The 230,686-nt window shown below is 70.9% G+C and carries 181 protein-coding genes, 1 tRNA gene and 4 pseudogenes; 79 read left to right on the top strand and 107 right to left on the bottom strand.

Going from position 1 to position 230,686, the window contains the following annotated elements:
- Window positions 1-100 precede the first annotated feature (100 nt).
- The gene (locus ACFYYH_RS01945) at window positions 101-964 is read left to right on the top strand and encodes a hypothetical protein (protein ID WP_388544555.1); all 864 of its coding nucleotides are present in this window, start codon (window positions 101-103) and stop codon (window positions 962-964) included.
- A gap of 76 nt (window positions 965-1,040) precedes the next feature.
- A complete protein-coding gene (locus ACFYYH_RS01940) occupies window positions 1,041-3,449 on the top strand; it encodes a Tex family protein (protein WP_388544552.1) in 2,409 nt (802 codons plus the stop codon).
- 73 nt (window positions 3,450-3,522) lie between these two features.
- Here the strand turns inward: ACFYYH_RS01940 and ACFYYH_RS01935 are convergent, their stop codons facing one another.
- Entirely contained in the window at window positions 3,523-5,160 is a 1,638-nt protein-coding gene (locus tag ACFYYH_RS01935) for an ABC-F family ATP-binding cassette domain-containing protein (RefSeq protein WP_388544550.1), read from the bottom strand.
- Between the two features lie 348 nt (window positions 5,161-5,508).
- Here ACFYYH_RS01935 and ACFYYH_RS01930 point away from each other — a divergent pair, with 348 nt between their 5' ends.
- Window positions 5,509-6,471 carry an FAD-dependent oxidoreductase gene (locus ACFYYH_RS01930; protein WP_388544548.1) on the top strand — a complete coding sequence of 321 codons (963 nt, stop codon included), beginning with the start codon at window positions 5,509-5,511 and terminating at the stop codon, window positions 6,469-6,471.
- 7 nt (window positions 6,472-6,478) lie between these two features.
- On the opposite strand, the gene ACFYYH_RS01925 is transcribed toward ACFYYH_RS01930, so the two are convergent.
- On the bottom strand, window positions 6,479-7,783 hold the full coding sequence (locus tag ACFYYH_RS01925) for a M14 family metallocarboxypeptidase (RefSeq protein WP_388544545.1): 1,305 nt from the start codon (window positions 7,781-7,783) through the stop codon (window positions 6,479-6,481).
- On the bottom strand, window positions 7,780-9,786 hold the full coding sequence (locus ACFYYH_RS01920; protein WP_388544542.1) for a Xaa-Pro dipeptidyl-peptidase: 2,007 nt from the start codon (window positions 9,784-9,786) through the stop codon (window positions 7,780-7,782). Before ACFYYH_RS01920 ends, ACFYYH_RS01925 begins: the two co-directional genes overlap by 4 nt.
- A gap of 528 nt (window positions 9,787-10,314) precedes the next feature.
- Between ACFYYH_RS01920 and ACFYYH_RS01915 the strand changes: the two genes are divergently transcribed.
- Window positions 10,315-11,355: a LacI family DNA-binding transcriptional regulator gene (locus ACFYYH_RS01915; RefSeq protein ID WP_388544540.1), complete on the top strand. Its 1,041-nt coding sequence runs from the start codon at window positions 10,315-10,317 to the stop codon at window positions 11,353-11,355.
- A 110-nt stretch (window positions 11,356-11,465) separates the two neighbouring features.
- Here ACFYYH_RS01915 and ACFYYH_RS01910 read toward each other — a convergent pair.
- A pseudogene (locus ACFYYH_RS01910) lies at window positions 11,466-13,762 on the bottom strand (glycosyl hydrolase); the annotation flags it as partial.
- A gap of 263 nt (window positions 13,763-14,025) precedes the next feature.
- On the opposite strand from ACFYYH_RS01910, the gene ACFYYH_RS01905 reads away from it, so the two are divergent.
- The 4 genes from ACFYYH_RS01905 (at window position 14,026) to ACFYYH_RS01890 (ending at window position 19,875) form a co-directional block, all read left to right on the top strand.
- A complete protein-coding gene (locus tag ACFYYH_RS01905) occupies window positions 14,026-15,342 on the top strand; it encodes an ABC transporter substrate-binding protein (protein ID WP_388544537.1) in 1,317 nt (438 codons plus the stop codon).
- 1,009 nt (window positions 15,343-16,351) lie between these two features.
- The gene (locus ACFYYH_RS01900; protein ID WP_388544534.1) at window positions 16,352-17,338 is read left to right on the top strand and encodes a carbohydrate ABC transporter permease; all 987 of its coding nucleotides are present in this window, start codon (window positions 16,352-16,354) and stop codon (window positions 17,336-17,338) included.
- The gene (locus ACFYYH_RS01895) at window positions 17,335-18,249 is read left to right on the top strand and encodes a carbohydrate ABC transporter permease (protein ID WP_388544531.1); all 915 of its coding nucleotides are present in this window, start codon (window positions 17,335-17,337) and stop codon (window positions 18,247-18,249) included. The genes ACFYYH_RS01900 and ACFYYH_RS01895 overlap by 4 nt, the downstream gene beginning before the upstream one ends.
- A 168-nt stretch (window positions 18,250-18,417) precedes the next feature.
- A complete protein-coding gene (locus ACFYYH_RS01890; protein WP_388544528.1) occupies window positions 18,418-19,875 on the top strand; it encodes a glycoside hydrolase family 1 protein in 1,458 nt (485 codons plus the stop codon).
- Window positions 19,876-19,999: 124 nt separating this feature from the next.
- Here ACFYYH_RS01890 and ACFYYH_RS01885 read toward each other — a convergent pair whose 3' ends face one another.
- The gene (locus ACFYYH_RS01885) at window positions 20,000-21,148 is read right to left on the bottom strand and encodes a glycosyltransferase (protein ID WP_388544526.1); all 1,149 of its coding nucleotides are present in this window, start codon (window positions 21,146-21,148) and stop codon (window positions 20,000-20,002) included.
- Window positions 21,149-21,497: 349 nt separating this feature from the next.
- Here ACFYYH_RS01885 and ACFYYH_RS01880 point away from each other — a divergent pair, with 349 nt between their 5' ends.
- On the top strand, window positions 21,498-22,640 hold the full coding sequence (locus ACFYYH_RS01880; protein ID WP_388544523.1) for a DUF3103 family protein: 1,143 nt from the start codon (window positions 21,498-21,500) through the stop codon (window positions 22,638-22,640).
- 376 nt (window positions 22,641-23,016) lie between these two features.
- Window positions 23,017-23,751 carry a MerR family transcriptional regulator gene (locus ACFYYH_RS01875; RefSeq protein ID WP_388544520.1) on the top strand — a complete coding sequence of 245 codons (735 nt, stop codon included), beginning with the start codon at window positions 23,017-23,019 and terminating at the stop codon, window positions 23,749-23,751.
- A 58-nt stretch (window positions 23,752-23,809) separates the two neighbouring features.
- Here ACFYYH_RS01875 and ACFYYH_RS01870 read toward each other — a convergent pair whose 3' ends face one another.
- The 4 genes from ACFYYH_RS01870 to ACFYYH_RS01855 form a co-directional block, all read right to left on the bottom strand.
- Window positions 23,810-25,999 (bottom strand): 3-hydroxyacyl-CoA dehydrogenase NAD-binding domain-containing protein, encoded by a 2,190-nt coding sequence (locus ACFYYH_RS01870; protein ID WP_388544518.1) that lies wholly within the window; start codon window positions 25,997-25,999, stop codon window positions 23,810-23,812.
- 77 nt (window positions 26,000-26,076) lie between these two features.
- On the bottom strand, window positions 26,077-27,291 hold the full coding sequence (locus ACFYYH_RS01865; RefSeq protein ID WP_388544515.1) for an acetyl-CoA C-acetyltransferase: 1,215 nt from the start codon (window positions 27,289-27,291) through the stop codon (window positions 26,077-26,079).
- Window positions 27,292-27,390: 99 nt separating this feature from the next.
- Window positions 27,391-28,575 (bottom strand): CaiB/BaiF CoA transferase family protein, encoded by a 1,185-nt coding sequence (locus ACFYYH_RS01860; RefSeq protein WP_388544512.1) that lies wholly within the window; start codon window positions 28,573-28,575, stop codon window positions 27,391-27,393.
- A gap of 172 nt (window positions 28,576-28,747) precedes the next feature.
- Window positions 28,748-29,434, bottom strand: coding sequence for an endonuclease V (locus tag ACFYYH_RS01855; RefSeq protein WP_388544510.1), 687 nt, complete (start codon window positions 29,432-29,434; stop codon window positions 28,748-28,750).
- Between the two features lie 61 nt (window positions 29,435-29,495).
- Here ACFYYH_RS01855 and ACFYYH_RS01850 point away from each other — a divergent pair, with 61 nt between their 5' ends.
- Entirely contained in the window at window positions 29,496-29,789 is a 294-nt protein-coding gene (locus ACFYYH_RS01850; RefSeq protein ID WP_388544507.1) for a YciI family protein, read from the top strand.
- 26 nt (window positions 29,790-29,815) lie between these two features.
- On the opposite strand, the gene ACFYYH_RS01845 is transcribed toward ACFYYH_RS01850, so the two are convergent.
- Together ACFYYH_RS01845 and ACFYYH_RS01840 are read right to left on the bottom strand one after the other, a co-directional pair.
- Window positions 29,816-30,847, bottom strand: coding sequence for a DUF4331 family protein (locus ACFYYH_RS01845; protein WP_388544504.1), 1,032 nt, complete (start codon window positions 30,845-30,847; stop codon window positions 29,816-29,818).
- A gap of 188 nt (window positions 30,848-31,035) precedes the next feature.
- Entirely contained in the window at window positions 31,036-31,815 is a 780-nt protein-coding gene (locus ACFYYH_RS01840) for an SDR family NAD(P)-dependent oxidoreductase (RefSeq protein WP_388544502.1), read from the bottom strand.
- 255 nt (window positions 31,816-32,070) lie between these two features.
- Here ACFYYH_RS01840 and ACFYYH_RS01835 point away from each other — a divergent pair, with 255 nt between their 5' ends.
- The 5 genes and pseudogenes from ACFYYH_RS01835 to ACFYYH_RS01815 all read left to right on the top strand — a co-directional run bounded on the left by ACFYYH_RS01835 (window position 32,071) and on the right by ACFYYH_RS01815 (window position 37,540).
- Window positions 32,071-32,487, top strand: a complete 417-nt coding sequence (locus tag ACFYYH_RS01835) for an SsgA family sporulation/cell division regulator (RefSeq protein ID WP_388544499.1) — start codon at window positions 32,071-32,073, stop codon at window positions 32,485-32,487.
- Window positions 32,488-32,636: 149 nt separating this feature from the next.
- The gene (locus tag ACFYYH_RS01830; protein ID WP_388544496.1) at window positions 32,637-34,895 is read left to right on the top strand and encodes an ATP-binding cassette domain-containing protein; all 2,259 of its coding nucleotides are present in this window, start codon (window positions 32,637-32,639) and stop codon (window positions 34,893-34,895) included.
- A gap of 68 nt (window positions 34,896-34,963) precedes the next feature.
- Window positions 34,964-35,136, top strand: a pseudogene (locus ACFYYH_RS01825) (N(G),N(G)-dimethylarginine dimethylaminohydrolase); the annotation flags it as partial.
- A gap of 141 nt (window positions 35,137-35,277) precedes the next feature.
- Entirely contained in the window at window positions 35,278-36,255 is a 978-nt protein-coding gene (locus ACFYYH_RS01820; protein ID WP_388544494.1) for an acyl-ACP desaturase, read from the top strand.
- A 364-nt stretch (window positions 36,256-36,619) separates the two neighbouring features.
- Window positions 36,620-37,540 carry a chitosanase gene (locus ACFYYH_RS01815; protein WP_388544491.1) on the top strand — a complete coding sequence of 307 codons (921 nt, stop codon included), beginning with the start codon at window positions 36,620-36,622 and terminating at the stop codon, window positions 37,538-37,540.
- Window positions 37,541-37,672: 132 nt separating this feature from the next.
- On the opposite strand, the gene ACFYYH_RS01810 is transcribed toward ACFYYH_RS01815, so the two are convergent.
- Both ACFYYH_RS01810 and ACFYYH_RS01805 read right to left on the bottom strand, forming a co-directional pair.
- On the bottom strand, window positions 37,673-37,957 hold the full coding sequence (locus tag ACFYYH_RS01810) for a WhiB family transcriptional regulator (RefSeq protein ID WP_388544488.1): 285 nt from the start codon (window positions 37,955-37,957) through the stop codon (window positions 37,673-37,675).
- Between the two features lie 126 nt (window positions 37,958-38,083).
- Window positions 38,084-38,881: a VOC family protein gene (locus tag ACFYYH_RS01805; RefSeq protein ID WP_388544485.1), complete on the bottom strand. Its 798-nt coding sequence runs from the start codon at window positions 38,879-38,881 to the stop codon at window positions 38,084-38,086.
- Between the two features lie 209 nt (window positions 38,882-39,090).
- On the opposite strand from ACFYYH_RS01805, the gene ACFYYH_RS01800 reads away from it, so the two are divergent.
- On the top strand, window positions 39,091-41,412 hold the full coding sequence (locus ACFYYH_RS01800) for a DEAD/DEAH box helicase (protein ID WP_388544483.1): 2,322 nt from the start codon (window positions 39,091-39,093) through the stop codon (window positions 41,410-41,412).
- A 96-nt stretch (window positions 41,413-41,508) separates the two neighbouring features.
- Here ACFYYH_RS01800 and ACFYYH_RS01795 read toward each other — a convergent pair whose 3' ends face one another.
- The gene (locus ACFYYH_RS01795) at window positions 41,509-42,282 is read right to left on the bottom strand and encodes an aminotransferase class IV (RefSeq protein ID WP_388544482.1); all 774 of its coding nucleotides are present in this window, start codon (window positions 42,280-42,282) and stop codon (window positions 41,509-41,511) included.
- Between the two features lie 105 nt (window positions 42,283-42,387).
- Window positions 42,388-42,756, bottom strand: a complete 369-nt coding sequence (locus ACFYYH_RS01790) for a winged helix-turn-helix transcriptional regulator (protein ID WP_388544479.1) — start codon at window positions 42,754-42,756, stop codon at window positions 42,388-42,390.
- A gap of 261 nt (window positions 42,757-43,017) precedes the next feature.
- Between ACFYYH_RS01790 and ACFYYH_RS01785 the strand changes: the two genes are divergently transcribed.
- Window positions 43,018-43,752, top strand: coding sequence for an alpha/beta fold hydrolase (locus ACFYYH_RS01785; protein WP_388544476.1), 735 nt, complete (start codon window positions 43,018-43,020; stop codon window positions 43,750-43,752).
- 215 nt (window positions 43,753-43,967) lie between these two features.
- On the opposite strand, the gene ACFYYH_RS01780 is transcribed toward ACFYYH_RS01785, so the two are convergent.
- Complete coding sequence (locus ACFYYH_RS01780) at window positions 43,968-45,044, bottom strand: multicopper oxidase domain-containing protein (RefSeq protein ID WP_388545275.1); 1,077 nt, start codon at window positions 45,042-45,044, stop codon at window positions 43,968-43,970.
- Window positions 45,045-45,246: 202 nt separating this feature from the next.
- Here ACFYYH_RS01780 and ACFYYH_RS01775 point away from each other — a divergent pair, with 202 nt between their 5' ends.
- Together ACFYYH_RS01775 and ACFYYH_RS01770 are read left to right on the top strand one after the other, a co-directional pair.
- Complete coding sequence (locus ACFYYH_RS01775; protein WP_388544473.1) at window positions 45,247-47,727, top strand: ThuA domain-containing protein; 2,481 nt, start codon at window positions 45,247-45,249, stop codon at window positions 47,725-47,727.
- Between the two features lie 74 nt (window positions 47,728-47,801).
- Window positions 47,802-49,967: an OmpL47-type beta-barrel domain-containing protein gene (locus tag ACFYYH_RS01770; protein ID WP_388545272.1), complete on the top strand. Its 2,166-nt coding sequence runs from the start codon at window positions 47,802-47,804 to the stop codon at window positions 49,965-49,967.
- A 124-nt stretch (window positions 49,968-50,091) separates the two neighbouring features.
- On the opposite strand, the gene ligD is transcribed toward ACFYYH_RS01770, so the two are convergent.
- The gene (ligD, locus tag ACFYYH_RS01765) at window positions 50,092-51,111 is read right to left on the bottom strand and encodes a non-homologous end-joining DNA ligase (RefSeq protein ID WP_388544470.1); all 1,020 of its coding nucleotides are present in this window, start codon (window positions 51,109-51,111) and stop codon (window positions 50,092-50,094) included.
- 74 nt (window positions 51,112-51,185) lie between these two features.
- Here ligD and ACFYYH_RS01760 point away from each other — a divergent pair, with 74 nt between their 5' ends.
- Window positions 51,186-52,250, top strand: coding sequence for an ATP-dependent DNA ligase (locus ACFYYH_RS01760; RefSeq protein WP_388544467.1), 1,065 nt, complete (start codon window positions 51,186-51,188; stop codon window positions 52,248-52,250).
- Between the two features lie 12 nt (window positions 52,251-52,262).
- On the opposite strand, the gene ACFYYH_RS01755 is transcribed toward ACFYYH_RS01760, so the two are convergent.
- Complete coding sequence (locus ACFYYH_RS01755; RefSeq protein ID WP_388544464.1) at window positions 52,263-52,718, bottom strand: YchJ family protein; 456 nt, start codon at window positions 52,716-52,718, stop codon at window positions 52,263-52,265.
- Between the two features lie 32 nt (window positions 52,719-52,750).
- Window positions 52,751-53,713, bottom strand: a complete 963-nt coding sequence (locus ACFYYH_RS01750) for a helix-turn-helix domain-containing protein (RefSeq protein WP_388544462.1) — start codon at window positions 53,711-53,713, stop codon at window positions 52,751-52,753.
- Between the two features lie 52 nt (window positions 53,714-53,765).
- Here ACFYYH_RS01750 and ACFYYH_RS01745 point away from each other — a divergent pair, with 52 nt between their 5' ends.
- Window positions 53,766-54,182, top strand: a complete 417-nt coding sequence (locus ACFYYH_RS01745) for a cupin domain-containing protein (protein WP_388544459.1) — start codon at window positions 53,766-53,768, stop codon at window positions 54,180-54,182.
- Window positions 54,183-54,284: 102 nt separating this feature from the next.
- Here the strand turns inward: ACFYYH_RS01745 and ACFYYH_RS01740 are convergent, their stop codons facing one another.
- Together ACFYYH_RS01740 and ACFYYH_RS01735 are read right to left on the bottom strand one after the other, a co-directional pair.
- Entirely contained in the window at window positions 54,285-55,130 is an 846-nt protein-coding gene (locus tag ACFYYH_RS01740; protein ID WP_388544457.1) for an SMP-30/gluconolactonase/LRE family protein, read from the bottom strand.
- Window positions 55,127-55,897, bottom strand: a complete 771-nt coding sequence (locus tag ACFYYH_RS01735) for an IclR family transcriptional regulator (protein WP_388544454.1) — start codon at window positions 55,895-55,897, stop codon at window positions 55,127-55,129. The genes ACFYYH_RS01740 and ACFYYH_RS01735 overlap by 4 nt, the downstream gene beginning before the upstream one ends.
- A 167-nt stretch (window positions 55,898-56,064) precedes the next feature.
- Between ACFYYH_RS01735 and ACFYYH_RS01730 the strand changes: the two genes are divergently transcribed.
- From ACFYYH_RS01730 to mmsB, 6 genes are all read left to right on the top strand, one after another.
- Window positions 56,065-57,228, top strand: a complete 1,164-nt coding sequence (locus ACFYYH_RS01730; protein ID WP_388544451.1) for a mandelate racemase/muconate lactonizing enzyme family protein — start codon at window positions 56,065-56,067, stop codon at window positions 57,226-57,228.
- A gap of 116 nt (window positions 57,229-57,344) precedes the next feature.
- Window positions 57,345-58,313 carry a zinc-binding dehydrogenase gene (locus ACFYYH_RS01725; protein ID WP_388545269.1) on the top strand — a complete coding sequence of 323 codons (969 nt, stop codon included), beginning with the start codon at window positions 57,345-57,347 and terminating at the stop codon, window positions 58,311-58,313.
- A gap of 265 nt (window positions 58,314-58,578) precedes the next feature.
- The gene (locus ACFYYH_RS01720) at window positions 58,579-59,556 is read left to right on the top strand and encodes a hypothetical protein (protein ID WP_388544449.1); all 978 of its coding nucleotides are present in this window, start codon (window positions 58,579-58,581) and stop codon (window positions 59,554-59,556) included.
- Window positions 59,557-59,563: 7 nt separating this feature from the next.
- Window positions 59,564-60,676 (top strand): multiple monosaccharide ABC transporter substrate-binding protein, encoded by a 1,113-nt coding sequence (gene chvE, locus ACFYYH_RS01715; RefSeq protein WP_388544447.1) that lies wholly within the window; start codon window positions 59,564-59,566, stop codon window positions 60,674-60,676.
- Entirely contained in the window at window positions 60,673-62,214 is a 1,542-nt protein-coding gene (mmsA, locus tag ACFYYH_RS01710; RefSeq protein ID WP_388544445.1) for a multiple monosaccharide ABC transporter ATP-binding protein, read from the top strand. Before chvE ends, mmsA begins: the two co-directional genes overlap by 4 nt.
- 5 nt (window positions 62,215-62,219) lie before the next feature.
- Window positions 62,220-63,485 carry a multiple monosaccharide ABC transporter permease gene (gene mmsB / locus ACFYYH_RS01705; RefSeq protein ID WP_388544442.1) on the top strand — a complete coding sequence of 422 codons (1,266 nt, stop codon included), beginning with the start codon at window positions 62,220-62,222 and terminating at the stop codon, window positions 63,483-63,485.
- 70 nt (window positions 63,486-63,555) lie between these two features.
- On the opposite strand, the gene ACFYYH_RS01700 is transcribed toward mmsB, so the two are convergent.
- The 3 genes from ACFYYH_RS01700 to ACFYYH_RS01690 all read right to left on the bottom strand — a co-directional run bounded on the left by ACFYYH_RS01700 (window position 63,556) and on the right by ACFYYH_RS01690 (window position 65,631).
- Complete coding sequence (locus tag ACFYYH_RS01700) at window positions 63,556-64,356, bottom strand: SAM-dependent methyltransferase (RefSeq protein WP_388544440.1); 801 nt, start codon at window positions 64,354-64,356, stop codon at window positions 63,556-63,558.
- A 174-nt stretch (window positions 64,357-64,530) separates the two neighbouring features.
- A complete protein-coding gene (locus ACFYYH_RS01695) occupies window positions 64,531-64,767 on the bottom strand; it encodes a DUF397 domain-containing protein (RefSeq protein WP_365905124.1) in 237 nt (78 codons plus the stop codon).
- Window positions 64,768-65,631 (bottom strand): helix-turn-helix domain-containing protein, encoded by an 864-nt coding sequence (locus ACFYYH_RS01690; RefSeq protein ID WP_388544437.1) that lies wholly within the window; start codon window positions 65,629-65,631, stop codon window positions 64,768-64,770. It abuts the gene before it with no gap.
- A gap of 207 nt (window positions 65,632-65,838) precedes the next feature.
- Between ACFYYH_RS01690 and ACFYYH_RS01685 the strand changes: the two genes are divergently transcribed.
- The 3 genes from ACFYYH_RS01685 (at window position 65,839) to ACFYYH_RS01675 (ending at window position 68,069) form a co-directional block, all read left to right on the top strand.
- The gene (locus tag ACFYYH_RS01685; protein ID WP_388544434.1) at window positions 65,839-66,315 is read left to right on the top strand and encodes an ATP-binding protein; all 477 of its coding nucleotides are present in this window, start codon (window positions 65,839-65,841) and stop codon (window positions 66,313-66,315) included.
- A complete protein-coding gene (locus ACFYYH_RS01680) occupies window positions 66,309-66,743 on the top strand; it encodes a hypothetical protein (protein WP_388544431.1) in 435 nt (144 codons plus the stop codon). The genes ACFYYH_RS01685 and ACFYYH_RS01680 overlap by 7 nt, the downstream gene beginning before the upstream one ends.
- 87 nt (window positions 66,744-66,830) lie before the next feature.
- On the top strand, window positions 66,831-68,069 hold the full coding sequence (locus tag ACFYYH_RS01675; protein WP_388544428.1) for an ROK family protein: 1,239 nt from the start codon (window positions 66,831-66,833) through the stop codon (window positions 68,067-68,069).
- 378 nt (window positions 68,070-68,447) lie between these two features.
- Here the strand turns inward: ACFYYH_RS01675 and xylA are convergent, their stop codons facing one another.
- A complete protein-coding gene (xylA, locus tag ACFYYH_RS01670) occupies window positions 68,448-69,617 on the bottom strand; it encodes a xylose isomerase (RefSeq protein WP_388544426.1) in 1,170 nt (389 codons plus the stop codon).
- Window positions 69,618-69,876: 259 nt separating this feature from the next.
- Here xylA and xylB point away from each other — a divergent pair, with 259 nt between their 5' ends.
- The gene (gene xylB, locus ACFYYH_RS01665) at window positions 69,877-71,364 is read left to right on the top strand and encodes a xylulokinase (protein ID WP_388544423.1); all 1,488 of its coding nucleotides are present in this window, start codon (window positions 69,877-69,879) and stop codon (window positions 71,362-71,364) included.
- Between the two features lie 73 nt (window positions 71,365-71,437).
- Here xylB and ACFYYH_RS01660 read toward each other — a convergent pair whose 3' ends face one another.
- The 5 genes and pseudogenes from ACFYYH_RS01660 to ACFYYH_RS01640 form a co-directional block, all read right to left on the bottom strand.
- Window positions 71,438-72,352 (bottom strand): LysR family transcriptional regulator, encoded by a 915-nt coding sequence (locus tag ACFYYH_RS01660; protein ID WP_388544420.1) that lies wholly within the window; start codon window positions 72,350-72,352, stop codon window positions 71,438-71,440.
- 51 nt (window positions 72,353-72,403) lie between these two features.
- On the bottom strand, window positions 72,404-73,603 hold the full coding sequence (locus ACFYYH_RS01655; RefSeq protein WP_388544417.1) for a glycine C-acetyltransferase: 1,200 nt from the start codon (window positions 73,601-73,603) through the stop codon (window positions 72,404-72,406).
- A gap of 121 nt (window positions 73,604-73,724) precedes the next feature.
- On the bottom strand, window positions 73,725-74,759 hold the full coding sequence (gene tdh, locus ACFYYH_RS01650) for an L-threonine 3-dehydrogenase (protein ID WP_388544415.1): 1,035 nt from the start codon (window positions 74,757-74,759) through the stop codon (window positions 73,725-73,727).
- Between the two features lie 538 nt (window positions 74,760-75,297).
- Window positions 75,298-76,260: pseudogene (locus tag ACFYYH_RS01645) on the bottom strand (hypothetical protein); the annotation flags it as partial.
- The gene (locus ACFYYH_RS01640) at window positions 76,257-77,108 is read right to left on the bottom strand and encodes a phosphatase PAP2 family protein (RefSeq protein WP_388545267.1); all 852 of its coding nucleotides are present in this window, start codon (window positions 77,106-77,108) and stop codon (window positions 76,257-76,259) included. The gene ACFYYH_RS01640 and the pseudogene ACFYYH_RS01645, both read right to left, overlap by 4 nt.
- Window positions 77,109-77,299: 191 nt before the next feature.
- On the opposite strand from ACFYYH_RS01640, the gene ACFYYH_RS01635 reads away from it, so the two are divergent.
- Window positions 77,300-77,896 (top strand): TetR/AcrR family transcriptional regulator, encoded by a 597-nt coding sequence (locus ACFYYH_RS01635; RefSeq protein WP_388544412.1) that lies wholly within the window; start codon window positions 77,300-77,302, stop codon window positions 77,894-77,896.
- 437 nt (window positions 77,897-78,333) lie between these two features.
- Complete coding sequence (locus ACFYYH_RS01630) at window positions 78,334-79,416, top strand: hypothetical protein (RefSeq protein ID WP_388544409.1); 1,083 nt, start codon at window positions 78,334-78,336, stop codon at window positions 79,414-79,416.
- Window positions 79,417-79,529: 113 nt separating this feature from the next.
- On the opposite strand, the gene ACFYYH_RS01625 is transcribed toward ACFYYH_RS01630, so the two are convergent.
- The 5 genes from ACFYYH_RS01625 to ACFYYH_RS01605 all read right to left on the bottom strand — a co-directional run bounded on the left by ACFYYH_RS01625 (window position 79,530) and on the right by ACFYYH_RS01605 (window position 84,364).
- Window positions 79,530-81,152, bottom strand: a complete 1,623-nt coding sequence (locus ACFYYH_RS01625; protein ID WP_388544406.1) for a cytochrome P450 — start codon at window positions 81,150-81,152, stop codon at window positions 79,530-79,532.
- A 69-nt stretch (window positions 81,153-81,221) separates the two neighbouring features.
- Window positions 81,222-81,836, bottom strand: coding sequence for an ATP/GTP-binding protein (locus ACFYYH_RS01620; protein ID WP_388544403.1), 615 nt, complete (start codon window positions 81,834-81,836; stop codon window positions 81,222-81,224).
- Window positions 81,817-82,191 carry a DUF742 domain-containing protein gene (locus ACFYYH_RS01615; protein WP_388544400.1) on the bottom strand — a complete coding sequence of 125 codons (375 nt, stop codon included), beginning with the start codon at window positions 82,189-82,191 and terminating at the stop codon, window positions 81,817-81,819. The genes ACFYYH_RS01620 and ACFYYH_RS01615 overlap by 20 nt, the downstream gene beginning before the upstream one ends.
- Complete coding sequence (locus tag ACFYYH_RS01610) at window positions 82,188-82,595, bottom strand: roadblock/LC7 domain-containing protein (RefSeq protein ID WP_388544397.1); 408 nt, start codon at window positions 82,593-82,595, stop codon at window positions 82,188-82,190. The genes ACFYYH_RS01615 and ACFYYH_RS01610 overlap by 4 nt, the downstream gene beginning before the upstream one ends.
- Complete coding sequence (locus ACFYYH_RS01605) at window positions 82,592-84,364, bottom strand: sensor histidine kinase (RefSeq protein ID WP_388544394.1); 1,773 nt, start codon at window positions 84,362-84,364, stop codon at window positions 82,592-82,594. Before ACFYYH_RS01605 ends, ACFYYH_RS01610 begins: the two co-directional genes overlap by 4 nt.
- A gap of 508 nt (window positions 84,365-84,872) precedes the next feature.
- Here ACFYYH_RS01605 and ACFYYH_RS01600 point away from each other — a divergent pair.
- Window positions 84,873-85,817: a helix-turn-helix transcriptional regulator gene (locus tag ACFYYH_RS01600; protein WP_388544392.1), complete on the top strand. Its 945-nt coding sequence runs from the start codon at window positions 84,873-84,875 to the stop codon at window positions 85,815-85,817.
- A 229-nt stretch (window positions 85,818-86,046) separates the two neighbouring features.
- Entirely contained in the window at window positions 86,047-87,456 is a 1,410-nt protein-coding gene (locus ACFYYH_RS01595; protein ID WP_388544390.1) for a D-alanyl-D-alanine carboxypeptidase, read from the top strand.
- A gap of 102 nt (window positions 87,457-87,558) precedes the next feature.
- On the opposite strand, the gene ACFYYH_RS01590 is transcribed toward ACFYYH_RS01595, so the two are convergent.
- The 7 genes from ACFYYH_RS01590 to ACFYYH_RS01560 all read right to left on the bottom strand — a co-directional run bounded on the left by ACFYYH_RS01590 (window position 87,559) and on the right by ACFYYH_RS01560 (window position 97,806).
- The gene (locus ACFYYH_RS01590) at window positions 87,559-88,383 is read right to left on the bottom strand and encodes a pentapeptide repeat-containing protein (RefSeq protein ID WP_388545264.1); all 825 of its coding nucleotides are present in this window, start codon (window positions 88,381-88,383) and stop codon (window positions 87,559-87,561) included.
- A gap of 231 nt (window positions 88,384-88,614) precedes the next feature.
- On the bottom strand, window positions 88,615-91,287 hold the full coding sequence (locus ACFYYH_RS01585; RefSeq protein WP_388544388.1) for an ATP-binding protein: 2,673 nt from the start codon (window positions 91,285-91,287) through the stop codon (window positions 88,615-88,617).
- A 241-nt stretch (window positions 91,288-91,528) separates the two neighbouring features.
- Entirely contained in the window at window positions 91,529-92,674 is a 1,146-nt protein-coding gene (locus ACFYYH_RS01580; protein ID WP_388544387.1) for a HesA/MoeB/ThiF family protein, read from the bottom strand.
- Window positions 92,671-94,122: a M14 family zinc carboxypeptidase gene (locus ACFYYH_RS01575; RefSeq protein ID WP_388544384.1), complete on the bottom strand. Its 1,452-nt coding sequence runs from the start codon at window positions 94,120-94,122 to the stop codon at window positions 92,671-92,673. Before ACFYYH_RS01575 ends, ACFYYH_RS01580 begins: the two co-directional genes overlap by 4 nt.
- A 497-nt stretch (window positions 94,123-94,619) precedes the next feature.
- On the bottom strand, window positions 94,620-95,825 hold the full coding sequence (locus tag ACFYYH_RS01570) for an esterase-like activity of phytase family protein (protein ID WP_388544383.1): 1,206 nt from the start codon (window positions 95,823-95,825) through the stop codon (window positions 94,620-94,622).
- Window positions 95,826-95,959: 134 nt separating this feature from the next.
- A complete protein-coding gene (locus ACFYYH_RS01565) occupies window positions 95,960-96,901 on the bottom strand; it encodes a hypothetical protein (RefSeq protein WP_388544380.1) in 942 nt (313 codons plus the stop codon).
- Between the two features lie 242 nt (window positions 96,902-97,143).
- Window positions 97,144-97,806, bottom strand: a complete 663-nt coding sequence (locus ACFYYH_RS01560; RefSeq protein ID WP_388544379.1) for a GntR family transcriptional regulator — start codon at window positions 97,804-97,806, stop codon at window positions 97,144-97,146.
- A 659-nt stretch (window positions 97,807-98,465) separates the two neighbouring features.
- Between ACFYYH_RS01560 and ACFYYH_RS01555 the strand changes: the two genes are divergently transcribed.
- From ACFYYH_RS01555 to ACFYYH_RS01535, 5 genes are all read left to right on the top strand, one after another.
- Window positions 98,466-99,746 (top strand): ABC transporter substrate-binding protein, encoded by a 1,281-nt coding sequence (locus tag ACFYYH_RS01555; RefSeq protein ID WP_388544377.1) that lies wholly within the window; start codon window positions 98,466-98,468, stop codon window positions 99,744-99,746.
- Window positions 99,747-99,984: 238 nt separating this feature from the next.
- On the top strand, window positions 99,985-100,797 hold the full coding sequence (locus ACFYYH_RS01550; RefSeq protein ID WP_388544374.1) for a carbohydrate ABC transporter permease: 813 nt from the start codon (window positions 99,985-99,987) through the stop codon (window positions 100,795-100,797).
- Window positions 100,794-101,753 (top strand): carbohydrate ABC transporter permease, encoded by a 960-nt coding sequence (locus ACFYYH_RS01545; RefSeq protein WP_388544371.1) that lies wholly within the window; start codon window positions 100,794-100,796, stop codon window positions 101,751-101,753. Before ACFYYH_RS01550 ends, ACFYYH_RS01545 begins: the two co-directional genes overlap by 4 nt.
- Window positions 101,750-104,422, top strand: a complete 2,673-nt coding sequence (locus tag ACFYYH_RS01540) for a laminin G domain-containing protein (protein WP_388544369.1) — start codon at window positions 101,750-101,752, stop codon at window positions 104,420-104,422. The genes ACFYYH_RS01545 and ACFYYH_RS01540 overlap by 4 nt, the downstream gene beginning before the upstream one ends.
- Before the next feature lie 123 nt (window positions 104,423-104,545).
- Entirely contained in the window at window positions 104,546-107,389 is a 2,844-nt protein-coding gene (locus ACFYYH_RS01535; RefSeq protein WP_388544366.1) for a discoidin domain-containing protein, read from the top strand.
- A gap of 101 nt (window positions 107,390-107,490) precedes the next feature.
- Here the strand turns inward: ACFYYH_RS01535 and ACFYYH_RS01530 are convergent, their stop codons facing one another.
- A complete protein-coding gene (locus ACFYYH_RS01530; protein ID WP_388544363.1) occupies window positions 107,491-107,943 on the bottom strand; it encodes a winged helix-turn-helix transcriptional regulator in 453 nt (150 codons plus the stop codon).
- A gap of 60 nt (window positions 107,944-108,003) precedes the next feature.
- Window positions 108,004-109,476 carry an MFS transporter gene (locus tag ACFYYH_RS01525; protein ID WP_388544360.1) on the bottom strand — a complete coding sequence of 491 codons (1,473 nt, stop codon included), beginning with the start codon at window positions 109,474-109,476 and terminating at the stop codon, window positions 108,004-108,006.
- A 256-nt stretch (window positions 109,477-109,732) separates the two neighbouring features.
- On the opposite strand from ACFYYH_RS01525, the gene ACFYYH_RS01520 reads away from it, so the two are divergent.
- The 3 genes from ACFYYH_RS01520 (at window position 109,733) to ACFYYH_RS01510 (ending at window position 112,634) form a co-directional block, all read left to right on the top strand.
- Window positions 109,733-109,942: a ferredoxin gene (locus tag ACFYYH_RS01520; RefSeq protein ID WP_388544357.1), complete on the top strand. Its 210-nt coding sequence runs from the start codon at window positions 109,733-109,735 to the stop codon at window positions 109,940-109,942.
- On the top strand, window positions 109,932-111,296 hold the full coding sequence (locus tag ACFYYH_RS01515) for an NAD(P)/FAD-dependent oxidoreductase (protein WP_388544354.1): 1,365 nt from the start codon (window positions 109,932-109,934) through the stop codon (window positions 111,294-111,296). Before ACFYYH_RS01520 ends, ACFYYH_RS01515 begins: the two co-directional genes overlap by 11 nt.
- A 123-nt stretch (window positions 111,297-111,419) precedes the next feature.
- Window positions 111,420-112,634 carry a cytochrome P450 gene (locus ACFYYH_RS01510; RefSeq protein WP_388544353.1) on the top strand — a complete coding sequence of 405 codons (1,215 nt, stop codon included), beginning with the start codon at window positions 111,420-111,422 and terminating at the stop codon, window positions 112,632-112,634.
- Window positions 112,635-112,679: 45 nt separating this feature from the next.
- Here ACFYYH_RS01510 and ACFYYH_RS01505 read toward each other — a convergent pair whose 3' ends face one another.
- From ACFYYH_RS01505 to ACFYYH_RS01490, 4 genes are all read right to left on the bottom strand, one after another.
- Window positions 112,680-113,837 (bottom strand): glutathione-independent formaldehyde dehydrogenase, encoded by a 1,158-nt coding sequence (locus tag ACFYYH_RS01505; protein WP_388544350.1) that lies wholly within the window; start codon window positions 113,835-113,837, stop codon window positions 112,680-112,682.
- Between the two features lie 404 nt (window positions 113,838-114,241).
- Window positions 114,242-114,727: a ricin-type beta-trefoil lectin domain protein gene (locus ACFYYH_RS01500; protein ID WP_388544348.1), complete on the bottom strand. Its 486-nt coding sequence runs from the start codon at window positions 114,725-114,727 to the stop codon at window positions 114,242-114,244.
- Between the two features lie 205 nt (window positions 114,728-114,932).
- Entirely contained in the window at window positions 114,933-115,655 is a 723-nt protein-coding gene (locus ACFYYH_RS01495) for an FAD:protein FMN transferase (RefSeq protein ID WP_388545261.1), read from the bottom strand.
- 113 nt (window positions 115,656-115,768) lie between these two features.
- Complete coding sequence (locus ACFYYH_RS01490; RefSeq protein WP_388544345.1) at window positions 115,769-115,984, bottom strand: hypothetical protein; 216 nt, start codon at window positions 115,982-115,984, stop codon at window positions 115,769-115,771.
- Between the two features lie 249 nt (window positions 115,985-116,233).
- Here ACFYYH_RS01490 and ACFYYH_RS01485 point away from each other — a divergent pair, with 249 nt between their 5' ends.
- Window positions 116,234-117,700, top strand: coding sequence for a sensor histidine kinase (locus tag ACFYYH_RS01485; RefSeq protein ID WP_388544343.1), 1,467 nt, complete (start codon window positions 116,234-116,236; stop codon window positions 117,698-117,700).
- Between the two features lie 126 nt (window positions 117,701-117,826).
- On the opposite strand, the gene ACFYYH_RS01480 is transcribed toward ACFYYH_RS01485, so the two are convergent.
- Window positions 117,827-119,353, bottom strand: a complete 1,527-nt coding sequence (locus tag ACFYYH_RS01480; protein ID WP_388544341.1) for an MFS transporter — start codon at window positions 119,351-119,353, stop codon at window positions 117,827-117,829.
- 323 nt (window positions 119,354-119,676) lie between these two features.
- Here ACFYYH_RS01480 and ACFYYH_RS01475 point away from each other — a divergent pair, with 323 nt between their 5' ends.
- Both ACFYYH_RS01475 and ACFYYH_RS01470 read left to right on the top strand, forming a co-directional pair.
- Entirely contained in the window at window positions 119,677-120,456 is a 780-nt protein-coding gene (locus tag ACFYYH_RS01475; RefSeq protein WP_388544338.1) for an Fpg/Nei family DNA glycosylase, read from the top strand.
- Between the two features lie 135 nt (window positions 120,457-120,591).
- Entirely contained in the window at window positions 120,592-121,356 is a 765-nt protein-coding gene (locus tag ACFYYH_RS01470; protein WP_388544335.1) for an SDR family NAD(P)-dependent oxidoreductase, read from the top strand.
- 126 nt (window positions 121,357-121,482) lie between these two features.
- Here the strand turns inward: ACFYYH_RS01470 and ACFYYH_RS01465 are convergent, their stop codons facing one another.
- A complete protein-coding gene (locus ACFYYH_RS01465) occupies window positions 121,483-122,985 on the bottom strand; it encodes a phosphoesterase (RefSeq protein WP_388544332.1) in 1,503 nt (500 codons plus the stop codon).
- A gap of 290 nt (window positions 122,986-123,275) precedes the next feature.
- A complete protein-coding gene (locus tag ACFYYH_RS01460) occupies window positions 123,276-124,967 on the bottom strand; it encodes an alpha-keto acid decarboxylase family protein (protein ID WP_388544329.1) in 1,692 nt (563 codons plus the stop codon).
- A gap of 244 nt (window positions 124,968-125,211) precedes the next feature.
- On the opposite strand from ACFYYH_RS01460, the gene ACFYYH_RS01455 reads away from it, so the two are divergent.
- Window positions 125,212-126,372 carry a PucR family transcriptional regulator gene (locus ACFYYH_RS01455; protein WP_388544326.1) on the top strand — a complete coding sequence of 387 codons (1,161 nt, stop codon included), beginning with the start codon at window positions 125,212-125,214 and terminating at the stop codon, window positions 126,370-126,372.
- Between the two features lie 37 nt (window positions 126,373-126,409).
- Here the strand turns inward: ACFYYH_RS01455 and ACFYYH_RS01450 are convergent, their stop codons facing one another.
- From ACFYYH_RS01450 to ACFYYH_RS01435, 4 genes are all read right to left on the bottom strand, one after another.
- On the bottom strand, window positions 126,410-128,041 hold the full coding sequence (locus tag ACFYYH_RS01450) for a phytoene desaturase family protein (protein WP_388544323.1): 1,632 nt from the start codon (window positions 128,039-128,041) through the stop codon (window positions 126,410-126,412).
- The gene (locus tag ACFYYH_RS01445; protein WP_388544320.1) at window positions 128,038-128,553 is read right to left on the bottom strand and encodes an SRPBCC family protein; all 516 of its coding nucleotides are present in this window, start codon (window positions 128,551-128,553) and stop codon (window positions 128,038-128,040) included. Before ACFYYH_RS01445 ends, ACFYYH_RS01450 begins: the two co-directional genes overlap by 4 nt.
- 165 nt (window positions 128,554-128,718) lie before the next feature.
- Window positions 128,719-128,964, bottom strand: coding sequence for a hypothetical protein (locus tag ACFYYH_RS01440; protein ID WP_388544318.1), 246 nt, complete (start codon window positions 128,962-128,964; stop codon window positions 128,719-128,721).
- 286 nt (window positions 128,965-129,250) lie between these two features.
- A complete protein-coding gene (locus ACFYYH_RS01435) occupies window positions 129,251-129,463 on the bottom strand; it encodes a hypothetical protein (RefSeq protein ID WP_388545357.1) in 213 nt (70 codons plus the stop codon).
- 553 nt (window positions 129,464-130,016) lie between these two features.
- On the opposite strand from ACFYYH_RS01435, the gene ACFYYH_RS01430 reads away from it, so the two are divergent.
- The 8 genes from ACFYYH_RS01430 (at window position 130,017) to ACFYYH_RS01395 (ending at window position 141,259) form a co-directional block, all read left to right on the top strand.
- On the top strand, window positions 130,017-131,465 hold the full coding sequence (locus ACFYYH_RS01430; RefSeq protein ID WP_388544316.1) for a dihydrolipoyl dehydrogenase family protein: 1,449 nt from the start codon (window positions 130,017-130,019) through the stop codon (window positions 131,463-131,465).
- Between the two features lie 32 nt (window positions 131,466-131,497).
- Window positions 131,498-132,013, top strand: a complete 516-nt coding sequence (locus tag ACFYYH_RS01425) for an HPP family protein (RefSeq protein ID WP_388544314.1) — start codon at window positions 131,498-131,500, stop codon at window positions 132,011-132,013.
- A gap of 1,044 nt (window positions 132,014-133,057) precedes the next feature.
- Window positions 133,058-135,592, top strand: a complete 2,535-nt coding sequence (locus ACFYYH_RS01420; protein WP_388544312.1) for a nitrate- and nitrite sensing domain-containing protein — start codon at window positions 133,058-133,060, stop codon at window positions 135,590-135,592.
- Complete coding sequence (locus tag ACFYYH_RS01415; protein ID WP_388544310.1) at window positions 135,589-135,993, top strand: roadblock/LC7 domain-containing protein; 405 nt, start codon at window positions 135,589-135,591, stop codon at window positions 135,991-135,993. Before ACFYYH_RS01420 ends, ACFYYH_RS01415 begins: the two co-directional genes overlap by 4 nt.
- 195 nt (window positions 135,994-136,188) lie before the next feature.
- On the top strand, window positions 136,189-137,391 hold the full coding sequence (locus ACFYYH_RS01410) for an ABC transporter substrate-binding protein (protein ID WP_388545259.1): 1,203 nt from the start codon (window positions 136,189-136,191) through the stop codon (window positions 137,389-137,391).
- A gap of 1 nt (window position 137,392) precedes the next feature.
- The gene (locus tag ACFYYH_RS01405; protein ID WP_388544307.1) at window positions 137,393-139,615 is read left to right on the top strand and encodes a branched-chain amino acid ABC transporter permease; all 2,223 of its coding nucleotides are present in this window, start codon (window positions 137,393-137,395) and stop codon (window positions 139,613-139,615) included.
- Complete coding sequence (locus ACFYYH_RS01400) at window positions 139,612-140,481, top strand: ABC transporter ATP-binding protein (RefSeq protein ID WP_388544305.1); 870 nt, start codon at window positions 139,612-139,614, stop codon at window positions 140,479-140,481. Before ACFYYH_RS01405 ends, ACFYYH_RS01400 begins: the two co-directional genes overlap by 4 nt.
- Before the next feature lie 10 nt (window positions 140,482-140,491).
- Window positions 140,492-141,259 (top strand): ABC transporter ATP-binding protein, encoded by a 768-nt coding sequence (locus tag ACFYYH_RS01395; RefSeq protein WP_388544304.1) that lies wholly within the window; start codon window positions 140,492-140,494, stop codon window positions 141,257-141,259.
- Between the two features lie 108 nt (window positions 141,260-141,367).
- Here ACFYYH_RS01395 and ACFYYH_RS01390 read toward each other — a convergent pair whose 3' ends face one another.
- The gene (locus ACFYYH_RS01390; RefSeq protein ID WP_388544302.1) at window positions 141,368-142,585 is read right to left on the bottom strand and encodes an FAD-dependent monooxygenase; all 1,218 of its coding nucleotides are present in this window, start codon (window positions 142,583-142,585) and stop codon (window positions 141,368-141,370) included.
- A 356-nt stretch (window positions 142,586-142,941) separates the two neighbouring features.
- Between ACFYYH_RS01390 and ACFYYH_RS01385 the strand changes: the two genes are divergently transcribed.
- The 3 genes from ACFYYH_RS01385 to ACFYYH_RS01375 all read left to right on the top strand — a co-directional run bounded on the left by ACFYYH_RS01385 (window position 142,942) and on the right by ACFYYH_RS01375 (window position 145,547).
- Entirely contained in the window at window positions 142,942-143,478 is a 537-nt protein-coding gene (locus ACFYYH_RS01385; protein ID WP_388544301.1) for a hypothetical protein, read from the top strand.
- A gap of 58 nt (window positions 143,479-143,536) precedes the next feature.
- On the top strand, window positions 143,537-144,277 hold the full coding sequence (locus tag ACFYYH_RS01380; protein WP_388544300.1) for a DUF1775 domain-containing protein: 741 nt from the start codon (window positions 143,537-143,539) through the stop codon (window positions 144,275-144,277).
- A 229-nt stretch (window positions 144,278-144,506) separates the two neighbouring features.
- On the top strand, window positions 144,507-145,547 hold the full coding sequence (locus tag ACFYYH_RS01375) for an NlpC/P60 family protein (protein WP_388544298.1): 1,041 nt from the start codon (window positions 144,507-144,509) through the stop codon (window positions 145,545-145,547).
- 52 nt (window positions 145,548-145,599) lie between these two features.
- On the opposite strand, the gene ACFYYH_RS01370 is transcribed toward ACFYYH_RS01375, so the two are convergent.
- From ACFYYH_RS01370 to ACFYYH_RS01355, 4 genes are all read right to left on the bottom strand, one after another.
- Window positions 145,600-146,502, bottom strand: a complete 903-nt coding sequence (locus tag ACFYYH_RS01370; RefSeq protein WP_388544297.1) for a M56 family metallopeptidase — start codon at window positions 146,500-146,502, stop codon at window positions 145,600-145,602.
- A complete protein-coding gene (locus ACFYYH_RS01365; protein WP_388544294.1) occupies window positions 146,499-146,864 on the bottom strand; it encodes a BlaI/MecI/CopY family transcriptional regulator in 366 nt (121 codons plus the stop codon). The genes ACFYYH_RS01370 and ACFYYH_RS01365 overlap by 4 nt, the downstream gene beginning before the upstream one ends.
- Window positions 146,865-147,038: 174 nt before the next feature.
- Window positions 147,039-148,817: a SpoIIE family protein phosphatase gene (locus tag ACFYYH_RS01360; RefSeq protein WP_388544292.1), complete on the bottom strand. Its 1,779-nt coding sequence runs from the start codon at window positions 148,815-148,817 to the stop codon at window positions 147,039-147,041.
- A gap of 33 nt (window positions 148,818-148,850) precedes the next feature.
- Window positions 148,851-149,651 carry a glycine betaine ABC transporter substrate-binding protein gene (locus tag ACFYYH_RS01355; protein ID WP_388544290.1) on the bottom strand — a complete coding sequence of 267 codons (801 nt, stop codon included), beginning with the start codon at window positions 149,649-149,651 and terminating at the stop codon, window positions 148,851-148,853.
- Between the two features lie 163 nt (window positions 149,652-149,814).
- On the opposite strand from ACFYYH_RS01355, the gene ACFYYH_RS01350 reads away from it, so the two are divergent.
- Complete coding sequence (locus ACFYYH_RS01350; protein ID WP_388544287.1) at window positions 149,815-150,768, top strand: LysR family transcriptional regulator; 954 nt, start codon at window positions 149,815-149,817, stop codon at window positions 150,766-150,768.
- Window positions 150,769-150,848: 80 nt separating this feature from the next.
- Here the strand turns inward: ACFYYH_RS01350 and ACFYYH_RS01345 are convergent, their stop codons facing one another.
- Window positions 150,849-152,444 (bottom strand): phytoene desaturase family protein, encoded by a 1,596-nt coding sequence (locus tag ACFYYH_RS01345; protein WP_388544285.1) that lies wholly within the window; start codon window positions 152,442-152,444, stop codon window positions 150,849-150,851.
- 181 nt (window positions 152,445-152,625) lie between these two features.
- Here ACFYYH_RS01345 and ACFYYH_RS01340 point away from each other — a divergent pair, with 181 nt between their 5' ends.
- Complete coding sequence (locus tag ACFYYH_RS01340; protein WP_388544283.1) at window positions 152,626-153,351, top strand: helix-turn-helix domain-containing protein; 726 nt, start codon at window positions 152,626-152,628, stop codon at window positions 153,349-153,351.
- 23 nt (window positions 153,352-153,374) lie between these two features.
- Here the strand turns inward: ACFYYH_RS01340 and rph are convergent, their stop codons facing one another.
- Window positions 153,375-155,972 carry a rifamycin-inactivating phosphotransferase gene (gene rph, locus ACFYYH_RS01335; protein WP_388544281.1) on the bottom strand — a complete coding sequence of 866 codons (2,598 nt, stop codon included), beginning with the start codon at window positions 155,970-155,972 and terminating at the stop codon, window positions 153,375-153,377.
- Window positions 155,973-156,482: 510 nt separating this feature from the next.
- Between rph and ACFYYH_RS01330 the strand changes: the two genes are divergently transcribed.
- Window positions 156,483-157,589 carry an SMP-30/gluconolactonase/LRE family protein gene (locus ACFYYH_RS01330; protein ID WP_388544278.1) on the top strand — a complete coding sequence of 369 codons (1,107 nt, stop codon included), beginning with the start codon at window positions 156,483-156,485 and terminating at the stop codon, window positions 157,587-157,589.
- 71 nt (window positions 157,590-157,660) lie between these two features.
- Here the strand turns inward: ACFYYH_RS01330 and ACFYYH_RS01325 are convergent, their stop codons facing one another.
- Entirely contained in the window at window positions 157,661-158,329 is a 669-nt protein-coding gene (locus tag ACFYYH_RS01325; RefSeq protein WP_388544276.1) for a DUF421 domain-containing protein, read from the bottom strand.
- Between the two features lie 155 nt (window positions 158,330-158,484).
- On the opposite strand from ACFYYH_RS01325, the gene ACFYYH_RS01320 reads away from it, so the two are divergent.
- Window positions 158,485-159,651, top strand: a complete 1,167-nt coding sequence (locus ACFYYH_RS01320; RefSeq protein ID WP_388544274.1) for an NAD-dependent formate dehydrogenase — start codon at window positions 158,485-158,487, stop codon at window positions 159,649-159,651.
- Between the two features lie 392 nt (window positions 159,652-160,043).
- Here ACFYYH_RS01320 and ACFYYH_RS01315 read toward each other — a convergent pair whose 3' ends face one another.
- The gene (locus tag ACFYYH_RS01315) at window positions 160,044-160,652 is read right to left on the bottom strand and encodes a TetR/AcrR family transcriptional regulator (RefSeq protein WP_388544272.1); all 609 of its coding nucleotides are present in this window, start codon (window positions 160,650-160,652) and stop codon (window positions 160,044-160,046) included.
- A 164-nt stretch (window positions 160,653-160,816) separates the two neighbouring features.
- Between ACFYYH_RS01315 and ACFYYH_RS01310 the strand changes: the two genes are divergently transcribed.
- Window positions 160,817-162,328 carry a DHA2 family efflux MFS transporter permease subunit gene (locus tag ACFYYH_RS01310; protein ID WP_388544270.1) on the top strand — a complete coding sequence of 504 codons (1,512 nt, stop codon included), beginning with the start codon at window positions 160,817-160,819 and terminating at the stop codon, window positions 162,326-162,328.
- Window positions 162,329-162,480: 152 nt separating this feature from the next.
- On the opposite strand, the gene ACFYYH_RS01305 is transcribed toward ACFYYH_RS01310, so the two are convergent.
- Window positions 162,481-162,888, bottom strand: a complete 408-nt coding sequence (locus tag ACFYYH_RS01305; protein WP_388544267.1) for a PPOX class F420-dependent oxidoreductase — start codon at window positions 162,886-162,888, stop codon at window positions 162,481-162,483.
- 137 nt (window positions 162,889-163,025) lie between these two features.
- Complete coding sequence (locus ACFYYH_RS01300; RefSeq protein WP_388544265.1) at window positions 163,026-163,958, bottom strand: SDR family NAD(P)-dependent oxidoreductase; 933 nt, start codon at window positions 163,956-163,958, stop codon at window positions 163,026-163,028.
- An 81-nt stretch (window positions 163,959-164,039) separates the two neighbouring features.
- Between ACFYYH_RS01300 and ACFYYH_RS01295 the strand changes: the two genes are divergently transcribed.
- The gene (locus ACFYYH_RS01295; protein ID WP_388544262.1) at window positions 164,040-164,543 is read left to right on the top strand and encodes a MarR family winged helix-turn-helix transcriptional regulator; all 504 of its coding nucleotides are present in this window, start codon (window positions 164,040-164,042) and stop codon (window positions 164,541-164,543) included.
- 27 nt (window positions 164,544-164,570) lie between these two features.
- On the opposite strand, the gene ACFYYH_RS01290 is transcribed toward ACFYYH_RS01295, so the two are convergent.
- From ACFYYH_RS01290 to ACFYYH_RS01280, 3 genes are read right to left on the bottom strand one after another with little or no spacing between them, the layout of a single operon-like run.
- Window positions 164,571-165,773: an NAD(P)/FAD-dependent oxidoreductase gene (locus tag ACFYYH_RS01290; RefSeq protein WP_388544260.1), complete on the bottom strand. Its 1,203-nt coding sequence runs from the start codon at window positions 165,771-165,773 to the stop codon at window positions 164,571-164,573.
- Complete coding sequence (locus ACFYYH_RS01285) at window positions 165,770-165,967, bottom strand: ferredoxin (RefSeq protein WP_388544257.1); 198 nt, start codon at window positions 165,965-165,967, stop codon at window positions 165,770-165,772. The genes ACFYYH_RS01290 and ACFYYH_RS01285 overlap by 4 nt, the downstream gene beginning before the upstream one ends.
- 56 nt (window positions 165,968-166,023) lie before the next feature.
- On the bottom strand, window positions 166,024-166,977 hold the full coding sequence (locus tag ACFYYH_RS01280) for a cytochrome P450 (RefSeq protein WP_388544254.1): 954 nt from the start codon (window positions 166,975-166,977) through the stop codon (window positions 166,024-166,026).
- A gap of 960 nt (window positions 166,978-167,937) precedes the next feature.
- Between ACFYYH_RS01280 and ACFYYH_RS01275 the strand changes: the two genes are divergently transcribed.
- Window positions 167,938-168,795 (top strand): IclR family transcriptional regulator, encoded by an 858-nt coding sequence (locus ACFYYH_RS01275; protein ID WP_388545257.1) that lies wholly within the window; start codon window positions 167,938-167,940, stop codon window positions 168,793-168,795.
- 137 nt (window positions 168,796-168,932) lie between these two features.
- Here ACFYYH_RS01275 and ACFYYH_RS01270 read toward each other — a convergent pair whose 3' ends face one another.
- Complete coding sequence (locus ACFYYH_RS01270; RefSeq protein ID WP_388544252.1) at window positions 168,933-169,511, bottom strand: TetR/AcrR family transcriptional regulator; 579 nt, start codon at window positions 169,509-169,511, stop codon at window positions 168,933-168,935.
- A 78-nt stretch (window positions 169,512-169,589) separates the two neighbouring features.
- Here ACFYYH_RS01270 and ACFYYH_RS01265 point away from each other — a divergent pair.
- Window positions 169,590-170,522 (top strand): annotated as a pseudogene (locus ACFYYH_RS01265) (oxidoreductase).
- A 225-nt stretch (window positions 170,523-170,747) separates the two neighbouring features.
- On the top strand, window positions 170,748-171,572 hold the full coding sequence (locus tag ACFYYH_RS01260; protein ID WP_388544249.1) for an NPP1 family protein: 825 nt from the start codon (window positions 170,748-170,750) through the stop codon (window positions 171,570-171,572).
- 570 nt (window positions 171,573-172,142) lie between these two features.
- Here the strand turns inward: ACFYYH_RS01260 and ACFYYH_RS01255 are convergent.
- Together ACFYYH_RS01255 and ACFYYH_RS01250 are read right to left on the bottom strand one after the other, a co-directional pair.
- Window positions 172,143-173,465: an aminotransferase class V-fold PLP-dependent enzyme gene (locus ACFYYH_RS01255; RefSeq protein ID WP_388544247.1), complete on the bottom strand. Its 1,323-nt coding sequence runs from the start codon at window positions 173,463-173,465 to the stop codon at window positions 172,143-172,145.
- A gap of 172 nt (window positions 173,466-173,637) precedes the next feature.
- Window positions 173,638-174,885, bottom strand: coding sequence for an MFS transporter (locus tag ACFYYH_RS01250; protein ID WP_388544245.1), 1,248 nt, complete (start codon window positions 174,883-174,885; stop codon window positions 173,638-173,640).
- An 87-nt stretch (window positions 174,886-174,972) separates the two neighbouring features.
- Between ACFYYH_RS01250 and ACFYYH_RS01245 the strand changes: the two genes are divergently transcribed.
- Window positions 174,973-175,446 carry a winged helix-turn-helix transcriptional regulator gene (locus tag ACFYYH_RS01245; RefSeq protein ID WP_388544242.1) on the top strand — a complete coding sequence of 158 codons (474 nt, stop codon included), beginning with the start codon at window positions 174,973-174,975 and terminating at the stop codon, window positions 175,444-175,446.
- A gap of 52 nt (window positions 175,447-175,498) precedes the next feature.
- On the opposite strand, the gene ACFYYH_RS01240 is transcribed toward ACFYYH_RS01245, so the two are convergent.
- From ACFYYH_RS01240 to ACFYYH_RS01195, 10 genes are all read right to left on the bottom strand, one after another.
- A complete protein-coding gene (locus ACFYYH_RS01240; RefSeq protein ID WP_388544239.1) occupies window positions 175,499-176,017 on the bottom strand; it encodes a hypothetical protein in 519 nt (172 codons plus the stop codon).
- A 62-nt stretch (window positions 176,018-176,079) separates the two neighbouring features.
- Entirely contained in the window at window positions 176,080-177,741 is a 1,662-nt protein-coding gene (locus ACFYYH_RS01235) for a DUF885 domain-containing protein (protein ID WP_388544236.1), read from the bottom strand.
- Between the two features lie 70 nt (window positions 177,742-177,811).
- Complete coding sequence (locus tag ACFYYH_RS01230; RefSeq protein ID WP_388544233.1) at window positions 177,812-179,074, bottom strand: acetyl-CoA carboxylase biotin carboxylase subunit family protein; 1,263 nt, start codon at window positions 179,072-179,074, stop codon at window positions 177,812-177,814.
- Window positions 179,071-180,396 (bottom strand): acetyl-CoA carboxylase biotin carboxylase subunit family protein, encoded by a 1,326-nt coding sequence (locus ACFYYH_RS01225; RefSeq protein WP_388544231.1) that lies wholly within the window; start codon window positions 180,394-180,396, stop codon window positions 179,071-179,073. Before ACFYYH_RS01225 ends, ACFYYH_RS01230 begins: the two co-directional genes overlap by 4 nt.
- Entirely contained in the window at window positions 180,393-181,829 is a 1,437-nt protein-coding gene (locus ACFYYH_RS01220) for an acetyl-CoA carboxylase biotin carboxylase subunit family protein (RefSeq protein WP_388544229.1), read from the bottom strand. Before ACFYYH_RS01220 ends, ACFYYH_RS01225 begins: the two co-directional genes overlap by 4 nt.
- Before the next feature lie 60 nt (window positions 181,830-181,889).
- Window positions 181,890-182,642, bottom strand: a complete 753-nt coding sequence (locus ACFYYH_RS01215; protein WP_388544226.1) for a hypothetical protein — start codon at window positions 182,640-182,642, stop codon at window positions 181,890-181,892.
- A gap of 45 nt (window positions 182,643-182,687) precedes the next feature.
- Entirely contained in the window at window positions 182,688-182,969 is a 282-nt protein-coding gene (locus ACFYYH_RS01210; RefSeq protein WP_388544224.1) for a 2Fe-2S iron-sulfur cluster-binding protein, read from the bottom strand.
- Window positions 182,970-182,980: 11 nt separating this feature from the next.
- Entirely contained in the window at window positions 182,981-183,976 is a 996-nt protein-coding gene (locus tag ACFYYH_RS01205; RefSeq protein WP_388544222.1) for an NAD(P)/FAD-dependent oxidoreductase, read from the bottom strand.
- Between the two features lie 244 nt (window positions 183,977-184,220).
- Entirely contained in the window at window positions 184,221-185,342 is a 1,122-nt protein-coding gene (locus ACFYYH_RS01200) for a ParB N-terminal domain-containing protein (protein ID WP_388544219.1), read from the bottom strand.
- Window positions 185,343-185,640: 298 nt separating this feature from the next.
- Entirely contained in the window at window positions 185,641-185,772 is a 132-nt protein-coding gene (locus tag ACFYYH_RS01195) for a hypothetical protein (RefSeq protein ID WP_388544216.1), read from the bottom strand.
- A 529-nt stretch (window positions 185,773-186,301) separates the two neighbouring features.
- On the opposite strand from ACFYYH_RS01195, the gene ACFYYH_RS01190 reads away from it, so the two are divergent.
- Entirely contained in the window at window positions 186,302-187,438 is a 1,137-nt protein-coding gene (locus ACFYYH_RS01190) for a transposase (protein WP_388544214.1), read from the top strand.
- A 138-nt stretch (window positions 187,439-187,576) separates the two neighbouring features.
- Here ACFYYH_RS01190 and ACFYYH_RS01185 read toward each other — a convergent pair whose 3' ends face one another.
- The 4 genes from ACFYYH_RS01185 to ACFYYH_RS01170 form a co-directional block, all read right to left on the bottom strand.
- The gene (locus tag ACFYYH_RS01185) at window positions 187,577-188,158 is read right to left on the bottom strand and encodes a TetR family transcriptional regulator (protein ID WP_388544212.1); all 582 of its coding nucleotides are present in this window, start codon (window positions 188,156-188,158) and stop codon (window positions 187,577-187,579) included.
- 489 nt (window positions 188,159-188,647) lie between these two features.
- Window positions 188,648-189,415, bottom strand: a complete 768-nt coding sequence (locus ACFYYH_RS01180; RefSeq protein WP_388544210.1) for an SDR family NAD(P)-dependent oxidoreductase — start codon at window positions 189,413-189,415, stop codon at window positions 188,648-188,650.
- 225 nt (window positions 189,416-189,640) lie between these two features.
- Window positions 189,641-190,510 (bottom strand): NAD(P)H-binding protein, encoded by an 870-nt coding sequence (locus ACFYYH_RS01175; protein ID WP_388544207.1) that lies wholly within the window; start codon window positions 190,508-190,510, stop codon window positions 189,641-189,643.
- Window positions 190,507-191,130 (bottom strand): ScbR family autoregulator-binding transcription factor, encoded by a 624-nt coding sequence (locus tag ACFYYH_RS01170; protein ID WP_388544205.1) that lies wholly within the window; start codon window positions 191,128-191,130, stop codon window positions 190,507-190,509. Before ACFYYH_RS01170 ends, ACFYYH_RS01175 begins: the two co-directional genes overlap by 4 nt.
- Before the next feature lie 92 nt (window positions 191,131-191,222).
- Here ACFYYH_RS01170 and ACFYYH_RS01165 point away from each other — a divergent pair, with 92 nt between their 5' ends.
- On the top strand, window positions 191,223-192,200 hold the full coding sequence (locus ACFYYH_RS01165; protein ID WP_388544203.1) for a ScbA/BarX family gamma-butyrolactone biosynthesis protein: 978 nt from the start codon (window positions 191,223-191,225) through the stop codon (window positions 192,198-192,200).
- Window positions 192,201-192,309: 109 nt separating this feature from the next.
- Window positions 192,310-192,480, top strand: coding sequence for a hypothetical protein (locus ACFYYH_RS01160; protein WP_388544200.1), 171 nt, complete (start codon window positions 192,310-192,312; stop codon window positions 192,478-192,480).
- 17 nt (window positions 192,481-192,497) lie between these two features.
- On the opposite strand, the gene ACFYYH_RS01155 is transcribed toward ACFYYH_RS01160, so the two are convergent.
- Window positions 192,498-193,490: a LacI family DNA-binding transcriptional regulator gene (locus tag ACFYYH_RS01155; protein ID WP_388544197.1), complete on the bottom strand. Its 993-nt coding sequence runs from the start codon at window positions 193,488-193,490 to the stop codon at window positions 192,498-192,500.
- 329 nt (window positions 193,491-193,819) lie between these two features.
- Here ACFYYH_RS01155 and ACFYYH_RS01150 point away from each other — a divergent pair, with 329 nt between their 5' ends.
- On the top strand, window positions 193,820-195,541 hold the full coding sequence (locus tag ACFYYH_RS01150) for a discoidin domain-containing protein (protein ID WP_388544194.1): 1,722 nt from the start codon (window positions 193,820-193,822) through the stop codon (window positions 195,539-195,541).
- Window positions 195,542-195,710: 169 nt separating this feature from the next.
- The gene (locus ACFYYH_RS01145; protein WP_388544191.1) at window positions 195,711-197,081 is read left to right on the top strand and encodes a DUF1996 domain-containing protein; all 1,371 of its coding nucleotides are present in this window, start codon (window positions 195,711-195,713) and stop codon (window positions 197,079-197,081) included.
- Window positions 197,082-197,634: 553 nt separating this feature from the next.
- On the opposite strand, the gene ACFYYH_RS01140 is transcribed toward ACFYYH_RS01145, so the two are convergent.
- The 5 genes from ACFYYH_RS01140 to sucC all read right to left on the bottom strand — a co-directional run bounded on the left by ACFYYH_RS01140 (window position 197,635) and on the right by sucC (window position 202,002).
- Window positions 197,635-197,769 carry a hypothetical protein gene (locus ACFYYH_RS01140; RefSeq protein WP_388544188.1) on the bottom strand — a complete coding sequence of 45 codons (135 nt, stop codon included), beginning with the start codon at window positions 197,767-197,769 and terminating at the stop codon, window positions 197,635-197,637.
- Window positions 197,770-197,852: 83 nt separating this feature from the next.
- Window positions 197,853-197,937 (bottom strand) — tRNA-Leu (locus ACFYYH_RS01135).
- Between the two features lie 209 nt (window positions 197,938-198,146).
- The gene (locus ACFYYH_RS01130; RefSeq protein WP_388544186.1) at window positions 198,147-199,706 is read right to left on the bottom strand and encodes an aldehyde dehydrogenase family protein; all 1,560 of its coding nucleotides are present in this window, start codon (window positions 199,704-199,706) and stop codon (window positions 198,147-198,149) included.
- Window positions 199,707-199,915: 209 nt separating this feature from the next.
- Complete coding sequence (gene sucD / locus ACFYYH_RS01125) at window positions 199,916-200,818, bottom strand: succinate--CoA ligase subunit alpha (protein ID WP_388544184.1); 903 nt, start codon at window positions 200,816-200,818, stop codon at window positions 199,916-199,918.
- Between the two features lie 50 nt (window positions 200,819-200,868).
- On the bottom strand, window positions 200,869-202,002 hold the full coding sequence (gene sucC, locus ACFYYH_RS01120; RefSeq protein ID WP_388544182.1) for an ADP-forming succinate--CoA ligase subunit beta: 1,134 nt from the start codon (window positions 202,000-202,002) through the stop codon (window positions 200,869-200,871).
- A gap of 148 nt (window positions 202,003-202,150) precedes the next feature.
- Between sucC and ACFYYH_RS01115 the strand changes: the two genes are divergently transcribed.
- The 5 genes from ACFYYH_RS01115 (at window position 202,151) to ACFYYH_RS01095 (ending at window position 210,262) form a co-directional block, all read left to right on the top strand.
- Window positions 202,151-203,761 (top strand): thiamine pyrophosphate-binding protein, encoded by a 1,611-nt coding sequence (locus tag ACFYYH_RS01115; RefSeq protein WP_388544180.1) that lies wholly within the window; start codon window positions 202,151-202,153, stop codon window positions 203,759-203,761.
- A gap of 12 nt (window positions 203,762-203,773) precedes the next feature.
- Window positions 203,774-205,030, top strand: a complete 1,257-nt coding sequence (gene frc, locus ACFYYH_RS01110) for a formyl-CoA transferase (RefSeq protein ID WP_388544177.1) — start codon at window positions 203,774-203,776, stop codon at window positions 205,028-205,030.
- A gap of 2 nt (window positions 205,031-205,032) precedes the next feature.
- Entirely contained in the window at window positions 205,033-207,171 is a 2,139-nt protein-coding gene (locus ACFYYH_RS01105) for an acetate--CoA ligase family protein (RefSeq protein WP_388544174.1), read from the top strand.
- Between the two features lie 276 nt (window positions 207,172-207,447).
- Window positions 207,448-208,836 carry an OFA family MFS transporter gene (locus tag ACFYYH_RS01100; RefSeq protein WP_388544171.1) on the top strand — a complete coding sequence of 463 codons (1,389 nt, stop codon included), beginning with the start codon at window positions 207,448-207,450 and terminating at the stop codon, window positions 208,834-208,836.
- Between the two features lies 1 nt (window position 208,837).
- Window positions 208,838-210,262: an OFA family MFS transporter gene (locus ACFYYH_RS01095; protein ID WP_388544170.1), complete on the top strand. Its 1,425-nt coding sequence runs from the start codon at window positions 208,838-208,840 to the stop codon at window positions 210,260-210,262.
- Between the two features lie 118 nt (window positions 210,263-210,380).
- Here ACFYYH_RS01095 and ACFYYH_RS01090 read toward each other — a convergent pair whose 3' ends face one another.
- The 15 genes from ACFYYH_RS01090 to ACFYYH_RS01020 form a co-directional block, all read right to left on the bottom strand.
- The gene (locus tag ACFYYH_RS01090; RefSeq protein ID WP_388544168.1) at window positions 210,381-211,442 is read right to left on the bottom strand and encodes a sugar phosphate isomerase/epimerase family protein; all 1,062 of its coding nucleotides are present in this window, start codon (window positions 211,440-211,442) and stop codon (window positions 210,381-210,383) included.
- Between the two features lie 16 nt (window positions 211,443-211,458).
- Window positions 211,459-212,961 carry an alkaline phosphatase family protein gene (locus ACFYYH_RS01085; protein WP_388544166.1) on the bottom strand — a complete coding sequence of 501 codons (1,503 nt, stop codon included), beginning with the start codon at window positions 212,959-212,961 and terminating at the stop codon, window positions 211,459-211,461.
- Window positions 212,958-214,127, bottom strand: a complete 1,170-nt coding sequence (gene eboE, locus ACFYYH_RS01080) for a metabolite traffic protein EboE (protein WP_388544164.1) — start codon at window positions 214,125-214,127, stop codon at window positions 212,958-212,960. The genes ACFYYH_RS01085 and eboE overlap by 4 nt, the downstream gene beginning before the upstream one ends.
- A 4-nt stretch (window positions 214,128-214,131) precedes the next feature.
- Window positions 214,132-214,980: a TatD family hydrolase gene (locus tag ACFYYH_RS01075; RefSeq protein WP_388544162.1), complete on the bottom strand. Its 849-nt coding sequence runs from the start codon at window positions 214,978-214,980 to the stop codon at window positions 214,132-214,134.
- The gene (locus ACFYYH_RS01070; protein WP_388544161.1) at window positions 214,980-215,603 is read right to left on the bottom strand and encodes an EboA domain-containing protein; all 624 of its coding nucleotides are present in this window, start codon (window positions 215,601-215,603) and stop codon (window positions 214,980-214,982) included. Before ACFYYH_RS01070 ends, ACFYYH_RS01075 begins: the two co-directional genes overlap by 1 nt.
- Complete coding sequence (locus tag ACFYYH_RS01065) at window positions 215,600-216,442, bottom strand: sugar phosphate isomerase/epimerase family protein (RefSeq protein ID WP_388544159.1); 843 nt, start codon at window positions 216,440-216,442, stop codon at window positions 215,600-215,602. The genes ACFYYH_RS01070 and ACFYYH_RS01065 overlap by 4 nt, the downstream gene beginning before the upstream one ends.
- Window positions 216,439-217,500: an SCO3242 family prenyltransferase gene (locus ACFYYH_RS01060; RefSeq protein ID WP_388544157.1), complete on the bottom strand. Its 1,062-nt coding sequence runs from the start codon at window positions 217,498-217,500 to the stop codon at window positions 216,439-216,441. Before ACFYYH_RS01060 ends, ACFYYH_RS01065 begins: the two co-directional genes overlap by 4 nt.
- Window positions 217,497-218,630, bottom strand: a complete 1,134-nt coding sequence (locus ACFYYH_RS01055) for an inositol-3-phosphate synthase (protein ID WP_388544154.1) — start codon at window positions 218,628-218,630, stop codon at window positions 217,497-217,499. The genes ACFYYH_RS01060 and ACFYYH_RS01055 overlap by 4 nt, the downstream gene beginning before the upstream one ends.
- Window positions 218,631-218,737: 107 nt before the next feature.
- Complete coding sequence (locus ACFYYH_RS01050) at window positions 218,738-222,436, bottom strand: ThuA domain-containing protein (protein WP_388544151.1); 3,699 nt, start codon at window positions 222,434-222,436, stop codon at window positions 218,738-218,740.
- A gap of 484 nt (window positions 222,437-222,920) precedes the next feature.
- Window positions 222,921-223,925 (bottom strand): sugar phosphate isomerase/epimerase family protein, encoded by a 1,005-nt coding sequence (locus tag ACFYYH_RS01045; protein ID WP_388544149.1) that lies wholly within the window; start codon window positions 223,923-223,925, stop codon window positions 222,921-222,923.
- 91 nt (window positions 223,926-224,016) lie between these two features.
- Window positions 224,017-225,252, bottom strand: coding sequence for a Gfo/Idh/MocA family protein (locus ACFYYH_RS01040; protein WP_388544147.1), 1,236 nt, complete (start codon window positions 225,250-225,252; stop codon window positions 224,017-224,019).
- Between the two features lie 50 nt (window positions 225,253-225,302).
- The gene (locus tag ACFYYH_RS01035) at window positions 225,303-226,340 is read right to left on the bottom strand and encodes a substrate-binding domain-containing protein (RefSeq protein ID WP_388544144.1); all 1,038 of its coding nucleotides are present in this window, start codon (window positions 226,338-226,340) and stop codon (window positions 225,303-225,305) included.
- A 56-nt stretch (window positions 226,341-226,396) separates the two neighbouring features.
- A complete protein-coding gene (locus tag ACFYYH_RS01030) occupies window positions 226,397-227,473 on the bottom strand; it encodes an ABC transporter permease (RefSeq protein WP_388544141.1) in 1,077 nt (358 codons plus the stop codon).
- Window positions 227,470-229,005: a sugar ABC transporter ATP-binding protein gene (locus tag ACFYYH_RS01025; RefSeq protein ID WP_388544140.1), complete on the bottom strand. Its 1,536-nt coding sequence runs from the start codon at window positions 229,003-229,005 to the stop codon at window positions 227,470-227,472. Before ACFYYH_RS01025 ends, ACFYYH_RS01030 begins: the two co-directional genes overlap by 4 nt.
- Before the next feature lie 448 nt (window positions 229,006-229,453).
- Entirely contained in the window at window positions 229,454-230,635 is a 1,182-nt protein-coding gene (locus ACFYYH_RS01020) for an ROK family protein (RefSeq protein ID WP_388544139.1), read from the bottom strand.
- Window positions 230,636-230,686 lie beyond the last annotated feature (51 nt).

The following is a 230,686-nucleotide window of genomic DNA, read 5'->3' as shown; positions in this document are numbered from 1 at the left end:
CTCCCTCTTCACCTGCCCCTTGCCCCCGCCCCTGCCCCGCCCCCTGTGCCCCCGCCCCACCCCCTGCCTGTCGTACCAACCAGTCGGTAACATGCCCGCCATGACCACTCTGCCCGAACGCGCCGCACGCCGCTGTCACGCCGTCGTCAACCCGCTCCACTCGGCCCTCTACTTCTCCCCCGACCTGGGCCGCGCGTTCGCGCGCGCGGGTCTCGACGACACCGGCGCCGCCTACTTCGCGGCCCGTTCCGCACCGATGGGCCGGGTCGGGGCGGGCACCGTCACCGCGACCTTCTACAACTTCAAGCACGATCTGGTGGCCCGGCACATTCCGCGCGCGTGGGACGCCCTCTCCCCCGAGGACGCGCTCGACGCACGGCTGCGCGCGGTCGACTCGCTGCTGCGGCGGCTGCTGGGCGAGGAGGCCCTGGCCTCGAAGGAGCTGGCCGACGCGGCGGAACTGGCCCTGCGCGCCACCGAGGCCTGCACACGCCCGGCGCGCCCGCTCTACGCGGCCAACGCCGATCTGCCGGTGCCCGACGCGCCCCACCTCGCCCTCTGGCACGCCGCCACGCTGCTGCGCGAGTACCGCGGCGACGGCCATCTCGCGGCCCTGACGAGCGCCGGGCTCGACCCCCTGGAGGCACTGGCCAGCCATACCGCGAGCGGGCGCGGCATGTCCCCGAAGTGGGTCCTCGCCACGCGCGGCTGGAGCGCCGAGGAGTGGGAGGCCGCCCGGGAGCGGCTGCGCGGGCGCGGGCTGCTGGCCGCGGACGGCGGGCTGACCGGAGCGGGTACGGAACTGCGCGGCGCCCTGGAGGACGAGACGGACCGGCTGGCCCGGCCGCCGTACGAGCATCTCGGCGCGGCCGGCGTGGCCCGGCTCACCGAGCTGGCCGGGGGATTCGCCGGTGCGGCGCTGGCGGCGGGCGCGTTCCCCGCCGATCTCATCGGCCGGGGCTGAGCCGGTCGCGCCCTCCGATGTCACCGCCACCTGCCACAATGCAGATCGGCGGACCACAGAACAGCGGAGCGTGATCGTGACGACGTCCATCGAAGGCAGGATCGCCGGGGAACTCGGCGTACGGGAGCGGCAGGTGAGGGCGGCCGTCGAGCTGCTCGACGGCGGGTCGACCGTGCCGTTCATCGCGCGCTACCGCAAGGAAGCGACCGAGATGCTCGACGACGCGCAGCTACGCACCCTGGAGGAGCGGCTGCGCTATCTGCGGGAGCTGGAGGAGCGGCGGAGCGCGATCCTGGAGTCCGTGCGCGAACAGGGCAAGCTGGACGACGCCCTGGAGGCGCGGATCCGGGCCGCGGACACCAAGGCGCGCCTGGAGGACATCTATCTGCCGTTCAAGCCGAAGCGGCGCACGAAGGCGCAGATCGCCCGTGAGGCGGGTCTTGAGCCGCTCGCCGAGGGCTTGTTGAAGGACCCCTCGGTCGAGCCGACTGCGGCCGCGGCGGCGTTCGTGGACGCGGACAAGGGGATCGCGGACCCCGCCGCCGCGCTGGAGGGCGCGCGTTCCATCCTCACCGAGCGCTTCTCCGAGGACGCCGATCTGATCGGCGAGCTCCGGGAGCGGATGTGGACACGGGGCCGGCTCGCCTCGAAGGTGCGGGAGGGCAAGGGCGACAGCAAGGAGGGACCCGGCGCCAAGTTCGCCGACTACTTCGACTTCGCCGAGCCGTTCCCCGCGCTCCCCTCGCACCGGGTGCTGGCCATGTTCCGGGGCGAGAAGGAGGATGTCCTCGATCTGGTGCTGGAGCCGGAGGACCCGTCCGAGTCTGCGGAGCGGCCGGGCCCGACGATGTACGAGAACATGATCGCGCGGCGCTTCGGGATCGCCGACCGGGGCCGGCCCGGTGACAAGTGGCTCGCGGACACGGTGCGATGGGCGTGGCGCACCCGGATCCTGGTGCATCTCGGGATGGATCTGCGGCTGCGGCTGCGCACCGCCGCCGAGGACGAGGCGGTGCGGGTGTTCGCCGCGAATCTGCGCGATCTGCTGCTGGCCGCGCCGGCGGGCACACGCGCGACGCTCGGCCTCGACCCCGGGTTCCGTACGGGCGTGAAGGTGGCCGTGGTCGACGCGACGGGCAAGGTCGTCGCCACGGACACGATCTATCCGCATGTCCCCGCGAACCGGTGGGACGAGTCGCTCGCGACCCTGGCGCGGCTGGCCGGGGAGCACGCGGTCGATCTGATCGCCATCGGCAACGGCACGGCGTCCCGGGAGACCGACAAGCTCGCCGGTGAGCTGTGCGCGAAGCATCCGGAGCTGAAGCTCACCAAGGTGATGGTGTCCGAGGCGGGCGCCTCGGTGTACTCGGCCTCCGCGTTCGCCTCGCAGGAGCTGCCCGGTCTCGATGTGTCGATCCGCGGCGCCGTCTCGATCGCGCGCAGGCTCCAGGACCCGCTCGCCGAGCTGGTGAAGATCGATCCCAAGTCGATCGGTGTCGGCCAGTACCAGCACGATCTGTCCGAGCTGAAGCTGTCCCGCTCGCTGGACGCGGTCGTCGAGGACTGTGTCAACGGCGTGGGGGTCGATGTGAACACCGCGTCGGCGCCGCTGCTGTCGCGGGTGTCGGGGATCGGTGCGGGTCTCGCCGAGAACATCGTCGCCCATCGCGACGCCCATGGGCCGTTCCGCTCCCGGCGGGCGCTCAAGGATGTGCCGCGGCTGGGCCCGAAGGCGTACGAGCAGTGCGCGGGCTTCCTCCGTATCCGTGACGGGGACGACCCGCTGGACGCGTCGAGCGTGCACCCCGAGGCGTATCCGGTGGTGCGCTCGATGGTGAAGACGGCCGGCAGCGAGGTGGCGGCGCTCATCGGGAACGCGTCGGTGCTGCGCTCGTTGAAGCCGGCCGACTTCGTGAACGACTCCTTCGGGCTGCCGACCGTCACGGACATCCTGCGCGAGCTGGAGAAGCCGGGCCGGGACCCGCGTCCGGCGTTCAGGACGGCGACGTTCAAGGAGGGCGTGGAGAAGATCGGGGATCTGGTGCCGGGGATGGTGCTGGAGGGGGTCGTGACGAACGCCGCGGCGTTCGGGGCGTTCGTCGACATCGGGGTGCATCAGGACGGGCTCGTCCATGTCTCCGCCATGTCGCGGAACTTCGTCAAGGACCCGCGGGAGGTGGTGAAGCCGGGCGATGTGGTCAAGGTGAAGGTGATGGAGGTCGACGTGCCCCGTAAGCGGATCTCCCTGACGCTGCGTCTGGACGACGAGGTGGGCGCGAAGCCGGAGCGCGACCGGTCGGGCGGCGGCGGACGGCCGCCGCAGCAGCGGCAGGGCGGACGCGGCGGACGGGGCGGCGGCGCACGTCAGGCAGCGGCGCCGCCGCCTCCGGCGAACAGCGCGATGGCCGACGCGCTGCGCCGTGCGGGACTGACGGACCCGAAGGGCGGCGGACGCGAGGGCCGTGGGGGCGGCAGGCGGGGCTGACACGACGGACGACGGGGCCGCCCGGACACCGGGCGGCCCCCCCTTGTCCCCGGATCTGGTCCCCGGATCGTCCTCAGATCTCCGTCACCGTGCCCGCCGACACGTCCAGGCGGCGTGTCGTGCGGACCGCGTTCAGCATGCGCCGGTCATGGGTGACCAGGAGCAGGGTGCCGTCGTAGGAGTCCAGCGCGGATTCGAGCTGTTCGATCGCCGGCAGGTCGAGGTGGTTGGTCGGCTCGTCCAGCACCAGCAGATTCACGCCCCGGCCCTGGAGGAGCGCGAGTGCGGCGCGGGTCCGTTCACCTGGTGAGAGCGTGGTCGCGGGGCGCAGCAGATGGCCGGACTTCAGACCGAACTTGGCGAGCAGGGTGCGGATCTCGGCCGGTTCGATGTCGGGCACGGCCGGACGGAACGCGTCGAGCAGGGTCTGCGGGCCGTGGAAGAGGGCGCGCGCCTGGTCCACCTCGCCCACGACGACGGCCGAGCCGAGCGAGGCGTGGCCCGCGTCCAGGGGGAGACGGCCCAGCAGGGCGGCCAGCAGGGTGGACTTGCCCGAGCCGTTGGGCCCGGTGATGGCGACCCGGTCGGCCCGGTCGATCTGGAGCGAGACGGGGCCGAACCGGAAGCCGCCCCGTCTGACCTCGGCGCCGTTCAGCACCGCGACGACCGCCCCGGAGCGGTCCGCGGCGGCGATCTCCATCCGCAGCTCCCACTCCTTGCGCGGCTCCTCGACCGCGTCGAGGCGCTCGATGAGCCGCTGGGTCTGGCGTGCCTTGGCCGCCTGCTGCTCGCTGGCCTCCGTGCGGAACTTACGGCCGATCTTGTCGTTGTCGGTCGCCTTGCGCCGGGCGTTCTTGACGCCCTTCTCCATCCAGGCGCGCTGGGTGTGCGCCCGGGTCTCCAGGGCCGCCTTCCTGTCGGCGTACTCCTCGAACTCCTCGCGGGCGTGGCGGCGCGCGGTCTCCCGTTCCTCCAGATACGCCTCGTACCCGCCGCCGAAGAGCGTGACGTTCTGCTGGGCCAGGTCGAGTTCCAGCACCTTGGTGACGGTGCGTACGAGGAATTCGCGGTCATGGCTGACCACGACCGTGCCGGCGCGCAGACCGGTCACGAACTTCTCCAGCCGTTCGAGGCCGTCGAGGTCCAGATCGTTGGTCGGCTCGTCCAGCAGGAAGACGTCGTACCGCGAGAGCAGGAGCGAGGCGAGGCTCGCACGGGCGGCCTGCCCCCCGGAGAGGGTGGTCATCGGCTGGTCGAGTCCGACGGTGAGGCCGAGCGAGGCGGCGGTCTCCTCGGCCCGCTCGTCCAGATCGGCGCCACCGAGGCTCAGCCAGCGCTCCAGCCCGGCGGCATAGGCGTCGTCGGCGCCCGGCGCGCCGTCGACGAGCGCCTGGGTGGCCTCGTCCAGCGCGGTCTGCGCGGCGGTGACTCCGGTACGGCGGCCCAGGAAGGCCCGTACGGTCTCCCCCGCGCGCCGCTCGGGCTCCTGGGGAAGATGGCCGACGGCGGCGGTGGGCGGGGAGAGCCTGACCGCCCCGTCCTCGGGCGTGTCGAGTCCGGCGAGCAGCCGGAGCAGGGTGGACTTCCCGGCGCCGTTGGCGCCCACGAGTCCGATCACCTCGCCGGGCGCGACCACGAGGTCGAGCCCGGAGAAGAGCGAGCGGTCGCCGTGTCCGGCGGCGAGATCCTTGGCTACGAGCGTGGCAGTCATCAGACCGTGATCCTAACGAGGTACTGGACGCGGGGGCGGGCCGGAGCAGGCCCGCCGGCTTCTGCGCGGATCTCCACCCCCTGGTCGGGGCGGCTCGCGCAGGAAGCTGCCACGGACCGGCGCCCCGGGCACCCAGGAGGCGAGACCGGGCGCCGACCGCGTCGCGGGTGCGGGCCGGGGTGCCGGGATCCGCGCCGTGCGCGGCCACGGCGGCGCCGCGCGGAGAGCCGTCGGTACGGGGACGGGGGAAGAAGGATCCCGGACCAAGGACCCGCCCGTCCACCGGAATTGGTCCCGCCCGTCGGTCGGGCGATGGGACCGAGCGACGGATTCCGCTACGGTCCGGACATGAACGGCGGCAAGAACGATGTGATAGTGGTCGGCGGCGGAGTCATCGGTCTGACGACGGCGCTGGTGCTGGCGGAGAGCGGGCACCGGGTCGGGATGTGGACCCGCGATCCACTGGGGCGGACCACGTCGGCGGTGGCGGGAGCCCTGGTCTGGCCCTACCGTATCGAGCCGGCGCGGCAGGTCGGCGCCTGGCTGGAGCGGTCGCTGAGCCATTACGAACGGCTCGCGCGGCGCCCGGACGAGACCGGGGTGCGCATCGTCCCCGGGCTGATGAAGGACACCTCCCCGGCGGGCCTGGGGAGCTGGGCCGCCCGGGTCCCGGGACTGCGCGAGGCCCGTGCGGACGAACTGCCCGCGGGTGTCGGACAGGCGCTGCGCGCCGCCGTCCCGCTGATCGACATGCCCGTTTACCTGCGCTATCTGAAGGAGCGGCTGCGGGCGGCGGGCGGCACCGTGGAGCGGCGTTCGGTCACGGGCTTCGAGGAGCCCGCGGCGCTGGCGCCCGTCGTGGTGGACTGCACCGGGATCGGTGCCCGGGTGCTGGTGGCGGACGCGTCGCTGTACCCGGTGCGCGGCCAGGTGGTGGTCGTGGAGAACCCGGGGATCGACGAGTGGTTCGTGGCGAGCGTCCCCGGGTCCACCGATACGACGTATGTGCTGCCGCAGCCGTACGGAGTGCTGCTCGGCGGCACGGCGACGGACCACTCCTGGGATCTGCGCCCCGACCCGGCCGAGGCCGAGGCCATCGTGGCGCGCTGTGCCCGGATCCACCCCGCGCTGGCGGGGGCGCGGGTGCTGGAGCACCGGGTGGGGCTGCGGCCCGCGCGCCCCCGGGTCCGGCTGGAGGCCGTACCCCTGCCCGGGGGCGCGCGGCTGGTGCACAACTACGGTCACGGCGGCGCGGGTGTCACCGTGGCCTGGGGCTGCGCGGAGGACGCGGCCCGGCTGGCGCTGGAGTGACCGCGGATCAGCAGTCGGCGGGCGCCGCCGCGGTCAGATGGTACGCGGCGCGCTCGTCGAGGAGCAGCGGGACCAGATTCCGCTGCGACTGGCGGAGCGGTACGAAGGCGCCCTTGCCGAGCGGCAGCGCCAGCACTCCGTGGAGCGCCAGTTCGTCCTTGACGTCCGCGTACTGCGTGGCGTCGAGGCGGTAGCCGCACGGCGGGTTCTGGATGATCTGCTCGGGGGTCGCCGGTTCGTTGTCCGCGCCGCCGAGATAGACCGGGCCGCGGTCCCTCAGCCCGGCCAGCCGCGCGGTGGCCGTGGCGCCGGCGATCGCTCCCCTGCGCTCGTCGGTGAAGGCGAACAGCCCCTTCAGGGAGTCGAGCTGGCTGGTCACCCGGCGGCGGTGGTTCAGCGCCGGATCGGCCTCCTCGGCGTCGGTCAGCGCGTCGACCCGGCTCTCAATGAGCAGGCCGAGCGAGTGTTTGACGCCCGCCGCGTTGCGCAGGATGCGCTCCTGGCCGTCGCCGGCGGTCTGCCGGATCGGGTCACCGGTCACCGGGTCGGTCCAGATCCCGTAGGTGCCGATGGAGTGGCCGCCCGCGCGCGCGGCGGGCCGTACATAGCGTTCGGAGAGTGCCCGCGACTCGTCGTGGACCGCGGTCGCGGTGTTGAGATTGCGCGGCCAGAGGTCGAACAGGTCCTTGTCGTAGTACGGCGGGGTGGCCCCGTACTCGTGCAGGTCGTAGATGACGTCGGGGCGTTCGTCGCGGACCAGTGCCGCGAAGGCGCGGGCCTCGGCGGTCCTGAGCGCGATGTGGTCGCGGTTGATGTCGACGCCGTCGGAGTTGCCCCGGGTGTCGGCGGCCCGTCCGTCCGGGTTGGCCGTGGGGACGACGAGCACGGTCGTGCGGTCCAGGAAGCGCCGGGTGTCGCGGTCCTTGGCGTAGGCGAGATCGCGGACCGTGGTCAGACACGCCTCACGGCCCGACGGCTCGTCGCCGTGCTGGCTGCACACGAGCAGCACGGTGGTGGCCGCGTGCCGGGCGCCGATCCGGACGAGCTGGAGCGGGCGGCCCTGTGCGGTGGTGGCGAGGGTGGTGAGCGTGGCGCGCTCGCTGCCCCGGTCGACGGCGGCCAGGAACTCCTGCTCCTGCGGCTGGCTGGTCCACTGCGCGCCCTGGCTCGTCTCGAATCCGGTGCGCGGCGGGGCGGGCGAGGAGGTGGCCTGGGCGGGGACGGCGGCCATCATCGAGGTGACGAGGGCCGTGGCGGTGACCGCCAGAGCGAGGCCTCGTATGCGGGACGTCATGACGCGTGGTGAGGTCATCGGCTGCTGTCTCCCGGGATCGGAGGTGTCAGGCGCGGCTCTGCCACGCCGTGGTGACGGGACTCGCGGGGTGCGCTGTGCGGCGGGACGGCGCCGGTGGTGGCGCGGGCGAAGGCCGCCGCACCGCCGACGAGTGGCAGTCCGGCGGTGGTCCTGGACAGATCGAGGGTGAGGGTGGGAGTGGTGGACGGCGGGTCGATGAGGCCCTGGTCGGTACCGGCGACGATCAGGGCGAGGCGGTGTCCGGCCGGGACGACATGGTCGGTCGCGGCGAGATCGATGGTGAGGGTGTACGGCTTGCCGGGGGTGAGGGGGCGGCCGTGGCCGGCCGACGCGTAGGTGCCCAGATCGGCCCAGCCGCGGCTGAAGACCGTGTGATCGACATCGGCCGTCCTGGCCGCGGTCTCCCGGTAGCAGGAGCTGTCGGCGGTGGTGCTCGGGCCCCAGCAGGTGCGTTCGGTCAGCGTGGTGATGCCTTCGCCCGAGGCGCTGTAGTCCCGGATCGTGTCGGGACCGAGGTCGACGAGGACCGCGGAGAGATGGGCCGTCGAGGTGGACGGCGTGACGGTGACGGTCACCTCGCCGGAGCCGGACAGCCGCAGATCACGGCTGAGCGGCCGGGTGAGGAAACCGGACTTGTCCGGGGTCGGCCGGTCGATCTCGGCGGCCCAGTCGGTCTCGCTCCGGCCCGGGTCGTCGGTGAAGGTCTCGGTCGTGCCGGGCCTCGCGGGTGTACGGCCCAGGGTGCCGACCCCGGCGTCCTGGCCCGCGCCGGGACGCAGGACGGTGGTCGCGGTGGTGCGCGGCGGCCATACGCGGTCGGTGGACCACTGGTCGGGGGCGCGCTCGATGTCCGCCATGGGCTCGCGGTCGATGCCGTTGTCGTAGCCGAGGAGATAGTGGTCGAACCAGCGGTGCAGGGTGGAGACCCAGGTGGCACGGCGGAAGTCGAACGGGTCGACATGGCCGGTCTGGGAGAGCCAGATCTTGCGCTCCACACCGGCGTCGGCGAGCGCGTCCCACCACTGGCCGAGATGCTTGCCGCGGACATTGAGGTCCTGGGTGCCGTGGACGGCGAAGACACTGGCCCGGACCTTGTCCGCGTTCCTGACGTAGTCGCGCTCGCTCCACAGGCCGGTCAGGTCGCCGGTGCGCGGTGCCTCGTCGATCAGCCGCTGCTGGACCACCTGGCAGCGGGCGCGGGCCTCGGGGCTCTCGACATAGTCGGAGAGCCACTCGGGTCCCGAGTCGTAGAGGGGCGCGCCCTGCTGGAAGTAGTAGTCGTACCAGGAGGAGATCGCGCTGATCGGGACGATGGTCTTCAGTCCCTCGACCCCGGTGGCGGCGACGCCGTTGGCGATGGTGCCGTCGTAGCTCTTGCCGATCATGCCGGTGGCGCCGGTGGTCCAGTCGGCCCGTACGCGCTCGGTGCCGGTGCGGCTGCCGTAGGCGCGGGCGCGGCCGTTCAGCCAGTCGACCACGGCCTTGGCCGACTGGATGTCGGAGCGTCCGCCGACATCGACACAGCCGTCGGAGCGGTTGGTGCCCGCGAGGTCGACGGCGACGAAGGCATAGCCGCGCGGTACGAAGTAGTTGTCGTAGTGGAGCGGGAAGCCGACGGGCCTGCCGTCCGCGTCATAGGTCTTCCGCTGGCTCTCGTTGCCGCGTCCGCAGCAGGAGTAGTAGGGGCTCGCGTCCATGATCACGGGGACCTTGCGGCCCTGCCGGGCGGGTTCGCCGGGCCGGATGACATCGACGGCGACCCGGTCGGTCCTGCCGTCCTCGTCCCCGTCGATCCCGGTGTCCACCCAGACGGACTCGCGGATGGCGTTCTCGTACGAATAGACCGGCTGACTCTCCTTCACCCGCGGTCCGCCCGGCGCCGCGGCGGGCTGCGCGCCCTGGGCCCCCGTCGGGGTGAGCAGCACCCCCAGCAGAGCGGCGGAGGCCGCCGCGACCAAGGTTCTGCATGACCAGCGGGTTCCCCGCGCACGGATCTCCATGGGGCGGAAGGTACCCCGGTGAACTCCCGTGCAAAAGAGGGCAGTCGATCGGCCGGTGGGGCGCGAGGGCGTGGACGGGCCTGTCGGCCGCGTGGTGGTCGTGCGGTGGTCGCATGGTGGTCGCGTGGCGGGAGGGACGGGGGCGCCGTGACCCGCGCGCCCCCGGTCCGGCGACGCGGCCCCGGTCCGGTGGCACGGAGGCGGCGGTCCGGCGACGCGGGGGCGGGGAAGAGTGGGGCGGGGAGAAGTGGGCGGATGGCACGGGGGCGGGGGAAGCGGGCGGCCAAGCGGGCCGGTGGGACGGGGCAAGCGGGCCGACGGACTGGCGGCCGTGGGCGCACCGCCGGCCCACAGGGCCTGATGGAGCGCTTTGGAAGCGCTCTCACCCTCACGCCCGCAGCGGTTAGGCTGTAGCTGTCCGGCGGCCCGTCTCGCCCCCGTATGCGGCGCCGCCGTACGGTACCGCCGTATCGGTCCTTCCTGCCTGCCACCATCAGCCATGTTCGTCGCCGACGAGGAGCGCACGCCTTGCCCGAGCCGTCCCCTGGGTTCCGTCCCACTCTGGAAGCTGTCGCCGCGCGCGCCGGCGTCTCCCGGGCCACGGCCTCGCGGGTCGTCAACGGCGGTGCGGGCGTCCGGCAGCCGCTGGTCGACAAGGTGCGCCGGGCGGTGGACGAGCTGGGGTACGTACCGAACCACGCCGCCCGCACCCTGGTCACCCGGCGTACCGGCGCGGTCGCCGTGATCATCGCCGAGCCGGAGATCCGGATCTTCTCCGACCCGTTCTTCTCCCAGCAGATCCGCGGTATCAGCAAGGAACTGACCGCGCACGACACCCAGTTGGTGCTGCTGCTGCTCGAAGGGCCCGGCGACTACGACCGGATCGCCCGGTATCTCGCGGGCGGCCATGTCGACGGCGCGCTCGCCTTCTCCCTGCACACCGACGATCCGATCCCCGAGATCACCCGGCGGGCCGGGATGCCGACCGTATACGGCGGCCGGCCGAGCTGGACGGCGGCGCAGGACCACCAGGCCGTGCCGTATGTGGACGCCGACAACCGCGGCGGCGCCCGCGCCGCCGTGCAGTATCTGCGGGAACTGGGCCGGCGGCGGATCGCGCATATCGCGGGCCCGCGCGACCAGACCTCGGCCACCGACCGGCTCGACGGCTACCGGGACGTGCTGCTGGACGCGGATCCCGCGCTGATCGCCGAGGGCGCGTTCACGGCGGAGAGCGGGGAGCGCGCGATGGCGGAGCTGCTGGAGCGGTGCCCCGGTCTGGACGCGGTGTTCGCCGCCAACGATCTGATGGCGTCGGGCGCCCTGCGGGTGCTCAAGGAGCGGGGCCTTTCGGTGCCCGGCGATGTGGCGCTGGTCGGCTTCGACGACATGGACTCGGTCGCGGAGGCCACCGACCCGCCGCTGACCACCGTCCAGCAGGACATCGAGGGACAGGGCCGGCTGATGGCGCGGCTGCTGCTGCGCGGTCTGGACCGGGAGCGTGAAGGCGCCTCGGCGCCGGCCTCGGTGATCACCCCGACCACACTGGTACGGCGGGCCTCGGCCTGAGCCGAGACCCGCCGTCCGTGGGGGACCCGTGGGGGACCCGTGGGGGGTCATGGGGTGGGTCACCAGGTCGTACCACCCTGGTCGTACCACCTGGGCCGGGTCACCCGGGCCGGGTCACCGGGGCCGGGTGCGGACCCGGCCCCGGTGCCCGCTACCCGGTCGCGGTCGAGCGCGCGGGCACGGCGAGCGTCTTGCCGTCCGAGAAGGTGACCGTACGCGCCACCGTGTCGAAGTTGTGCGCCGCGTAGGTCCGTACCCCGCCCTTGCTGAAGACGGCGGAGGTCGGGATCGACCCGGTCACCGTCGCGTCCGGAGCGCCCAGCGAGTCCAGCGTGGTGATCCAGTGGTACGTATGGGCCCTGGACTCGCCCGCCTCGGGTGAGTAGCCCGCGTTGCCCGCGTCCCACTTGGCCTTGGCGGCCGCGGGATCGGCGAGCGCCTCGAACTCCCAGAGGATGTCGCGCCATTCGACGGCCGGTCCGCCGTTCTCCCGCACCATCTCGGCGAGGTTGCGCCTGATCGCGTCCTTCTCGCGGGCCAGATGGAGCGAACCCCCGGTCAGCGGAAGGGCGTTGATGCCGTGGATCTCCTCCGGGTTGGCCGTCCACCAGGTGGAGTAGGCGCCGCCGCTGCCCCACACCATGCCGACCGTGTCGTGGCCGAAGGAGGCCGGGAAGACCTGCTGGTCGGCGTCGAACCAGTACTGGCCGATCGCCTCGGACTCGGTCGCCAGCAGATAGCTGCCCAGATCGCGCAGCGCGGTGTCACCGGTCGCGGAGCCCCACAGGATCAGGGCGGCGCTGAGGTTGGTGGACTCCGACGACGACTCCTGGTTGTTGCCCGCGGCGAAGCCCTGGTGGCCCGCGGCCCAGCTGTGGCCCGCGTACACGTCGAAGCCGCGCAGGAAGGGGAAGGCGGTGTCGTCGCGGCTGGGGTTGGCCGCGTCGCGCACGAGCGTCTTCACCATGCCGCCCCAGGCGGAGTCGGCGGCCCACGCCCGGTCGTACTGGGCGACGATCGCCGCCGCGTAGACGTAGTAGCTGTAGTGGAAGTGGTGGTCGTTGAGTTCCGTGTCACTGCCGTAGGACGCGGGGTACCCGATCAGCGTCTTCCAGTTCCGGTCGTACGAGAACTCGTTCGCGCCGCCCGCCGTGAACCACTGCTCCAGTCTGCCCTTGAGCAGTCCGACGAGCTTGTCGCGGGTCGCGGTCTCCCCGATCTGGTCGGCCAGGGGCGCCAGTTGGGCGAGTTTGCCCAGCGCCTTGCCCGTCCAGTAGGTGTCGACCGCGCCGGAGAACGGATCGGCCGCGTTCGCCACCTCGTTCAGATATCCCCTGAGCCGTGCCTGGTCGACCGCGCCCGCTCTGGGCAGCGCGGGCAGCACCCCGGCTGACTGCTGGCTGGTGGTGAAGGACGCGCCCTCGCGGACCTTCATCGTGCCGCGCGGTGAGACATAGGTGTACGGGGTCAGCGCGTCGGTCGTGTTCAGCCACTGGTGGCGGTAGAGGGCCTGGAGCGTACCGGTCTCGGTGCCCTCCTGCGGGGCGGTGGTGAGGCTGTAGGTCGCCCTGACGTTGCCGCCGGAGGCGCTCCAGCTCACCTTCGAGCCGGTGACGAAGCTGTACGCGTACTTCCGGTAGGTGGCCAGCGCGTCCGTGGAGGGCAGGAGCGCGAGCGAGAAGTAGTCACGGCCGCCGAGCCCGGCCGTGAGCGTGCTGCCCGCGACGGACCAGTCGCTGCCGGTCGGTGCGAACAGGGCGTAGTGGTGGCCCGCGACGGTGATGCCGAGGACATTGCCCTGGTCGGCGAAGACCTGGGGCGCGGCGGCGGTGGTGACCCGCGCGTCGCCGCCGGTGCCTTTGGCGTAGACGAAGGGCAGCCCGTGGCCGATGGTGGCCCGCAGGGTGCGGGCGCCGTCCGACCAGTACGGGGTGACGGTCCAGTCCGACCAGGAGTCGGCCTTGGTGTCGGGCGAGTTGAGCCCGGTCAGGCCGAGCGTGAGATCGGCCTTGTGCGCGTACTCGTACTGGCGGCCGTCACCGGTGATCGTGGGGGTGGTCGGATAGCCGACCTGGAGACCCCCGGCGGTCGCCTGGTAGGTGAGCGGATGGCCGTACATCGGTGTGGAGTACGGATTGTCGCCGTACCGCTGGTAGGCGAGCGAGGACCACCAGTCGTTGGTGGGCACCGGCTTGTTCCGGGCGGCCTCGGTCAGCTTGGGGGTGACCGGAGTGCCGGTGTTGGTCGTGGGGCCCGATGTGCCCGCGGGACGGGTGTCCGAGTAACTGCCCGCGCCCACGGGGACGGTGGCGGCCATCGCCGGACCAGCGGCGGGTCCCAGGCCGACGGCGGCCAGGGCGGTGACCAGTACCAGCGCGGAAACGGGTCTGGCTCGGGAGACGGACATGGACGGCACCTCGAAGACATGGGGGGAAGGGGCGTCCGAGAGCGCTCTCAGATGCCAAGAAACGTAAAACTCCTGAAACAGAAGTGTCAATACGTCTGACACAGACAGCAGTTCGCCGGTGACAGACGGCCGTTATGCGTTCGAGTCTTGACGAAGCGTGGGGCGCCGGGGCACGCTCCCTCCCATCTCTTGAGAGCGCTCTCAGAACGCGACGGGATCTCTCGTCGATGCCACCGGTATTCCGAAGCCAAGGGAGGCTTCCCATGCCCATCGCCCGAGCCGCCAGGAGGGTCACCGGGAGAGCCGCGCTCCGTCTCGGCGCGGTCGTGCTCTCCGGGGCACTGCTCGCCGCCTGCGGATCCGGTTCCTCGGGGGGAACCTCCGGCAGCGCGAACGGCAAGGTCACGCTGACCGTCGATCTCTTCGGATCGTTCGGCTACAAGGAGGCGGGGCTGTACGCGGAGTACCAGAGGCTCCACCCGGACATCACGATCAAGCAGACCGACACCGAGGACGAGGCCGACTACTGGAAGTCGCTCCAGACCCGGCTGGCCGGCGGGGGCGGGCTCGCCGATGTGCAGGGCGTCGAGGTGGGCCGTATCGCCTCGGTCACCCAGCAGCAGGCCGACAAGTTCGAGGACTTGAAGCGGTTCGGCGCGGACGGGCTGAAGGATCAGTTCGCGGAGGCCAAGTGGTCCGCCGCCACGACCCAGGACGGCCGGATCCTGGGGCTGGGCACGGATGTCGGGCCCGAGGCGCTGTGCTACCGCACGGATCTGTTCGAGCGGGCGGGGCTGCCGACCGACCGCGCCGAGCTGGAGCGCCGGTGGTCCACCTGGGACGGCTATCTGGCGCTCGGCAAGGAGTACCTGGAGAAGGCGCCCGCGAAGAGCGCCTGGCTCGACAGCGTGGGCAGCCTGTACTCGATCATGATCGGCCAGGAGGAGGAGCGGTACTACGACGCGTCGGGCAAGCTGATCTACGAGGACAACCCGGCCGTACGGACCGCCTGGGACACCTCGGTCGAGGCGGCGGAGTCCGGACTGAGCGCCAAGCTCGACCAGTGGTCACCGCAGTGGAACCAGGCCTTCGCGGCGGGCTCGTTCGCCACCATTCCGTGTCCGGCGTGGATGCTCAGCTATATCAAGGGCCAGGCGGGTGAGGGCGGTTCGGGCAAGTGGGACATCGCCAGGCTGCCCGGCGGCGCGGGGAACTGGGGCGGTTCGTATCTCACGGTTCCGCGCGCGGCCGAGCACAAGAAGGAGGCGTACGAGCTGATCCGGTGGCTCACCGCCCCCGAGCAGCAGGCCACGCTCTTCCGGAAGCAGGGGCTCTTCCCGTCCTCCACGGGGGCGATCGCGAAGGTCGCGGACACGACGGACCCGTACTTCTCGGACGCGCCGATCGGCCGGATCTTCGGCGACGCGGCGAAGGCGGCGCCGGTGCAGGTGCTCGGTGTGCACGACGCGAATGTGGCCCAGCAGATCACCAACGCGCTGAGCGAGGTGGAACGCAAGGGCACATCGTCCGACAAGGCGTGGTCGACGGCGAAGAAGGGCGTCGAGAACGTGATCGGCTGACGCGGTGTGCCTGCGGCGCGGGGGCGGGGGCGTGGACGGGGGATGCCGATGGCCGAGCCGGGCCGCACGGGTCATGCGGGCTTGTCGGGGGCGCGGTCAGCGACGCGGTCTCAGCGACGCAGACGCGAGGCCGGCGGATCCGCCGGCCGGACCGCACACGCGCGGCGGACGCGGGCCCGGGTGCCGCCGGGCCGACCGCTCGGGCCACGCGGAGGCCTGCTGCCGCGGGCGCGGGGTCAGCGGCGCCTGTGCGGTCAGGCCGGCCGGGTAGGTCCGGCGGGTTTGTCGGCGCGGCGGCGCGATGCCGTACCGACGGGCCGACCGACCGGCCTGGCCATGCGGGCGGGGGCAGCCGTGCGGCCTCGCAGGCAAGGCCGGCAGATCCGCCGGCCGGGCCGTACGGGCGCGGATCGCGGGCACCACATCGGCGGGTCGGCGGGTCGGCGGGTCGGCGGGTCGGCGGGGCCAGGCCACCCACCGGACAGCCGCTGTCGCGGACGCGACTGTGTTGGTGCGGCGCCGGACAGCCCGACAGGTCCGGCGAGGTTGTCGGCACGGCGGCACGACACCGTACCGGCGGGCCGACCGCTCCGGGCCCGCGGGCGCGGCGGGTGGGCAGTGGCTCGGCCTCGCGGGCGCGAGGTCGGCGGATCTGCCGGTCGGCCACGCGGACGGGCGGCCAGCCGCGCGGCTTCGTAGGCGCGCGGCCGGCCGGCCCGTCGGCGCGACCGCACGGTCGCGCGGTGGTCGGCGCCAACGGTGCCAACGCGGCGCCGGCGGGCCGGGCGGCTCGGCCTCGCGGACGCGGCCTCGCGGGCGGGGCGTGAGCTGGGCCGCCGCAGCGGCGACCACTCGGCACGGGGGGGGCGGCCCGCCCCGCACCGTCCGAATGCGGCCGGGGCGCGTCGGGGCGGAGCCCCCCAGGGGAGCCGGTCCCCCTGGAGCTTCGCCCCGGCGGTCGGCTCCCGGCTTCCTCCTTGTCCCACACTCCCTATCGAAGGGCCGTTCGATGTCCCTCACCGCCACCACGAAACCCGCCTCCCCACCGCCCCGACCGGGGCCGGGACCGCGACCGGGGTCCGTCGTCCGGCTGTCCCTCGTCCGCCGTACCTGGCGCGCCTTCTCGCCGTACGCCTATATCGCCCCGTTCTTCACCCTGTTCGCGGCGTTCGGGCTCTTCCCGCTCCTCTACACCGCGTATGTGTCGCTCTACCGGGTCGAGCTCCAGACCCCCGGCGACATGGAGTGGCGCGGCCTCGGCAACTACACCGCGCTCTTCACCGACGAGTTCTTCTGGACCGCCCTGCGCAACACGTTCACCATCGGTGTGCTCTCGACCGTGCCCCAGCTCGTGATGGCCCTGGGACTGGCCCATCTCCTCAACTACAAGCTGCGGGGCCGGACGTTCATCCGTACCGCGATGCTGCTGCCGTACGCCACCTCCGTCGCCGCCGCCACACTCGTCTTCGCCCAGCTCTTCGGCCGCGACTTCGGACTGGTCAACTACCTCCTGGGGCTGGTCGGTCTCGGTCCGGTGGACTGGCAGACCGGCACCGTCGCCTCCCAGATCGCCGTGTCGACCATCGTCATCTGGCGCTGGACCGGCTACAACGCGCTGATCTATCTCGCGGGGATGCAGTCCATCCCGAACGAGCTGTACGAGGCCGCCGAGATGGACGGAGCCTCGCGCTGGCGGCAGTTCATCCATGTCACCCTGCCCGGTCTGCGCCCCACGATCGTCTTCACCGTCGTCGTCTCGACGATCGGCGCCACCCAGCTCTTCGGGGAGCCGCTGCTCTTCGAGGGGTCCATCTCGGGCGGCATCTCACACCAGTACCAGACCCTCGGGCTCTATATGTACGAGCAGGGCTGGGGCTTCTTCCATCTCGGCCGGGCCGCCGCCATCGCCTGGGTGATGTTCGTGCTGATCGTGCTGCTGGTCGGGGTCAACACCCTGATCGCGCGGCGCCGTTCCCGTAAGGAGGCCGGCCGATGACCACACTCACCGCGCCGCCGACCCCGCCCACACCCCCGCCCCCGAAAGCCGTGGAACGACCCCGTTCCGTACGGCGCCGGAGCCGCGCCGGACGTACGATGCACGGCGGCCGGCTCTCGTACGTCATCCTGGCCGTCGCGCTGCTCTTCTCCGCCTTCCCGTTCTACTGGACGATCGTCGCGGCCAGCCGTTCCAACGCCGATCTCGCCCAGGTCCCGCCCACGCTCCTGCCCGGCCCTCATCTGATCAAGAACTTCGAGGCGGTGCTGGAGGAGGCCGACATCGCCAAGGCCCTCCTCAACTCCCTGATCGTCTCGGGCTCGATCATGGTGGGGACGGTCCTGTGCTGCACCCTCGCCGGGTTCGCCTTCGCCAAACTGCGCTTCCGGGGCCGGGGCGCTCTGCTGGCCGTCACCGTGGGCACGATGATGATCCCGCCGCAGCTCGGGGTGATCCCGCTGTTCATGCTGATCGCCGAACTCCAGTGGGTGAACCAGCTCCAGGCCGTCATCCTGCCCGGACTCGTCTCCGCCTTCGGGGTGTTCTTCATGCGCCAGTATCTGGTGCAGTCGCTGCCGGACGAGCTGATCGAGGCCGCCCGGGTGGACGGCGCCTCCACCGCGCGGATCTTCTGGTCGGTCGTGGTGCCCATCGCCAGACCCGGGATGGCGGTGCTGGGCATGCTCACCTTCATGGCCGCGTGGAACGACTTCTTCTGGCCGATCATCGCGCTCTCCTCGCAGGAGCCGACCGTCCAGGTCGCCCTGCGCCAGCTCGGTGGCGGCTATGTCCACGACCAGTCCGTGATCATGGCGGGCACCCTGCTCGGCACGCTGCCGGTGCTGCTGGTCTTCGGTCTGCTGGGCCGGCAGATCGTCGGAGGGATCATGCAGGGCGCCGTCAAGGGCTGACACGGCTCCTCGCAGTCCTCCCGCCGTCGTCCCGACGTCCTCCCGCCGTCTTCTCGACCTCTCACGCCGCCCCACGCCCGCCCCACGCCGGCCCGCTCGGCTCCTGTGCCGGCCCCCTCAGCCGCCGCACCGCCCCTTCCGCCCTCCACCCACGGGAGTTCCCTTCTCATGACCGCCGTCGACGCACGTCCCCGGACCACCGCGGAATCACGCTTCCCCCGCGGCTTCCGCTGGGGGACGGCCACCGCCGCGTACCAGATCGAGGGGGCCGCCGCCGAGGACGGCCGTACCCCGTCCATCTGGGACACCTTCAGCCGCGCCCCCGGCCGGGTACGCAACGGCGACACCGGCGACATCGCCGCCGACCACTATCACCGGATGAACGAGGACGTCGCCCTGCTGAAGGAGCTGGGCGTCACGGACTACCGCTTCTCGGTGGCCTGGCCGCGCGTCCAGCCGACGGGCCGGGGGCCCGCCGTGCAACGGGGTCTCGACTTCTACCGGCGGCTGGTCGACGCGCTGCTGGCGGCCGGGATCCGGCCGGTCGCCACGCTCTACCACTGGGATCTGCCGCAGGAGCTGGAGGACGCGGGCGGCTGGCCGCAGCGCGACACGGCGGGACGGTTCGCGGAGTACGCGCGGATCGTGGGCGAGGCGCTCGGCGACCGCGTGGCCACCTGGATTACGCTCAACGAGCCCTGGTGCGCGGCCTTCCTGGGGTACGCGTCCGGTGTCCATGCCCCGGGCCGTACGGATCCGGTCGCCGCGCTGCGGGCCGCGCACCACTTCAATCTGGCCCACGGTCTGGCCGTCGGCGCGCTGCGGGCCGCGCTGCCGAGGAAGTCCGAGATCTCCCTGACCCTCAACCTCCACGCCGTACGGCCGTTGGCGGACACGGCGGCCGATCTCGACGCGGTGCGCCGGATCGACGCGCTGGGGAACCGGATCTTCCTCGATCCGGTCTTCCACGGGCGGCTGCCGGAGGATCTGATCGACGACACGGCCCCGCTCACGGACTGGTCGTTCGTCCGTGACGGTGATCTGGAGACGGCGAGCGCGCCCATCGACTCCCTCGGGATCAACTACTACTCCCCCACCGTGGTCGCCGCCGTGTCCCCCGGCGCACCGGATGTCCCGCTTCCCGGTATGACCGGCATGACCGGCGTGAGCGACGCGCCCGATACGCCGTCGCCGTGGCCCGGGACCGAGGGGCGCGTGCGCTTCGTACCGGTCCCCGGCCCGCGTACCGCGATGGACTGGCCGGTCGACGCGGACGGGCTGTACGAACTGCTCACCCGGCTGCGGGACGAACTGCCCCGTACCCCCCTGATGGTCACCGAGAACGGCGCGGCGTACGACGACTACGCCGATCCGTCCGGCGCGGTCCACGACCCCGAGCGGGTCGCCTATCTCCGCGCCCATCTCGCCGCCGTCCACCGAGCGATCGCGGAGGGCACACGGGTGCGCGGCTACTTCCTCTGGTCGCTCCTGGACAACTTCGAGTGGGCGTACGGGTACAGCAAGCGGTTCGGGATCGTCCATGTCGACTTCGCGACCCAGCGCCGTACGGTCAAGGACAGCGCACGCTGGTACGCGGCGGTCATCGGACGGGGCGGTCTCGCCTGAGGACAACGTCTCTGACGTGCCGTCAGGTCAAGGTGCGGAGGCGTCGGCGCCGGACCGGACCGGACCGATCCGGACCGATCCGGACCGGACCTGCGCCGTGGCACGAGATCACCCGTCAGCGGGTCTAGGTCAGCGAGTCGAGCAGTTCGTCGATGGTGGGCAGGGCCCGCATCTCGTCCGCCAGCCGGCGCGCCCCGGCCCGGTACGACGGACCGGCGAGCACGGACTCGACGGCGGAGCGCAGAAGCGGCAGGTCGTCGGGGCCAAGTTCGGGCATCGCGTCCCCGGCTCCGCCGCTGGGCCTGACCACCAGGCCCGCTCCCGCCTCGTCCACCAGCCGGGCGTTGGCGGGCTGGTCGGCGAAGAACGGAACGACGACCAGCGGCACCCCGGCCGCCAGTGTGCCGAAGGTCGTACCGGAACCGCCGTGGCAGACCACGAGGTCCGCGCTGGCGAGGACATCGGCCTGCGGGACCCACGCCTCCACATGGACGTTCGGCGGAATCGGGCCGAGCGCCGCGATGTCGGTGGCGCGTCCCACCGTCAGAAGGACGCGTACCGGCAGCCCGCCGAGCGCGGCCAGCGCCGACCGGTAGGCCGCCGCGCCGGTGGACAGCCCGCCCGCGACGGTGCCGAGCGTGAGATAGACCAGCGGTTCCCCGCTCCCGTCCCACCAGTCGGGCAGGGGCGCGTGAGGAGCGCCGGCACTCTCCCGGAAGCGGCGGGTCACGGTGTACGGCGACGGGTCGAGGGAGGCCGGGAACCGTGTCAGATACGGGGACTCCCGCAGCCGTTCGACAAGTTGGCCGCCGTACGGCGCGAGCGCGGGCGCCGCCAGCCGGAGCGCGCCCGCCTCGATCCGTGCCGCCGAGATCGCCACCTGGGCGTGCGGGACGCCCGCGCGCTCCGCCGCCACGGCGGAGGCGTACTCACAGGGCTCGCGCAGTACGAGATCGGGCCGCCACTCCCGGCACGCGTCCTCCAGCGCCGGCAGCATCGCCGCCGTGCAGAGACGTCCGAACAGCTCCCGGTCGATCAGGACTGCGGCCTCCTCCCTCGACACCTGGGCGAAGCGCTCCCGGATGGCGGTGGTCTCGGCCTCGGGCGGCTCCCCGCCGATCCGGTACGGCTGCCCCCGCGCCGCGAGCCGTTCCTCCAGTTTCGGCGGGCCCATGACGAGAACGTCGTCCCCCCGGGCGGCACACGCGTCGATGAACGGTATGAGCGGGTTGAAGTGACCGGATCCCTCGGTCGAGGAGAAGAGCACACGCATGGGGCGAAATCCTAGGGCCTCTCGTTCGGATCTCGCCGGGCTCGCGTGCCCCGGCACCGCGCCGGGCGCGCGGGCCGGGCGGTGCGGTACGGGCCGGTCGGTACGGGCCGGGCGGCGTGAGCCGGGTGAACTCGGGCCGTGTGGGCGCGGTCCTGGCGGGGCGAGCACGCTCCGGGCCGGCCATGTGGCGTTCATGGACGGCGGGGCGAGGAGTCCTTGCGCAATTGGCATGCTACGGACATGCTTTTCCCAGCGGAATCTACCCGCATAGATCCGGCTCCGTCCTGAACGCTCCCCCCAACCGCCGCCCCGCCGCGGGCGGACGCGGCACGCCTCCAGGAGGATCCCCTTGAGCACGCGTTTCACGCGCCGCCATGCCACCGCTCTCGCTCTCTCCGCCGTCACCGTCGCCGCGCTCCAGGGCGTGGCGTCCCCGATGGCGGGGGCCTCGCAGCCCGGTCCCCCGGACGCCGCGCCGGTCTCCGCCGTCGGCCGTGTCGAGGACCGGACGGCCCGTGCCGTCGCCACCTCGCTCGACGACCGGAGATGGCGGGCGCAGATACGCTCGGCGGCGCTCACCTCGGACCAGGTCGATCTGAGCGCCCTGACCGACCGAGCCGCGGCCCCCGCAGGACAGGCCCTCAGAAAGACGGTCGCCGAGGGCGACCGGCGCATCGCCGCGGCCAAGGGGCTGGGCGCCGAGACCGGTTCGCTGCTGCGGCTGCGACTGGCCGCCGATTCCATGCGCGGCTCGCTCACGGCGGACACGGTCCCGCTGGTCGCCGCGGCCACCGCCGATGACGGCGCCGAGACGATCACCGCGTACGACAGCCGGGGCCGGGCGCACACGCTGGACGCGCGCAAGACCCCCGACCGGCCCGTCTATGTCGTCGACATCGACGTCACCAAGGCCATGACGGCGGGCCTGGGCGTGGTCGACAAGGAACTGACGAAGCGCGGTCTGTCCGCCGCCGGGATCTCGCGCGACCGCGCCGCGGCCGCCGGTTTCTGGACCTCCCGCCTCGACGCCGTCCACCTGTCCGACGACGAGGAGCCCTGGGTCTCGGGCGACGCCGAGATCTTCTCGATCGTCAGCGGCTTCGGCCACGACGGCGCGGTCCGTGTCGACACGGTGACCCTGCCGTATCTGGACAACGACGGCACCACCTATTACCCGAACCAGGTCCTGGTCAACTGGTCGTCCTACAAGTACAACCTCGCCGATGTCGTGATGATGGAGGACGACGGCGACACCAACTACCAGGCCCTGGCCAAGGCCATCGCGGACGTCCTGCTCACCATCACCGACCAGGGCGCCTACATCCCGCTGGTGAACGCCATCCTCGACGCCATCCCGGCCTCCTGGTGGACCAATGACCCGGACTACGTCGACTCCTGGTACACCCTGGGCAAGGACACCTCGGGCCGCGTCAACGGCGCCCGGGGCAACGGCTGGATGACGATCAGCCCGTACTACGTCGACCAGCTCTGACACACCGGATCACACCGGATCACACCGGCTCACGAGCGGACACACCCGGATCACAGCCGGATCACACCGCATTCGCTCGGGAATCCCGTCCGGTCCTCCGCGTCCCAGGGCCCACCGGGCCCCACGGACCCCTCCCCCGGAGGCCGGACCGGACGGGGTTCCCGTCGCCGCGTCCCTGATCTCCGGCATGTCACCCCCGCACGGCTCAGCCCCGCACGGGCGGCTCAGCCCCGCACGGGCGGCCACCGACCGTCACCCCCACGGTTTTCCCGCAGACCGCCCCCGGCCACCACTTTCACCACAGTGGTGACACAGCAATACTGTTCCACTGAGTCGATCTGTCGACCCACGGCAGCCGGAAGCGAGGTGCGGGTCCATGGCCACCGAGACCGAGCGGTCCACGCTCACGGTCGACGAACTGGCCGCGCGCGCCGGGGTCACCGTGCGCACCGTGCGCTTCTACAGCAGCCGCGGACTGATTCCCCCGCCGGTCATCGGGCCGCGCCGGGTCGGGCACTACGGGCCAGGACACCTCTCCCGGCTGGCGCTGATCGAGGAGCTTCAGCACCGGGGCATGACGCTCGCCGCGATCGAGCGCTATCTGGAGCGGTTGCCGCCCGATCTCAGCGCGCGCGAGCTGGCGATCCACCGTGCGCTGGTGGCCTCCTGGGCACCGGACTCGCCCGAGGACGCCGCACGGGAGGAGCTGGAGCGCAGGGCGGGACGGGCGCTGACGGAGGAGGACATCGACCGGCTCGCCGCGATGGGCGCCCTGGCGCGCGCCGACCGTCCGGACACCTACCGGCTGGACCCCGCGCTGCTGCGGCTCTGCGTCGAACTGCTCGACGTGCCCATCGCGCAGGAGACGATCCTCGCGGCCCGTACGGTCCTGCTGGAGCACACCCGTGAGGCGGCGCGCAAGCTGACCCGGATGCTGCGGGACGAGGTGTCGCCCCCGTACGGAGGGGACGCGTCGGCCCCGGAGCAGATCGCGGCGGTGAAGTCGCTCTCCGCCCATATGGAGCCGCTGGTGGTCCAGGCGCTGATCACGGCGTTCCAGCGGTCGCTCAAGGAGGAGCTGCGGGCCGCGTTCCGGGCGGAGGCGGAGTGACTCCGCCTCCCGCCCGCGCCACCTGCCCCGCTCACACGTACCGCACCACGCGCCCCGCTCAGGCGTCGCTGAAGATCTCTCCCCTCGCCGCCTTCTCGACCAGCAGCGCGGGCGGCTCGAACCGCTCCCCGTACCGCCCCGCCAGCTCCCGGGCGCGGGCGACGAAGCCGGGCAGCCCGCCCTCGTAGCCGTTGATGTACTGGAGCACCCCGCCCGTCCAGGCGGGGAAGCCGATCCCCATGACCGAGCCGATGTTGGCGTCGGCGACCGAGGTGAGGACGTTCTCCTCCAGACAGCGCACGGAGTCCAGCGCCTCGGAGAAGAGCATCCGTTCCCGCATGTCGTCGAAGAGGTCGTCCGCGTCCGCCTTGCCGAAGTGTTCCCGCAGCCCCGGCCAGAGCCGGACCCGGCCGCCGTCCTCGTCGTACTCGTAGAAGCCCGCGCCGCCGGCGCGTCCCGTACGGCCGAACTCGTCCACCATCCGGTCGACGACCGCGTCCGCCGGGTGCCCGGTCCAGGTGCCTCCCGACTCCTCCACCGCGCGCCTGGTCTCGTCGCGGATCTTCCGGGGCAGGGTGAGCGTCAGCTCGTCCATCAGGGCGAGCACCTTGGCGGGGTAGCCGGCCTGCGCGGCGGCCTGTTCGACGGAGGCGGGCTCGATGCCCTCGCCGACCATCGCGACACCTTCGTTGATGAACTGCCCGATCACCCGGGAGGTGAAGAAGCCGCGCGAGTCGTTGACGACGATCGGGGTCTTCCTGATCGCGCGCACCAGGTCGAAGGCGCGCGCGAGGGCTTCGTCCCCCGTCCGCTCCCCCTTGATGATCTCGACCAGCGGCATCTTGTCGACCGGCGAGAAGAAGTGCAGTCCGACGAAGTCCGCCGGCCGGGACACGCCCTCGGCGAGCAGGGTGATCGGCAGGGTGGAGGTGTTGGAGCACAGCAGCGCGCCGGGCTCCACGATGTCCTGGATCTCCTGGAAGACCTTGTGCTTGAGCGCCGGGTCCTCGAAGACCGCCTCGATCACGGCGTCGCAGCCCGCGAGATCGGCGGGGTCGGCGGTGGGAGTGATACGGGCGAGCACCGCGTCGCGCCGGGCCTCGGTCGTACGGCCCCGGGACAGCTCCTTGGCGAGCAGTTTCTCCGTGTACGCCCTGCCCCTCTCCGCGGCATCCCGCGAGACGTCCTTCAGGACGACATCGAGGCCGGCGCGGGCGCAGGAGTAGGCGATGCCCGCGCCCATCATCCCGGCGCCGAGGACCGCGACCCGGCGGACCTCGCGCGGGGGGACGCCCCGGGGGCGGCCGGCGCCCGAGTTGACGGCCTGGAGGTCGAAGAAGAACGCCTGGATCATGTTCTTGGCGGTCTGCCCGGTGACCAGCTCGGTGAAGTAGCGGGCCTCGACGGTCTGCGCGGTCTCGAAGTCGACCTGGGAGCCCTCGACGGCCGCCGCGAGGATATTGCGCGGCGCGGGGAAGGGAGCCCCCGCGAGCTGCTTCCTCAGACTGGCGGGGAAGGCGGGGAGCTGGGCGGCGAAGCGGGGGCTGGACGGCGTACCGCCGGGGATCCTGTACCCCTTGACGTCCCAGGGCTGCGAGGACTCGGGGTGGGCGTCGATGAAGGCTCGCGCGGCGGCGAGCATCTCGTCCGCGGTGGCGGTCACCTCATGGACGAGCCCGGCCTCCAGCGCGCGGCGCGGGGTGTACTGCGTGCCCTGGAGGAGCACCTTGAGCAGCGCGTCCGCGATCCCCAGCAGCCGTACGGTACGGGTGACTCCGCCGGCGGCGGGCAGCAGTCCGAGCGTGACCTCGGGCAGGCCGATCCTGGACCCCGGGGCGTCCAGGGCGACCCGGTGGTGGCAGGCGAGGGCGATCTCGTAACCGCCGCCCAGGGCGGCCCCGTTGATGGCGGCGACCAGGGGCTTGCCCAGGGTTTCGAGGCGTCGCAGAGCGTGCTTGACGGCCATACCGCTGTCGAAGGCCCGCTGCGCGTCGGCCGGGCCGAGCTTGATCATGTCCTTGAGGTCACCGCCCGCGAAGAAGGTCTTCTTGGCGGAGGTGACGATGATGCCGCGGATGCCGTCCCGCTCGGCCTCCGCGCGTTCGGCGATCGCCGCGAGGGAGTGCCGGAAGGCCGCGTTCATGGTGTTGGCGGACTGGCGGGGGTCGTCCAGGACGAGGGTGACGACGCCCGTGCCGTCCTGTTCCCAGCGGATGGCCGAGGACGCCGGGGTGGTGGACTCGCTCATGCTGCTGCTCCGTAATCCATGACGGGGACGAAGGGAGGGAGAGGGGCGGGCGGGACGGTCAGAGGCGGGCGGGACGGTCAGAGGCGTTCCACGACGGTGGCGACCCCCATGCCCCCGCCGACGCAGAGGGTGACCAGTCCGTACCGCTGGTCCCTGCGCTCCAGTTCGTCGATGAGCGTGCCGAGGATCATGGCCCCGGTGGCCCCCAGCGGATGGCCGAGCGCGATGGCCCCGCCGTTCACATTGACCTTCTCCAGCGGCAGTCCCATGTCCTCGACGAAGCGCAGGACGACCGCGGCGAACGCCTCGTTGATCTCGACCAGGTCGATGTCGTCGATGGTGAGTCCGGCCTTGGCCAGGGCCTTGCGGCTGGCGGGCGCGGGTCCGGTCAGCATGATGGTCGGCTCGGAGCCGGAGACGGCGGCGGACACGATCCTGGCGCGCGGCGTGAGCCCGTGGCGCTCGCCGGTCTCCCGGGAGCCGATGGCGACGAGGGCCGCGCCGTCCACGATGCCGGAGGAGTTGCCCGCGTGGTGGACATGGTCGATCTTCTCGACCCAGTGGTACTTCTGGAGGACGACGGCGTCGAAGCCGCCCGCCTCGCCGATCGTGGCGAACGACGGCTTCAGCGCGGCGAGCGAGTCGGCGGTGGTGCCGGGGCGCGGATGTTCGTCACGGTCCAGGACGGTGAGTCCGTTGCGGTCGAGGACCGGGACGACGGAGCGGTCGAAGCGGCCCTCCTTCCACGCGGCGGCCGCCCGCTCCTGGGAGAGCGCCGCGAACTCGTCCACGTCACGCCGGGTGAAGCCCCCCAGGGTGGCGATCAGGTCGGCGCCGATGCCCTGCGGGGCGAAGCCGGTCGCGAAACTGGTCATCGGGTCCATGGCCCAGGCGCCGCCGTCGGAGCCCATCGGGACCCGGGACATCGACTCGACGCCGCCCGCGAGGACCAGGTCCTCCCATCCTGAGCGGATCTTGGCGGCGGCCAGATTGACGGCTTCGAGCCCGGAGGCACAGAAGCGGTTCTCCTGGACGCCTGCGACGGAGTCGGGCAGTCCGGCGGCGATCGCCGCGATCCGGGCGATGTCCGAGCCCTGGTCACCGAGCGGGCTCACCACACCGAGGACGATGTCGTCGATCGCCTCCGGGTCGAGTCCTGGCAGCCGTCGGCGCATCTCGTGGATCAGTCCGACGACGAGGTCGATGGGCTTGGTGCCGTGCAGGGCGCCGGTGGCCTTGCCGCGGCCGCGCGGGGTGCGGATCGCGTCGTAGACGAACGCTTCGGTACTCACGGCGACTGCCTTTCATGGGACGAGGGACGCGCGGTGGGTTCGGGAGGGCGGCGGCCGGTCCCCTTCGGTCCGACCGGTCCGGCCGTCTGCCGGTCTCCTTCAGGTCCCGGCGGACGGCGGTACGGGGCGGGCCGGCCGGGACGCCGCTCCCGCCGGCGGTGGTTCCGGGGCGAGTGGGGGCAGTCCCCAGTCACGGGCGATCTCGGCGGTGTCCGCGCCCGGCCTGGCGGGGGCGCGGCGCACCGAGGCGGGGGTGGCGGAGAAGCGCGGCGCGGGCGCGGGCTGGACGAGCCCCGCGTGGTCCACGAAAGTGCCGCGGGCCGCGAGATGGGGGTGTGCGGGGGCCTCACGCAGGGAGAGGACGGGGGCGACACAGGCGTCGGTCCCCTCGAAGACCGCCGTCCACTCCGCGCGTGTCCGCGTTGCGAACCGGGCCGCGACGGCGTCCCGCAGCTCGTCCCAGCGGGCGAAGTCCTTACGGGCGGGAACCTCGTCCGCGATGCCGAGCAGTTCGATGAACTCGTTGTAGAACCGCTGCTCCAGCGGACCGACCGCCATATAGCCGCCGTCGGAGGTCTCGTACGAGCCGTAGAAGGGGCTGCCGCCGTCGAGCAGATTGGTGCCCCGGCGGTCCTGCCAGCCGCCCGCGCCCATCATGGCGTGGATCATGGTGGTGAGATGGGCGGTGCCGTCCACGATCGCCGCGTCCACGACCTGTCCCCTGCCGTCCGGCGTGCGGGCGTGCTGGAGCGCCGCGAGGACGCCGATGACGAGATAGAGGGCGCCGCCCGCGTAGTCACCGAGCAGATTCGCGGGGAGGGCCGGCGGCTCGTCGGCCTTGCCGATCATGGAGAGGGCGCCGCTGACGGCGATATAGCCGATGTCGTGCCCTGCGCGGTCGGCGAGCGGGCCTTCCTGGCCCCAGCCGGTCATCCGCCCGTAGACCAGACGGGGATTGCGGCCGAGACACTCCTCGGGCCCGATGCCGAGGCGCTCGGCGACCCCGGGGCGGTATCCCTCGATCAGCACATCGGCGCGCTCGACCAGATCGAGGACCCGGGCCGCGCCGTCCTCGGCCTTGAGGTCGATCAGCACGGACCGCTTGTTCCGGTTGGTCAGGTCATGGGCGGGATCGATACCGAGTCCGGCTCCACCGGGACGGTCGATCCGCACGACATCGGCACCGAGGTCCGCGAGGGTCATGGCGGCGAACGGCCCCGGCCCGATTCCGGCCAGCTCGACCACGCGTACGCCGGTCAGCGGGCCGTTCTCCGTCGCTGCCATCCTGCCCCCAGCACTGTGACACAACTGATGTAACAGCAGTGATGCTAAGAAGGTGCCGCACTCCGCACAACCCCTGAGGCGAGCAAGCGCTTGGTTTTCCGTGGCGCCCCGGAGGTCCCTCCCGTTCTACCGCCCGGGGCCCGCCTCGGCACCCGGACGGGCGCCGACCGGATCAGCTCCGCGCGAGCGCCTCGCGCAGTGCGCGGCGGCAGAGGGCGTCGGCCCTGCGGGTGGACTCGGGGAGCCGGTGGTCGGGGGTCAGCCGCAGGGTGTGGGCACAGGCGGTGGCGAGGTCGACACGGTGGCCGACCGAGACGAACACCGGCTTGACGTCCGGCTGGGTGCGCAGCGCCCGCCCCACCTCCTCGCCGTCGTCGGCCAGCAGCGGCGAGGAGTCGCCGCGCCGGGTGCCCGGCGGCTCGTACGAGAAGGTGAACGGGTTCTTGGCGACGCCGAACACCGGCAGTCCGGTGAGCACACCCAGATGCGCCGCGAGTCCGAAGCGGCGCGGATGGGCCAGCCCATAGCCATCGCAGACGACCAGGCCGGGGTCCGAGGTGAGGGCGTCGAGCGCGGCGAGGACCGTCGGGATCTCCCGGAACGCCAGCAGGCCGGGGACGTACGGGAAGGCGACCCGGCCGACGGCGGTCGCCTCGTCCACCACGGCGAGGGTGGCGGCGTCGAGCACGACGGCCGCCGCGGCGACGACATCGCGTGCGTCGTCGTACGCCACGTCCACCCCGGTCACCCGCCCCGTGCCGGCCGGCGGCCCCGGCTCGTCGCCGATCACACGACCGCGCAGTTCGTCCTGGATGGCGCGTGCCTCGGCCTCGTCCACGGGTGTCCTGATCTCCGTCATGATGATCACACCCTAGGACTTCCCCCGGAGGCGATCCCGGGCGCTGGCTAGTCTGGCGATCATGTTCGTACTGGAATTGACCTACACCGCGCCTCTCGACCAGGTCGAGGCGCTGCTCGACGCCCATGTGGAGTGGCTGGACACCGGCTACGGGTCCGGCGTCTTCCTGGCCTCGGGCCGTAAGAATCCGCGCGACGGCGGGGTGATCCTGGCCGTGGGGGACGACCGCGCCGGGATGGAGCGGCTGACCGCGGCCGATCCCTTTGTGACCGGCGGCGTGTGTACGTACCGGATCACGGAGTTCATCGCGACGAAGACCGCCCCCGTGCTGGAGGCCCACCGCCGTCAGGCCTGACCGCTCCGTCAGGCCTGACGGAGCGGTCAGGCCTCGGGTACGTAGGGGAAGGCCGGGGAGGGTTTGGCGGTGATGGAGTCCTTGCCGATGGTCAGTCCGACGGGGGTGTTGAGCGCCGTGGAGAACATGACGTCGGGGGCGTTGTCGGTGAGGGTGCGGCCGTTCCACTGGAGGAAGCCGTAGGAGGCGGGGGTTCCGACGGTGTAGGGCAGCATGTTCGGCAGGACGCGGGCGGCGAAGCACTGCCCGTAGGCCTCGGGGTCCTCGGCGGTGCCGTACGCGCGGACGACGCCCGCGATCATGCCCGCCACGGTCCCCCCGTGGGTCCGCCTGTCGTCGGCGGGCCTGCCCCCGTTGAGACGGTCGCCCAGATCCTCGTCGAGCTGGGTGAACAGGGGGTGCATCATGGGCAGGCCGACCCGGTTGATCTGCCGCCAGCCGCCGACGTCGGTGGCCAGGCTCGCCAGCGCCCAGGCACTGATACGACGGTCGGGGCCGGCCAGGGCGAGCAGCTCGCTGTCGGACAGTTCGAGCACGATCGTGTGGACGGTGTGCCCGGCGAAGAGATTGGTCGCCTTGGCCGGGTCCCACTCCCCCAGGTCCACCCGGGTGCCCTGCTTGACGGCCTTGCCGACCGCCTGCAGCACGTCCGGCTCGATCCAGAACGGATCTCCGGCCCGGCCGATCCACAGCCGGACACCCCCGCCGAGGTCCTGGGTGCGGTCCGTGCCGCCCTCGACGACCAGGGTGCCGGTGGCGTGGGGGTCCTGTGCCTCGACGCCGGTGAGGCGGTGCAGCCGGTAGCTCTGGCCGCCGTCGGGCCCGCGCTCGCCGAAGGTGAAGCGGTACGTCAGCTCCTCCACCGCGTCACCGTCACCGTCGATCTTGAATTCGTAGCGGCCCTCGGGGTGGAAGCCGCGCGGAATGTCCTCACCGGCGAGTGAGTGGGAGGCGTTCATCACGAACACCGTGCCCCGCTCGCCGCGGAAGAGGTAGAAGTCGGTGAGGTCCAGACGGGGGTCCTGCCGGGCGATCGGGGAGTCGAGATGGTGGGACATGACACGCTCACATTCTGAGAGGGCTCCCGGCGGTACCGGGGCGGCGGAACGTATGCGGAGGGTGCGGACAGAGGCGCGTATGCAGATGGTGCGGACAAGGACCCCGGCTCCCTCGCGTGGAGTGAGGCGTTCGGGGCGAACCTCACCCGGGTGGGGGCAGCGGACAGGTGACGCGTGCCACCGGCCCGTCAGCCCCGGTGGCCGGGGATCCGGACCCCGGTCAGTTCGGCACACCGTTCGAGAAGCGCGTCCTGGAAGGCGTGCGACCTGGTGGCGGGGTGGGTCCCGGTCTCCCGCCGGTGGTAGAAGTAGCGGCCGGTCACCCTCGCGGCGTCGTCGTCGCCGACAGCCAGCCAGGACTGGGTGACCGGAGCGAGGCGGATGTCGTCGGGGGCCCCCGGCCCGCCCATCCGGGTCGCCACCCACCCGGGTGTGAGCGCGTTGGAGAGCACGTCCGGCCTGTGCCGGGCCACGGCGAACGCCAGGGTGACATCGAAGAGCTTGCTGTCGGAGTAGGCCTGCGCGGGGTCCCAGTCCCGCGCGCTCCATCCCAGGTCGGTGAGGTCCGGCCGGCCGCCCAGGTGCATGGCGGAGCTGAGGTAGACCAGCCGGTCCGGGACATCGATGAGAGCGGTGAGCAGGTACGGCGCCAGCACATTGACGGCGAAGGTGTGGGTGAGCCCGTCGGGGGTCACCCGGTGCGGCTCGCGGAAGCCGACACCGGCGTTGTGGATGACCGCGTCATACCTTCCGCGCGCGTTCGCCTGTTCGGCCACCCGGCGGACGTCGGCGGTGCTCGACAGGTCTCCGACCACGACGCCCTCCGCGTCGGGCAGCGCCTGTCGGGCCTCGCGGGCCCGCTCGGCACCACGGGCGTGCAGGGTCACCTGGTGCCCCTGGCTCACCAGCAGCTTCGCGGACATCAGACCGAGTCCGTCGCTGGACCCGGTGATCAGCACCCGTGCCATCGGCCGTCTCCGTACCGGTTCGAACAGCGATCCCGCGGCGGCATCGTGCCCGCCTCCTCCCGCCATAGGAGTACTACAAACAGGATATAAGGCCCCAAGGACCCCATACCACTGGCCGGCCGACGGTCGGGCCGCGCCCCACAGGTGACGTAGGTCACTCATTTTCCGGAGCACTAATCGGGCCGCCCAGCCGTCCTCCCAGTAGGAGAGAGAACCGCACCGATCCACCCGCGGTCCGACGAAGGGGATCAGGTCATGTCACCCGTCATAGAGCAGGCCGTACAGGCCCGACTGGTCGCTTCCGCCCCCAGGAACGAGACCGTCGCCGCGACACTCCGCTACGACCGGACCGACCCCTTCGCCGTCCGTATGGCGTTCCCGCCGCTCGCGACGCTGGAGGGCACCGAGGTGACCTGGGAGTTCTCCCGCGAGCTGCTGACGACGGGGATGGCCGAGCCCGTCGGGGTCGGCGACGTACGGGTGCGGCCGTTCGGCTACGGCCGTACGGTCCTGGAGTTCCACGCGCCCGAGGGTACGGCGATGGTCCATCTGCGCACCTCCGACCTGCGCCGCTTCCTGGACCGCTCGGAGGACCTCGTCCCGGCCGGCCACGAGCATCTCCATCTGAACCTGGACCACGATCTGACCGAGCTGCTGCGCGACGCCTGCTGACGCCGTCCCACCGCCCCGCGGCCCCGGCCGACCCGGCCGACCCGGGCTTCCATAGCGGCCACGTCGGCCAGGACGGCCGGAGAAACCCGCCTCGACGCCCGCCGGAAAAGTCGACGGAAGATGTCGGGTTTCCCGGTTAGCGTCGGCGCATGCCTCAGAACATCGTCATCACGGGCGCCCGTGAGAACAACCTCCAGGACGTGTCGCTCAGCATTCCCAAGGGAAGGATCACCGTCTTCACCGGGGTGTCGGGGTCGGGCAAGTCCTCGATCGTCTTCGACACCGTCGCCGTGGAGTCGCAGCGCCAACTGAACGAGACCTTCTCCTCGTTCATCAGGAGCTTCCTGCCGAAGTACGAGCGTCCTCAGGTCGACGCGATCGACGATCTCTCGGTGGCGGTCGTCGTGGACCAGAAGCCGGTCGGCGGCAATGTCCGCTCCACGGTGGGCACGATGACCGACATCTACTCGGTGATACGGGTGCTGTTCTCCCGTCATGGCACCCCGAGCGCGGGGGCCGCCACCGCGTACTCCTTCAACGATCCCTCGGGGATGTGCACCGTCTGCGACGGGGTGGGCCGGGTGGTGAGGCTCGATCTCGACCGGGCGGTCGACTGGTCCAGGTCGCTCGACGAGGGGGCGCTGCTGCTGCCGGGGCTCTCGGTGGGGAGCTGGGAGTGGAGCCTGTATGCCGAGTCCGGCCGCTTCGACCGGACCAGACCGATCCGTGAGTACAGCGAGGCGGACCGCGAACTGCTGCTGCACGGCGGGGACTTCAAGGTGCGGCTGGAGCTGAGGTCGGGCTCCGTGGACGTGCGGTTCGAGGGCATCGTCAGCCGGTTCACCCGGCTCTTCCTCAAGCGCGACACCGCCGGACTCTCGGAGAAGCGCCGGGAGGCGGCGGCCCGTTTCACGGTGGAGCGGCTGTGCGAGGCATGCGGCGGCGCCCGGCTCAACGAGGCCGCTCTCGCCACCCGGATCGGCGGACTGGGCATCGCCGACTACACCGGCATGGAGGTCGCCGATCTGGTGGAGGTGCTGGGCGGGATCGACGACCCGGTGGCCGCCCCGCTCGCGGCGGCGGCCCGGGAACGGCTGGAGCGGCTGGTGCGGATCGGGCTCGGCTATCTCAGTCTGGACCGGGAGACCAGCACGCTCTCCGGCGGTGAGGGCCAGCGGCTCAAGGTGGTGCGCCATCTCGGGAGTTCACTGACCGGTCTCACCTTCATCTTCGACGAGCCCAGTGTGGGGCTGCATCCGCGCGATGTCGGCCGGCTGAACGAGTTACTGGTCCGGCTGCGCGACAAGGGCAATACGGTGCTGGTGGTCGAGCACGACCCGGATGTGATGGCGATCGCGGACCATGTCGTCGACATGGGGCCGAGGGCGGGCACCGGGGGCGGCCGGGCCGTGTACGAGGGGCCGGTGGAGCTGCTGAAGGAGGCCGATACGCTCACCGGCCGCTGTCTGCGCCGCCGTACCCCGTTGAAGGAGTCGTTCCGCACGCCCGCCGGCTGGCTGCCGGTGACCGGGGCGGCGCTGCACAATCTGAAGGACGTCGACGTACGGTTCCCGGCCGGGGTGCTCACGGCGGTGACCGGGGTCGCGGGCTCCGGCAAGTCGTCCCTGGTCTCCGGTGTGTTCACCACGGCCTATCCGGAGGCGATCGTCATCGACCAGGGCGCCATCACCGCCTCGTCCCGCTCCACCCCGGCGTCGTATCTCGGGGTCATGGACACCATCCGGCGGATCTTCGCCAAGGAGAACGGGGTCCAGCCGGGGCTGTTCAGCTTCAACTCCTCCGGCGCGTGCGCGGAGTGCTCGGGGCGCGGGCTCATCCACACCGATCTGGCCTTCATGGATCCGGTGACCACGGTCTGCCATGTCTGCGAGGGACGGCGCTTCCACGACGAGGTGCTCGGCCACCGGGTGCGGGGACGCTCGATCGTCGATGTGCTGGACATGACGGCCGCGGGCGCCATGGAGTTCTTCGAGGACAGGGCCCTGCTGCGGAAGCTGCGGACGCTCCATGACGTCGGGCTCACCTATCTGACGCTCGGCCAGCCGCTCAGCTCGCTCTCCGGCGGGGAGCGGCAGCGCATCAAACTCGCCACACAGCTCCACCGTACGGGCAGTGTGTACATCCTGGACGAGCCCACCACCGGGCTGCACATGGCGGATGTGGACACCCTGGTCGCGCTGCTGGACCGGCTGGTCGACGCGGGGAACTCGGTGATCTGCGTCGAGCACAACATGGATGTGGTCAAGCGCGCGGACTGGGTGATCGACCTCGGCCCCGACGGCGGCAAGCACGGCGGGGAGATCGTCTTCGAGGGCACGCCGCGGCTGCTGCTGGAGCACCCGGCGTCGTTCACCGCCGAGTATCTGAGACGAGACCTGGAGAGGTGACCGCCGCCCGGTGAGGTGACCTGGAGGGGTGACCCTGGAGGCGCGACCCTGGAGGGGCGACCTGGCAGGTGGTGCTGTTCGGCGGCGGGAAGCCGCCGATGACGGCGAGCGCGCGCCGAGGACCGCGGAGCTGCTCGCGGGCCTCGGACATGCGCCCGTTCCGGTCGACATCAGCGAGTTCGAAAAATTTGAAGGGTGTGTGACCTCCCTCTCCGTGCGCCTGCGCGACCTGTACACATAACCGAGCGTAAGGGGCGTTCATCGCTGTGGGTAAGGGAATTCGGATGCCCCGGGCTTGGTCTCCGGCTTACCGCGGCTTTAACCTACGGTGTCGTAACCTACGAACCCGTAGGTAAACACTCTCCCGTCCCCAGGAGTACTCGTGACGCTCGTCTCTCCCCACCTCGGCAGTTCGGACGCGTGGACCGACGCCCGACTGCTGTACGCGCTGGAAGAGGTGGTGGAGAAGGAACTCAACCGTCATCTCAAGGTCGCCAAGGACTGGATGCCGCACGAGTACGTGCCCTGGTCGGACGGCCGCAACTTCCCGGGGATATTCGACGACGGCGAGGCCTGGGACCCCGAGCAGTCCAAGGTCACCGACATCGGCAAGATCGCGCTCGTGGTGAATCTGCTGACCGAGGACAACCTCCCCAGCTACCACCACGAGATCGCCAGCCTCTTCGGCCGCGACGGGGCCTGGGGCACCTGGGTGCACCGCTGGACCGCGGAGGAGGGCCGGCACGGCATCGTCATGCGTGACTATCTGCTCACCTCGCGGGCCGTCGACCCGGACAAGCTGGAGCAGTTCCGGATGGCCCACATGTCGGAGGGCTTCGAGTCCGACAACCGCCACTCGATGCTGCACTCGGTCGCGTATGTCGCCTTCCAGGAGCTGGCCACCCGGGTCTCGCACCGCAACACCGGGCACCAGTCGGGCGACCCCGTCTGCGACCGGATGCTGGCGCGGATCGCCACCGACGAGAATCTGCACATGGTGTTCTACCGGAATCTGCTGGGCGCCGCGTTCGAGATCGCGCCGGATCTCACCATGCAGTCCGTGCGTGACGTGGTGGTGAACTTCCGGATGCCGGGGCACGGGATGCCGGGCTTCGAGCGCGCCGCCGCGCAGATGGCGATCGGCGAGATCTACAACATGCGGATCCACCACGACGACGTACTCCAGCCGGTGCTGCGCTTCCTCAAGGTGCTGGACATCGACGGTCTCGGCCCGGAGGGGCTCAAGGCGCAGGAGGAACTCGGCCTGTACATGGGCGGTCTGGACAGCGAGGCGAGCAAGTTCGACGAGAAGCTGGCCGCCCGCAAGGCACGGATGGCCGCGCGCGCCGCCGCGAGCTGAGCCGGGCCGGACGCCGCCAGCCGGACGCCGCCAGCCGGGCCCCGGACGCCGGGCCCGGACACCGCCGGGCCGGGGCGGTCGGCGCTCCCGGACCGGGCGCCGGACGGAAATCCCGCCGGGCGGAAATCCCGGGCCGAGGGCGGGCGGACACCCGCCCGCCCTCGGCTGGCGCGCGCGTCCCGAGTCCTCGTCCGGGCCGCCTCCGGAGCCCTCGTCCGGCGCGCGTCCACAGTCCTCGTCCGGCGCGCGTCCGAAGTGCTCGTCCAGACGTGAGGCGGCCCCCCGACCGCGTTCCGCGGGAGGTCGCCTCCGGAAAACACGCGGTTGCTCCCCCGCCCCCGCGTACGCCTCTACGCTGTGCCGGATGAAGCCTGTCACGCGCCTCTTCCTCATAGGCGCGCCCCTCGTTGTCGCCACCGCCGTGATCCTGGGAGCGGGCGGCGGCACGGGGGTGCTCGCCGACCATCCGCCGTCCTACCCCGAGCAGAGCGGCGCTCCCAATCCGCTGGCTCCCGGAGCCCTGGAGAACGAGGAGGAGGTACGGGAGCGGATCGACAAGATGCCGCCCGGTCTCGCGGCTCCGGGGAAGAAGGAGATCGCCGCCCGGCTGGTGGCCAGCGCGGAGAGTTCCACCCTCGACTGGCGGAGCCAGTACGACGCGATCGAGGACCTCGGCGACGGCAACGGCTACACGGCCGGGATCATCGGCTTCTGCTCGGGCACCAACGACATGCTGCAACTCGTCGAGTCGTACACGAAGAGCCACCCGGACAACCCGCTCGCCCCGTACCTCCCCGCGCTGCGCGCCGTGGACGGCACCGACTCGCACGAGGGCCTCGACCCGGGGTTCCGCGAGGCCTGGGCACGGGCCGCCGAGTCGCCGGACTTCCGCGCGGCGCAGGACACGACCCGCGACCGGATCTACTTCGACCCGGCCGTCCGGCTGGCCAAGCTCGACGGGCTCGGCACGCTCGGGCAGTTCATCTACTACGACGCGATGGTGCTGCACGGCCCCGGGGTCGACGCGCACGGCTTCTACGGCATCCGTCACGCGGCGATGAAGGAGGCGCAGTCCCCGGACCGGGGCGGCGACGAGAAGGCGTATCTGAACGCGTTCCTGGACGTCAGCCGGTCCGTGATCAAAACCGGACTCATCACGGCGCAGCGGGACTCGTCCCGTATCGACACCGCTCAGCGGGTCTTCCTGCGGAACGGCAACATGGCGCTCGACCCGCCGCTGACCTGGCAGATGTACGGGGAGACCTTCCGGATCACGGCCCTCTGAGGCCCGCGCGCGGCGCACCGAGCCCCGGGGGCGGCGCTCCGGGAGCCGGTACGCGCACTCCCGGAGCCGGTACGTGGCACTCCGGGAGCGGTACGCGGCGCGCCGAGGTCCGTCGGCCGCGCCGCGCCCGGCTCAGTGTCCCGCGGTCCGCCGGAGGTTCTGGCGCTCCTTCTCGGAGAGCCCGCCCCAGACGCCGAACCGCTCGTCGTTGGCGAGGGCGTACTGGAGGCAGGCCTCACGGCCCTCGCAGGCGCCGCACAGCCGCTTCGCCTCACGGGTGGAGGAGCCGGGGGCCGGGAAGAAGAACTCGGGACCGGTCTGGGCGCACAACGCGCTCTCCTGCCAGGAGAGTTCATGCTCGGTGCTCTGGTGCTCCGCGGTCGCGCGGGTGGTGATGTCGGTGATGTTGATCGGCATACCCGGAAGACTGCCGCGTCGCGATAAACGGTTGCTTGACGAAGCGTCAATGCCGTGCCGGGACGGGCGCGTCGCGGCTTGGCGGCGCGCTCCCCCGGCGGTACGGACCCGGGTACGGCCGGCCCGTCAGGCGTCCTGCTCGACTCCCCGCATCACCGCGAAGCGCGCCCCGTAGGGATCCGCGAGCTTGGCGAAGCGTCCCACGCCCTCGATGTCGGTCGGCGCGACTCTGACCGTACCGCCCAGCTTCCCGGCCGCCACCACGGCGGCGTCGCAGTCCCTGACCGCGAAGTACATCTGCCAGTGGGGCCCGCTGTCGGCCTCCGCCGGGTCGGAGCCGAGCGTGACGAAACCGCCGAACATGGCCTCCGGGCCCTGGCCCGCGGGGTTCATCATCCGGTACGTCCCGCTGCCGTCGGGCATCGGCATGCTGGTGGTCTCCCAGCCGAAGACCGAGCTGTAGAAGGCGTAGGCGGCGGCCTCGTCCGGTGTGTACAGCTCGCACCAGCAGAGGCTGCCGGGCTCGTTGACGACATCCAGGCCCTTGTTCGAACCCGGCTGCCAGAGCGCGAACCGGGCGCCGACGGAGTCGGTGAGAACGGCCATTCTGCCGAAGTCCATGACGTCCATGGGCCCGACCAGGACGGACCCGCCCGCCTGGTGCACGGCCTTGGCCGTCGCGTCCGCGTCGGGCGTACGGAAGAACAGGAACCAGGACGTCGGTCCCTCGTCGGCCGGCATGGGCATGGCGGCCGCGGCGGTCCTGGCGCCGAGCCTGAACATCCCGTAGCCGCCGGTGTCGGGGCCCGCCGACATGAAGCTCCAGCCGAACAGCCCGTTGTAGAAGGCGGTGGCGCCCTGGATGTCGGGAGTGCTGAGCTCGGCCCAGATCGGGGATCCGGGGGCATAGGGGCTGGTGAGCATGGTGCGCTCCTTCATAGGATCCCGCCGCTCTCCCTCCGAGTCTCCTCCGAAAGCCGGGACCCCGCACGCAGTGCCCCGCCGGTCGGCGGCACCGGCGGCGGCGCCCGCACCGGTCGGCGCGGCCCCCGGCCGGTGCCTGGCGTGGGAGCATATGACCCGGTCGGGACGGGGGTGTTCCGGCCCGTCGAACGGGGCAGGGAGGGGGCGCCATGGCGGGTGCGGGCGGCACGCCGGAACACGCGGTAACCGCGGGAAGACCGGTGCCCGCGGGAAGGAGAGCGAGGGCCGCGCTGGACGCGGCCCGGCGGCTGCTGGAGGCAGCGCAGCGGCTGCTCGACGATCACACCCGCGCCGTCACCGCCATACGGGACGCCTTCGCGCCGCTCCAGCGGGAGCTGATCGGGGCGGAGTTGAGGGCGATCCCGGTCTCCCGGCTCAAGGATGTCACCGAGGGAAGACTACGGCTCGCCGCCCTCGAACAGGCGGGGTTCACCTCGGTGCACGAGGTGTACGAGGCGGGCAGGGCCACCCTGCGTCTGCTGCCCGGGGTCGGGGACGGGACCGCGGGCCAGGCGGTGGCCGCGGCCACCCGGATCGCCGAGGCGGTCGGCGAGACCGTGTCGGTGCGGATCGATGTCGACCACCCCGAGCCGCGCACCACCGCGCTGGTCGTCGCCCTGCACCGGCTGGTCGAGGCCGGTCCCGGGCTGCGGCGCGTCCATGACACCGCCGAGCGGCTCACCACGGAGCTGCGCGCGCTGCTGCCGGAGGCGGCTCCGGCGCGCGGCCGACTGCGGATGGCGCTGACGGGACGGGACGGCAGGAGCCGGGCGCTCGGCGCGGTCGGCCGGATCCGGCGGCTGCTGGACGAGGCGGCGGAGGCGGAGCTGCCGCTGCTGCTCGCGCAGATGTCGGCGGATCTGCTGCGGGAGCCGGCCTCGGAGATCGAGGCCTGGGTCGACTTCGAGCTGCGCTCGACCGAGTACTACGGCGTGCTGGCGCGGACAGCGGGCGGGACCCCCGATCTCACGGCCGCCGAGGGCTTCCTGCCGTCCGAGATCGCCGGACGGGTACGGGCCCAGCCGCTGGACGACACCCGGCTGCGGGTGTCGCTGCGCGGCTACCAGTCGTTCGGGGCGCGGTTCGCGCTGGCCCAGCGCCGGGTGATCATCGGCGACGAGATGGGGCTCGGCAAGACCGTCCAGGCCATCGCCGCGCTCGCGCATCTCGCGGCGCGGGGCGGTACGCACTTCATGGTGGTGTGCCCGGCCAGTGTGCTGATCAACTGGGTCCGGGAGATCGGCTCCCGGAGCACGCTGCGGGCGATTCCCGTGCACGGGCCCGACCGGGGGGAGGCGTTCGCGCGGTGGCGCGAGCGCGGCGGGGTCGCGGTCACCACCTTCGACTCGCTGCACACGCTCCCGCCGACCGGAGACGGAGACGCGCCCGCGCTCGCGGCCGCGGCCGCGGCGGGGACCGTGGACGCGCCCGCGGGCCGAGCCGGGGGCGGGGGGCGGCGCGACGAGCCGCTCATGCTCGTCGTGGACGAGGCCCACTATGTGAAGAACCCGGACACCCGCAGATCCCGTGCCCTGTCCGGCTGGGCCGAACAGGCCGGTCATGTGCTGTTTCTGACGGGCACCCCGATGGAGAACCGGGTCGCGGAGTTCCGGGGTCTGATCCGGCGCCTCCAGCCCGACCTGGCCCCGGCCCTCCAGGGCATCGGCGCGGTCGCGGGCCCGCACGCCTTCCGCCGCGCGGTCGCCCCCGCCTATCTGCGCCGCAACCAGCGGGACGTCCTGGCCGAACTGCCGGCGCTGGTGCGGGTGGACGAGTGGGAGGAGCTGAGCGCCGGCGATCTGGACGCGTACCGGGCGGCGGTGGCCGACGTCCACTTCATGCGGATGCGCCGGGCGGCGTACGCGCGGCCGGAGACCTCCGCCAAGCTGGGGCGGCTGCGGGAGCTGGTCGCCGAGGCCGCGGAGAACGAGCTGAAGGTGGTGGTCTTCTCGTACTTCCGCGAGGTGCTGGCCACCGTTCACCAGGCCCTGGGCGAAAACGTGTTCGGGCCGCTCTCCGGCGATGTCCCGGCGGAACGCCGTCAGGGGATCGTGGACCGCTTCGGCGCGGTCCCGGGCCATGCCGTGCTGCTGAGCCAGATCCAGGCGGGTGGGGTCGGGCTCAATATGCAGGCCGCGTCGGTCGTCATCCTCTGCGAGCCGCAGATCAAACCGACACTGGAGCACCAGGCGGTGGCCCGCGCGCACCGGATGGGGCAGGTCCGTACGGTCCAGGTGCACCGGCTGCTCGCGGTCGACAGCGTGGACGAGCGTCTGCTGGACATCCTCGCCGACAAGAACCGCCTCTTCGACGCGTACGCCCGGCGCAGCGAGATGGCCGATGCCACGCCTGACGCGATCGATGTGGCGGACCGGGAGATCGCCCGCCGGATCGTGGAGGAGGAGCAGCTACGTCTGACGGGCGGACCGGGCCCGCGTCTTCCGCGCCGCCCGCTCTCCGACACCCCGTAGGGCCTCCCGTCCGGATCGTGCTGGGCCCACGGGGCCCCGGCACCCCGGCACCCCGGCACCACGCCCCGGGCCGTGGGCCCCGGGAGCCTTCGGACGCTACAGCGGGTCGCCCGGCCGCGCCGTGTAGGTCGCGCGGAGACGGTCGACGGCGGGATGACGGGCCTCGAACCCGGTGGCGTCGATCGCCGCGACGGCCCGCACTCCGACGGCGGCATTGGTCGCGAACGCCGCGTGCAGGGAGCCGACGTCCGCGAGCGCGACCGGGGCGACCCGGTGCTCGTGGGCCTCCTGGAGCAGCCGCATCGTCACTCCGGGGAGGTGGGCGGCCTCCGGCCAGAGGGCCGTGTCGCCGTCGAAGAACCCGATGTTCCAGGTCACCCCCTCGGAGACGAACCCGTGGCCGTCGACGAAGAGCGCGTCGTCGTACCCGGCGAGCCGGGCGGTACGGCGATGGCGCAGGGACGCGAAGAGTCCGACGCTCTTCACCTCGGGCGCGTCCCGGGTGTACGCGACGGAGCCCACCCGCAGGGGCGGCAGGGGCGCGGTGGACGCCTGACGGTGTGTGACCAGGATGTGCGGGTCGCCGGCGCGGTCGGGGCGCCCGATGTCCAGGGCCGGATCGAACACCGTGACCCGTATCGTGGCCGCGCCCCTGGCCGGTGCGGCCCGGCGCAGCAGCGCCCGTACGCGGTCGAGGTCCAGCTCCGTCCCGAACAGCGCCCGGCAGTCCCGGCCGAGCCGGTCGAGATGCAGGGCCAGCCCCCGTACCCGTCCCCCGTCCACCAGCAGGGTCGTGAAGTGCCCGTAGTTGGTGAGCGCGAGCGCCGTGAGCTGGTCCAGGCCGACGGACCGGCCGTTGAGTTCCGCCATGCCCTCAGGATGGCAGCAGGAGGGGCACCGGCGACGGGCGGTCCAGGGCCTCTCGTCCGGATCTTGCTGGGCTCGCGTGCCCCGGCCAGATCCAGACCAAAGACCCTAAGTGTCTTTCACCCCGGCCGCCTCATGAAAGGTGACGATCGCCTCACCGTTGGCTCTCGCCCATTCGGTCAGCCTCGCGATGGGCTCCTCAAGGGTGCGCCCGAGCTCGGTCAAGCTGTACTCGACACGTGGTGGTGCCTCGGCGTACGCGCGCCGCTCGACGAGCCCGTTGTCCTGGAGGCGGCGCAGCGTCTGCGTCAGTACTTTGCGCGAGACGCCTCCGATCAGCTCGACCAGTTCGCCGTGCCGCAGGGGACCGTCGCTCAGCGCGAAGAGCGTGACCACCGCCCATTTGCTCGCAATGATCTCGATGGCCAGGCGGGCGGGACAGTCGGCGAGGAAGACGCTCCCGGGACGGAGGCTCATGAGCCGAAGGGTACCTTCGGGTACCTGTCGGCTGCCTAACGTCGGCGGTATGCAGCGCACCCCTCCGAAGGGCGCCGAGGTCGAGCTCGGCGTCCTCTCCCTCACCTGCGTGGCCCCAGGTGCCGGTGAGCCGTCGGCTCGGCCGCCACCGTGCCGGGGGGTGTCCACCACACCCCGCGCCCGCACGCACGCACGCCGGGACGTGCGCGTGCGTGCGACTTCACCTGACGGCAGATCCACACCCACGCGGAGGAAACAGCCATGCCCAACCCGACCACCTATGTCCTCGTGCACGGCGCCTGGCACGACGGACGGTCCTGGAACCGTGTCGCCCCGCTGCTCACTGCCCAGGGCCACCGTGTCTTCACGCCGTCCCTCACCGGCCATGGGGACAGGGCACATCTGCTCACCCCCGAGGTCGGGCTCACCACCCATGTCGAGGACGTCGTCGGCCTCATCCTCGACCACGACCTGAACGACCTCGTCCTCGTCGGACACAGCTACGCGGGAATGGTCATCTCCAGCGTGGCGAACCGGGTCCCCGAGCGCATCGCGCGCCTGGTGTACATCGACGCCATGGTGCCGACGCACGGCGAGAACGCCATCGATGTCATGCCGCTCACGCGGGTGATGATCGACGGTGCCGCCGGGAGTGCCCAGCCCTGGCGCATTCCGCCGCTGCCGGAGTTCCCGGCGCCGCTCGGCCTGTTCGGCATCACCGACCCCGATGACATCGCCTGGCTCAGGACCACGCTCACGGACGAGTCGGTCCTCTGCTTCCAGCAGCCGGCCGAGATGGACAACCCCGCGCAGGCGTCGATCCCCCGGGTTCACATTCTCTGTGTGGGCAGCGAGCCCGAGGGCGTCACTCGTCGGCCCGTCCCGGAGACTCAGCCCAACGGCGAGCCGTCCCGCGTCCATGAGCTGAAGACCGGTCACGACGCCATGATCACCGAGCCGGTGGAGCTCAGCGCCCTGCTGCTCGACATCGCCTGACCCGTGAACTGGTCCCCGACGCCGGGGGCCGGCCGCCGCCGGGGCGGGGCCTCGGCCCCCAAGGCCCCGCGCCGGCCCCGGCCCCGGTCACGGCCCCGCCCACGGCACCACGGAGGTCCCGGCCGTCCGCCCCGGGGGCCGGGGCGGACGCGCCGGACCGGGGCCCGGCCCCCGTCAGCGGGAGCCGGTCGTCCTCGCGGCTGTCGGTGCGGCGGTCAGTGGCCCTCGTGGCCGGTCGCTCCCTTGGCTCCCTGCGACCCCTGCGCCGCCTTCGAGCCCTTCTCTCCCTTGGCTTCCTTGGCCTCCTTGGCGCCCTCCGCGCTCATCGGATGCTCCGGATGGTGGGGCTCGTACCCGGGGATCGTGCCGTCCGGCTTCTTGACCAGCAGCAGGCCCGCCATGCCCATGTCCGAGTGGCTCTGCACATGGCAGTGGTACATCCAGGCACCCGCGCCGACATGCTCCCCCGCGAGGATCTGGAAGCCGAAGGAGTCCGCCGGACCGGTGATCTTGTTGTCGATCACCCGGCTGGGATCGTCGGGACCGGTGAGCAGGCCCGTCCGGTTGTCCGCCCAGCGGTGACCGTGGATATGGAACGTGTGGTAGAACTCGCCGTGCGTGATCATGATGATCTCGACCCGGTCACCGACGGTCGCCTCGAAGTTCGGGGCCTGCGCGCCGGTCTTGTTGTTGATCGTCATGTCGTTGAAGACGATGGTGAACTGCTTGTCCGGCAGGATGTCACCCTTCCTGCGGACGACCACGGGGCCGTACAGCCCCTTGCGGAGACCGCCGGTGCCATGGTCCGTACCGACCACATGGTCGTGGTAGTGCCAGTACCCCGCGCTGCCCGGCCGCCACGTGCCGTCCGGCCGCTTGCCGGGCGTGTGGGTACGCCAGGTGTACGTACGGGTACCGCCCGGCTCGACATGACTCCTGCTCAGCCGGGTGCCGTCGCTCGCTATGTCGTAGTCCACGCCGTGCACATGGAGGCTGACCGCCACATCCGTGGTGTTCTCGAACTCGATGTGGAGGGTGTCCCCCTCGGTCAGCTCGATCAGCGGGCCCGGGACACTCGCCTTGCCCTTCTCGAAGCCGTAGCCCATCTGACCGTCCGGCAGATTCTCGGCGTACAGCTTGAGATGGCGCACCTGGCCCCCGGCGGGAGCGGTCCTGGGCGGGGGCTCCGCCGAGGTCGCCGCGGGCGCCGAGGCAACCGACAACGATGTCACCCCTGTGGCCGCCACCGCGCCGCCCGCGAGCAGCCGCCGGTTGAAGCTCCGTCTGTCCATGGCCATGCCGACTCCCCTGTGCCGTACGGAGGTTTGCGGGGCACACGAGTCCCCGGGGACGGCCACACGGTAGACCAGTGATCTACGTTTATCCACAGCCAGGACAAAGTTCGTTCGATTGCGGTGATACCTATTGGCGAGCCGCCGAAAGGGGTCTAGCTTCATTCGCTGTTGCTATGACCACAGAGGGGTGGGTGAACACATGCAGCGCGCACCACATCACCGGTCAAGATCCAGGCGCGGGATGGCCGCGGCCCTGGTGGCCGGAACGATGGCGGCGTCACTGCTCGGCGGCACCGCCGCATCGGCCAAACCGTACCCGGAGCCGGCGTCGACAACGTTGTCCCTTCCGTCACCTCCGGGCGGGAAGAACGTCAAGGTCCTCGTCTTCCACGCCTCGGCCTCCGAGGAGTCCCCGGTCGTCAACGCCGGTATCGAGGCGATCGAGGCGATCGGGCTGTCGGGACCCGCGGCCGGCCGGTTCAAGACCGAGGCGACGGACGACGGATCCGTCTTCACCAACGCGACCAAGCTGGGCAAATACAACGCGGTCGTCTTCCTCACCGGCGGCGGCGATGTGCTCGACCCCGAGCAGGAGGCCGGCCTGGAGACCTTTGTGGAGGCCGGCGGCGGCTTCCTCGGCATCCATGACGCGGCCCGTACGGAGCCGTACTCCGACTGGTTCACCGGACTGGTCGGAGCCCGGCCCACCGGCGCCCCCACCGCTGTCCAGCGTGCGACCGTCGAGGTCGGCGACCGGATCAATCCGGCCACGAAGAACCTCCCGCTGGAGTGGAAGCGGCCGGACAAGTGGTTCAACTGGGCGTCCAACCCGACCGGCACGGTGCACACCGTCGCCCGGGTCAGGGAGGCCAGCTACCAGCCGGGCACCGGCGCCAACGGCCCGGACCACCCCATCTCCTGGTGCCGCGACTACGACGGCGGCCGGTCCTTCTACACCGGCATGGGCGGCACGGTCGAGTCGTACGCCGAGACAGACTTCCGCGACCATCTGCGCGGCGCACTCCAGTGGACGACGCGGATCTCCCGCGCCGACTGCAAGGCGACGATCGACAGCAACTACCAGGCCGAGCGGGTCACCCAGCCCAACCAGCCGGGCCGGCAGGACCAGATCGGCGAGCCGCACGGACTGGTCGTGGCGCCCGACGGCCGGGTGCTGTACATCGGCCGCGGCGGTGGCGACAACGCCGCTCCCGTGGTGACCGACTGGAACAACCCGGAGATCGGCAAGGGCCTGGGCCAGATCCATGTCTACGACCCCGCGACGAAGAAGGTGACGCTCGCGGGCGCGCTGACGGTCTTCGGCAACAAGGGCGGCGGCGACGAGCTGGTCAAGGTCGAGGAGGGACTGCTCGGTATCGAGCTGGACCCGGGGTTCGAGACCAACGGCTGGGTGTATCTGCACTACACGCCGCACGCACAGCTCAACCGTGACACCCGGATGGCCGAACGCCGGGTCTCCCGCTTCACCCTGGACCTGGCGACCAACAAGCTGGATCTCGCCTCCGAGAAGGTCCTGCTGAAGTGGCCCGTCCAGGTCCACAGCTGCTGCCACGCGGGCGGCGGCATGGCGTGGGACTCGAAGGGCAACCTCTACATCGCGACCGGCGACAACAACTCGTCCGGCTTCAGCGACGGGTACTCGGGCAACAACCCGCAGCCCAACTACAAGGGTGTCTCCTTCGCGGACGCCCGCCGCACGGCGGGCAACACCAACAACCTGAACGGGAAGATCCTCCGTATCCACCCGGAGCCCGACGGCACCTACACGCTGCCCGCCGGGAACCTGTTCACGGGCGAGGAGACGGAGGAGGGCGGCGACAAGACCCGCGGCGAGATCTATGTGATGGGCGTGCGCAACACGGCCCGCATCTCCATCGACAAGAAGACCGACATCCTGTACGCGGGCTGGGTCGGTCCCGACGCGGGCTCGCCGAGCACCGTCTGGGGGCCGGCGAAGTACGACACGTTCTCGGCCATCACCAAGGCGGGCAACCACGGCTGGCCGTTCTGCATGGGCAACAACCAGCCCTACCGGGACCGCAATCTGCCCGACCCGTCCAAGCCGCTCGGCTGGTACAACTGCAACGCCCCCAAGAACGAGTCCCCCAACAACGACGGTCTGGTGAACCTGCCGCCCGTCACGCCCAACACCATCTGGTACTCACCGCAGGGCGGAGCCCCCGACTACCCGCGTGACGCCAACGGCGTGCCGAGCTACAAGCCCGCCGAGGCGAAGTATCTGCTGCCGTGGCTCAAGGGCGGCGGCCAGGCGACCATGGACGGCCCGGTCTACCGCTACGACGCGCAGAGCACCAGCGCGGACAAGTGGCCGGAGTACTGGGACGGCAAGTGGTTCGTCGGTGACTTCTACGACGCGACGGACAGCCCGCGCCACGCGGTGCTGACCGACCCCAAGACCGTCGGCAAGGGCGGTCTGCCGGTCCACGCCGAGACCCTGAAGAAGATCATCCCGGTCGGTCAGGGCGGTATCCGCAACCTCATGGACTGGAAGTTCGCGCCGGACGGCTCGCTCTATGTCCTCGACTACGGGCGCGGCTTCTTCACCTCCGACTCCCAGTCCGCGCTGTGGCGTGTGACCTACAAGGGCGGCGAGCCGACCCCGGCCGCCTCCGACCTGGCCAGGAAGGCGGCGCAGTGAGACAGCGATCCCCTCGTTCCCTCCTCGGGTACCGCCCCCTACGGGTGTGGACGGCCCTGGTGGGCGCGTTCCTGATGGTGCTGGGCCTGACGTCGACCGCGGCGTACGGCCGGCCCGTCGACCTCTCGGGCGGCGGGAAGGCGTCCGCCGCGGCCCAGGTGCTGACATGGACGGCCGGTGACCCCATCGACCGTTATCTCAGCTTCCCGACCACCGCGCTGGCCGGACCGACCACGATCGTCTTCGAGAACAGCCAGGCCACCGGCAACACCACGGGAATGCCGCACACGCTGACGTTCGATGTGTCGGATCCCGAGTACAACAACGATGTCGCCCTGAACATCCTGGCCAATCCGAGTGACGCCAACGGCGGCAAGTACTCCGTCGAGGTCCGGCTCACCCCGGGCAAGTACCGCTTCCACTGCTCCATCCCGGGGCACGGCCAGATGACCGGTGTGCTCACCGTGACGGAGGTCGGCCCGGGGGACACCACCGCTCCCACCACCGACGCGAAGGTGGAGGGCCAGCAGAACGCCGACGGCGCCTATGTCGGGTCCGCGACGGTCTCGGTGACGGCGACCGACGAGGGCTCCGGCGTGGCGACGACCGAGTACGCGGTCGGGGCCGACGGGCCGTGGCAGCCGTACACGGCTCCGGTGGTGGTCGACCAGGTCGGCAGCCATACGATCCGCTACCGGGCCACCGACCAGTCGGGGAACGTGGCGGCGGAGAAGTCCGTCGCCTTCACCGTGGTGGCCCCGCAGACCGATGACACGGCGCCGCCGGAGACCTCGGCGACCGTGAGCGGTGAGCAGAACGAGGACGGCGACTATCTGTCGATGGCCACGGTCACCGTCACCGCCTCGGACACCGGCTCCGGTGTCAACACCATCGAGTACGCGCTCGGGGCGGGCGGTGCCTGGCAGCCGTACACGGCTCCGGTGATGGTGCACGAGGTCGGCACCCACACGGTCCGCTACCGCGCGACCGACAAGGCGGGCAACGCGGCGGCCGAGAAGTCCGTCGCCTTCACCGTCGTGGAGCCGCAGGCCCAGGACACGACAGCGCCGGTGACCTCGGCGGCCGTGACCGGTGAGAAGAACGCCAACGGCGCCTTCATCACCAGTGCCAGGGTGACGCTCACCGCGACCGACGCCGAGTCCGGTGTCGACAAGGTCGAGTACTCCCTCGACGGCGGTCCGTACCTCGCGTACACGGCCCCCGTCATCGTCGACCGGGTCGGCTACCACACGGTCGCGCACCGTGCGACCGACAAGGCGGGCAACACCTCGCAGGCCAAGCAGGCGACGTTCACCATCGCGCAGGGCGGCGGCGTTCCCGCGCCCAACTGCGCCGAGTACGACGAACGGCTGACGGTCATCGTCGGTACGGTCGACTCCGGTGTGCCGAACCGGCTGACCCGTAGCCGCTGCACCATCAACGAGCTGATCGAGGACGAGCGGGAGTGGACCTCGCAGGCCCTCTTCCTCAAGCACGTCGACTCGGTGCTCGACAAGCTGTTCACCGACAATGTCATCGACCAGCGCGAGTTCAACAAGATCACCAAGGCCGCCAAGCAGTCCAAGATCGGCAAGCCCGGCCAGACCGAGGGCTACCGGGATCTCTTCGACGGTACGGCGGAGTCCCTCGCCAAGTGGGAGCAGGTGGGCGGCGGACAGTTCGCGCTCTCGGGCGACGGTGCGATCACCAGCAGCACCACGGTCGAGGGCATGGGCATGCTGTGGTTCCCGGAGCGCAAGTACGGCGACTTCTCGCTGAAGCTCCAGTTCCGTGACGACGCTCCGGGCAACGGCAACGCCAACGGCGGTGTCTTCGTCCGCTTCCCGAACGTCCACGACCACCCGGAGGAGTCCCGGCCCGAGTGGGTCGCCATCAACTACGGGCACGAGGTGCAGATCCTCGACCGCCCGGACGGCGACATGTACAAGACCGGCTCGATCTACGGCTTCGACCGCGTGGGTCTGGGCGGTGCGGGAGTCACCCCGAAGGGCACCTGGAACGACTACGAGATCCGCGTGGTCGACCAGCACTACACGATCCTGCGCAACGGTGTGGTGATCAACGAGTTCGACAATCTGGGCGGACAGTCGTTCACCCCGCCGCGCTCCGGTGACCCGGGCACGGACGGCCGGCGGTACGCCACCGGTTATGTCGGGCTCCAGGTCCACGGGACGACCGATGTGATCTCGTACCGCAGCATCCGGATCAAGGAGCTGTAGCCACGGCGGTGCGCCGCCGACGGCGTGCCGGATCACCTGTCCGAGGTGCCTCTCTCCCCGGGATCCCGGGGAGAGAGGCACCTCGACTTTCTCCGCCTCTCCGGCTCTGCCTCTCCCGTTCCCGCTACTTCTCCGGTTCCCGCGCGCGGGCGCGGCTGGGCTGGACGCGCTTCGGTTCCCCCGGCATCTTCGGATAGTCCGGGGGATACGGCATGTCCCCGAGCCCCTGGTCCCGCTCCTGCCGCTCGGCCAGCTCCAGCAGGCCCTCCAGACCGAACGCCTCGTCCGCCATCCCCGCGTGCACATCACCCGCCTCGGCGAACCGCGCCGGCATCGTCGCCAGGTCGAAGTCGTCCGGAGCGGCCTCGTCCAGCTCGGCCCAGCGCAGCGGCGCGGAGACCGGGGCGTGCGGGCGCGGGCGTACGGAGTAGGCGGAGGCGATGGTGCGGTCGCGGGCGGTCTGGTTGTAGTCGACGAAGATGCGCTCGCCGCGCTCCTCCTTCCACCACGCGGTGGTCACCCGGCCGGGCATCCGCCGCTCCAGCTCACGGCCGATCGTGATGGCGCACCGGCGGACCTCGGAGAAGGTCCAGCGCGGCTCGATGGGGATGAAGACATGCAGACCGCGGCCGCCGGAGGTCTTGGGCCAGCCGCGCAGGCCCTGTTCGGACAGGAAGCCGTGCAGTTCGTGGGCGGCCCTGACCGCGTCCTTGAAGTCCGTGCCCGGCTGGGGGTCCAGATCGATGCGCAGTTCGTCGGGGTGATCGGTGCGGCCCCTGCGCACCGGCCAGGGGTGGAAGGTGAGACAGCCGAGATTGGCCGCCCACAGCACGGCGGCGACCTCGGTGGGACAGATCTCGTCGGCGGAACGGCCGCTGGGGAACTCGATACGGGCCGTGGGAATCCAGTCGGGCAAATTCTTCGGCGCCCGTTTCTGGTAGAAGGACTCCCCCGCCACCCCCTCCGGGTAGCGCTCCAGGGTGGTCGGCCGGTCCCGCAGCGCGCGCACGATGCCCGGCCCCACGGCGAGGTAGTAGCGCGCGACATCGAGCTTGGTGAATCCGCGTTCCGGGAAGTAGACCTTGTCCGGGCTGGACAGCCGTACGGTCCTGCCGTCCGCCTCCAGCTCCACCGCTGCGCCCATGGGGGCCACGCTAGGCCGGGCACGGGCGGACCGCACATCGGGCGGAGCGTCCTGTTCCCGAGCAGAATCGGGGCATGGACCTGCCGGTGATGCCTCCTGTGAAACCCATGCTCGCCAAGTCCGTGGCCCGGATCCCGCCGGGGATGCAGTACGAGGCCAAGTGGGACGGCTTCCGGGCGATCGTCCACCGTGACGGCGACGAGGTGGTGATCGGCAGCAGGACGGGAAAGCCGCTCACCCGCTACTTCCCCGAACTGGTCGCGGTCCTGCGTGACCAGTTGCCCGAGCGCTGTGTGGTCGACGGCGAGATCGTCGTCGTCCACGGGGACCGGCTCGACTTCGACCGGCTCTCCGAGCGCATCCACCCGGCGAAGTCCCGTGTGGACATGCTGGCCGAGCGCACCCCGGCGAGCTTCGTCGTCTTCGATCTGCTGGCCCTCGGGGACGCCTCACTGCTCGACACCCCGCTGGCGCGGCGCAGAGAGGCGCTGGAGGCGGCGCTGATCGGCCTCCGTCCGCCGCTCCATCTCGCGCCCGCCACCACCGATGTGGAACTGGCCGGGCAGTGGTTCGACCGCTACGAGGGCGCCGGGCTGGACGGAGTGATCGCCAAGCCCCTCGATCTGCTCTACCGGCCGGACGCCCGGCTGATGTACAAGATCAAGCATGAGCGGACGGCGGACGCGGTCGTCGCCGGGTACCGCCCGCACAAGAGCGGTCCCGTGGTCGGTTCGCTGCTTCTGGGGCTGTACGACTCCGGGGGCGTCCTCCAGCATGTCGGGGTCTGCGCCGCGTTCACGATGAGGCGCCGCGCGGAGCTGGTCGAGGAGCTGGCGCCGCTGCGGATGGAGTCGGCGCAGGGCCATCCCTGGGGGGCCTGGGCCGAGGAGTCCGCCCATGAGAGCGCACGGCTGCCGGGCGGGCCGAGCCGCTGGTCCGGGACGAAGGATCTGTCGTGGCTGCCGCTGCGGCCCGAGCGGGTGTGCGAGGTCGCGTACGACCATATGGAGGGCGACCGGTTCCGGCACACCGCGCAGTTCCGCCGCTGGCGGCCCGACCGTACGCCGGAGAGCTGTACGTACGCGCAGTTGGAGGAGCCGGTGCGCTACGACCTGGCGGAGGTGCTGGCGCCCCGGTGACGACCCGGCGGATCACTCCACGAAGGTGCCGTCCACATACACCCAGGCGCCGTCGTGCCGGGCGAAGCGGCTCCGCTCGCGCAGGGCGCCCGGGGTGCCCCGCTGGAGGAAGCGGGCGCGGAAGGTGACGGTGCCGGTGGTGTGGAACGGGCTGCCGTCGGCGGTGTCCAGGATCTCCAGACCGCTCCAGCGGACCGTGGGGTCGAGGTCCAGGTCCGCGGGCCGGGTGGCGGGGTCCCAGCTCCTCAGCAGATACGGCCGGTCGCCCACGGCGAAGGCGCTGTACCGGGAGCGCATCAGCAGTTCCGCCGTGGGCGCGGTGGCGGATCCGGAATGGAAGCGCCCGCAGCACGCGCCATAGGCGGTGGGCAGTCCGCAGGGGCAGGGCGAGGCACCGGTCAGGGCATCGGGGCGGGCGAATCCGGCGGGGCGGGCTGACCGGCTGGATCGGGCGGGGCGTCGGGCCATGGTCCCATTCTCGCGGTCCGCGCACCCGCCTCTCACGCCGGCCCGAACCTGCGCCGGTACGCGCTCGGCGCCAGCCCCGTGCGGCGCCGGAGCTGGATCCGCAGATTCGCGGCCGTCCCCAGTCCGCTGACGCGCGCCACCCGGTCGAGCCGTGTCTCGCCCTCCTCCATCAGCCGGCAGGCCAGGGCCACGCGCTGCCCCGTGAGCCAGGCCAGGGGGGTGGTGCCGAGCTGGCCGCGGAAGCGGCGGTGCAGCGTGGCCTGGCTGACCGCCGCCCGCGCCGCCAGGTCCGCCACGGTCAGCCCGGTGTCCAGCCGCTCCCCCGCCCAGGCGAGCAGCGGTCCGAGGGAGGCGTCGGGTACGGCGGGCAGCGGCTGCTCGACGAACTGGCGCTGTCCGCCGTCGCGGTGGAGCGCGAAGACCAGCCGGCGGCTGACGGCGACGGCCACCCGCGCGCCGTGGTCCTGGCGGATCAGCTCCAGACAGGTGTCGAGCGCCGCCGCGCTGCCGGCGGCCGTGACGATGTCGCCGTCGTGGACGAACAGCACATCCGGATCGAGCCGTACGGCCGGGAAGCGGGCCGCGAACAGCTCGGCCCAGCGCCAGTGGGTGGTGGCCCGCCGTCCGTCGAGCACCCCGGCGGCGGCCAGGGTGAACGAGCCGGTGCAGAAGCTGACCAGCCGGGCGCCGCGCGCGGCGGCCCGGCGTACGGCGTCCAGCACGGCCGGCGAGGGGTCGGTCCCGGGGTCGGGCCGGTTGGGGACGATCACGGTGTCCGCCCGGTCCACGGCGTCGAGCCCGGACACCCCGGAGAGCTGGAAGAACCCGGAGTGCATCCGGACGGGGCCGGGCTCGGCGCACAGCTCGAAGTCGTACCAGCGCCGGTCCAGCTCGGGGCGGGCGAGGCCGAAGAGCTCGGTGGCGACGCCCATCTCGAACGGATTCGAACCGTCCGAGACGATCATCACCACCCGGTGCGAGAAATCTTGCGTCATATGCGATTCCTAGCACTCACACCGTCCCGGGGCCAGCGCCGATGATCGTCGTATGAGCACTGAACCCGTCCATGACCGCACACCCGCCGAGCCGGTCGCGCTGTCCGAGGCACTCGCCACCTTCGACGCGCTGTGGAGTCCGCGCATCGTGACCCGCGTCAACGACTACGACGTACGGATCGCCAAGGTCGCCGGCGACCATGTCTGGCACGTCCATGACGACACGGACGAGTTCTTCCAGGTCGTCGAGGGGGAGCTGCTGATCGCACTGCGCGAGGAGGGCGGCGAGCGGACGGTCGCGCTGGCACGCGGCTCGGTCTTCGTCGTACCGCGCGGTGTCTGGCACAGGCCGTCCTCCGCCGGGGGCGCGTCGCTGCTGCTCTTCGAGCCGAGCGGCACCCTCTCGGTCGGGGACCGGCACGACGGGGTACCGGAGCATGTCGACGCCACGACCGGACACCGCCTCTGAGCACGCTCCGGCCGCACTCCGTCCGCGTTCCGCCCGCGCGGCCGCCCATGGATCCGCCACCCCCGCCCAGCCGACTGGGTCGGCTGGGCCCGCTCGGTCGGCTCAGCCCGCGAAGGCCGTCCCGGGCAGTCCCTGCCCCGCGTCGGGCAGGACCAGCAGCGAGCCGGAGAGCGGATGCGGCTGCTCGATGCCCGTGCGGGCCGAGGTGATGTAGAGGTCACGCAGCCCGGGGCCGCCGAAGGCGCAGGCGGTCGGACGCCGGACGGGCAGGGCGACGGTACGGTCCAGGGCGCCGCGCGGGGTGTACCGCCGGAGCTGTCCGCCGTCCCAGAGGGCGACCCAGACACAGCCGTCCGCGTCCACGGTGAGCCCGTCGGGAACACCGGCTCCGCGCTCGACGGTCGCCAGGGCGCTTCTGTCCGTGATCCGTTCACCGTCGGTCCGGAACCGGTCGATACGGCGGGTGGGGCTGTCGATGTAGTACATCGTCCGCCCGTCGGGACTCCAGCCGGTCCCGTTGCCGACGGTGACGGTGAACGCCTCGGTGACCGCGCCCCCGGGCGCCACCCGGATCAGCGCGCCGCCCCCGTACCGCTCGTCGTACCGCATGCTCCCCGCCCAGAGCGAGCCGTCGGGGGCGATCGCCGCGTCATTGCCGCGGCGGCCCGGGACCGAGTCGTGGACCAGCCAGGAGAAGGCTCCGTCCGGTCCGTAGAGCCCGATGCCGTCCCGGAGGTTGACCACCAGACCGCCGCCGGCGCGGGGTTTCGCCGCGCCGACATGCTGTTCGGCGGCCATCACCGTACGGCGGCCGTCGGCCGGGTCGTAGGTGTGGATCCGCGAGGCGAGTATGTCGACCCAGATCAGCCGGCCGGTGCCGGCGTCCCAGGTGGGTCCCTCGCCGAGCAGGGCCCGTTCCCGTACCGCGACGGTGACACGGGCCCTCACGCGCGCCCCCGGTGCCCGAGCCGTACGGAGAGCGTGCTCGCTCCCTTGGCGGCGAGCTGGGCCAGTTCCTCCTCGCGCTCGTCGCTCCAGCGGATCATCGGTACGGAGATGGACAGGGCGGCGACGACCCGGCCCGCGCTGTCCCGTACCGGCGCGGCCACACAGCTCACGTCCGGGTTGGACTCCCGGCGCTCGACGGCGATCCCCCGCTCCCTGATTCCCGCCAGTTCGGCGCGCAGTTCATCGGGATCGGTCACGCTGGCGGGCGTCATGGCGATGAACTCGTGCCCGGCGAAGCGCAGTTCGAGTTCGGCCTCGGGCAGTGAGGCGAGCAGCATCTTGCCGACCGAGGTGCAGTGCGCGGGCAGCCGGCGGCCCGCGGCCGAGACCATACGGACCGCGTGGGTGGAGTCCACCTTCGCGATGTAGATGACGTCGGTGTCTTCGAGGATGGCGACATGCACGGTCTCGTCGCAGGTCTCGGCGATCTCGACGGCGACCTGCCGGCCCTCGGCGGCGAGATCGAGCTGTTCGGCGTACCGGCTGCCGAGCTGATAGGTACGCACATCGAGGCGGTAGCGCCCCGGCTCGCCCGGGACCGGCGCCAGATACGAGCGGGCCGCGAGCGTGGTGAGCAGTTCGTGCACGGTGGTACGCGGCAGTTGGAGCCTGCGGATCACCTCGGGGGCGGAGAGCGTGCCGTCGCCCTCCAGGAAGAGTTCGAGTATGTCCAGGGCCCGTGTCACCGCGGGGACGAGCCGTCCCATGTCCGGTCACCCACCCCTCTTGTTCGGCACGTCGGCCATTGGCCGGAATGACGAACACAGGCTAACCGCCGCGCGACCCATTGACACCCCTCGGAGTGCCTGAATACCGTCACGCCACGATTTCGAACGTGTGACGAAATACCGAACAGACACGAGGGGCAACCGCCGTGCGCATAACGGGAATCAGCACACACGTCGTCGGTACGCCGTGGCGCAATCTCACCTATGTCCTGGTCCATACCGACGAGGGACTCACCGGTGTCGGCGAGACCCGGATGCTCGGCAGGACCGACGCGTTGACCGGGTATCTCCGTGAGGCCGAGATCAACCACCTGCGGGGATCCGATCCGTTCGCGGTCGAGGACCTCGTCCGCCGGATGAAGTACGGCGACTTCGGACGGGCGGGCGAAATCGTGATGTCGGGCATCGCCGTCGTCGAGATGGCCTGCTGGGACATCAAGGGCAAGGCCCTGGGCGTGCCGGTGTGGCAACTGCTCGGCGGGAAGGTCACCGACAGGGTCATGGCGTACGCCAACGGCTGGTACACCACGGAACGCACCCCGGAGGGCTACCACAAGGCGGCGCGGGCGGTGGTGGAGCGCGGCTACCGGGCCCTGAAGATCGATCCGTTCGGGACCGGTCACTACGAGCTGGACCGGGCGGCGAGCAACGAGGCGGTGGCCCTGATCGAGGCGGTACGGGACGCGGTCGGCCCGGGGACCGAGCTGATGCTGGAGATGCACGGGCGGTTCAGCCCGGCGACGGCGGTACGGCTCGCGCGTGAACTGACCCCGTACGCCCCGGCCTGGCTGGAGGAGCCGGTACCGCCGGAGAATCTGAAGGCGCTGGCCAAGGTGGCGGGAAAGGTCGACCTGCCGATCGCGACCGGCGAACGCATCCATGACCGGATCGAGTTCCGTGAGCTGTTCGAGTCGCAGGCGGCCGACATCATCCAGCCGGACGTGGGGCACATCGGCGGCATCCTGGAGGCCAGAAAGCTGGCGGCGACCGCCGAGACACACTACATGCTGGTCGCGCCGCACAATGTCGGCGGTTCGGTGCTGACCGCGGCCAGCCTCCAACTGGCCGCCTGTACACCGAACTTCAAGATCCTCGAACACTTCAACGACTTCGCGGACGCGGAGATCACGAAGGTGGTCGCCGGCGCTCCCCGTGTCGACCCGGCCACGGGCTGCTTCGAGGTCCCGGACGCGCCCGGTCTGGGGGTCACCTTCGATGTGGACGCGGCGGCCGAGTTCCCGCAGCGGCAGGCGCGGTTCGACCTGTGGGCCGAGGGCTGGGAGAAGCGCGCACCGAAGGCGGACCGGTGAGCCCCGTGACGAACACTCCCGCGCGCACCCCGGCGCGGGCTCCCCACGACAGCGCGGCGGCGGCCGACGGGGCGGGCAGCCGGGCCGTCGTCGTCGACCGCCCCGGAGCGCACCGGCTGGTGCGCGGCCCCGTCCCCGTGCCGGGGCCCGGCGAGGTGCGGGTGCGGGTCGCCGCCGCCGGGATCTGTCTGAGCGACCGCGAGCTCTACGACGGCCGCCGTGACGCGGCCCATGTGCGCTACCCCGTGGTGCCGGGACACGAGTGGGCGGGGACCGTCGATCTGGTGGGCGAGGGGGTGGATCCGGGGCTGACGGGCCGCAGGACCGTCGCCGAGGGGTTCCGTGCCTGCGGGACCTGCGCGCGCTGCCGCGGCGGCGAGACCTCGCTCTGCGCCCGGGGGTACGACGAGACGGGCTTCACCCGTCCCGGCGCGTTCGCCGACCATGTCGTCGTTCCCGCGCGCCTGCTGCATCCGCTGGCCGACGACGCGGATCTGCGCGCCGCCGCCCTGCTGGAACCGGCCGCGGTGGTGGCGGCGGCCGTACGGTCGAGCCCTCCGGAGCCGGGCGAGCGGATCGCGGTGGTGGGAGGGGGGACGCTGGGGCTGCTCGCCGTACAGCTCCTGGCCGCCCACTCCCCCGGCGAACTCATGGTGATCGAGCCGCGCGGCGAACGAGCCGCGTCGGCGCGGGAGTTCGGGGCGAGCGCGACGGCCGCACCGGCGGATGCCGCGGAGCTGCACGGGCGCTACGACCTCGTCGTGGAGACGGCCGGCGCGCCGGACACCGCCGCCTCGTCCTGTCTGCTGGCCCGGCGTGGCGGCCGGGTGGTGCTCACCGGGATGTTCACCCCCGGCGCGCGCGGTATCGACCCGGTGCATCTGTCACTGCACCAGCTCACGGTGCGGAGTGTGTTCGGCGCCCCGTCCGCCGCGTGGTCCTTCGCCGTACGGGCCTTCACCGCCGGGGTGTTCACCCCGGGTCCGCTGGTGACCCATGAATTCCCGCTGGAGCGGTACGGGGAGGCCGTGGCGCTGGTCGGCGGGGGCGATCCGGGCACCGGAAAGGTACTGCTGCGCCCCTGACCGGGCGCCGGCCCAGCCGCCCCGACCACCACCGGCACCGGTCCTGGACCCGCCACCGCCACCGCCACGGGCACCTCCACCGGCACCGGCACCGGCACCGGCACCGGCACCGGCAGCACGCCGTACCCCCGCGCACCCGCCGTCCCGAGTCGGGGCCGCCATCCCGAACCGCGTCCGGCATACCGAACACCACCGGCACACGACATCCGCGCACGACCGGCACCACCGCACGACCGACGCGCCCACCGAACCGAAGGACCCGTCCGTGACCGACGTATCAGCCCCCGCCCCCCGCCGCCCCGGCGAGCAGGCGCTCGCCGCACTCGGCCTCGCCGCGCCCGAGGACAACCCCGCGGACACCTCCCCCCACACCTTTCCCGACGGCGGTCTCTGGCGCACCGAGATCCCGTCCGTCGAGGGACCCGAGAGCCTCTCCGTCGTCCTCCGGGAGGCCGACCGGCTCGATGTGCCGGTCCACCGGGTCAGCCAGGGCAGCGGCGTCTGGATGCTCTCCGACGCCGAGATCACCGAGATGGCCGACGCCTGCGCGGCCCGCTCGGTGGAGCTGTGTCTGTTCACCGGACCGCGCGGCACCTGGGACACCGGCGGCTCGGTCCGTACGGACTCCGGCGGAGCGGGGCTGCGCGCCCGTGGCCACGGCGCCATGGCCGGCTGTGTCGAGGACGCGCTGCGCGCGACGGAGCTGGGGGTGAGATGTCTGCTCGTCGCCGACGAGGGCGTCCTGTGGACCCTGCACCGGCTGCGGGTCCGGGGTGTCCTGCCCGCCGACACCACCTTCAAGGTCTCGGCGCTCGTCGGCCCGGTCAACCCGGCGTCCTACGCGGTGTTCGAACGCCTCGGGGCCGACTCGATCAATGTGCCCTCGGATCTGACGCTCGCCCATCTCACCGAGATCCGCCGGAGCAGCGGCGCCCCCATGGACCTCTATGTGGAGGCGCCCGACGACCTCGGCGGCTATGTCCGGATGTACGAGACGGCGGAGCTGATCCGGCGCGGCGCCCCCCTCTATCTGAAGTTCGGGCTCTCGAAGTCCCCGGCCATCTATCCGTACGGCGCACAGCTCCGTGACACCGCGCTCAGCGGCGCCCGGGAACGGGTGCGCCGCGGCCGGCTGGTGCTCGATCTGCTCGGCCGCCACGGCGCCGACGGCGGGATGTCGCCGCTCGGCTCCCGGCTGCCGGGCCCGCTCAGCCGTTTCCCCCTCACCCAAGACAAGGACTGATGCCCCCATGCGTATCCGCCGTGCCCGCCGCGCCGCACTCGCCGTCACCGCCGTGTCCCTGGTGCTCTCCCTCGCCGCCTGCGGGCAGAACAGCGAGGGCGGCAGCAAGGACGAGTCGAAGGGCGGGGAGGGATCCACCGTCGGTATCGCGATGCCGACCAAGTCGTCGGAGCGCTGGATCGCCGACGGCGCCAACATGGTCGCCCAGTTCGAGAAGCTCGGCTACCGCACCGACCTCCAGTACGGCGAGGACAATGTCGCCCAGCAGGTCTCCCAGATCGAGAACATGATCACCAAGGGCGTGGACGTCCTGGTGGTCGCGGCGATCGACGGCCGCGCCCTCACCGATGTCCTCCGGCAGGCCGCCGACCAGGACATCAAGGTGATCTCGTACGACCGGCTGATCCTCGGCACCGGGAACGTCGACTACTACGCGTCCTTCGACAACGAGCGCGTCGGGGTCCTCCAGGCCACCTATCTCATCGACAAGCTGGGGCTGAAGGACAGCGGCAAGGGCCCGTTCAGTATCGAGCTGTTCGCGGGCTCCCCCGACGACAACAACACCCGGTACTTCTTCGACGGCGCGTGGAAGACCCTCAAGCCGTACATCGACGCGAAGCGGCTGGTGGTCAGGAGCGGCCAGACCAGGCTGGAACAGGTCACCACACTGCGCTGGGACGGCGGCACCGCGCAGAAGCGGATGGACGACCTGCTGACCAAGGCGTACGGCTCCCGGCGCGTGGACGCGGTGCTCTCGCCGTACGACGGGATCTCCATCGGCATCCTGTCGGCGCTCAAGTCCGACGGGTACGGGACGGCCGCCAAACCGTATCCGCTGGTGACCGGGCAGGACGCGGAGGTCGCCTCGGTCAAGTCGATCATCGCGGGGCAGCAGACCCAGACCGTCTACAAGGACACCAGGGCGCTGGCCAGGCAGGCCGTGCAGATGGCGGACGCCGTGCTCAACGACAAGAAGCCCGAGGTCAACGACGAGAAGACCTATGACAACGAGGTCAAGGTCGTACCCGCCTATCTGCTGGACCCGGTCAGCGTCGACAAGTCCAACTACCGGTCCGTGCTGGTGGACTCCGGGTACCTCGAGGCGGGTGATCTGACATGACCGTCCCCGTCCTGGAGATGCGCTCCATCGGGAAGACCTTCCCGGGGGTCAGGGCGCTCTCCGAGGTCAGCCTCACGGTCGCCCCGGGGGAGGTGCACGCCGTCTGCGGGGAGAACGGCGCGGGCAAGTCCACCCTGATGAAGGTGCTCAGCGGGGTTCATCCGCACGGGAGTTACGAGGGCGAGATCCTCTTCGAGGGCGTCCCGTGCGCTTTCAGGGACATCCGGGCCAGCGAGGCCCAGGGCATTGTGATCATCCATCAGGAACTGGCCCTGATCCCCTACTTGTCGATCGCCGAGAACATCTTCCTCGGCAACGAGCACGCCACCCGGGGCGTCATCAGCTGGAACGAGACGCTGCGGCACGCGGCCGCGCTGCTCGAACGGGTGGGGCTGCGTGAGCACCCGCAGACCCGGGTCGCCGACATCGGGGTCGGCAAGCAGCAGCTCGTGGAGATCGCGAAGGCGCTCGCCAAGCGGGTGAGGCTGCTGATCCTGGACGAGCCGACCGCCGCGCTCAACGACGCCGACAGCGCCCGGCTCCTGCGGCTGATCCTGGAGCTGAAGGCCCAGGGCATCACCTCGATCGTCATCTCGCACAAACTGAACGAGATCGCCGAGGTGGCCGACTCCGTCACGATCCTCCGGGACGGCCGGACCATCGAGACGCTCGATGTGCGGGGCGGCTCGGCCACCGAGGACCGGATCATCCGGGGCATGGTCGGCCGCGATCTCGACCACCGCTTCCCCGAACGGACCGCCTACGCGGGCGATCCGGGGGCGGAGCCCGCGCTCGACATCCGCGACTGGACCGTCCATCACCCCATCGACCGCCGCCGCAAGGTCGTCGACGGGGTCTCGCTCCAGGTCCGCAGGGGCGAGATCGTGGGGATCGCGGGGCTGATGGGCGCGGGCCGCACCGAACTGGCGATGAGCGTCTTCGGGCGCTCCTACGGCCGGGAGATCAGCGGAAGGATCTTCAAGGACGGCCGCGAGATCCGTACCCGGACCGTGCCGGAGGCCGTCGCGCACGGCATCGCGTATGTCACCGAGGACCGCAAGCGGTACGGGCTCAATCTCATCGACACCATCGCCAGGAACATCACGATGAGCGCCCTGGGCAAGGTGTCCGCTCGCGGGGTGGTCGACGAGCACGAGGAGACCCGGGTCACCGAGTCGTACCGCACCGGCATGAACATCAAGGCGCCCACCGTCTTCGAACAGGCGGGCCGGCTGTCGGGCGGCAATCAGCAGAAGGTCGTCCTCAGCAAATGGATCTTCGCGGGTCCCGATGTGCTGATCCTCGACGAGCCCACCCGGGGCATCGACGTCGGCGCGAAGTACGAGATCTACACCGTCATCGACCGGCTCGCCGCACAGGGCAAGGCGGTTGTCCTCATCTCCTCCGAACTCCCCGAACTGCTCGGTATGTGCGACCGCGTGTACACCATGGCGGCCGGCCGGCTCACCGGCGAGATCCCCCGGGCGGAGGCGACCCAGGAAGTCCTGATGCGCCATATGACCAGGAACACGAGGTAGTCGACATGGGTCCGGTCACCACCCACACAGCGAAGGACGGCGTTCCGGAGGACGGCGGGCCGGGGGCCGCCCCGCCGCCGTCACCGTCCGGGCCGGCCGCCGCGGGAACGCTGCTGCTGGAGGCCGCGCGCCGCAACATGCGGCAGTACGGCATGCTCGTCGCCCTCGTCCTGATCGTCGTGCTCTTCCAGATCTGGACCGACGGTGTCCTGCTCAAGCCGAACAACGTCACCAATCTGGTGCTCCAGAACAGCTATATCCTGGTCCTCGCCATCGGCATGATGATCGTCATCGTCGCGGGCCATATCGATCTCTCGGTGGGCTCGCTGGCCGCGTTCGTCTCCGCCGCCTGCGCGGTGATGATGGTCCAGCACGACCTGCCCTGGGCGCTCGCCCTGGTCGTCGGGCTGCTCATCGGGGCGCTCGCGGGGGCCTGGCAGGGGTTCTGGATCGCGTATGTCGGCATTCCGTCGTTCATCGTCACCCTCGCCGGGATGCTGCTCTTCCGCGGCGGTACGCAGATCTTCCTCGGCTCACGCTCGCTCGGCCCCTTCCCCGAGGGCTTCCAGAAGATCGCGACCGGCTATCTCCCCGAGGTGGGTCCGGTCACCAACTATCACAATCCGACCCTGCTGCTGGGGCTCGCGCTGCTCGCCGTCGCGGTGTTCCAGGAGGTCAGGGACCGGCGCCGGCAGCGGGCCTACGAGCTGGAGGTGCTCCCCCGCGGTCTCTTCGTGCTCAAGTGCGTGGGGCTGGCGGCGGCCGTGCTCGCCTTCACGATGACCCTGGCCAGCTACCGGGGCGTCCCGGTGGTCCTGCTGCTGCTCGCCGCGCTGCTCATCGGCTTCGGCTATGTCATGCGCAACGCCGTCGTCGGCCGCCATGTGTACGCGCTCGGCGGCAACCGGGCCGCGGCGAAGCTGTCCGGCGTCAAGGACCGCCGCATCACCTTCCTGGTCTTCGTCAATATGGGGGTGCTCGCCGCGCTCGCCGGAATCGTCTACGCGGCCCGGCTCAACGCGGGCGTACCGCAGGCGGGCATCAACTTCGAACTGGAGGCCATCGCGGCCGCGTTCATCGGCGGCGCGTCGATGAGCGGCGGCGTGGGCACGGTGTTCGGCGCGATCATCGGCGGGCTGGTGCTGGGCGTGCTCAACAACGGTATGTCGCTGGTCGGGATAGGCCCGGACTACCAGCAGGTCATCAAGGGACTGGTGCTGCTGGCGGCGGTGGGCTTCGACGTCTGGAACAAGCGCAGGGCGGGCGCCTGAGGGCGGCGGAATACACGCGGCGCCGCAGCGCACCTGAAAAGTGCTGCGGCGCCGCGCCCCCGTATTCCACTTACAGCTTGCGTGCCACTCCGGCGTACCCCGGGAGGGGGTCGCTGCCGGGGACCGGTACGACCTCTCCCAGTTCGGGACGCCAGTCGGTGGCCAGGGAGACCCCCGGCTCGACGAGGTCCAGGCCCTCGAAGAACGCGGCGAACCGCTCCCGCGACCGCAGGGCCAGCGTGAGCGCCCGCCGCTGGTACAGCTCACGTGCCTGGTCCGCGTTCTCCCGGTCGAAGTCGCCCGTGGCGTGGGAGAGGACAAGATAGCTGCCGGAGGGCAGCGGGTCGAGCAGTCTGCGCACCAGTTCGTACGCGCCGTCCTCGTCGGGGATGAAGTGCAGCAGGGCGACGAGGGAGAGCGCGACCGGACGGTCCAGGTCGAGGATCTTCCCGGCCGCCTCGACGATGGCCTCCGGCTCGCGCACATCGGCCTGGACGTACTCCGTGACACCTCCCGGGGTGCTGCGGAGCAGCGCCTCGGCGTGCCGGAGGACGATCGGGTCGTTGTCCGTGTAGACGACCCGGGAGTCGGGAGCGACCTCCTGGGCTATCTGGTGGAGATTGGGCTCGGTGGGGATGCCGGTGCCGATGTCGAGGAACTGACGCACCCCGGCGGGGCCGGCGAGCCAGCGGGTGGCGCGGTGCATGAAGGCCCGGTTGACCCGGGCCATGTCGGGCCCCCTGGCGTCCAGTGCCAGTAATTGCTTCGCCATCTCCTCGTCCACGGGATAGTTGTCCTTACCGCCGAGGAACCAGTCGTACACGCGGGCCGGATGCGGCTTGCTGGTGTCGATGGGGTCGTTCCCGGTCATGTGCGCTCCATGAGTCTCAGGGTCGATGAGCAGGATCTGTGGAACACAGGGTCTGCGGAAGAACGGGGGACACGTAGACGAAGTGGTCGAGCGGACGAGCCGACGAGTGGTCGAGCAGTCGAGCAGTCGAGCGGACGAGCGGACGAGACGGACGGTTCGGTCGGGTGAGCGGGGTCAGGTGAGCAGGAAGTCGGCCTGACCCGCCTTCGCGCCCTGGATGAATGCGGCGATCTCATTGGTGGTGTAGATCAGTGCGGGGCCGTCAGGGTCGGCGGACTGGCGCACGGCGACCCTGCCGTCGGCCAGCTTCATGGCCTCGATGCAGTTGCCGCCATTGCCACCACTCCACGGCTTGCGCCAGCCCTCGGCACCGAGGTCGGCGGCGGGCATGCCGTTGTATATGGGATCCATTCACAGCTCCTTGCGGAGATCCCTGAGGATCTCCTTCGTGCGTGGTGCAGTTGCGGCCTGAGCCGCCATCCGGTCCATGACCTCCAGATGGGTGGCCACTTCGGGACGTGCGTCGAGATAGACGGCACCGGTCAGGTACTCGCTGTAGACCATGTCCGGCAGTTCCGGTTCGGCGAACCGGAAGATCACGAACGGCCCGTAGGTACCGGGATGGTGTCCGCTCGAGAATTCCGCGATCTGCAGGGTGACATTCGACATGGCCGAGGCGTCGAGCAGCTTGTCGATCTGCTCCCGCATGACGTCCGGACTGTCGCCGACCGGGCGGCGCAGCACGGTCTCGTCCATGATCACCCAGAATTTGGGGGCGTTCGTACGGGTGAGAAGTGACTGGCGTTCCATACGGAGCGCCACATGACGCTCGATCCCCTCGGGCTGCGCCTGTCCCACCGCCCCCGCGTTCATGACCGACCGTGCGTACTCCTCGGTCTGGAGCAGCCCGGGGACGAAGTGCGGTTCATACGTACGCAGCAGGGCGGCGGAGCCCTCCAGACTGACGTACATGCTGAACCAGTCCGGCAGGATGTCGTGGAACCTCTGCCACCAGCCGGGCTTGTTGGCCTCCTCCGTGAGCTCGACGAAGGCCTCGGCCTCGTCCTCGGGAACTCCGTACGCGCGCAGCAGGAGCTGCACATACGGGATCTTGAGGGCGACCTCGGCCGTCTCCATCCGGCGTATCGTCGCGGGCGCCACGCGGAGGAGCTTGGCGGCCTCCTCGCGCTTCAGTCCGGAGCGCTCACGAAGATCTTGCAGACGTCTGCCGAGTACGACCTGACCCACGGTCGGGGCGGACCGCGGTTCACTCACTTTGGGTCCTCCCCACGCACGGTTACCAGCAGTCTGCCATGTCTCCTCGACGAAGAACACGGCACTCTGAAATATTCAGAGTGCCCCTTGCCAAGTGTCCCCGACGGGTGGAGAGTGGGTCGGTGAACCAGCTCACGCGGTTGTCGGGCTCTGCCATGGGAGAGTTTTTGCGCTCGGCCGCTGCTCCCCCACCGTTAGGAATCGGTCGTGGCACCTGGTAACGCGCTCACCCCCCCGCTCATAGCCCTGTGCCCCCCTGGCAACGTTGTCCGGCGTTACGGGTTCCAGTTGCCCGCCCACGCCGAGTCAGTGGCACGGGCCAGACAACTGACCCGGGACCGGCTCATCCGGTGGGGCCTGGGCGAGGAGACCCGCGACACCGCGGTGCTCGTCGTCTCGGAACTGGTCACCAACGCGATCGTGCACGCGGCCGGGGACCGCGTCGTCTGCGAGATACGGGAGGGCGACGGCCGGCTGCGGATAGCCGTCGAGGACCAGGGCTACGGACCGACGGGACCGCAGCTCCACGACGCCACCGAGGACGAGACCCAGGGCGAGGGGGGCCGGGGTCTGTTCCTCGTCGATTCCATGTGCAGCGGCTGGGGAGCCCACGACACATCGGGATACGGCCCCGGACGTGTGGTCTGGGCCGAACTGCCACACGGAACGGAGCAACCGTGCTGAGGACCGCACTGGACCGCCTCGCACGCGGCCTGCGCGACGGGCGCGATCTCGCACCCCGCCGGGTCGCGCTGCCGCTGCCGCCCACCCTGCCGGCCTCGCTGGGCTGCGACGCGGTGGGCATCCCGGCGGAGCACGGCTTCCGGCTGATGGCGCGGCTGCCCAAGAAGGGCTGTGTCTTCGCCGACGCGGACTGGTGGTGGTGGATCGTGCCGGCCGGTTCTGACCTCGATCTCACCTGGCCGTCACCGGCCCGCTATGTGTCGGGCACGACCGTTCCCGCGGCGCACCCCCGGCTGATCCACTGGCCCGAGGCGCCGACCCCGTACACCCCGCCGATCCCCTTCTACCTCATGATCTGCCAGCTCACGGGCACGGCCCCGTCCTGGGCCCCCCGTACGGCGCCCGGAACGGTTCCGGCACCGCACTGACCGGCGGCGGGGCGGCGGGGCGGCGGACCATCGTTCAGCCGCCCCTTGTCCTTCGCGCGGTACCCATCACATAGGCTCGGCCGCGAGATGAACACCAACCACACATCCCTTGGCCCCAAGGCCGACAAAGAGACGGTCCGCCGGCACAATCTGAGCCTTGTGCTGCGGGCGGTGCGGGACGAGGGAGAGGTGACCCGGGCCGGGGTGGCGGCGCGGGTGGGACTGACCCGGGCCGCGGTGTCGTCACTGGTGGAGCAGTTGCTGGAGAGCGGGTTCCTCTCCGAGTCCGGGAAGACGTTCAGCGGCCATGCCGGGCGCCCCGGCACCGTACTGAAGGTGACGCGCTCCGGGCCCGCGGGCATCGGCGTCGAGATCAATATCGACTATGTGTCGGTGTGCGTGGTCGATCTGTCCGGCACCGACCGGGTCCGGCTGACCGAACACATCGACAACCGCGGCGCTCTCCCGGCCGAGGTACTGGCCCGTGGCGCCCGGATCGCCGCCCGTACGCTGGAGTCCGCGGCGGAGCAGGAGCTGATCCCGGTGGGGGTGCAACTCGCCCTGCCGGGGCTGGTGTCGGGGGGCACGGTCCGTCAGGCGCCGAACCTCGGCTGGAACCGGGTCCCGGCGGAGGAGCTGTTCGCGCGGGCGCTGGCCGAACTGCGGCCCGAGGGGCCCGCGCTGGCGGTGAGTTCGGAGAACGAGGCCAATCTGGCGGCGCTGGCCGAGCTGTGGTTCGGCGGGCTGGGACCGCTCCGTACGTTCCTCTACCTCACCGGTGAGATCGGGGTCGGCGGCGCGCTGGTGCTGGACGGTGAACTGCTGCGCGGGGCGCACGGGTTCGCCGGGGAGATCGGCCATGTGGTGGTCGACGCCAAGGGGCCGCTGTGCCGCTGCGGCTCCCGGGGCTGTCTGGAGCAGTACGCGGGCCAGTCGGCGCTGCTGCGCGCGGCGGGCATCGACGAGAACTCCGGAGTGCCCGGGGTCACCGAGCTGGAGCGCCGGGCACGCGGCGGCGACCTCCAGGCCGTGGCGGCGGTCGAGCAGGCCGGGGTGATGCTGGGCCGGGTGCTGTCGGGCTCGGTGAACCTCTTCGACCCGGAGGCGGTCGTGCTGGGCGGGATCTACCGGGAGCTGATGCCCTGGCTGTCCCCCTCGGCGGACCGCGAGCTGACGGCCCGCGTGGTCTCGGGGCTGTGGCCCCGCGACAGCGGACGCCTACGCGCGTCCTCCTCGGCGGGTGACGCGGCCCGCGGCGCGGCGGCCCTGGTGGTCCGCGCGGTCCTGGCGGACCCGGTGGCCTACGTCCGCCGGGTCACGGACTGACGACGCCCCGGGGGCCAGGGGCGCCACGCGCCCACCCGCCCCGGGCCGGTGTGCGGCCCCGGTCGCCCGTCGGCACGCGAGGCACGGGAGACGTCTGACGGCGGCACGGCACGGGGCCCGGCACCCGCCGGCGTGAGCGGTGAGCGGCGCCCACGCGGGCAGGGCACACGCCTCACGATCCGGTACGCGGCGCACCGTACCGGGCGCCGGCACGCCGCCCCCCAGGGCGCGAGACGCGCCGGGCAGCGAACGGGAGCCGCTGCCGCCGACACCGCACGAGGGCACCGCGTACGCGGTACGAAGGGAACGCCCGTGCGGCGGCGCGGGCCGGGCCCGGGGAGGCCGGCCCGCGCCGCCGCACGGGGGAGGTGCCCGTCGTCAGCGGACGCCGAGCAGGTGGTCCATCGCGAGCTGGTCGAGCTGCTCGAAGGCCATACCGCGCGTCGCCGCGGCCTCCGCGTCGAACTCCTCGTACGCGCTGCGGTCCGCGAGCAGCCCCGCCACCCCGTCGGCGGCCGTGGGCAGCGCCAGTTCGTCCAGGCGCGAGGCGCGCAGCGCCTCCTGGACCACCGGGTCGGCGCGGAACGCGGCGGCGCGCTCCTTGAGGATCAGGTAGTTGCGCATGCAGCCGGCGGCCGACGCCCAGACCCCGTTGAAGTCCTCGGTCCGCGGCGGCTTGAAGTCGAAGTGCCGCGACCCGTCCCAGCCCGCGGTCTCCAACAGGTCGACCAGCCAGAACGCGGCCCGCAGATCACCCGCGCCGAAGCGCAGGTCCTGGTCGTACTTGATGCCGTTCTGACCGTTGAGGTCGATGTGGAAGAGCTTGCCCGACCACAGGGCCTGGGCGATGGAGTGCGGGAAGTTCAGCCCCGCCATCTGCTCATGGCCGACCTCGGGGTTCACGCCGTACAGCTCGGGCCGCTCCAGACGCTCGATGAACGCCAGGGCATGGCCGACCGTGGGCAGCAGGATGTCGCCGCGCGGCTCGTTCGGCTTGGGCTCGATGGCGAACCGGAGGTCGTACCCCTTCTCGGTGACATACGCGCCGAACAGGTCGAAGGCCTCCTTCATCCGCTCCAGCGCCAGCCGTACGTCCTTCGCCGCACCCGACTCCGCGCCTTCCCGGCCGCCCCAGGCCACGAAGGTCTTGGCGCCCAGCTCGGCCGCGAGGTCGATGTTCCTGAGCGTCTTGCGCAGCGCGAAGCGGCGCACGTCCCGGTCGTTCGCGGTGAACGCGCCGTCCTTGAAGACCGGGTGCGTGAAGAGGTTGGTGGTGACCATCGGCACCACGAGCCCGGTCGAGTCCAGCGCCTGCCGGAACCGCTTGATGTGCGTCTCACGCTCCGCGTCGGACGAGCCGAAGGGTATGAGGTCGTCGTCGTGGAAGGTCACCCCGTACGCGCCCAGCTCGGCCAGACGCTGCACGGACTCGACGGGATCCAGGGCCCTGCGGGTCGCGTCCCCGAACGGGTCCCGGCCCTGCCAGCCCACGGTCCAGAGACCGAAACTGAACTTGTCCGCGGGGGTGGGAGTGAAGCGTTCCGTCATTCTCTGGCCGCCTTCGATACCTCAGGTCCGGCACGTGCCGACCTTTTTGTTTCCTGACATGACTAATAATGCACGCAGGGACGGATGCGCAAAACCCCCGGGGTCCGCTCCATCAGTGTGCACCCGTCGGAGTCGGACGCGCACGTTCGGCCACCGGCGAGGATCCGCCACCCCCGTTCCGGTGAGCCGTGCCATCGCGTAATTTGTTTTCCCCACGTCAAAAATTGTTCAGGTACTCCAGCAGGGAAGAGGTATGTCCATGTCGCAGAGCCCGGTGGTCGGCCCGGTCGTCATCGGCGTGGACAGCTCCACCCAGTCCACCAAGGCGGCCTTCACGGATGCCGCCACCGGCCGGCTGCTCGCCGTGGGGCGCGCCCCGCACCGGGTGACCGGTGAGGGCGGTGCCCGGGAGACCGACCCGGAGGTGTGGTGGAGCGCGCTGCGGGAGGCGGTGGCCGCCGGCCTCAAGGAGTCCGGCGTCGACGCCTCGGCGGTCACCGGTATCGCCGTCGCCGGGCAGCAGCACGGACTGGTGGTGCTGGACCGCACGGGCCGCCCGCTGCGCCCCGCGCTGCTGTGGAACGACACCCGCTCCGCCCCGCAGGCCGCCGCCCTCACGGAGGCGCTCGGCGGCCCCGCCGCCTGGACGGCCCGTACCGGTTCCGTGCCGGTGGCCTCGATGACGGCCTCCAAGTGGCAGTGGCTGCGTGAGCACGACCCCGCCATCGCGGGCGCCGCGGCGGCCATCAGGCTTCCGCACGACTTCCTGACCGAGCGGCTCTCGGGCGTCGCCGCCACCGACCCCGGCGACGCCTCGGGCACCTGCTGGTATTCGACGGCCACCGGGGCGTACGACCCGGAACTGCTGGCGCTGCTCGGCCTCGACCCCGAGCTGCTGCCCGCCGTCGCCACGACCGGCGCCGCCCGGGTCGGCTCGCTCACCGCCGGATCCGCGGCGGAGCTGGGGCTGCCGGCGGGCATAGCCGTCGCGGCGGGCACCGGTGACAACATGAGCGCGGCCGTCGGCCTGGGCTTCGGGGGCGGCGGGCTGCTGGACCATCCGGTGCTGAGCCTCGGCACCTCGGGCACGGTGTTCGCCGCCACCCGCACCCGCCCCGACTCCCCCGCGCTCGCGGGGTTCGCCGCGGCGGACGGCACGTATCTGCCGCTGGCCTGCACTCTCAACTGCACGCTCGCCGTGGACAAGGTGGCGGCGCTGCTCCGGCTGGACCGGGAGGACGCGGTGCCGGGCGGCGAGGCCGTACTGCTGCCGTATCTGGACGGCGAGCGCACCCCCGATCTGCCCGCCGCCTCGGGCCTGCTGACCGGGCTGCGCCACGACACCACACCGCAGCAGCTCCTGGGCGCCGCCTATGAGGGCGCGGCGGTGACCGTACTGCGCGCGCTGGACGAGGTGCTGCGGGCCTGTGGCCTCGACCCCGCGGACCCGGAGGTCGCGGCCCGCCCGCTGCGGCTGGTCGGCGGCGGCGCCCAGGGCAGGATGTGGGTCGACACGGTACGCAGGCTCTCCGGCCGCCCGCTGATCGTCCCGACCAGCGGCGAGCTGGTCGCCCTGGGAGCGGCGGCGCTGGCCGCGGGCGCGGCGACGGGCGAGGACCCGGTGGCGACAGCCGCGTCCTGGCGGACGGGCGAGGGCGACGAACTGCCCGCCGTGGAGCGGGACCTGGAGACCTGGGAGCGCGTGGGATCGGTCCTGGACCGCGCGGCGCCGAGCCTGCTGTCGTAGCACCGGCCGCCGCGGACGCGGCGTGCGAGCCGGCTGACCGGCCCGGGGCCGGTCAGCCGGTGGGCAGGGCCGGTCAGTCGGTGGGCAGGACGGTCGCGGCCTGGGCCAGGGCTTCCAGGACCGGGCGGATCAGCGGATGGTCCTCCGCGCCCCGGCGTACGGCGGCGAAGACCCTGCGGGTCGCCGCCGGCCCGGACACGGGGTGGACGACGGTGCCCTTCAGCTCCATCCCGCGCAGCGCCGAGCGCGGGACCAGGGCGACCCCGGCGCCCGCCCCGGCGAGCGCGACGACCGCGCGGAAGTCGTCCGAGGAGTGCGCGAGACGCGGCTCGAAGCCGGCCCGTTCGCAGGCGAGCTGTATCACGTCGTGGCAGGGGTTGCCCGGGTAGGGACCGATCCAGTCGCTGTCGGCGAGGGCCGCGAGGGAGACCTCCGCGCTCAGCGCGAGCGGGTGCGCGGCGGGCAGGACGGCGTCGAACGGTTCGGCGTACAGCGGCACGCGGGAGAGCCGCAGATCGTCCTCGCGCGGCGCGCCCCGGTACTCGACCGCGACCGCCAGATCCGCCTGTCCGTCCAGCACCATGGGCAGGCTCTCGTCCCCCTCGGCGTCCCGTACGCGGACCCGGATGTCCGGGTACGGTCCCGCCAGCAGCTGGAGGGCGGGGGCCAGTACCTCCGCGATACCGGTGGCGAACGCCGCGACGGTCACCTCGCCGGCCGAGCCGCCCGCGTACGCCGCGAGTTCCGCCTCGGCCCGTTCGAGCTGGGCGAGCACCGCGTGCGCGTGGCCGAGCAGGATCTCGCCGGCCGCCGTCAGCCGTACGCCCCTGCCGCTGCGGGTCAGCAGAGCGTGGCCGGTCTCCTGCTCCAGCACGGCGAGCTGCTGGGAGACGGCCGAGGGGGTCAGATACAGCGCGGCGGCCGCGGCGGTCACCGTACGGTGGTCCGCCACGGCCCGCAGTATGCGCAGCCGCCGTGCGTCGATCACCCGGCCATCCTGCCAGGTGGGAGCGGGCCGCGGGCATCCGCCCCGCACCGGTCAGCCCTGCTCGCGCATCGCCTCCCGCGCGTCGGTGAACGCCGCGACCGCGCGCTCCACGTCCGCCGTGGAGTGCGCCGCCGAGAGCTGGACCCGGATCCGGGCCCGGTCCATCGGGACGACGGGGTACGAGAAGCCGATCACATAGACGCCGCGCTCCAGCAGCAGTTCCGCCATCCGGGCCGCCTCGGCGGCGTCGCCGATCATGACCGGGGCGATGGCGTGGTCACCGGGCAGGATCTCGAAGCCCGCCTCGGTCATCTTCGTACGGAAGAGCGCGGTGTTGGCGTTGAGCCGGTCGCGCAGTTCGCCGGCGCTCTCCAGCAGGTCGAGGACCTTGACCGACGCGGCGGCGATGACCGGGGCGAGGGAGTTGGAGAAGAGATAGGGACGCGAGCGCTGGCGCAGCAGGGCGACGATCTCGGCGCGGGCGGCGACATAGCCGCCGGACGCGCCGCCGAGGGCCTTGCCGAGCGTGCCGGTGAGGATGTCCACGCGGTCCATCACCCCGTGCAGTTCCGGGGTGCCGCGACCGCCGGGGCCCACGAAGCCGACGGCGTGCGAGTCGTCGACCATGACCATCGCGTCGTACCGGTCGGCGAGGTCGCAGATCTCGGCGAGCGGGGCGACATACCCGTCCATGGAGAACACGCCGTCCGTGACGATCAGCCGGCGACGGGCGTCCTGCGACTCCTTGAGCCTGGTCTCCAGCTCACCGAGGTCACGGTTGGCGTACCGGAGGCGGCGGGCCTTGGAGAGCCGGATGCCGTCGATGATGCTGGCGTGGTTGAGGGCGTCGGAGATGACCGCGTCCTCCGCGCCGAGCAGGGTCTCGAAGACTCCGCCGTTGGCGTCGAAGCAGGAGGAGTAGAGGATCGTGTCCTCCTGGCCGAGGAACGCGGAGAGGCGTCCCTCCAGCTCCTTGTGGATCTCCTGGGTGCCGCAGATGAAGCGTACGGAGGCCATTCCGTAGCCCCAGCGGTCGAGGGCGTCCTTCGCGGCGGCGACGACCTCGGGGTGGTCGGCGAGGCCGAGGTAGTTGTTGGCGCAGAAGTTGAGGACGTCACCCCCGCCACCGCCCGCGGTGACGGCGACCGAGGCGCTCTGCGGGGTGGAGATCACCCGCTCGGGCTTGAAGAGACCGGCCTCGCGGATCTCACCGAGGGTGGCGGACAGTTCGTCCCGTACGGACGCGTACATAGACAGGGCTCCTTCTGTGTTCAACGGCTCGGTCCGCCTCCGGGGCGCTTCGTGCCGATGGCGACGGTCGGCCGTGCGCGGCCGTGCGCGGCCGGGACGTCCGGTGTTCCCGGAACGGTGGTCAGGTGGTCCAGTCGAGGATGATCTTGCCGCTGCGGGCGCTGGACGCCTCGTCGAACGCGGCGTCGAAGTCCTGGTACCCGTAACCGCCCGTGATGACGGGGGTGAGGTCGAGTCCCCCTTCGAGCAGGACCGTCATCGCGTACCACGTCTCGAACATCTCACGTCCGTAGATGCCCTTGACCGTGATCATGGAGGTGACGATCTTCGACCAGTCGACGGCGAACTCCTCGGCGGGCAGGCCGAGCATGGCGATCCGGCCGCCGTGCGTCATGTTGTCGACCATGTCGCGCAGGGCCTCCGGGCGTCCCGACATCTCCAGGCCGATGTCGAAGCCCTCCTTGAGACCGAGCTGCCGCTGCGCGTCCGCGATGCCCGTCCCGGCACCGGAGACATCGAGGGCGAGGGTGGCGCCGGCCTTGCGGGCGAGGGCGAGACGGTGCGGGCTGACGTCGGTGATCACGACATTGCGCGCTCCCGCGTGCCGGGCGACGGCCGCCGCCATGATGCCGATGGGGCCCGCGCCGGTGATCAGTACGTCCTCGCCGACGAGCGGGAAGGTGAGCGCGGTGTGCACGGCGTTGCCGAAGGGATCGAAGATCGCGGCGACATCGAGGGGCACCTCCGCGCGGTGCACCCAGACATTGGAGGCGGGCAGGGCGACATACTCGGCGAACGCGCCGTCGCGGCCGACGCCGAGTCCGACGGTGCTGCGGCACAGATGCCTGCGGCCGGCGAGACAGTTGCGGCACTTGCCGCACACGAGGTGCCCCTCGCCGCTGACCAGGTCGCCCACGGCGATGTCCCGCACATCGGCGCCGACGGAGGCGACCTCACCGACGAACTCGTGGCCGAGGACACGGGGCGTGGTGACGGCCTGGCGCGCCCAGCCGTCCCAGGACCGGATATGCAGATCGGTGCCGCAGATGCCGGTGCGGAGCACCTTGATCAGTACGTCACCCGGCCCGGTCTCCGGTTCCGGCACGTCCAGGAGCCAGAGCCCCGGTTCGGCCTGCTGTTTCACAAGTGCCTTCATGGGCGCGGCTCCCGGCGTGACGGTGCTGTTCGACGACCAGTGACGGGTGTCGGAGACGGTGCCCGGCGCTCGTGGATTTCTGGATCCGCGGGTCCCCGCGTCCCCGGATCCGTGACCGGTCACCGGCCACCGATCACCGGTGATCACTGTTCGGTGGTCGGGCACCAATCTGCCCATCACGGGCCGTACAGTCCATCGAGGATTTCTTAAGCGGGCCGACAGCGCAGCTTCACGACCCGGCGCGACAGCGCCTCCGCCGCCGCCGGAGGCGTGACGCGGGTCCGGACGCCCCCTCGTCGACGGGTCCACGGGGACGAGGGACCTGGATCAGGAAGCCGCCCGGGAGAACCATCACGGGAGCCGGTGCGCCCAGGACGGCGGTCCCCGGCTCCGCCGTCCGGGCGAGGGCGCCGCCCGGCGTGGGTGCGCCGGAGGCGGGCCGGCCACCGGGGCCGGGGGCCTCCGGCGCGCCGGAGGCCGTCCGTACGCCCCGCGCCGCCTGTTCCGTCCCCGGTTCCGCGCCCGGCTCGTGGAACGGATCCCGGGAGGGGCCCCGGGACGGCTCCCGGGCGGGTTCCGGCGAGGGCTCCGGCGAGGCTTCCGGCCCCGCGGGCGCCTCCGTCAGCAGCCGCGCCGCCGGCGTGCGGGTCAGCAGGACCACCCCGCGCGCCGCGGCCACCGCGCCGACGAGCGCCGCGGCGACCCCCGCCGCCCCGCCCTGGAGCCGTTCGCCCAGGAGTGTCAGCCCGATGACCGCCGCGGCCACGGGATTGGCCAGGGTCAGCACCGCCAGAGGCGCCCCCAGCCCGCCGCGGTAGGCGGTCTGGGAGAGCAGCAGACCGGCCGACGCGAAGGCCGCGACCAGCAGCGCCACGATCACCACCTGCCACAGCGGCAGCCCGTCGGAACCGTGTCCCGGGCCACCCGGCACCCCGCCGCCGGCGGCGGCGACCGTCACCGTCTGGGTGAGGGCGGAGGCGACCCCCGAGGCGATCCCCGAGGCCCCCGCGTGCGGGAGCCCAGGCCGGGATCCCGGCCTGGCCAGCAGCGCGACCAGGCCGAGCGCCACGCCCGCCACCCCGAGTGCCTGCGCGAGGCTCAGTGAGTCCTTCGGCTCCGCCCCCGAGCCCGCCGCCGTCAGCAGGATCGCCGCGAGGCCGGCCAGGGTGAGCGCCGTGCCACGCCACTCGGCCCGGCTGACCTGCCGCCCCGCGCGGCGCGCGCCCAGCGGGACGGCCGCGACCAGGGTGAGCGCGCCCAGCGGCTGGACCACGGTGAGGGGTCCGTACGCCAGCGCCACCACATGCAGCAGCCCCCCGCTCGCGTTCAGTCCGACCGCCCACCACCAGGCGCCGGAGCCGAGCAGCGCGAGCAGCCCGGCCTTCGGCGCGGTACGGGCGGCGAGCCGCTCCTGCGCCACGGCCGCGGCGGCGTACGCGACGGCGGAGAGCAGCGACAGCACGACGGCGAGCACCGTCGCGCCGTTCAGCGGGCCGTTCATCGCGCGGTGCCCGACGCGGCGAGCGGGACGCCGGACGCCCGTGCCGGTTCCGACGCCGCTCCCGGCCAGGCGTCCGCCGCCGGGTCCGGGGCGCCGGAGCCGGCCCTGACGAGCAGCGCCCCTCGCCGTCCCGGGGCCCGTACGCACACCAGCGCGGCGGTCAGCAGCGCGACGGCCACGATCGCGTCGAGCCAGTAGTGGTTGGCGGTTGCGACGACCACGAACAGCGTGGTGAGCGGGTGGAGCAGCCAGAGCCAGCGCCACCGGGAACGGGTGGCGGCGATCAGTCCGACCGCGACCATCACGGCCCAGCCCACATGGAGCGAGGGCATCGCCGCGAACTGGTTCGCCATGGAGTCGGTGGCGGGCACCGCGCTGTACGCCGTCGGTCCGTACACCCGCCCCGTGTCCACCAGACCGGTCGCGGTGAGCAGTCTCGGCGGTGCGAGCGGCATCAGCAGATGCAGGACGAGCGCGGCGCCGGTCAGGGTGGCGAGCACCCGGCGGGCCCAGACGTAGTGGCCCGGTCGGCGCCAGTAGAGCCAGCCGAGGAAGAGCAGGGTCGCCGGGAAGTGGACCACCGTGTAGTAGGTGTTCGCCCACTGGACGAGCGTGCCGCCGTGCAGCAGCACACCCTGGACGGTGCCCTCGTCGGGGAGCCGGAGCGCGCGTTCCCAGTCCCAGACCCGATGGGCGTTGCGGAACGCCTCGGCGGTATGGCCGGTCGCGGCCTGCCTGCCGAGTTTGTAGACCAGGAACAGACCTGCGACGAGCAGCAGTTCGCGTACGAGGGGCGGTCGGGCGGAAGTCTCCCTCTTCCGTTCGGCGGGCCCAGTGCGGGTGTGTATCACCCGACCCCCTTGGGTGGACAGCACGTCGCGTGTGACGGCGTGGTGGTGCGGCGACGCGGTCACGACCACGCCCTATCGATACGCCAGTGTACCGATACGTCTTCGTATCGGTACACTGGCGTATCGATGCCCTCGGTAAGGGCTCCGGGGGCGGAACACGTACAACGGGATCCGTGCAAGGAGAGACGATGACGCCGCAGCGCCGCTCCAAGATCACACCGGAACGGGAGCTGGAGTTCTACGAGGCCGCTCTGGACCTGCTGAGAGAGAGCGGTTACGAGGCACTGACCATGGAGGGCGTCGCCGCCCGTTCACGCTGCGGCAAGTCCACGCTGTACCGCCAGTGGGGCACCAAGACGCAGCTCGTCGCCGCCGCGCTCCGGGGCACCCGCTGTGTGAGACTCGCGGACATCGACACGGGCACCCTGGCGGGTGATCTGCGGATGGCGGTCTGCGCGGCGGCGACGGGCGCGGGGCGCGACACCGCGCTGCTGCACGCGCTCAGTCATGCGGCGCTCCAGAATCCGGAGCTGCTGCGGGCCGTGCGCGAGGCCGTGGTCGAACCGGAGATCGTGGCGATCGAGGCCATGGTCCGCCGCGCCGTCGAGCGCGGCGAGGTGGCGTCGGACAACCCCGCGGCGGAGTTCGTGGCCGCCCAGCTCATCGGTGTCGTGCGGGCCCGGCCGCTCCTGGACGGCCGGAACGCGGACGAGGCGTATCTCATGCGCTTCCTGGAGGCTGCCGTCCTCCCCGGGCTCGGGCTGGAGGTCACCTCGCCCTCATGAACGCGGACCGTCGCCCGAGCGGATGACGACGGTCCGCCCGCGCCGCACCGTGGGGACGGGGGCGGCGCCCGATCCGGTGGGCCCCTCATGAGGTGAGGGGCCCACCGGCGTGTGGGGCCGCCGGGCCGTACATCTGTCTCCCGCCGACCCCCTTCAATGGCGTACCCGTAGCGATCCGGACATCGTCTCCGTCCGATACGAGCCGTGACGACAGCGCTTCCCGGGCAGCGGGACTTTCGCCCTGTCGGCGGCTCCCGTGTACGGGACGGCCGGTCCGAACCGGGCCCACCCGGCTCACGGACCGTCAATTCCGGCCATCCGAACGCCAGTTGCCTAGTTGTTGACGGTCCGTCATGGGCATATACGCTCCACCCGCACGGCGCCCCACCATGTCCGCACGTCACATTTCCGCCCCTCGCCCCAGGAGGCAGCAGATCATGACCTGTGTCTCGGAACAGAGCCTGGTCCGGCAACTTCCGACTGTGCCGTTCTACTGCCCGGTTCCGTCCGCCCGGCATCCCTCGGTGCAGGCACTCAACGATCAGACCGTACGGTGGATGCGCAAACAGCGGCTCGACAGCGACGAGGATCAACTCGACCGGCTCGCCGTCTGTGACTTCGGCGGTCTCACGGCGTCGACCATGCCGTACGGACGTCTTGAACCGCTCACCCTCATGGCCAAGCTGCACGCCGTGCTCTTCTCGCTCGACGACGGAGTGTGCGACGAGTCCGGGGCGACGGCGGATCTGCTCGCCCAGGAGACCTCACGCATCATGCGCGCCGTGGAGGCGCCGACCGCGCAGGGGCCCGGCGACTCGCCGCACACGGCCGCGCTGCGCGGGCTGCGGCTGGAGGCGGAACGGTTCGCGTCGCCGCGCCAGTTGGGCCGGCTGACGGAGGCGATGCGTGTCTACACCTCGGGGCTGGTGTGGGAGGCGTCCTGGCGCCGCAGCCCCGGGCTGCCCTCGCTCGACGACTATGTGACGCTGTGGATGCGGGCCATCGGGATGGCGCCCTCCACCGCGATGATCGAGGTCGTCGGCGGTTTCTCGCTCGCCGACGAGGACTTGCAGGACCCCCGGATACGCGCGCTGACCGAGATCACCTGGACGCTGGTGAGCTGGGACAACGATCTCTACTCACGGAACAAGGAACTCCAGCGGGCCGGTGACGATCTCAATCTGATCGATGTCCTCTGCCAGGAGGAGGGGCTCGACCCGCAGCGCGCGCTCGTGCGTGTGGTGGCGATGCGGGACCGCGTGATGGTGCTCTTCGAGCGGCTGGCCGCGCAGGTGCTGAAGGAGGCGGACAGCGATCTGCGCCGCTATGTCGAGGGGCTCGGCCAGTTCCTGCGCGGCCATCTGGACTGGGCGTCCATCTGCCCCCGTTACTCCGTGCCGTCGGGGCCGAAGGCGACGCCCGGCGGCTGGTGGAAGCCGCGTCCGGCCGACGACAGCCAGGAGCCGCTTCCCATTCCCACGATCTCCTGGTGGTGGGACCAGGTGGAAGCGGCGTACTGACCCCGTGCGGGCCGGTGTGATCCGGACCACCGGACCGCACCGGACCGCCCGGTGTCCGGACCGGGCCGCCTGGTGGGTCGATCGGGCCGCCCGGTGGGTCGGTCGGCCGTACGTCAGTATCCGCGCCACCAGCGGGCCACGGCTCGCCACACCCGTAGCGGCGGGTTGCCGGGACGCGCCGGCGGGACAGCGCTCACGGCACCCACGGCGGCCGGGATCTCCGGTGCCGCCGCCGGCTGTCGCGGGCGCTCCTCGTCCGGCCCGGCCACCCCGGACGCCCCGGCGGAACCGGCCGCCCCGGCGGAAGCGACCGGCTCCACGGAACCGACCGGCTCGACGGACGGCGAGTCCACCTGCTGCCACTGGGGCCGCCGCGGGCCCGGCACCGCGTTCGGCGGCCCGCTGACATCCTGCGGCTGACGCGGAGCGAACGTCACCGGCAGTTCCAGCAACTGACGGGACATCAGCGCGGCCGAGTAACGCAGTTCGTGCTCCGCCACGGCGAGCTGGAGGTCGGGCAGCCGCAGCAGCAGCGCGTCGATCCCGGTGTCGGCGATGGCCCGTCCGATGTCCTGCCCCGGGCACTCGTGGGGCCCGCCGCTGAACGCCAGATGGGCACGGTTGCCCCGCATGGAGGCGCTGCGATCGGGACGTACCACCGGGTCCGCGTTGGCCGCCGCGATACCGACGATCAGCGCGTCGCCCGCCTTGATGCGCCGGCCGCCCAGTTCGGTGTCGCCGACCGCCCAGCGGCCGAGGATGGTGGTGAACGGGGGTTCGTCCCAGAGCGTCTGCTCGACGGCTTCCGGCAGGGTCATATGGCCACCGCTCAACCGCGCCCGGAAGCGCGGGTCGGTGAGCACCATACGGAGCACATGGGCGATGAGATTGGCGGTGGTCTCGTAGGCCGCGATGAGCACCAGCCGCAGATGCTGGCCGACCTCGTCGTCGGTGAGGCCGGCCGGATGCCGCGTCAGCCAGGTCGCGAAGTCCTCCTCCGGTACGGCGCGACGGCGGGCGACGAGCCTGCGCAGCACGGCCATCACGTACTCGTTGCTCTCGTTGGCGGTCTCGGTGCCCTTGATCATGTCGCGGGCCGCCTGCACCAGACGGTCGTTGTACTCCTCGGGCATACCGAGGATCTGCGCCATCACCATCATCGGCAGGTGCTCGGCGAAACGGCCGACCAGATCGGCCCTGCCGTCCTGGCAGAACTCGTTGACCAGCCGGTTGCTGTAGCGGTTGATATGGCGGCGGACGCCCCGGTGGTCGATACGGGCGATCGAGTCGGTGACTGCGCCCCGCAGCCGCTCGTGCTCCGCGCCGTCGGCGAAGACACAGATGGGCTGCCAGGTGAAGACCGGGGCGAGGGGATGGTCGGGGGGCGCGGTGCCGTCGTGCTGGGCGCGCCAGCGCCGTGAGTCCCGGGAGAACTGCGACGGCGTGCGCGTCATATGCAGATTCTCGCTGTGCCCGAGGACGAGCCAGGCCGGTACGTCGCCGTGGAGCAGCACGGGCGCGACGGAACCGTGTTCGGCGCGCAGCTTCTCGTACAGGCCCATGGGGTCTCTCTCGGCCTCGGGCCCGTACAGGCGTCGCAGCCCGTTCACAGCTGTGCCGTCGGCGCCGGCTTGGGCTTGGGCTTCGGGGGTCCGCCCGTGGACCGGGCAGCCGGGAGGCGGCGCCGGGTGGCCGTGGTCGTGGGACCCGGACGGAGGGGAGAAGGGGGAGGTCACGCTCAGTCACTCCAGGGATCAGGCTGGAAGAAAAGGGGATCGGGCGGCAGAAGGGAGCGGCGCTGTGCCTCACTCCGGTGACAGGGCCAGCGCGTGCAGATACCGCATCAGCGTCAGCAGGGCGTCGCGGCAGGAGGCCCGCTGCCGCGCGTCGCAGTCCACCATCGGAACCTCGGCGGGCAGGTCCAGGGCCCTGCGCAGCACATCGACGGGATGGTGCGGCGCGTCCGGGAAGGAGTTGACCGCGACGACGAACGGTACGCCCCGCTCCTCCAGGCGTCCGATTACATCGAAGCTCACTTCGAGACGGCGGGTGTCCACCAGGACCACGGCCCCCAGGGCGCCCTCGAAGAGGCCGTTCCACAGAAACCAGAACCGCTCCTGGCCCGGAGTGCCGAAGAGATAGAGGACAAGCTGCTCGGTGATGCTGATACGGCCGAAGTCCATGGCGACGGTGGTGGCGGCCTTGCTCTCGACACCCGAGTTGTCGTCCACCCCGACCCCGGCCTGGGTCATGGTCTCCTCGGTGGTGAGCGGACGGATCTCACTCACCGAGCCCACCATCGTCGTCTTGCCGACACCGAATCCGCCCACGATCACGATCTTCACCGCGGAGGTCGCCGTGGTGGGCAGGATGTCCTCGCCGCGGGGGCCCGTGATCGTGTCAGAGTTTCTGAAGTCCATGCATCACCGCTTCGAGAAGGGACCGGTCGGGGAGCGCCGCGCGGACGACGGGCGCCCGCGATTCGGCCAGTCCGGCCGCGAGGAGTTCGGTCAGCAGCGCGGTCACCACGCTGAACGGGAGAGCGAGATAGGCGGACACCTCGGCGACGGACAGCGGGGCCCGGCAGATCCGCAGGATGGCGGCCTGCTCCGGCTGCACCGTGGGGGACGGTTCGTCATGGGCCATGATCATGGTGACCAGGTCGAGCGGGGCGCGTACGGCGCCGTCGGGACCCCCGGTGATCACATAGAGCCGTTCCGGGTCCCCCACGTCCGCCTCGGGGTGTCTGCGTTCCCGCTGGGGAGGCGTACTCATCCGGCCCGCCCGTCATGGCGCGGCGGACTGGTGAGATGGGCGCCGATACGGACGACCATGTCCCGCATCCGGGCGCCCACGAGCCCCGCGTCGACCGTGTCGTCGGCGAGGACCGCGAGATACGCGCCCTCTCCGGCCTCCATCAGATAGAAGAAGCCGCCCCCGACCTCGATGACGACCAGCCGCATCCGCCCGTCGCTGTGCGGGATCTCGACGGCGACGGCGGCGGCCAGGCTCTGCAGTCCCGCGCAGGCCGCGGCGAGCCGGTCGGCGACATCGGGGTCACCGCCGTGCCGGGCGATCCGGAGCCCGTCCGCGGAGAGCACCACGATCTGCTGGATCTGCGGCACCCCGTCGGCCAGTTCCTTGAGCATCCAGTCCAAGTTGGCCCGCTGCTGGATCACTTCAGCTCTCCCTTGCCGCGCATGTCGTCGGATTCGCCACGGTCGCCGGGTCCGGCCGGCATGTCCCCCGCCTCGGCCGGCGGCTGCCGCGGGGTGCCGTTGACCGCCTTGGTGAACGCTTCGAGCCAGATGCCGGGCCCGGGTGTGCCGCCGGGGGCGCCGCTCGCGCTCCCGCCGTCGGTGGCGCCGCCGTCCGTACCACCGCCGTCCGTAGCACCGATGACGGCGGCGTCCCCGACGCCCGCGTCCGCGCCGGGCGCGTTCCCGCCGGGCGCGTTCCCGCCGTGCGGGGTGCCGCCGTGCGGGGTGCCGCCGTGCGGGGCGGGGGGCCCGTGGTGGTGGTGTCCGGGCGCCGTGCCGCGGCCCGGGTCGCGGAGGCCGAGGTTGTGGGAGCCGAGCGGGGCCCGGCCACGGCTGCGCCGCTGCGGCAGCCCGTTCTCGGTCCACTCCGTCACCACGGGAAGGCCGTCGTCCGCCGCGGCCGCCAGGGCCGGCGCGGACCGCCGCGGTCCCGCGGCCGGCCTGGGCACCCGCTTCTCGGGGCGCAGGATGTCCTTGGTGGGCAGGTCGACGGCGCTGCCCCGGGGGCCGGCGGCGGCGCCGATGCCATGGGCGATACCGGGAGCCGGTCCGGTGGTGATGACATCGCGCGGCACGATGAGCACGGCGCGGACCCCGCCGTACGCCGACTGCCGCAGCGAGACCTGCAAGTTGTACATCTGGCAGAGCCGGCCGACGACGGCCATCCCGAGCCTGGGGGTCTCACCGAGGTCGTTGAGGTCGATCCCGGCCTGGGCACGGGCGAGCATCCGTTCGGCCCTGGCCCGTGCCTCCTCGCTGAGGCTGACTCCGCCGTCCTCGATCTCGATCGCGATGCCGGTCTGCACCTCGACCGCGGTGACATGGACACGGGTCTGGGGCGGTGAGTAGCGGGTGGCGTTGTCGAGAAGCTCGGCACACGCGTGGATGAGCGGTTCGACGGCCGTGCCGACGACGGCCACCTTGGCGATGGAGTGCAGATCGACCCGCTGGTACTCCAGGATCCGGGACATCGCCCCGCGCAGCACGCTGAACAGCGGTACGGGCCTGGGCCACTGGCGGCCGGGACGGGCCTTGCCGAGGACGGCGATGCTGTCGGCGAGCCGGCCGATCAGAGCCGTGCCGTGGTCGATCCGCAGCAGATCGTCGAAGACATCGGGGTTGCGGCCGTGGTGCTCCTCCATCTCCCGCAGTTCGCCGGCCTGTTGGTGCACGATGGCCTGGACGCGCCGGGCGATGTTGACGAAGGAGCGCTGCGCGGAGTCGCGCATGGCCTCCTCGTCGTCCACGATCTGCAGTACGGAGCGGAGCAGGGAGCGCTGCGGGGAGGGCAGTTCGCGGTAGCGCTCGTCGCCGTCCACGACCGCGCGCATCACCTCCGCGGGGGATTCGCCCTGGCGCAGACGGTGGATCGCGGCGGGCATCAGCTCCTTGCCCAGCCGTACGGTCTCCTCGTCGTGTTCCGCGAGACGCCGCTCCAGCAGCGCGACCCGGTGGGCATGGTGCTCGTGCAGGACACCGATGGTCCTGCGGCGCCGGGACAGTTCGGCGGCGCACCAGGTGACAAGGACCGTGGCGACCGTCCCGTACAGCACGAGCGGTATCCGTGCGGTGTCCGCGACCAGCGTCACCACGACGGCCGTCGCCGCCGCCATCAGGGCCGCGGGGACCAGCGACGCGCGGACGACGGGGGACGCTTGATCATTCGGGGGTGCTTCGAGACGAACCATGTAAGCCCTCTGGCGATCGATTCAGATCGGGTTATTCGCATGTTCACCGCACATGGGGAACATTTGCCTGATTACGTATCAACTCGGCGCGCTCCGCGAGAGCTTAGCCCGACCCGACAAGGGCCTTGGCATATTCCCGTAACCACCTGCACGGGCCACCCCGCCGGGCATAGACTCGCGCGTTTGCACGCTGAGCAGCGGACGCCGCACAGCGAGTGACCACCCCCGGGGGGGAGAGAGAACCGAGTGTCGCTGTCGCGCGGGAAACACCGAGCGGGTCGCTGTCGCGCGGGGAACGCCGAGGTGGTACGCGCGTGGGTGCGCGCCCTCTGCCCACGCGCCGGTGCGCGCCTCGGCCCACCGGACCACACCACGACGCCGTCGGGAACATCCTGTTCGCTCTCGGCTCCGGACGTCGGGCCCCGGTGCGGGAGGCGGCGGGGAGAGGGCACGGACAGGCCACGGGCGCTGCCGGGCGGGGCCCGCCGTACGCGCTGATACTGACCACATGACCCGACACGGAGAGCTGGGCACGGCCCTGCACCGCTGGCGTGACCGGATCGCACCGGCCGAGGCCGGGCTGCCCGCGGGCGGGCCCCGGGAGACCCCCGGGCTGCGGCACGAGGAACTGGCCCGGCTCACCGGCCTGTCCGTGGACTATCTGGTACGGCTGGAGGAGGGCCGGGCCACCTCCCCCTCCGTCCAGGTGCTCGGCTCGCTGGCGCGCGCCCTGCGGCTGTCGGAGGACGAACGCAGACATCTCTTCCTGCTCGCCGGGCAGTCGCCGCCCGGTCTCGGCCGCGTCCCCGAGACCGTTCCCCCCACCGTGCGGCGGCTGCTGGGCCGGCTCACGGGCACGCCGGTCGGTGTCCATGACGCGGCCTGGAACCTGATCGCCTGGAACCCCCTCTGGGCCGCGCTCCTCGGGAACCCTTCGGTGCTCCCCGGACGCGACCGCAACGCCGCGTGGCAGCACTTCAGGGGCCTGCCGACCAGGATCACCCAGACCGAGGAGCAGGAGGCGCGGTTCGAGGCGGCCCTGGTCGCCGATCTCAGGGCCGCCACGCTCCACTACCCCACCGATGTACGGCTGCGGTTCCTCATCGGGGAGCTGCGGCGGGTGAGCGGCCGGTTCGCGGGGCTGTGGAACTCGCGTATCGCCGGTTTCCACGACACGGGCGTCAGGACCGTCCACCACCCCGATGTGGGACCACTGACGCTCGACTGCGACACCCTCGCCGTTCCGGGCTGCGACCTGCGGATCTCCGCCTACTCCGCCCCGCCCGGTTCCGCCGCCGCGGACAGGCTGGAGCTGCTCGATGTGATCGGCACCGGGCCGATGCCCGACCGGGCCCCCGACCCGGCGTGGGACCCCGCCCAGGACCCGCCGCCGGCCGGCGCGCACGACTCCGCCTCCGGTTTCGATCCCGCCGCCGCCCCCGTCGACCGGTGAACGCCGGGCGAGGGCCGCCGACGGGGCCGACGGCCACCGACGCCTCCCGGGCATCACCCGATCGGGCGCACGGTGGTCGTTGAACGCTCACCGGTGTCCGGGGACGGACGCCGCGATGCCGCGGACACCCCCGGGGCCGGGGGCGGGGACCCTCCGACCGGGGACGGGGATACGGCCGGTCGGCTCAGGCGCCCATGCGCGGTGCCCGGTCCGTTCCTACCGTGGCGGAATGATCACCAGATCCGTGACGCGCTCCGCGTTCTCCGCGACGGTGGCCTTCGCCACCGGTTTGCTGGTCCTTTCGCCCGCGCCCGCACCGGCCGTCGCGGATTCCCGTACCGATCCCGCCGTGCGGGCCGCGGGCCTGCCGGGCGCCCCCGTGGTCACCGCGTCCCCGTCCCGGGCCGCCTCGCCGTCCCCCGGCGCGTCCTCCGCGTCCCCCTCGCCGCGGGCGGCCCGCTCGCCGCGCACGCCACGCCCGGCCCGCTCGCCGCGCCCCTCGCCCACCCCCGCCGCCGCCCCGGTGGGCCCCGTCGAAGGCGCCCTGTACCGGTCGGGGACGCAGGCGCGGCCCAAGCGCGGCACTCCCGCGCCGCCCGAGGTGTCCGCCCTGTCCTGGCTGGTGGCCGATGTCCGCAAGGGTGATGTGCTCGCCGCGCACGACGCGCACCGTCCGCTGCCGCCGGCCAGCACCCTGAAGACGCTGTTCGCCGTCACCGCGCTGCCGCGTCTTCCCAAGGACAGCGAGCACACGGTCAGCCAGGCCGAGCTGGACGAGGTCGGGGAGGGCAGCAGCGAGGTCGGGATCGTCGCGGGCGAGTCGTACGCGGTGGAGGACCTGTGGCGGGGTGTCTTCCTCAGCTCCGGCAATGACGCGGTGCGCGCGCTCGCCGAGATGAACGGCGGCTGGGACTCGACGGTCAAACAGATGCGGGTGAAGGCGAAGCTGCTGGGCGCGTACGACACCCATGTGGTGTCCCCCGACGGCTATGACGCCGACGGGCAGGTGTCCTCCGCGTTCGATCTGGCGGTCTTCGGCCGTACGGGCCTGTCCCTGCCCGACTTCGTGAAGTACAGCTCGACCGTGGACGCCCAATTCCCCGGGTACGGGGGCACGTTCGGCATCCTCAACACCAACCGGCTGCTCACCGGCGAGGACGGGGTCGAGGAGTACCCCGGTCTGATCGGTGTCAAGAACGGCTACACCTCGGAGGCCGGCTACACCCTGATCGCCGCGGCCAAGCGCGGCGGCCGGACCATGCTGGTCACCGTCATGAACCCGCAGTGGGGCGGCGTCCACGAGGTCTACGAGGAGGCCAGGGCGCTGCTGGACTGGGGCTTCCGCGCGGCGGGCAAGGTGACTCCGGTGGGCTCGCTGGTACCGCCCGCGGCGCCCCTGCCGCCGAGGCCGCCCGTGAAGGACGGTCCGGTTCCCGGTCCGGTCGCCAGGGCGATCGCCCCGGTCCCCGCGCCCGCGCCCGCGCAGAAGCCGGTGTCGGCCAAGGCGCCGCCGGCCCGCGCGGCCGAGGAGGAGCCGGAGACCGGGTACTTCATGCCGGTGGTCTTCATCGGCTCGGCCTGTCTCGCCGCCGTCGCGCTCTTCTTCCTGCGGCGGACGGCCCGGCACCGGGCCCTGTGACGGCCCTGTGACGGCGGAGTCCGGGCCACGGCCGGTGTGAGGGGCGCCCGGGACGCCACCGTCCGCCGCCGTTTTCAGCCGGGAAGCGGCGCGGCCGGCGGGCTACCAGTGGGCGGGCCGGGTGAGGGCCGTCGGCAGCCGGGTGGCGGCGTCGCCCCGCGCCGCGTTGACCTGGCCCTGGACCAGGAAGACGGCTCCCGTCAGATCGGCGCCCCGCAGATCGGTGTCCCTGAGATCCGCCCCGATCAGATCGGCCAGCCGCAGATCCGCGTCCCGCAGATCGGCGGCGATCAGACACGCGCCGCGCAGATCGGCGCCTCTGAGGTCGGCACCCCTGAGTCGCGCGCCGAGGAGGTCGGCGCCCCTGCGGTTCTTCTTCCTGCCCCGGATCCCCGCCCGCACCAGTTCACTGGTGCGCAGCAGCAGCGGGTTGACCGCCCCGCGCCGGGCCGCCACATCCAGCTCCAGCAGTGCGTCGGCATCGGCCAGGGTGAGGCGTTCCGTCGCGTCGAGCGCCTCGCGCAGCTCGCCGTGGAGTGGACGGGCCGGCTCCAGCGTCAGGGCCTCGCGCAGATACCAGAGCAGCTCATGGAGCTGTCGCATCACCGGGAGCACGGCGAACATCCGCCGCGCGTCCCCGGGCGCCCGTCGCCAGTCCTGTCCGCCGAAGGTGATCCGGGAGACCTTCTGACCCGCGCCGAAGCAGTCGTACACCGTGCATCCCCGGTAGCCGCGCTCCCGGAGGCGCTGGTGGATGCCGCAGCGGAAGTCGGTCCGCAGATGCCGGCACGGCTCCCCGGCGTCCTTGTCGACGGGGAAGTCGGCGGAGGCCGTGAGGGTCAGCGCCACACAGCACAGCCCGAAGCAGTTCGCGCAGTCGGCGCGCAGGGCCGGACCGGGGCCGGGGCTCCCCGTTCCGGCAGGCAGGTCGGGGAGCTGGGGGCCGGGCTGCGGGGGGTCGGGCTGCACGGGCAAGGGGGTCCGCTCTCCTGTCGGGGAGGCTCGTCGGCCGCCGCGGCCACGAGGTGTGGGTCGGAGGGTGGGTCGGGAGGCACCCGTGGACGAAAAGCGACTGCGGTCCCGGCGAGGTCCATACGAGAGCCCTGAGGGACCGGGGTACCGATACTGCTGCGCCGGGTCCGCCGGAGCCACCGGTTTTCAGTACCGGACGTGACGGGCCTCCAACGCCCCGCGCGCCCGTGCCGCCAGACCGTCGGCGCCGCACCGTTCGGCCAGCTCCAGACCGCTCGCGAGTTCGGCCGGGAAGCCCGCCGCGATGCCGTACTCGACGCGGGCGACGGCGAGTTCGTACCGGCAGGGCGACGATTCGAGATGGGCGACGGCCTGCGCCAGCAGCTCGGTCCGCACCGGGCCCTCCCTCAGGGAGGCCGCGCAGCAGAGCGCGACACCGATGGCGGTGTGCGTGCCGAGACGTTCGGCCCGGTCACGGGCGTACGAGGCGAGCCCGGCGGCGCGTCCCGGGTCGTCCTCGGCGAGGGCGCGAGCGAGATCGCACGCCCAGGGGGCCATCACGATGTTGTGCCGGCCGCGCTCCGTCAACGCCCGTCCGGCCGCTTCCAGTTCGGCGACGGCCTCGTTCGTGCGGCCGAGTGCGAGCAGCAGCCGGCCGCGTACGCACGACGCGTCGGGAACGACGATCGAGGAGGAGTACGGCGGGGCGAACGTATGGCGCTCGGCCGCCTCCCTCGCCTGGTCGACATGGCCGCGCGCCAGCAGGGTGTCGATGAGCATGGAGGCCGCGTCCCAGTGCATCGGAAGGCCGTTGCCCACCCGGTCGGCCAGCCGCAGGCTCTCGCGCAGATACATCTCGGCCTCGGCGAGATCGCCGCGTCTTCGGTGGAGATAGCCGACCAGCGCATGGGCGAAGGCGAGATGGCCGCCGCTCCAGCCGGAGATCTCGAAGGCCCGCAGGCCCTCGGTGAACAGGCTCTCCGCACGGTCGAGCCGGTCGGCGAAGGCATAGGACAGACCGAGCAGGGCCGGCGGTTCGAAGCCCCAGGCCGTGTCGGTCCAGCCGACCCCGGCCGGCAATGCTCCGTCCAGCAGGGCGCGTTCACCTGTCTGGACGATCTCCTCGGCGCTCTCGCCCCGGGCGGTGCGGTCGAAGGCGCGCAGCATCAGCAGCACACGTTCGGTGTTGTCATGGCCGGTGAGCCCGGCGGCCACCCGGTCGAGACGGCGGGATCGCCCCGGTCCGTCCTCCTCGACGGCCTGCACTCCCTCCCACAGGAAGTGCGCGGCCTGGAGCCGCATCCTGGCGGGGCCCTCCTCCCTGCGGGCGACCTCGGCGGCCACCACCTGGGCGGCCTCCCCGGTCTGGTTGTTGTGTGTCAGGGCCTGGGAGAGCCGGAACACCACATCGACGCGGAGGTCGTCGTCGAGCTGCCGGGTGCCGAGCGCCGCCCGCAGATGACCGACCGTGGTGGCCGGTGAGGTGAGCAGGGTGGCACAGCCCAGCTCGTACAGCACCCGGGCCCGCACACCGGGCAACGGCGGTTCCGCCAGGGCGCGTTCGAGGCAGCGCCGCGCGGCGTCCGGCGCGCCCACCGCGAGATGCTCGGCGGCGGCCTCGCGGAGCTGGCCGACCAGTTCGGGGTCGCCGTCCGGGTGCACTTCGAGCAGATGCGGCGCCGCTGCCGCCGCTCCCCTGCCGCTGCGGGTGACCGCCCAGGCGGCGAGACCGTGCATGGCGGTACGGACCCCGGAGGGAATCGCCCGGTAGACGGCGCCCGCGATCAGGGGGTGGACGAAGTCCAGTGGGTCCACCCCGGTCAGGATGCGCGCGGCCCGCAGCCGTTCGGCGCACCCGGCCGCCTCCTCATGGCTCATGCCCGCCAGCGAGACGGCCAGATCGAGGGAGATGTCGGTGCCGAGGATCGCGGCGGCCCAGGCGAACCGGGTGGTGGCCGTGCCCAGTTCCTCCAGCCGGGCGATCAGTCCCCTGCCCCGCGCGGAGGCACCGAGGGCGCGCAGCTCACCGGCGCGGTCCTCGACGGGTTCGAGTCCGCAGTCCTTGACCTTGGCCAGCAGTTCGACGGTCTCGTACGCGTTGCCGCTGGTCACCGCCCACACCTCGCGGCAGAACGGGTCGTCCGCGTGCTCGCCCAGTGCGGAGCGGGTGAGGCCGGCCGTGGCGTCGGAGGTCAACGCCCGCAGACTGACGAGGAGTTTGGCCGAGGCACCGAGGGTGCGCAGATACCGCTCGGCCGCTCCGACGGCCTCCTCGGTGCGGTACGCGACGACCACGAGGACCGGCAGACCACGGCCGGGCCGCTCCGCGAAGGAGGCGAGCCACGCGAGGGTCTCCAGGTCGGCCCACTGCGCGTCGTCGACGATCAGGACGAGCGGTCCGTGCGCCCCGGTGAGCCGTTCCACCAGCGCGTCCAGTCCGTCCCTGACGCCCTGCGGGTCGGCGTGCTGCTCGCCGGGCGGTGCGATGCCCAGCGCGGGGCCGACGATCTCGTACCGGTCGCCGAGGAGGTCCCGCGCGTCCGGGGCGTCTTCGCCCTCGTCCTCGCGCCCGCCCACCGTCATCGCGGGCAGCAGCAGTTGCCGTACGACATGGAACGGCACGGAGGTGACGGTCTCACCGCCCCGCGCGGACCACACCGCACAGCGTCCGGTCGCCATCCGGCGTACCTCGGAGAGCAGCGCGGTCTTGCCGAGTCCCGCCGCGCCCCGGTAGACGAGCACCCCGCCGGAGGGCGCGGCCGCGCACAGCGCGTCGACCGCACGGGCCGCCGCGGCGAGTTCGGGTTCACGCTCCAGCAGGGGGAGGGTGCCCGTGTGTCCAGGCCGGTGCACCGGCATCCCTCCTCTCGAACAGTGCGCAGGTCAAGTGTCGAGGGTAGCCCCGGAGTGCCCCGGGTGGACCAGAATCCATACGAATTCGGCCGTTCGACTGCGCGGGGAGCCGGGCCGGGGGTAACGGCCGGCGGACGGGGCCCAGGAGCGGGACGATCACTCCGCCGGAGGGCGGGTCCGCCCCCGCCGGGGCCGCCCGCCGGGGCCGCACGGTGGGTCCGCACGCTGGGTCCGTCCGCCGGGTCCGTCACGGGCGCGGGGTGCCGCAGGCCGGGCAGTCGCGCCTGCGCTCGAAACGTTCCTCCAGCGGTTCGGAGAGCGCCATCAGATTGAGGCCGAAGCGGAAGCCGGGCTCCATCTCGGGTACGCCGGTCAGCAGGGCGATGGCGGCGTACACCAGGAGATGGCCGGAGAGCCCCGCGGTGACGGCGTTCACGGGGTTCCACTCCATCCGGGGCGAGGCCGCCTCCTCGTCCTGTCCCGCGCCGAGCCGCAGATCGCGCCGCTCGACCTCACCGGCCCGGTGGCACTCCCAGCACGCACCCCGGCCGGGCGCGTGGACCCCCACGGTGACCAGGGGCCCCCGGTAGCCCGCGTCGAGCCAGGGAATCCCGGCGGCGAGACAGACCCGGTTCGCCCAGCGGCGGATCTCCGGGGGCCGGTCGGCGCAGAGCAGCAGCAGGTCGTAGCCGGGCGCGAGCAGTACGGCGAGGTCGTCGGGGCCGCGCACCTCACGCCGTTCCGCGGTCAGCGCCACCCGGGAGTTGACCGCTTTCAGGGCCGCGGCGGCCGCGGTCGCCTTGGGCCGGCCGATATCGCTCTCGTGGTAGAGCGGCTGCCGGTTGAGATTGGACAGCTCCACGACATCGCCGTCCACGCAGTGCATCCGGCCCACGCCCGACGCGGCGAGGCCCTGGGCGGCGAAACCTCCGGTGCCGCCGAGGCCGAGCAGCAGGACTCGGGCCGACCGTAATCGGGCCTGGAGTTCCCAGGCCGTCGCCCGGGGCGACAGGTCCATCCAGCGCAGCAGGGTCACCCCGCGGCTGTACCGCTCGCGGTCCTCGGCGGTGAGCGCCGCCGAGGGCTCCGCACCCGCGTCCTCCAGGAATCCGGCCTCGTACAGATCGTCCATCGCCTCGGTGACCGAGCTGGGTTCGACCCCGGGGTGGCGGGCGAGCACCTGGGTGACCGCCTCGGCGGGGGCGCGGGTCCCGTCGAGCGCCTCGGTCAGTGTCCAGATCCAGCCGTCGGGATCGGTGACCTCGGCGCCGATGCCGTACACGACGCTGCCGATCCGTACGTTGCCGTCCACCGTGCGGTACGCCCGGTGTTCGGGTTTGACCCGTGGCCGCCGTAATCCCGACACCGGTTCCGTCCGTCCGTCCGGTGTCATGCCCGTACCGCCCTCGGCTCCCTGGACCGGTCTGCCAGCTCCGCGGCGGCCAGCACGATCCTGAATTGATGTTCGGCCTGGTCACGGACCGGGATCCAGCGGGCGCGGCAGTCGTCCTCGAAGGCGGCGCAGCGCTCGGTGAGGAACCGGTCCAGGGTCTCGCGCACCTCGGTGAGGGCGTCAGGGAGGGCTCCCGGCGGCGGGCCGGGGAACGGTTCGGGAAGGGGCGCGGGAAGGGAGTCGACGAGGGGGTGGTCCTGTGCCACGGATTCGGGCACGAGCATCTGGTGCAGCAGCCCGGCGGTACGGACGACGAGCCGTTGCGCGGCGATCCGCAGCGCCATGATCCGCGCCCGGTTCATCGGCGGCAGGCCGCCGGGGCCGGTTCCGGGGCCGGTGGCGGCGTCGGCGAGGGCCCCGGCCTCCCCGCCCGTGAGCGCGCCGCCGCCCGTCCGGCCGAGGGCCGAATCAGGGGCCCACTCGTCCGCGAGCCCGGGACAGACGGCCAGATACTCGTCGACGGGTGCGAGCAGCGGCCCGGCGGTGGCGAGGAGTTCGGGCCGTACCCGATCCAGCAGACCGGCGAGCGTCCGCGCGTCCGCGCGGAGCGTGCGGCTGATGGTCTCCAGCGCGCTGTGGGGGTCGGGGTGCGGCGAGGTGTCACCGACCTCGTCGACCCCCCACATCGGAGCTTCGACGACGGCGGTGACGGTGCCGTACGGGTGCGGATGGAACCAGGTGGAGGCGGCGGTCGCCGCGGGCAGGGAGACGAACTGATCGGTCTCCTGGGGCCGTGGCATGTCGTAGACGCCCGGACCCGGACTCGGCCAGAAGAAGGCGTCGTACGGGCCCAGTTCCACCGGGATCCGGAGATCGGCGGCGGACCGCGCCAGTTCGTGGGAGAGTCCGGGCAGCGCGCGGGTGAGCTGGACGAAGCCGCCGCCCACGTCGACGCCGTGCAGCGAACACTGGAGATAGGGGCGCAGCTCGTCCTGGAGATCGAGCAGGGCCCTGGTCTCCGGCATGGGTTCGGCGCCGGGCTCGGTGGGCAGCCACTCGGGCTGTCCGGCGAAGCCGGGGCGGAAGAAGTTCCGGTAGTGCTGGGCGAAGGTCATCGGGCCCTTGAGCCACCGCTCGTTGCGGCGGGCTCCGTCGGGATCGAGACAGAGAACGAAGTGCCAGGTCGTGTCGGGGAACCGGTCCGCCCGGCCGGGCCGCAGCAGATACCGGGCCAGGCGCAGCACCGTGAGCCCCCCGACCGGTTCGTTGGCGTGCGGGCCGGCGACCACCAGCGCGTGGCGGCTGCCCCGCCCCACGGACATCAGCCGGATCGGCTCCCCCGCCCGTGAGGTGCCGATGCACCGCAGAACCACCCGGTCGGGGTGCGCCGCGGCCAGGGCCGCGGCGCCGGAGGTCAGTTCATCGACCGTTGGATATCGCCCCGGCACGGCAACGCGTTCAGGAGCCGGTGGAGTTGCTGTCGCCCGTTGTCTCTTTCCTGTCCAGCCGACGGATCTTGATCGTGGTCTGCTTGCGGCGTGAGGTGCTGTCGCTCTTGACCGTTCCGCTCATGAGCCGCTCCTTCGACATTACGGCGCCCAACTCCGCGTTGTGCACCTGATGTGATGGTCCGTCACAGAATGAGTGTGCGTCAACACCCGTGACGGGGGACTCTGCGTATGTCTCCCCCGCGGTTCCGGTCCCTCGCGCGACCGGGTCCGCCGACCACCGATTCGGTGCCCCGGCTGCGGGGATCGATGCGCGCCGGGGGGTAACGAACCTGTGACATGGACCGCTCGGATTCGCATCGGTGAACAAACCCCCGGCGGACCGGGCCCGGCGGGCCACCGGGAGACCGTGGTGGCGATGGGAGATCGCGGGGGCGGTGGGCTGCCGCTCCTCGATCACCCGGTGGCCCGCCGCCGGCCGGGACCGGCGGCCCGTGTCAGCGGAACGCGCGCCTGTCGGCGTTCAGCGGGTCCGTGAGACGTACGGTGATGAACTCGTTGTTGTCCGCCACGCCCGGCGTACGGCCGGAGGAGAACGGGAAGTTGTTGTCGTTCATGACGGCCAGGGTCCGGTCGTCGAGCAGGACCACGTCCTCGATCGTGGTGAACGGGAAGCGGAAGGTCTTCCCGAAACCGCCGAGGCCCTTGGGGTTGGCGATGTCGAGGAGGTCGGCGACCAGCGTCTTGTCCATGGCCCCGTCACCGTCGCGGTCACGGTTGTCGGCCAGGTAGACGCGCTTGAACGCGGCGTCGTCGCCCTGGCCGCCGTCGCGCTCGATGACCAGGAAGCGGTGGCTGTCCACGGCGATCGCGTCGCCGATGGCGTTCGAGGGCGACTCCAGCCGGTAGATCCAGCGGGTGCCGGTGTACCGGCCCTCGCGCGGGTCGAATTCGTTCATCCGCAGATCGCCGGGGGTGTCCCCGGCCACCGAGCCTTCGAGGAGCGGGTAGAGATGACGGCCGTCGACCGAGCGGGCCATGCCCTCGTAGCCCTTGCTGGCCGGGAGACTGGGGGTCGCGCCGTTCAGATAGGGGTTCTCCGGCGCCTGGACGCCCTTGAGCGGGATCGGGGCCTGGAGGAGGCGGCCCTTCGCCGAGAAGTGCAGCAGGAACGGGCCGAACTCGTCGCCCGTCCAGTAGGTGCCGTCGGAGGCGCGCACGATGGACTCGACGTCGAAGTCGGCGCCGGTCAGCACCCGGTCCGCACGCGTGAGCGCGAACGGCACATGGCGGTAGGGGTCGCTCAGGTTGAAGCCGCCGAGCACCTTGATCCTGCCGGTCCGCGGGTCCGGCTTGATGTGGTGGACGCGGAGCAGGAAGTCGGCGCTGTTGGCCTGGTTGCCGTAACCGTTGTCGGACAGTACGTCGAAGGTGCCGTCGTGCCGGTTGAGGATGCCGCTGAATCCCTGGACCGGCTGTCCGGCGAACGGCGGCGTGATGCCGTTGGACGGAGCCGTGCCGAGGGCCGCGCCGGAGGGCGGGCTGCCCGGCACGAACGTCTCCGCGGGCAGCGACGCGAATCCGGTCAGGGTGGCCCGGCCGAACTCGGTGGGACGGTGGTGGTGGTCGCGGTCGGCCACCGCGGGTGAGGCGAGACCGACGGTCAGCGCGGCGGCGCTGAGCATGATCAGGAGCTTCTTCATGGCAGGGACGCTAGAGACGGCTTATGACGTACGCCCCAACAGCAGGCTACCCGCGCACGAGCGGCAGACGGCCCGCCGTCCGGCCGCCGCTCGTGTCCGTCCCTGAGGACGTCCTCAGGACGCCCTCAGGACCTTCAGGGCCGGTAGGCGTTACGGGTGTAGCTCAGGCTGAACGTTCCGGTGTTCTTGAAGTACTGGCCGATCAGATAGGCCGGGTCGCCCGCGATGGAACCGGCCTGGAGGTCACTGCCGTCGTTCGTGTCGTCCCAGGCCCAGGGGGTGTGCGCGGCGTTGTCCTTGCCGTTGTCCCCGGCGAAGGTGCCCCAGGAGGCGTACGGGGGCTTCGCGTCGCGGCGCTCCCACAGCCCGCCGGAGGAGAAGATGTCGACCAGCTGGTAGGAGGCGGCGCGGTCGTTGCCGCCGGTGGGGACCGTACCGGCGGTGCGGCTGGGACGGTAGACGATGCCGTCACCCCCGGGGAAGCTTCCGCCGCTCCAGTTGTACATCCCGTGGCCCTTGGCCTCCTGGAAGACGGTGGGGTGCTGCGCGCCGTCGTGGTTCTCCATGAGCAGGGTGCCGTCGATGTTCTCGCGGTTGCCCTGGAACGGGCTGCCCGCCGGGATGTACGAGTAGTAGTTGTCGTGGGCCTGGGTGACGGCCGCCTGGAGCGTGCCGTAGGTGCTGCCGTCCTTGAGGACGACCTCGACGACGCCTTCCATGTCGTTCTCGTGCGAGGAGATCTTCCAGTCGCGCGGGTGGTAGAAGGCGTAGGTCAGATACCAGTGGGTCGAGGTCTCGACCACGGAGTAGTACGCCGTGCCGGTCAGCCGGGCGGGGTCCGCGTCGAGGTTCTCCCAGTTGTTGAGGGTGTTCCAGTCGCCGTCGTAGTCGACGCGCGAGAGGTAGTCGGCGCTGTAGTGGCCCGACGCGCTGTCCTGGTAGTGGACCGGGGCCCACCGGTAGGCGAGATCGGCGTCGCTGGGTCCGGCCGCGTGTGCCTGGACGGGCACCGCGAGCAGTCCCACGGGGAGGAGGAGGGTGACGAGGGCGGCACGGGCGGATCGCCGGAGCTTCACGGGTTCTCCTGAGGCTGGGGCAGTCGATGTGCGGGCGGCCGTCACTATCCGGTCGCCGGATGACGCACAGCCCGCCCCTGTCATGACGTGGACATGAAGATTATGGGACCGCTGGGCCGGCCGGCCTCCCGTGTGGCCGGCCGGCTCCCTCCTCCGCCCTCCGCTGCCCCGCGCCCTCCGCTCCCCCGCGTCCTCCGCTCCCCGCGCCCTCCGCTCCCCCGCGCCCTCCGCTCCGCCGCGCCCTACTCCGTCGCCGCCTCGATCAGCCGTGTCTGCGCCCTGCGCAGATGCGTGCGCATACGGGCGGCGGCCGTCTCGTCGTCGTTCTCGCCGAGCGCCTCCAGAATGCGTTCGTGCTCCCGGCAGGTCTCCTCCGCCCATCCCTCGCGGAACGAGAGCCGGTACTGGTGCGCGTGCGCGTGCAGCCGCTCCAGCGTCAGACGCAGGAACGCGTTCCCGCTCAGGGAGGCGATCCGGTCGTGGAAGACGGAGTCGTGGTGCAGATACAGCAGCAGCGTCGAGCGGCTCCGGAAGTCCCGCGCCGCCTCCCGCATCTCCGCGAGCTGGTCGGCGAGTTGCCGCAGATCGGACTCGGTCACCTGGAGGGCCGCGGCCGAGGCCGCCGCCGGTTCGAGCAGCAGCCGCACCTCGAACAGCTCGCGCAGACTGCGGCTGCTGAGCAGGGTCGCGGCCGTGTAGCCGGCGAGCGAACGTTTCACCACCAGGCCCTCCGCCTCAAGACGCGCCAGCGCCTCACGCAGCGGAGTCTGCGAGATCGTCAGCTCCTGGGCGAGCGTATTGATGTTCAGCTTCGTGCCCGGCTCGATGTCGTGGTCGACGAGCCGCTGACGGATCGTGTCATAGGCGGTGTCCGCGAGTGCCTGTCGTCGAGGCGCGCCTGCCATGGTGCCGCTCCCCCTCCCGTTCCTGGTCCTGGTTCCGGTGCCCGGTTCCCCGTCCGGCGATGCCCGCCGCCGGCGCTCGCCACCCGGCACTGACACACCGTCAGCCGGTGGCCGCCGACGGTGCGGGTGCCTGGGGGCTCGGGGGCGCCGGGACGCCCCCGCCCATCGATTGTATTTTTTTCGTCTTTCCTCTGGTGGCGCGGGGTCCGTTACGCGTTCCCGTGCGCACCGGCCACCGCAGAGTCGAACGCACGGTGACCGGATCGTCAAGACCCCTTGCGATCTGCACATATGCCGAGGAGATCCACTCCGCCCCACAGGAGGAACGGTCTCGATCGGTCTCGATCCGGTAAAGGTCGGTACGAGTCTTGACTGCGTGGTGATGCTGGCTACTCTTCTGAAAAGTATACGAAACAAGGGTGTTCACCAGGTCCGACCGGGGCCTGCGGAGCGGCACACGCCCATGTCGGGCGGCACGGTGGACGGGCGCGGACGGGGCGCCCGGTGACCGTTCCGCTGCCCGAACGCCCGGTCTCATGGAACGTCCCACCCCCGCTCCCCTCCCCGCGAGCGGGTTCTTCAGGACCAGGTAATTCGCTCGACGGCTCGCGGCGCGGCCGGTCTCCGGCCGCATCGCGTGAAGCATCAAGGAGGATGACATGAAGCGCAGACCTGCCCTCATGGCGGCGGCCGGCGGTCTCGCCGGTGCCCTGGCGCTGACCGGCTGCTCCACCAGCGCCACGTCGGCGGGCGGCGGCAGCGGCGGTGCCCTGACGTTCATGACCTTCGAGACCCCGGCGCTCACCGCCGCGTTCTGGGACACCTCCATCGCGGAGGCGCGGAAGGACGTCCCGGACACCGAGATCAAGAAGATCGTCTCGCCGGACGCGGACCGTACGGCCTACGCCAAGCAGCTCCAGGCCTCCGGACAGTTCCCCGACATCCTCTCCTCCGTCAACCCGAAGGACTTCACGGCGGCCGGGCTGCTGAAGCCGTTCGACCAGACGTGGCTGGACGAGAACTTCACCGACCCCGACGGCAACGCGATCGACGGCAAGTCCTACATACCGCCGACCAACTCCCAGATCATCCCGATGATCTTCTACAACAAGAAGATCTTCGCGGAGAACGACCTCCGGGTACCCACGACCTGGGACGAGTTCGTCACGGTCGTGACCAGGCTCAAGAAGGCCGGCGTCACCCCGGTCGAGATGGCGGGCGGCGAGCCCTGGTCGGCGGCGATCCCGCTGTCGGGCATCATCACCGCCGATGTGCTGGGCGCGGACCCCGGCTGGATCCAGAAGCGGTACAAGAACGAGGTCAAGTTCACCGACCCCGGGATGACCGCCGCGGTCGGCAAGTACCGTCAGCTCGTCGAGGCCGGAGCCTTCGACAAGGGCGCCCTGAGCGTCAGCTACGCGGACGCCAACAAGCAGTTCCTGGACGGCGAGAGCGCCATGTATCCGATGGGAAGCTGGTTCATCGGCCAGATCCCCGCCGCGGCGGCGAAGGACTTCGGCACCTTCCTGCTGCCGAGCGGGACCGGCAAGCCGATCGTCCCGTTCAACACCGGCGGTACGACCGCGGTCAGCGCCAAGTCCTCGAACGTCGGCGCCGCCACCACGTTCGCCCAGGCCTGGTCGCTCTCCAAGGCCAACCTCAAGACGCTGATCGAGACCGACGGCGCCTTCCCCATGCTGAAGAACGTCCCCTTCGAGGAGTTCGGAGCCAAGGTGACCCCGGTCTACACCGACGGCTTCAAGCTCGTGACCGAGGACAACACGAAGGTCAGCGCGTTCGGTCAGGTCAACAACGACGACGCGCTCCCGCCCGGTGTGGTCGAGCAGTTCAACTCCCTGGCGCAGAAGCTGTTCACCAGCTCCGACGTCAAGGATGAGCTGACCTCGTTCGACGCCGACTGGGACAAGGCCGCCAAGTAGCCGGGGCCCGTCGGAAGTGACGGGCGGGGTAGCGGTCCAGGCTTCGATGACATCGTTGTCAACCGCTTCGAAGGACCCTCCGGTGCCGTACGGCCCTGACACCGCGCGGCACCGGAGTCCGCGGCCCCGCCCCCGCCTTCGGGGCAGAAAGGATCACGCTGTGCCCACACGATCACTACGAGCAGGCCGAAGTCCCGGGCTGGCGCCCGCCGCGTTGATCGCGGTCCTCCTCTACGGGATGTTCCTTCTGTACCCGCTGGTGCAGAGCCTTTTCCTGAGCTTCACGGACAAGAATCCCCTGCGGGCCGACAGCGCCTTCGTCGGGCTCGCCAACTACCGCGAACTGCTGTCGGACGACCGGCTCCTGTCGAGCCTCCTGTTCACGATGACCGTGGTCGTGGCCGTCACGGTCATCGCCAACGCGGTGGGCCTGCTCCTCGCGATCGTCCTCAACCGCTCCTCGGCCAACTACCGGGTGATGCGCACGCTGATCTTCATCCCGCAGGTGCTGTCCGGGGTCATCGTCGGATTCATCTGGCGCAGCATCCTCACCCAGAACGGCCTGCTCAACAACGCGCTGGCCCGACTGGGGCTGATCGACGAACCCGTCGCCTGGCTCGGTGACTCACAACTGGCCGTGGTGTCGGTCTGCGCGGTCGTGAGCTGGATCACCATCGCCTTCGCCACCGTCGTCTACACCGCCTCGCTCCAGTCCGTACCGCAGGAGCTGTACGAGGCGGCCCGGATGGACGGCGCCGGTGTCCTCGGCCGCTTCCGGCATGTCACCCTGCCGATGATCGCGCCCGGTACGACGATCAGTGTCGTCCTGTGTCTGATCACCACGCTGAAGCTCTACGACGTGGTGGCCGTCCTCACCGGCGGCGGCCCCGCGGAGTCGACCCAGACGACGGCCTTCTATCTGATCTCCGTGGCCTTCACCGACAACCGGTTCGGCTACGCCTCGTCCATCGCCATGTTCCTGCTGGCGCTGACCGCCGTGGTCTCGTACGGCGTCACCGCGGTGCTCCGCCGAAGGGAGACGAACCTGTGAGCGCTCCCACCACCCGGTCCGCCGGAACGGGGAAGTCCGCCAGGACCGGGAGGTCCACCGGGACCCCGGCCTCCGCCGGCACCGGATCCGCGCCGCCGGCCGGCGCGGACGGCGGCGCCCGCTCCGCGCGGTCCCGCCCGCACGGCAGGCCGCGTCTCCTCGGCGCCTGGCTGATCACCCTGGCGTTCATCCTGCCCGTGTACGTCGCGTTCGTCAGCGCGTTCAAGACACAGGACCAGATCGTCTCCAATCCGGCCGCCCCGCCGGTCCCGTTCACCTTCGACAACATCGTCAACGCGCTGAGCAGGCCGGACAACCTGGTCCAGGCGGGTCTGCTCAACTCGGTCGTGGTGACGACGGCGACACTGGTGATCCTCGTCCCGCTGAGCTCCATGCTCGCCTTCTACATCTCCGAGCGCCCGCCCCGGGTCAGGGGCGCCCTGCTCGCGGTGTTCGCGCTGGGTCTGATGGTGCCCCCGCAGGTGGTGCTGCTGCCGATCGTGACGCTGCTGCGCTCGATCGGGCTGGCCAACTCGTACGCGGGGCTGATCCTGTCCAATGTGGGCGGCGGGTATCTGTCGTTCGCCGTCTTCGTCTACGTCGGTTTCCTGCGCACGATCCCGCGCGAGGTCATCGAGGCCGCGCGGATGGACGGCGCGGGCGATCTGCGGCTGTGGTGGCGCATCGTCTTCCCGGTCGTGCGCCCGGCCACCGCGACCGTGGCGATCTTCCTGGGGCTGTGGGTGTGGAACGACTTCCTCAACCCGCAGTTCATTCTCGGACCGCTCCAGGGCCAGACGATCACCACCGGCATCTATGTCTCGCTCGGCGCCTATTCGACCGACTACAGCCAGCTCTTCGGGATCATGTTCCTCGCCGCTGTCATCCCCGTCGTGGGATATCTCGTCAGCCAGCGCGAGTTCATCCACGGACTCATGTCAGGAGCCTCCAAGTGAACCGGCCGGACGGCGGCGTTCCCGCCCTGGACGAGCTGGCCGGTGAGTGGACCGGCCGCGCCGAGCTGAACCATCTGCCCTCGCTGCGCAACCAGTGGGGCCAGGGCCATGTCAACGGCGATCTCACCTCGCTGTCCTGGCTCGCCTTTGCGCCGTACAGCGGCGGCTACCACACCGGCGCGCTGCGGATCGACGGCTCCGTACCGGCCGCCGAGCGGCTGCGCTGGGCGCCCTGGGGTGTGCGGCGCGCGGCGGAGGCCGGCGCCCTGACGGTCACCACCGAGGTCCGGATGGGGTACGAGCGCAGCCGTCTGCTGTGGCGGCTCGTGCTGCGCAACACCACGTCCGAGCCGGTGACGGCGGCGGTGGAGCAGGAACTGCTCGCCCCCTTCGCCCACTCCGAGGTGGACTGGGGCTGGCTCTACGGCACTCCGTGGAACGACGGCCACCACCACGACTACTTCACCACCGAGCGGATCCGTGACGAGGCCGTGGCCGACCGGCCGCGCCAGGTGCAGTTCCTGCCCGTCGGGGAGCGGTGGGTACGCCTCGGCAGCCCCCGGGTCCCGGGTATCCAGCGGGACGAGGACACCGAGCCGATGCTGCTGGAGTCGGAGCTGCCCGACCATTCGACGCCGGACTCCGGGCGGGTACGGGCGCCGGGTGCGGCCTGCCGCGTCAGGGAGATCGCCGTACGCCGCGCCGCGACCGGCGAGGTCCTCCCGGTCGGTGACAGCGGCCGCGACACGGACGGCCCTGCCGTGGAGTACGCGGTGGGGCCCGGCACCGATCTGCGCATCGGCACGGTGGGGCTCGGCGGCGGGGACGTCCTCCTCTTCTCCGTACGGGTGGACACCCCGGAACAGACCGGTGTGATCCTCACCCATGGCAACCACCCCGACTCGCTCCAGGTCGCGCTGGAGGACGGACGTCCCGTCCTGCGGATCGCGGGCGAGCGGCTCATCGCCGCGGAGCCCCTCTCCCCCGGCGCCTGGCACCGGATGGCGGTCCTGGTCGCCGACACGGGCGCCGAACTGCTGCTGGACGACGCGCCCCTGCTGACCACCGCCGCCTGGTGGGAGGGACAGCGCTGGACCGCCACGGCCGATGCCGCCGGCACGGTCTCGGTCGCCGATTCCCGGTCGGCCGCGCGCAGCGCCTACGCCTTCTCGGCCGCGCCCGACGCGATCGGGACGGCGGGGGCGCGCGGCACCGCCCGCTGGGACCTCACGCTCCGGCCGGGCGAGGAGACCGTCCTGGGGGTGGTGCTGGAGATCGGTGACTCCGCCGGGGCCGTGGCGCGGGACGCGGCGGACACCGCCGCCTCCTTCGAGGCGGAGTTCGACGCGGTGGCCGAGCGCTGGCGGCGGACCTGGGACAGCGCGTTCCAGCCGGGCAACAGCGAGTTCTCCGGGCATCTGCCGACCCTGCGCACCGAGGACGCGGACCTGGCCCGTACGTACTATCTGGGCGCGCTGCTGGCCGTCTATCTGCGCAACACCACCGTCAGCCCGGTCGGTCCGGTGTTCCTGACCGGCGGTCCGCGCCTCGGCGCGACCACCACCTTCTTCTGGGACATCTCGGAGTGGGCCAGGACCGCGGCCCTGCTCGAACCCGACGGCCTGCGCCGCTGGATCCTCGCGGCGCTGGCGCAGCCGTACGAGCGCTGCCACTCCTTCGACACCCGCAATCTGCTGCCGGTCGGCAATCACTACTCCGCCAACGACCACGCGCTGTTCAGGACGGTGAAGGCGTATGTGGGGGTGACCGGCGATCTCGCGCTGCTCGACGAGAGCGCCGGCGGCCGGTCCGTGCTCCAGCATCTGCGGGAGATGGCGTTCCGCCCGAGCACCCTGCGGGCCACCTTCGGCGGGGGCGTGCTGGCCGACTTCGGCCGGGACGCCTGGGAGCTGCTGGAGTGCGTGCCGAACTACCGGGACGCGGTGGTCTCGCTGAACGCCGGCTATGTCGGCATGCTGCGTTCCCTCGCCGCGCTGCTGCGCGCGCTCGGTGACGGCCATGGGACGGAGGCCGCGGTGGCCGAGGCCGAGGCGGCCGAGCTGTCCGCCGCCGTGCTCGGCCAGTACGCCGGGGACGGCCGCTGGATGATCTCCCATCCGGAGGGCGACGAGGTCATCGGGCACTGTCTCGACTTCGGACTCGTCGCCGCCGACATGGCCGAGGACCTGACGGCGGACCAGCGCGCGGAGATGGTCCGGTTCGTCACCGAACACCTCCTGGACGGCGACTGGATGCGGGCCCTGGACCCCGGGGACCCGGTGGCGCCGCTCTCGGACCGGCCGGACCACGGCGCCGCGGGCGCCTTCGCGGCCTGGCCCGGGGCCACCGCCTTCGGGCTGTGCCGACTCGGCCGTCCCGAGGTCGCGGCCGGGGTGCTGCGCCGCGCGCACCGCGCCACCTCCGGCGGGCTGTGGGGCCAGGCCATGGAGGTCGCCGCGGACGGCGGCTACCGGGTCGCGGGCCGGGGCGTGGCGAACCGGGACAGCAACGCCGCCGTCGCCGTGACGGAGGCCGTCCTCGCCGGACTCTTCGGGATCGAGGCCGGGATCGAGTCCCTCGGCAAGGACATCGGGACGACCCGTACCCCGTACGGGCGACTGGAGAACGTCCGGGCCATCGGCTTCGACCTGCCCAGGCCGAAGCCGTAGCGCTGGTTCCCGGAGGACCGTGCGGCCGTGCGGGGGACCGCCCGGCCGCACCGCACGGAAGCACCTGTACCGCCCTCTCGCACGACCCCGACCCACAAGACCCCGACTCGAAGGAGAGCCGCAATGGGGCAGGAGAGTACGACGCGGAGAGTGATCCGCGGATTCGGACGACCACGCGGGTACGCGGTGGCGGTGGCCCTGGCCGTCGCCGTACCGCTCGCGATTCCCGGCAGCGCGGTGGCCGGAAGCGCGGGCGACGAGTCCGTACGGGCCCTGGCGGCGGGACCGCCGACGCCCGCCCAGCAGTGGGACACCCTGCGGGCCAAGCTGGCCGCCATCAAGGGGGTCTGGACCGACCAGGCCTACTCGGGTTCGATATCGAACGCGATGCCCAACACCGCCCTGCTCGGAAACGGTGACGTCGGGGTGACCTCCGGCGGCAGCACGGGGGTCAAGACGTTCTATGTCTCCAAGGGGGACTTCTGGAACGCCAACCCCAGCCCGAAGCCGGCCCCCATCGGCGGGGTGACCATCACCGGTACCACCGCCCAGAACAGCGACAACCTCGCCCTCGGCGCACGGGCGACCGCGAGCAGCACGGAGGGTTCCCTCACCCCCGACCGGGCTGTCAACGGCCAGTGGGGCAACGGGTACGAGGGCTGGGTCTCCCAGGTCGGCAAGCCGCAGTGGATCACCCTCGACCTCGGCTCGGTCAAGACCGTCGCCCGCTATGTCGTACGCAACGACAATGCCGCGCGCCCCGGCAACGCGGCCTTCAACACCAAGAACCTGGCGTTCCAGACCAGCGCGGACGGCACGAACTGGAACAGCGTCGACACGGTGCAGAACAACACCGCCGATGTCGTCGACCGGTCCTTCACCGCCGTACAGACCCGGTACATCAGGCTCGACATCACCGAGCCGACCCAGGGCACGACACCCGACTCCACACAGAACCCCCGGGCCAGGATCGGCCAGATCGAGCTGTACGCGCGAAGCGGCGGCGGCACTCCCCCGCCCGCGGCGCCCTTCCGCGAGGAACAGAACATCGTCGACGGCACCGTGACGACAACGATGTCACTGGGTGGCGCGCCCGTGTCGATGAAGACCTGGCTGGCGGCCGACCGGAATGTGCTGGTCACCTCCGTCACGTCGACCGGCGGTGCGCCGGTGCAGCTCCAGGCGTCGGCCTACGCGGGGGCCACCACGCCCAACTCCGCGTACAGCAACTCCGCGGGGGTGGACGGCCAGGTGATGTGGGCCGAGCGCGCCACCGCGTCCGGCAGCAGATGGGTGTCGCGCGGGGCGCTGGCGACCACGGTCCTGGGCGCGTCCGCCGTACAGGCCCCGACCGTCTCGGGCGCCACCGCGAGGACGGTCTTCACCCTCCCGGCGGGGGCGACCGTACGGGTCGTCACCCAGATCGGCGGCGGCGGGCAGAATCCGGTGGCGCCGCACAACGACGCGGTGACCCAGGTGCGTTCCCAGACCACGGGCTCGCTGGCGACGCTGGACACCCAGCGTGCCGACTGGTGGAAGAACTACTGGATGCGGTCGGGCGTCGAACTCGGCGACGCCGTGCTGGAGAAGTTCTACTACGCCGCGCAGTACTTCATCGGCGCCTCCAGCCGGGCCGGGAAGACCGCTCCCGCCCTCTACGGGATCTGGACCACCACGGACTCCCCGCAGTTCAGCGGTGACTACCATCTCAACTACAACGCGCAGGCGCCGTTCTACGGTGTCTACTCCAGCAACCGCCCGGAACTCTCCCTGCCGTTCCACGAAGCGATCCTCGCGTATGTCCCCGAGGCGCAGCGCCGGGCCAAGCAGGATCTGAACCGGGTGAAGCCCGACTACATCAGCAGGCGTTTCCCGAGCGGCGGGGTGCCGGCCGGGGTGCTCTTCCCGGTGGGGATCGGCCCGTACGGTACGACCACCGACGACCAGTACCACCAGCAGGTCTCCAACTCCCTCTTCTCCGCCTCCCAGTTCGTCTCGTACTACGAGTACACACAGGACACCGAGTTCCTCAGGACCAAGGCGTATCCGTTCCTGAGCCAGGTCGCGCAGTTCTTCGAGAGCTATCTCGAACGTGACCCGGCCGGCCGCTACTCGCTGTGGAGCGGTCCGCACGAGGGCACCTGGGGCCAGAACTCCTCCGCGGACATCGGTCTGCTCAAGCAGGTGCTGTCCACACTGATCGCGGGCAGCCAGAAGCTCGGTGTCGACGCCGGCCGCCGGGCCACCTGGCAGAACATCCTCGACAACCTGCCGGCCCAGCCGACCACGGTGTTCAACGGAAAGACGGTGTACTCGCTGGTGAGCCCCGGCACCATGCAGGGGTCCGACACCCGGGACATCCACCCCGGTGACAACACCATCAACCTCGAATTCGTCCAGCCCGCCGACCAGCTCGGCATCAACTCGGACCCGGCGAAGCTGCGGACCGGAATCGACACCCTCGACGCCATGAACTCGTGGGGGCAGGAGAACAGCTTCCCCAAGGTGTTCAACCAGGCGGCCCGGGTGGGCTATCCGGCGCAGTCGCTCATCGACCGGTTCAAGCAGGTGATCAACGCGCGCATCGCGCCGAACCTGCGGATCGCCGACACGTTCCACGGGATCGAGAAGTCCGGTGCGACGGAGGCGGTCAACAGCATGCTGGTCCAGAGCGACCAGGGGATCATCACCCTGTTCCCGGTCTGGCCCGCCGGCAGGAACGCGAGTTTCTGGCAGCTCCGCCAGAAGGGGGCGTTCGTGGTGTCCAGCGCGAAGGAGAACGACCGCGTCAGCTATGCCGAGGTCACCAGCAGGGCCGGTGGCACCCTGCGGCTGAAGAACCCGTGGCCGGCGGGGAGCTTCACCGTGACCGACGCCTCGGGCGCGGCGGTGCCGTTCACCACGGCGAACGGGGTGATCTCCGTCCAGACGGCGGTGGACCGGACGTACCGTATCGTCCCGGTCTGATCCGCCGGACCGCTCACTCCCCGATCGCTCCGGGGCGCCGCGGGACCGACCGTACGGTCCCGCGGTGCCCCGGCCCGTGTCCGGGCCCGCCCGTACGCCCGTTACGCCTCGACCTGTCCCAGCGCGTCCCAGCCGGGAGCCTGGACGCGCTGGGTGAGTTCGCCCCGGTGGACCTGTTCGCCGCAGGAGCGGCACATGATCGCCGGGTCGAGGTCGGAGCCGCAGGAGTGCTGGTACACGGTGGGCGGCACATCGGCGAGATGGCGGTCGCCCCAGCGCATCAGCATCAGCAGGACCGGCCGCAGCTCCCGGCCGGCCTCGGTGACGTCGTACTCGTACCGCGGCGGGCGTTCGTGGTAGAGCCGCTTCTCCAGGACGCCGGCGTCGACGAGCCGGCGCAGCCGCGCGGCGAGCACATCGCGGGGGGCACCGGTGTTGCGCGCGATGGCGTCGAACCGGTGGACCCCGAAGAAGATCTCGCGGAGTACGAGCGGGGAGTACTTCTCGCCGACGACGGCGAGCGCGGCGGCGAGGGAGCAGGGGCGTGCGGTCATGTGTCCACCGTAGTCGGAGGGGTTCGGCGCCCCGGCCGTGCCGGCCGGGGCGCGGGGGCGTCAGAGCGGTGTGGCGACCCGGGGCGCCGGCTCCTCGACCGGTGCTTTCCCCGGCCGGGCGGACCGGCGGCCCGACAGGGCGAGCAGACCCAGCGCCGCCGCCGTCGCGGCCAGGAGTACGGTGGCGCCGGTCCAGGCGGTGCGGCGGACCGCGTCGGTGAACGCCGTGGCCGGGTCGGCGCCGGCCGCGAGGCCGCTCGCGGTACGTGAGGTCAGCAGCGTGCCGAGGATGCTGGTGCCCAGGACCGCGCCCACCTGCCGGGCGGCGTTGACGGCGCCGCCCGCCTCGCCCTCACGGCCGCGCGGGACATGGCTCACGGCCAGTGCGGTGGAGGGGGCGTTGGCGAGTCCGCAGCCGAAGCCGAAGACGGCGAAGGCGGCCAGATAGTCCGGGAACGTGTCGCCCGGGGAGACGGTGGCGAAGAGCCCGGCGCCGACGGCGGCCAGCAGCAGCCCGCCGATGATCAGCGGGCGGGGCCCGAGCCGCCGCTGGGCGATTCCCGCGACGACGGACGCGACGATGAACAGGCCGAACTCGGCGAGGAGCCGCGTCCCGACCTCCAGCGCGGTCAGCCCCTGGACCCGTTGCAGCCACAGCACCTGGATCAGTGCCAGGCCGACGAAACCGAAGAGGACGGTCGAGGCGAGCAGCAGCGAGGCGCTGTACGAGGGGTCGCGCGCCAGGCGCAGATCGACCATCGGATGTTCTCGGCGCAGTTCGGCCGCGGCGAACGCGGCGAGCAGGACGACGGCCGCGACGACGCAGACCAGGGCCCGCCCGGAGGTGTAGCCGTGGTGGCCGCCGTCGATCAGCCAGTAGATCAGCAGGGCGAGTCCGGCGGTGCCGAGCACCTGGCCCGCCCAGTCGGGCCGTCCGCCGGGGACGCGGGACTCACCGACGTACCGCAGCGCGACGAACACGGCGAGCACGGCGACGGCCGGGCCCAGCCAGAACGCGGCGTGCCAGTCCCACCAGCGCAGCGCGAGCCCTCCCGTGACGGGCCCGATGGCGAGCCCGAGCCCGGAGGTGCCGGCCCAGACGGAGATCGCCCCGGCGCGCCGGCGCGGATCGGGATGGGCGTGGGTGACCAGCGCCAGCGAGCTGGGGGTGATCAGGGCCCCGCCCAGACCGGCGACGGCCTGGCCCGCCAGCACGGCCGGGAGCCCGGTGGCGAGGACGAGGATCACCCCGCCCGCGGCCATGGCCGCGGCGCCCGCGACGAAGGTACGCCGCCGCCCCCACCGGTCGGCGAGGGCGCCCGCGCCGAGCACGAAGGAGGCGACGACCAGGGTGTACATGCTCGGCACCCACACCAGGTCGGCCGCGGCCAGTCCGAGATCGTCCTGAACGGCGCTCAGGGTGCCGATGGTCTGGGTGGTCTGGAGAAAGACCGTGAAGAGCCCGAGACAGGCCGCGACGAGCGCGGCCCGTGGGGTCCCTCTGGTGTCCGCCTCGTCGGCAGGCGTGCGCATGCTTACCCTCCAGCAGGGTGGGTTTGGAATGTGGATGCACCCTAGCCCGAGCCAGTTGGAAATTCCAATCCACTCCCGCCCACGCGTCCCGCGCGGCCTCCCGATCACGATCGGAGCCGCCCCGGGACCCGACCGCCACGGGGGCCGCGCGTGTGGCTTCCCGGGGCCGGGCGCCCTCGCCGGAGCAGCACCGCTCGCGCCGGCGCCCGGCAGGCAGTAGGACGGAGAGGGCGGGCGCCACGGAGGAGGGGACCGGATGCAGATCGTTGTCGACCTCAATCGCTGTCAGGGGTACGCGCAGTGCGCGTTTCTCGCCCCGCGGGTGTTCGAACTGCATGGCGAGGAGGCCCTCATGTACACCCCGACCGTCCCCGACGACCAGGGGGAACGCGTCCGCGCGGCCGCGGCGGCGTGTCCGGTGCAGGCCATCCTGGTCGGGGAGCGGGCGGACGCCCGTGTCCGGTGAACGGCGCGAGGGCCGGATCGTCGTCGTCGGCGCTTCGCTGGCCGGGCTGCGGGCCGCCGAGACCCTGCGCGAGGAGGGCTTCACCGGTTCGCTGACCCTGGTCGGGGACGAGCCCTGCCCCCCGTACGACCGGCCACCGCTGTCCAAGCAGGTACTGCTCGGGCGGGTGCGCGCCCAGGATGTCGGGCTGCCGCGCCGCCGCGAGGTGGACGCGGTGTGGAAGCTCGGTGTGCGCGCCGTCGGTGTGGATCCCATTGGGAAACGGGTGCTCCTCGCCGATGGCGAACGGCTGCCCTACGACCGGCTGCTGATCGCCACCGGCACCCGGGCCCGGCCCTGGCCGGACCCCGCCGAGGCCGCTCTGGACGGTGTCATGACCCTGCGCACGGCCGATGACGCGGTCCGGCTCGCCGAACGTCTCGACGCGGGGCCGCGCAGGGTCCTGGTGATCGGTGCCGGATTCACCGGCTCGGAGATCGCCTCCGCCTGCCGGGAGCGCGGGATCGAGGTGACGGTCGCCGAACGCGGACCCTCGCCCCTGGTCGGCGCGCTCGGCGGAGCGCTCGGCGCGCTCGCCGCCACCGTGCAGCGCGCGCACGGCGTCGATCTGCACTGCGGGGTGACGGTCACCGCGCTGAAGGGCCGCGACGGCCGGCTCACCGGCGCCGAGTTCTCCGACGGCAGCCGGATCGACGCCGATATCGCCGTGGTCGCCCTGGGCGCCGTACGCAACACCGAGTGGCTGGCCGACTCGGGGCTGGCCGCGGGGCCCCGGGGCGTGGCCTGCGACGCGGGGTGCCGCGCCTTCGACATGTACGGGATCGTCACCGACGACGTCTTCGTCGCCGGGGACGTGGCCCGCTTCCCGCATCCGCTCTTCGAGTACCAGATACTGGCCCTCGAACACTGGGGCAACGCGGTCGCGCAGGCCGAGGTGGCCGCCCACAACATGGTCAGTCCGGGGCCGCGCAGACGCCCGCATCTGGCGGTGCCGGCCTTCTGGTCCAGCCAGTTCGGCCTCAACATCAAGTCCGTCGGCGTCCCCACCTTCTCCGACCAGGTGGTCATCGCCCAGGGCTCGTTGCGGGAGCGCCGGCTGGTCGCCGTCTACGGCTACCGGGGACGGATCACCGCGGCGGTCAGTGTGAACCGGGCCAAGTGGCTGGAGCACTACCAGGGGCTCATCGAGACGGCGGCGCCGTTCCCGCCCGCGTCCGGCGTCGCCGACCGGCCCGACGCGGGGGTGCCCGTGCCGTCGGACGTGCCGTCGCCCCGGACGCTGTCGCACGGCCCGACCGTGGCCCTCACCGGCCATCTGCCGGACCGGCGGCTGACCCTGGTGCGGCACGACTGACCCGCCCGGCACCCGACGGCCGTCCGACATCCGGCGACCCGTACCCGCCCCCGGCCGACGGCCGGAACAGCACCCGCCGCGGGCAACACCCGCAGCCCGCCCTCGACGAGGAGGCCCCACCCCATGCGTCCGGACACCCTGTTCCAGCGGATCACCGACTACAAGAACCGCGCCGACCCCTATCCGTTCTATGCCGAACTCCGCGAGAACGGCGTGACCCGGCAGACCGACGGCAGCTATCTGGTCGGCACGTACCACGAGATCGCCGCGCTGCTCCACGACCCCCGGATCAGCTCGGACGTCGTCAACCGCGCCGAACCCGACGAGGACATGCTCAGAAGGCCCGATCCGCCCGCCTTCATCGGTGTCGACGACCCCGAGCACGACCGGCTCCGCCGTATCGCGATGCGGCCCTTCGGCCCGCCCCACTCCCCCGGCAGGATCGACGCCCTGCGCGCGGACATCACCCGGATCACCGACGAACTGATCGGCACGTTCCGGGACAAGGACTCGATCGATGTCGTCGACGACTTCGCGTACCCGCTCCCCGTCGCCGTGATCTGCCGGCTCCTGGGGGTGCCGGTCGAGGACGTACCGAAGATCCACGCGTGGACGGACGCCATCGTCGCCAGCTTCGACTTCGCCCCCGAGAAGGACAAGGACCACCGGGCGAGGCTCGACGCGGGGGTGGAGGCCCGGATCGCGATGGCGGAGTATCTGGGGGAACTGGGCGACCTCCGGCGCGGTCACCCGTCGGACGACATGCTCTCCGCCCTCGTCAACGACACCGGCCCCGACGGACGTCTCACCCGGGACGAGCTGAAGAGCACCGCGACCCTGCTGCTCATCGCCGGACACGAGACCACGGTCAATCTGATCACCAACGGGGTGCTCACCCTGCTGCGGCTCCCGGACGCGCTACGGCTGCTGCGCGGCAAACCCGAGCTGATGCCGAACGCCGTCGAGGAACTGCTGCGGTACGAACCACCCGTCCATATGCTGCCCCAGCGCACCCCGTTGACCGATATCGAGGTGAGGGGCGTCACCATCCCCAAGGGGGCGCCGCTGATCCTGATGCTCGCCTCCGGCAACCGTGACCCGCTGCGGTTCGACGACCCCGACCACTTCGACCCGGCACGCGAGGACAACCAGCACTTCGGCTTCGGCAGCGGCATCCACAACTGCTTCGGCGCCCCGCTCGCCCGCGTCGAGGCGCAGATCGCGCTGAGCGCCCTCGTTCCCCATCTGGAGGAATTCCGCCTGGCCGAGGATCCGCCTCCGTACCGGCGCAGCGCCCTGCTGCGCGGCCCCCGCCATCTCCCGGTCGAACGGGAGTGAGCGCGGGCCGCGGAGCGGGGCGCGGTGGGGTGGGGTGGGGTGGGGTCAGCCGCCGTCGGGGTGGAGGACGATCTTCGTCCAGCCCTCGTCGCGGGCGTCGAAGTGCTCGTAGGCCGCGGGCGCCTCGGAGAGGTCCAGTTCATGGGAGACCAGGAAGCTGGGCTCGGCCCTGCCGCCCGCGATCAGATCGCGCAGGGCACGGTTGTACTTCTTCACCGGTGCCTGGCCGGTGCCGAGCCGCTGGCCCTTGAACCACATCATCCCGAAGTCGATCGGCACCTTGCCCTTGGCTTCGAGTTCCCCCTGTGCCTCGGCACCCCCGGGGTCCTCGGGCGGGAACAGGCCCACGACGCCGATGTCCCCGGTGAAACGGACGGCGTCGATCAGCCCGTTCAGGGTCAGGCTGGCGTCCTCGTGCCCCTGTGCGTCGTGCGCCTGGTAGCCGACGCACTCACAGCCGTTGTCGGCGCCCAGCCCGAGGGTCGCCTCCTTGACGACATCGGGAGGGTTCTGCTTCGCGGTGTTGATCGGGATCGCCCCGATCTCCTCGGCGATGCGCAGCCGGTCGGGCTGGTGATCGGCGACCCAGACCCGGCCCGCGCCCTTGAGTATCGCCGAGTAGGCCGCCATCAGCCCCACGGGCCCGGCGCCGTAGACGATCGTCTGGTCCCCGGGTTTGACGTCGGCCATCTCGGTGGCGTGGTAGCCGGTCGGGAAGATGTCGGCCAGCATCACATAGTCCACCTGGCGCTCCGCGGCGTCCTCCCCCAGACGCAGGGCGTTGAAGTCGCCGTACGGAACACGCAGCAGCTCCGCCTGTCCGCCCTGGTAGGGCCCCATGTCCGCGAATCCGTAGGCGGCCCCGGCCATGGCGGGTTCCGGCTGCATGGTCAGACAGTAGTTCGTCATTCCGCGTTCGCACTGCTTGCAGAATCCGCAGGCGATGTTGAACGGGAGGACCACGTACTCACCGACCTGGACCTTCGCCACCGCGGGCCCCACCTCGACGACCTGCCCCAGATTCTCGTGTCCGAGGGTGCGTCCCGTCTCGAAGGAGGTCCGCCCCTCGTACATGTGGAGATCCGATCCGCAGATATTGCTGCTGGTGATCTTCACCAGGATGTCGCAGGGGTGCTCGATCTTCGCGTCCGGCACATCCTTCACCGCGACCGTCCGGGGTCCGTCGTAAACCGCTGCCTTCATGATCGCTCCCTTGTCGGCGCCTCGCGCGCCCGCCGCCGCGGCCGCACGGGCCAACGGCCGGCCGCACCGGGTGCCGGATGATAGGTGTCGCGACCGGATGGCCGGGGCTCGGCGCCGGGCTCTCGCGGTACGTCGCCGACGGCCCCGCGACTGATGCCGAGTGCGTCGGCGCGGCCGCGCTGTTCGGCGGCGCTCGCCTCCTCCCGGGGGAGAAGGAGCGCCTCTCCCTCCACCGTCTCATCCGATGCCGGCACCCGCACCCGCCACCACGGGGCCGGGCAGGACGGAGTGGCTCACGAGCCCCCGGACAGGGCTCGTGAGCCCCCGGACGCCGGCAGGCGCCGCCACGCGCATCGGCGGGGCGCCTACCGGCGGGCGGGAGGACGCCGGAGTGGATCAGAAGGTCACACTAAGGTCATGCTGATCTGCTCTCCCTGCACGGTCCAGTGCTGGCGGGGTCCGGAGGAGTTGCACGACTCCACGTTGACGATGCGGGTCCTCGGGTAGTCGCTGGCCAGACACATACCGGGGTACACGGACTCGGAGATCGCCTCGCCGTTGACGCTCCAGTGCTGGCCGGCCCTGGAGGAGTCACACGACTCCACATTGACGATCCGGGTCCTCGGATAGTCACTGGACAGACACATACCGGGGTACACGGACTGGGAAATCGCCTCACCATTGATGCTCCAGTGCTGGCCGGCCCTGGAGGAGTCACACGACTCCACATTGACGATCCGGGATCTCGGATAGTCACTGGAGAGACACATCGTGCCGACGGCCTGGACCGCATCGGCGGGCGCGGGGGCCGCCACAGCGGCCGAGGGCAGCGCGAGGGACGTCAGCGCGAGAAGCGCGGGTATGAGGAGCTTACGGAACACGTCAGCCATGAGATGGAACCCTTCACGGTCGGCAGATCCACATCGGCCGGGACGCGTCTGCCGGTCCTGGCCAACGGATCTGGGCGGTTGCGAGCCCTGAAAGGTTCCCCTCATATCGAAGCCGTATGCGCCCCACGCGACACATGGCTCGTTGAGGAACTCGCGTGCGGCGTCGGCTGTCCCACGGCTCCGCGGATCGTTCCGAAACGATCGGTCAGGGCCGTTTGCCGGGGAATCCGTCCGTACGCCATGACCGGCCGTCCGGCGTCAGCGCGAACCCCTCGTACCCGTCCAGGGACTCCAGCCACTCCCGTGCCGCCGCCCCCATGGCGAAGGCCGCGGTCGCGTAGGCGCCGGTCATCGCGAGGCGCTCGCCCACCACGGTGACGGACGCGTAGCAGTCCGCGGCCGTGCCGCGATGGGGGTCGATGATGCGGGTGCCGCGCTCCGCCGTGCCCGAGGTCGCGACGGCCAGATCGCGGCCGGTGACGACGGTGCACAGCTCACCGGCGCGCAGGGGGTGGGGCACACCGAGCCGCCAGGGCACCCCTGGCGCGGCCTCGCCCCTCAGCCGCACATCCCCGCCGCCGTTGACACAGGTGTGATGGGCGCCCGCCTCGTACAGGATCCGCGAGGCACGTTCGACGGACCATCCCTTGACCAGCCCGGAGGGGTCCAGGACACCGGTCGCGAGATGGCTGAACCAGCCGCCGCTGGTCCGCACGGCGCTCTTGCAGAGGGCGAGGACCTCGTGCACCTCCGGGGAGCACTGGTCGAGCCCGAGGTCACCGCGCGAGAGCCGGCAGACGACGCTGTCGCGCCGGTAGGTGGAGTACACCTCGTCGACATGGTGCAGCCAGGCCACCGCCTCGGTCAGCGCCGCCTCGATGGCCGGAGTGCGCGGATCACGTATGTCGAAGGAGAAGACGGTGCCCATCGCGTGCTCGGCATGGCGCAGACCGCCCGGGGAGCCGGAGCTCCCGGAGTCCGCGTGCCAGGAGCCGGAGCGGCGGGGGTCACCATGCCAGGGGTCGCGAGGCCGGGGCCCGGTCACCGGGCCGGTCCCCCGCGCTCCGGAGGGAGCGGACACAGCCCCGCTTCGCGCGCCTCGTCGCCGGCACCGCGCCCGTCGGCGGCAGCACCGTCGGCGGCGGCACCCTCCGGGGATACGCGCCGGACCGCGGTGAACGCCCCGTACGGCCCCTCGGCCCCGACCCGTGTACCGGGCCGCGGCCGGCCGAGTGCCGGTGCCGCGATGGTGTTCATGGGCCCCTCTCTCCTTCTGGCTCCTTCCGGCCGTCTCCTTCTGGCCGCCGATGCGTCGTGAGCCTCGCAGCGCAACCTGTGACGACCTTCTCAACGACCTCACCGCCACCCGATTCAGAGGGAACTCAGAGCGGGCACCCCGCCCGGCCCGCCCCCTCGCGGGGGGATGCTGGACGGACCATGGACACTCCGAGCCACCCACCCCGTCCGGACGGCGGCGACAGGTCGCGTCGACGGGCCGGGGGCCCGATGCGACGGTTCCTCCCCCGCACCCTGCGCGGCCGGCTCACCGCGGGGCTGGTCGTCCTCGTCGCACTCGCCTGTCTGGCGCTCGGCCTCACCACGCTGTTCGCGCTCGACGGGCTCCTCGTCGGCCGGCTCGACCAGCGGCTCTCCGCGTCCGGGGGAGGATTCGCGGCGGGCCTGGCGGAGGAGAAGCGGCCGGACGCCGGCCACCCGCCCGGCCCCCGCGGCCGGGCGGAGGGTACGTTCGGCGCGCGGCTGCTGCCCGGGACGGCCACGCGGGCCGTCGTCGCCGAGGACCGTACGGACGCGCCGGTGCCGCTCACGCCCGCCGACCGCCGGGCACTCGCCGCACTGCCCGTCGACGGGCACGGCCACACTCTGCGGCTGTCCGGCCTGGGGCCGTACCGCGTCACCGCCGTGCGGGGCGACGACCGGGACGTCCTGGTCACCGGTCTGCCCCTGCGTCCCGTCGAGGAGACGGTGCACCGGCTGGAAGGCGTGGAGGCGACGGCCTTCGCGGTGACCCTGGCCGCCACCGGCACGGTGGGAGCGCTCTGGGTACGGCTGTCCCTGCGGCCGCTGCGCGCGGTCACCGCCACCGCGGCGGACCTCGCCGGACTGCCCCTGGCCGGCGGCGGGGTGGCCCTGCCCGGCCCCGTCCCGGTCACCGACCCGCGCACCGAGGCCGGCCGGATCGGCACCGCCGTCAACGGACTGCTCGGCCAGGTGGGCGACGCCCTGGAGCGGCGCCGGGCCGGAGAGGAACGGCTGCGCCGCTTCACCGCGGACGCGGGCCATGAACTGCGCACCCCGCTGGCCGCCGTACGCGGACACGCGGAACTGGCACTGCGCCGGGACGGCCCCGTCCCGGCCGAGGTCCGGCACGCGCTGATCCGTATCCGGTCCGAGTCGGTGCGGATGGGCCGTCTCGTGGACGATCTGCTCCTGCTCGCCCGTATCGACACGGGCCCGGCCCTCGACCACGGCCCGGTGGATCTGACGCGGCTGGTCCTCGACGCCATGGACGACGCACGGGCCGCGGGCCCCGGTCACCGCTGGCTGCTCGACCTGCCGGAGGAGGCGGTGACCATGACGGGGGACGAGCACCGGCTGCACCGGGCCATCGGCCATCTGCTCGCCAACGCGGGGACCCACACGCCCGCCGGCACAGAGGTCTCCGTACGGCTGTCGGCCGGGCCCGCCGAGGTCCGGCTGAGTGTGACGGACAACGGACCCGGTGTCCCGGCGCCGCTCCTGCCCGAGGTCTTCGCCCGTTTCGTACGGGGCGACGCCGGCCGCTCACGCGCGGGCGGCGGCACCGGACTGGGCCTGGCGGTCGTCCACGCGGTGGTCACGGCACACGGCGGCACGGCAGGGGCGACGAGCGGACCCGGGCGCACCGAGTTCGCCGTCACCCTTCCCGTGTCACCGCCGGACGGCGGGCCGGAAGCCGGGGACCCGGCGGGCTGAAGGCCCTTCCGAAGGACATCCGCGGGACGCGCGCGCGGTGCGTCCGCGCAGGTGCCTCTACGCGGGTGCCTCCACGCGGCGGGTGCCTCCGCGCAGGTGCGTCCGCGCAGGTGCCACCACGCACGGTCAGGTCCGTACGCCGCCCGTGCCGCCGTCGGCACCCGCACCCGCGCCCCTCACGGACGACAGCGGTTCCGCGATGTCCTCCAGCGACCGTCCCTCGGCGCGTACGGCGAGGAAGGCCGCCACCAGTCCCGCCGCGCACATCAGGGCGGCGCCGATCTGGAAGGCGAGCACCGTGTCCCCGACCACACCGGACTCCGTGAGGTCCGCGAAGACCAGCGGACCGCTGATACCGCCCGCCGCCGTGCCGAGCGCGTAGAAGAAGGCGATCGCCATGGCGCGGGTCTCCATCGGGAAGATCTCCGAGACCGTGAGATACGCGCTGCTGGCACCGGCCGACGCGAAGAAGAGCACCACGCACCAGCACGCGGTGAGTGTCGTGGCCGTCAGCGCACCGCTGTCGAAGAGCCAGGCGGTACCGAAGAGCAGCACCCCCGCCAGCAGATAGGTGGAGGAGATCATGATCCGGCGGCCGACGGTGTCGAAGAGCCGTCCGAGCAGCAGCGGGCCGAAGAAATTGCCCGCGGCGATCACCGCGAAGTAGTAGCCGGTGTCTCCCGTCGGCACATCGAAGAAGGTGATCAGGATCGTGCCGAAACCGAAGGTGATCGCGTTGTAGAGGAACGCCTGCCCGATGAAGAGCGACAGACCGAGCACCGCCCGCCGGGGGTAACGGCGGAAGACGGTCCGCGCGATGAGGCCGAAGCTGACGCTCTTGCGCTGCTGGATCGTCATCTCACCGGCCGGCGGCGGGAGTTTCCCGTGTTTCTCCTTCTCGATGCTCTCCTCGACGGAGTCGACCAGCTTCTCCGCCTCCGCGCTGTACCCGTGGATGAGCTGCCAGCGCGGGCTCTCCGGCACATGCCGTCGTACGAGAAGGATGACCAGGCCGAGGACGACACCGAGCGCGAAGGCGACGCGCCAGCCCAGGTCCTTGGGGAGGATCGCGGTGTTGAGCAGCAGGACCGACAGCAGCGAACCGCCTATGGCACCCAGCCAGTAGCTGCCGTTGATGATCAGATCGACCCGCCCCCGGTACTTGGACGGGATCAGCTCGTCGATGGCCGAGTTGATGGCCGCGTACTCCCCGCCGATACCGAACCCGGTGAGGAAACGGAAGAGGAAGAACCACCAGGCGTCGAAGGACAGCGCGGTCATCGCGGTCGCTCCGAGGTACACCGCGAGGGTCACCATGAACAGCTTCTTGCGGCCGTAGCGGTCGGTGAGCCTGCCGAAGAACAGCGCGCCCACACACGCGCCCGCCACGTACAGCGCGGCGGAGACCCCGGTGACCTGGGCCGATGTGATCGACAGACCGCTGCCGTCCTCGGACAGCCGGCCCGCGATATTGCCGACGATCGTCACTTCGAGGCCGTCGAGGATCCACACCGTGCCGAGACCGATCACGATCATCCAGTGCCAGCGCGACCAGGGCAGCCGGTCGAGCCTGGCCGGTACGGCCGTGGTGACGGTCCCCGTCGTACCGGTCGGCGGTGTGGTTCCCGGCCCCGATTGGGCAGGCGTCGCCATCGCTTCCCTCCTTGTCCTGGCAGCCGGACCGGTCGCGCCGGGACCGGCGCGTCCATCGGGCTGAACCAATATCCGCCAGGTGCCCCCGCCAGGCGGGAATAGACGCGGGAAGGGACCGCTGTGCCGCGTGGTGCGGCACGCGCGGCCCGTCGGCAAGCGCGCGGCCCGACTCGTTCGGCAAGCGCGCGGCCCCGCCCGTCGGTATGTGCGCGGCCCGTCGGCCGTGGGCCGCTCCCCGGCATGTGGGCTGCTCGCCGAGGAGACATCCTGGGAGGCGGGGGCGACAGGGGTACGGGAACGAGCGACCGGGGTGGGTGACGGAGATGCCCGAGCTGCCCGATGTGGAGGCGTTCCGCGAGGTTCTCGCGTCCTGTGCGCGGGACCGGCGGATCGTACGGGTCGACGTGTACGACACGGGCGTGCTGCACGGGGTCGGAACGCGACGGCTGCGCCAGGAACTGGAGGGACACCGGTTCACCGAGCCGGAGCGGCACGGGAAGTGGCTGCTCGCCCGCACCGACGGGCCGACCGTGCTGCTGCACTTCGGTATGACGGGACGGCTGGAGTGCCATCCTCCCGGCGACGGACTCCACCCTCATGACCGTGTGGTGTTCACGGTCGACGGGGACCGTCAGCTCCGCTACCGCGACCAGCGCAAACTCAAGGGGCTGTGGCTGGCCGACGAATCCGAGGTGGCGCGGCTCATGGAGGGCCAGGGGCCCGACGCCCTGCGGATCCCCCGGGACGAGTTCGAGGCCCGGGTCGGCGGCCGGCGCGGCGGTGTCAAGGCCACCCTCACCGACCAGTCGGTCGTGGCGGGGCTGGGCAATCTGCTCGCGGACGAGATCCTGTGGCGCTCCCGGCTCCATCCCGCGGTCCGGGCCGACCGGCTCGGCCAGGACCGGTCCGAGCGCCTCTACACCGATATGCGGCGCACCCTGCGGTCGGCGGTACGGGCCGGGTGCGTACCGGCGCGGAGGTCCTGGCTCACCGGGCACCGGGACGCGTCGGACGCCCGGTGCCCGCGCTGTGGAACGTCGCTGTGCCACGGCCGGATCGCCGGGCGGGGCACGGTGTGGTGCCCGCACTGCCAGCCCGGCTGACCCGGTGGACGCGGCGGACCCGGCGGACCCGAACTCCCCGCGACACCTTCGCCGGGAGGACAAATCCGCTCCCGCGAGTACGTTGGAAGAGGAGGCCCCACGCTCCTCGACGGACCAGCGAGAAGGAACACAGCGATGTCGAACACAGCTGAGAACGGACACGGCACGGTGATCGTGACAGGCGCCAGCCGGGGCATCGGCGCCGCCATCGCCACGGAGCTGGGCGAGGCCGGGTACGGCGTCGTCGTCAACTACTCCTCGCACGAGGAGCCCGCCGAGGACGTGGTCGAGGGCATCCGTTCGCACGACGGCCGCGCGATCGCCGTCCACGCGGATGTCTCCGTGCCGGACGAGGTGACGGAGATGTTCGAGCGGGCGGAGCGCGAGCTGGGCCCGCTGACCGCGCTGGTCAACAACGCGGGGATGACGGGTGCGCCGGCCCCCTTCGACGCACAGGAACCCGGCGATCTGTCCCGGCTGATGGCGATCAACGTCCTCGGTGCGATGGAGTGCGCCCGGCACGCGGTGAGGTCCATGTCCACCAGCCATGGCGGCCGGGGCGGGTCCATCGTCAACATGGCCTCGGTGGCCGCCCATACCGGGGGTCTGCCGGGGCTGGTGCCCTACACGGCCACGAAGGGCGCGCTGGTCGCCTTCAGCCGGGCCCTCTCCAACGAGGTCGCGCCGGAGGGCATCCGGGTCAACAGTGTGTCACCGGGCCTCATCGCCACCGACATGACGGCCGTTCTGATGACGCCGGAGACCAAGGAGGCCGTGGCCACCACCCCGATCCGCCGCATGGGCAGGCCGGAGGAGATCGCGGACACGGTGACCTGGCTCCTCTCGCCGGCCGCGTCGTTCGTCACGGGCACCGACATCACCGTCTCCGGCGGCCGCTGAGCGGACGCGCCGCCGGCCGGCCCCCGACCGCGCGAAGACACGCGGCCGGGGACACGGTGTGACATGGGAACGGAGTCCGCCCGGACCGGCGGGACGGGGCCGGTCCGGAGGTGACCGGCGGACCGGTCAGCGGGACTGGACCTCGACGAAGACCGGGTTCGAGTAGAACCACAGATCGTCCCAGGGGCTCTCCAGCCCGTCCGCGAGCGGTTCGGCCTCGTCGGTGCTCGTGCCGCGCACGCGGGCGTACAGGTCGCTCTCCACATTGCGCAGGGTGTGCTTGATGACGTACTCCTTGCCCTGCTTGCGCCAGTCACGCGGACCGAACCGCGCCACCACCTTCGTGGTCGGGTTGGTGTCGGTGTCGAGGCTGGCGCTCGGGCCGGTGACCTGGCCGACGATCAGGTCCACACGCCGGACCTCGGGACGGTCACCGTTGCCGTTTTTGCCCTCCAGCGGCCGGAACCTGATCTCGATCTCGACGTCCGTACGGTTGCGGTGGCTGACGGTGAGCGTCTCGCCCATGGCGGCCTCGTCACCGCGGCTGCTCGCCGTGAGATCGAGGCTGGTGACCAGGTCACCGGTGCCGACCCAGACCCGCCCGTTACGGAGCCCGTCCATGATGTCGGCGTAGTCCTGCCTGGCCAGCACATGGGTCTTGCTGTACTCACCGGGCCAGAAGTCGGAGCCGCCGCGCGTCCAGTGCACATGCGAGTCGGAGGTCGCGGTGATCCACCAGCGCCGGCCCTCGCCGAGCAGCGAGTCCCAGAGCCCGCCGACACGGGCCGTCATCTGGTCGAAGCCGCCATGGGTCGGGTAGTTCCCGTAGCCGCCGCGCGCGCCGCCGTTGAGCGGACCCGCCTGGTGGCCGGGGGCCCCCTCGAAACCGACATAGATCTCCGGCGCGGCGTTGTTGCCGTTGCGGAACTCACGCGGGGTGTCCTGACCGTAGACACCGAGACCGGTCGCCGAGCGCGAGGCGTGGTGGGCGATCACCAGCGGCTTGCGCCGCATGTCCTTCGCCGCCTTCAGGAACTCCACCATCCTGGCCTCGGTGTCACGGCCGGGGTCGGCGGGGAAGGCGTCGTTCTTGGCGAAGCGGCTCTCCAGCTCGAAGAGCTGCCGTGCCTCGTCGCTGTGGTGAGGGATCATCAGCGTGTGGTGGTCCAGCGCCGGGGCGTCGAACTCCATCCCCCAGAACTGGAGCACCTCGGGCACCAGGACGCGGGAGCGCAGCAGGTCGGGATAGGCCTGCTCCAGGTTCACCTTGGAGTGGGTCGGGCCGCCGTGGTCGGTGCACATCACCCAGTGGAGACCGAAGTGCTTGGCCATGATCGCGTTGGTGACGATCGGGTAGACGGCGTCGGCGCCCTTGTGGAACGTCGGCGGAGTCGTCGTCGTGTCGAACTCGCCGCTGTACTCGGAGTGCACATGGTGATCACCGGCGCGCCACACCCGCTTGCGGGAGTCCGCGGACGTCTCCCGCTCGCGGTCGTCGTGGGCCCACGCCGTACCGCCGGTGGCCAGCGGGCTCGCGGCCGCCAGTGTTGCCCCGACACCGGCGTACTTGACCAACCGGCGTCGTGAGATCGCCGCGCGCTCGGGGTCTTCGCTGTTCTGGTCCTTCACGGTGAAGCCTCTCGTTCAACTCATGGGGGGCGACGACCGAGTCTTGAGGAACAAACCGAACGCAGCGTGAACAGAGATCACGAACACCGGGAACAACGCGCTCCCGCGACCCCGGAGCCGGGGCCGGGGCCGGGAGCGGGAGCGAGAGCCGGGAGCCGGGAGCAGGAGCGAGGGCGGGAGCAGACATCCGGGAGCCGGCCGGCCGGACCAGCGGGTGAGCCGGCCGGCCGGTGGAGCCGGTCAGCGGGTGGAGCCGGCCGGCCGGTGGAGCGGGACCATCGGTCGGCCGGTCAGCCACCGCCGTTCCGGCTGCCCATTCCGGCGGTGAGCTCGCCGAGCAGCTCGGGCACATCGTGCGTGCCGGTGTGGACCTCGATCAGGACCAGGCGGTCCGTGGCCTCGTCGGCCGCCGCCAGGGCCCGGTCCAGCTCGTCCGGGGTGGCCGCGCTCAGACAGAGCGCGTCGTCGACACCGAGGACGGCGGGAAGCCGCTGCCAGTCCCACCGGGCGATGTCGTTGTACGCCGCCTCGGGGCCGTGGATGGCACGCTCCACGGTGTAACCGCCGTTGTTGACGAGGACGACGACCGGCGTGAGTCCGTGGCGGCCGATGGTCCCGAGTTCCTGGGCCGTCATCTGTGCCGAGCCGTCGCCGATGACGAGCAGACACCGGTGGCCGGGGTCCGCGAGCTGGGCGCCCAGCAGCGCCGGCAGGCTGTATCCGATGGAGCCCCACAGCGGCTGTCCGATGAAGCGTGAGCCGGCGGGGAAGCGGTGGGTGCACAGACCGTAGAAGGACGTGCCCTGTTCGGCGACCACCGTCTGTCCCTCCCGGATCGACCTGGCGATCCGCGGCCAGAGATACGCCTGGGTCAGCGGCTCGCCGGGGCGCGGGTCCCGTCCGCCGTCCCCGGGCCCGGCCACCCCGGTGAACGCGTCCGCGAGCGGTTTGCCCGCCGCCACCCCGGTCAGTGCGGCCAGCGCCACGGCCAGGGGTATCCCCGGGTACTCGGTGCCGTCGACAAAGGCGGACCCCGGCTGGAGGTCGATGCCCCGGCCGGGACCGAAACGGTGGGTGAAGCCGCCGCTCGTGGTGTCCGCCGGGCGCACCCCCACGCGGATGAGGACGTCCGCGTCCTCGACGGTCCGCCGGGTACGGGCGTCGCCGTAGGCCCCCGAGTACACCCCGAGCCAGGTGGAACGGCTCTCGTCGGCGACCGTCTTGCCCATGGAGAGCGTGGCGAACGGCAGACCTGTCGTGTCCAGCAGCCCGGCCAGTTCCTCCCGCGCGCCGAAGCGGTCGACGAGGAAGTCCGCCAGCACGGCGGCGCTCCGCGCCTCGGCCAGCTTCCGGCCCGCGTCGTCGGTGAAGCGCTCCAGCGAGCCGGGGTCCACGGGCAAGGAGCGCTCCTCCTCGGACAGCGGACGCGTGGGCGCGGGGATCGTGGAGAGCGCGATGTCGGAGGCCATCCGCAGATACACCGGCCGCTTCTCCCGCAGGGCCGCCAGCAGGAGACGGTCGATCCGCCCGGCGGCGTCCGGGATGTCCTCGGGACGGGTGAGGGAGGCCGAGGCGACGCTGACGCTTCGCTGGGCGCGTGCGAAGCGTTCGTAGTCACCGTCCCCCGCGGTGTGATGCACGAGCGCCCCGGTGCGTTCGGCCTCCGCGGGGGGACCCAGGACGAGATGGACGACGGGCACGTACTCGGCGTAACTGCCCGCCACTCCGTTGATGGCGCTCAGCTCCCCCACCCCGAAGGTCGTCAGCAGGGCCCCGGTCCCCCGGACGCGCGCATAGCCGTCCGCCGCGTAGGCCGCTCCCAGTTCATTGGCGTTTCCGGTCCATTCGATCCGGGGGTGTTCCATCACCTTGTCGAGAAAAGCGAGGTTGTAATCGCCGGGAACACCGAAGACGCGGTCCACACCGACCGAGGCGAGACGGTCGAGAAAGTATTCGGCAATCGTGATGTCATAGGACGTCATACGGTTTCACTCCAGCCTGTGGTAGTGATCTCCTCATCAACCGTCCGGGAGGACGCCCGTTCCGGGTAAGAGGAGAAGCGAGAATTCGCGCGCCGGTTTCCTGGAGATCCCCCAGGACGGGAGCGGGGGGCCGGGCGTGGACCGAGGCCGGGCAGAGGCCTGCGCGGAAGATGTACGGTGATTCCACAGGCACCGAGGAGCACGGCCCGCCGCCGGCGATCACCACGCGAATACGAGGCACCCCATGATCGATTCATTGTGCCGGGAAATGATCGACGAATTGCCGTCCTTCGCGCCGAGGATCACGGAAATCATCCGCCGGGAGATGCCCCGGTACTCGGTCGTGCCCGAGGAAGAACATATGCGTGATGTGACGGTCCAGCTCCACGGGCTGCTGGGCGGACTGGAACGCGGCACCATGCCCTCCGCCGAATATCTCCAGGCGTCCTCACGGCTGGGCGCGGCGCGCGCGGTGCAGGGGCTGCCGGTCGAGACCGTCCTCGGGGCCTACCACATCGGCTACCGGGAGACGTGGAACGCGCTGATGCGGGGCGCCGTCCGGCGGGGACAGGAGGCGGTCGCGGAGCTGGCCGGGCAGGTCACCACCTTCTGGACCTGGATCCAGGAGCTGACCAACGCGGTGGCCGTCGCGTACGAGGCGGTCCTCCGCTCGGAGCTGTCGGCGCAGGAGGACCGCTACCGGCGGCTGATCGAGGCCATGGCCGCGGCCGACCCGGCCGACGAGGCGACGGTGACCCTCGCCCGTGCCCTCGGGTACGACCCCGCCGGCGTGTTCCAGGCCTTCCGCGGGCGCTCCGCGGATCTGCCGAGCGGCGGTCTGGAGAGGTTCCGCCGGCAGGCCGCCACCGGGCCGGGCGTGGTCGTGGCCACCATCCACGGCGGCGCGCTGTCGGTCCTGAGCCAGGGGGTGCCGGACGGGCTCGTCCTGCGCTCGCTCGGCCGTACGGTCGGGCGGGAGAGCGGTCCGCCGGCGCCCCTCGGGGTGGGGCTGCCGAGGACCGGTCTGGCGGGGGCCGCCGACAGTTTCCAGGACGCCGACGGCGCGCTGTCGCTGGCGCTGCACCGGGAGGACGGGGCCGTCCGCTACGCGGTCGCCTGGCTCCAGTCGAGTCTGGCGGAGCAGTCGCGGCGGCTGAGCGATGTCCTGGGGCCGGGCGCCCGTACCGCTCACGCGCATCCCCATCTGGCCGCCGCCGTGACCGCCTACGCGGACCACGGGTTCGTTCCGACGGCCGCCGCCCGCGCGCTGCATGTGCACCCCAATACGGTGGTCTACCGGCTGGACCGCTGGACGACGCTGACCGGCTGGGACCCCAGGACCCGCGACGGACTCATGAGATCGCTCCTGGCCCTGGATCTCTACCCGTCGCCGCGCACACCCTGACGGAGCTTGCCCGCTGTCCGGCCGGACCGGCGCGGCGTCAGCGGGGCCGGCCGGTCCCGCCGCTCGGGCCTCCGCGGGCCAGCGCGCGCTGGGCCAGGGCGAGCACACGGCCCGAGCCGTGTGCGCGCAGCGCGGCGCGGGCGGCGTTCGCGCCGGGCGCGCCGTGCACCGCGCCGCCCGGATGGGCCGAGGCGGAGGCGAGATAGAGGCCCCGCACCGGGGTCTCGGGGCGGCCCGTCCCGGGCAGCGGCCGGAACACCGCCTGCTGGTGGAGGCTGGTCGTACCGCCGTTGACCGCTCCGTCGCGCAGATTGCTGTCGGCGGCCTGGAGCACGGGCGGCGCGAGAACGCGGCGGGCCAGGACGCGATGGCGGAACCCCGGTGCGTACCGTTCGACCTGTTCCTCGATCCGGTCGGCCATGATCTCCTGTTCGAGCGGATCCCAGCGGCCCGTCAGACCGTCCGTACCGGCGTCCGCCCTGACATGGTGCGGGACATGCGTGTAGGCCCAGGCCGACTCGGTACCGGCGGGAGAGCGGGTCGCGTCGGCGGTCGTCATCTGGCCGAGGAGGGCGAAGGGCCGGTCGGGGATCCGGCCCATGGCGATCTGCGCCGCGAACCGGGTGAGGTCGTCCACCCCGTCGGCGAGATGCACGGTGCCGGCCCGCGCGGCCCCCGGTGCCTGCCAGGGCACGGGGCCGTCGAGCGCCCAGTCGACCTTGAAGGTGGCCCAGTCCCACTGGAAACGGCGCAGGTCGTCCATGACGCGCGAGGGAAGATGGTCCGCGCCGACGAGTTCGCGGTACAGATCGGGCGCCGACACGTCCGCGAGGACCGCTCTGCGTACGGAGACGGCTCCGCCGGTGGCGGTGCGCACCCCCACCGCCCTGCCGCCCCGTACGACGACCTCCGTGACCCGCTCCCCGCAGCGGACGGTGACTCCGCGCCGGCGCAGCCGGCGTACCAGCGCGCCCGTCAGCTCACCGGATCCGCCGACCGGAACGGGAAAGCCGTAGCTCTGGCCGAGCATGGACATCAGCCAGCCGAATCCGCCGCTGATCGCCGACTCCGGTGCCAGGTCGGCGTGGAGCGCGTTGCCCGCGAGCAGCAGCCTGCCGCCCTCGCCGCCGAACTCCTCCTCGCCGAGGCGCCGTACCGGCAGCAGCATGCTCCGGGCGAACCGCAGTCCGCCCGCTCCGCGCAGCCGGGCCGCGAGCCGGAGCGAGGCCCCGACGGGCGGGAAGGGGGTGAACAGCGCCCCCAGGATGTCCTCACGCAGCCGGTCCCAGACCTGGCACAGCTCATTCCACGCCCGGCCGTCGCCCGCCGCGAACGTCTCCAGCCCCGCGGCCGTCACCCGGCGGTCGCGGTCGAGCACCGCGCAGCGCCCGTCCGGCAGGGGGTGCGCGACCACATGGGGGGCGTGGCTCCAGCGCAGCCCCTCGCTGTGCAGGTCGAGCTTCGCGAGTACGGGGGAGGCCGCGGCCATCGGGTAGAAGGCGCTGAACACGTCGCTCACATAGTCCGGGTGGACGCCGCGGTCGCTGCGTACGGCGCCGCCGGGCTCGTCCTGTGCCTCCAGTACCTCCACGCTCCATCCGGCGTCGGCGAGCAGATTGGCCGCCACCAGGCCGTTGGGCCCGGCGCCGATCACCACCGCGTCGGTCATCGCCCGGTCTTCGGTCCGCCGGCCGCGCTCCGGTCGTGGCGTGGGGAGGAGGCCGGCGCGGAGGGGTCCGCCGACGCCCGGCTCTCCCGTTCCACCACCTTCGCGAGCCGCGCGAGCATGTCGCGGTGCCGGATCTGGAGGAACGCGTCGATCGCGATGTTGTGGACGGCGCCGGCGAAGCCGCGCAGGGGGTGCTCGTCGACGATCACCAGGGTCTCGTCACCCCAGGACCGGACGTCGAAGGCGATCCGGGCCGTGCCGAAGGGCCCGCTGTGCGCTTCCAACTCCAGCCACTGGGGCGGCTCGTGGCGCCGGACGACGGTGCGGCCCCGGAACTCCCGGGGGCCCAGCCGTACCGTGTACGTGAGGGAGGAACCGACCTCGGGCCACCGACCCTCGGCGGGGGCGGAACAGGCGGTGCCGACCACCCAGTCGGCGTAACGGGAAGGATCTCCGAGGACCGCCCAGACGGCGGACGGCTCGGCGGCGATGAGTTGGTGCCGGACAGCCATGTGCCCTCCCTGGCGAATCGGCGCGGGGTGGTGAATCGGCGCGGGATGGTGACGTATGTCGATGAAAGCACCCCGTGAGGGTTTTGGCGGCCCGAGCCGGCCGGGACGCCCGTCCCGCTCACGCGTGTGCCCCGAGCCGGACGGCGGATGCCCCGACCAGGTGCTTCATCTCCAGTGCCGGATGTGCCAGGTGTAGCGGTCGCCGCCCAGCCACTGGACCACCGCCGGGTCGTCCAGGTCCGCGCCCTTGAGCCCCGCCGCGTAGGCGTACGCGAGGACGTCCTGAAGGGAGAACGCCTTGCCGGCCAGCTCCCCGTGCATCTCCACCAGCCGGAACGGCGGATCTCCCGGCTGGACCGGCAGTACCACCAGCGGAGCGACACGGACCTGCGGGCTCTCGCTCTCCGTCATGAAATCGACCCTCAACTCAACGTTGCCGGCGTGCGCGGTCCGTGACTTTCACGGCCGGCGGGCGGGGAAGGAAGCCCACTACGAGGCTCCGGCACCCGGGCACACGCGGCAACCGGGCGGGGGCCCGTTCACCGGGGGCTCCCCGCGGGACCGCCCGAGCCGACGCGCGGACCGCCGGCGACACCCTGCGCGCCGGCCTCGGCCTGTCCGTCCCGGCCAGCCGTCACACACCCGAGCCCCGCTCACGAACAGCTGAGGTCCGCCGCCGCCCCGGGCAGGGGCGGGCTCAGGTCATCTGCCGTCGCACCAGCTCGTACAGCCGGCCGGCCGGGTCGGCCAGCAGGGCGGCCGGCGGGCCCTGCTCGACCACACGGCCCTCCGACATGACGATCACACGGTCCGCGTCCATGACGGTGGTCAGCCGGTGGGCGATGACCAGACGGCCGGCACTCAGCCAATCCGGGAGCGGATGCCGGAGGGCATTCCGGCCCGTGATCATCCGGGCGTGCACATGTGTCCATCAAGTGGTGGCAGCTCCTTCACATGATCGGCAGATTGACCATCCGCTGTCCGGAATGTCACTGACCACGAACGCGACATTCCCGCACCTGGGGGCCCTGGGACCGACCGGCACGGGGGAAGCGCGCGACAAGGGCGCGTCACGCCTGAGTGTTCGGTGTGCAGATTCTTCGCACGGCGTCTGGGCGCGTTCTTCGCGGGGCGTCTGTGCGCGTCACACAACGACACAGCGCATTCAAAGATGTGCGGTGGGTGATTCCGCGTAATTCCCGGATGCCTGGCGTGGCGAGGAATGGGCGCCTTACCGGCATACCTTGGGGTATTGCGCATCCCTGGGGCATACCTGCGGACTCAGAGCCCGCACGCCGTAATAAGCCGGAGTTTCGAGATACCCGGGCCGGGGGCGGGAGCGTCGGCGGATGTGATCGACGGGCGACGGAGCACGGTGGCGGGTGGGGCGTTCGGGGAGCGCCGTCAGGCGTGTCAGCGGGCGGTGCGCGCATGTGCGCGGCGGCTCGTGATGCGATGGCCGGATGGGCGATTCAGGAGAGAACGAAACGAAGCGGACCTATGACGTCGTGGTCGTCGGTGCCGGTCCGGTGGGGCAGAACGTCGCCGAGCGGGCGCGCGCCGCGGGGCTGAGCGTCGCGGTGGCGGAGCGGGAACTGGTCGGGGGCGAGTGCTCGTACTGGGCGTGCGTACCCAGCAAGGCGCTGCTGCGCCCGGTGATCGCGGTGGCCGACGCCCGGAGGGTCGACGGCGCGCGCGACGCGGTCACCGGTCCGCTCGGTACGGCCGGCGTGTTCGCCCGGCGGAACCGCTACGTGAGCGACTGGGACGACACCGGCCAGGCCGACTGGGTCAGAGGCATCGGCGCCGATCTGCTGCGGGGGGAGGCCAGGCTGGACGGCCCCCGGCGGGTGGTCGTCCGTGTCCCCGACGGCGGTGGGACGGCGCTCACGGCACGGCACGCGGTCGCACTGTGCACCGGCAGCGACGCGGTGGTCCCGGATGTTCCGGGTATCGCCGAGGCCCGGCCCTGGACCAACCGCAGGGCGACCGACTCCAGTTCGGTGCCGGGACGGCTCGCCATCGTCGGCGGTGGTGGGGTCGGTGTCGAGATGGCGACGGCCTGGCAGGGTCTGGGCTCCTCGGTGACACTGCTGGCCCGCCGGGCCCTGCTGCCCAGGATGGAGCCCTTCGCGGGTGAGCTGGTCGCCGCGGGGCTGGAGGCCGGTGGTGTGGACGTCCGCCTCGGGGTGTCCGTCGAGGCGCTTCACCGGCCGGATCCCGCGGGGCCGCTCGGTGTCGTTCTGGACGACGGGACACGGCTGGACGTCGACGACATCCTCTTCGCCACCGGCCGCTCCCCCCGCACCGGGGACATCGGTCTGGAGACGGTGGGCCTCGCCCCGGGGTCGTGGCTGGACGTCGACGAGACGTGCGCCGTCCGGGACGTGGACGGGCAGTGGCTGTACGCGCTGGGTGACATCAACCACCACGCCCTTCTCACCCACCAGGGCAAGTACCAGGCCCGGATCGCCGGTGACGCCATCGGCGCCCGCGCGGCCGGCCTGCCACTGGACACCGCGCGCTGGGGGTCCCATGCCACCACCGCCGACCGGCATGCCGTCCCGCAGATCTTCTTCACCGATCCGGAGGCCGCCGCGGTCGGCCTGTCCGCGGAACAGGCGGCCGACGCCGGGTACCGGGTACGAGCGGTCGACGTCGACTTCGCCTCCGTCCCCGGAGCGAACCTCTACGCCGACGGCTACCGGGGCCGGGCCCGCATGGTCGTGGACCTGGACCGGGAGGTGCTGCTCGGTATGACCTTCGTCGGTCCCGGCGTCAGTGAACTGCTCCACTCCGCCACCATCGCCGTCGCGGGCGAGGTGCCCGTTCCCCGGCTCTGGCACGCCGTGTCGTGTTTCCCCACCATCAGCGAAGTGTGGATGTATCTGCTCAAGGCGTACCGGGGCTGAACCGGACGATGGGACCGGGACCGAACCGCGCGATGGACGAGTCCCCGGCCGGGAGCCTGGGCGCCCGGCTGCGGCTCGGAGCACGGCTGTTCGTCCTGTCCGCCGTCGCGCTGACCGCTGTCGGCGCCATCGGCAGGGGGATCGACTGGATACTGCTCACCACCACGATCGGCCCGACCGCCTACATCCTTCTCGCCCATCCCCGGTCGGAGGCCGCCCAGATCCGCAACTCCGTTCTCGGCCACACCTGTGGGGCCGCCTGCGGCCTGGCCTGTCTGGCGGCCTTCGGTCTGTGGGACCACCCGTCCACCGTCGGGCAGCACTCCGACACCTGGCGGCAGATCGGCGCCCAGGCCCTCGCGGTGGGCCTCACGTTGTTCCTGCTCGTCCTCCTGAACGCCCATCACCCGCCCGCCGTGGCGACCACCCTGCTCATCACCTCGGGGATCGCCCGCCCCGGTCCGCCGCTGTACGGCATGCTCACCGGCCTCGCCGTCGTGATCGCCGCGGCGGCCGTCCTCTCCCGCCTGCCCGCCGGCCGCCCGTAGTGGGGGCGGCTCGGGGCCGGCCGGGAGACCGGTCGCGGTCGCGTCGGGGCCCGCCCGGGTCCATCCTGGACAACGGACGGCGTCGGGCACACCGGTGTGAGGGAGCGGTCATGGGACTGTCGTGGCAGCAAGGCCCGCTGTCCCCAGTCCGGCCGCCCGGCAGACTGGACCGGCCCGGCGCGCCCGCCTGTGGACCGCACGCGCACGGAGCCCCGCCGGCTGCTTCCGCCGGGGATCCGCTCGCCCTCAGGCGCGGAGGGCGGCGTCGAGATCGCGGATGAACCCTCCCGCGCGCCCGCCTCCTGGAGGTGCGGCGGGCAGACGGCCGAGCACCGCGGTGACCGCTGTCGGTGCGTGGAGACGCGCCCGCGCAAGAGTCCCCCCGGTGACCTGCCGCATCCTGCCGCACGTCGCCGACCCGCAGACCCGCCGAGCCGCAGACCCGCCGACCCGCCGACCCGCCGACCGGCGTCGACACCCGCGTCCGACTCGACCGGGGTCCTGCCCGCGCCGAGATGTCCGCCTTCACGTCGGCACGCCACGGCCGTGTCGATCCATTGGATCTAACCTTTCCGCAACGAAACCCTAAGAGCTGATGGGCCGTCAAGTATGCGCTCCAGTAAGGCTCTTGGACATTCCGCCTGCCGTCAGACCTCCCTTCACGCAGGCCGGTGCACTGGTCGGTCTTGGTTGCGCCCGGCCTGTCCGGTCATTCCGATTGACCCCGGGGAGGACCGCTCCCCGGGCAGCCGTGACCGGGACCGGACCGCTCCCACGCCGGTGAGTTGCGTGCGTTTTCCGACAAAGCACGCGTCCGCCGCCACGCGCCACCGCTTAGGATCAGGCCGCGCCGCTGGGGCCCCCTCCACCTCATCCACCACAACGCACACAATGCGCACCATTCCCCACCGGCACACCACTGCCCCCACTGTCCCCACCGCCCCCACGACATAGCAGCGTCCCCACCGACACTCCGCCCCAATCCGTAAACAGGATCTGCGTGTTACCGATACTCAGCACCGGTTCCGGCGATGGAGCCGCTCAGTGAAAATCAATCGTCGCCTCGCCCTGCTCGTCACCGCGCCCCTCACCGTGGCCGTCGCCTTCTCGGCTCTGGCCCTCGCACCCGCGGCCAACCAGGCGCTCCAGGCCAATCGGCTGGCCGCGCTGGTCGAAGTCGCCACGACCGCAGGAGAGCTGACCCACCAGTTGCAGCGCGAGCGGGCGGCAGCCACCGCGTTGGTCTCCGCACAGGGAGATGCGGAGACGTTCCAGGAAAGCACCAACGCGACCGACGCGAGTGTCGCCAGGTTCCGCGGCCAGATCGAGTCCTTGTCCGAGGTGCCCGGCAACGCACGGGACGCGCTGGACCGTATCGAGCGCTTCATCGACGAGATGCCCTCCCTGCGCGCCCAGGTCCGCTCGGGCGGCAGCACCATCTCCGCGCTCGCCTTCGGCTACCGGATCGTGATCGCCGACCTCAACGGCTACCGCGACGGCATCGCTCAGGCCGACGGTGTCGACGCCGACATCGCGGACCGGATCCGCGCCGCCGCCGCCTTGTCCGAGGCGGCCGAGTACACGGCCCAGCAGCAGGTCACGGTCATGAGGGCGCAGGCCGCGGGCGGCTTCACGACCGCCTCCCAGCGCACGTTCGACGCCGGCCGGCTGGGCTACACCGAGTCGATCAGCGTCCTGTTCGACCTCGGCCCCGGCCAGTGGCGGACCTGGCTGGAGCGCACCCTCTCCGGCGCGAAGGCGCTGGAGGCCCGCCGCCTCGAGGACGAGATCGGGCGTACGGGAACGAGCAAGGACATCACGGTCACCCCGAAGGAGTGGCAGAAGGCTTCGAACGACCGGCTGACGCTGCTGCGTTCGGTGGAGAAGCGGATCGACGAGTCCGTCTTCTCGACGGTCTCCGACGCGCGTAGCACCCTCGTCTGGACAGCCGGGGGCGAGGTCACCCTGGTGGTGCTGACCCTGGTCGGCGCCGTCGTCGTGGCCATCCGCATGGGCCGTGTGATGATCCGCCGGCTGCATGATCTGCGCAACGCCGCACACGAGGTCGCCCACACCGCGCTGCCCGCCGTGATGAGCGAACTGTCGCAGCCCGGCGCGCTGAGGGGCGCGACACCCGAGCAGGTCGCCCAGCGGTCCGGCGACCCGATCGGGACCACGGGCGGGGACGAGATCGGCGAGGTCGGTGAGGCGTTCAACGCGGTTCACCACGAGGCCGTCCGGCTGGCGGCTCAACAGGCCCACATCCACGAGCAGTTCGCGGAAACGCTGGTCGGCGTCGCGCGCAGGGGCGCGCAGTTGACCACCGTCATGGTGTCCGAGCTGGACATGGTGCAGCGCGACGAAGCCGACCCCGCGCGGATGAAGACCCTCTTCGCCCTCGACCACCTCGCCATCCGCATGGAACGCAACACCAACAGCCTTCTGGTGCTTGGCGGTTACGGTCAGGCCCGGGTGCGCTCGGAGGACATCGGCTGCTCCACCGTCATCATGGCCGCGGCCCAGCAGATCGAGCGCTTCGACCGTGTGTCACTCGGTGTCATCGACTCGGAGATCGGCATCGCCGCCCGCGCCGTGCACGACGTGGCGCACATCCTGGCCGAACTCCTCGACAACGCCACCCGGTTCTCGCCTCCCGACAAGCAGGTCGGCGTCGCCGTATGGCGGCTGTGGGACCGGGCCGTCGTACAGATCGTCGACGAGGGAGTGGGCATCACCCCGGAACGCCGCGCGGCCTACAACGCCGCGCTGCGCGAGCCGCAGTCGGGCATCGGAGACGTACGGTCCATGGGGCTGCGCGTGGTGGCGCGGCTCGCCGCGCGTCACGGCATCGTGGTCGAACTGTGCGACTCGTCCGGCCCCGGCACCATCGCCGAGGTCGCGTTGCCCGTGACCGTACTGGCCACGGCTCCCCGGAAGACCGCGCCGGCGCAGGGCACGTTCGGCGAGGGCCGTGACCACGGCAGCCGGGGCATCGGTGCGCGCTACCAGGCGCCTCGTCCGTTCACCCCCGGAGAGTCCGGGCGCAGGCGGCCCGCCGCGATGGGCGGGTGGCCCGACCGCGACGGCGCCCCGGTCAGTACGGGTGCGGGAGCCGCCCCGGGCGGTGCTCCCGCCGGCGGCGCCCCCATGCCGGGCCGGCCCCGCGGGACATGGGGCACGGAGCCGGGCGGAAGCAGCCGGGGCACACCCCCCGGTGGCGCCGCCGGAGGCAACCCGTTCCGCGGTGGCGGCCCCGGCGCCGACACGCGTGAGCGGGAGCGCGGGGAGACGCCTGCCCGGCGTTTCCTGCGCGACGAGCCGGTTTCGCGGATCGCCGGAGTCAGCTCCTCAGGACTGCCCGTGCGGCAGCGCAACACGCCGCAGCAGCAGCCCACACTGGGCAAACGGGACGGCACCGAACAGCGCTCCGGCGCCACCGCGCCCAGGCCGTCGCCCCGCCGCCGGGACTCCCGGCACGTCTCGGACGTCCTGGCGGCCTACGCCCAGGGGATCAACAGGAGCACCAACCAGCGCGGGCGTTCCGCCACCGCCGACGACACCGAACGGAGCAAGAAATGACTTCCCCCGCCGACCTGAGCTGGATCCTGAGCGGTTTCGCCGGACGCATCCCGGAAGTCACCCAGGCGATAGCCGTGTCCGTGGACGGACTCGCGCTGGCGTACACCGGTGTGGATCGTGACGACGCCGACCGGCTGGCCGCCATCGCCTCCGGCGTCGTCAACCTGCTGTCCGCCGCCGCACAGTTGACCAACACCGATCCCGTCGAGCACAGCCTCACGGCCATGGAGGGCGGCTACATGTTCTCGATGGCCGTCTCCAGCGGCGCCTCGCTGCTGGTGACCACCACCAGGGACGCGGACATCGGCGAGGTCAGCTACATGATGTCCGAACTGATCAATCAGGTCGGCGACGCACTGTCCCCCCAGGTCCGCGAGGCGAGCACCGAGCCTTCGCACTGATCGCCGGGCCGTTCCCGTCCGACCGCACCACCGGCTCGTCCGTACAAACCGCTCCGTTTGTACGGCCCGCTCCGTCTGTACGACCCGCACCGTCCGTACGGCCCGCACCACCGCACCACCCGGGTCGTCGCCCCTGCCGAGCCCGCCGCACCGCCGCTCGACCCGTTCTGCCCGTTCCTACCGATGAGAGACCTCATGTTCTTCGACCTGTCCATTTCGCGCCGCCGCAGAGTCCGGCCGGTCGGCGCCGCCGCCCTCGCCCTCGGTCTGGCAGCCGTCACCGGGTGCAGCAGCGACAGCGGAGCCGGCGACGACACCGTGAAGGTCGGCCTGGTGGCCTCCCTGTCCGGCACCTACAAGCCGGTCGGCACCGACCTGCGAGCCGGCTTCGAGCTGTACCTGGACACCCACGACAACAAGCTCGGTGGACACAAGGTCGAACTCATCGTGGCGGACGAGGGGGACGGTCCGCCGACCGCCGTTCCCGCGGCCACCAAACTGGTCAAGAAGGACAAGGTCGACGCGCTGACGGGCCTCGTCGGCGGAGGCTCGGTCAACGCGGTGCTGCCGCTGGTCAACCAGGCCAGGATCCCCTTCCTGGGATCGAACGGCCGGCCGGTCATCAAGGATCTCGAATACGTGTGGACGACGAGTTTCCTGTCCGACGAGCCGGGCAAGGCCATCGCCCCGTACGTCAAGGAGAAGGTCGACGGGCCGGTCTACGCGATCGGCCCCGACTACCAGGGCGGCTACGACGAACTGCGCGGTTTCACCGACGAGTTCAAGCGCGTGGGGGGTGAACTCGCCAATCCGGACGGCAAGACCACCTGGACGCCGTTCCCGAAGACCACCAACTTCATGCCGTACTTCGCCGAGATCGCCAAGACGGACGCCAAAGCGGTGTACTGCTTCTACGCCGGCAAGGCCGCGATCGACTTCGCCAAGCAGTACGCGCAGTCCGACATCGCCGATCTGCCGCTGTACACGGCCTTCGTCACCGAGGGCAGTGTGCTCCAGGCGCAGGGCGACGCGGCGAAGGACATCTACTCGGTCCTGAACTACGCGGCCGACCTCGACAACGCGGCCAACCGTGAGTTCGCCGCCGACTGGACGGCCAAGCACGACACACAGCCCACCACGTACGCGATGGCGTCGTACGACGCGGCCGCCGTGCTGGACAAGGCGATCGCCGATGCCGCGAAGGACGGTGAGGTGACGCCGCAGACCATCAACAAGGCCATCGCGGGCCTGGGCCAGATCGACAGCCCGCGCGGCGCCTGGGAGTTCGGCGACAAGGCGCACTCGCCGGTGCAGGCCTGGTACCTGCGTCAGGTGCGGCCGGACGGCAACCAGCTCGCCAACGTCATGGTCCAGGACCTGGCGACGCTCGGCGGCTGATGTGGAACTCCTCGATGCCCACCTCATGCCGGCGGTGGACGGGGTGGCCTACGGGCTGCTGCTGTTCGTGGTCGCCGCCGGCCTGAGTCTCGCCTTCGGCACCGCGGGCGTACTGAACCTCTCGCACGGCACGCTGTACGCGATCGGCGCCTATACGGGGGCCGAGTTGAGCGACGGGACCTGGGGCGGACTCGCCCTCGGGCTGGCCGCCGGAACCGCGGCGGCGTGCGTCGCCGGAGCGGGACTGTCCGCCGCGACGCTTCCGCTCGCCGGGCGTGGGCATCTCGCGCAAGCACTGCTGACCTTCGGGCTCGCCCTGGTCGGCGGTGATCTGCTCATCCAGTTCTTCGGGGCGGACGAGCTTCCGGTACGCGTCCCCGAGGCGCTCGACTCCTCGGTGACGCTGCTGGGCCACCGGTACCCCGCGTACCGGCTCTGCTTCATCGTGATGGCCGTGCTGCTCGCCGCGTCCGGCACATGGGTGCTGACCCGGACCCGCGTGGGCGCGGCGGTACGGGCCGCCGCCGACGATCCGCAGATGCTCGCGGCCACCGGCCACAACCCCCGGGCGGTGCACCTCGGCGTCCTCGCGGCGTCGGGTGCGCTGGCCGGTGCGGCGGGCGTGCTCGGGGCGCCGATCATCGGTCCCGGGCCCGGCACGTCCGAGAACGTGCTGATGCTGTCCCTCGTGGTGGTCGTGCTCGGCGGGCTGCGCTCGCTCTGGGCCACGTTCTTCGCGGCGATCGCCGTGGGCGAGGTCCAGACGCTGGGCGTCTCGGTGGCGCCCGACCTGGCGCCGTACCTGCTCTTCGCCGCGATGGCGGCGGTGCTGGTGCTCCGCTCCCGCTTCACGGAACCGGCGACCGCGCACGGCACGGAGGACCCGTCCCCGGACCCGGCGGCCCGGCTCCGCCGCCACCTCGCCGCGCGGCTGCGACCGCGCGGGGCGGCGGGGCCGGGCGGGACAGCAGGGACGGGCGGGACGGCGGGGCCGGGCGGGACGGCAGGGGCAGCAGGGACGGCAGGGACGGGCGGGGGCGCCACGGCGCCCGCCCCCGAGCGGGACGCCCGGCCCGCGCCCGGGACCGGCCACGCGAAGTCCGTTACGGAGTACGGCGATTCGGCCGCCACGGAGGCCTCGCCCGGCAGGGGCGGGGACGCGCTCGCGGCGACCGGGCGGCTTCCGCGCCGGGCCGCGTGGCGGCGGGCCGCCCCGCTGCTCGTGCTGCTCGTGGTGCTGATCGCGTTGCCGGGGATGCTCGACCCGTACAGCATCTCGCTGGCCGGTTCCGCCCTGGCTCTGGGGCTGCTCGCGGTCAGTGTCACGGTCCTCACCGGCTACGCGGGACTGCCCACTCTGGGGCAGACCGCGCCGTTCGCCGTCGGGGCGTACACCACCGCGAATCTCGCGCACGCCGGGTGGACCATGGGCCCGGTCCAGATCGTCCTCTCGGCGCTCGCGGCCGCGGTCTTCTCCCTGCTGACGGGGCCCGCCGTGATCCGGGCCCGTGGCACCACCGTGCTGATGATCACGCTGGCCGTCGGTGAGCTGACCGGCGCGGTCATCAACCAGTTCAAGTCCGTCACCGGGGGCGCCGACGGTCTTGTCGGCTTCCCGGCCACACGGGCGCTGTGGAGCGGGGAGGGAATGTCCGAGGAGAGCGAGGTCTACACCTACGCGCTCGTCGTCGCCGTCCTGGCCGTCACCGTCACCCTGCTCGTGCTGCGCTCCCCGGCCGGGAAACTGCTGACCGGCACCCGGGGCGCCGAGGCGCGGATGCGTGCCTCGGGGCACCCGGTGGGGCGCTATCTGCTGGTGGCGTACGTGGGCGCCGGCGCGCTGGCCGGTGTCGGCGGCTCGCTGATGGTCACCGTCCAGCAGTACCTCTCCCCCGCGGACGTCGGCTTCGAGATCGCCGCGTTCGCGCTGCTGGCGGCCGTCATCGGCGGTACGACATCCGTGATCGGCGCTCTGATGGGCGCCGGGCTCATCGTCATCACCCGGGACTGGGTCGCCAGTTCGTGGCCCGGCCACGGGCCGCTGCTGCTCGGCGTGCTGTTCGTCGCCGCCGTGTACCTGCTGCCGCACGGTCTGGCGGGCCTGCGCGGCGGATCCGGCCGGAGCGGGCCGGCGCCCGACGGGCCGCCCCGGCCCGACGAGCGGCCCCCGGCCGCGTCCATGTCCGCCCGCACCCCGCCCCCCGCCGGGAAGGTCTCCCCATGACGCCCCCACAGACCGCCGCCCCGGCACCGGCGTCCCCGGTGCTGGACCTCACCCGTCTCACCCGCAGATACGGCAGTCTCACCGCCGTCGACGACGTCAGCCTGCGGCTGCCCGCGGGAGCCCGGCACGCCGTCATCGGCCCCAACGGCGCCGGCAAGACCACCCTGCTCAACCTCATCGCGGGGACCGACCGGCCCGACCGGGGCACCATCGTCCTGGGCGGCGCGGACATCACCCGTACGTCCACCGCCAGGCGCAGCCGTCTCGGTATCGCCCGTAGCTTCCAACAGCCCTCGGTGATAACCGAGTTGACGGTCCTGGAAAATGTCGTACTGGCCGGCTGGCCGCACCACCCGAAGCGCCGCGGTGCCTGGCGCAGCCCGTCCCGCCACCGGCTGCACACCGAGTCCGCGGGCCACCGTCTGGAGGCCGTCGGCCTCGCGGACACCGCCCACCGGCCGGCCTCCACGCTCTCCCACGGACAGCGCCGCATGCTCGACCTCGCCGCCGCGTTGGCGGGCGACCCGCGTCTGCTGCTCCTGGACGAGCCGGCGGCCGGGCTGACCGACGGCGACATCGGCCGACTGCTCGGCGTCCTCGGGGGCCTGCCGGAGAGCGTCGCGATCGTCCTGGTCGAGCACCATGTCGAGGTCGTCGCCCAACTCGCCGCGACCGTGACCGTCCTGGCGGCCGGACGGGTGCTCGTCACCGGTCCGACCCAGGAGGTGCTCGCGCACCCCGAGGTCCGCGACGCCTACCACAACACCGGCACGACGCCGGAGACGATCGCGGCCGACGTCCCGGCCCCCGGCATCGGGAACGCCGGCGCGTCCACCGCCGACCCGTCCGTCGACACGAGAGGATGACCGGCCCCCGATGCTCGAACTCACCGGCCTGACCGCGGGCTATCACGGCGGCACCGTCCTCCACGATCTCGACCTGTCGGTGCCCGCCGGCACGGTCCACGCCGTCGTCGGCCACAACGGCGCCGGCAAGACCACCCTCGTCCACACCGTCGCCGGACTGCTGCGCCCCGGCGCCGGCAGCGTACGGCTCGACGGCCGGGACCTGACGGGGCAGCCCACACACCGGATCGCCCGCGCCGGGATCGGCCTCGTGCCGCAGGGCCGCCGCGTGTTCGCCGGGCTCACCGTCGCCGAACACCTGCGGCTCTCCTACCGTCCGCCGCGCCGTGGTGACACCACGCGCCCCAGCGTGTGGACCCCCGCGCGTGTCCTGGAGCTGCTGCCCCGGCTGGGCGAGCGCCGGGACAACCGGGGGGCGGACCTGTCCGGCGGTGAACAGCAGATGCTGGCGCTGGCCCGCGCGCTGCTGGGCTCGCCGAACGTGCTGCTGCTCGACGAGCCGACCGAGGGCCTCGCGCCCGTACTCGTCCGGCAGGTCCACGAGCTGGTGACCACTCTGGCGGACGAGGGCATCGCCGTGCTGCTGGTCTCCCCCAGCCCGGCCCAGGCGGCCGAGTGCGCCCGTACGCTCACGGTCCTCACCTCGGGGCGGACGACGCTGCGACTGGACGGCGCGGACGCCCGTGCCGATGCCACCGCCCTGCACGCCGCACTCGAACTCGCGCCGACGGCGGTCCGAGACACGAGCGGTACCCCTCGCGAGGGCGGCGACCGGTGAACGGTCACCGCCCTGATCGCGCTCCGGAGTGTGTCCGGGAAGTACGGGACAGCCCTCAGGGCCTCTCGTTTGGATCCTGCTGGGCTCGCCAGATCCAGACGAAAGATGCTAGCCGGCCTTGATGCTGTGGCCTCCGAAGCCGCTGCTCCGGTCGGAGCCCTTGTTCTGGTCCTGCCACCACCCGTCGAACTCCGCCTGGCCCATGGCGGACCAGTCCGGTGTGTTCTCGACCTGCGCGCTGCCCATCCTGCGGGCCAGCGCGACCATGGCCGACCCGACGGCGCTGCGGCCGGCGTCGTACCTCTCCAGGACCTCCTGCCAACTGCTCCCGGTCACCCAGGCGGCCTCCAGGGCGGTGGCGTCCTGAAGCGCCTTCACACTGCCGCCGCCGATATGCGGCCGGGCGACGCTGGCGGCGTCGCCGACGAGCACCATCCGTCCCGAGGTGTAGTGGGGCACCTCCAGGTCGTAGATGGGCTGGATGAAAGTGGTCTCAGGGGGTGTACGGAGCACCCTGGAAGCCCAGTACGGCGGAAAGGTGTCGGCCACCAGGGCGCGCAGATGCGCGGTGAGCTCCGCGTGCAGACGGCCCGGCGGCAGGGAGGTCGGGGTCCGCAGGTCCGGGTGGAGGCCGTCGTTCCGCGGGGGCGTCGTGTAGAGCACCCAGTTGAGCCGGTGCCCGTCGGCGCCGTCCGGGATCCGGTAGATGATGCAGTGGCCGCCGGGGAAGACGATGTTGTGCGCGTCATGGCCGTCCGAGGGGAGATCGGCGACGTCCGAGGACGCGCCGCGCCAGCCGATGTAACCGGCGTACGCCGCGCTGACCCCGGGGAACATGGCCTCGCGGACGACGGAGCGGTACCCGTCGGCCCCGATCACCACGTCGAAGTGCTCCTGGTGTCCGTCCGCGAGCCGCAGTGTCACACCGTCGGCGTCCGGATCCACGCCGATGACCGTCGCGCCGGACCGGTAGGAGACCTCCTCGGGCACCCGGCGGCGCAACTCGCTCCACAGGGAGCCCCAACTGTAGGCGCGGAAGGGGAACGGCTGCTCGCCGATGGCCCGGCCGTGGTCCGCCTCGCCGTCGCGCATGCTCCACACCCGCCGGGTCAGGGGCGCCCAGGGCATCTCGGGTGCCACGTATCCCGCGTGCCTCAGCTCGTCGTACCGGTCGTTGTGCAGGGCGATTCCCACTCCCCTGTCGCGGAGTTGGGCGTCGGCCCGCTCGAAGACGGTTATCCTCTCGGCTCCGCCGCGCGACGCGGCCAGGGCCGTGGCGCACCCCGCTATGCTGCCGCCGACCACAGCGATGCTGCCTCCGCGCATGACTGGCTCTCCCCTTATGTGGTGGTGCGGTCACCGTTCCGGGCGCTGTCTCGCCGACGTGGCCGGCCGAAATCCGCTTGAACCGGCGCTCGTTGTCCCGTTCACCCCGCGGTCAGAACCCGGACGGAATCCTATCGAGCCGCGAACGGCCAGGGGGCTCGTCTCGTGTGGGGGTGGTGGTACCGCGCCGGCGCGGCGGCGTGGATGATGGGCGCGGCATGGACCGGATCTCGGCGTTCACCTCTCTCTGCCCGTCACGGCGTGGACCGGGCGGGCGGTGGACGCGGGCTGCCGTCTTCACACTGACCAGCACCGTACTCGCGGTCGTGGGGCATCATCTGGCATCGGAGGATCCGGTGCCGTGGCCGCGGTTGCTGTACGGGGCGGCCGGGGTCCTGATGGCGTCGGCGGCCGCGGCGGGCACCGCCCGTTCCTGGTTGCCGGTGGCCGCGGCCACCGGGGGCGCCCAGTGGGTGCTGCATACGGCCCTGTCCGTACCCGCTCCCGCCGGGCACGGGCATGTACGGGTCCTCCAGGGGGCGCACCCGCTGCGGGGGCAGGGCTGTGCGCCGCACCACAGTGCTCCGGTGATGATGGCGGCGCATTGCGTGGCGGCGCTCGCGGTGGCGCTGTTGATGTACCGCGCGGATCAGGCGCTGAGCCGGCTGCCCGGAGCAGTGGGCAGATGGGCACGGGTCGCTGTCGGCCTGATCGCCGCCGCCGTGCTGGGCAGCCGGCGTCCGGCCGCGCGACCCGATGTCCGCTCCGCGCCGAGGAGACCGTACGCCGCCGCCGTACGGTCGGTGGTGGAAGTGGTGTTGTGCGATGTCGTGGTGCGCAGGGGCCCTCCGGCACGGCGAGCGGGAGACGTTTCCCTGATCCCGGTGGGCTGACCCTGGCCGGCTGTACGGCCCGTGGACGAGCCCGCCCGTACGAGAGAGCACTTTCACCATGAACAGACTTCACACTGTCCTCGACCCTCGGCGGTTCGGCATCGCGGTGGTCGCCGCGGCAGCCGTCCTCGCGGCGGGAGCGGGACCGGCCGCCGCGCATGCCGAGGTCACCGCCTCCGACGCGCGTGCGCTGGCCGAGAACGTCACCCTGGACTTCACTTCCGAGGCGGAGTCGGCCACCGCGGGCATCAAGGAGCTGCGGATCGTCCTGCCGAAGGGAATCGCCCCGGACGCCGTGGCATTGAAGAAGGCGCCCAAGGGCTGGAAGCTGACGGCCACCGACGACGGCTACACCGTGGGCGGTTCACCCCTTGGGACGGGTACGGACGCCGAGCACAGCATCACGGTGCGGCAGTTGCCGGACGCGAAGTCGCTGGCGTTCAAGACCGTCGAGACATACGGCGACGGCGAGATCTCCCGGTGGATCGAGATCCCCGGTGGCGGGCAGGAGGTGGGGAACCCGGCGCCCGTTCTGGAGCTGAAGGCGGCGGCCCCCGGAGCGACCCCGATCGCCTCAAGTCCGTCACCGGAGCCGAGTACCAGCGCTCCCTCGGCGGCGCCGACGCCGACGCCGTCCGACCCGGCTGCCGGTCCGGCTGCCGATCCGACGGGGACGGCCGCGCCCGAAGCGAAGGACGAGTCCGGCGATACGGGACTGATCGTGGCGGTGATCGCTGTCGTGGTGGTCCTGGCCGGGGCGGCGGTGTGGTGGGTACGCCGTAGCCGTATCCAGGCATAGCCGCTGGTGGCGCTGGTGCGCGCCGCATGGTGCGCACCAGCGTCCGTCCGTACGGGGCCCTTCGAGGGGGCGTTCACCCACCCGGCCTCGCCCTCACCAGCGCGCTGGAACTAATCTGCTTAGCAGTTTAGTATGTGCTCTTATCTTCGCACGGTCGATCACTCGCCGGGGGTGACGGCGGAGGTGCCGCCGGACCCGTCGGCGGTAGTGGAAGAAGGAGCTCGCCTCAGTGGCGTCCCACCGTCGTCCCAAGCAGTCGAACCACGCGTACGCGACCGTGCTCTCGGTGACAGCGGCAGCGGCCGTCGCGGTGTCGGCGCAGTCGGCCTCCGCCGATCCGCTGCCCGATCCGAACAAGAAGGGTGTGCAGGCGCAGATCGACCGCCTGTACGAGGAGGCGACGCAGGCCACGGAGAAGTACAACGGAGCGAAGGAGAAGGCCGACGAACTGCGGGAGCAGGTCGACAACCTCCAGGACACCGCCGCCCGTAAACAAGCCGACCTGAACGATTTCCGTGACCGCCTCGGTTCGATAGCGACCGCCCAGTACCGAAGCGGTGGCCTCGACCCCTCCGTCCAGTTGTTCCTCTCGGCCGACCCCGACGCCTACCTGGACCAGGTGTCCGACCTCGACCGGCTCAGCACCCAGCAGGCCGACATGCTGGAACAGTTCCAGGAACAGCAGCGTGACCTGCGCCAGCAGCGCAGCCAGGCCGCGGCGAAGCTCAAGGACCTCAGGGACACCCGCGAGGAACTCGGAAAAAAGAAGAACGAGATCCAGGGCAAGCTGGCGAAGGCCCAGAAACTCCTCAACACACTGACGGCCGAGGAACGAGCCGACAGGGCCGCCGAGGAAGAGCGGGCCAACCGGTCCAGCGAGCGGGTCGAACTCGGCAACGAAGCCAGTGCCTCCCAACGGACCGCCGCCGCGTTCGACGCGGCCAAGAGCCGGGTCGGCATGCCGTATGTCTGGGGAGCCGCCGGGCCGAACTCCTTCGACTGCTCCGGTCTCACGTCCTGGGCGTTCCGCCAGGCCGGCGTGTCCCTACCTCGTACGTCCCAGGATCAGGCCAACGTCGGCACCCGGATCAACTCCCTGAGCGCGCTCAAGCCCGGCGATCTCATCATCATGCGAACCGACTTGAGCCATGTCGGCTTCTACGCGGGAAACGGGCAGATCCTGCACTCACCGAAGCCGGGCGCCCAGGTGCGCTACGAGTCGATCGAGCGCAGCGGCATGCCGTTCATGTGGGGCGTACGCATCAGCTGACCACCGTCCTGCCGGTCACGGCCGGGCCCGCGCCACGACGGGCAGCCACGTGTCAGCCCAGTCCGGGAGGGCACGCGAGGAGGAGGGGCAGCAGCGGTGTCATCACGGCGGTCGTGGCCATGGCGGCGCGGAGAGCCGGGTGCGCACGCCGCGCGGGCGCCAGGATCCGCCGGAGCCGGACGAGCACCGTGGGGCCTCCGGCGGCCAGTGTGCCCCGGGGCACGGCGCCCCCTGAGGCCATTTCGAGCATGGCGGCGGCCAGCACCCCGTGCGGATAACGGCGCAGGGCCCGGTCGTCCGCCGCCATCTCCAGCAGGAGTGGTATCTGCTCACGGAGGTGCCGGGCCAGGGGCAGCCCGCGGCAGACCGTCGCGAAGGACTGGGCGGCGACGAGCACCAGATGATGACGACCGGCGATATGAGCCCGCTCGTGCTCGACCACAGCGTCGAGTTCCGCACCGGAGAGCAGCTCGACCGCGCCCGTGCTCAGGACGATCCTGGGACGACGGCCGGGGAGACAGTAAGCGGCCGGTGTGCCGTGCTCGATCACCGTGGCGCGCAGCCGGGCCGACGGGCGGCCGACCTTGTCCAGGACCCTGCGGTGACCGTTGCGTGCCCCACGGGCGCGCACCGCGTGAAAGGCGAAGCTCAGCACATGGGCACCCGCCACCACGGCCGAGGCCGCGACACCGAGGTGTTGCACCGTGCCCATGCCGGGGCGAGCGATTCCGAGGGCCACGCCGCACGAGTAGAGAATGCCGTGCAGATGCGCGTCCGGGGTGGCCAGATGAAGAGCGGCGAGCGCGATGCACAGGGAGAAGGAGGCCGCGAACGCCGTCCACACACTCGCGGCGAGTACCGGGGACCGGTGTGGCCAACTGCTCCGTAGCATCACACGCGGCGCGACCCAGCCAACGGCCGCCGCGTAACCGAGAAGGGCGGGGGCGGCGTTCATTCGGCGAGACGGCCGGCGGCCCGGAGGGCCTCACGCAACGCGGCCACTTCCTCGTCGGTCATCCGCTCGACGAAGTACGCGAGAGCCGCCGGCCGGTCCTCACTGGCACCCAGCGCATCCTCCATGAGAGCCGCCGAATACGCCTCCCGGCTGCGTACCGGGGTGTAGAGCCAGGCCCGGCCCTGCTTCTCCCGGGTCAGCCAGCCCTTGTTGTAGAGAATCGTGGCCACGGTCATCACGGTCGAATAGGCCGCCGGCCGACGGGTGTTGATGTCGTCGACGACCTCACGGACCGTGGCGGGTCTGCCCCACTTCCACAGACAGTCCAAGATCTCGGCCTCAAGTTCCCCCAGCCACCGCATGCCCCGCGTCCTCTCCACCACCGCCCTCGGTACCACCGGTCATGATAGACGCGGGCGTACGTCCCGTTCGGTGAGCACCCGACCGGGGAAGCTCGCCGCAACCGCGCAGCTCAGGCGGCCTGAGGCCGAGGGCCGCAAGGAATCCCGCCAACGGCGGGTGCGCCCACGCTGTGGTCAATGCTCGGCGGGCGGGAGGTCGAGTTCACCCCAGATGATCTTGCCGTCCGGGGTCCATCTGCTCCCCCATCGGCTGCACAGATGGGTGATGAGGAACAGACCACGGCCGTTCTCGTCCGTGGTGTCGGCCTGCCTCGGACGCGGCAGGCTGCCACTGCCGTCCGAGACCTCGCAGATGAGTACCCGGTCCCGGATAAGACGCAGTCGGATCGGTCCCGAGCCGTGCAGGATGGCGTTGGTGATCATCTCGCTCACGACCGTCTCCCCCGCGGCCTCCAGTTCGGTCAGGTTCCACTTCGCCAGCTGACGCCGTGTCCACGCGCGTGCCTCTCCGGCGAGGGAGGGGTCGGGGGCGGACAGGTCCCAGGAGGCCGTCCGGCCGGGGCCGATCATCCGGGTGGCGGCCAGCAGCAGGGCCACATCGTCCGGCTGCCTCCTGGCCGAGAGCATGCCGACCGCCTCGGCGCAGAGTTCGTCGAGGGAGTGGTTCGGCCGGCCGAGAACGGCCGCCAGGCGATCCATGCCCACATCGATGTCGTCGTCGCGGGACTCGACGAGGCCGTCGGTGTAGAGGGCGATCAGGCTGCCCTCCCGAAGGGTCAGGTCGGTGGCCGCGTAGGGCACGGTGTGGATGGATCCGAGTCCGAGCGGGGGGCCGGCAGGGACGTCCGGGTAGGTGACGAGGCCGTCGGGATCGACGATCGCCGGCGGCAGGTGACCCGCGCGCGCCATGGCGCAGTGGCGTGTGACCGGGTCGTAGACGACATACAGGCAGGTGGCCCCGGCCGCGCTCTGTGCGGCGTGGCCCACCATGTCGTCGGCCGCGGCAAGGCGGAGTATCAGGTGGTCCAGGTGAGTGAGCAGTTCGTCGGGTGGCAGGTCCATGTCCGCGAGGCTCTGTACGGCTGTACGCAGCCGGCCCATGGTCGCCGCCGCCTGGATGCCGTGACCCACGACGTCACCCACCACCAGCGCCACCCGTGCACCGGACAGCGGGATGACGTCGAACCAGTCTCCGCCCACCCCGGATTCGGTGTCCGCGGGGAGGTACTGGGAGGCGAGGTCGACGGCGGAGCCACCGGAGAGCGTGGACGGCAGCAGACTGCGCTGGAGCGCGAGGGCCACCGCCCGCTCACGTGCGTAACGACGGGCGTTGTCCAAGGACAGAGCGGCGCGCGAAACGATGTTCTCGGCCAGCATCAGGTCCGACAGATCGAACGCCGACGGGTTGCTGGTCCGCAGGAAGATCGCGATGCCGAGCACCATGCCGCGTGCGTGGACGGGCACCATCATCATCGAGTGCATGCCGTTCTCACGCATCTTCGCCGCCCGGCCGGGATCGTGGGTCTCCCATGCGGCCACGTCCAGTTCCGGCTCCAGATAGGACTCCCTTGAGAAATACGCCCCGGTGAAGGGCGAGTCGGGCGGCACGAACACCGGCTCCTCCTTCTGCCAGATGCTCTCCGGTATGCCTTCGTGGATGGACGCCGCGGCCGCCCGGTGGAATACCGTCTCGTCGTCCTTGTCGGTTCCCAGCTTCAACAGGGGCTCTTCACCGAGCGGGACCGTCTCCGCCAGATCGACCGCGACGTAGTCGGCGAGAAAAGGTACCGTGAAGTCCGCCAGTTCCTGCGCGGTGTGCAGGACGTCAAGGGTCGTCCCGATGCGCGTACTGGCTTCTCCGAGCCGGACCAGATGACTGCCGCTCCGCCCGCTTTCCCTCTTGGCCCGGCCTCGGAACAGCTGCCACGTTCGCCCGACTCGCCATGGATACATCGCGTCAATTCACCTGTGTGCCGCCCTCGGCGGTCATACGGACATCGTGAGGTGGTGATCGGTGAGATAGCGATCGGCCGCCTGGAGCGGGCTCAGTCCGCCGACGTTGATCGAAGCGTCTATCTCCTCGACGCCTTCGTTTCCCATGTTCAGGGTGTCCAAGCGGGCAACGGCCTCGGGGTGGATTCGTCCCAGCGCCTCCAGGCGGATGACCGGGCTGGCATGGTCCACAGTGCCGAGCAGTCCCTCGGGTTCCGCGAGCGGCCGCAATGCGTGGAGACGGTTGAGGAACTGCGGACGCCACAAGGGAATGACGAACCATTCACGTGCCGCGATGCCGCGGTTCACTCGCGCGATGAAGCCGTCCTCGGTTCCGGGAGTGAATGTGTAACCGACCTTTTCCAGGCCGTACTCACGCACTATCGCGGCAGAGAAGCGGCTGATACCCGCGCCGGGGTTGATTCCGTCGATGGCCGTGGTCATACGCTCGACGACCTCGGGCCTGGCGAGATCGGAAACATCCCACACCTCCTCGACGGGAACATACGGCGGCACCGCCCAGACGCAATAGGGCCGGTAGTGCGGTGCCAGCACCTGAACCCGGTCCAGGTACCGGGAAAGGTACTCGGCGTGGCTGGACGGCAGCCACGCGGACACCAACACGTCAACGCGGCCTTCTTCTTGCTGCCGGAACAACTCCTCGTGCGTGGCTTCCACGCTGTTCACCCGGTGACCGTAGGACTCCAGGACCCGACGGGTGACGGCAGCGGCAGCCCGGTGAAATGACAGAGCGATATTACCCACGGTGATCTGCTCAGGGGATGTGAGCGCCATGATGACTCCCTCGCTGTCACGGTACGAAAGTCCGCGGTTGCGGTACGTCCGATCGATCGATTGTCGTTCGACCCTTCGCGGATCGTCCGCCTGAATCCATGGTTTCCCTGAATCAGGCCAGAAGTCCAAGAATTGTTTGGCATCATTTCTATAGGCTGAGGGCATGGCAACGCTGCGGCAGCTGGAATATCTGGTGACTATCGTGGACGAGGGCTCGTTCACACGGGCTGCCGAAAGGCTCAACGTCACCCAGCCCGGACTCTCCCACCAGTTCCAGACACTGGAACGTGAAGTCGGCGGGCCGCTGCTGGAGCGGTTGCCTCGTGGCGTGCGCCTGACCTCGGCCGGCCGCTCGATGCTGCCGCACGCCCGTGCCGCCCTGGCCGAGGCCGGCCGCGCCACCGTCTACGCCCGGCGTGCCGCCGGGGTCTCCACCGGTGAACTGCACCTGGCGGTGCTCTACTCGATCAGCGTCGGCGTCCTGCCCGCGGTCCTGGGCCCGTGGCGGCTGCGGCACCCGGGGGTACGGATCCGCCTGTTCGAGCACCGCAGGTGGGAGGAGATGGCGCAGGCGATGACCGCCGGCCAGGCCGACGTCGCCGTCGGCCCGCTGCCCGACGGCTGGGAGGGCGCGGCACACCACATCGGCACCGAGGAGTTCTTGGTCGTCACTCACGCCGGCGATCCCGCGGCGGCCGAGGAACAGGCACCGGACGTCCGGCTGTCCGACCTGGCGGACCGGGAGTGGGTCCACTTCACACCGGACAGCGGCCTTTCCGACTACCTCGACCGGGCCTGTGCGGTTGCCGGATTCGAACCCCGGATCGCGTTGCGCACCGAACAGGCCCCTTCGGCCGTCGGTTACGCCGCGGCCGGGCTCGGACCCACACTTGTGCCCGCCAACACCATCCCACCGCACTTCACCGGCGCGTTCCTGCGCCCCGACCCGCCTGTGGTCCGGCGATTGAGCGGATACACCCGCACCGGCCCGGACCCGGTCACCAGCTCCTTCCTGGAGGCTCTCAGTGCCCACGCCCTCCTGATGCCCGCGCACGTCAGCAGGCGGCTGCACGGCAGTGCCCCCACGACCCACCGAGCGCCACAGGAACCGTCGTGAGCCACGTGGTCGGACGGGGTGGGCTGCTCGGCGGACCTACCGGTGACCTGCGGCGCACCCGGAGGTGTGAGCGGTCCGGGTCACGGCGCGGAATTGTCACGTGTGAGGACGTGGGCGATGTTCCGGCCGGAGCCACCGCTGACACCGGGGCCGGGCCAGGTCGCGGCGCCGATCTGCCACAGGCCGGGGACAGCGGTGCGGTATCCCCCGCGGTGAGCCGCCATGGGACGCCGTGTGAACGCCTGGGCCAGTGAGTTGTCTCCCTGCGCGTGATCACCGGGCCCGGCGTTGGGGTTGTGCAGTGCGAGGTCGGCGGGCGTCGTGATGTGGCGTTCCACGACAAGGTCGGCGAAGCCCGGCGCGTGCAACTCGGCCTCCGCGACGACCCGGTCCGCGAAAGCCTCCGCCGTCGCCGTGTCCCATCCGCCGGCCCCGTAGGACGTTCCCGCGGCGTCTCCGGAGGGACTGTGCGGTACGTCGAGCACCTGGAGCCGCACCACGGCGTGCCCCGCGGGGGCGCGAGAGGGATCGACGGCGGTCGGCTCGTGCCAGGAGACGGACGGATGCTCCGGCAGCACGCCGGCCTCCGCCTGCCGGACGGACGTCACCAGCGCGTTCACACCGCGTCCGAGGTTGATGGCACCGCCCTGGTCGAGCCGGCTGTCGGTGAACCGGGGCCGGGCGGACAGGGCGAGATTGACCTGAAAGCAGCCGCGCCGGTACCGGTAGGCCCCGGCCTGGCCGCGTACTCCCGCGGGGATGCCCGGTGTGTTCCGCAGCAGCCGGCCGTACAGGAGGTCCGGGGTCGTCGAAACGACGACCGCCTCAGTCGCCCTGACCGTCGCCCCGTCGGAGGTCCGCACACCGACGGCGCGGCCGTCCCGCACAAGGATCTCGTCCACGTCCACCCCGACATGGATGCTGCCGCCACGCTCGGCGACCAGCCGGGCCAGTGCCTCGGCGAGCCGACCGGACCCGCCCACCGGTGTGGGATTGCCGACCGTGAAGGTGGCCAGAGCCACAACCGCCCACAGGGCGCTGCCGGGGGCCTCGGGGCCCGCGCCGAGGTGCAACGGCCACGGCGCCACCAGAGAACGCATTTCCTCGGTCCTGAAGTGCTCTTTCACCAGCTCCAGCGCGTCGCCCGTGAGGAGGCGCTCGAACGGTATTGCGCTCCCTCGGCTTTCGCTGCTCAGCTCCGCGAACGCGGCTTGCGCGGCGGGACCGTCCAAGCCGTCTCCGAGCAGGCCGAACAGGGTGGGCAGGTACGGCCCGACGCCGGCGAAGAGAGCACCCCAGCCGGAGGACTCCCCGAGCCGGTCGAGTTCCACGGCCAGCGCTTCCGGGGCGACGGGCGCGATCGCCGTCCGGCCGTCCGGGAGCGAGGACCCGGTGGCCAGCGGCGCCACCACATAGTCCAGGCCGTGCCGGCGCAGATCTGGGCCCAGCTCGGCCCAGACCGGGCCGCCGACGAGTGCCGGGTGCAGGGCGGACCACCGGTCGTGCAGATAGCCGGGCGCGCCCGACTCGTCCGTCCGCACCCAGCCGCCGGGCTGTTCCATGCGGTCGATCAGGCACACGCTCCGGCCGGCTTGCAGAAGATAGGCAGCGGCAACGAGTGCGTTGTGTCCCGCCCCGACGAGTACGACGTCGGCCGTCGTGCAGAGATCGTTCATAGCGGCGCACATTAGGCGGAGCAGGGACCGGGCGGCTGGTCGGTGACCGCTCAGTGGTCACCCACACGGCCGCGAACGGTCACGGGACCGCAGTCGCAGCCCGGCGCTCACACCGATCGTCTCCGCCGAGGCGGAAGAGGCGCACACTGCCCACACCCCGGCCGCATGAGAGGCTTCGCTCATGCACGGAGTGTTCCCGAACGCATCGGCGGGCACGCGCGGTACCGCGTCGGCGCGCGCCGTCATAGGCAGTGCCTTCGACCTGCTCACCGCGTTGCGCGAGCGCGGAGTCGCCCGCACCAGCGACCTTCAGCGGGCCTGCGGCCTGCCACGCACGACCGTCACCCGGCTCCTCGGCCAGCTGGCGGCCGTCGGCGCGGTCGAACGCAACGGTGCCTGGTGGCGCATCGGTGCGACCCTCGTCCAGCTCGGTTCCACCGCCCCGGGCGAGCCCCGGCTGCGTGCGGTGGCCCGGCGGCCGCTCCTGGAACTCGCGAAGGCGACCGGTGGGCTGGTCGCGCTCAGCGTCGAAGTGCCGCGCGGCGGACTGATCGTCGAGGTCCTGCCGGGCGTACGGCCACTGGCCGTCGAGCCGGCCCCCGGGATGGCCGTGCGCGACGACCTGCCGACCGCCACCGGGCTCAGGACTGGACGGCTGGCCCTGATCCGCGCCCAGGAAGCAGGCCACCTGGGAGACATGCGCCCCGTGCTGGACGCGGGCGAGGCGGACCCGTCTGTCAGCTGTGTCGCCGCGCCACTGCGGCTCTCGCCGCGCGACACCGGTGCGGTGTGGGTGATGGTGCCGGGCGGCGACGGCGTCTCGGACCATGTGGTCGCGGCGACCCGCCGCACGGCGGGCCTGATCATGACGGGACTGTCGGCCGGCCCCGGCCATGAACATCTGTGAACGGGCCCTCTCGGTGTGGCCGGTCACGGCAGGATCTCGACGTAACCGTCGGTTCCGTGCAGGCGGATCCGCTGCCCGTCCCGGATCAGCCGGGTGGCCCGCTCCACGCCCACCACGGCCGGCAAGCCGTACTCCCGGGCGATCACCGCGCCATGGGTCATCGGGCCGCCCACCTCCGTCACCAGGCCTGCGGCTCCGACGAACAGCGGCGACCAGCTCGGGTCCGTGAAGGTCGTCACCAGGATGTCGCCCGCTTCGAGATCGGCCTCCGCCAGGTCGAGGATCACGCGGGCCCTTCCCTCGACGGTCCCGGCGGAGACCGGCAGGCCGGTCAGGGCGCCGGCCGGCACGTCGTCGCGCCGGTACGCCCCAATGACGGCCTCACCGTCCGAGGTGAACACCCGGGGCGGTGTGAGCGCGTGGTACGACCGGAACGCGTCCTTGCGCCCCTGGATGAGCCCGTGGTCCACCTGGTTCGCGCGCACGACGTCGTGGAGTTCCTCGAAGGTGAGGTAGAAGATGTCCCCCTGCTCGGCAAGCACATTGGCCCGCACAAGGCGCTCGGCCTCCTCCAGCAGGGCCTGCTTGTAGACGAAGTAGCGGCTGACGATGTCGTACTTCGGGTACTCCCGGTACCCGATGAAGGTGCGGACCCGGTCGATCATCCGCTTGGCCTCGTCGGCCTTGCGGTCGCCGTCCGGCAGGGCCCGCACGCGTGACAGCACGTCCTGTTCCTTCTTCCGCGCCTTCTGCCGCCCCTCTTCGAAGCGCCGCGCGGCGGCGCCCGGCCCGAAGTTCCTGACGTTGTCGAGGATCAACGGCACGAGCTGGGTGGGGCGTTCGCGCCAACGTGGCCTCGTGATGTCGATCTCGCCGACGCAGCGCATGCCGTACCGGTCGAGGTAGGCCTCGATGGCGTCGCGCGCCTCGCTCCCGCCGGCGAGTTTCGCCAGCTCGTCCAGGAAGCCGTCGTCCTCGACGCCCCGCAGGAACGCCACCACCTCCGGATGCGGGCGGATCACGTCCGCGACATCGAGCAGTGCCAGTCCCATCCGCGAGGTGATGTTGCCGGGGGCGGACAGGGTGAGCGTGTCGGCCGCGTTCTTCTCGCCCAGCCACTCCTGGAGCCTGTCGTTGAGCCACCACGTGGCCTCCATCCCCGCCATGATCGCCTGATGGTTCAGCGGATCACCGAGGACTCGTCTGTGCTCCTCGAAGGCCTCCAGCAGGAACGCGAACAGGGCCGGTCCGGCCTTCCCCCGGATGTCGCGCTCCAGAGCGGCGATGGACGTCCGGCTGCGCCGGACCAGCTCGGTGACGACGGCCGGATCGGTCTCGATCGGAGCGGACGCACCGCCGGCCGGCGGACCGCCCGGACCCGCGTCCGGGAGCGACGGAACGAAATCGCCGCGGTCGAGGACGGTCTCCAGCGCGTCCCTGATCAGCGGATCGCCTCTGCCCATGCCGTCCAGGAGGGCGGTGCGGCTCGCGGGCGAGGCCAGGCGCCGGGTGACATCGACGAACAGCCTCCCGCCGGCCTCGTGCATCGGCACCATGGCCGTCAGCTTCCACAGGGAGAGCCCCAGGGGCTTCATGGGGTCGGTCATCATCTGCCCATGACCGACGGAGACGTAGACGTGATTCTCCTGGTCGCCGGTCTCGGGGATGGGGAACAGCGTGGTGATCGGCCGGCTCTGAACGATCTGGAAACCGTCGTCGGCCAGGCACCATTCGATGTCCTGCGGGTGGCCGAAGTGCGCTTCGATCCGCCGGCCGAGCCGCACGAGCCGCAGGACCTGCGCATCCGTCAGCGCCGGCTGCTCCTTCCGGTGCGAGTCGACCGCCACTTCCCGCGTACCGCCGGCCGGCAGGGCGTGGACGGCCCGCTGTTTGGGGGCGATCGCCTTGGCGACGACCTCGCCGTGCCGCACCGTGAAGACGTCCGGGTTCACCAGGCCGGAGACCAGGGCCTCGCCGAGGCCGAAACCGGCGTCCACGGTGGCGACCTTCCGGTTGCCCGTGACGGGGTCGGCCGTGAACAGGACGCCGGCCGCATGCGGGAGAACCATCCGCTGGACGATCACGGCCATGTGGACCGTACGGTGGTCGATGCCGTTGCGTCGGCGGTAGGTCACGGCTCGCTCGGTGAACAGCGAGGCCCAGCACCGGCTGACGTGCCGCAGGATCGCCGTCGGCCCCACGACGTTCAGAGAGGTGTCGTGCTGGCCGGCGAAGGAGGCCGTCGGCAGGTCCTCCGCCGTCGCGCTGGATCGGACGGCGTAGGCGGCCGGCTCACCGAGCGGGGCGAGCGCGCGGGTGATCGCCGCCACGAGATCGCCCGGTACGGCGATCCCTTCGATGGTCCGGCGCATCCGCGCGCTGAGCGTGCGGACCGCCTCCCGGTCGTCCGGGTTCAAGCGCGACAACTGATCGAGCTGATCATCGATCGACGGAACTTCCGCCATGATCCGCCGGAAGGCGTCCGTCGTCACGCAGAAGCCACCCGGCACCCGGATGCCGTCCATCCGCGACAGTGCGCCCAGGTTCGCTCCCTTGCCGCCAACGATCGCGGTCTGCGTCCCGTCCACCTCTTGAAGCCCCACCACATACCGCTCAGTCATCGCGACACCTCCGAGGCAGCCGTGCTCCGTGGCACCGCACCGGCCGGTCGAACTACCGGCGCCCGCACCTCTGTCGAACGCCTTGTCGAGCACGTCCTCATCCCTGACCGTCCTCCCTTCGACGACACGTCGTGCCACCATTTCCGCAGGTAGTGGCATCGGCCGCCGATTCTGCGCCACGACCGGGGTCTTGCCGCAAGCCCCCCGGCGCGCTATACCTTGAGAGTGGCAGGGAGAGAGTTCTCCCTGCCTTTGGTTTTTTCCGGCGGTGTCCTCGGTGTCCTGCGGCTCTGCCCGTGACGGCGTATTCTTGTATGCCTGGAACCGCTGCCGGCAGGTAAGAGCCCGGGGCTCCGAGTCGGCCGTCCGGGATCCTTGTCACCGAGTCTTCTGCGGTGCGGACCTGCGGGCTCACGGACTCGCGCACTCGCGAACATGACGAGCGATTCGACGATATGGCCGTCGCTGATGTCCTGGCACCGCCCAGTGAATCCCTGCGAGGAGAGATCCATGTCCACTCGATCAACCGCTCCGGCGCACAGAGCCCCTCCTCTGGGGAGTTGGGTGGCACCGGACTACGAAGTCGTCGCGGAGTTCACCGATCTGATGCCGACGGGCGTCACCGTCACCGATGAGGGGCGCATCTTCGTATCCTTCCCGCGATGGGGCGACGACGTCCCGTACACCGTCGCCGAAGTGGTGAAGGGCCAGGCTGTGGCCTATCCGAGTACCGAGATCAATAAATGGGCGCCGGAGAGCGGTGCCGACAGCCTCGTCTCCGTGCAGAGCGTGATCACCGATCCCGTGGGACATGTCTGGCTGCTCGACACGGGGAGCGAGTCCTTCGCACCGTGGGTCGAGAACGGGCCGAAACTCGTCGAGGTCGACCCGGCCGACGATCAGGTCGTTCGCATCGTGCGCCTCGACGCCGAGGCGCTGAACCCGACGACCTACCTCAATGACGTGCGTTTCGATTTCTCCCGCGGAACGGGTGGCTACGCGTACGTCACCGATTCCCAGCCCGTGGGCGCGCTCATCGTGGTCGACCTCGGATCAGGGCGGAGTTGGAGCCGGCTGCGGGGCAACGCGTCCACCAGGGCAACGGACGGCTTCCGCGCCATCGTCCAGGGCACGGTGCGTGAGAATTACGTGGTCGGGGCCGACGGTATCGCGATCAGTGCCGACGGTTCCCTTCTGTACTACTGCCCGCTTTCCGGCCGGCGTCTCTACAGCGTGCCGACCAGTGCCCTGATCGACCGCTCACTCGGCGACGAGCAGGTGGCTGCCACCGTCGTGGACCTGGGCGACAAAGGCGCCTCCGACGGGCTGGAGTCGGACACCGTCGGCACCGTCTACGCGACAGCCTACGAACACAGTGCTGTCCTCGAACGGGCCCCGGACGGGGGATGGTCGACGCTTCTGCACGGCCCCGCTCTGCTGTGGCCGGACACACTGGCCCTGGCCGCGGACGGCTACCTCTACGTCAGCGTGAACCAGTTGCCCAGAACACCGCTGTTCAACGACGACGTCGACGACCGCGTACCCCCGTACCAGATCGTCCGTGTGCACGTCGGCGCGCGCCCCGTACGTCTGACGCGAGGCAGCGGAGGAAGCTGATTTCCCGAGCCGGCGGCGCTGCCGGCTCACCTGACAGCCCGACAGGAGGAACGAGCGCCGCTCGGCTCTCGTCAATCGGCTTGTCCGGTGCGGGCACGCAGAAGGTCTTCGATGGTGATGAGTCGGCGTTCCAGTTCGTCGACGTCGCCGCGAGTGGCGTTCTTCTCCTCCGGCCGAAGGACGACGACAAGTCGTCCGTCCGGCTCCAGACGGGAGTGGGCGACACTGCTGATCTCGCTGCCGGTCTGTTCGCGTACGGCGTCGCCCAGTTCGTCCGAACGCAATCCGAGGCGCTTGATGGCCTTCTGCACGGGCTTTCCATCCTCGATCACCGTGGTCGGTGTCCCCTCGATGACATGAGCGGCCCGCTCGTCGACCGCCAGCCAGCGGTTGATGGCAGCGTTGGCCGCGACCAGTGTGACAGCGCCGATCACGCCACCCGTCACACTTTGATCGTCCCCGATGATCGCGTTCTGGACGATATTCGACAGAAGGAAAATGACGACGAAGTCGAATGCGTTGAGATGCGCGAGGCCACGCTTTCCCGTGAAGCGGAACAGGATCAGGATGAGGACATACACCATCAGCGTCCGCATTACTTTTTCGACGACCGCGATGTGTAGTTCAAAAATATCATCCCACATTTCAGACGCCTCTCTGATCACTTCGCCGGGAATGCACCGCACCACAGTGCACCATGCCGCTCCGGCCACAAGTGCAGCTCGCCCGTTTGCGTGCATCGCACGCACCTCTTTAGATGGAGAGATACGACACGGCCCGTTCCACGGTGTGGGTCACGCCGACAAGCGCCTTTGCGCCGAGGCGGAGTGGAGCAGATGGTTCGCCCCCGTGCTGGGGCAATGCGGTGGCAGGCCGAACGGTCAAGGAGACCAGCATGTCCAAGATCATATGTGTTCTTTACGACGACCCCGTCGACGGATATCCCCCGACGTACGCCCGGAACTCGATCCCCGAGATCGAAAGATATCCGGGCGGGCAGACAGTCCCGGCACCGCACGACATCGACTTCGTGCCGGGCCATCTGCTGGGCAGCGTCTCAGGTGAGCTGGGCCTGCGCCCGTTCCTCGAAAAGGAGGGCCACACCCTGGTGGTCACCAGCGACAAGGAGGGGCCCGACTCGGTCCTCGACCGTGAACTGCCCGACGCGGACGTCGTGATCTCCCAGCCCTTCTGGCCCGCCTATCTGACGGCCGAACGCATGGCGAGGGCCCCCCGGCTCAAGCTGGCGATCACGGCGGGCATCGGATCCGACCATGTCGACCTCGACGCGGCCATGGAACACGGTGTCACCGTCGCCGAGATCACCTACAGCAACAGCATCAGTGTCGCGGAGCACACGGTGATGCAGATCCTCGCGTTGGTGCGCAACTACATCCCCTCCTACGAGTGGGTACTCAAGGGCGGCTGGAACATCGCCGACTGCGTCGAACGCTCCTACGACCTCGAAGCCATGCATGTGGGAATCTTCGCGGCCGGACGGATCGGCCGGGCCGTCATGCGCCGGCTCAAGCCGTTCGGTGTGAAACTCCACTACAGCTCCCGCCACCGGCGTACCGAACTGGAGGAGGAGCTGGACCTCACCTACCACCAGGACATCCGCTCGATGGTGCAGGTGTGCGATGTCATCTCCATCCACGCGCCGCTCGTGCCCGCCACCGAGGAACTGTTCGACGACGAGCTCATCGGCTCGATGAAGAAGGGCTCCTACATCGTCAACCCGGCTCGGGCGGAGATCGTCGACCGTGACGCGATAGTCCGCGCCCTCAGGAGCGGTCAACTCGCCGGATACGCGGGCGATGTGTGGTTCCCCCAGCCCCCGCCGGCCGACCACCCCTGGCGCACCATGCCCCACCACGGAATGACACCGCACATGTCGGGCTCGTCGCTCCCGGCACAGGCCCGATACGCGGCCGGAACCAGGGAGATCCTGGAATCCTGGCTGGAGGACCGTCCGATCCGTGACGAGTACCTCATCGTCAAGGGCGGCAAGCTCGCCGGCACGGGAGCGCGCTCCTACAGCACCGGGAACAGCAAGACGTGACGGCGACCGGCGGTTCCCTATGAGGCACGCCCGGCAGGAGGCATGATCGACCACCCGGCGCCGCCATGACGGCCGAAGGAGGCGGCAGGGCGCCGAACAGCCCCACCGCCCACTGGTCCCGACCCACTGGTCCCGACCCACTGATCCCGGCCCACTGGTCCCGGCCCACTGGTCCCGACCCACTCCCGCTGGGCCCGCCGGGAGAGAGCGGACCCGTAAGCGTCGGCCGCGGCCCGCGACCGCCCCATCCACGAGCCGCGCCCGCGTCACAGGCAGGCGGCCATCAGGTCGCCCTCGGCGCGTCAGGGGGCGTACGGCCACGGCTTCGCCGCCCCGCGTCCAGCGAGACCCAGGGACCGGGGCCGGCACGCCCGGCCACCGAACGCAGGCACTCATCGATCGGCGCACGCCTGGGTGACGATCGCGTGCACCATGCACCCGGCTCGCCGTTCGGCCGCGGCCAGCGGTTCACGCTCAGCACTGAGCAGGCCCTGCTGCACATAGACCGCCAGGCCATGGGCGGACGCGGCCACCGACACGATGAGGTCGAAGGCGACGGCGTCGTCGGGAACGATCCGGCGCGCGACGGGCATCAGCAGATCACGCAGGGCGCTCCCCGCCTCCGCCAGGTCCGGATGCTCCTCCTTGCCCAGCCCCGCCCCGAAAGCGATGTCGAAGAGCGCCTGCTCATCGGCGGCGAAGCGCACATAAGCCACGGCAAAGGCCGCCAACTGCCCCTCGGCGCCCTCGACGGAGGCGATCGCCTCACTGAACCGCGCGTGCTGCTCCCGGTAGGAGCGCGCCGCCAGCGCGGCCAGCAGGGCGTCCCGGTCCGCGAAGTGCTTGTAAGGGGCCGACACGCTCACCCCCGCCCGGCGGCAGGCCTCCGCCAGGGTGAACCCGTGCGGTCCCCGCTCCGCCACGAGTTCCAGGGCGGCCTGCTCCAGTGCGTTGCGAAGGTCGCCGTGATGCTGCCCCGGCCGACGTCGTTTGACATCCATGAGGACGAGGTTAACACTCTTCACCATGCCTGGTGAATGCCATTCACCACGGGGCCCGGGACGCCTGCCGCCTCGGCCCCGTCACACGTTCCCCTGCGCTTTCTCTGTGCTTTCCCTGCGCTTTCCCTCCGCTGCCCCTCCGCCACTCCTTGGAGCACCCGACCATGACGGAAACCACGACCGCCACTCCGAGTCCCCCTCACACGGACTCCGAGTCCTCCCTGCGGGCATCCACGGCACACGCACGACGCTGGTGGGTGCTGATCGTCATCGCGCTCGCCCAACTGATGGTCGTCCTCGACGCGACCATCGTGAACATAGCGCTGCCGTCCGCCCAGTTGGACCTGGGATTCAGCGACGGCGACCGGCAGTGGATCGTCACCGCGTACGCCCTGGTGTTCGGCAGTCTCCTGCTGCTGGGCGGGCGGCTCGCCGATCTGTTCGGGCGCAAGATCGTCTTTCTCGTGGGGACCGTCGGATTCGCGGCGGCGTCGGCCCTGGCCGGCGCCGCCCAGAACTTCGAGATCCTGGTCACCGGCCGTGCGCTGCAAGGCCTCTTCGGCGCCCTCCTGGCACCGGCCGCCCTCGCCCTGCTCAACGACACCTTCACCGAGGACAGGGAACGCGCCCGCGCTTTCGGCGTCTTCGGTGCCATCGGCGGCGCCGGCGGCGGACTGGGCCTGCTTCTGGGCGGCCTCCTCACCGAGCACCTGAACTGGCGCTGGACCCTCTACGTCAACCTCGCCTTCGCGGCGCTCGCCTTCGTCGGCGGGATGCTTCTGATGCGAAGCGGCGCACCCGCGCGGCGGCCCAGGCTCGACCTGCCCGGCACGCTGCTCGCCTCGACCGGCCTGTTCGGTCTGGTGTTCGGCTTCTCCCGTGCCGAGCGACACGGCTGGTCCTCGCCGCAGACGTGGGGCCTCCTCACCGCAGCCGGTCTGGTGCTGGCAGCCTTCGCCTGGTGGCAGACCCGCGCGCGCCATCCCCTGCTGCCCCTGCGCATCCTCGCCGACCGCACCCGTGGCGCGGCCTTCCTGATGGTCGCCCTGTCCAGCGCCGGGATGTTCGGCGTCTTCCTCTTCCTGACGTACTACATGCAGGCGCTGCTGGGCTTCACACCGGTCAGGACCGGCATCGCCTTCCTGCCGATGATCGGCATTCTCATGGTCGTCGCACAGATGTCCATCAGCGTCCTCATCCCGCGCCTCGGACCGAGGACCGTCGTTCCCGTCGGCATGCTGATGGCCGCCGCCGGCCTGTTGATGCTGACCGGCCTGGATCTGGACAGCGGCTATGCCGCCCACATCCTGCCCCCGCTGCTCGTCCTCGGCGCCGGCCTCGGCCTGGTCATGCCGCCCGCCATGAGCCTGGGCATCACCGGGGTCACCACGCACGACGCAGGTGCCGCCAGTGCCGCCGTCAACACCATGCAGCAGGTCGGCGGAGCCGTCGGCACCGCGCTGCTCAACACCCTGGCCGCCGGCGCCGCCGGCGCTTACCTCGCCGACCACGGCCGCACGCCCGCGCACCTGGTCCAGGCCCAGTTGGAGAGCTACTCCGCCGCCTACTGGTGGTCCGCGGGACTCTTCGCGGCGGGCGCCGTCATCGCGGCCCTCCTGTTCCGGCCCGGTCGCCCCGCCCCCGCTCCCGAGGGCGCCGCGGTCGTCCACATGTGACCCCGCATTCCCTCGGGCGGCCCGCTTGCGGCCCGCCCGAGGGCCGACGGGCGTACGCCTCGGCGCCGGTCGACGACCGCACCGACCACGTCTTCCGGATGCGGGCGCCGGTGGAGCAGCCCGAGCGAGGCCCGCGAGGGCGGGCCCGTCGCTCAGGACTCCGTCACCGCGATGGCGACGAGCGGGCGCTCCCGCCTCCGTACACGGTCGGCGATCAGCACCAGGCGGTACAGGAAGGTCCGTTCGGCCATGAGGTGCTGAACCCGGGCGATCTCCCGCTCGTCCAGGAGACGTGCCACCCCCTCGACCTCGGGAGCGCCGGCCGGAACGGTCCCCCGCCCATTGCAGGGCGCGATCACCACGCGCCCGCTGTTGCGAATACGTTTGACCTTTCCGGTGCCGGGTGGGGTCAGCACGAACAGGGTGGCGCCTTCGATCACGCAGCCGACCGGCGTGACGACGGTGCGGCCGTCCTTGCGGAACGTGGTCAGGCTGACGTACAAGCCTCTGCCGATGCGCTTCAGAGCGGCTTCGAAGGCGGGGGACGCGGCGGGTGACATAGGGACTCCACACATCGAGGTGAACTGAATTCACCTTTGGTGAATAGTATTCACCAAAGGATTGCGGCGACGCCAGTCGGTCCCGATGTCCACCCGTCGGCTTCCGGCTACGCACCGGCCGGACACCCGTGAAAAGCTCACACCCGGCCGGCCCCCGGGTCGAAGGTGATGCCGGTCAGCTTCTCGGACCAGTTCCACAGACGCGAGGCCACCGCCCCGTCCAGGCCGATCCGCGGGGGGCGGGTCAGGGCCGGCCGCCCGGAACTGCCTCGCCGCGGACCGTAGTACTGGCCTCCCCGGGCACGGGGATCGGTAGCAGCGTGTACAGCGGACCACGCGCCGCGGTCCTTGCCCTGCACAGGCAGCGGCAGTCGTCCCAGAACGCGCCCGAAGGCCGGGGACTGGACAACGCCGTCGCGAGCGGGGCTGAACGCGTCCACGCTCAGGCCCGGGTGAGCCGCGAGGGACTGGACGTCCGCACCCGCCGCTCGCAGCCGGCGATCGAGTTCGAAGGCGGTGAGCAGCACGGCGTGCTTGGACTGGGTATAGGCGCGCTGGGGACGGTAGGACCGCTCACTTTGCAGGTCGTCCGGGTCGAACTTGGCCGTCTTGGCCATGATGCTGCCGATGGCGACGACCCGGCTCCCCGGGGTGGCCGCCAGGCGCGGCATGACGAGGGCCGTCAGCGCGAAATGGCCGAGGTGGTTGGTGCCCATGGCCAGTTCGAAGCCCTGGGGCGTGGTGCGGCGCTCCCGTCCGGGGTCACTGATCCCGGCGTTCGCGATGAGTCCGTCCAGCCGGTCCAGGCCGCGCAGTGTCTCGGCGGCCACGGCCACGGAGCTGAGATCGGCCAGGTCCAGCGGCACCGATGTCACGCGGGCCGACTCCTGTCGGGTGGTGATCGAGTCGAGGGCGGCCCCGAGCCGTTCCGGGTTCCTGCCGAGGACGACGACGTGTGCGCCGGCCGCCGCGAGCTGTTCGGAAATGAAGTAGCCGATACCGGCGTTGCCACCGGTCACCGCGTACGTCCGGCCACACAGGTTCGGGAGCGTCAGTGGGGTCGAAGTCATTCGGTCATCTTTCGAGAGTCGAAGTTTTCGAATGGCGCACCGTACATTCGTCGTACGATGCGAGTCACATACCATGAGGTCATGAGACCTTCGCCGAAGTCAGCGCTGGAAGCGGTCTACGAGATCGTCATGGCCACAACCCACCGGGCGGAACCGGCGCTCTCCGCTCTCGGTCTGACGATGTCGACCGCCTACGCGCTGTGGGCGATGGACCCGGAAGAACCGGCGCCCACGATGAAGGTGATGGCGCAGCGCCTGAGGTGCAACGCTTCCAGCCTCACCTTCCTCTCCGACCGGCTGGTGAAGCTGGGATACATCACCCGGACCGAGGACCCCGCCAACCGGCGTTTTCGCGTGCTCGCCCTCACGGAGACCGGCAGCGCCGCACGGGAGAAGGCACTGGCGGCTCTGGAGGAGTCGTGCCCTCTGATCCGCCTGACCCGTATGGAGCAGGACGACCTGCTGCGCCTGCTCGCCAGGACCCTCATCGATCCGGACCGCGCGCCGGGGGGCGGCTCGAACCGTGAGGACGGTGAACAGGCCGGTATGGCGGGGTTCCGCGCCGTGGCACAGGCGAAGCCGTAGCGGAGCACAGCGACCGATCGGGGCGACCTACAGCGGGGCCGGGGCATCACCGGCGACCGCCCTCCACGGCCGCCGGTCGGCAATCGCAGCGCGCCATGTACGCACTGCCCCAGGGCGGGAGTTGACCGCCACAACGCCGACCAGCCGGTCTTCCTTGCGGTAGGCCGCGATGAATCGGCGCCGGTCGGGACCGCCGTCGACAATGGCCACCTCTTCATGGCCTCGCAGATGACCGTATGCCTGGATCCTCAGGTCGTACTGGTCGGACCAGAAGTACGGGACCGGCGTGAAGGGGCGCTGCTCGGCGGGCCGGAGCAGATTGCGGGCGACGGCGAGACCCGCCTCCGACGCGTTCGTGCGGTGTTCCACCCGCATCGAACCGCCGAACAGCGCATTGTGCCAACGTGCCACGTCCCCCACTCCGTAGACCGACGGCGCGGCCCGGCAGTACTCGTCGCAGACGAGACCATCAGCGAGGGTCAGTCCGCTGCCCCTCAGCCATTCCGTGTTGGGGCGCGCGCCGATGCCGACCACCACGGCGTCCCCGTCCACTTCGCTACCGTCGGCCAGCCGGACACCGGTCGCCCGCCCACCGCTGCTCAGAACGCTGTCCACCGGGGTACCGGTCCGGAGGACCACCCCGTGATCGCGATGCACGTCGGCGAGCATTCTCCCGACGAGGGGTCCGAGAGCCCGTGCCAGGGGCACGGGTTCGGGCTCGATCATGGTGACCTCCACGCCCAGGCCGCGAGCGGCGGAAGCGGCTTCGGCACCGATGAATCCAGCCCCGACAACGATCAGACGACGCCCCGGCGCGAGGTGCGTCCTGAGAGCGAGCGCGTCTTCGAGCGTTCTGAGGTGGTGCACTCCGCGCACCCCCTCACTGCCCGGCAGACGCCGCGGACGGGCCCCCGTGGCCACCACCAAGGCGTCGTACCCGATCCGGCCGCCGCCGACCACGACCTTCCGCCCGATGGTGTCGGCCGCCTCGGCCGTCTGCCCGAGCCTCAGGTCCAGGTCCAGGGCGTCGAGGTCCTCCGGGGAGCGCAGCAGGATCTGGTTCGGCCCCAGTTCCCCCGCGAGGATCTGCTTCGACAGGGGCGGCCTGTCGTACGGAAGGGAGGGCTCGCTGCCGATGAGGGTGATCCCGCCGGCGAACCCGAGCCCGCGCAGCGCCTCGGCGGTGGCCAGCCCGCCGGCCGAGGCACCGACCACGACGACGCGCTTCACGGTGTTGTCACCTTGATGGCGGCAGCCGGGCACACCAGCGCCGCTTCCCGGACTGCCGCGTGCCGAGCCGGAGGAGGCGACGTGTCGAGCAGGACGACCATGCCGTCCTCGTCCCGCTGGTCGAAGACCTCCGGAGCGATCAGGACGCACTGGCCGGAAGCCACACACCGGGGTACGTCCACTTCGATATTCATGGGTTCTCTTTCCTTCCTCACTCGGCGCTGTTGCGGCTCGGTGCTGTTCCGGGGGGTCACCAGAGAACAGGCAGGAAGCTGGGGCCGTAGGCAGCCGCGGTGCTCTTGAAGGTGACCTCCCGCTCAGGGTCGACGCGCAGGTCGGGCAGTCGCCGGAAAATCTCCGGGAGTACGGTCTGAAGCTCCATGCGGGCCAGCGGCTGGCCGAGGCACTGGTGGATGCCGTAGCCGAAGGCGACATGCTGCCGCGCGTTGCTCCGGGACAGGTCGAGACGGTCGGACGCGGAGAACACGGCCTCGTCACGGTTTGCCGAATTGACCATGATGATCACACCGTCACCGGCCTTGATCGTGACATCGCCGACCTGGATGTCCTCGGTCGCCACCCGGCTGAGTCCCGACTGCGCGATCGTCAGGTAGCGGAGCAGTTCTTCGACCGCGTTCGCCAGTTCGGCGCTTCCCGCATGAAGACGAGGCAGTTGGTCGGGGTGATCCAGCAGCGCCAGCACTCCCAGACCGATCATATTGGCCGTGGTCTCATGGCCCGCGAAGAGCAGGAACGCGCCCGCGTCGGCCGCGTCCCGTACCGAAAAGGTTCCCGCGTCGACCTGTGCGCCCAGCCTGCTGATCAGGTCGTCCCTCGGCTCGCGGCGCCGTTGCCCGACAAGCCCCTCCAGGTAGTCGGCCAGCGCCATCTGCGCTGTGATCTTCGCCTCGCCCGAAACCGCTGTGTCGATGAGGACCTTCGAATGCTCCTGGAAGAAGGAGTGGTCCTCGTACGGGACACCGAGCAGTTCGCAGATGACCAAGGAGGGCAACGGCAGCGCGATCGCCTCGACGAAATCCACCGGAGGACCCTGTTCGATCATCCCGCTCATGAGCTGGTCGAAGATCTGGGACGTCGGAGCGCGCAGCGCGTTGATGCGCTTGACCATGAACTCCCGGGTCAGCACACCGCGGAAGAGAGCATGGACCGGGTCGTCGTGGAAGTTGAAGAAACCCGGCGGCATGGCCAGGGGCGTCCGCGAAGGGTATCCCGGCCGGGTCGTGTCGGAACTGGCCGCGGCGCTGCCCAGCACCGTCCGCGCGTCTTCCCACCGGGTCACCAGCCACGTGGGCGGCGCCCCGTCATCGAGGCGCACACGGGACACAGGTGCCTCGTGCCGCAGTTCGCGGTAGCGGGGCGGCGGGTCGAGAGGGGCATTCTTGTCGCGCGCCAGAGTCAGTACAGGAATACTCGCGGCAGACGTATCCACAAGGGCCTCCCAAAAGCAAGAAAATGTACGTTCACATGAAGGAACACTCGGAAAAGCTAACACGAGGATATTCACAGTCACGAGAGAAACGAAAACAGCACCAATATATGACGTGCGTTCCGGACCTCGATCACTGTGCAATCAAATCCGAGACCCGGCAATCACCATGTGACACGCAAACCCCATGTCATCGGAGGGGCCATGGGGAGCGGTCCCCCGAGAAGCATCGAAACAGTCATGTCTTGACTTTCTTGATGAATTACGAAAGGTGCCCGCACGGGCGCCGCGGGCTCCGCCGAAGCCACGGATTTCCGCCGGGCGCTTCAGCGCGCTGCCGCACTCGTTCGGGCACGCGCGGACTTCGGACACCGCGCTCGCCGAGCCCGATCTCACTGGCGCTGCCACGGCCGCGGGGACGACGTATGCGTCCACCGGCCCGGAATCTATATAGGTGTCCTGTTTGCTCACAGTACGTGTCTCATATGCTTCGGGCCTCGAACTGTATGATGCGGAGGAGGAAAGGCCGGATCGCCCGGACGGGTGTGCCGATCCCCTCGCAGCAGGTCCGACAACACAAGTGACCATGGAATGCGGCAATTCCGACACTCGACCAGCAGGGCGACACTTCACCGCCACTGACCGGGTTCCACGGCATGTGACACATCAGCCTGATGTCCTGGCCACGTGACAGGAGGAAAAAACCCTGTGGATACGATGCCGTCGAGTCGATTTCCGACCAGCACGAGCAGACCGGCCAGCGCCCTGAAGGACACGGTTGAGCCTGCTGTCACAGGGACTCGAAGCGTTTTCCGCGCCCTGTCGATCCTGCACGCGTTCTCGGCCCGCCGGCCCCATCTGAGTGGACGGGAAGTCGCTGAGAAGTTCGGCTGCTCATTGCCGACGGCGTATCGCCTGCTGCGCGCCCTCGAGGCAGAGCATTTCCTGGTGTTCGACAAGTCCACCCGGACCTACAGCCTCGGGCCGGAAATCCTCAGGCTGTCCGGTGTCATGCTGCAACGCGACAGTGTGGTGGCACAGACCCAGTCGACCCTGATCCGGCTGCGTGCGCTGACCGGGGAGACCGTCGGCGTCTTCTGGCGTCTGGGAAATCAGCGCACCTGCACCCATGAGATGGCCGGCCCGCACACGGATCGCGTCGAAGCCGGTGTCGGCGAGGACTATCCCCTTACACGGGGCGCGGCCGGCAAGGCCCTGCTCATCACGCTGCACGACTCGGCAATCCGCGAGCTCGTCGCCGACCCGGCGGTCCCCGAACCGCTCAGAGGTGTCGATGCGCTGCTCACCGAGCTGGAGGTGAGCCGCAGGCGCGGCTACACCGTCAGCGTGGCGGAAACCGTCGCGGGAGCCGTGTCGATCGCCGCGCCGATCCCCTGGTTGCAGCAGGGACTGGCGGTCTGCAGCATCACGGCCCCCCAGTCCCGGTTCGGCCCGAGGGAAGTGGAGAAGGCTGGCGCCACTCTCGTCGAGGAAATGCAGCGGCTGCGATCTCATCTCGGCCGACGTCCCGCGGAAGACGTTCAGTTCGAGGACCCTCGCGCTGGTCACCGGTAGCGGTTGGCGGGTAGCGGTTGGCGGGGCCATGCGGGAGCGCTGTCGGCCGGCCACCAGTGGCTGTCGAGGTCGGTCGACGGCGGCCCCGGCCGCGACGGAGGGCTGTCGCCGGTGGCTGCCCACGGTCACCTGAGGGTTCATGCGAGAGGCGCATCCGCGGGCGACAGGCATCTGCGCAGGGCGGGAGCGATGCGCTCCGCCACCTCATCGCCGCCCCGGAAACGGCACATCGCCTGAAGGCCGACGATCAGGGTCTTCACGTCGATCACCTCCAGGTCGCCGCGCACGGTTCCGGCTTCCTGGGCCGCGGCGAGAAGCCCGGCGATGGTGGCCGTGAAGGTCCGTTCCACGTCCGGCAGGGCGGTCGCAAGATCGAAGCCGCTGCCGGAGAGCGCCTCCTGAAGTCCCAGGTCCACGGCGCCCTGCTGGGTCATATGGGCAAGGAAGATGAACAACCCCTCGGCGGGGTCCGCTTCAGCCCGGCCTTGTATGCGGTCGATGACCTGCCGCAACCGGTCGGCGATGATCGCCTCGAAAAGAGCCTCTTTCGTGGGGAAGTGCCGGTAAAGCGTCCCGGCTCCGATGCCCGCTCGCCGCGCGATCTCCTGGATCGGCACCTGACCGCCCTCCTGGGCGAAGGTCCGGGTGGCGACCTCGATCAGCCGGGCCCGGTTGCGAGCGGCGTCCGCCCTCAGCGGCTTGACGGTGTGGTGCAAGTCCCCTCCTTGTATGCGGAGCGTCCGTTCCGGTACGGTCCCAAGCGGAACGCGCGTTCCGATTCCAGTGGAGGATATATGAGTCAGCGTTGGACCGCGGCCCGCACACCCGACCAGCGCGGCAGAACCGCTGTCGTCACCGGCGCCGCCTCGGGGATAGGTTTCGAAACAGCCCGAGCGCTGGCCGTTCGCGGGGCAACTGTCGTACTGGCGGTGCGCGACCTGGAAAAGGGCGAGCGCGCACGCGCGAGGATCACCGGCGAAGCGCCTCGGGCACGGGTGGAGGTACAGCGGCTGGACCTGTCGTCACTGAACTCCGTGAGGGCGGCGGCGGAGGACTTGCGAGCCGCGCATCCACGCCTCGACCTGCTCATCAACAACGCCGGGGTCATGCGTGTCCCCCAACAGACCACGGTCGATGGATTCGAGCTCCATTTCGGCACCAACCACCTGGGACACTTCGCCCTCACAGGCCTGTTGATCGACCAGATGCTCGACGTCGCGGGTTCGCGTGTCGTCACCGTCAGCAGCGCTGATGAGCGCAGGACCGACGGCATGGTGGCGGAGGACGTTCACTGGACCGCCCGGCGGTACAGCAGCACGGGTGCGTACGCGCAGTCGAAGTTGGCGAACGTCATGTTCACGTACGAACTACAGCGGCGCCTCTCCGGCCGCGGCGGACCCGCGGCGCTCGCCGCACACCCCGGCGGCTCGGACACGGAGGGGGCCCGCAGAACGGTCGGCGGTTTCAGCCCTGTTGTTCGCGCGGCGTTCGCCGTGGTCATCCGACCGCTCCTGTTCCAGTCCTCCGAACAGGGCGCGTGGCCCACCCTGCGCGCGGCCACCGACCCTGATGCGGTGGGGGGCCAGTACTACGGTCCGGGCGGCTTCCTGGAAAGCAAGGGACACCCGAAGGCCGTCCGGTAAAGCAAAGAATCCCATGACACGGAGATGCAGGCCCGGCTGTGGGAACTCTCCGAGGAACTCACCCAGGTGAAGTTTCCGGTCTGACAGTGCGCCTCGGCCGCTGCCGATACGCGGCTCGCAGCAGCCCCGCCGTCGCACTACCGCCGCGCCCGCCGCAGGAGGGATCGATCTTGTTCAGGAGCGGTTCACCGGAGTGGTCTTCAGGAAGACCTGTCATGGACACTCCCGTCGGGGGATCCTGTCGGCAGCCATCACTCGGCCATGTCGGCACCGTGTCGACTGCTCGCCGAGTCATCCGAGAGGACGCACATGGACAATCCGGCATCGCGTGGAGCGGGTAGGTCGGCTCTGGCGTTTTTCGAGCGGAAGCGGTCCTGGCTGGGGGCATTGTTCGGCGCCACGGTCCTGAGTGTGGTGTTGCCGACGTCAGTGGCTCACGCCGACAATCTGCCGAACCTGCCCCAGAGCGCCGGGGGTTATGAGGCATCGTTCTCGCCCGCGTACGACTACGACGGCGACGGCTGCTACCCCGTCGCCGCCATCGCACCCGACGGAGCGCTCAATCCCGGTCTGAACACCTCGGGCGCGGTCAACGGCAGTTGCCGCGACCAGTCCGACTTGGACCGGACCCAGACCTACGCCCGCTCGAAGTGCAACAACGGATGGTGTGCAGTCGTGTACGCCAGCTACTTCGAGAAGGACCAGGCACTCCCCGGCAGCGGACTCGGTGGTCACCGCCACGACTTCGAGCACGTGATCTCATGGATCAGCCAGGCGTCCAACCAGGTGGAATACGTCACGACCACTCAGCATTCCAGCCAGGTGACCTATCCGCGTTCGCAGGTGCGCTTCGACGGTTCCCACCCCAAGGTCGTCTACCACAAGGACGGTCTGGGCACCCACTTCTTCCGGCTCGCCAACAGTAACGACGAGCCGCCGGAGAACCACTATCGCAACTGGCGCCAGCCCCCCGTCGTGGACTGGAACGGGTGGCCCAGCACTTCTCTGCGGGACCGCCTGATGAACGCGGACTTCGGGTCGGCCACCATCAAGACCACGGACAAGGACGATCGCTTCCGGAATCTCCTGAATGCCTCCAAGCCGTCCGGTATCCCCTTCGATCCCTGGGCCTGACAGCAGGACACCGGAACCGCGGACGCCGGACAGTACGAGGTACGACGACGCCGCGCATGGTTCGGTGTGACATGAGCGCAACCGGAGAGCCGGGCAGATCATCGGTGCGCCGGTTGTACCAGGGCGTGTTGCGAAAGTAGCGCCGTCCGCGCGCGGCGCGGGACCCACGGCGCCCGGTGCAGACGATCGCACGGCGGAGGATCAGCCGTGCGGACGGACCGGCCGTACCCGGCTGACTCCCCCGACGCGGCAAGTGCGCGCGCCGGGCGTCGCGGGCCGGGCAGCACTTCCGCAACACGCCCTGGTGACGGCCAAGCCGCGGACGTGCCGCGGTGATCTCTCCTGGCGCTCGGCACCGTCGGGCCCGGCCGGGTACTGCGGTTTCGTCACGCTCCGGCGGACGACGCGAACGCTGTCGACTTCCGCTCCGGCGGCAGGGCCGTGCCCCAGGGAGCCGTCAGCCGCTCACACCGCCCCGGCGCCGGTCCGGTTCACCGACGTCCGAGGCGACGTGCCAGCCGAGCGGCGTCAGGGGTGCATGACCCTCTCGTCACGGTTTTCCTTCGGCGCTCAGGCGCCGGATCGCGAGCCCTTCAGCGACCGGATGATGTTCAGGGTCAAGTCGATCTCTTCGGGGAAGTTGACGATTCCCGCCGACAGACGTACGCGAGGAACCCCGTACGGCGTGCTGTTGGCGATGACCCGGTTCTCGCGGAGGATCTGTGCCACCTGCTGCGGTGCATGACCCTCCACGTCGAAAGTGACGATGCCCGCGGACAGTTCCGGGTCGAGCGGCGTGTGCAGCGTCACGTGGTCCATGGCAGCCAGGCCTTCCTTGATCTGGCTGTTCAGCTCCGCGATCCGGTCCTGGATCCGCTTGCGTCCGATCTGCTGGACGAAGCGGAACGCCTCGGCGGCGGCCCACTGGTGTTCGTAGGAGAAGAATCCCCCCGGACTGACCCACGCGGCTTCCGTGGGGCCGGCCGGCCGGCGGTCCTGTCGCCAGGCCGCGGAGGTCTCCTTGCTCATCAGACTGGGAATCGTCGGCTGGAGAAGCGCCCAGTTCTCCGCCTTCGCCCACATGATTCCCGTCCCGCGCGGTCCCAGGATCCACTTGTGCGTACCGGCGGAGAAGAAATCGCAACCCATCTGTGCGACGTCCTCGTCCGCGACGCCGAACCCGTGGACCCCGTCCACCACCAGCAGGATGCGGTCGGCTTCGTCGCGGTTCCGGTTCAGGTCGGCGATGACTTCGGCGATCCGGGACATCGGCAGGCGCACGCCGGTGTTGGAGTGCACCCAGGCCACACCGAACACACGGGTGTTGGGGCGCACGGCGGCGCGCAACCGTGCGATGGCCTCGTCGACGGAGAAGTCGAACGACGAGTCGTAGAGCGAGATCGAGCGCATGGTCGCGCCCCACTTGTCGGCGGCCAGGCGGATCGCCTCGTGGTGGGGATAGAACTCGTGCGTGGTGGTCAGAATCTCTTGGCCCGGCTTCAGCGGCAGGCCGTTGTACGTCAGGGCCAGTCCCATGGTGGTGCTGCTGGTCAGAGCGATCTCACTGGCCTGTCCACCGACGTACTCCGCCGCCTCGGCACAGACGGAACGCCACAGCTTGTCCTCTTCCCGGGCGAACATGTTGTCGTCGAGGAAGCTGTGCGGGTTCTCGTCGAACGCGCGCCGGTAGTTCGTGATGGCGTCACGGACAGGCGTCGGGTTCGAGGCAAGGTAGAAATTGGACAGGTGCACAAGGTCGGGCGACAAGAGAAACTGCGCACGGACGGATTTCCAGTCGCCCGGATCGAAGGGCTGGGCTGCGGCCTCCCGCGTGACCTGCGAGAAATCCGCAAGGTCGGAGTCAACCAGGCTTGCAGGGTTCGAAAGAGACACGATCACTCCTCTTGACTGAGACTGGGCTGCATCTGTGCGGGCGCCGGACCACTGCCCGGAAAGGCGGAAGGAATCTCGGTCCGCTCCCTTTTCCTCCGCCCGAGCTCTTCCGGTGTCGTCCGGCGCCTTGTCGGGCTTGCCGGTTGCGAGTGGATGGTCGAGCCGGGAGTTCTCAGGAGACCCTGGAACGGTCCGCCACCGGGGCGGCCTGATCCGTTTCGCTCCTCTGTTTCTCCTTCTCGCCACGGTGCGCGTCCGCCTCCTTGGAGCGCCGGCGTCCGTCGGTTGTCCAGACGATCAGCGCGCAGGTCGCGAATCCGGCCCCGAGGAGACTGGAGGCCGCCCAGCCGTGGGAGCTGAAGACGGAGGTGGTGGTGGCCGCGCCAAGGGCGGAGCCGAGGGAGTAGAAGACCATGTAACCGCCGATGACACTGCTGGTGCGCTCCGGATGCGCGGTGGTGAGCAGGTGCTGGTTGCTCACGTGCACGACCTGGACCGCGAAGTCGAGCACCACGATGCCGATGACGAGCAGCCACAGGGACCAGGCCAACTGCGCGGTCGCGGCCCAGGAGACGATGAGCAGAACCAGCGCGAGGCCGCTGATCGGGATCGCCCGTCCCGCGTCCGCCCACCGTCCCGCACGTGCCGCGCCCAGTGCACCGGCGAGTCCGACGATGCCGAACAGTCCGATCTGGCTTTCGCTCAGCTGCCACGGTGCGTTCGCCAGCGGCAAGGACAGGCCACTCCACAGAGTGCCGAACGATGCGAACAGGAAGAACGCGATGAGACCGCGCGTCAGGAAGAGACGTTGCCCGAACAGACCGCCGAGCGAGACGGCGGCCTGTCGGTAGCCCGCGGGCCGGCGAGAGCTGTCTTCGGGCGGCAGTGCGCGCAGGGCAAGGGCGGCGAGGGCGAGGGCGAGCACACCGAGCACGGCGTACATGCTGCGCCAGCCCCACGCCTGCGCGAGCGCGCCGGTCACGACCCGCGCGCCCAGGATGCCCACCACCACGCCCGAGGTCACGACACCGATGTTGCGTCCGCGCTCGGCGGGCGGTGAGACCGACGCGGCGTAGGCCACCGTGGTCTGCACCACGACCGCGAACATCCCGGCCAGCGCGAGCCCTGCGAAGGCCGTCCACGCGGCCGAAGCCGCAGCCGTCAGGAACAGTCCTGCCGCGGTGATGGCCAGGTGCACTGCGATGAGCCGGCGCCTGTTGGCGACCACGTCGCCGAGCGGCACCAGCAGCACCAGACCGGCCAGGTAGCCGAACTGACTGGTAGAGACGATCCACCCGGCGTGCTGTGCCGACACCCCGAGGCTGTCTCCCATCGGCGGCAGCACTGTTTGCGCAGCGTAGACGCTCGCTACCGCGACACCGCACACGGTCGCGAGGAGTAACCGTCGCCAGACGTCCATCGCACTCCTCACATGATAAGTAGCAAAGTGAAACTAATTTGACCGTAGGGCATGATGGTTTCGATCCGCAACTCATTGGGAGGTGTCATGCCGCGCCCCTCCACGGGCACTCCGAGCCCTGCCTGGACCGATCCCGACTGCCCGGTAGCCCGCACACTCGACCTCGTCGGTGACCGGTGGAGCCTCCTGGTCATCCGGGACGCGATGGACGGGGCACGGTCCTTCACCGAGTTCCAGCGACGGACCGGCATCGCCCGCAACATCCTCACGGACCGCCTGCGCAAGCTCACCGTCCACGGAGTCCTGACCCAGCAGACCGCGCCCTCGGGCCGCCGCCTGCGGTACGTGCTCACCGACGCCGGCCGCGACCTCTTCCCTCTCCTCCTCACCCTGCGCCAGTGGGGAGAGCGCCACGCCTTCGAACCCGGCGAGCCACACTCCACACTGGTCGACCAGCACGGCAACCGCGTGCCGGACATCAAGCCGACCGGCGCCAACGGCGCCCTCATCGACGCCGACACCACTTACGTGCGGAAGACCGGCGGTGAACGGCACCGGTGAGGCGACGGCCGACGGGCCGACGGGCCGACGGGCCGACGGGCCGACGAGACGGTCAGCGTCTGTACCCGGGCGCGCACAGCGACGAGGTGTGCCCGGCCGGCTCTCGGGCGGCACCCGCAGGCCAGACGACCTCCACGGCGATACCGCGGGCACGGGCGTACGCGACCATGTGGGCGGTGGCGTCCTGCCCGCTGGACGGTGAACCGTCCCAGACGGCCAGCAGCCGGCTACAGCCGCTGACCAGCCGTTCGTCCGCGCTCACACAGGCGTCCCGGTCCAGCGGGTCGAAGGGAAGCATCCGTATCTGCTCGGCCAGGGCCAGCAACTCCCGGTGCGCCCGCCGGTCGTGGAAAGGAGCGTCGGCGAAGGCGTCGCCCCGTTCCGGGAGCAGGACCACCAGGCGCTGCCCCACCTCGTTCACCACCCGCCCGAACACCAGGGGCAGTCCGGCGCCGGCGCGTACCAGTGCCGTCGCGCGGGGCGGCAGGCCCCGCACGCGCTCCCGTAGTTCGGCCCGGACCAGATCCCATGTGGCCGAGGTCAGGTCGGCATGTCCTACTGCCGTGATCATCCGCTCGCTCGCTTTCTCGCCATGTGGTGCGCTCCGCTCGTATCCGTCCTGTCCCCGCACGGTCAGCGGGCACGACCCGCGCGCGTCAGCTCCGCGCGCAGCAGATCCAGGCCCATCGGCCCCAGGTTCAGCGCATGGTGGTGGAACCGCTTGAGGTCGAAGGCCGCGCCGTCGCGACGGCGGGCCGCCTCCCGCGCCTCCAGCCACACCCTCTCTCCCAGCTTGTAGGCGAGGGCCTGTCCCGGGCGTCCCAGATACCGGTCGATCTCGAACTCGACGAACCCTGGTGGACCGAGCCCGCAGTGTTCCGTGAGAAACTCGCGGCCCAGCTGCGGCGTCCACTGCTCTCCCTCGTGGAACCCGGTGCCCGCGGGGATGGGGAGCCGCAGGTGCAGCCCGATGTCCAGGACGACCCGTGCGGCGCGCAGCAGTTGCCCGGTGGCCAGCATCCCCAGCCGGTGGGCCGGGTCGGCGAGGTATCCGAGTTCGTCCATCAGCCGCTCGGCGTACAGGCCCCACCCCTCGACGTGCCCCGGGTGCAGTTCGCACGACAGCCGCTGGAACCGGTTGAGCCCGGAGGTGTTGAGCGTCGTCACACCAAGTTGCAGGTGGTGGCCCGGGACACCCTCGTGGAACATCGTGCTCGGCACGGTCCACGTCCGGATCGGCGCGCCCGGCTCGGGCCTGGTCCACCAGACCGTGCCGGAACGCGACAGGTCCTCGCTCGGCGCCAGATAGAAGGCGGGCCCGTCGGCAGGGCTGATCCGGCAGTCGATGCGTCGCAGTGGCCCGGGGATCGCGAAGTGCGTGCCGTCGAGGTCGGTGATGGCCGTGTCGGCGAGTTCCTGGAGCCAGTCGCGGAACCGCGCCCTGTCCGTCATCTGGTGGCGCGGGTCCCCATCGAGCCGCGCCAGCACGGCCGGCACCGGTTCGCCGGGCGCGATCCGCGCCGCTGTCACCGTCATGTCCCGCTGTATCCGGCCGAGTTCCTCCCAGCCCCAGGCGTAGGTCTCCCGCAGGTCCAGCCGGGTGCCGAGGAACTCCCGCACACCGAGCTGGTAGCGCTCCTCGCCCACGGCGTCCAGCTTCGGCGCTTGTGCCGCGAGCTCCCGCGACAGGTAATCCGCCATCCGTGTCAGCGCTTGGTTCGCAGCCGCCGCGGCCTGCTCCAGTGCGCCCCGCAGCTCACCGTCGCCGTGCCCGGCGGGCAACCCCGCCAGGTACTGCCGCATGTCACGGCACTCCCGGGCGTTACGGATCACCTGACGGTACGGTGCGACCCGGCCGCCGCGCCGCGCCGCCACCAGACTCTCCCGCAGTCCCGCCAGCGCCTGCGGGAGGGCCGACAGCCGCGCCAGCAACATCTCCCACGCGGTGTCGCGGCCCTGATCCAGCAGCCCCACCGCTTGACGCAGACGCTGGACCGGCCCGTCGAGGGTGTCCAGCAGCGTGCCGTACACGTCGGTGTCGGCCAGCGCCACCTGCGTGGCGAGCCACTCACGCAGCACCGCTGCCGCGACGCGCTCCGCGTCCCCGGCCACAGGCGTGTCGTCGACCGCCTTCAGCATGCGGCGCGCCGACGCCGCCCGCTCCTGCACCGCCTGGGGGCCGAAGTCGGTCAGACGGGTCTCCTGACCGGCGATGCCCATCGCCGCGGCGAGGCAGGGGTCCAGTACGGCCAGCTCGTCCACGTACTGATCCGTGAGATCGTCCAGTGCCGTCATGATCGGGACCGGCTCGGCGACGGCAGCCCGGGAGCGGCGACGGCCACCGCACACGACAGGTGCTGCTTCCTCATGCCGGCACCTGCTCGGACGTCGTGAGAGCGGCCGGGCCTGTGCGGACCGAGAGCGAGGCGAACAGGTCGGTGATCCAGCGCCGGCCGCCCTCGGGGGTGTCACTCGCGACGATCCCGGCGAGCACCGTCTCGCCGGCCTGGTAGGTGATGTGGTCGGGCAGCGGCGAGCCGGGCGGCAGTTCGTTCCAGGCGACCACGGACGGGTCGTCCCGGAACGCCGCTGTCCCGTCGAGCCCCTGGAACTCCCGTCCGGCCAGGTGGTGGCCGGGGCAGACGAACCAGCCGTACCGACGCCGCTGCGCAGGCGGCTCGGGGAGCGTTCCGGTGACGCGCTCGCCGAGCAGAGCGCGCAGTTCGTAGGAGGGCAGGTGGACGCCGGTGGCCAGCTCGACGGTGGCCACCACGTCGGCTCCCCCCACCCGGTTGCCGACCTCGAGGAAGACCAGCTCCCCCCTGTCCGCGATCGCCTCCAGATGGAAACTGCCGTCCTCGACACGCACCGCCGCCAGGACGCGGGACACCCAGGCGCGCTCCTCCTCGGACAGCGCGAGCTGGAACGACCCCAGTGGCCGGCCCTGTGCGTACTCCAGGCAGGTGCCGACGTACTCACTCGCGCTGAGGACCAGTACGTCGCCGCCCTGCACCAGGCCGTCGAAGTGCCTGATCGGCCCGGAGACGAACTCCTCCACCTCGAAGTCGGCCCGGTCGCTGCCCGTGTCGAGCCGGGATATGCCGGTGCGGCCCTCGGTGATGGCCGCGGCAGCCTGCCGGGGTGTGTCGAAGACGAGGACGTCCTCGCTGGACGCACCGCGATGCGGCTTCAATACGGTCCGGCCGTACCAGGAAACCCGGCCCTCCAGCTCGAGGAAGTCCGGCAATGCGAAGAAGCGGGGCACGCGCAGACCCGCGTTCTCGACCACCTGCTTCATCAGGACCTTGTCCCGGGCGAGCGCCACCTGGCCGGCCGGCGGGCCGGGCACGCCCAGGTACTCGCGCAGCAGGGCGGCGTCGAGCAGCTCGTACTCCGATACCGAGATGACCCGGTCGAAGTCGCGGGGCCGGTGTGCCAGCCAGTTCCGCGCCTCTTCGAAAGCCGGGCGCAGACCCGGACGGCTCACCCGCTCGCAGCGCAGCTGCGGCGGCAAGGTGGCCAGCGCCTGGTCGGTCCCGAAATAGGTGACCTCGTGCCGGTCGTGGGAGATCCCCCGGTGATATTCGATCTTGAAGTAGGGCACGCGGTGCAGAATGAGAATCTTCATCGGGCCTTCCTTGAGGAAGCGGGGAAGCGAAGGGCGTGGTCCAAGGCGTCCGACCAGGCCTCGCGCAGTGCGTGGACGACGGTGCGGATGTCGGTGCGGCCGCCGCGCAGGACGACGCAGCACTGTGCCGCGAAGTCCGCGTTGTCGCGGGCGACCGCGTGCAGGTCGCGGCGCTCGGCCGACAGCCAGGAGAACTCCGTGACAGCCAGTTCCCCCTCGGCCAGGCCGAGGCGTTCCGCGGTGGCCTGGACGGCGTCCGCGAACGGGTCCGTGCCGGACAGGACGTCGTCCGGGGAGAACGAGCGGTCGGTGGCGACGCCGAGCAGCACGGTCGCCGCCGAGCACTCGGCCACCAGTTCCGGCGTGCCGACGGCTGTACCGAAGGCCGTGTCGACCCAGCGGTGGTGCAGGTCGATTCCGTACACCCATCGGGCCAGCGACCAGATCTTCATTCCGCCCGGTCGCCGGTTGGGCTCCACCACCGCGGCGCGCAGCCCGTCGTCGCTCAGCTTGATCTCGTTGTGGAAGGGCCCGTCACACTGCCCGACGAGCAGGTTCGCCTGCCGTCCCGCTCGTTCCAGCGTCGCGCGCTCGTGCTCGTACACCCGGGCGGGCAGGACCTGGGCGATCTCGACCGGGTACCGGCCGCGCGCGCTGATCTTCTCGGTGAGGAACGCCAGCGGACCCAGTCCGTCGAAGGAGTACTCCCGCCGGTACGGAATGAGCTCCTCGCAGATCACCCCGCCTTCCAGATAAGGAAGGACCTCGGCGAACACCGCCGTGAGGTCGTCGCCCGGCCGCACCACGACGACGCCCCGGTTGTTGCCCTCCGCCGCGGGCTTCACGACGAAGCCCTGGGGGTGGTCGCGGGCGAATCCCTTCAGCTGGTCGAGCGAGGCGATCTCGGCAAACGCGGGCACCATGATCCGTTGCGTCTCCAGCAGGTCGGCCACGCGCGCCTCGCCGAGGCGGTAGCGGTACTTGGAGAACGCGCCCTCGGCCAGTCGCGACGAATCGACCGGGACGTCCAGCCGCTCCAGCAGCTCGGCTCCGCTGCGCACGGCGTTGTCGGAGAAGACGATGCCCGCTCTGATCCGCTCACGCCGGTTGCCGAGCAGCTTCTCGCCCATCTCGGCGAAGTCGTCGCGCAGCGGATCGAGGTCGATCACCTCGTCGGCGAGGGCGCGGTCGGTCCCGGTGGCGTCGGCGCGGATGAGTATGACCGTCGCGCCGTGGTGTTCGCGCGCGTGATCCCGCAGGTGGCGGACCTCGTCGACGCGGCTCAGGTTGTAGTCGACGATGAGGAGGATCGGCCTGGTCATCCGCGCTCCCTTTGGTACACGATCTCGATGGCGTGCTCGGAGGCGGGCAGCAGCCGGGGGAGGACCGCATCGCGGTCCGCTCGGTCCATGCGCCAGAGCACCTGGCCGAGGAACACTTCGCGCGAGGACGAGCGCACGACGTCGCCGGGCTTGAGCAGGACCTGCGACACGACCGGCGGCAGGGGGAGGTCGTCGTTCAGACGCACCGCGCGGATCGTTCCGGGGTCGGCGAAGAAGACCCGGAAGAACGTCGCGTTACGGCCCTGCGTCGTGCCGTCCGCCGCGAATGACAGGCTCTTCAGCGCCTTGCTGAAGCCGGCCGGCCGGCCGGCGGCGAGCAGGGAGTCCAGCCAGAGGTCGAGCAGGCCGGGACCGCCGGTCAGAGCCGCCACACTGGGCGAGATCAGACTGCCGCCGACCCGCGGGTTGACCTCGATCAGATCCCAGCCGGACGCGGCGTGCCGCGCCTCGACATGGAAACAGCCCCAGTCGAGGGCGAGGACATCCAGCACACTCGTCACCCAGCGGATTCCGGCGGCGATCTCCTCCTGCGACAGGCTGGTGGGCGGGCTGACGCAGGCGTTCTCCAGCACGGTCCCCGCCGTCTCCGTGACCTGGCACTTCTCGTGCACAGCCACGACGTGGGGCTCGGCGTCGACGACGATCACCTCAAAGCTGAACTCCCGCCCCGGCACATAGTCCTCGACGAGGAACTCCATCCCGCCGGCGACACCGTGGTCCGAGCCGGCTCCCGGGTCCACACCCTCCTCCACGGCCGGGTGCGCGTGCGGGCCCGGTCCCACGGGATCGCCGGAGCCGGGCTGGGCGGCGAAGACGCTGGAGTAGACCGTGTCGGACCGGGCCTCGGCGGCGATGCGTTCCACGTCGGTCCAGGTCGTGTCGGCGGTGAGTGGAAACGTCCCGAAGGAGGCGATGCCGCTGACCGGCTTCACGAAGTAGCGGCCGCCCTCGCGCTGGCGTTCGGCGAGCGTCTCGGGGGTGAGAGCGGACGCCCGGCCACGGCTGAGCCCGGCGTCGGCAAGCCGGTTTCGCAGCGTCCGCTTGTCCCGCAGGTCCAGGACCTGCTTCTCCTCCAGGTCCGGGACCCCCAGACGGGCGTTGGCCAGCGCCATCAGATGCCGGTAGCCCTCCCAGACGGTGAGGCAGCACTGCACCGCCACGCCCGCTGCCCGGAGCTGGTCGAGGTAGTCCTCGACGTCGCGGACCGTCAGGACGTGCCCGGTGGTCACCCGCACGTCGGCGGCGATGTCGGCCAGCGTCGCCGGCCTGGATGTCTGGTGCTGCGGTTCCGGCAAGGAGCTGAGCACATAGCCCTTCAGTCCCCGCGCCGTGACCGTGCCGAGAAGGTCCTCCATGAACGAGAACCCGACATGGCTGAGCAGCAGCACGCCCCTGGCATTTTCGGTGCTCATTCCGGCCTCCTTACCGGCAGGCGGGGGCGCGGCCGCGCCGCGCCCCCGCTGGGACGGATCTCAGGCCGGCTGCTTCTCGGCCCTGGCGATGGTGTCCAGGTAGAGCTCCTCGAAGTACTGCGCCAGGATCTGCTGGTGCTCGCGGAGGTACCGCTTGAACGAGTCGATGTCGTCCTGGCCGCGCAGCAGGTGCCGGACGGCAGCCCACACCTCGCCGGGGTGGTCGTCGTTGATGTCGGTGTGCGAGTGGTTGATCTGGCCGCCGATGTTGGCCTCGCCGACCGACTTCTTCAGCGCCTCCAGCTTCTTGGGCTCCAGCTTCACGTTCACGTACTCGACGAGGTAGGAGTACGCCACCACGCCGAGCGGGCCCTCGTGGTCCAGGAGGTACGAGAAGTAGCCGGTGAGCAGCTTGGTCGACAGGTAGGGCTCGGTGGCCAGGAACTGCTCGCGGGACACCCCCGCCTTCTCCAGGTCGGCGATGAACAGCTCGTCGTGGAGCATCTCCTCCTGTTCGTAGTTGGCCCAGACCTGCGCCGCCTGGGGGCTGATCTTGGCGATCTCCACCAGCGCCTTGGCCTCGGACACGCGCAGCATCCGGATGCGCCAGGCGGTTTCGATCAGGTTCCGCTTGTAGTACTCGGAGTCGACGTTCCTGCCTTCGAGATGGGCGGCCTCGGGGACGTTGGCGTACCACTCGAGGACCTGCTGGTCGAGCTGCGCGTCGATCTCGGCGCGCAGCTCCGCCGAGGCAGTGCTGTTGAGGAACCAGGTACGGTCCCCGTAGCCGACGTTGGTCACGCGGTTCGGCATGGTTCACCTTTCGGTTGGACGCTCGGACTCTCGGTGCGAGCGGTTTCAGATGTCGGCGACGCGAACGGTCGCGTCGCCCCGCAGCCGGCACTGGCAGGCCAGGCGGTGGGTGCCGCCGGTGCGGCCGAGGTCCTCCAGGAAGTCGAGCTCGTCGTGGTCGGGTTCGCCGAGGGAGTCAAGACCCTCGAGCACCTCGATGACGCACGCGCCGCACGATCCGGAACGGCATCCGAAGGGGATGGGCCGCTGCGGCGTCTCGTACTCGACTTCGGTGAGGGGAGATCCCGCCGGCAGCAGGATTTCGGTTCCCGCCGGAAGGATCGTCAATTTTTTCAGGTTCATGACAAGATCGCGGCATCGATGTCGGTGGAGTGCTCCGGTACGAGGCGCGATCCAGGGCGCAGCTCGACCGCCGCGTGATTCGCCGCGGTCGCCGCCTCGCCGAAGGCCACCGATATGAGCGGAACGCGGCCCTCGTAATGGCAGATGTCACCGACCGCGTACACTCCCGGCGCATTCGTCCGCATCGCTCCGTCGACCAGAATAAGGCGATGACTCATCTGGAGTCCCCAATCGGCGATCGGACCTAGGTTGGTAATGAATCCCAGCGCTCCGACGAGAACCTGCGCGGGCATCTTCAATTCCTGCTCATCGGCCCGGACCCACACTTCTTCCAGACGTTCGGTTCCTTTGCAGGCCGTCACCTGCGCGTCGGTCACCACTCGAATACCCGAGGAGTACATCTGCTTGACGCTGTGCTCGTGGGCGCGGAAGGACGAGCGCCGGTGGACGACCGTGACGGACCGTGCGATCGGCGCGAGGGCGAGGGCCCAGTCGACCGCGCTGTCGCCGCCGCCCACGATCACCACGTCACGGTCCCGGTGCTCGTCCGGACGCCGCACGTGATGTGTCACGCCACGCCCCTGATAGGGCCTCAGACAGGGCAGGGTACGCGGGACCGAACGGCCGAGCCCCGCCGCGATCACGACGGCTCCGGCACGCACCAGCCCGCCGTCCTCCAGCCGTATCACCCAGCCCCCGCCCTCTTCCCGCACCAGGGAGGTCGCTGTCCGGCCGAGCAGGAAACGCGGATGGAACGGCTCCACCTGGGTGATCAGACCGTCGACCAGTTCTCGGCCCCGTACGGCCGGATGACCGGCGACGTCATAGATCCGCTTCTCCGGGTACAAGGCCGCGACCTGTCCGCCCGGCTCCGGCAGCGCATCGACCAGCACGCTGGAAAGCCCTCGGAAGCCCGCGCAGCCGGCGGTGTACAGACCGGCCGGCCCTGCGCCGACCACAGCCACGTCCGCGCTCGTCTCCGCGTCGGTCATGGTCGTCTCCACTCGAACCCCTGCTTGGTCCATCCTGAACTCCAGATGTTTCTAGCGTTCGGCCGAAGAACTCTGCTGCCCAATTTCGAGAACCGGTCGTACGGGTGACGTGCAGCAACTCGTCTTCCTGCCGTTCGGCTTTTCCCCGCCGATGTCCGGCACTGCTGCCGCTGAACTGCTTCTCATCATTCAGGGGCTCTGATCCGCCGTCAAGAAATGGATTCGAAACTCCGCCCGCCGCTATTCACGGATCGCACGGTGCGGGGCCGCTTTCGGGCTGAGCCGGACGGGGCGGCCCGCTCACCCGCCCCGAGCGTCCCGGCTCCGGCGCGCTCTCCTGTTCGTCCGCGTCACCGACTGCCTGGTCCAGAGCGCTGGCGAACCGCTGCCACTCCCGGGCGTAGGAGCTGGCCAGGTCCGCGACGGCGACGGCGCAGTGCGGCGGCACCGCGGCCAGCAGTTGCTGCCCTGCTTCAAGATCGGGCGCTCGCTCGTGGAGCCAGCGCAGTAACGCCCGCCCGGACTGGGTGAATCTGAGGGACGGGTCCTTCGCCAGGGTCTCGATGTACCGGGCCCGACCGCGCCCTGCGCGGCGACTGGTCATCGGACTGCCCGCGCCGCCCGCGAGGGGCGGGTTCCGGACTTCGCGTGCGGTGCTCCGGTCCAGCGGCCTGAACTCCTGCTCGCCCTGCCGGATCCGCTGCCGGATCTCGCATGCCGTGCTGACCGACACCCCTGCGGCGGTGGCCGTCTCGTGGAGCGTGGCGGCCGGGTGCTCGGCGAGGAACGCACGGACTGCCTCCCGGCGTTGCGCCGCGTCGAGCGGACGAGAACGGCCGTCCGCCCCGACCCGGACCTTCGACTGTGGAACTTCCTCACTCGAAGCGCGGCGGACGGCGCCCACGGTCTTGGGCGACAGCCGGGTGATGCGCGCGATCGCCCGGTCCGACAGATCGGGGTGTTGGGTCAAGATCCGCCGGGCTGCGGCTTTTCTGTCCTTGAGGGTCAGTGGCAGACCATGGCTGACGTTGGCCGCCACGGAGTGGATGAACACCTCATTGGCCGGCCCGTCCAGATACCGGACCGGGATCATTTCCTCTCCTCGCAGCCGGGCGGCCCGGAGGCGATGCATCCCGTCGACCACGCGCCGGGTGTCCCGATGTACCAGTATCGGCTCGATGTCGCCCTGCGCGAGAACGTCGATGTGGTCCTGGCTCAGCCCTCCCAGACGCGGCGAGTCGGCATCCACCAGCGAGACGACGGGCGTCAGATGAACGTCGGCATACTCTGCCGCCGTCGTCGGGGCGGAATCCTGAGCCGCCGTCCGCGACCGGTCCGGCAGGCGCGTGGGGGGCGGGTTGTCCACAAGGTCTGAAGGAGGCACCGAAGATCTGCTTTCTGTCGGTTGTCTGCATGTGGAGGGCTGCAAGCACCGAGGAGAACGTCGTCGGGTCCGGTGAGCGTGATGCCCGGCGCAGGGGTGCCGTGCAGTGAAGGGCGGCGCAGTGGGTCTCGCGGCGAGCGAGGACTGTCATGGCGGGGTGGGGCATCGCCACGGACAGCGCGGACGCGCCTCGGCCGACGGCCTGACGGCTCGGTCCGCGGGGGCGGAGGTCCTGCCCGGGAGCCGCCCGGATATCGGCGGAACGGGCACGGCCGGTCCGTCAGTCCCCGGACGGCCGACAGGCGAGAATCAGTTCCTTGTACGGCTTCACCCGGCGTCGGCCTGCCCTCGCCGTACGGTCGAAGACAGGCTCGGCGGATGCTCCTGGTGTGGGCTCGTGCAGCAGTGCCATCGGGACTTCCTCCCAAGCGCCATACCGCTGTCCCCGATCGATGTGCGGCGGCCCTCACCGCCGGCTGCGGGGGATCAGCCGACGGCGAGGCCGATCCAAGCATAAAGAGTGCTATTTATGCGAGTCGGTGAAGCGGTGTGACGCCACTCGGCCAAGTCCGCCCGCACGAACCGTCCTGACCATGGTGAACCGGGACGAACTTGCGCAGCCGACCGCACCAGCCGACCGCACAGGCAGGGCAGGCACCGGCACGGCTCGGCGTACTTGTCCGGCTCGCCCGACCTCCCGCGCCGGATGACGAGGCGGCGCTGCCGCGCCGACACGGCCCGGTGCCGTACGCCCGCGTTTTCGAGCCACCCGCACCGTTGGACTTGCCCAAGTCGTCACGCGGCCCTCCCCCTCTAGCCATGGATAAAGAGCGCTATTTATGCTTGGCTCGGCCTCGCCGCCGGGGAATCCCCCGTCGTCGGCGGCGGGGCCGCGCACACAAGTCGGCGACAGCGGTACGTCGCGTGGGAGGGAGGTCCCGATGGCACTGCTGCACGAGCCGGCACCGAGAACCTTCCCCCCGGGCGTCCAGGGCCCTTGCCTCCGGTCGTTCGTCGAAACCGTCTTCGACCATCTGCCCCGAGCAGACCAGCGCAGGTGGGCCGAGCTGTACGTGAGGGCACTGCTGCGGACACCCGGCAAGAAGTCGTTGCGGCGGCTGGCGGAATCCGTCAGCGACTCGCCGACGGCCTCACAGGCTCTGCACCAGTTCGTGAACGCCAGCCCCTGGGACTGGACGGCGGCACGCCGGAATCTTCTGCGCCGGGTGGCGCCGACCGGCGAAGCGGTAACGGCCTGGACACTGGCACCCGCCTTCATACCCAAGCGCGGCGAGCACTCCGCCGGGGTTCACCGCAGGTTCGACCCGGTGCTGGGCCGACTGCAGAACTGCCAGCTCGGTCTGGTGATGCTGGCCACGGGCGAGCACGGCCCTCTGCCCGTCGACTGGAGCCTGTACATCCCTCGGACATGGGCGCGGGCACGGCGGTCGAAGGTGCGGGTGCCGGACGAGATCCGCGGTCCGCTGTGGTCCCAGGCGGCGGATCTCCTGCGACGCACCTCCTCGCTGTTTCCCGGCCGATGTGCTCCTGTCACGGCCGACCTGTCCTGGTTACCGGACCGCGAGGCCTTTCTCCATGACCTCACCCAGAGCGAACAGCCCTTCGTGGTGGAAGTCCCCGACACCGTGCGCGTCATACACGCGCCGTCCCCGTCGGCCGACTCGGCAGCGCTCACCGTGCACCAACTCCTCACGGGCCGTGGCAGCATGGCCGCAGAGGAACGGCAGGACGTCCTCACTCTCCCGGTGTCCCTGCCCAGTCCGTCGAGTGGACGCGTCCCGCTGCGGTTGTTCGTCCAGCACCGGCCGAACAACTCGGCACAGATCTGGCTGACGAACCTGGTCGACCGTCCGCTGCCCGACCTGCGCCCGCTGATGCGACAGCCGCGTCTGGCAGCGAGCGTGGTCAGCACCCTCCACGAGGACTTCGGGCTAGGGGACTTCGAAGGGCGGTCGTTCCCGGGCTGGCATCACCACACCACCCTGGTGTCCGCCGCGTTCGTCTACTTCCGGCTCCACGGTCGCCTACCCGTATCCCGCGACCGGCTGCGCGGGTGAGTGACGGGAGTGGCTGTCGCTCGGCGAAACGGGCGTCCGGCCCCACGTGAGAGTGCCGCCCCGGGGCATGGCCGCCGGTCGAGAGCGCGTCGCCCGATTGAGCAGCACGTGGCAGCACCACGTGGCAGCACGGCGTGCTCACGGCATGTCCGGTGCCAGACCGCCGAGCACGGCGCGCCAGATCTCCGCGAAATCGACAACCGTCGAGCCGCCCTCGGCTGCGGCCCTTCGGGAGTGTGCCGCCACTCCTTCCATCACGTACAGGATGAGATGCGCAGCAGTGGCCGGCCGCACGTCGGCGGCCAGGTCACCGGTGACGGAGGCCTCCTCCAGCAACCGCAGGACCTCCGCGCGGAAGGCACCGAGCCAGTCGGAGTGCACATGTCCCTCCCCGACCAGCCGCACAGCAGCCCGGGTGAGCACAGCGGTCTGCAGTGCCATGGCCACCCGGAGCGTGAGGGAGGAGAGGTCACGAAGGGGCCGACCGGTTGCGGAGCCCGCCGTGCAGAGGCGCTTCAGCTCGCCGGTGCCTTCCTCCACCACCGCCGACGCCAGTGCAGCCTTGGAGCGGAAGTGGAAGGTGATGGCCCCGAGCGTGACGTTCGCTTCCACACAGACGGAGTTGAGCGTCGTACCGTCGTATCCGTACTGGTCGAAGTGGCGCGCTGCTGCCAAGACGAGGTTCGCGCGGGTGTATGCGGCGCGTTCTCTGTTCTTCATGAAGATGCCTCAGGGGTCACAACGAATATGAGGGCGCGGGCCGGCCCACGGAAAACGGATGCGGTGGAGCCGGTCGGGCCGGTCGGACACCGGTCAGCGTCACGGCGGGCGGTTCCCTGAGGGTCTCCCACCGGGCCTGCCGTGACCTCCCCGGAGGGGGGCGTCGTGGAGCTGGGCGCGTGCTCCGGACCCCGCGCCGGCTTCCTGTCGCCCTTCGCCATGACGAGGCCTGCCAGGTCTCTCATGTACCGTCCCAGATTCGGCTGCCCGTGGCCGCGGGCGGAGCGGTCCCGCGGCTGCGGCTCGACGGGCGGTCCGACCTTATGGTGAGGGCCGGGTAACGGGCACGAGAACGAAGAGAACCCGGAGCGTTTCGAGCAAGTCCGCCGCTGCTGTGCGGCTGGGGCCTCCCGCCCGGATCGTGCTGGGCTCGCGTGCACCGGCACCGCGCCTCGCCGCGTTGCCGGCGGAGGATCGCCCGGACACGACCTAACGGGCCGTCCATCCCCCGTCGGCCGCGATGACCGCGCCCGTGGTGAACGACGAGCGGTCCGAGCACAGCCAGGCGGCCGTCTGAGCGATCTCCATGGGGTCGGCCAGGCGCTGTTGCATGGCGCGCTCGGTGAACGGCTTGAACAGTGCGGGCGTGTCGGAGAGCACTTGGTCCATCAGCTCGCTCCGGGTGCTGCCGACGGCGAGTGCGTTGACACGGATGCGCTGTTCCGCGTACTCGTCGGCCGCGGCCCTGCTCAGGCCGATGACGGCGTGCTTGGCGGCGATGTAGGGGGCAGCGGCGCCGGTCGCGCGAACCCCGGCGACACTGGAGGTGTTCACGATGGAGCCGCCGCCGTGTTCGAGCATCACGGCTATCTGTGCCCGCATCGCGTTCCACACGCCTCGGGCGTTGACATCCATGATGCGGTCGTACTCCGCGTCGTCCATCAGGTGCATCGGCGTACCGGTGGAGGTCCACCCCGCGTTGTTGAAGGCGGCGTCGAGCCGGCCGTACGTCCGCAGCGCTGTCTCCACAGCCGCGCGCATGTCCCCCGCGCGGGTCACGTCCGCCACCACGGCGGTGGCCTGCCCACCCGCTGCACCGATCCCGGCCACCAGCTCCAGCAGCCGGTCCTTTCGACGGGCGGTCAGGACGACGCAGGCACCCTCCCGGGCGAAGAGCTCCGCCGCCGCTGCGCCGATGCCGCTGCTCGCTCCCGTGATGAGGACCGTCTTGCCGGGCAACAGACCCTGTGAGGGCATGAGGCTCCTTAACGTGGACGCCGCACCACGCCTTCTGTTGGCGTAACAGGCCCGGGGATCCTGACTCGAAAGAGAAAGAATGGGCAAGCCACACATTGGTGATTTCCGGCCTGCCCGCAACGGAACCACGTCATTCCGGCCGCACCGTGGTGACAGCCCGGCCCCCGGTAACCTGGCTGCCGCCCGCGTCGGGCACGGCTCTTCACGGCACAGCGGCCGCCGCTCTCACTCGAAACTGTCCCTGTGGCCGGCCGCCCACTGGGCGAAGGTGGTCGCAGGCCTTCCGGTCAGCCGCCCGACCGTGTCCGTGGTGCGTGCCTTGGCGCCGGCCAGCTGCCGCTCGGCGCTTGCGATGAGAGCATCGGCCAGCACCGGTGAGTATCTGTGTGCGTAGGTGGCGTAGGCCTCCTCAGGGGAGAGCTCCCGGCATGTGACGGGGCGTCCGAGCAGCTCGGCCAGCACTGCCGTCTGTTCGTGGGCCGACAGCGACTGCGGACCGGTGACCTGATGGGAGCGGAAATGGTGCCTGGCATCACCCAGGACGCGCGCCGACACCTCTGCGACGTCCTCGGGCGCGACGCACGCGTTGCGGCTGTGAGGGTGCAACGCGTATGTGGTGCCGCTGCCACGGATGCTTGACGCCCACACCAGGGCATGTGACATGAACGACCGTGGCTGGATCATGGTCCAGGGGATGCCGCTCGACTTGATGCGGTCCTCGTTGGTGCGCTGCCACTCGGTGATCAGATCGTGCGCCGCGCTGTCGCGCACCGCCGCCGCGGAGAGTTTGACGATATGTCCCACCGACACCTTGACAGCCGCGCGCACGATGTTGCGGTCGTGTTCGGGCCGTGTGGGATCGTTCGTGACGATGAACAGGGCGTCGGCGCCTCGAAAGGCGACCACGAGGCTCTCCAGATCGCCGTAGTCGCAGGTGACGTGCCGGATGCCGGACCGCCGCACGGTGCGAGGGGGCGTGCGGCCGGCCAGGGTGAGGCGGTGGTGAGGCGCCAGGTGCCTCACCATCAACGAAGCGATCTGCCCGGTGGCCCCGGTGAGGACGATGTGCCGGGACGCGCCCGCTGTCACGGTCACTGGGCGGGGATACGTGTGGGGCCGACGTGGATGTCGTGCAGCATCGTTTCCGAGGCGATGCTGGGCAACAACAAGTCCCACATGTCGCAGACGCGTTCCATGAGGTCGGCGCGCTTGGTCGCGAGGTCCGAGTAGACCTGCATACCGGTGCAGGCGCCGACGACGAAGCGGGCCAGATGGTCGGGGTTGACCCCGTCGCGGAGTTCACCGCTGGACCGGGCCATGTCCAGGTGACTGCACATCAGCTTCCGCCATTCCTCGAAGGAGGTGGCGTCGTTCATGCCGTGGCTGCCCTGTTCGGTGGCGAGACGGACCCCCGCACGAAGGACCGGATCACGTTTCATGCGGTCCGCCCACACCAGGGTGATGTCCACCAGGCGCTGCAACCCCGTTGACGCGAGGCGGGGTTCTATCGTCTCCGGCTGAGCGTTCATCAGGGCTTCGGCCAGTCCTTGCTTGGAACCGAAGTGGAAGTAGAGAGCGCCGAGGGTGAGCCCCGCCCGTTCCACGATCTGGGTCACGGATGCCCGCTCGTAACCCGCCTCGTCGAAGACCTCGGCCGCCGCCAGCAGGACTCTTTGGCGCGTACGGGCAGCCTGCTCCGCCTTGGCAGTAGGCACTGGCGATCACTCCTCGACAGACATAGATAACGTACTTTATGTTTACCGTATCGCTGTTGAGCGGGCCATCGATACAGGGGGAGAGCATCGGCATGCCTCACTTACGCGGCTACGGAAGCAACAGACCACAGGCCATCGAGAAGGTTCCTCAAGAGCTCGTCCACAAGCACGCGGCCACCGAAGTGCTCCTCACCGGCTGGACCACTCACGGCGGCAACCGGCACACCGTCCGGGCCCGGTGGCCCCACTCCCACACCTTCTACCGGCCCCGCAACCGACGCTTCGACCCGTTGCTTTTCGTCGAGACCGTGCGCCAGACCTTCCCGCTGCTGTCCCACGTCGCCTACGGCGTACCCTTCGGCAGCCATCTGGTCTGGGACAGCTTCAGCTTCGAGGTCGAGCCACGGGCCATGCTCATCCCGCGGTCCCCGGCCGACGTCGTCCTGGAGATCACGTGCTCCGATGTCCGAATGAGGAAAGACTGCCTGGTCTCGATGACCATGCACGCGGACGTCCGCCTCAACGGCCGCCACGTCGGAGCCGCCAGCACCCGGTTCACCAACCACTCCCCGGCCGTATACCGCCGGCTGCGTGGTCAGTACGGCCTCGGAGCAAGGGACCGCCGGACCGTGCCGCTTCCCCCCGCCCTGCCGCCCGCCGCGGTCGGACACGTCCTGCCCGAGAATGTGGTCCTGGCCGAAGCGGAACACGCGGGCCGATGGCAGTTGCGCGCCGACCAGGACCACTCGGTGCTGTTCGACCACCCCGTCGACCACGCCTCTGGCATGCTTCTCCTGGAAGCGCTCCGTCAGGCTGCTCACGTGGTCTCCCCAGCCAGCGACAGCACGGTGACAGGGATGTCCGTCTCTTTCCAGGGCTGGGTGGAACTGGACGCCCCCGCCTGGGTCTCAGCCGCACCCCTGCGCCGCAACGCGTTGAAGGCTGTCGTAGAACAGAACAACAGGACCTGTCTGAGCGGCGAGGTCACCATCGAGACCGATGCGGCCCCGACCCTGGAACGGCCGTCCCCGATGCCGTCCCAGGGGTCCGGACTGTCGATGGTCACGTAAGGCCCGGCGGCCGACGTCAGGTGATTCCCCAGCCGAGATTCTCGGCGTGGATCCGCACCGGACCGTGACTTCGACGCGGTCGTGATCGGCGAACCCTCAGGGCACCCGTATGTCATGTGCCGAGCTCGCCCGCCTCGTCCGCTCTGTCAGCGACCTCGCCGCCGCCGTACGCCAGGCCGGGCGTGAGGACAAGGCGGAGATCTACCGCCCACTCGGTGTCACTCTCACCGACGACTCAAGGCCCTCCGCGACCGCACTTCGCGCCCTTTTGAGCGACTGAGGAGCGAGTTGTTCACATCAGGTCGATTCGCGGACCACAAGTTCATTCGGCATGATCACCGGGTCTGTGGGGCCACCGTTGATGAGGCCGAGGAGCAAGTGGACGGCGGCGGTTGCCTGGTTGGCCATCGGGCTGCGCACCGAGGTGAGCGCGGGGGTGGTGTAGGACGCGGCTTCTATGTCGTCGAAGCCGACCACGGCCACGTCTTCCGGGACGCGCCGGCCTGCTTGGCGGAGGGTACGCAGGGCTCCGATCGCCATCAGGTCGTTGGCCGCGAAGACGGCGTCGAGGTCGGGGTCGTCCTCCAGGAGCTGACGCATGGCTTCGGCGCCGGAGACCCGGGTGAAGTCGCCCAGGGCCACGATGGAACGGCGGCCTGTGTCGCGCAGTGTTCGGCGGTAGCCGTCAAGGCGTTCCCGGGCTTCGTGGAGTTCGAGTGGTCCGGTGATGGTGGCGATCCGGCGCCGGCCCCGTTCCAGCAGGTGACGTACGGCCAGCGCCGCCCCGCCGGTGTTGTCCAGGGCGACGTACGGGACGTCCTGTGCGGAGGTGCGGTTGAAGGAGACGAGAGGCAGGCCCTGACGGGCCAGCGCCGCCGGCAGTGGATCCGTGCCGTGCAGGGCAACGAGCAGTACGCCGTCCACGTGCCCGCCGGCGACGTACTGCTCCACTCTGGTCCGGCTCTGGTCCGATTCCGCGAGCATGAGCACAAGCCGTTTGCCCGCGGCCTCCAGTTCGCGGCTGACCGCGCGCACAACGGCGGAGAACAGGGGGTCGTCGGAGACGACTCCTTGAGGTGGGTCGGAGATGACCAGGGCGAGGGTGTCCGTGCGCCGCGTGACGAGATTGCGTGCCGCTCCGTTGGGCACGTAGCCGAGTTCGCGGACGGCCCGCATGACGACGTCCCGGATCTGCGGAGCAACGGTCGTCTCGCCGTTGATGACGCGGGAGACGCTCGATTTGGACACGCCCGCCCGGGCGGCGACCACTTCGAGAGTGGGGCGTTTCATGTCTGGCCGTCCCCCGTGCCGCCGCCCGGGTACGTGCGCGAGGAGGGTTTTCTCATCGAGGCGATCTCCGGCTCTGCGTCGTGGCAAGGACAGCAGCGTATCCGCAGGCGGGGCGGCACGAACTCGCCCACGTCATCATCCACCTTTGCAGTTTCTCGCAAGCGTTTGCCTTCTGCGGAGATACCCCGGGGATCGTTCCCTCGCCGTCCGACAACCCTTCTGTCGTCGATTTTTCTTAGTGGATAGGAGTCTTGACAGGTCCCTCCGCCCCCTCCATTCTCCCCTCAGGGAGCGCTCCCCCACCTCAAACCCCACTCGAGGAGTTGCACGTGCAAATTCTCGGCAAAAGGTTCATCCTCTTCTGGGCGATAGCCGCCTCGTTACTGGCCTTCGTCGCATTGCCCGCACCATCCGCCCAGGCAGCGGAGGTTCTGCTCTCTCAGGGCAAGCCCGCCACCGCCTCAAGCACCGAGGGAGCCTTCAACGCACCCGCCGCCGTCGACGGCGACTTGGGCACCCGGTGGTCCAGCGCGTTCACCGATCCGCAGTGGATACAGATCGACCTCGGAGCCGAAACCCGCATCAGCCGCGTCGCCCTCAACTGGGAGGCCGCGTACGGCAAAGCGTTCCGGATCGAGGTGTCGAACAACGCACAGGACTGGGCCCCCGTCCACGAGACCACCACGGCCACAGGGGGCGCTCAGAGCCTGGCCGTTGCCGGCACCGGCCGCTACGTACGGATGTACGGCACACAGCGCGGCACTCCGTACGGCTACTCGCTGTGGGAATTCCAGGTGTACGGCACCACCGGTTCCGGAGGGCCGGGCGATGCCGGCACGCTGCTCTCCTACGGCAGGACCGGCACGGCCTCCTCTTCCCAGAGCGACCAGAACTGCTGGGAGTGCACACCGGCCAGGGCATTCGACCGCGACCCGGCGTCGCGCTGGGCGACCAGCTCCACCACGGGATGGACCGATCCGGGCTGGATCTCCATCGATCTCGGCGCGACGGCCCAGATCGACAAAGTCGTCCTGCAGTGGGATCCGGCCTATGCCAAGTCGTTCCAGATCCAGGTCTCACCGAACGGACAGGACTGGACCCCCATCTACTCGACGACGTCCGGCACAGGCTTCAAACAGACGCTCACCGTCTCCGGCACCGGCCGCTATGTGCGCATGTACGGCACGGAGCGTGCCACCCCGTACGGCTACTCGCTGTGGGAATTCCAGGTGTACGGCAGCGGTGGCGCTCCGATACCGGCTCCGCCCTTGCCGAGCGACCCCGCGAACCCGCCGCGGCTGGTGTGGAGCGACGAGTTCGACGGTGCTGCGGGCAGCAGGCCCGACGCCTCGAAGTGGAGGGCCGATCCGGGGACGGGGCCGAACAACGAACTGGAGTACTACACCGATCACCGCAACGCCGCGCTGGACGGGGCCGGACACCTGGTGATGGAGGCGCGTAAGGAGGCCACGGCCGGATCGTCGTGCCCGCGTGACCCCCTGAGCGGCAGCACCACGTGCCAGTACACCTCGGCGCGGATGAACACCGGCGCGACGTTCCAGTTCACATACGGCCGGGTTGAAGCACGGATCAAGGTGCCGAAGGGCAACGGACTGTGGCCCGCGTTCTGGATGATGGGCGCCGACTTCCTGACCGGGCGGCCGTGGCCGTACAACGGCGAGATCGACATCGTGGAAGTCCTGGGCAAGGATGTGAAGACCGCGTATTCCACGGTCCACGCGCCCGCCTACAACGGCGGAGGCGGCATCGGTGCCCCCTACAAGCTGCCCGGGAACGCTGACTTCTCTGACGACTTCCACACCTGGACCGCCGACTGGAACAGCAGGGGCATCACCTACAGCCTCGACGGCCGGGTCGTCTTCTCTCTGGACAAGGACCAGGTGGAGCAGACCCGTGGACCGTGGATCTTCGACCACCCCCATTACATGATCCTCAACCTGGCGGTCGGAGGTGACTGGCCCGGCCCGACCGACTCCAGCACCCCGTTCCCGTCCAGGATGCTCGTCGATTACGTGCGGGTCTTCCAGTAAACACGCGCGAACACCTCCCCTCCCCCGGGCCGCGCCCGCCCGCTCCTGGGTGCGGCCCGGGACCTCCGGATCACGCGGCAGGCGCACCCCGCTCTCTGCCCTCTGGTCCTCACCTGCCGCCGCGGTCGAAGGATCCGGCGTTTCATCCCGACATCCCTGAGGAAGTGAGATGCGCAGATATCCCGCCCATCTGTACACGCTGTTGGTAGGAGCACTGGTGGTCGCGCTGGCCGCCGCCGTGAGCCTGACCGTGTCGACCCAGCAGGCGCAGGCCGCCACGGTCACCGTCCAGGCGGAGTCCTACGCCGCCCAGTCCGGCGTCGGCCTGGAGGCGACTGCGGACTCCGGAGGAGGAGAAAACGCGGCGTTCCTCGCCGACGGCGACTGGATGCGCTTCGACAACGTCAACCTTGGCGCCGCCAGCCGGCTGACCGTCTCCGCCCGGATCGCCTCCGCCGTCGGCTCGGGCACCATCGAACTGCGTACCACCAGCGCCACCGGGCCACTGCTCGCCGTCATACAGGTCGCGCCGACCGGCGGCTGGCAGAACTGGGCCACCCGCACCACCGACGTCACCACCTACCCCACCGGTGCGCAGACCGTGTTCGCCGTACTGCGCAGCACCGCACCCGGTGACTTCGTCAACATCAACTGGTTCTCCTTCGTCGGCGATGGAGACGGCCAGGCGGCAGGTTGGGTCCCCGTCGACCAGGTCAAGTGGAACGCCCAGGTGGCGCAGTTCCGCGCGATGACCCCGGCCACCGTACCCGCCGACGTGGTCCGAGTTCCTGAGTTCAACGCCACCTGCGACTACAGCCACTCCAAGCCGGACGACCCCATCGTCCTGCCCGGACTCGCCGGCGCGTCCCACATGCACAGCTTCTTCGGCAACAAGAGCACCGACGCGTTCTCCACCACCCAGTCGCTGCTGAACAACAAGGCCACCACCTGCGCACCCGCCGAGGACCTCTCGGCGTACTGGATCCCGACACTGTACGAGGGCAACAGGGCTGTCGAGCCCGAGAACATGATCGTCTACTACGGTTCCCGGCTGCCCGACCCCTCGGCGACACTGCCCTTCCCCGAGGGCTTCCGCATGATCGCGGGCGACGCCAGGGCGCAGACATCCACACCCGCGGGATCGCCGGGCCAGTACTGGTGCGCCGGCACGGGCGGCGAGATCGGCCGCAGCGCCGACGGCAACTGGCCGGTCTGTGCTCCGACCGCACACCTCACCCACCAGCTTGTCTTCCCCGACTGCTGGGACGGCAAGAACCTGGACAGCCCCGACCACAAGTCGCACGTCGCGTACACCTACGACGGCAAGTGCAGCGGCGCCTATCCCGTAGCCATCCCCAACCTCTCCTTCGTAGTCAGCTACCCGACCAACGGCAGCACGGCCGGCTTCCGGCTGGCCTCGGGCATGGCATCGTCCATCCACGGAGACTTCTTCAACGCGTGGGACAACGCCGCTCAGGGGCACCGTGTGAAGGACTGCATCACCCAGAAGGCCAAGTGCAACTCCGCCGGCACGTTCTGACCTGCGTCCGGCATGCGCCACAGCCATGGCGCTGCTGGTGGTCGGCTGCACTGCGCAGCCGACCACCGGCACCTCGCCAGGAGCGGACGCATCGCCGGCGTGGTGGTCGCCTCCTGATCACGCCCTCGCTGCCCGGAGGGGCCGTGAGACTCGCGCAGCGGCCGACACTGGACCGAATACTCCTGACACGCTCGACCCGGGCGGCGAGCCAGGGCCTCACCCCGCGAAGCGACCGCGTCGGGCACGGGACGCGTCCGTTTTCTCCCCGGCTCGCTGGGTGCTCACTCCCCGTACGACGTGGCAGGCCCGCCGCCTCGGAGCACTGCCTGGATGCCGGCACGCCTGATCCGACACCCCGAAGAACGCGTCTACGCCATGCGCCACCTGAACGACGGCGACGCTCCGGCTGGCAGCCGTACGCCGCGGACGTTGTCCCGGTAGACCTCGTGGTCATAGCCGTGCTCGGCATACAGATGCTTGGGGCCACGTAGTGGCTGGCGGACGGGCCGGTGGGCGGCCCGCCGTTCATCGCGCGGATGCGGCCGGAGTCGACCTACGCTCCGCCACCCAGGGCACCACGGCCCCTATGACCCGCGACGAGATCGCCCGCCTGGTCCGCTCCCTCGGCGATCTCACCGCCGTCATCCGCCAAGCCCACACCGAGGACAAAGCCGAGATCTACCACCAACTCGGCCTCCGGCTCGTCTACACCCCGGACCCACACCACGACAGAACCCCACAGTCCCAGAGAGACCGTGGGGTAATGGTTCGTGTCCGAGGGGGGACTTGAACCCCCACGCCCGATAAAGGGCACTAGCACCTCAAGCTAGCGCGTCTGCCATTCCGCCACCCGGACGAGTGGTCGAACCGCGGCTTTCGCTCGCGGCGACACGGATAACGATACCAGGGGATGGAGGTGCTCCTCACCCGTATATCCGGTGGTCAGCGGTCCGCGTGGGGCGCTGACCACCGGGGTGGGCCTCCCCGGCGCGGGGCGCTCCTCCGGGGTGGGGAGGGGCGTCCGGCCGGGGGCGGAGCGGTGGGGTGCGGGTCAGCGGGTGCGGGTCACGGCATCAGGTGGTAGTCCGGGAAGTTCCCCGGCGGGCGCTCGCCCGCGGGGCCGTCCGTGACCGCGCGTACGAGCAGCTCGCCGCCGACGAACGCGCCCCGCCAGGAGTGGCCGAAGCCGCCGAAGAGCTCGTCGCGGTCACCCCGCGAGCGCGGCTTGCCGTGGCCGACCTTGAAGGCCCGGATCTGGGGGGAGAGCCGGGCATAGGTCGCCGGGTCGTCGGTGGAGAGGGTCGCGACGAGGGCGCCGTTCGAGGCGTTCATCGCGGCCAGCAGTTCCGCCTCGGTGTCGACCAGGACGATGGTGTCGACCGGGCCGAAGGGTTCCGCGTGGTGCAGCGGGGAGGACGGGGGCGGGTTGAGGAGGGTCACCGGCGGGAGGTACGCGCTGGTGTCCTGCCCGGCCAGGAAGAGTCCCTCGGACAGCGACCCCTCGTGCAGCGGGACCGCGCCGCGGCTGATCGCCTCGGCGACATGATCGGCCAGTTCCTTGGCCTTGGCCGCGTTGATGAGCGGTCCGAAGTCCAGTTCGGGCAATGGGTCGCCGGGCTGCTCGACCGCCAGGGGGTGCCCCAGCCGGATGGAGCGTACGGCGGGGAGGTAGGCGGCGAGGAAGTCCGCGAAGAGCGAGCGCTGGACGACGAAGCGCGGATACGCCGTGCAGCGCTGCTTGCCGTAGTCGAAGAGCTTCGGGATGACGGCCGTCAGCGCGGTCCAGTCGCTGTAGTTCCAGATGCCCCAGGTGTTGAGTCCCTCCTGTTCGAGCACATGGCGCTTGCCGAGGTCGGCGACGGCGGTGGCGATCCTGGCGCCGGTGTCCCGGCCGCCGACGAAGGAGACACAGCCGATCTCCGGCGAGCGCACGAGCGCCTCGGAGAGTTCGCCGCCGCTGCCGCTGACCAGGGTGATCGGGATGCCCTCACGGGCGGCGAGCGCACAGGCCAGGGTCAGACAGGCCACTCCGCCGTCGGTGGGGGTCTTGGCGATCACCGCGTTGCCGGCGAGTGCTTGCACCAGCATGGCGTGGACCAGGACCGACATCGGATAGTTCCAGCTCGCGATGTTGGAGACCGGGCCCGCCAGTGGGGTGCGGCCCGCCAGCATCGGCTCCACACCGTCGACGTACCAGCGCACACCGTCGATCGCACGGTCGACGTCGGCCTGGGCGAGGCGCCACGGCTTGCCGATCTCCCACACGAGGAGAAGGGCGAGCAGTTCGCGGTGTTCGGTGAGCGCGTCGAGCGTGGCGCTCACCCGCGCCTTGCGCTCCGCCAGCGGCACATGCCGCCATGCGCGGTGTTCGTCCAGGCAGGCACGCACAGCCTGCTGGGCGGTGGCGGCGTCCAGCCGCGGCGGCCCCGCTATGGGGCTTCCGTCGACCGGGCTGGTGGCGGGCAGTGCGCGGCCGTCCGCCTGCCACGACCCGGCCCAGAGATTACGCACCCGGTCGTCGAGGAAGGCCTCGGGCGCCACGGCGAGGCAGCGCTCCCAGGCGTCGGACCAGGACGTTCCGGGCTTCAGCGACAGAGTCAATTGAGGAGTGAGGGTGGGTGTCATCGAGGGTCTCCGCTTTCAGGGGCGGGAAATGACATGAGTCGTCCTGCCTGCCGTGGAAGCCGGGAGGCAAGGGCGAGAGGTGATGAGGAGATCAGGTCGCCATGGGGGCCACGACCTCTGTTGCTCGACGGTGACCGACCGGTTCGTCGCCCGGCCGGTCTCTACTACCCGCCGGTAGGAAACCGGGCGGGCAGCGGCAGGCACTCCGTTCAATTATGAGTGACGTCCCGCGTCACCGCGAGACGGTCCAGAACCAGCCGCGCCGTCTCCGAGGGAGTCGAGCCGACCCGTACGCCGACCGCCTCCAGCGCCCGCTTCTTGGCCCCGGCCGTACCCGAGGAGCCGGAGACGATCGCCCCCGCGTGCCCCATGGTCCTGCCTTCGGGTGCGGTGAATCCGGCGATGTAGCCGATCACCGGCTTGGTGACATGGCCGGCGATATAGGCCGCCGCCCGCTCCTCCGCGTCGCCGCCGATCTCACCGATGAGCACGATGATCTCGGTGTCCGGGTCGTCCTCGAACGCGGCGAGGCAGTCGATGTGGGTGGTGCCCACGACGGGGTCGCCGCCGATGCCGACCGCCGAGGAGAAGCCCGTCTCCCGCAGTTCGTACATGAGCTGGTAGGTGAGGGTGCCGGATTTGGAGACGAGCCCGATCCGGCCGGGCTTGGCGGCGATGTCCGCCGGGATGATGCCCGCGTTGGACTGTCCGGGGCTGATCAGCCCGGGACAGTTGGGGCCGACGACACGGGTGCCCCGCTCCTTGGCGTACGCGTGGAAGACGACCGCGTCATGGACGGGGATGCCCTCCGTGATCACGACCGCCAGTTCGATGCCCGCGTCCGCGGCCTCGATGACGGCGGCCTTCGCGAACGGCGGCGGTACGAAGACGACCGTGACATCCGCGCCCGTGGCCTCCATGCCCTCGCGCACCGAGCCGAAGACGGGTACGGCGCGGTCGTCGAAGTCGACGGTGCGGCCCGCCTTGCGCGGGTTGACACCGCCGACGACATCGGTGCCGGCGGCCAGCATCCGCCGGGTGTGCTTCATGCCCTCGCCGCCGGTCATGCCCTGGACGAGGACCTTGCTCTCCTTGGTCAGAAAGATCGCCATGGTGTCCGCTCTCCTTGAGCCGGGTGGTCGGATCCGGGTGGTCGGGCGTCTTATCCGGCGGACGCCAGTACGGCGGCCTGGCGGGCCGCCCCGTCCATCGTGGTGACCTGGTCCACGAGCGGATGCGCGCGGTCCGCGAGGATCGCGCGGCCACGGGCGGCGCTGTTGCCGTCGAGGCGCACCACGAGCGGCTTGGTCAGCCGCACCGATTCCAGCGCCTGGACGATCCCTTCGGCGACGGCGTCGCAGGCCGTGATGCCGCCGAAGACATTGACGAACACGGACTTGACGTCCGGGTCGGAGAGGATGACGGACAGTCCGTCGGCCATCACCTGGGCGGACGCCCCTCCCCCGATGTCGAGGAAGTTGGCGGGCCGGGCGCCGCAGCCCGCGACCACGTCGAGGGTGGACATGACCAGGCCGGCGCCGTTGCCGATGATGCCGACCTCGCCGTCGAGCTTCACATAGTTGAGGCCCTTGGCCGCCGCGGCGGCTTCGAGCGGATCGGCGTGCGGATCCTCGCCGTTGTCGCCCCAGCGCGCTTGCCTGAAGCGGGCGTTGTCGTCAAGGGTGACTTTGCCGTCGAGGGCGATAATCGGCCCATTCGAAGTGCGCACCAAAGGGTTCACTTCGACCAGCAGAGCGTCCTCACGGACCAGCACCTGCCACAGCGCCTGGAGTACCGGAACCGTATCCGGAGGCAGTTTCGCGGCGGCGGCGATCTCCGCCGCCTTGGCCTCGGTGACCCCTTCCACGGGGTCGACGGGGATCCGCGCGACGGCCTCGGGGCGGGTGGCCGCGACCTCCTCGATCTCCACTCCGCCCTCGGCCGAGGCGATCGCGAGGAAGGTCCCCGCCGTCCGGTCGAGGACGTACGAGACATAGAACTCGGCTTCGATTTCCACTGGTTGAGCGAGCATCACCTTCCTGACGGTGTGGCCCTTGATGTCCATGCCGAGGATCTGCCGTGCGGTCAGCTCGGCGGCGGCCGGGTCGACCGCGAGCTTCACTCCCCCGGCCTTCCCCCGACCCCCCGTCCTCACCTGTGCCTTGACGACCACACGGCCGCCGAGACGCTCGGCCGCGAACCGCGCCTCCCTGGACAGTTCCACCACTTCGGCCTCGGGCACCGGGATGCCGTAGTCCGCGAAGAGTTCTCTTGCCTGGTGCTCATACAGATCCATGCCGGCTCCCATTTGACGAAAGTGCCGCACGCCCCCTGGACACCATCCACCGGATGCGGGATAACAAGCTTCATACAGTATTCGAAGACTGTATGCAATGTACCGGGAGGGCGCCTGCCCTCCCCCGAGAAGGGACAGGACCGTCCTTATGTCCGATGCCGGCCAGGAGCTCGTTACTGGTGGTCAGCTCATTGCCAAGGCGCTCCGAGCGGAGGGTGTGGAGGTCGTCTTCACCCCGCTCGGCGGCCGGCTGAGCGACCTCCATGACGGCTGCGCCGACGCCGGCATCGAGTTGGCCGGCGTACGGCACGGACAGATGGCCGTCCACGCCGCCGACGGTTACGCGAGGCTCACCGGGAAGCCCGGCTGCGCGGTGGTCACCGACGGCCGCGGCATCACGGACGCCGTCACCGGCGTCGCCACCGCGTACCACCACGGATCCCCGGTCCTGCTCATCGGCGGCCAAGGAGCGTACGACCGGCGGGAGCCGGGACCGTTCCGGAATCCGTCGTACGTCGAACTCATGACCCCGATCACCACATTCGCCGCCACCGTGCCCGACGCGGCACGTGTGGCCGAGATGGTGTCGACGGCGTTGCGCGCGTGCCGCCTCGGCGCCCCCGGCCCGTCCTTCCTGGAGATCCCGCGCGATGTACTGGATGCCAAGGTGCCGTTGGAGAAGGCCCGGATCCCCGAGGCCGGCCACCACCGGTCCCCGGCCCGCCCGGCCGGGGACCCCGAGGCCGTCGAGAAGCTCGCCGGTCTGCTCGTCCGGGCCGAGAAGCCGGCCGTGCTGTTCGGCGGCCAGGTCTGGACGACCGGAGGGACGGACGCCGCCGTCGCGCTGGTGCGGGCACTGAACGTACCCGCCTATATGACCGGGGCGGGGCGCGGCACCCTGCCGCCCGGCGACCCGCACCACTTCCTGCTCTCCCGGCGGTACGCGTTCGCGAACGCGGATCTCCTCGTCGTCGTGGGCACCCCCTTCGACAGCGAGCCGGGACACGGCGAACAAATGTCACCGGCCGCCACCGTCGTCCGGATCGGCCTCGGCCACCGCGCCCCCGGTGAGAGGGACGGCGCCGCCCCCGCCATCGAGGGCGAGGCGGGGCCCGTACTGGCGGCGCTGATCCGGGCCGTGGACGCGCACGCCGACTCCGGCTCCGTCAGCCGCGAGGCCTGGCTCGACGAGCTGCGCGCCGCCGAGCGGACGGCGGCGGAGATGCTGCTGCCGCAGATCACCTCGGACGCCGTACCCGTCCACCCGTACCGACTGGTCCATGAGATCGACGCGTTCCTCACCGAGGACTCCGTCCATATCGGTGACGGCGGCGACCTCACCGCCTTCGCCGGCCGGATCGTCCGGCCCAAGTCCCCCGGCCACTGGATGGATCCGGGCCCGCTCGGCGCCGCCGGCGCCGCTGTTCCCTTCGCTCTCGCCGCCGGACGGGCCCGGCCCGGCAAGGAGGTCGTGGCGCTCCTCGGGGCCGACGCCTTCGCACGGACCGGCTGGGACTTCGCCTTACTCGTACGCCACCGGCTGCCGTTCATCGGCGTCGTCGGCAACACCCTCGGAGCTGCCCACTACGACACATTCGCCCAGATGCTGGGTGGTTACGGCGAAGAAGTACGCGACCCGGCCGATATCGCGCCCGCGCTCCTGCGGGCTCGCGAGTCCGGGCTGCCCTCGCTGATCGACGTCCGGGTCGACCCCGACGCGTACGTGCCCGGAACCATGAACCAGACCATGGACAAGTAGAGGAGCCCCCTCATGACGCAGGCTCTTGAGACCGCGGTGGGAACGAAGGCGCTCACCGGTATACGGGTGCTGGACATGACCCACGTGCAGTCCGGCCCGTCGGCGACGCAGTTGCTCGGCTGGCTCGGCGCCGACGTGGTGAAGCTGGAGGCACCGACCGGCGACATCACCCGCAAGCAGCTCCGTGACCTCCCCGGTGTCGACTCGCTGTACTTCACGATGCTCAACTGCAACAAGCGGTCCATCACGCTCAACACCAAGACGGAGCGCGGCAAGGAGATCCTCACGGAACTCATCCGCCGTTCCGACGTGATGGTCGAGAACTTCGGCCCGGGGGCCGTGGACCGCATGGGTTTCACCTGGGAGCGCATCCGGGAGATCAACCCGAGAATCGTCTACGCCTCGATCAAGGGCTTCGGCGAGGGCCCGTACACCAACTTCAAGGCGTACGAGGTCGTCGCGCAGGCCATGGGCGGTTCGATGGCGACCACCGGTTTCGAGGAGGGTCCCCCGCTCGCGACCGGTGCGCAGATCGGCGACTCCGGCACCGGTATCCACGCCGTCGCCGCCATTCTCGCCGCGCTCTTCCAGCGTGAGCACACCGGGCGCGGCCAGCGGGTCAATGTCGCGATGCAGCACGCCGTGCTCAATCTCTGCCGGGTCAAACTCCGTGACCAGCAGCGGCTGGCCCACGGTCCGCTCGCCGAGTACCCGAACGAGGACTTCGGCGACGAGGTGCCGCGCAGCGGCAACGCGAGCGGCGGCGGTCAGCCCGGCTGGGCGGTCAGGTGCGCGCCCGGCGGACCCAACGACTGGGTGTATGTGATCATCCAGCCGGTCGGCTGGCGGCCGGTCACCGAGCTGATGGGCCGTCCCGAACTGGCGGACGACCCGGAGTGGTCGACCCCGGAGGCCCGGCTGCCCAAGCTCGGCAAGATGTTCCAGCTCATCGAGGAGTGGACGAGCACCCTTCCCAAGTGGGAGGTGCTGGAGAAGCTCAACGCCCACAACATCCCGTGCGGACCGATCCTCTCCACCAAGGAGATCATCGAGGACGCCTCGCTGGCCGCGAACGACATGGTCATCGAGGTCCCGCACCCCCAGCGCGGATCGTTCACCACGGTCGGCAACCCGCTGAAGCTCTCCGACTCCCCCGTGGACGTGGTCACCTCGCCGCTGCTGGGCGAGCACAACGAAGAGGTGTACATCGGCGAACTCGGTCTCGGTGACGAGGAACTGCGCCTGCTCAAGACGAACGGAGTCATCTAGCAGTGGACAGCACGGAACCGAATCAGCAGGCCGTACGGGCGGTCCTGGACGCCGCGCTCGCCGAAGGCCGTACGGCCCTGACCGCTCCCGAGGGGAAGGCCGTCACCGACGCCTACGGCATTCCCACCCCGGCCGAGGCACTCGCCGAGACCGTCGACGACGCCGTGGCCCTCGCGGACCGGATCGGTTTCCCGGTCGCACTGAAGATCGTCTCTCCCGAGATCACGCACAAGACGGACGCGGGCGGGGTCCGGACCGGTCTGAACTCGCCCGCGGAGGTGCGCGGGGCGTTCCTGTCGATCGTCACCAATGTGCGGGCGTACGATCCGCGGGCGCGGATCCTCGGTGTCCAGGTGCAGCAGATGGTGCCGGCCGGGACCGAGGTGCTGATCGGTACCGTCACCGACCCGACCTTCGGCAAGCTCGTGGCCTTCGGCCTCGGCGGGGTCCTGGTGGAGGTGCTCGGGGATGTCACTTTTCGGCTCGCGCCGGCGAGCACCGACGACGCGCTGTCGATGCTCGACGGGATCCGCGCCGCGCGGATCCTGCGCGGGGTGCGCGGCGGAGCGGCCGTGGACCGGGAGGCGCTGGCCGCTCTGGTGGTCAAGGTGTCGCGGCTGGCGGGCGACTTCCCCGAGATCGCGGAGGTGGACCTCAATCCGGTGTTCGCGTCCGAGAACGGGGTGATGGCCGCCGATGTACGGATCCTGCTGACCCGTGAGGTCCCGGTGGCGCGGCGCCGGTACACCCGTGAGGAGATCCTCGCGTCCATGCGGCGGCTGATGAGGCCCCGTTCGGTCGCGGTGATCGGGGCCTCCGCCGAGGAGGGCAAGATCGGCCACTCGGTCATGCGCAATCTGATCGACGGCGGTTTCCCGGGCGAGATCCATCCGGTGAACCCCAAGGCCGATGACATTCTCGGCCGCAAGGCGTACAAGAGCGTGATGGACGTGCCCGGTGAGCCCGATGTGGCGGTCTTCGCCATCCCCGCCGGGTCCGTGCCCGCGGCGCTGGAGGAGGTCGGCCGCCAGGGCATACCGAACGCGGTGCTGATCCCGTCCGGCTTCGCCGAGACCGGCGAGCACGAACTCCAGGCGCGGATCGTGTCCATCGGCGAGGAGTACGGCGTACGGCTGCTGGGGCCGAACATCTACGGTTACTACTCCACCTGGCAGGACCTCTGCGCCACCTTCTGCACGCCGTACGACGTCAAGGGCGGCGTGGCGCTGACCTCGCAGTCCGGCGGTATCGGCATGGCGATCCTCGGTTTCGCCAGGACCACCAGAACGGGTGTCTCGGCCATCGTCGGCCTCGGCAACAAGGCGGACCTGGACGAGGACGATCTGCTGACCTGGTTCGGCGAGGACCCCGACACCGAGTGCGTGGCGATGCATCTGGAGGACCTCAAGGACGGGCGCGCCTTCGTCGACGCGGCGCGCGCGACCGTGCCGAAGAAGCCGGTGGTGGTCCTCAAGGCCGGGCGTACGGCGGCCGGGGCCAGGGCGGCGGGATCGCACACCGGCGCGCTCGCCGGGGACGACGCGGTGTACGACGACATCCTGCGGCAGGCCGGGGTGATCCGGGCGCCGGGGCTCAACGAGATGCTGGAGTACGCGCGGGCGCTGCCCGTGCTGCCCACACCGCAGGGCGACAACGTCGTGATCATCACCGGCGCGGGCGGCTCGGGAGTGCTGCTCTCGGACGCCGTCGTCGACAACGGCCTGTCCCTGATGGAGATCCCGCCGGATCTGGACGCGGCGTTCCGTGCCCTCATCCCGCCCTTCGGGGCGGCCGGCAATCCGGTGGACATCACCGGGGGCGAGCCTCCCTCCACCTATGAGGCGGCGATCAGGCTGGGGCTGGAGGATCCACGGATCCACGCGCTGGTGCTGGGGTACTGGCACACGATCGTCACTCCTCCGAAGGCCTTCGCCGAGCTGACGGCACGGGTGGTCGCGGAGTTCCGGGCCCGGGGCGTGCGCAAGCCCGTGGTGGCGTCGCTCGCGGGCGACGCGGAGGTCGAGGAGGCCTGCCAGTACCTCTTCGAGCGCGGGGTGGTGGCCTATCCGTACACCACGGAGAAGCCGGTCGCCGCGCTCGGTGCGAAGTACCGGTGGGCCAGGGCGGCGGGGCTGCTGTGACACGCCGTCCGTACACACAGTCGTCCGGTGGACCGGGGATCGCGCCCGGGGCCGCCGGAGGTCCGGGGGTTGCACCCGGGACAACACAGTCAGTGGACCGGGGCCGCGGGGCTCTTCTGAGACACCGTCAGACCCGCATGCCCGGTGCACCGTCGGAACAGCACACCGGTCAGGTGGTTGGGAGGTTACCGATGACCTAGCCCGCCCGGGGCAGCACGAAAGGTTTTGGACAGGGGGCGCTGGCCAGCTCTTTCGATGCAAGGGGTGCAACACCACATGACAACTACCGAAATCTCGACTTCCGTCCCCTTCAAGGAGGTGACGGACGGCAACGGACGCGTGTACCGGATCGGTGAGACCGACCGGGACATCATGGGCCGTCCCCGATGGACGATGGTGCTCTTCCCCTGGATCGGGATGATGGGCATCAGTTCGTCGGAGTACGCCTTCACCTCGGCGGAGGACACTCTGCACGAGGCACACCTCTGGAACAGCGGGCACATCTTCTGGCTGATGGGCGTCTGGATCTTCTTCCAGGCGGCCGTCGCCTTCCCCGCCGGGCAGCTCCGTGAGAGCGGCAAGCTGCCCGCCCGGTACGCCATGATGCTCGGCGCGCTGGGTACGTTCCTGGGCTATCTCTCCCTGGCCTACGCGCCGCATGTGATCGTGGCGTACATAGGCTTCGGTATGTTCAGCGGTATCGGCGCGGGTCTGGTCTATGCCACCTGTGTGAACATGGTCGGCAAGTGGTATCCGGAGCGCAAGGGAGGCAAGACCGGCCTCGTCAACGGCGGTTTCGCCTACGGCTCCGTGCCCTTCGTCTTCCTCTTCACCTCGTACATGGACCTGAGCAACTACCAGGTCGTCCTGGTCTCCGTCGGTGTCATCTGCTGCCTGGTCGTCGCCGTCGCCGGCTGGTTCTTCAAGGACCCGCCGAAGTACTGGTGGCCCACGGGAGCGGACCCGCTGAAGACGTCGGAGGACCCCCGTATCCGGCGTGCGCTGGAGAAGAACCCTCCGGCGGTCAAGCAGTACACACCGAAGGAAGCGGCACGGACGCCCGTGCTGTGGATGATGTGGTTCTGCCTGCTCTGCACGGCCGGTATCAACATCTTCGGTATCGCCTTCCAGGTGCCCTTCGGCAAGGACATGGGCTTCGCGGGCGGGATCGTGGCCACCGCGATGTCGCTCAAGGCGATCGTGAACGGTACGGGACGCGGTGTCATCGGCTGGATCTCCGACCGGTACGGACGCCGTAGCACACTGATCTTCGTCTGTCTGGTCCTGGGCAGTGCGCAGTTCGGTGTGCTCATCTCCGGATCCATGGGAAGCATGCCGTTCTTCCTCTTCTGCTCGATGGTCTCCGGCTTCGGCGGCGGCGCGATCTTCCCGCTCTTCGCGGCGATGACGGCGGACTACTTCGGAGAGAACAACAACGCCTCCAACTACGGCATGGTCTACAGCTCCAAGCTGATCTCCGGCCTGGTCGGCTCCGGTATGGGAGCCGTGGTGGTGGCCGCCTGGGACTACGAGGGCGCGTTCATCATCGCCGGTGGCATCGGCATCGCCTCGGCGGTACTGGCCCTGTTCCTCAAGGCGCCGGACAGGCCGAACCGCAAGAAGATACAGCCCAACCCGAACCCGATCGGCCGGGAGATCGCCTGACATGTCAGCACAACCTCTCTCCGGTACGTCCGCGCCGGCCACGGCCGGCGCGGACTACCGCGAAATCACCGACGCACGCGGCCGTGTCTACCGGATCGGTGAATCCGACCGGCAGATCCTCGGCCTCCCCCGCTGGACGATGGTGGCGCTGCCCTGGCTCGCCATGCTCGCCATCAGCGTCTTCGAGTACGCCTTCGGGGCTGCGGAGGAGACCCTGTCCAAGGCGCACCACTGGAGTTCGACGAACACCTTCTGGGTGCTGAGCGTCTGGATCTTCTTCCAGGCCTCCGTCTCCTTCCCGGCCGGCCGGCTGCGGGAGAAGGGCATCCTGACCAGCAGGGCCGCCATGCTCATCGGCTCGTTCTTCTCGCTGGTGGGGTTCGTCAGCCTCAGTCACGCGCCGAACATCTGGCTCGCGCTGGTGGGCTTCGGCCTGCTGGGCGGGGTGGGTTCCGGACTCATCTACTCGACCTGCGTGAATATGGTCGGCAAGTGGTACCCGGAACGCAGGGGCGGCAAAACCGGACTGGTCAACGGGGCGTTCGCCTATGGCGCCGTGCCGTTCATCTTCCTCTTCACCTACGGTTTCGACACCTCGAACTACCACACGGTGCTCGACCTGGTGGGGGTCTATGTCCTGGTGCTGACGCTGGTCTCGGGCCTGTTCTTCAAGGATCCGCCGAAGAACTGGTGGCCGGAGGAGGTCGATCCGCTCAATATCGCCGGGGACTCGAAGACCGGGAGGGCTCTCGCCAAGAACCCTCCAGCGGTACGGCAGTACACGCCGAAGGAGGCGCTGAGGACGGGTGTGGTGCCGCTGATGTGGCTCTGCATGCTCTGCTGCGCCGGCGTGTCGATCTTCGGTATCTCGTTCCAGGTGCCGTTCGCGAAGGAGATGGGCTTCGGCCCGCTCATCGCGGCGTCGTCCATGGGTGTGATGTCGGTGATCAACGGCACCGGGCGCGGTGTGGTGGGCTGGCTGTCGGACAAGCTGGGGCGGCAGACCACGCTGACCTATGTGTGTCTGACCCTGGCCGTGGCTCAGTTCGGTGTGCTGTGGGCGGGTGAGATCCGCAACCAGACACTGTTCCTGGTCTTCGCCTTCCTGTCCGGCTTCGGCGGCGGTGCGTTCTATCCGCTGTTCGCGGCGCTGGTCCCCGACTACTTCGGGGAGAACAACAACGCCTCGAACTACGGCATGGTGTACAGCGCCAAGCTGGTCAGCGGCCTGTTCGGCGGTGGTCTCGGCGCCGTCGTGGTGGCCTCCTGGGGCTTCGTCGGCGCGTATGTGGCCTCCGGTGTGGTCTCGCTGATCGCGGCGGGACTCTCACTGGTACTGCGGCAGCCCGGCGGTCCGGAACGCGGGCGAAGGACGGCCGTACTGCCGTGGGCGCGTACGCGCGCGCCCGGTGAGGCGCCCGCCTGACCCGGTGGGGGCGGGCGCGTCACACCGACGGCCCCCCGCACGGCTTCGGGAGAAGCCGTGCGGGGGGCCGTCGTCCGTGTACCGCCGCCGTCCGCGGTCCCTCGCGGTACGGCGGGGGCTACCGCCGCTCGCGCAGCGAGTGGAGGTGCGCCGCGGACTTGCGGGCGAAGGCGATGGAGTCCACCGGCTGGTCGTGCTCGACCTGCCAGTGGTGGTCGCGGCGGCCGCCGCGGGTCTTGTTCACCGCCGATATGAAGCGCTTGTAGTCGATGTCGCCGTCACCGACGTCCACCATCCGGTACCCGTCGCGGGCGGCGATGTCCTCGATGCCGTCCTTGACATGGAAGAGCGGGTAGCGGTCGGGCTGCTTGAGGACATAACGCAGCGGGTCGAAGGGGGCGGGCCTGCCCTCCGGGGTCTTGCTGAAGCGGAACTGACCCGCGAAGGCCCAGTAGATGTCCATCTCCAGGAAGACCAGATCGGGGTCGGTCTCGGCCAGCAGGACATCGTAGAGACGGACGTTCGGCTGGTCCGTCGCGAAGGAGAACTCCTCCGCGTGGTTGTGCTGGTAGAACTTCAGCCCCCGTCGCCTGGCCGCGGCGCCATAGGTGTTGAAGTCCTCGGCGGCCCGCTTCCAGGCGTCCACGGTGGAGCCGTAACGGAACGGTCCCGAGGCCGTGCCCACATGTTCGAGACCGAGGGCCTGGGCGTCGTCCAGGACCTGTTCCAGGTTCTGGGCGAAGCTGTAGGCGTTCGGGTTGCCGTCGTCGTAGTAGTTGACATGGCTGCCGATGGGCTTGAGCCCGTGGTTTCTGGCCAGCCGCTTGAGCTGGGCGAGCGTGATCTCTCCCGCGGAGCCCTGGGTGTATCCGGCGAATTCGATCTCGTCGTAGCCGAAGCGTTCGAGTTCGTCGAAGACCTTGGCGAAACCGATCGTCGAGACCTTGTCGCGCAGCGAGTAGAGCTGGACGCCGAGGCGGCCGGGGGGCAGGACGGGCTGTCCCTTGCCGTGTCCGTGCCCATGGCCGTGCCCGTGCCCCTCGCCCTTGCCCTGCGCGGCGGCCGGGGTGGCCGCCGCGCCCAGGACAGCGGCGGCGGTCGCGCCGGCCGCGACCCCGAGCATGGAGCGTCTGCTCAGCTTCTGGGCGAGCTCGGGGTCGGCTGACTTCTTGCGGCTCATTGCGGAACTCCTTCTGTCAGTGCAGTCCGGCAAGGTGGAGCAGGAGTGACTTCACATCGGTGGCCGCGACACGGTCACCGACGGCACGGGGGGCGGAGCACAGGATGAGCGGACCTTCGTCGTCGCTCCGCGGAAGGCGTCCGTGGCTGCCACGGATCGGGGAGGGGTCGAGGGGCACGACCGCGAGCCGGTAGCGCATACCGAGCTTCTTGCGGGCGATCGCCTTGGCCGCCTTGAGCCGTACGTACGGGTCGAGCGGGTCCATGAACAGCTCGACGGGGTCGTACCCCGGCTTGCGGTGGATCTCGACGAGCTGGGCGAAGTCGGGCGCCCGGTCGTCGTCGAGCCAGTAGTAGTACGTGAACCACGCGTCGGGTTCGGCGACGGCCACCAGTTCGCCCGAGCGCGGATGGTCCAGTCCGTGCGCCTTCTTGCCCTCGTCGTCCAGGATCGTGTCGATACCGGGCAGGTCCTGGAGCGCCTCACGGGTGACGTCGAGGTCCTCCGGGCGGCGCACATAGACATGGGCGATCTGGTGGTCCGAGACGGCGAAGGCCCGGGAGGCCATCGGGTCGAGATACTCCATCCCGTCCTGGGTGTGGACCTCCAGCAGCCCGGCCCTGCGCAGCGCCCGGTTGATGTCGACGGCCCGGGAGACCCGGGTGATGCCGTACTCCGAGAGCGCGACGACGGTACGGCCCTCGGCCCTCGCGTCGTCGAGGAGCGGGGCCATCGCGGCGTCCAGCTCGGCCGCCGCCCGGTGGGAGCGGGGGTCGTCGGGGCCGTAGCGCTGGAGGTCGTAGTCCAGATGGGGGAGGTAGCAGAGCGCCAGATCGGGGGTGCGGGTGCTGATGATGTGGCGGGTGGCGTCGATGATCCACTGGGACGAGACGAGATCGGCGCCGGGGCCCCAGAAGTGGAAGAGGGGGAAGGTGCCGAACTTCTCGGTGAGTTCGTCGTGCAGCGCCGGCGGACGGGTGTAGCAGTCGGGTTCCTTGCGGCCGTCGGCGTAGTAGACGGGACGCGGGGTGACGGTGAAGTCGGTGTCCGCGCCCATCGCGTACCACCAGCAGATATTGGCGACCGTGTAGCCGGGGTGGACCCGGCGGGCGGCGTCCCAGAGCTTGTCCCCGGAGACCAGCCCGTTGTGCTGGCGCCACAGCAGGACGTCCCCCAGCTCGCGGAAGTACCAGCCGTTGCCGACGATGCCGTGTTCGGCGGGGAGCGTCCCGGTGAGGAAGGTGGACTGCGCGCTACAGGTGACGGCGGGCAGCACCGTGCTCAGCGGGGCCTGCGAACCCGTGGCCGCCAGCTCGCGCAGACGGGGCATGTGCGCGAGCAGTTGGGGGGTGAGCCCGACGACGTCCAGCACCAGGAGCGGTGTGGGCGCCGGGGCCGGCGTGGGATTCGCTTCGGGGGCCGGGGCCGGTACCGGAGCGGTCACCGGTACGGGGGCGGCGGCTTCGGCCGCGGTGCCCGCGGTGGGGCCGGCCGGCGGCACGGCCGGGGTCTCGGTCATGGCAGCTCCTTCAGGCCGAGGTCGACCAGCAGGTCGCGGGCCAGGGTGAGTTCGGCGGCGATCCCCTCGGCGAGCTGTCCGCGCGAGCGGGGCCGCAGCTCGGCGGGGAGTGCCTGCCAGGTGTAGGTCTCGACCTCCAGATGACGGGTCCGCGGCTCGGCGCCGCCGATCAGCCGGGTGAGGGTGTCCTGGAGCACGGGGAGCGTGGAGGTGAGCGGCGGGGCGGGCGGGGCGTGCAGCGGCACATGGAAGTGCGCGCGCCAGGGGGCGCCGTCGGGCAGCGCCTCTCCGCCGAGTGCCTCGTCCAGATCGTCGGTGCCGCGCAGCCCGGCGGCGGTGCGGGTACGCGTCTGATGGAGGAAGCGGGGTTCGGCGAACGCGCCGAGCGCCTCCCGTACCTCCGGCAGATGCGGGTTCTCGGCGTGCAGGGCGGCGGAGAGCTGCGCCTTGGGGATCGGGACGCGCGCCGCGTGCAGCGCGGCCAGGGCCGTGGCCGGGTCCTCGAAGGAGGTGGCGAGATGGCAGGTGTCGATGCAGATGCCGATCCGGTCGCTGCCGATCTCCGTGAGCGGGCCGATCGCGTCGGCGGTGGTCTCGACGGTGCAGCCGGGCTCCGGTTCCAGGGCGATCCTGATGGACTTGCCGGTCAGCTCCTCCAGCCCGTCGAGCCGCTCGGAGAGCGTGGCCAGCGCCGTCCTGGCGGTGCGGGCCGCGGTGGCGTCGTAGTCGGTGCGCCAGGCGAGCGGAAGCGTGGAGACGGAGCCCTCGGTGACATCGTCCGGCAGCAGCGCGGCCAGCAGCCTGGCCAGATCACTGGTGTGGGCGAGCCGCTCGGGGTCGGCCCAGTCCGGCTTGTAGACGCGGTACTTGACCTCCTCGGCGCCGAATCCCTCGTAGGGGAAGCCGTTGAGCGTGACGACCTCCAGTCCCCGCCGGTCCAGCTCGGCGCGGAGTCCGCGCAGCGCGGCCGGATCGTTGATCAGCGCCTGGGCCGCGCCCTTGGCGAGCCAGAGACCGATGCCGAGGCGGTCGCGGCCGAGCCGTTTGCGCACCGGTTCGCAGTGGTCGCGCAGTTGGGCGAGCACACCGTCGAGCGTCTCGGCGGGGTGGACATTGGTGCAGTACGAGAGATGGACGGTGGAGCCGTCGGGGTGGCGGAAGCGCATGGGATCACTCCCCGCCGCGAAGGATGGAGTTGCCCTCGTGGAGGGCCTCCGGGGCGGGGACGTCGAGCTGGAGTCTCCCGCTGAGCCCGTAGAAGGCGACGGGGTTGCGCCACAGGACCTGGTCGACGTCGTCCTCGCCGAAACCGGCGGCGAGCATCGCGTCCGCGACCTTGCGGGTCTTGAGCGGGTCGCTCTTGCCCCAGTCCGCGGCCGAGTTGACCAGCACCTTCTCGGTGCCGTGGGACTTGAGGACGGCGACCATGCGGTCCTCGTCCATCTTGGTGTCGGGGTAGATGGAGAAGCCCAGCCAGCTTCCGCTCTCCGCCGCGTCCTTGACCGTCGTCTCGTTGAGGTGGTCGAGCAGCACCCACTCCGGGTCCAGGGCGGATTCGCGCACGACGTCGATGGTGCGGCGCAGCCCGGACAGCTTGTCGCGGTGGGGGGTGTGGACCAGCGCGGGCAGCCCGTGGTCGGCGGCGAGCTGGAGCTGCGCGGCGAGCGCGGTGTCCTCGGCCGGGGTCATGGAGTCGTAGCCGATCTCACCGACGGCGACCACCCCGTCCTTGACGAGATAGCGGGGCAGGGCGTCCAGGACGGGTGCGCAGCGCGGGTCGTTCGCCTCCTTGGGATTGAGGGCGAGCGTGCAGTGGTGCGCGATGCCGTACTGGGCGGCGCGGAACGGCTCCCAGCCGAGGAGAGAATCGAAGTAGTCGAAGAAGCTCACGGGTGAGGTACGGGGCTGGCCCAGCCAGAAGGACGGCTCGACCAGGGCGCGGACACCGGAGGCGTACATCGCCTGGTAGTCGTCCGTGGTGCGGGAGGTCATATGGATGTGGGGGTCGAAGATGCGCATCAGGACTCCTCGCCGGTCAGATTCAGCGCGTGGTGCAGGTCGGCGGGTACAGGACGGCCGGCGGCGGTGCGCTCGGCCGCGAAGTCGGCGAGCATCCGGGCCAGTTCGGCGTCTCCGTGGGCGCGGGTCCCCAGATCGTGGACGGCGGTGACGGGCACGCCGGTGAAGAGGCATTTGAGGATGGCGTGCCGCCAGGAGTGGGGGTCCAGATGGGCGGCGGCGTAGGGACCGACGGCGGCGGCGACCAGCCGGGTGTCATTGGTCCGCAGCGCGTCCTCGGTCAGGGGCAGCGCCTCGGGGCCCGTGACCCGCAGGGGCAGGGCGAGCAGCACGGCGCGGCGCTCGCCGGCGGTGCCCTGGTGGTAGAGCCGGGTGAGGGTGGCGAGGTCCGCGCGGGCCTCCTGGAGGAGCAGCACCCGTACGGAGTCGGCGTGTTCCTGGCCGCAGTGGCGTCCGGCGGCGGCGAACCGCAGCTCCCAGGGGGCGACGGCAACGTTGTCGCCCTCCGCCGGGTGCCCGGGGGCCGCGGCGGCCTCGGCGAGGGCCGTGTCGAGCCAGGACCGGGCGGTCCCGTCGAGCCGGGCGGCCAGTTCCTCGCGGGCCGGCGGCGGGTTCGCGGTCATGCTGCTCCCTTCGTACGGAGGAAGTCCAGGGAGGTACGGGCGAGTTCGGGGCCCGCGTGGGAGTGGCGGGGCAGTTCGACGACGGTGAGGCCCTCGTAACCGGTGGCGGCCAGCGCGGCGAGCACCGGCGGGAAGTCGATCTCGCCCTCACCGAACGGAAGATGCTCGTGGACCCCGCGCCGCATGTCCTCGATCTGCACATGGCGCAGCCAGGGCGCGGCCTCGCGGACGCAGTCGGCGGGCGGGGCGGGCTCCAGGCACTGGCAGTGGCCTATGTCGAGGGTGAGGCCGAGCGGATCCGGGTCGCCGAGCCGGTGTCTGAGCTGGTGGAAACCGGCGAGGTCCGGGACGAGATGGCCGGGCTCGGGCTCGACTGCGAGAGGGATGCCGGCGCTCTCGGCGGCGTCGACCACCGGGGCCATCGCCTCTTCGAGCCGCTTCCAGGCGGTGTCGGTGTCGGTGCCCGCCGGGGTCACCCCGCTGAAGCAGTGCACGGCGTGCGCGCCGAGGTCGGCGGCGACCTTCACGGCCGTCACCAGCAGCCCGGTGCGCGCGGCGCGGCCCTCGGGGGCCGGGTCGAGCAAGGTGGGGCCGTGCTTGCGGCGCGGGTCGAGGACATACCGTCCGCCGGTCTCGACGGTGACCCCGAGCCCCACCTCCCCCAGCCGCCGGGCGACGCGCTGGGTACGGGCGGCGAGGTCGGGGGCCATGGGGTCGAGATGCATGTGGTCGAGGGTCAGCCCGACCCCGTCGTAGCCGAGATCGGCGAGCAGCCCGAGCGCGTCGTCGAGCCGGAGATCGGTGAGCCCGTTGGTGCCGTATCCGAAACGCAGACTCATGTGGGGCTCACTTTCCGTGCGAAGGTCCGTGCCAGGGGTACGAGCCCCATGATTCCCAGCGCGGTCCCGGCGGCCCCGCCGCGTGCGGCGAGCGCCGCCTGGAGCGGGATCATCGCCCGGATCCCGCCCCCGACGGCGCGCTGGGTGAGAGGCGGGGAGGGATTGAGCGCGGCGTGCGCCAGGGGGCGGCCCGCGGTCCCGGCGTAGAGGGCGGCGAGGCCCCCGGCGGCCAGGGTCCCCGCGGAGGCCGGGGTCCCCCGGCGCCACCGCCCGGTCAGCGCCCCCAGCGTGGCGGTGCTCAGCAGCGCGGCGAGCGGCGGGACGGTGGATCCGCCCTGCGCCTCACCCCGGGAGACGACGGTCACGGCGACGGTGTGCGCCCCGAGCACGGCCGCGGCCGGCAGTGCCTTGCGTACATCGGACCCGGCCGGTCCCGCGGTACGAGACGTACGGGACGGCCACGCGCGCCCGCCGTCCCGCGCGCCGGACGGCTGAACAGATGTACGGGGCATCCATCGGCGCATGCCTGTGCCCGTGCCGGACGACAGCCCGCGGCCGGGGACGGGGAGGGTGCCCCGCGCGCCCGCCGTTCCCGTCGCCGTCGCGCCCAGGAGCAGATCCAGGGAGCGGGCCGCGCCCATGGCCAGCGGACCCGCCGGGGTGTGCTTGAGATGGAGGTCGTACGACCAGACCGCACCGGCCAGGGCGGTGCCGACCGCCAGTGACGGCCGCCCGGCCCGGGAGGCGAGGGCCAGACCGGCCGCCGTCAGCGCGGCGGCGGCCGTCAGGGCCGCCGCGGGACTGATGCGGCCCGAGGGAATGGGGCGGTGCGGGCGGTCCACCGCGTCCTCCTCGCGGTCCGCCCAGTCGTTGAGGGCCATGCCCGCCTCGTACAGACACAACGACGCGCCCACCGCCAGCGCCGTGCCCCGGTTCGGGCGCACGCCGAGGGCCGAGGCGCCGGCCAGGGCGTCGCCCGGGACCGTGAACAGGGCCGAGACCCGCAGCAGTTCCGCCCAGGCCCGCAGGGTCGTCCGTCCGGATCCCGTCGGGCTCACCGGCTCTCCTTCAGCCGGTCGGCGAACAGCAGCAGCGCCTCGAACTGCTCGGCGAGCGCGGCCGGTCCGCCGTCCGGGTCCTTGAAGTAGAAGCCCAGCTCGGGCAGGGGCCCGCTCAGCCCGGCCTCGTGCGCGCGCGCCACCAGCCGTGCCAGATCGAGCACCAGGGGCGCCGCGAGCGCCGAGTCGCAGCCCTGCCAGATGGTCTGGAGGATCATCCGCGAGCCGAGGAAGCCGTCGAAGGCGATGTGGTCCCAGGCCGTCTTCCAGTCGCCCAGGGCCGGCACGTCGTCGATGTGCACCTCGCCCTCGGGCGCCGTGCCCAGCGTGTCGGCGAGTACGCGCTCCTTGCCCGCGTTCTTGGCCGCCGCCGCGGCCGGGTCGGCCAGCGCCGCTCCGTCCCCGCCGCCCAGCAGATTCGTGCCCGACCAGGCCCGTACGGTCAGGGCACGCTGCATGAACATCGGGGCGAGCACGGAACGGAGCAGCGTCTGGCCTGTCTTGCCGTCGCGGCCGGCGTGGGGAAGTCCGCCGGCCTCGGCGGCCGCTGTCAGGGCCTCGGTACGCAGCCCGGTGGACGGCGTGAAGTTGACGTACGAGCAGCCGGCCCGGACCGCCGCCGCCGCGTACAGCGAGCTGGCGGGCAGCCGTGGATCGCCCGGCTCCGGGGTGGGTTCGGTGGAGGAGACATTGACGACGACCGTGCGCGCCACGCCCGTACGGCGTGCGAAGTCCGTGATGTCGTCGGCGAAGGCGGCGATGAGTTCCTCGTCGCTCCTGGTGTCCCCCGGCTGGGGACCGCCGGTCCTGATCTCCTGGTCGGCGGCGGTCAGTTCGGCGTGGATGGCGGAGGGCAGACCGTGCGGCAGCACGCCCGCCACGGTCAGCGCCTCGGCCCGCTTGGGCAGCGGGCAGCTCGCCGTGTCGTGTCCGCCGAAGACGAGCGAGGAGAGGGCGGGGAGGCCCGTCCCCGCGAACGGCGCGGTCTCGGTGACCATGCCCGTCGCGGGATGGAGCCCGGCGGTGACCGCCGCGCATCCCGCGACAGCCGTCGTGGCGACGGAGCCGCGCGCTCCGACGAACCAGACTCCGGTGCGTACTGCAGTCGATTCCGTACCGCTCGTCGTCACGGGCTGCCTCCCTGCCGATGGTGTGGTGGTGGTTGGTGGACGGCGGGCGGGGGGTACGGCGCCTCCCCGCCCGCCGCCGGCCGGCGGACCGTCCGTCCTAGGAGTCCCTAGGCGGCCGGCAGTTCCTTGAGCTGGATGTTGCGGAAGGACGCCTGGTCGTCGGCGCCGTGGTTCTGGAGACCGATGTAGCCGTCCTTGAGGCTGCGCTCGGGGTCCTTGTTGGTGAAGTCGTTGATCTTCGCGCCGTTGAGGAAGATCTGCAGACGCTCACCCTGGACCTTGATCTCGTAGCTGTTCCACTGCCCCGGCGGGCGCAGAACCCGGTCCCTGGCCTTGAGTTCGGCCGACTTGAAGCCGTAGACGGAGCCGGTGGTGCGGTCCGGGGCGTCGGTGGCGTCGATCTGCACCTCGTATCCCTTGTCCACCGCGGACCAGGGGTCGTCGGAGGCGGGGAAGCCCACGAACACACCGGAGTTGTCGTCCCCGTCCAGCTTCCAGTCCAGCTTCAGGGAGTAGGACTTCAGCTCCCTGGCCTGGTACCAGAGCAGACCCATGCCGCCCTCGGAGCGGAGTTCACCGTTCACGACGTTGAACTTGCCCGGTCCCGCCTGCTTCCAGCCCTCCGCGGTCTTTCCGTTGAAGAGGTCCCGGTAGCCGGTCTGCGGCGTGCAGTCCGCGTTCACCTGGCCGGACGCGTACCGCAGTCCGCCGAGGAGGTGCTTGCGGAAGGCGTCGTCCGCGTAGGACTCCTTGGTGTGGCCGCCTCCGGTGTAGAAGGCACGGCCGCCCTCGTAGGTCTGGCACCAGGCGATCGGGTGATCGCCCTTCATGCTGCCGCCCTGGTAGGTGGTCTCGTCCAGGGTGGCGAGCACACGTGCCTGCTCGCGCGGGTTGGTGCGGTAGTTGTACCACTCGTCGGTGCGCTGCCACTCGTCGCCGAGATGCGCGGTCGACGGGTGGTCGTGGTCCTCGACCCGGACGGTGGCCGGCTGGATCTGCGGGTGAGAGGTGAAGTAGGCCCCCACCAGACCGCCGTAGAAGGCCCAGTCGTACTCGGTGTCCGCCGCGGCGTGCACCCCCATGTAGCCGCCGCCGGTCGCGACATAGTTCTCGAACGCCCTCTGCTGGTCGGCGTTGAGGACATCACCCGTGGTGGAGAGGAACACCACCGCGTCGTACCGGGCCAGGTTGTTGGTGGTGAACTGCGCGCCCGTCTCGGTGGCGTCGACCTTGATCCCGGTGGTCGCGCCCAGCTCCTTCAGCGCGGCGACACCCTCGGGGATCGAGTCATGACGGAACCCCGCGGTCCTGGAGAAGACCAGGACGCGCTTCTCGGTCTTGCCGGCCACGGCCGTCGAGATCTCGAAGTCGTCCAGGTCGAAGAGGGCACCCCCGCCGACAGCGCCCTTGAAGACCAGGAACAGCTCGGTGGTCTTCTTCGGTACGGAGCGCAGCGGTACGTCGATGTCCTGGAAGGTCTCCCAGCCACCGGTGACCGGAACCGGCGAGGAGCCCAGCAGCTCGCCGGTGGCGGAGCCCGTGCGTACTTCGAGGAAGCCGCCGGCGCCGCCGGAGGAGATCCGCGCGGTCAGGGTCTTGGACCCCGTCAGGTTGTACGGCGTGAAGGAGATCCAGTCGCCGTCGTCGATGTCACCGACGGTCTTGCCGCCGTTGGCCGGTGCCTTGTCGTAGGTCCTGATGCCGGAGGAGGCGCTGAAGTGCTCGGCCTGCCGGTGGCGCGGCTGGAGCTGCGACTGGTCGTGGCTGGTGATCGGGGCCTGGCCGCCGCCTCCGCCGTCGGTGTACTCGGCGTCGATGACACCGAAGATATTGGCGTTGGGGTCGTGCTCGGTGTCCGCGGGCGCGGTGATGACACCCTCACAGCCGTTGACCGAGGTGATCGGGTGGCCGTGGCTGTCATGGCCCAGGATGTAGCGGACGATGACCTTGGAGCAGTCGATCGGGCCGTTGTCCCGGTCCTCCCGGTCCTTGACCTTCACCTTGAACGGGATGGTGTCACCGAAGTTGAAGAGGTGACCCTCGTCGGGCAGGTCGAGTTCCACCTCGGGCGCGGTGTTGCCGACGACGATCCGCACGGAGGCGGTGGCGGTGCGCTCCGTCGGGTCGGTGACGGTGAGCCTGGCGCTGTAGGTGCCGTTCTTCTTGTACGTGTAGGTGGGGTTGGCCTCGGTGGAGGTGCCGCCGTCGCCGAAGTCCCACGCGTAGGTGAGGGTGTCGTCGCCGTCGGGGTCCGTGGTGCCCGCGGAGGAGAAGACCGCCTTCAGCGGGGCCTTGCCGGACGTCTTGTCGACGCTGGCCTCGGCGATGGGCGACTTGCCGTCGGTGGCGTTCTCGATCCGGTAGAGGGCCGAGTGCTCGTCACCGCCGAACCAGGACAGCCCGTAGTCGAGTACGTAGAGCGCGCCGTCGGGGCCGAACTCCATGTCCATGACCTGGGTGCCGGTCCACGGGAAGGGGTTGATCGACTGGACGGTGCCGTCCTCGCCCTGCTCGATCCGCTTGATCCACTGGCGGCCGAACTCACCGGCGAAGAAGTCTCCGTCGTACTCCTCGGGGAACTTCACCGGGGAGTCCAGATCGGCGTCGTAGCGGTAGACGGGACCACCGGTCGGGGACTCGGAGCCGGAGCCGAGCTCCGGCACGCTGCCGCCGTCGTACGGGATCCACGCGGCCTGGGCCGGCGGCAGGTCCGTCAGTCCGGTGTTGTGGGGCGAGTTGTTCTTCGGGGCCGCGCAGTCGAAGGCGGCGCCGGAGGTCTGGTTCGCGAAGTTGTAGTCGATGTACGCGTCGTTGTCACCCGTGCAGTACGGCCAGCCGAAGTTGCCGGCCTCGGTGACCCGGGCGAACTCCACCTGACCGGCCGGGCCGCGGGTCGGGGACGCGGCGCCGGCGTCGGGGCCGTAGTCACCCACGTAGACGATGCCGGTCTGCTGGTCCACGGAGATGCGGAACGGGTTGCGGAACCCCATCGCGTAGATCTCGGGCCGGGTCTTCTCGGTGCCGGGGGCGAAGAGGTTGCCCTCCGGGATGGTGTACGAGCCGTCCTCGGCCACCTTGATACGGAGGACCTTGCCGCGCAGGTCGTTGGTGTTGCCGGAGCTGCGCTGGGCGTCGAAGGCCGGGTTGCGGTCGGGCCGCTCGTCGATCGGCGTGTAGCCGTCGGACGCGAAGGGGTTGGTGTCGTCACCGGTCGACAGATAGAGATTGCCGTCCGCGTCGAAGGCGATGTCGCCGCCGACATGGCAGCAGGTGCCGCGGGAGGTGGCGACGTCGAGGACCTTCTTCTCGCTCGCCTTGTCGAGGGTGCCGTCCTCGTTCAGCGTGAAGCGCGAGAGGCGGTTGTACCCGTCGAAGGGGGCGAAGTCGGCGGCCGTGCCGTTCTCGGGCGCGTCTCCGGCGGGGGTGTCGAGCTTGGGCGCGTAGAAGAGATAGATCGCGCGGTTCTCGGCGAAGTCGGGGTCGACCCCGACGCCCTGGAGACCTTCCTCGTCATGGTTGTACACGTCCAGCGTGCCGGCGACGGTGGTGTCGCCGCCGGTGTCGGTGATCCGGAGCGTGCCGTCGCGCGAGGTGTGCAGCACCTGCCGGTCCGGCAGGACGGCGAGCGACATCGGCTCGCCCACCTCGTCGGCGCCCTTCGCGAGGGTCACCTGCTGAAAGCTTTCCTCCGCGACCGGGTGATCCGGGTGCGCGGCGGCGGGTACGGCGCTGATGCTCGAACCTGCGAGCACGGCGCCCGTCAGGAGTGCGAGGAGGGTTCTGGCTCTGGGGCGTTTTCTGTGCACGAAAGTCCTCCACAATGGGCTGTTCGTACGTGCGGGTTGCCAATGGAGCGCGGAAGGGGATGCGCTCGCCTCTCGGGGGCGGTGCTCGTCCGGCACCGGATCCCTGGGGGAGGTGGCTGTGTCACCGGCGTGCGCCGTCACATCGGTGACCACCTATGTCCTGTACATCTCAGTGGACCGTAGCTGTGTTCGTCCGGGACCGAAAGACCTTGCGCAGAGGAGAAGTTGTACTTCTTCCTGCCCCAGGACAAAGCGGGTCGGCTTTGACCGGGCCCGGTTCGCCGCCGGGGTGCTCACTCGCCCCGGCGGCCGTGGGCAGGCGAACGTTCCGCGTCCCCGGCGGACGGGGTGAACCGTCCGGGGGGGCGCGGCGTGTTCTCCGCCCCGTGCCGCCGGACGGGCTGAGGTCAGCCCGTCCGGCGGCCGAGGACGGACGGCGAGCCGGGCGGCCCGGCCGTGCCGTGTGCCGGGGCGCGTCCGGGTCCTACTCGCCGCCGCCGAAAGCAGCGTCGAAGGAGGCCGTCGGCGCGTCGAAGTCGAAGCGCTTCAGATCCCTGAGCGCCTCGGGGGCGCCGGCCAGCCTGTCCATACCGGCGTCCTCCCACTCGACCGAGATGGGGCCCTCGTAGCCGATCGACCGCAGCATCCGGAAGACATCCTCCCAGGGGACGTCGCCGTGGCCCGCCGAGACGAAGTCCCAGCCGCGCCGCGGGTCGCCCCAGGGCAGATGTGAGCCGAGCCGGCCGTTGCGGCCGTCGAGGCGCTTGCGCGCCTCCTTGCAGTCGACGTGGTAGATCCGGTCCCGGAAGTCGTAGAGGAAGTTGACCGGGTCCAGGTCCTGCCAGACGAAGTGGCTCGGGTCGAAGTTGAGCCCGAACGCCGGACGGTTGCCGACCGCCTCCAGCGCGCGCTTGGTGGTCCAGTAGTCGTACGCGATCTCGCTCGGATGGACCTCGTGGGCGAAGCGCACGCCCTCCGCGTCGAAGACGTCGAGGATCGGGTTCCACCGCTCCGCGAAGTCCTCGTAGCCCCGGTCGATCATGCCGGGCGGCACGGGCGGGAACATCGCGACGAGGTGCCAGATGGAGGAGCCGGTGAAGCCGATGACCGTGTCCACCCCGAAGGCCGCGGCGGCCCTGGCGGTGTCCTTGATCTCGGCCGCGGCGCGCTGCCTGACCCCCTCGGGCTCCCCGTCGCCCCAGATCCGGGCCGGCAGGATGCCCTGATGGCGCTCGTCGATGGGGCTGTCGCAGACGGCCTGGCCGACGAGATGGTTGGAGATCGCCCAGCACTTCAGCCCGTACTTGTCGAGCAACTGGTGGCGGCTGTCCAGATACCCGGGGTCGGAGAGCGCCTTGTCGACCTCGAAGTGGTCGCCCCAGCAGGCGAGTTCCAGACCGTCGTAACCGAAGTCACGGGCGTGCCTGCACACCTCCTCCAGGGGCAGATCGGCCCACTGGCCGGTGAACAGCGTGAACGGGCGTGGCATTCGGACCTCCTTCTCTAGGTGCTGTGCCTTCGCTGATGCGGTGCCGTCGCGCGCCGCGGCGGCACCGGTACTGCCGCGTCTTCCGTGCCCGCTACGCGGACCGCTGACCGCTCTCCGACGGCTGCGCCACCGGCGTGTACACGGCGTTCTTCGCCGCGCTGTCCTCCACCGCCGCGAGCACCCGCTGCACCTGGAGCCCGTCCGCGAAGGACGGCACCGGATCGGTCCCGGCGGCGACCGCCTCGACCAGATCACGGGCCTGGTGGACAAAGGTGTGCTCGTAGCCGAGCGCGTGGCCCGGCGGCCACCACGCCTCCAGATAGGGATGCTCCGGCTCCGTGACCAGGATCCGGCGGAAGCCGGACGAGGGCGCGGGCTCGGTGTGGTCGTGGAACGACAGCTCGTTGAGCCGCTCCAGATCGAAGGCGAGCGAGCCGCGCTCACCGTTGATCTCCAGATGCAGCGCGTTCTTGCGTCCCGCCGCCATCCGGCTGGCCTCGAAGGAGGCCAGCGCGCCCGAGGCCAGCCGGCCCGTGAAGACCGCGGCGTCGTCCACGGTCACCGGGCCGAGATCGCCGCCGCCGGACGCGGAGAGCCCCGTCGACACCCCGTTGAGCAGCGGCCGTTCCCTGACGAACGTCTCCGTGAGCGCGGACACCCCGACCAGCGGTTCCCCCGTCAGGAACTGCGCGAGGTCGATGATGTGCGCCCCCAGGTCCCCGAGCGCGCCCGAACCCGCCTGCTCGCGCCTGAGCCGCCAGGTGAGCGGGAACTCCGGATCGACCAGCCAGTCCTGGAGATAGGTGACCCGGACATGGCGCAGCGTGCCGAGCCTGCCCTCCTGGATCAGCTTCCTGGCGTACGAGACGGCGGGCACACGGCGGTAGTTGAAGCCCACCATGGCGAGCTGACCGCGTGCCTTCGCCGCCTCCGCGGCCCTGACCATGGCCTCCGCCTCGGCCACCGAGTTGGCGAGGGGCTTCTCGCACAACACGTGCTTGCCCGCCTCCAGCGCGGCGATGGCGATCTCCGCATGGCTGTCCCCGGGTGTGCAGACATCGACCACCTGCACATCGTCGCGCTCGATGAGCTGCCGCCAGTCGGTCTCCGCAGCGGCCCAGCCGTGTTTCGCGGCCGCGGCGCGCACCGCGCCCTCGTCACGTCCGCAGATCGCGGCGAGCACGGGCCGCATCGGCAGATCGAAGACGTGTCCCGCGGTACGCCACCCCTGTGAGTGGGCGGCGCCCATGAACGCGTATCCGACCATGCCGACACCGAGTGTCGGTGGCGCACCGGCCTCTTTCTCCGACGCTTCCCTGGGGGTCATACGGAGTACTCCTCGTCTCTCGCTGGTGGGGGCGGCCGCTAACGGGCCGGTCAGCTGAAGCCCTGAGGCAGGTAGTCGTCGATGTTCGTCTTGTCGACGACCGCCGAGAACAGCGTGACCTGTGCGGGGATCTCCAGCCCGGACAACCCGCTGACGCCCTTGTTCTGACCCAGCGCGCGGGCCAGGTCGATGGCGGACGCCGCCATGATCGGCGGATAGAGCACGGTCGCCTTGAGCACGCTGTCGTCGGCCTTGATGGCGTCCATGGCGGCCTTGGCACCGGCGCCGCCGACCATCAGGAAGCCGTCGCGGCCCGCCTGCTGGATGGCGCGCAGCGCGCCCACGCCCTGGTCGTCGTCGTGGTTCCAGATCGCGTCGAAGCTGGACTGCGCCTGGAGGAGCTGGGCCATCTTGGCCTGGCCCGACTCGACGGTGAAGTCGGCCGCCTGGCGGGCGACCTTCTTGATGTTGGGGTAGTTCTTCAGGGCGTCGTCGAAGCCCTGCGTGCGCTGGCGGGTCAGCTCCAGGCTGTCGGGGCCCGACAGCTCGATGACCGTGGCGTTCGGCTTGTCCTTGAGCTTCTCGCCGATGTAGTTGCCGGCGTTGAGGCCCATGCCGTAGTTGTCACCGCCGACCCAGCAGCGGTACGCCTGCGGGGACGCGAAGATGCGGTCCAGGTTGATGACCGGGATACCGGCGCGCATGGCCTTCAGCCCGACCTGGGTGAGCGCCTTGCCGTCGGCCGGCAGGATCACCAGGACGTCGACCTTCTTGTTGATCAGCGTCTCGACCTGGCCGATCTGGGCGGCGGTGTCGTTGGAGCCCTCGGTGATGTCCAGCGTCACCTCCGAGTACTTCGCGGCCTGCGCCTTGGCGTTCTCGTTGATCGCGTTGAGCCAGCCGTGGTCGGCCTGGGGTCCCGCGAAGCCGATGGTGACGGGCGTGCCGGGCTTGTCGTCGGCGGCGGGCTGCGTGTTGGCCGCCGGCTCCTTCTCGGCCGGCTCGTTGCTGGTGCAGGCGGTGAGGAAGGCACCCGCGGAGATGGCGGCGGTGCCGAAGAGCAGTCCTCTGCGGCTGGTTTCTGGCATGGCGGTTCAACCCTTCAAGGTAGGGCGGTACAGGAAGGCGGGTGCGAGGTCGGAGGTCAGGCCTCGCCGTTGCGCACGGTGCGGCGCTGGACCAGTACGGCGGCGACGATGATGGCGCCCTTCGCGATCTGCTGGACATCGCTCTGGAGGTTGTTGAGCGCGAAGATATTGGTGATCGTGGTGAAGACCAGAACACCGAGGACGGAGCCGACGATGGTGCCGCGGCCGCCGCTGAGCAGGGTGCCGCCGATGATCGCCGCGGCGATGGCGTCCAGCTCGTACAGGTTTCCGTTGGTGTTCTGTCCCGAGCCCGCCAGGATGATCAGCAGGAAGGCCGCGATACCGCAGCAGAGCCCGGAGAGCAGATAGAGATAGAGCCGCTGGCGGCGGACATCGATACCGGCGAGCCTGGCGGCCTCCGCGTTGCCTCCGACGGCGACGGTGCGCCGGCCGAAGGTCGTGCGGTTGAGCACCAGCCAGCCGATGACCGTGACGGCCGCGAAGACCAGCACGAGCGGCGGGATCCCCAGGATGTACGAGTCGGGGATGCCGAGGTCGAGCACCGAGTCGACGGTGACGATCTGGGTCTTGCCGTCGGTGATCTGGAGGGCCAGGCCCCGGGCGGAGGCGAGCATCGCGAGGGTCGCGATGAACGGCACCATCCTGCCGTACGCGATCAGCACTCCGTTCACCAGTCCGCAGCCCAGACCGACGATCACGGCGGTGAAGAGGATGCCGGCGAAGCCGTACGCCTGGGTGGCCAGTGTCGTCGCCCAGACCGAGGCCAGCGCCACGATCGCGCCCACCGACAGATCGATGCCGCCGCTGGTGATCACAAAGGTCATGCCGACCGTGACCACACCGATGACCGAGGCCTGGGTGAGGACGAGCTGGAGGTTGTTGGTGTCCAGGAACTGATCGGGCTTGGTGATACCGCCGACGATGATCAGCGCGGCGAGCACCCCGAGCAGGGAGAGGTTGCGGACGTCGAGGCGGAACCCGAGGGTACGCCAGCCGCCCTTCTCCTCCGTGGACTTGGCCAAGGAGGCGGATGTGGCGTTCGTGGCGGGTGTGGGCGGCTCGGGCACGGCGTCGGGCCCGCCCTGCTGCGCCTCGGAGGCAGGCTGTTTCATGGCGTCGGGCTCCCTTCCATCACAAGGTCGAGTACACGGTGCTCGTCGAGCTCCTGGGCGGGCGACCGGTGGACGACCCGGCCCTCACGGAGCACCAGCACCCGGTCGGCGAGGCCCAGTACTTCGGGTACCTCGCTGGAGACGAGCAGTACGGCGAGGCCTTCGTCGGCCAGCCGGCGGATCACGGCGTACAGCTCGGCGCGGGCGCCGACATCGACACCGCGCGTGGGTTCGTCGAGCAGCAGGACCCGGCAGCCGCGCAGCAGCCAGCGGGCGAGGACGGCCTTCTGCTGATTGCCGCCGGAGAGGGTACGGATCGGGGCGTCCGGGCTGTCGGGGCGCAGGGAGAGTTCCCTGGTGGCGGCCCTGGCCCGGGTGCGTTCCGCCGAGCGGTCGAGCCAGCCCATCCGCGCGAACCGGGAGAGCGAGGAGACCGACACATTGCGGGTGACCGATTCAAGCATCAGCAGGGCCTGGGCCTTGCGCTCCTCGGGTGCCAGGCCGAGTCCCGCGCGGACGGCGGCGGGCACGCTGCCGGGCCGCAGCGGGGTGCCGTCGACGAGGACACGGCCCGTGGTGGGCTTGCGCGCCCCGTAGACGGTCTCCAGGATCTCGGAGCGTCCCGAGCCGACGAGCCCCGCCAGTCCGACGATCTCGCCGGGCCGCAGTTCGAAGTCGACGGGCTCGAACTCCCCTTCCCTGGAGAGGCCTTCGACGCGGAGCACGGGTTCGGCCGACGCGGCGGCGGCCGACGGGACGGGCCGCTCGGGGAAGACGTACTCGACATTGCGGCCGGTCATCAGGGCGACGACCTCGCGGGTCGGGGTCTCCTTCGCCGGCAGGGCGACGGCCACGGTGCGGCCGTCCTTGATGACGGTGACCCGGTCGCCGATGCGCCGGATCTCCTCCAGCCGGTGCGAGATGTAGATGACGGCCACACCGTCGGCGGTCAGCGTGGAGACGACCCGGAAGAGGTTGTCGACCTCGTCGGGGTCGAGGGCCGCGGACGGCTCGTCCATCACGATCAGCCGTACGTCGTGGGAGAGGGCCCGAGCCATGGACACGATCTGCTGCTGGGCCGCGGAGAGCGAGCCGACGGGCCGGTGCGCCTGGATCTCGGGGTGGCCGAGCCGCTTGAGCAGCGCCGTCGCCGCGCTCCTCGCCTCCCGGCCCTTGACCACGAAGCCGGCGGTGGTCGGTTCATGGCCGAGGAAGATGTTCTCGGCCACCGACAGGCCCTCCACCAGGTCGAGTTCCTGGTAGATGGTCGCGACGCCGAGCCGCATGGCGGCGATGGGCGACTTGAGCGTGACCTCTTCGCCCTGCCAGGTGATCACTCCGCCGTCCGGCTGGTGGGCCCCGGCGAGGACCTTGATGAGGGTGGACTTGCCGGCGCCGTTCTGGCCCAGCAGGCAGTGGACCTCGCCCGCCTGGACCTCCAGGTCCACACCGTCGAGCGCGCGGACACCGGGAAAGATCTTGGTGATGCCGGACATGGTGAGCAGAGGGCTCTCTGGTGGTGCTGGTGCCATGGCGTATCCCCTCGGCGGATGCGGCCCGCCCCGCGGGCAGGGCAGAACAGAGGCAGGGCTGTACAAGGGCAGGGCGGAACCAGGTGCGGCGGAGCTGGGTGAGGCCGTACGGGTACGGCGAAGCCGGTCGTACGGTGTGCCGGTGCGGGCGGCTCGTGCTGACGCTGTGTCGGGTGGTGTGCGGCTCGTGCGGGTGCCGGGCCCCTGGGACACGGGAGCGCGGCGACATCGGGTACGGCTCGTGCCTGTGATGCGGGTGGTGCGGTGGTACCGGTGGTGCGGGTGGTGCGGCTCGTACGGGGAGGCCCCCGGCGGTGCTGTTCGTGCGGCTCTTACGGGTGGTACCGGTGGTGCGGCTCTTACAGGTGGTGCGGCTCGTACGGGCGGTGCCTGGTGTGCGGTGGTGCCTGGTGTGCGGTGCGTGGTGTGCGGTGGTGCGCTGCCGGCCTCAGGCCGGCGAGAACAGATGGTCGCTGATGAGCCGGGCCGCGCCGGTCACTCCGGCGGCCGGGCCCAACTCCCCCAGGACGATGGGGAGATTGCCGGTGGCCAGCGGCAGGGACTGGCGGTAGACCTGGGTGCGGACGCTGGCGAGCAGGGTGTGGCCGAGGCCGGTCACCCCGCCGCCGATCACCACCAGGGCGGGGTTGAAGAAGCTGACGAGGCCCGCGATGACCTGGCCGACGCGGTTGCCTCCCTCGCGTATCAGGTCCAGCGCGGTGGGATCCCCCGCGGCGGCAGCGGCGGCGACATCCACGGCGGTGAGCCGGCCCGATCTCTCCAGCCGGCCGGCCAGCTCGGGCGAACGCCCGGTGCGTGCCGCGTCCTCGGCGTCGCGGGCGAGCGCGGCACCGCCGAAGTAGGCCTCCAGACAGCCCTTGTTGCCGCAGGCACAGGCACGGCCGTCCGGCACGACCTGGATATGGCCGATGTCACCGGCGCTGCCGGTCGTACCGCGGTAGACGTCACCGCCGACGACGATGCCGCAGCCGATACCGGTGCCGATCTTGATGCAGAGGAAGTCTCCCGCGGAGCGCGCGACGCCCGCGTGCTGCTCCCCCATCGCCATCAGATTCACATCGTTGTCGACCATGACCGGGCAGCCCAGCTCCTGGCTGAGGGCCTCCCGTACGGGGAAGCCGTCCCAGCCGGGCATGATCGGCGGCGCGACCGGGACGCCCTCGGGGAAGCGGACGGGACCGGGGACCCCGATCCCCGCGCCGTCGAACTCCTCGGCGAGTCCGCTGACCTTGAGCTTGGCCGCCATGGCGAGCACCTGCTCGAAGACGGCGACGGGTCCCTCGCGGACGTCCATGGGGTGGTTGAGATGCCCCAGCACCTCCAGCTCCGCGTTGGTCACGGCCACATCTATGGAGGTGGCGCCTATGTCGACACCGAGGAAGCGCAGGGCGGGCGCGAGCCGGATGTTGTGGGAGCGCCGGCCACCGCGGGAGGCGGCGAGTCCGTCTGCGACGACCAGTCCGGTCTCCAGCAGCCGGTCCACCTCGACGGCGAGCTTGGAGCGCGAGAGATCGACCTGATCGCCGAGCTGCGCGCGGGAGTTGGGCCCACCGTCGCGCAACAGCCTGAGCAGTCGCGCCTGATGGGCGTTCGCGGGTCGTGCCGTCATACGTCTCACGCGCCCCTCCCCGCCTTCTCGGCCATGTTTGTCGGGCTTTCG

Origin of the sequence: Streptomyces sp. NPDC002018 (assembly GCF_042890865.1) — a bacterium.
Lineage (GTDB): Bacteria > Actinomycetota > Actinomycetes > Streptomycetales > Streptomycetaceae > Streptomyces.
Note: the sequence above shows the minus strand (reverse complement) of the source record. Positions and strands in the feature narration are given on the sequence as shown.

What these genes read in the sequence shown, in the direction of transcription:
- ACFYYH_RS01945 (WP_388544555.1), top strand. Translation starts at nt 101, where the DNA reads ATGACCACTCTGCCCGAACGCGCCGCACGCCGCTGTCACGCCGTCGTC.
- ACFYYH_RS01935 (WP_388544550.1), bottom strand. Translation starts at nt 5,160, where the DNA reads ATGACTGCCACGCTCGTAGCCAAGGATCTCGCCGCCGGACACGGCGAC.
- ACFYYH_RS01930 (WP_388544548.1), top strand. Translation starts at nt 5,509, where the DNA reads ATGAACGGCGGCAAGAACGATGTGATAGTGGTCGGCGGCGGAGTCATC.
- ACFYYH_RS01925 (WP_388544545.1), bottom strand. Translation starts at nt 7,783, where the DNA reads ATGACCTCACCACGCGTCATGACGTCCCGCATACGAGGCCTCGCTCTG.
- ACFYYH_RS01920 (WP_388544542.1), bottom strand. Translation starts at nt 9,786, where the DNA reads ATGGAGATCCGTGCGCGGGGAACCCGCTGGTCATGCAGAACCTTGGTC.
- ACFYYH_RS01905 (WP_388544537.1), top strand. Translation starts at nt 14,026, where the DNA reads ATGCCCATCGCCCGAGCCGCCAGGAGGGTCACCGGGAGAGCCGCGCTC.
- ACFYYH_RS01900 (WP_388544534.1), top strand. Translation starts at nt 16,352, where the DNA reads ATGTCCCTCACCGCCACCACGAAACCCGCCTCCCCACCGCCCCGACCG.
- ACFYYH_RS01895 (WP_388544531.1), top strand. Translation starts at nt 17,335, where the DNA reads ATGACCACACTCACCGCGCCGCCGACCCCGCCCACACCCCCGCCCCCG.
- ACFYYH_RS01890 (WP_388544528.1), top strand. Translation starts at nt 18,418, where the DNA reads ATGACCGCCGTCGACGCACGTCCCCGGACCACCGCGGAATCACGCTTC.
- ACFYYH_RS01885 (WP_388544526.1), bottom strand. Translation starts at nt 21,148, where the DNA reads ATGCGTGTGCTCTTCTCCTCGACCGAGGGATCCGGTCACTTCAACCCG.
- ACFYYH_RS01875 (WP_388544520.1), top strand. Translation starts at nt 23,017, where the DNA reads ATGGCCACCGAGACCGAGCGGTCCACGCTCACGGTCGACGAACTGGCC.
- ACFYYH_RS01870 (WP_388544518.1), bottom strand. Translation starts at nt 25,999, where the DNA reads ATGAGCGAGTCCACCACCCCGGCGTCCTCGGCCATCCGCTGGGAACAG.
- ACFYYH_RS01860 (WP_388544512.1), bottom strand. Translation starts at nt 28,575, where the DNA reads ATGGCAGCGACGGAGAACGGCCCGCTGACCGGCGTACGCGTGGTCGAG.
- ACFYYH_RS01855 (WP_388544510.1), bottom strand. Translation starts at nt 29,434, where the DNA reads ATGACGGAGATCAGGACACCCGTGGACGAGGCCGAGGCACGCGCCATC.
- ACFYYH_RS01850 (WP_388544507.1), top strand. Translation starts at nt 29,496, where the DNA reads ATGTTCGTACTGGAATTGACCTACACCGCGCCTCTCGACCAGGTCGAG.
- ACFYYH_RS01845 (WP_388544504.1), bottom strand. Translation starts at nt 30,847, where the DNA reads ATGTCCCACCATCTCGACTCCCCGATCGCCCGGCAGGACCCCCGTCTG.
- ACFYYH_RS01840 (WP_388544502.1), bottom strand. Translation starts at nt 31,815, where the DNA reads ATGGCACGGGTGCTGATCACCGGGTCCAGCGACGGACTCGGTCTGATG.
- ACFYYH_RS01835 (WP_388544499.1), top strand. Translation starts at nt 32,071, where the DNA reads ATGTCACCCGTCATAGAGCAGGCCGTACAGGCCCGACTGGTCGCTTCC.
- ACFYYH_RS01830 (WP_388544496.1), top strand. Translation starts at nt 32,637, where the DNA reads ATGCCTCAGAACATCGTCATCACGGGCGCCCGTGAGAACAACCTCCAG.
- ACFYYH_RS01815 (WP_388544491.1), top strand. Translation starts at nt 36,620, where the DNA reads ATGAAGCCTGTCACGCGCCTCTTCCTCATAGGCGCGCCCCTCGTTGTC.
- ACFYYH_RS01810 (WP_388544488.1), bottom strand. Translation starts at nt 37,957, where the DNA reads ATGCCGATCAACATCACCGACATCACCACCCGCGCGACCGCGGAGCAC.
- ACFYYH_RS01805 (WP_388544485.1), bottom strand. Translation starts at nt 38,881, where the DNA reads ATGCTCACCAGCCCCTATGCCCCCGGATCCCCGATCTGGGCCGAGCTC.
- ACFYYH_RS01800 (WP_388544483.1), top strand. Translation starts at nt 39,091, where the DNA reads ATGGCGGGTGCGGGCGGCACGCCGGAACACGCGGTAACCGCGGGAAGA.
- ACFYYH_RS01795 (WP_388544482.1), bottom strand. Translation starts at nt 42,282, where the DNA reads ATGGCGGAACTCAACGGCCGGTCCGTCGGCCTGGACCAGCTCACGGCG.
- ACFYYH_RS01790 (WP_388544479.1), bottom strand. Translation starts at nt 42,756, where the DNA reads ATGAGCCTCCGTCCCGGGAGCGTCTTCCTCGCCGACTGTCCCGCCCGC.
- ACFYYH_RS01785 (WP_388544476.1), top strand. Translation starts at nt 43,018, where the DNA reads ATGCCCAACCCGACCACCTATGTCCTCGTGCACGGCGCCTGGCACGAC.
- ACFYYH_RS01780 (WP_388545275.1), bottom strand. Translation starts at nt 45,044, where the DNA reads ATGGACAGACGGAGCTTCAACCGGCGGCTGCTCGCGGGCGGCGCGGTG.
- ACFYYH_RS01775 (WP_388544473.1), top strand. Translation starts at nt 45,247, where the DNA reads ATGCAGCGCGCACCACATCACCGGTCAAGATCCAGGCGCGGGATGGCC.
- ACFYYH_RS01770 (WP_388545272.1), top strand. Translation starts at nt 47,802, where the DNA reads ATGGTGCTGGGCCTGACGTCGACCGCGGCGTACGGCCGGCCCGTCGAC.
- ligD (WP_388544470.1), bottom strand. Translation starts at nt 51,111, where the DNA reads ATGGGCGCAGCGGTGGAGCTGGAGGCGGACGGCAGGACCGTACGGCTG.
- ACFYYH_RS01760 (WP_388544467.1), top strand. Translation starts at nt 51,186, where the DNA reads ATGGACCTGCCGGTGATGCCTCCTGTGAAACCCATGCTCGCCAAGTCC.
- ACFYYH_RS01755 (WP_388544464.1), bottom strand. Translation starts at nt 52,718, where the DNA reads ATGGCCCGACGCCCCGCCCGATCCAGCCGGTCAGCCCGCCCCGCCGGA.
- ACFYYH_RS01750 (WP_388544462.1), bottom strand. Translation starts at nt 53,713, where the DNA reads ATGACGCAAGATTTCTCGCACCGGGTGGTGATGATCGTCTCGGACGGT.
- ACFYYH_RS01745 (WP_388544459.1), top strand. Translation starts at nt 53,766, where the DNA reads ATGAGCACTGAACCCGTCCATGACCGCACACCCGCCGAGCCGGTCGCG.
- ACFYYH_RS01735 (WP_388544454.1), bottom strand. Translation starts at nt 55,897, where the DNA reads ATGGGACGGCTCGTCCCCGCGGTGACACGGGCCCTGGACATACTCGAA.
- chvE (WP_388544447.1), top strand. Translation starts at nt 59,564, where the DNA reads ATGCGTATCCGCCGTGCCCGCCGCGCCGCACTCGCCGTCACCGCCGTG.
- mmsA (WP_388544445.1), top strand. Translation starts at nt 60,673, where the DNA reads ATGACCGTCCCCGTCCTGGAGATGCGCTCCATCGGGAAGACCTTCCCG.
- mmsB (WP_388544442.1), top strand. Translation starts at nt 62,220, where the DNA reads ATGGGTCCGGTCACCACCCACACAGCGAAGGACGGCGTTCCGGAGGAC.
- ACFYYH_RS01700 (WP_388544440.1), bottom strand. Translation starts at nt 64,356, where the DNA reads ATGACCGGGAACGACCCCATCGACACCAGCAAGCCGCATCCGGCCCGC.
- ACFYYH_RS01695 (WP_365905124.1), bottom strand. Translation starts at nt 64,767, where the DNA reads ATGGATCCCATATACAACGGCATGCCCGCCGCCGACCTCGGTGCCGAG.
- ACFYYH_RS01675 (WP_388544428.1), top strand. Translation starts at nt 66,831, where the DNA reads ATGAACACCAACCACACATCCCTTGGCCCCAAGGCCGACAAAGAGACG.
- xylA (WP_388544426.1), bottom strand. Translation starts at nt 69,617, where the DNA reads ATGACGGAACGCTTCACTCCCACCCCCGCGGACAAGTTCAGTTTCGGT.
- xylB (WP_388544423.1), top strand. Translation starts at nt 69,877, where the DNA reads ATGTCGCAGAGCCCGGTGGTCGGCCCGGTCGTCATCGGCGTGGACAGC.
- ACFYYH_RS01655 (WP_388544417.1), bottom strand. Translation starts at nt 73,603, where the DNA reads ATGTACGCGTCCGTACGGGACGAACTGTCCGCCACCCTCGGTGAGATC.
- tdh (WP_388544415.1), bottom strand. Translation starts at nt 74,759, where the DNA reads ATGAAGGCACTTGTGAAACAGCAGGCCGAACCGGGGCTCTGGCTCCTG.
- ACFYYH_RS01635 (WP_388544412.1), top strand. Translation starts at nt 77,300, where the DNA reads ATGACGCCGCAGCGCCGCTCCAAGATCACACCGGAACGGGAGCTGGAG.
- ACFYYH_RS01630 (WP_388544409.1), top strand. Translation starts at nt 78,334, where the DNA reads ATGACCTGTGTCTCGGAACAGAGCCTGGTCCGGCAACTTCCGACTGTG.
- ACFYYH_RS01620 (WP_388544403.1), bottom strand. Translation starts at nt 81,836, where the DNA reads ATGGACTTCAGAAACTCTGACACGATCACGGGCCCCCGCGGCGAGGAC.
- ACFYYH_RS01615 (WP_388544400.1), bottom strand. Translation starts at nt 82,191, where the DNA reads ATGAGTACGCCTCCCCAGCGGGAACGCAGACACCCCGAGGCGGACGTG.
- ACFYYH_RS01605 (WP_388544394.1), bottom strand. Translation starts at nt 84,364, where the DNA reads ATGGTTCGTCTCGAAGCACCCCCGAATGATCAAGCGTCCCCCGTCGTC.
- ACFYYH_RS01600 (WP_388544392.1), top strand. Translation starts at nt 84,873, where the DNA reads ATGACCCGACACGGAGAGCTGGGCACGGCCCTGCACCGCTGGCGTGAC.
- ACFYYH_RS01595 (WP_388544390.1), top strand. Translation starts at nt 86,047, where the DNA reads ATGATCACCAGATCCGTGACGCGCTCCGCGTTCTCCGCGACGGTGGCC.
- ACFYYH_RS01585 (WP_388544388.1), bottom strand. Translation starts at nt 91,287, where the DNA reads ATGCCGGTGCACCGGCCTGGACACACGGGCACCCTCCCCCTGCTGGAG.
- ACFYYH_RS01580 (WP_388544387.1), bottom strand. Translation starts at nt 92,674, where the DNA reads ATGACACCGGACGGACGGACGGAACCGGTGTCGGGATTACGGCGGCCA.
- ACFYYH_RS01570 (WP_388544383.1), bottom strand. Translation starts at nt 95,825, where the DNA reads ATGAAGAAGCTCCTGATCATGCTCAGCGCCGCCGCGCTGACCGTCGGT.
- ACFYYH_RS01560 (WP_388544379.1), bottom strand. Translation starts at nt 97,806, where the DNA reads ATGGCAGGCGCGCCTCGACGACAGGCACTCGCGGACACCGCCTATGAC.
- ACFYYH_RS01555 (WP_388544377.1), top strand. Translation starts at nt 98,466, where the DNA reads ATGAAGCGCAGACCTGCCCTCATGGCGGCGGCCGGCGGTCTCGCCGGT.
- ACFYYH_RS01550 (WP_388544374.1), top strand. Translation starts at nt 99,985, where the DNA reads ATGTTCCTTCTGTACCCGCTGGTGCAGAGCCTTTTCCTGAGCTTCACG.
- ACFYYH_RS01535 (WP_388544366.1), top strand. Translation starts at nt 104,546, where the DNA reads ATGGGGCAGGAGAGTACGACGCGGAGAGTGATCCGCGGATTCGGACGA.
- ACFYYH_RS01530 (WP_388544363.1), bottom strand. Translation starts at nt 107,943, where the DNA reads ATGACCGCACGCCCCTGCTCCCTCGCCGCCGCGCTCGCCGTCGTCGGC.
- ACFYYH_RS01525 (WP_388544360.1), bottom strand. Translation starts at nt 109,476, where the DNA reads ATGCGCACGCCTGCCGACGAGGCGGACACCAGAGGGACCCCACGGGCC.
- ACFYYH_RS01520 (WP_388544357.1), top strand. Translation starts at nt 109,733, where the DNA reads ATGCAGATCGTTGTCGACCTCAATCGCTGTCAGGGGTACGCGCAGTGC.
- ACFYYH_RS01510 (WP_388544353.1), top strand. Translation starts at nt 111,420, where the DNA reads ATGCGTCCGGACACCCTGTTCCAGCGGATCACCGACTACAAGAACCGC.
- ACFYYH_RS01505 (WP_388544350.1), bottom strand. Translation starts at nt 113,837, where the DNA reads ATGAAGGCAGCGGTTTACGACGGACCCCGGACGGTCGCGGTGAAGGAT.
- ACFYYH_RS01500 (WP_388544348.1), bottom strand. Translation starts at nt 114,727, where the DNA reads ATGGCTGACGTGTTCCGTAAGCTCCTCATACCCGCGCTTCTCGCGCTG.
- ACFYYH_RS01495 (WP_388545261.1), bottom strand. Translation starts at nt 115,655, where the DNA reads ATGGGCACCGTCTTCTCCTTCGACATACGTGATCCGCGCACTCCGGCC.
- ACFYYH_RS01490 (WP_388544345.1), bottom strand. Translation starts at nt 115,984, where the DNA reads ATGAACACCATCGCGGCACCGGCACTCGGCCGGCCGCGGCCCGGTACA.
- ACFYYH_RS01485 (WP_388544343.1), top strand. Translation starts at nt 116,234, where the DNA reads ATGCGACGGTTCCTCCCCCGCACCCTGCGCGGCCGGCTCACCGCGGGG.
- ACFYYH_RS01480 (WP_388544341.1), bottom strand. Translation starts at nt 119,353, where the DNA reads ATGGCGACGCCTGCCCAATCGGGGCCGGGAACCACACCGCCGACCGGT.
- ACFYYH_RS01475 (WP_388544338.1), top strand. Translation starts at nt 119,677, where the DNA reads ATGCCCGAGCTGCCCGATGTGGAGGCGTTCCGCGAGGTTCTCGCGTCC.
- ACFYYH_RS01470 (WP_388544335.1), top strand. Translation starts at nt 120,592, where the DNA reads ATGTCGAACACAGCTGAGAACGGACACGGCACGGTGATCGTGACAGGC.
- ACFYYH_RS01460 (WP_388544329.1), bottom strand. Translation starts at nt 124,967, where the DNA reads ATGACGTCCTATGACATCACGATTGCCGAATACTTTCTCGACCGTCTC.
- ACFYYH_RS01455 (WP_388544326.1), top strand. Translation starts at nt 125,212, where the DNA reads ATGATCGATTCATTGTGCCGGGAAATGATCGACGAATTGCCGTCCTTC.
- ACFYYH_RS01450 (WP_388544323.1), bottom strand. Translation starts at nt 128,041, where the DNA reads ATGACCGACGCGGTGGTGATCGGCGCCGGGCCCAACGGCCTGGTGGCG.
- ACFYYH_RS01445 (WP_388544320.1), bottom strand. Translation starts at nt 128,553, where the DNA reads ATGGCTGTCCGGCACCAACTCATCGCCGCCGAGCCGTCCGCCGTCTGG.
- ACFYYH_RS01440 (WP_388544318.1), bottom strand. Translation starts at nt 128,964, where the DNA reads ATGACGGAGAGCGAGAGCCCGCAGGTCCGTGTCGCTCCGCTGGTGGTA.
- ACFYYH_RS01435 (WP_388545357.1), bottom strand. Translation starts at nt 129,463, where the DNA reads ATGATCACGGGCCGGAATGCCCTCCGGCATCCGCTCCCGGATTGGCTG.
- ACFYYH_RS01430 (WP_388544316.1), top strand. Translation starts at nt 130,017, where the DNA reads ATGGGCGATTCAGGAGAGAACGAAACGAAGCGGACCTATGACGTCGTG.
- ACFYYH_RS01425 (WP_388544314.1), top strand. Translation starts at nt 131,498, where the DNA reads ATGGACGAGTCCCCGGCCGGGAGCCTGGGCGCCCGGCTGCGGCTCGGA.
- ACFYYH_RS01415 (WP_388544310.1), top strand. Translation starts at nt 135,589, where the DNA reads ATGACTTCCCCCGCCGACCTGAGCTGGATCCTGAGCGGTTTCGCCGGA.
- ACFYYH_RS01410 (WP_388545259.1), top strand. Translation starts at nt 136,189, where the DNA reads ATGTTCTTCGACCTGTCCATTTCGCGCCGCCGCAGAGTCCGGCCGGTC.
- ACFYYH_RS01400 (WP_388544305.1), top strand. Translation starts at nt 139,612, where the DNA reads ATGACGCCCCCACAGACCGCCGCCCCGGCACCGGCGTCCCCGGTGCTG.
- ACFYYH_RS01395 (WP_388544304.1), top strand. Translation starts at nt 140,492, where the DNA reads ATGCTCGAACTCACCGGCCTGACCGCGGGCTATCACGGCGGCACCGTC.
- ACFYYH_RS01390 (WP_388544302.1), bottom strand. Translation starts at nt 142,585, where the DNA reads ATGCGCGGAGGCAGCATCGCTGTGGTCGGCGGCAGCATAGCGGGGTGC.
- ACFYYH_RS01380 (WP_388544300.1), top strand. Translation starts at nt 143,537, where the DNA reads ATGAACAGACTTCACACTGTCCTCGACCCTCGGCGGTTCGGCATCGCG.
- ACFYYH_RS01370 (WP_388544297.1), bottom strand. Translation starts at nt 146,502, where the DNA reads ATGAACGCCGCCCCCGCCCTTCTCGGTTACGCGGCGGCCGTTGGCTGG.
- ACFYYH_RS01365 (WP_388544294.1), bottom strand. Translation starts at nt 146,864, where the DNA reads ATGCGGTGGCTGGGGGAACTTGAGGCCGAGATCTTGGACTGTCTGTGG.
- ACFYYH_RS01360 (WP_388544292.1), bottom strand. Translation starts at nt 148,817, where the DNA reads ATGTATCCATGGCGAGTCGGGCGAACGTGGCAGCTGTTCCGAGGCCGG.
- ACFYYH_RS01355 (WP_388544290.1), bottom strand. Translation starts at nt 149,651, where the DNA reads ATGGCGCTCACATCCCCTGAGCAGATCACCGTGGGTAATATCGCTCTG.
- ACFYYH_RS01350 (WP_388544287.1), top strand. Translation starts at nt 149,815, where the DNA reads ATGGCAACGCTGCGGCAGCTGGAATATCTGGTGACTATCGTGGACGAG.
- ACFYYH_RS01345 (WP_388544285.1), bottom strand. Translation starts at nt 152,444, where the DNA reads ATGAACGATCTCTGCACGACGGCCGACGTCGTACTCGTCGGGGCGGGA.
- ACFYYH_RS01340 (WP_388544283.1), top strand. Translation starts at nt 152,626, where the DNA reads ATGCACGGAGTGTTCCCGAACGCATCGGCGGGCACGCGCGGTACCGCG.
- rph (WP_388544281.1), bottom strand. Translation starts at nt 155,972, where the DNA reads ATGACTGAGCGGTATGTGGTGGGGCTTCAAGAGGTGGACGGGACGCAG.
- ACFYYH_RS01330 (WP_388544278.1), top strand. Translation starts at nt 156,483, where the DNA reads ATGTCCACTCGATCAACCGCTCCGGCGCACAGAGCCCCTCCTCTGGGG.
- ACFYYH_RS01325 (WP_388544276.1), bottom strand. Translation starts at nt 158,329, where the DNA reads ATGCACGCAAACGGGCGAGCTGCACTTGTGGCCGGAGCGGCATGGTGC.
- ACFYYH_RS01320 (WP_388544274.1), top strand. Translation starts at nt 158,485, where the DNA reads ATGTCCAAGATCATATGTGTTCTTTACGACGACCCCGTCGACGGATAT.
- ACFYYH_RS01315 (WP_388544272.1), bottom strand. Translation starts at nt 160,652, where the DNA reads ATGGATGTCAAACGACGTCGGCCGGGGCAGCATCACGGCGACCTTCGC.
- ACFYYH_RS01310 (WP_388544270.1), top strand. Translation starts at nt 160,817, where the DNA reads ATGACGGAAACCACGACCGCCACTCCGAGTCCCCCTCACACGGACTCC.
- ACFYYH_RS01305 (WP_388544267.1), bottom strand. Translation starts at nt 162,888, where the DNA reads ATGTCACCCGCCGCGTCCCCCGCCTTCGAAGCCGCTCTGAAGCGCATC.
- ACFYYH_RS01300 (WP_388544265.1), bottom strand. Translation starts at nt 163,958, where the DNA reads ATGACTTCGACCCCACTGACGCTCCCGAACCTGTGTGGCCGGACGTAC.
- ACFYYH_RS01295 (WP_388544262.1), top strand. Translation starts at nt 164,040, where the DNA reads ATGAGACCTTCGCCGAAGTCAGCGCTGGAAGCGGTCTACGAGATCGTC.
- ACFYYH_RS01285 (WP_388544257.1), bottom strand. Translation starts at nt 165,967, where the DNA reads ATGAATATCGAAGTGGACGTACCCCGGTGTGTGGCTTCCGGCCAGTGC.
- ACFYYH_RS01280 (WP_388544254.1), bottom strand. Translation starts at nt 166,977, where the DNA reads ATGCCGCCGGGTTTCTTCAACTTCCACGACGACCCGGTCCATGCTCTC.
- ACFYYH_RS01275 (WP_388545257.1), top strand. Translation starts at nt 167,938, where the DNA reads ATGCCGTCGAGTCGATTTCCGACCAGCACGAGCAGACCGGCCAGCGCC.
- ACFYYH_RS01260 (WP_388544249.1), top strand. Translation starts at nt 170,748, where the DNA reads ATGGACAATCCGGCATCGCGTGGAGCGGGTAGGTCGGCTCTGGCGTTT.
- ACFYYH_RS01250 (WP_388544245.1), bottom strand. Translation starts at nt 174,885, where the DNA reads ATGGACGTCTGGCGACGGTTACTCCTCGCGACCGTGTGCGGTGTCGCG.
- ACFYYH_RS01245 (WP_388544242.1), top strand. Translation starts at nt 174,973, where the DNA reads ATGCCGCGCCCCTCCACGGGCACTCCGAGCCCTGCCTGGACCGATCCC.
- ACFYYH_RS01240 (WP_388544239.1), bottom strand. Translation starts at nt 176,017, where the DNA reads ATGATCACGGCAGTAGGACATGCCGACCTGACCTCGGCCACATGGGAT.
- ACFYYH_RS01235 (WP_388544236.1), bottom strand. Translation starts at nt 177,741, where the DNA reads ATGACGGCACTGGACGATCTCACGGATCAGTACGTGGACGAGCTGGCC.
- ACFYYH_RS01230 (WP_388544233.1), bottom strand. Translation starts at nt 179,074, where the DNA reads ATGAAGATTCTCATTCTGCACCGCGTGCCCTACTTCAAGATCGAATAT.
- ACFYYH_RS01225 (WP_388544231.1), bottom strand. Translation starts at nt 180,396, where the DNA reads ATGACCAGGCCGATCCTCCTCATCGTCGACTACAACCTGAGCCGCGTC.
- ACFYYH_RS01220 (WP_388544229.1), bottom strand. Translation starts at nt 181,829, where the DNA reads ATGAGCACCGAAAATGCCAGGGGCGTGCTGCTGCTCAGCCATGTCGGG.
- ACFYYH_RS01215 (WP_388544226.1), bottom strand. Translation starts at nt 182,642, where the DNA reads ATGCCGAACCGCGTGACCAACGTCGGCTACGGGGACCGTACCTGGTTC.
- ACFYYH_RS01205 (WP_388544222.1), bottom strand. Translation starts at nt 183,976, where the DNA reads ATGACCGACGCGGAGACGAGCGCGGACGTGGCTGTGGTCGGCGCAGGG.
- ACFYYH_RS01195 (WP_388544216.1), bottom strand. Translation starts at nt 185,772, where the DNA reads ATGGCACTGCTGCACGAGCCCACACCAGGAGCATCCGCCGAGCCTGTC.
- ACFYYH_RS01190 (WP_388544214.1), top strand. Translation starts at nt 186,302, where the DNA reads ATGGCACTGCTGCACGAGCCGGCACCGAGAACCTTCCCCCCGGGCGTC.
- ACFYYH_RS01185 (WP_388544212.1), bottom strand. Translation starts at nt 188,158, where the DNA reads ATGAAGAACAGAGAACGCGCCGCATACACCCGCGCGAACCTCGTCTTG.
- ACFYYH_RS01180 (WP_388544210.1), bottom strand. Translation starts at nt 189,415, where the DNA reads ATGCCCTCACAGGGTCTGTTGCCCGGCAAGACGGTCCTCATCACGGGA.
- ACFYYH_RS01165 (WP_388544203.1), top strand. Translation starts at nt 191,223, where the DNA reads ATGCCTCACTTACGCGGCTACGGAAGCAACAGACCACAGGCCATCGAG.
- ACFYYH_RS01160 (WP_388544200.1), top strand. Translation starts at nt 192,310, where the DNA reads ATGTCATGTGCCGAGCTCGCCCGCCTCGTCCGCTCTGTCAGCGACCTC.
- ACFYYH_RS01155 (WP_388544197.1), bottom strand. Translation starts at nt 193,490, where the DNA reads ATGAAACGCCCCACTCTCGAAGTGGTCGCCGCCCGGGCGGGCGTGTCC.
- ACFYYH_RS01145 (WP_388544191.1), top strand. Translation starts at nt 195,711, where the DNA reads ATGCGCAGATATCCCGCCCATCTGTACACGCTGTTGGTAGGAGCACTG.
- ACFYYH_RS01130 (WP_388544186.1), bottom strand. Translation starts at nt 199,706, where the DNA reads ATGACACCCACCCTCACTCCTCAATTGACTCTGTCGCTGAAGCCCGGA.
- sucD (WP_388544184.1), bottom strand. Translation starts at nt 200,818, where the DNA reads ATGGCGATCTTTCTGACCAAGGAGAGCAAGGTCCTCGTCCAGGGCATG.
- sucC (WP_388544182.1), bottom strand. Translation starts at nt 202,002, where the DNA reads ATGGATCTGTATGAGCACCAGGCAAGAGAACTCTTCGCGGACTACGGC.
- ACFYYH_RS01115 (WP_388544180.1), top strand. Translation starts at nt 202,151, where the DNA reads ATGTCCGATGCCGGCCAGGAGCTCGTTACTGGTGGTCAGCTCATTGCC.
- frc (WP_388544177.1), top strand. Translation starts at nt 203,774, where the DNA reads ATGACGCAGGCTCTTGAGACCGCGGTGGGAACGAAGGCGCTCACCGGT.
- ACFYYH_RS01100 (WP_388544171.1), top strand. Translation starts at nt 207,448, where the DNA reads ATGACAACTACCGAAATCTCGACTTCCGTCCCCTTCAAGGAGGTGACG.
- ACFYYH_RS01095 (WP_388544170.1), top strand. Translation starts at nt 208,838, where the DNA reads ATGTCAGCACAACCTCTCTCCGGTACGTCCGCGCCGGCCACGGCCGGC.
- ACFYYH_RS01090 (WP_388544168.1), bottom strand. Translation starts at nt 211,442, where the DNA reads ATGAGCCGCAAGAAGTCAGCCGACCCCGAGCTCGCCCAGAAGCTGAGC.
- ACFYYH_RS01085 (WP_388544166.1), bottom strand. Translation starts at nt 212,961, where the DNA reads ATGACCGAGACCCCGGCCGTGCCGCCGGCCGGCCCCACCGCGGGCACC.
- eboE (WP_388544164.1), bottom strand. Translation starts at nt 214,127, where the DNA reads ATGCGCTTCCGCCACCCCGACGGCTCCACCGTCCATCTCTCGTACTGC.
- ACFYYH_RS01075 (WP_388544162.1), bottom strand. Translation starts at nt 214,980, where the DNA reads ATGCGCATCTTCGACCCCCACATCCATATGACCTCCCGCACCACGGAC.
- ACFYYH_RS01070 (WP_388544161.1), bottom strand. Translation starts at nt 215,603, where the DNA reads ATGACCGCGAACCCGCCGCCGGCCCGCGAGGAACTGGCCGCCCGGCTC.
- ACFYYH_RS01065 (WP_388544159.1), bottom strand. Translation starts at nt 216,442, where the DNA reads ATGAGTCTGCGTTTCGGATACGGCACCAACGGGCTCACCGATCTCCGG.
- ACFYYH_RS01045 (WP_388544149.1), bottom strand. Translation starts at nt 223,925, where the DNA reads ATGCCACGCCCGTTCACGCTGTTCACCGGCCAGTGGGCCGATCTGCCC.
- ACFYYH_RS01040 (WP_388544147.1), bottom strand. Translation starts at nt 225,252, where the DNA reads ATGACCCCCAGGGAAGCGTCGGAGAAAGAGGCCGGTGCGCCACCGACA.
- ACFYYH_RS01035 (WP_388544144.1), bottom strand. Translation starts at nt 226,340, where the DNA reads ATGCCAGAAACCAGCCGCAGAGGACTGCTCTTCGGCACCGCCGCCATC.
- ACFYYH_RS01030 (WP_388544141.1), bottom strand. Translation starts at nt 227,473, where the DNA reads ATGAAACAGCCTGCCTCCGAGGCGCAGCAGGGCGGGCCCGACGCCGTG.
- ACFYYH_RS01025 (WP_388544140.1), bottom strand. Translation starts at nt 229,005, where the DNA reads ATGGCACCAGCACCACCAGAGAGCCCTCTGCTCACCATGTCCGGCATC.
- ACFYYH_RS01020 (WP_388544139.1), bottom strand. Translation starts at nt 230,635, where the DNA reads ATGACGGCACGACCCGCGAACGCCCATCAGGCGCGACTGCTCAGGCTG.